Consider the following 212,840-nt stretch of genomic DNA (forward strand, 5'->3'; position numbering starts at 1 on the left):
CTGCCGCGGTGATGCTCTTCACCAACAAGCATGTGAATACCGCGATCGTAATCGCCTGCTGCATAATAAGGCGCGATGCGATCTTCTTTTGTCCAATAAGCTTCAATGTAAGCAAAGGGTTCGTTATTGAGGCATACAATCAAGAGCTGGTTTTTATCATTGACCAACTGCTCTTCCAAATAAGCTTTATGCTCTTCTAAAGTGCCAGTCTGCTCCCAAAACGCAGCCACTCGTTCACTGTTTTGCCATTTGGAAAACAGCTCAGCATGCTGCTCTGCATCAAGCCCAACCAGAGACAGCGTCTGCTCTAGTTCTGGAATATAGCGGCTGTATAGCTCACCTTTTTGAGGTCTTGGACGAAGAGGATGGTAGCCATTAGAAGCGAGAATCTGCTTATGTGGGATAGCGCGACGCTGCTGCTTTAGCCAAAGCTCTGGCAACTGCAGTAAAGCTTCTCGCCAAACCAGACGAATACCTTCACCTGTGACATGAGTGATGTCGTTTAACGATGAGAAAGTAAACTCGCCGAGATCAATACAACGAATATCCGTACGGTGCTCAAGCATAAGCACAAAAGCTTGAACCACTTCCTTATCGTTGATGGCACTGCTGGTTACACGCCAATAACCACCACTTTCCTTGCTAAGTGTTAACTGACCACTTGGCATCTCAACGCAACATGTATCCCCTTGTTGCTGAACACTCTGCCCAAAGGGCAGAGTGTTGAGGGTATCACTGTTACCAGTCATAGCTCACGCTCGCGATAACATTGCGACGATCACCGTAGAAACAGTTGCTACTGGTACAAGTAGCGATATACTCCTTGTCAAAGATGTTCTTTGCTGCGACTTGGAATTTATAGTCATCAAATCGGTAACTAACTGTTGCATCGTACAGTGTGTAAGATGGCACTGTATTGGTTTTGTTGTTACCAGCGTATGTATCATCTGTATAGCGGAAGCCTCCACCGATACTCATACCGTCAAATGTGCCACCGAAGAATTGATACTTCGCCCAAGCGGACGCCAAACTGTCTGCCACTTGTTGAGGTTGATTACCTATAATAGAAGTGTCCGTATCATCTTTGATTTCAGAGTCTACATAAGATAGGTTACCGATTAACGTTAAGGCCTGAGTTACATTGGCAACCGCTTCAAGTTCCATACCTCGGTTTCGAATTTCACCCACTTGCTTTACTTCAGAGCCATCAACTTGAACAACGTCTTTCTTAGTGGCTTCATAAACAGATACGTTAAAGTAGCCATCAAAGCCTCTCGGCTGAAACTTAACACCTGCTTCGAAAGCTTCACCACGCTCTGGTTTCGATGCTTGATTGTCGACAGTTTTAACTTGAGGTTCAAATGATTGAGAGTAGTTAGCATATGGAGTAAAACCATTACTCATAACATAAGCAACGCCTATATTAGATGTCCACTCTTCATACTCTGCTTCATATGTATTGCCTGTCGTTTGATTACTTTGTTTATTCGAAGTGTCATCATAACGAACACCAGCCTGTACTACCCAATCATTGAACCGCACTTGATCTTGCAAGTAAAAACCGATCTGTCGATTCTTTGTGATTGTTGTTTGAAGGTCAGCGTCCGTTAATTGTTGAAGCGATGTTGGATGGAGAAGTACCACATTGCTACTATAACTTGGATTAAAGATATTAAACCTTGGATCTGCAACAGTACCAACACCCGGGACGGTTAGGGAGCTGTTACCATCAGCGACAGTAGGATCGGCTGCATAATCCTGACTATCTATTTCAATTTGTTGATAATCAAAGCCCGCTAGTAAAGTGTGCTCAACATCCCCAGTTTGGAATTGATACACTAAGCGGTTGTCCACATTAAATGCATCAGACTGCCCTTTATCTGTAGATGCTCTTCTCACAATCGTTTGTCTTGAGCTCGTGGGATCTAACAGTGGCCCCAATTGATCTACATCCGCTGAATACGCCGCAAAATACATCTGACGAAGTTCAATATCCATACGACTATAACGAGCAGATTGACCGAAGCTCAAAGCGCTATTGAACTGATGTTCAAACTCATACCCAAAAGAAAGTTGTTCGCGTTCAAACTTCTCCCAATCGGTGTTACCAACTGCTACATCATCACTAATCTGACCGTTAGGGTTGCTGGTCAATGTACCTTCGACAGGCAAAAACTGTAGATAAGGGTTGGAATCGTCTTTTTGGTAACTTGTCAGAAATGTAATACTGTTCTTATCGTTAATATTCCACGCTAATGATGGTGCAACTAGAATACGCTCTGCATCAACATTGTCGACTTTCGTGCCATTCTTACGCCCCATAGCGACAAGACGGAAAGCAACATCTTCATTAAGTTCACGATTGACATCTAGGCTAATCTGAGTCCTGTCATATGAACCATACTCAACGGATACTTGACCTGAACCACCATCAAACTGAGGGCGTTTGCTGACGGTATTGATGACACCGCCCGGTGGGTTCTGTCCGTATAAAACTGATGCAGGACCACGAAGGATTTCTACACGTTCTAAACCAAACGGGTCAATCTGCCAACTGTAGAAGCCTGCCGAATATAGGCGTGTGCCATCTTGGTAAAGTCCGTTATTCGCTTGTGTAAAACCACGAATAACAAACCAATCTTGCTTGTTGTCATCGCCGTAGAAATTGGTCTGAATGCCTGGGGTGTACTGAAGAGCATCTGAGATGCTAATTGACGCGCGATCATCCATTTGTTCGCGAGTAACAACCGAAACTGCTCGTGGCGTTTCATGGATTGCTAAATCTGTTTTGGTTGCTGTACGACTTTTTTGTCCTAGATAACTGAAATCTGGTCCAACGGCACTATCGTGCTCTTGACCTACTACCACTACTGTTTCGTCTTCCGCTGCGTTAACTACGCCAGCAGACAGAGCGAACGCTACTGCCAAACAAGCCGGGCTCAGCATAAACTGCCGATTCATGTCTTTCTCCTTAACTCTCGGTTTTACCGAATATTATATTAATAATTATGATAACCATTATCATTAGCATTTCGAATGCGAATGGAGTGTAACGAGTTTTATAGAAAAATGGAATCTATAAATTAGTCGTTATGGATCTATAATGTATTGATTATTAATAAGTGGCGTAATTTCTCGATCAGTGCACTGTCTTGCACTATTCCTAAATGATCCGTATCCAGCACTTCACTGCTTAACTGAGCGTTAACTTTCGACAATTCCGAACTCAGCAGTTTGTGTCGACCTTCAGGTTGCCCTGCCCAATATGCGGTTGGTTTGGTATTGATTTCAGGTAACTGATACTCATGACACAGCGCTCTCATATGCTGCTCTACCGCCCAGCTGTAAAGCATTTGCTGTGCACTTTCAGACAAGTAGTGATCGAAGTTTTGTGACGCCAGCCAAGATGAGAATACGTTTGGCCATTTATCCGGTGATGATTGGTCAAACCCTGTAAGACAGGTTTGCTTTTGCCCTTCCGATAACTTACCTAATAGCAATTCTAGATGCTCAATCAGCTTGGCTTTTGCTTTCGGCGACTCCCATTGGTCTTCAGCAATTTCAGTGCCCGGCACATAGCAGTCCAGCAACCCGAGGAAAGCGACACTTTCGCCGGCTGCTTCGAGACGAGCTGCGACTTCTTGACAGAGCGCGCCGCCAAGCGACCAACCAATCAATGTGTAAGGCCCTGATGGCTGTATTTCACGAATAGTCGCGCAATAAGTATCAGCCATTGCGCTAAACGAAGTGTCAAAGCGATTTGGATAGACGAAGCTTTGAGACTGAACACCATAAACGGTGCGTTTGCCCGCCAGTGCTTGAGCTAATTTCTGGTAGCCAACCGTTCTGCCTGTCACTGGGTGAATGCAGAATACAGGTGCAATCCCTTCAACATTAGCATTAAGCTTCTCGATCAATTTGAGGTCAGCTTTGACTGCTATCGCCTCGCCTTTTTGCGATTTAAATGCCGAGTGTATCGATTCAAGTTTTTCTTGCCATGCATTTGCTTTGGTCTCGATATCTGATTTCGAATAATGACTCGTTGCATATTCAAAATCAGCGCTCAATACACCATCCACAACTTGGGCATTGATGACCAAAGGTGTCAACATAGTATTATCATCTGCTTGATCACGCGAGTTTGACGACACTGGTTGGCACCAATGAGCAAAACTATTGCCTTGATACTGCCCTAGGTAATTGAATGTTAGCTCCGCCGTTTGCTCTTGAGGCTCATCCTCTAAGTAGCGCATTCCATAGCCAATGCCTGAGTCTTGGCTCAAAAGTGCCATACGCTTAGCGATATCATCTCGAGAATCTGAGGTATTTAAAGTCATCGGATATAGGCTCGTCATCCAGCCCACCATGCGGCTAAGATCTAAACCGTCAAAGACAGACTCGTCACGACCATGACTTTCTAGATATACGCTTTGAGTACCTTCGTTACTCCCCATAGTCGCAGATAGTGCAGAGACAAGTTCAACGGTGATATTTTCAGAACTCAGTAAAGCTGACGTTACTTCTCGGCTTAGCTCAACTTTTAGTGAGCACTTGTTGCCATAAGTTGCTTTAGCGTGTGTATTTTCTGCGTGGAAAGCTTGTTCATCCCAAACGGCTTTCCTAGCTTTGCCCTGTTCTGTTGATGCCCATTCGTTGAGGCTATCCACCGCCATATCCAGAGAGGTGTAAACAGGTGGTAACTCAACTGTTTTCATTGACTTTTCGTCACTAGAAAGCGTTTGCTGATAGGCTCGCCATAAATCATCCATAAGGACTCGCCATGAGACGCCATCTACAGCTAGGTGATGAATTACAATCATCAAGCGAGATTTCTGCCCCTCGATTTGAGCGTAGCCTGCTTGAATCAGTCGGCCTGCTTCGATATCAAGGCTTGTTTGCAACTCGTGAGCAAACACTTCGAATGCTTCTAAGCTATTTAGCTGAGTTTTCCATAGAAGGTCATGGGAAACATGTTCAACGTATTGCTGCTGCCATCTACCCTCATTTTGAGAAAACGACAATCTCAACGCAGGATGGTGCTCTACTAACCCTTTAAGCGCAGTATCCAGTGCTTGAGTATCCATATCCTGCTTCAACTCAACACACACATGCTGGTTCCAGTGATTTGGCTGAGCAAAGTTTTGCGCCATGAAATGAACCTGAATTGGCATCAGACCAAACGGTTCTTTTGGTAACTCTCTTTGCTCTTGCTCAACCGCTGCTTCAAGTACTTGTGCTAACTCGCTCAGTACTGGTGCTTGGAATACTTGCTTTGGAGATACGTTGAGACCTGCCAGTTTCAATTTGCTCACTAGCTGAAGGCTCAATATAGAGTCCCCACCTAACGCAAAGAAGCTATCTTCTCGGCTGACAGAATTAATACCCAGTAGCTCTTGCCAAATCTCAGCAAGGAGAGTTTCTTTCTCACCTTCTGGTGGCAAACCTTGCGACAGCTCAGATTTGAGTTCTGGTTCCGGCAGCGCTTTTCGGTCCACCTTACCTGCTGGAGTTAACGGCAAATCATCTAGCACCACAAGATGCGCTGGAACCATATATTCAGGTAGATGCTCAGCAAGCTCAGATAATATCGAAACGCTATCAGCCTTGTTTGCATCAGCGCCATGCAGATACCCCACAAGGTGAGTCATAGAACCATGACGATGCGCCGCAACCACACATGTCTCGACACCGGATATTTGCTGAAGCCTTGATTCGATCTCACCCAGCTCGATTCTGAATCCACGGATTTTTATCTGTTGGTCAACACGGCCAAAATATTCCATCACACCGTCTTCTCGCCAACGAACTAAATCACCAGTGCGATACATACGCTCGCCATTATTGGTAAATGGATCCGGCATAAATCTCTCAGAGGTCATATCCGGCTTACCCAGATACCCACGTGCGAGGCCGACTTCTTCACCAATGTACAACTCCCCGACTGCGCCTTCGGCAACTTGGTTAAGCAAACCATCTAACACATAAAGCCTACGAGCCCCAACAGGTTGACCGATAGGTGCATAGGCGCTGGTTAGCTTATCTTGTGAGTAAGCACGCCAGATCATTGGTGTCACCACGGTTTCTGTTGGCCCATAGCCGTTGATAATACGTAGCGGATTTACAACAGATTGCAGGCGGTCATAGGTTTCACGGGTAAAGGCTTCACCACCCAAAGTCCAAGAACGTACATTCAACTGAGGCTGAGTCGTCTCAATCCAGTCCAATAAAGGACCGACATAACTTGGAGGGAAACAGGCTATCGTAATCCCTTCCTGCTTGAGGACTTCACAGGTCTTCTCCGCACTCCAGAGTTGCTGATCGCGAATCACCAAGCGAGAACCAAACGCCAAAGGTACTGTCCAGCGCTCTACCGCACCATCAAAACTGATGGAGGCAAAGTGGAGTTCAACGTCATCTTGCGTCATCCCATATTGAGCTCCAATCGTCTGCACATGCATACTCAGGCCATCATGGGCAATCGCCACACCTTTAGGTTTACCCGTCGACCCTGATGTGTAGATGATGTAAGCCAACTGCTCTGGCAAGAGTTCTACTTCTGGCTTGGCTTTTGATAGGCCTTGCCAATCTAACGTATCCATATAAAGCGGTGAAACTGAAGCCGCCTGATCCGAATGTGAGAGGACGTGTGAATCAATCTCTTCCCAACGTGAGCTTAATGATTGATCGCTGATGACCAAGCTCGCAGCAGAATCCTCGATCATGTAAGCCAGTCGGTCGGTCGGATAATCAGGATCAAGTGGTAGAAAGGCTCCACCTGCCTTCATAATGGCGATCATCGCTATGATCATATCGTTGCCGCGCTCAAAAAGAACGCCCACAGCTTGATCGCGAACGACACCCTGCTCTACTAACTGGTTCGCCAGCTGGTTCGATTTTTCTTCCAGCTGTTTAAACGTGACACTTTGCTGGCCGTGCCTTAATGCAATGGCTGACGGTTGCTCAATCCCCTGAAGATCAAACAACTCAGTGACGGGTTGATAACGCCACTCACCTTCTGGCTGCGACAGTTCCGATAATCTGGCGAGTTGAGACTCATCCAGTGAGTTAAGCGCAGCCAATGGTATATTCAGGTTTTGTTCTGCTTTCGAGACCAACAGATTCAGAGTACTAGTAAGCGAAACCATCTTCTCGGGGTCGATACGATCTTTGGCATAGGTCAGCGTTACCTGAGTACCCCTCGAAGATTCCAACACATCCAAAGCGACATCAAACAGGGCGAAGTTGCCTTTAAACGCCAACGGCTTTGCCGCCACACCCGGAGCAAATTCAACCGACTCGGTTTGATTGACCTGATGGTTAAACAACACTTGAAAGTAAGGCGTTTCACCAACCAATCTTTCCATCAACAATGACGAAACCACACGATCAAACGGCAATAGTTGATACTCCTGAATCTCCAGCACTTTGCTGTGAGCTCTAGTCATGATTTGACCAAAGCTCTGATCAGGTTTTACGTCTTGCGCAACCACATTAGTGTTTACGAAAAAGCCAATAACGTCAGATACTTCTGGTCGGGCGCGGTTAGCCATTGGCATACCAATGTTGATATCGTTACGTCCTGTCAACTTGAACAGCGCAGCCTGCCAAATGGCTAGCCAGAAGCTCGAAGTGGTGACGTTATTTTGCCTTGCAAGGCGTGCAATGCGTTCAGAAACATTACCATCAAACTTTAGGCTTACCTGCTGTGCTTCTCGACGCTGATTAGGTGCAATATCGCCCGTCCACTCAAACAGTTTTTGCGGCTGCTTCTCACCCAGCTCTTGCTGCCAGAATTGAAGGTCCTCGTCACCTTTGCCCGCTTTTAGTAGTGCATCCTGCCAGACAGAAAAGTCACTGTACTGGATACTCAATGGCTCTAGAGGCTCACCCTGATAGGCGGTGACCAGATCCCGCATGAATAATCCGATAGACCAACCGTCAGACACAATATGGTGCATCACGATGATCACATGGGTTTTGTCTTCAGATGCACGAATACACGCCATTCGCACTGGCATCTCATGAAGCAAATCAAACGGCTTAGCGATAAATTCCGCTGTCCATTCGCCCAGCTGACTTTCCGTTAAGTGCCTAGCATCTTTAAGCTCAACGTGAGCAATACAGTGCTGGACAACATGTTGCTTCGGCTCACCTTGGTCCGAAACAACAAAGCGTGTTCTCAAGGCGTGGTGCTTGCTCATGACCTCAGCAAGCGCCAGTTCCATTTTATCGGCAGATAGGTCACCAGTGAGCTCAAAACCACCACTGATATGGTAAGCACTATTACCAGCATCAAGCTGGTAGATGTCCCAAAGTCGTTTCTGTGCCGGAGAAAGAGGCACATCACGCACTTCTTCTGCTGAGACAATCGGTAGCTTTTCAAAACTCATTCCTTTGGCGTCAAGCAGAGCGATAAATTTCGCCTGCTCTTGCTCGCCAAGGTTTAGAAAACGTTTTGCTAATGCAAATTTGTCGATTTTTGGTTTTTGTTGTGCTTTTGAATTTGATTCTTGGGTCATAACAATTCCAACTCGTCCATTAGTGCTGCCATGGCGTCGAGTTCATCCTGTTCTTGTTCATTGTTTGCCTGATACTGAGACTGAAGTGCATCCGTTAACGCCTGTAGCGTCCCAGCGGCAAAGAAGTCTTTTAATGAAATCGCTAAGTCGAGCTCTTTTTGTGCTTGAGCGACGATACGTGTAGCCAACAGAGAATGGCCTCCAAGCGCAAAGAAGTTATCGTCTAAACCGACTTTTTCTGAGCCAAGGACTTGCTGCCATGTATTGGCAAACCAAATTTCCAATTCACTCTCTGGGGCGCGATATTCCACCTGACTCCACTCTGGAGAAGGCAACGCTTTGCGGTCACGCTTGCCATTTGGTGAAAGAGGCATTTCATCCAGTGCAACGTAGATGGCCGGAACCATGTAGTCTGGAAGGTGGTCATTCAAGAGTGCTTTAGCAGCCGTTTCTTTTTCTGAATTCCACTCACAACAAACCACGTAAGCGACAAGCTGTGTCCCTGTTTGATGCTCATAAGCAATGACTGCAGATTCATCGACGTCATCATGTTGGTTAAGAACATTCTCAATTTCTTCCAGCTCAATACGAAGCCCACGAATTTTTACCTGATGATCCAATCGACCCAAGTATTCAAGTCTGCCATCTGACATGCGAACTACTTGGTCACCGGTGCGGTACATACGAGAACCAATGTTCCCATCTTGCTCGCACGCAAACGGATTTGGCACAAAGCGATCGGCGGTCAAATCCGGTCTGGATAGGTACTCACGCGCGAGGCCATCGCCCGCAAGGTATAGCTCACCAGGCACACCGACTGGGACTGGATTCCAACAATCATCCAATACATGAAGCTGAGTGTTGCTAATCGCATGACCAATCGGGATGCGCTTACCGACAGGCAATTCACATTGCCAGTAAGTCACGTCAATAGCCGCTTCAGTCGGACCATAGAGGTTATGCAGCTGACAATCTGGCGCACCCGTCAACACTTTTTCAGTCAACTCAGCAGGTAAAGCTTCACCGCTACAAATAATGCGGCGCAGGCTGTTGCACTCTCCAATATTAGTCTCACTTTCAAAAGCATGAAGCATTGAAGGAACGAAATGGATCGTCGTTACGCCCTGCTCTCGAATAGTGTTATGCAATAGCTCAGGTTGTCGGTGGTGATCTGGCTCAGCAATGGCCAATCTCGCACCGTACATAAGCGGCCAGAAGAATTCCCACACAGAGACATCAAAGCTAAACGGTGTTTTCTGAAGGACACAATCACTGACAGCTAACTGATACTCATTTTGCATCCAAGCCAAACGGTTGTTCAGTGCCGACTGGGTATTTACCACGCCTTTTGGTAGTCCTGTAGAACCGGAAGTAAAGATGACATACAGCGACTGTTCAGCCTGCCAATTTACAACTGGAGCCTCAGTGCTCTGCTCGTTGATTTGCTTTAAGAGCTCAGCCTGATTTAAAGCCACATACTGACATTGAGGATTTTCCGGCCATTGTGGCAAGGTCTCACTATCGGTCAGTAAGATGGATACATCCGCAGACTCAAGAATATAATTCAAACGTTCTGCTGGATAACTTGGGTCCAATGGCACATAAGCACCACCAGCACGAGTAATCGCGTGTAATCCAATCACTAGTTCAAACGAGCGTGGTAAACCAAGTCCGACTCTGGTTTCTTCGCCCACACCTTGTTGGCGTAGCCACTGAGCCAACTGATTCACTTTGCTGTCGAATTCAGCGTAAGTCATTGACTGCTGACCCATGGACAAAGCAATCGCCTCTGGGGTGCGCAGTGCTTGAGCTTCAACAGCGACTGGTGGAGGAAGCATTTCACCCCAAGATTTCTTCGTCGCGTTGAATGCTTCAATTTGTACGAACTCGTCAGAATCAACCAACTTGAGTTCAGACAGCATCGCGTTAGGATTCAATACAACTTGTTCAAGCAGCTTGAGCCAGTGACCAAGCAACGCTTCGACAAACGTTTGATCGAATACTGGTGCTGCATAGTTAACAAAACCACTCCATTCACCGTCATCATAGGCCTGAACATCTAAGCTCAACTCTAACTGAGCCGCGACCACGCCCGGATCAAACGCTTCTGCTTGTAATCCTCCCCATTCGGCGAGAATTGAGCGCTCAATACTTTGGAAGTTGAAACTCGTCTGGTACAACGGATGGTGCTGCAAATTACCTGTCACACCAAGTGACTCTACCAATACCTCAAATGGCACATCCTGATGCGTCAACGCCTGCTCAGTAAAACGTTTTGTCTCTTGGAGCAGGTTGTCGTAACTCATTGCCGCGTCTAAATGCGAAGGGATCACCAAGTTGTTGATGAAGCAGCCTTGCATCTGCTGAGTGTCCGGTTGTGTTCGGCCCGCAACAGGGATACCGACTCGAATTTCATCACGCCCAGAATACTTGTGAAGCAATAAGTGCCACAGGCTTAACATAACGTTAAACGGAGTCGTTGCGCTTTGTGCAGCAAGAGTCTCAATCGCGTTGACCTGCTGCTTGGTCAGAGTGAAGTGATGACGCTGACCGGTAGTTTCGAGCTGGTCTCTCGCGACATCGCTATGGAGAACAAGCGGCTCAATATCTTTCGCTAACGCCGCTTTCCACCATGACAGTGATTCTTTGGCATTATCTGACTTTAACCACTCTTGCTGCCAGCTAGCGTAATCGGCGTAATCCAGTGCGTCAGTTTCAATGTTTGATTCAAACTGACCTGAATGACCGTACGACGAATAAACCGCCGACAGCTCTCGCATTAGGTTTTGAATCGAAATGCCATCAGAGATGATGTGATGGACAATCAGAAGTAACTCAAATTCCTGTTCTGAATGCTTGATTAAATAAGCTCTCAATAATGAAGGCGATGACAAATCAAAAGCTTCACCGATCCAGTTGAAGCGCTGAGCCTCTAGGTCGAAGAACTCATCAGCTGAGTATTCTGCTAATGCGAATTGACATGCGTCGTCATCAGAATGGATAGACTGCATCAGCTCGCCATCCACCTGCACGAAGCTGGTACGCAGAGCCTCATGACGTCCTATCACAGTGCGCAACGACTGCTCTAGCCAGTCTCTATTCACTTCGCCTTTTAACTTAAGGCCAAGCGGCATGTGATAAGCAGAGCTTTCAGGCATCAGCTGTTGAACAAACCACAAACGCTTTTGCGAAGCGCTCACTGGCATGTATTCCATGCGCGGCACTGCTTTGATCGTGACTGCGGGCTCTTTGAGTGATGTACACTGAGTTGCCATCACATCTAGTCTTGGATAATCAAAGACACTTTGAAGTAAAAGACGAATCTGGTGTTTTTGCTGCAAACGTCCAACGAGCTGTGTAGCAAGTAATGACTGACCACCCAGAGCAAAGAAGTCGTCATTACGACTCACCTTCTCTAGCCCGAACAAGGCTTGCCATTCTTGTGCAAGAAGCTGCTCAATCTCACCTTCTGGCGCTTCATAGGCTTTGTGCTGAACATGGTTATCAGGCTGCGGCAGTTTTTTCTTGTCGACTTTACTTGCTGGCGTCAATGGCATCGAATCCATAACCACAAGCTGTGAAGGCACCATGTAGTCAGGCAGTGCTTTCGCCATTTGAGCGAGAATATCATCGCCGTTTATTAGGTCAGCCTGACCTTCTACGTAACCGACCAAGTATTTTCCAGTTGAACCTTCAAAGGCGGTGACAGCACTCAGTTTACTGCCACTGATACTCTGTAATCGTGACTCTATTTCACCTAATTCGACACGGAAGCCTCGAATTTTTATTTGGTCATCTGCCCGACCCAGATACTCCATCACGCCATCTTCGCGCCAGCGAACTAAGTCGCCAGTGCGATACATACGCTCTCCATTATTCGCAAATGGGTCTGGAACAAAACGCTCAGCTGTTAAGTCTGGACGATCAAGATAGCCTCTAGCTAAGCCAACTTCTTCACCAATGTACAATTCGCCACTGACGCCAGAAGGAACTAGACGAAGGTCACTATCCAATACATACAGACTACGCGCACCGACAGCAGTACCGATAGGGGCATAAGCACTTTCTAGCGGTGTTTCAGGATAAGCCTGCCAGATCATTGGCGTCACGACTGTTTCCGTCGGGCCGTACCCGTTAATAATGCGTTTAGGATTCAGTACCTGCTGAAGCTTGAAATAGGTCTCTCGTGTAAAGGCTTCACCACCCAGAGTCCAAGAGCGTACAGCTAATGTTGGCTGTTCAACCTCAATCCACTCTAGCAGTGGTCCAGCATAGCTTGGCGGGAAACACGCGATGGTCACAGCTTCACGCTCAAGCACTTCACATGTCTCTTGTGCACTCCAAAGCTGCTGGTCTCGAATCACAAGTTTTGAACCAAATGCCAGAGGCACAGTCCATCTCTCTACTGCACCATCAAAACTGATTGAAGCGAAGTGCAGCTCGATGTCTTGTGGTGTCATGCCATATCGTTGGCCAATAGTTTGAACGTGCATGCTCAGACCAGAATGAGAAACACACACACCTTTAGGTTTACCCGTTGAGCCCGAGGTATAGATCACATACGCCAGCTGCTCTTCTAAAATTTCAGGACGAGTTACGAGAGGCTGCTGAAGGTCGATTTCAGAATACGCAATGATGTTATCTGGCTGACAAATCTCACGTGCCAATTGTTGCGAACTACTGTCAGAAATCAGCCATTGAGCATCGCTATCTTCAACCATGTAGGCCAGTCGGTCTTGAGGGTATGAAGGATCTAAAGGTAGGAATGCAGCTCCGGCTTTCAAGACGCCGATCATTGCCACCAGCATGTCGGCGCCACGGGCAAACATCACACCAACTCGCTGATCTCGTTGAATGCCGCGCGCAATTAGCTCAGCGGCTACGCCATCACTGAAGTTATCCAGCTGTTGGTATGTCAATGCGATCCGTTCAGTGCCATTAGTTGATAAGGCCGTTCCCCCAAGAGGATTCGCCACAAGCGCTTCACTATCCGGTTGCGCAAGCACCTGCTCTTTTAACAGTTCTGTGAAGGGTTTGTAAGTCCATTGCTCAGACGATTTTACATGACCAGACAAGCGAGACTCTTGCTCGGCGTCCAATACATCAAGATCACTCAGGCTATGAGTCAGCTTATCGACAAGCTGCTCAAGATAATGAGACGTCGTTGCGGACAGCGCATCAATATCTGACTGTGAGAATTTCGCTGAGTCGTACGCAAAAACAATGCGTAATGATTCACCTGGCAATACCGCCAGCGTTAACGCGTAATGCGTAAACTCATAACTGTCAGGCTCGCCAATTTTAAGGCCAGTTTCACTAAACAGGCTCTCATCCAATGGGTAGTTTTCAAACACCACCAACGAATCAAACAGATTCTCACCAGCCAGTGGTGATTGTGCTTGTACCTCTGACAAAGAGACATGGCTGAATTCACGCTGCGCGCTAGCCTGCTCTTGTATATCGGCAAGCCATTGATTGGTTTTCGCCTGCCAGTCCACCATCGATGTAACAGGCAAGGTATTAATGAAAAGCCCAACCATGGCTTCACTGTTTGCCAGTGACGATGGTCGACCTGCAACCGTGTTGCCAAAAACAGGCTGAGACTGACCCGTGTAACGTTGAAGCGTTAGTAACCATGCGCCCTGAATGAGAGTGTTTAGCGTGATGCCAGATGACTTCAACTGAGACTGCCAACTACTCAGTACCTCAGCACTGAAGTCCACGTTGTGGCGAACATGCCCTAGTTTATCTGTGTTCGAACCGTATTGTTCAACCAACATTGTTGGCGCTTCTACACCATTCAGATAACCACGCCAGTACTCTTGAGCACTTTCTGGTTCTTGCTGTACAACCCATTCCAAATAATCGGCAAAATCATAACTGACGACAGGCAGACTCATGTTTTGGTAGTGAGAAAATAGTTCGCTAAGTAGAACACCGGTGCTCCAACCATCCATCAGAATGTGGTGAATCGTGAAGATACAAGCGATCTCATTGTCACCCGTTGTCACTAGATCTACTCGCCACAAAGGTTTTAGTTGCTGCGCGCTGGCATCTTGTTCCAGTTCGAAACCTTGTTCAATGAGCGAACGTTTATACGACTCTAGTTCAAAGCCTACTTCCTCTCGCCCATCAAAGACTCTGCTCGTGATAGGAAGGTCATCCCAAACATACAGGTGTGCCTGACCTTCTACTTGATGCAGCGTACTACGTAGAATCGAATGACGCTTCATCAAGGCTTTCCAACCCTCTTCTAATTGAGCAGCATCAGCTCCCGATATAGGTAAGGTAATTTGGTTGACGTAGGTGCTTGTCTCTTGCGATAGCTGAGCGTGGAAGTACAAACCTTGCTGGAGCGTAGACAAAGGTAGAATTTGATGTGGAAGTTGATGAGCGTTACCACTTACATGGCTTAGCGTCATGAGACTCAGATTAGTGTTTGGCGCATCAGCTTGTGTCAAAACGGCGGAGTTAGACGTGCAATGTTCCGTCACTGCTTTGATTGCCGCTTCTAAGTGATGAACATACGCATCACACTCAGATTTCGACAGAGCAGAAAGTGAAAACTCCAATTCGACATCAAAGCCTTCATCAGTTTCACTGATATTCAATGCAATTGCGGCATCAGCTTTAGCGTCTTCTGGTCGCCATAGGCCAAATTCACCCAGTTCAGCCCCTTTCACATCAACCTGCGTTGCTCGGCCTAGGAAGTTAAATAGCACATCAACATGGTCTTGATACTGCCATTGCTGCTGAACAACACCCGCTGAGTAACTCAAGCCACCATCGGTGATTGCATGTGAGCCATCTTTTACACTCGCTAACAGTTCACTAATGCTGTCACTTAACACAACTTTTTGCGGGAACAGCGCAGTATGCCAGTTAACACTGCGTGAAAGATCCAACCCAAACGACTCACTGAATCGACCATGGCTTTCACGATGAATGACAATCTCGTTTGCAGAGGTTATTTGTTTTACTGCAAGCGCAGACAATGCCATCAACGTCTGCTCCTTGCTCAATCTGGCAAAGGCATGAGTCGATGCAAGCAGTGGTTCGGCGAGTTCTTTGGTTATATGGTAACTGCGCTTATGAATTCCATTACTTTCTTTATCAGTACTTCCATGGAAAGCAAGCTCAGCTCGCTGAGCATTCCAGAATTCGGACTGTTTATGACTGATATGAAGATTCTCTAATGCCTCATACCAGTCAGCCTGATTGTGAGTTTTAGAGGCGAACGTATTAGGATCGGCACCCATTTCTTGCTGATAACTCCCCAGCAAATCTTGAATAAGCACAGGCCAAGAAAGCGCATCAATGACAAGGTGGTGAACGGCAATCAACATCTCGCCCGTCTCAATATTCAAGCCGACCGACAATTGCTTACCAGCAGACGGATTAATCGCACTCTGCACAGCATCGATGTCAATCTGTTCTGCATAAAGGTTGAATGCAAAATCTGCACTAGGAACATATTCAGCGAGATACTCTGCTGCATTAGGTGTTGTGGTATTAGGAGCCTCGAAAGAAAGGCGCAGACTATCATGATGTTGCACCACTTGCTTGAGTGCTCGGGCAATCGCGTCTGCATTAACCGGAGCTGGCAAGTTGAGTTTTGCGTACTGGTTACATAGTTCTAGCTGGCCATTTTTATCTAGCTTGCTTTTATGAGAATAGCCTCGTTCAACGAATCGCTTCTGCATTGGCAGCAAGGATACTTTGCCATTCAGCTCACCTTGTTCAGCTGGTTTGATTTGGCTATCGAGAACACATAACGCCATTTCAGCGACTACTGGATGGTCAAACACTTGCTTTGGTGTCAGCATCAAACCTCGTTGACGAAGCTTCCCTACCATTTGTAGCGCAGTAATTGAATCTCCACCAAGTGCAAAGAAATGGCTGTCAGAGCCAATAGACTCTAGTTTAAGGAGCTCACGCCATATTTCAGCCAGCTGATGTTGGATATCCCCTTCCAGCGGCGCACCCGCTTTCTGTTCTTCATCCCAATCCGGTGCAGATAGTTGCTTACGATCCACCTTACCAGCAGGTGTCAGAGGGAGTGTCTGGCTAACAATGATGCGTGACGGCACCATATAATCTGGCAACTGGGAGGCTAACTCTAAACGCCATTGAGATTCAGATTTTTGCTCTGTTTCGCTCAATTGAACGTAACCGACTAGGCGCTTTCCTGTCGGCGACTCATGTGCGACAACGGCACAAAACTCAGCGTTAGAAAGCGTTTGCAGGCGGGATTCAATCTCTCCTAGCTCAATACGGAAGCCACGAATTTTTACTTGTTGGTCGGCACGACCAAGGTATTCAACAACACCATCTTGTCTAAATCGAACCAAATCACCAGTGCGATACATACGCTCGCCGTTAGCGGCAAATGGATCCGGAATAAAACGCTCAGCGGTCAAGTCAGGTCGTTTCAAGTAACCGCGAGCAAGGCCAGATTCCATACCAATGTACAGCTCTCCAACCGATCCAAATGGTACCTGTTTAAGACTCTCGTCCAGCACATACAACTTACGGTCACCCACAGGCTGACCAATCGGCGCGTACGAACTTTCCAGTTTATCTTCTGGATAAGCACGCCAGATCATCGGAGTAACGACCGTTTCTGTCGGGCCGTAACCATTGACGATGCGAGGTGGATTGACCACACGTTGAATTCGTTCAAACGTTTCTCGGGTAAATGCCTCACCACCCAGTGTCAATGAACGCAAAGATAAGTCTGGCTGAGTTTGTTCAACCCAATCTAGCCAAGGGCCTGCATAGCTTGGCGGGAAACAAGCGATGGTGACTTTATCATCTACCAATACTTGAGTCGTTTTTTCTGGTGTCCACAACTGTTGGTCACGAATGATAAGTGTTGAGCCAAACGCCAGTGGCACAGTCCAACGCTCAACAGCACCATCAAAACTGATAGAGGCAAAATGCAGCTCTGTGTCTTCAGGCGTCATGCCATACTGCTCGCCAATCGTCTGGACATGCATTGTCAGTCCGCGATGACTGACTGCCACGCCTTTAGGCTTACCTGTTGAGCCAGAGGTGTAAATCAAATACGCCAGCTGGTCCAGGTGGATATCTTGATATGAACACTCAGCAAGCTCAGATGCTGTAACCTCAGCTGCTAACAATGATTCAATAGCAATGCACTCTTGAGCACTATCGGATTGAGTGAAAAGATCTTGAGCCTTATCCATCAAGTGCTGCTGAGTCAGTAACTGCTGAGCTTCACTGTCTTCAAGCATAAAGCTGATGCGCTCAGCAGGGTAATCCGGATCAAGTGGTAGGAATGCACAACCTGCTTTCATGATGCCCAGCATGGCAACCAGCATATCGGTGCCACGCTCCATCATCACACCGACAACACCTTCTGATTGAGCCTTTCTTTGACGCAATGAGTGCGCGACTACATTCGATTGAGCCTCTAACTCAGCGTAAGTCAGCGTTTTATCGCCATGTTTTAAAGCAACTTTTTCAGGACGCAGTTTTGCTTGCTCAGCCACCAGCGCCATAAAGGTCACTGGATTCCATGTTTGTTGTACCGCTGCGTGCGCTTCCAAGGCCACTGTATCTGAGCTAGACAGCGCGTTAGTCTGTGCTAGAGACTGTTGAGGAGATTGGCAGATCTGGTTCAGAACATTTTTGTATGTGCTTAAAATGCTGTCAATTTGAGCTTGAGTAAACTTCTCTTGTGCATAAACAAGTCGGAGCGATAGTTGCTCACCCGTTACTGCATCCAACACCAGTTCAAACGGTGTTTCAGCGAGAGGGAACTCTGTGAATGAACCCTGAATCTCTCCAGAAGTTACGACCAGCTTGTCACCATGACTGCGGTAGTTGAATGCGACGGTCGGTAGTGGAAGTTGCCCAGCCAATTTCTCTAGAGGTAAATGCTCGAACTTCATTGACTCTGTCAGGTTAGTTCGGACATTTTCAACCAATTCAGCAAGCGTATTTTCAGGAGCAATCTGCAAACCTAAAACAGCATTATTGACATAGAAACCAATATTTCTGCGGCTTTTCGAATTTCGGTTTAGGGCAGGAACAGTGATCGAAGGATGCGCATGATTTGAGTAGCTAGACAGAGTCAATAATAAAGCCGTCGAAAGCACTTCGAAGCGTGTGACACCAAAAGATTTTGCAGCTTCAGACACGCGCTCAGTTTCTTCCAGCGTCAATGACTCTTCAATATGAGTAGCGGTATAAGCACTGGCGTCGATTTGATTGGAAGCCGGCAATACGCAAGGTTCATCGCTGATTAGGTTCAATGCTTGCCATTTCAGCATCGCTTCATCATGTTCTTCACTTCCTTGCATTGAAGCGAATTCAACGAAGCTCTGGCCTCGTAGTTTACGCTTTGGCTTGCCAGCGAGGCGGTCGACCAACGCGCGAACAACAAGCTGTAAAGACCAAGCATCCGTTGTAATATGGTGGGCGGCAACTCCCATGACAAACTCTTGGCCACTCACTTGATATAGGCACGCCCTATTCAAAGCTTCGCCGACCATGATGTAAGGCTCTCGAACCCGTCTTTCTGCATCTTTTAAAACGAAGGCTTCAGGGTCTGAGTATTCCTGAGCGTCTACAAATTCTAATTTGGGAGCAGAATCTGAGACTCGTTGAAGAGGCACGCCATCATGTTCTTTAAGTCTTAGCCTAAGAACATCTTGTTGTTCTACCAGAGCATCGAATGCCTCAAAGATGGCTTCTTTGCTGAGACCTTCACCATACAAACGTAACAAGCCACCCGTATTGTAAGCAATACTTTCTGGCATGAGCTGCTGGAACAACCATAGACGTTGCTGAGAATGAGAAAGTGGACTCCAACCACCATTGGCCGGAGTCATCGTGATATCATCCACTGACATACATATACCTAAAAACTGTTAAATGTCAGGTACCTAAACAGCAGGTACCAAAATTAAGCAAAAGCGCGTGCTCTTATTCAGCTAACGCTTCTCGCAGGCTTTTCGGACGCATGTCAGTCCACACTTCATTTATGTGGGCAAGGCAAGTTTCTTTGTTGCCAGTAACACCAACGGCTTTCCATCCATTTGGAATTGGGTGATAAGTAGGCCAAATGCTGTACTGTTCTTGTGGGTTGATAACGACGGTAAATTCTGTGTTTGGGCTGTCAATACTCATAATATCCTCAACTAGATCGTTGTTCTTATTGTTTTGATTTTCTGGATTGTTGTTTCGTTAAGCGACGACACTTTCTACTGCTTGTTGAGCTTGTGATTTATCCGCAGTGTCCAGTTCCGTCAGTTGCCCACTGTCCATTTTGAAAATGCGATCTGCCGCATCGAAGTAACGGTCATCGTGGGTAATAGCGATTACAGTCACGCCACGCTCTTTAAGCAGAGGCAGTAACTGTTGGTAAAAGACTTTTCTAAAGCGAGGGTCCTGATCTGCCGCCCATTCGTCAAGAAGCATGCAGCCTCGCTGTTCAGCAACGGCCATCAGCAACGCAAGACGCTTACGCTGCCCCTGAGAATAACGAACATCCGACAAGCGGCCATTCTCTTGAGTCACTTTGTGGCTCATTTCCAGACGGTCCATCCACTCTTTGATATCGGCCTCTGGAACATCTTGGCCTTGTCCATTGGTAATCTGATGGAACAAGTAGAAGTCACTGAATACCGTAGAAAATTGCTGGCGGTAGTAAGGCCAGTTGAGTTCGGTCATAGGTTGACCGTTCAAGAGAACATTACCTGTATGCGGGCGATAAAGGCCGGTCAGTAAACGAGCAAACGTTGATTTTCCGCTGCCATTACCACCGATGATAAAGATCATCTCACCTTTCGAAGCTTTAAAATTGATCGGGCCAACTTTAAACGGACGGTCATCGCCATCAGCGCGGTATTCGTAAGTCACCTGTTGGAGATCGATACCTTCAAATACTTCTGGTTGTTCGTTAGCCTCAACAAGGTTTTCATTGTCACTTAAATCGAGAGATTCAAGCTTGCGCATAGAGATATTGGCGCTAATCAGACCGGGCAGCGCACCGACCGCGGCCATAAGTGGCATACGCATAAATAAAATGACAAGAGCAAAGGTAGAAGCGACGTCAAAGCCAGCCCAGCCTAAACCCAGCGCCAGATAAAAGTTGAGACCAATCAGTGCCAGTACAATCGTGTTAGCCATGTTGGCAGCAAAACCATTGTAGATGTCCGCTCTTGTTACTTCGTCTCGATAACCCGCTGCATTTGGACCAAACTCATCGTCGAAATAACGGCGAGCGCGACTAGGATTCAGTGATAACTCTTTACGCCCGTCAATCAATGCTTGATAGTCGTGATAAAGCTTATCTTCCAACTCACGAACCTGACGAACGTGGAAAGTGATTCGAGTCACCAATCCATAGCCGATAACACCAGTCACACCTAACATCAGCAGGCTTACACCAAATAGAGGTAGTGAAAGGAACGCAAGATAAGACAATGCAACTACGGTAAGTACTAAGCCGTAAATCATTTCCGGCAAGGTAACGAAGGCAATAGTGATGTTACGAATGTCGGTGTTCAGTGATGCCAGCACCCCAGCACTACCGACATCTTCTATTTGTTCAATATCAGTGTTGATCAGTTGCTTAACCAATTGACAACGCTTTGAATAGACAAATTGGTGGCCTAACTTGTGCAGTGACACCTGCGCAACAGTCGCCGTGATCAATAGCAACACCAGTAATCCAGCAAATTGCCAGATAGCGCTATGAACACTGGTTGTCTGACTCAACAGTTCATATTGAATAAAAGCAATCACGCCAATACTGAGAAAGGCGCTTGCCACACTCAGCAAAATAACCAAAGCGAGCGCTTTATGTTGTTTATGGGCCAACTGAAAAAGTAATTTCATCTCAAATCCATGTATTAATTATTATTGTGATTATCATTATCAACAAATTTTAAAACAGCATTGAGGAAAGCTGAGCATTGCCTCCCTCATGACTAAAAATTAGAGTCTGCGAAGTCCCCACATCAGATACATACCGCCAATCAGAGACGCCACCAAACCAGCTGGGATTTCTTGTGGGTACAACATTTGGCGTCCTAGCCAATCAGCGAGAAGCATTAGTCCCATACCGACAAGAGCTGAACAAATCAGGTGTTCTCGAGCTCGGCTAAAACCAAACAAACGAGCGAGATGCGGCGCCATCAAACCGATAAAACTCAATGGGCCAACAACGAGAGTGGCACTAACTGTCAGCAATGCCACCAGCAGTAATAGCAAGCCTCTCGCCTGCCCTACTTTCACTCCAAGTGCGCGAGAACTGGCCTCTCCCAAAGGTAATATGTCCAACCAACGAGCCGTTAAGAAACTGAACCCAACAAGCACGAAAGTCGCGACTGCTAAAGGAAGTAAAGTCGCCTCTGTAACAAAGTAAGTTGAACCAGAAAGCCAGGCTAGGACTTGGTAGCTCCTAGGGTCACCGCCCGCCAATACGAAGCTTTGTACCGCGTTCATCAGAGCTGTGATCGCCACACCAGTCAGCAGCACACGTTCAGGTTGGAAGCCAGACTTACGGTTCAAAAGAACAATCACGGAGAGCGAAGCCATCGCGCCCACAAGTCCACCTAAATACAAGCCAACGAGACTAACGCCAATGCCAGAGAACATGGCAATAATCAAACCCAAAGCGGTACCCGAACTGATGCCGATCACTTCAGGGCTCGCCATTGGGTTGCCACTTAAACGCTGGATCACCGTACCTGCGGTAGCCAACATCACACCAGCTAAGGCGGCGGCAACAAGTCGGGGCCAACGCCACTCAAGCAGGTTCCACTCACCTGAGAACACTAGCCACTGCCAGCCAGAGCTTTGAATTGAAGTGGTACTAAAGATAAATAGAGCAACTGGAATAACGAGCGCAACCAATGCAATGGCATGACGGTTGAGGCTCTTAACTTGCTCACTATGACGCGTCATGACTGTTTGCGTCTGGGTTTGACTACGCATCGACAACCTTGGTAGCAGCCACAATAAGAGAGGTGCACCTAATGCGGCAGTTGCGGCACCAGTTGGCACAATCATGGCGGCAATACCTGGGAGCTGCTGGATAAGCAGATCCGTAAGCGTTAGTAGTAAACCACCTAACAGCATGGAGACGATTAACTTAGGCACAAGACGATGCACACCGGTTGCACGAGCAATCGCTGGAGCAGCGAGACCTACGAAGCCAATCACGCCAACTTTAGAAACCACCCAAGATGTCAGTAACACTGCGAGACCAAGACATATGACGCGCAGCTTCGCCAGAGACACGCCAAGGCTCTTCGCACCTTCTTCAGATAATTCCAACAAGGTTAGCGGCTTAACGAATAGGAATGAAATACCAATCGCTAATCCGAGTCTTGGCGCGAGATAAGCAATATCAGACCATCCTGTCTGAACGAGAGAACCCGCACCCCAAATCATTAAACCAGCTAGCTTATCCTGATTCATCATTAACAGAACAGTGCTGACGGCGCCGAAGTAGAGGTTAATGACCAGACCCGAAACCACCACAACTGTCGGTGAAAGTGCACGACGCCATGACAGTGCAAATACCAGTGCCATTGTTCCCACGCCACCAAGCAAAGCAATCAGTGATTTAGAAAACGTCAGTAACCAAGGGGCATACAAGGTTGCCATCATAAGGGCAAAACTGGCACCACTTGCCACACCCAAAGTGGATGGTGACGCCAAAGGGTTACGCAACACTTGCTGCATCAGTACGCCAGCAGCAGCCAAAGCAGCACCTGCAATCAGTGTCGTGAAAAATCTAGGCCACCAAGTTAGATGCAATCTAACTGATTCTGGCGACATCCAATCTGCTTGGAAAAGGCTATTCACGCCTGCTGAAAAATTGCCAGAGGCATTCAATTGAAAGCCTACAATGGTCAGCATAAATGCCGCGAGTATCGCGACAAGACTTAGAGATAAGATTCTCATTGGGTGACCTCCTCAGCCAGAGCAGAGGTGACAAAATTAGCGAAACGCATCGCTGAGGGTAAACCACCAAAACTCCATGTTGGTTTTACGGTGATTACCGGACGACCCGTTTGCTCAATCAAATATTGCCAATATTGGTCTTGCGCTAAATGTTCCTTTACGCCAACAGGAAGAGGTTCTATAACGACAAATTGCGCATCGATACCCTGTAACTTATCAACACCTGTGAGAGCAAAGCCCCACGCGTTAGTGGCTTTGTCCCAAGCATTTTGAATACCTAACTGATTCAATGCCACTTTATAGATGCTGTTCTCACCAAATACTCGAACATGTTTGGTGTCCATAAACTGCACTAAAAGCACTGGAGGCAGGTTGTCAGGCAGTGCTGCCTTGAGGCCATTCAACTCAGCTTCACTATTGGCGATGAGCTGTTCAGCTTGCTTATCAGCGTTAACCTCTTTTGCCATACGGCGTGTGAAATCAGTGACGGCATCCCAGTTAACCTCACCCACTTTATACAGGCCAAGGATTTTGACGGGTGCAATACGAGATAACTGAGTCTCAAGCGAAGAGAAACGAGGAGACAGGAATATGGTGTCTAGGTTTAGCTCAGATAATCTTTCTAGGTTGGGTTGAGTGCGCAGGCCAACATCCACAGTCTCATCCGGTATTTTCGGACTTCTCACCCAGTCGTTGTAATCCGACTGTTGAGCCGATGCCACAGGCGTAACGCCAAGAGCAATCATGGTTTCCGTCTGAGACCAGTCAATGGACATCACTCGTAGTTTATCTTGTGAAACCTCTGATCCAGCCATGGCAGGCATGATTGCCGTCAACGTAGTAAGACAGGCGATTGTCATTCGTTTGATGTTTAGCATGGCATTGCAACCGGATAACCTGCAGCGTGGTCGGTGATCTGCATTTCGATACCATAAATATCGTTTAGATGCTGTTCGTTAAACACTTCAGAAACAGAGCCTTGAGCGATCATTTTACCGCTATGAAGTGCCACTATATGGTCGCAAAAGCGAGCGGCCATGTTGATATCGTGTATCACGATAAGAACGCCTAATTCGAGTTCAGTTGCCAGTTTCTTTATTAGCTCAAGCATTTCCACTTGGTGCGCGATATCTAGAGCTGACAAAGGCTCATCCAAAAGCAGATATTGAGTTCTCTGAGCCAGAAGCATGGCTAACCACACTCGCTGACGTTCACCACCTGACAAAGTATCAACCAAGCGGTCTGCATACTTTTCCGTATCCGTCATCTGCATCGCTTGTTGGATGAACTCTTTATCTTTCGTACATAAACGCCCAAGTAAGCCGTGCCATGGGTAGCGACCGAAACTCACTAGGTCTTTTCCTGAAAGGCTATCGGTAGGTGGTAAATGCTGAGGAAGATAGGCGATTTGCTGAGCGAATTTCTTATCTGACCAATCGGAAACTGATTTGCCTTGTAGCAAGACATCTCCGCTGGTGGATTTTTGTTGCTGTGCGAGAAGTTTAAGTAGCGTTGATTTACCTGAGCCGTTATGGCCAACCAGAGCGTAAATCTTGCCTGGTTCAAAATTCATATCAAAATCTGACAACAAGCTTCTGTCGCCAACGCTAAATGCTAGTTTTCTAGCTTCGAGCATATCCGTTCCCTTAAACTCTCTTTTTACATAGGGTTAATCAATAAAAAACGACTGATTAACAAGGTGGAAGTTATATAACAGTAAATATATAAATGCAAACCATTTTCATTTGCAATTATATACACAATTGTTAAGGTATTTGATTGATACATAAGGCCTGAGCTTAGGTTAAGAGCGGTAGATTTAAGAAATGAACACGCTGACTGAAAGTACTAAAAATAAAAAAAACTGGCTTCAAGGGCTTCCAAACCTGCCATTCACTGTTAATCAAACGGAACTGGTGGTTTGCATCGTGTCATACGATAAGTCACTGTTCCCTAAGTCACTTTATCCGAGAAAAGAGCTACCCTATTCCATACAGAAGGCGCACTTTTCACGTCAGGCTGAATTTGTCGCAGGTCGCTCTGCGGCTCACAATGCTCTTGCTCTCCTTGGAGAATCTCATCTAATAGGCATAAATTTAGATCGTTCTCCCAATTTCCCACCTCATCTTAGCGGCTCAATTTCTCACTGTGAAAACTACGCGGTTGCTGTGGTAGAGAGGAAAGAAAAGCTGGCAGCTCATCATATTGGTGTCGACATCCAACGTCTCCTTTCATGTCAGGAAGTAGAAGATACTCAGGCTTTTATTGCGATAGAAGAAGAAATAGATCTGCTTGCTCAAACAGGCCTGAGTCGAAATGAAGCGGTCACTTTATTGTTTTCAGCGAAAGAATCACTCTACAAAGCTATCTACCCTCAAGTTCAGGAGATCCTTGAGTTCGATGTCGTGCGTTTAGTGAAAAGTGGTAAAAATAGTTTAAGGTTCGAATCGAACCAGTATCTGATTTCAAAAGGAATTTCTAAAGCTTTGGAGAGTCACTATGCATGGTTTCAACAGTGTGTGATTTGTCTATCTAAAGTGGCAGTATGAAGACGGCAGTGCTAACCACTGCCGTATGAACCTAGTGACTTATCTGATAAGTCCGAGCTACGTTTTCTGCAACGTTTGCTAGATTAGTAGCGGCTTCATCAAATGCTTCTTGCAGCGACATTGGCCTAGGTAAACAGGCATAGACAGCATCAATACCGTGCTCATAAACCGCTTGGAAATTATTCCCAGTACAGCCTGCAATAGCAATGACGGGAAGATTAAATTGCTTAGCCAGTTTTGATACGCCTACTGGAGTTTTGCCATGAACCGTTTGGTCATCAATTTTACCTTCACCAGTGATCACTAAATTCGCGCCCATCAGTTTCGATTCTAGCTCAACCGTATCCAGAACAATCTCTATACCCGGCTTTAACGCTGCATTAGCGTAACCAAGCAAAGCCGCACCCATTCCACCAGCCGCACCGGCACCAGCCGCAGTAAGCACATCAACGCCAGCATTTTTTTCTGTTACTTGGCCAAAAATCTCTAGAGATTTATCCAGCAAGGCCACATCTTGCTCAGTTGCCCCTTTTTGTGGTCCAAATACAGCGGATGCACCTTTATCACCACAAAGAGGGTTATCTACATCACACGCGACGACCACTTCACATTGCTGTAGTCGCGGATCCAGCTTGGAAGTATCAACACTTTCTAGGTTTGCTAAGCTTGCACCGCCAACAGGCACAAACTCTTCGCCTGTTTTATCTAAGAAAGTAACACCTAATGCGGCAAGCATCCCAGCGCCAGCGTCGTTGGTCGCGCTGCCCCCCAACCCAACAATCAGTTTGGTTACACCTTGATTTAACGCGTGCTTAATCAGCTCGCCAGTTCCGAAGCTGGTTGTGATCTTAGGATCTCGTTTTTCTGCTGGGACAAGGTGTAAACCACTGGCTTCAGCCATTTCGATCACAGCGGTTTTGCCGTCACCCAAAACGCCATAAAAAGCTTGCACTGGCTTGCCTAATGGTCCTGTTACCTCAGTGAATACTTTTTGTCCTGAAGTGGCGTCAATTAAAGACTGTACCGTCCCTTCACCACCATCTGCCACTGGCACTTTTAAAAACTCAGCATCAGGCCATACTCTTTCCAATCCCGTCTGGATTGACTGAGCAACTTCTATTGCGGACAAACTTTCTTTGAATGAGTCTGGAGCGATAACAATCTTCATACTGGCCTATTCCTTTCCACTGATGACTGTAGACATTATGGGACAAAACAAGAGCCGCATCATTGTGCAAATCAACAAAAAACAAGCTAAATAAAACTCAATTATGGTAAATATGCATAACCTAACTAAGCTTACCAAGCTGAATAGCCAGATAAAGCTGCGCCATATGAGAGAAATCTGTTGTCTCAAATCCTGTAATTTCAGTGATCTTGTCCAAACGGTATTTCAGAGTGTTTCGGTGAATAAACAGTTTGGATGCCGTGTCATTTGCGCTGCCATTTGCATCAAAGTAGGCCTCCAAGGTCGCGATAAGCTGGCCTGATTTATCATGCTCGACCAAGGTCGCTGTCATTTGTGACAGTTGCTCTCCCTGCCAAGTACCATGTAATGGCGCTAACAAAACAGGCAATTGATAATCATCGAGAAGGTACACTGTATTCTTGGGACGTGCCGCCTTCCCTATTTTCATAACCTGAAGCGCCGAATTGTAAGCGGTTTGCCACTCCTCAAGACTGCGGGCAAATTTTCCCGTTGAAACCTTTAGATTTCGACATGGTGTTTGCTCTAACCAGTGAAGCCACTCATTTACGCTATCTGCACTCAAGGGCTGTTCTGTTGGTACAAAGATGACTAAATGGCGTGCAGACAAATGAGCGCAAAGATGATGGCCTGGTTTTTGGTAAAGACGTTCTGTGAGTGTCGCTGTGGAACTATCTTGAGTGGGCATCTCGACCAGCAACAGCTCCCATGAATCACTCGGATTCACCGAGATTTGTTCAGCACCATCTCGCATTTCGGAGGGAGATAAGCGCCCTGTTAGACAAGCTAAGATGAACTCATCTCTGTATCGTCTATCACGTTGAACTTTTTCCAATAAGTCGGCTTGGTCGATGATAAGTTCCGCCGTCATTGCCACAAGTTCGGCTACACCACGAATCTCATTAGGCTCACCAGTGATGCCAACCACACCTAGAATGGCATTTTTATGTTTGAGCAGAAGGTTAACACCAGGTTTGACGCCAGAGAGGAGTTTGCAGTCTTCTGAGGTCACTTCAACTGAAGCCTTTCTGCTTAATGCCAACAATGCCCCGTCGTGTGTCTGACCAATACGCGAGCTTTCTCCACTGGCGACTACAAGACCTGCATTGTTCATCACGTTAATGTTGTAGCCAATAATCGGCATTGTGCGATCAACAATTCGTTGAGCGAGTTGAGCATCTAGCATGATCGTCCCTGAACTCTTTGATTTCTTATACTTTAGAGAGTCTGACAGATCTCTAACCTTGCTCCTACAAGATTTTCATTGTTTTGCACAAAAGTGACAAACGGGTGTCTTGCGTATGTAGCCTGTTAGCATTGCTAATCACAATATCGATTCCTCACTTCCAGCATTGTCCTTTACTAATTAGTTAGTTTTTATCAACTTTAAAGTTATCTAATAGCTAAATACATATAAATTAATCATTTATTAGTAACAAAGACACCCATTAATTTTAATATATAAAACGTTAGTATTTAACTAGGTCAAAGATATTGAAAACTCTAATATGCCGTTCTACCCAATCATTTTTGGATATGTGTGATAACAAACTAGTTTCAGGCGCTAATGTTCACTGTACATTTAAATTATTAAAAGACGATGCAACATGGATGCAAGAATATTTAATTGAAAAAGGAGGAAAGAGACTTTCCGTAACATTGTTCCTACAAGATATTTAAGTTACTAAGATATATATACCATTTTCCAGGGCATCACATCCTCCGAAGCCCTCTTTTTGATAATTTTTAACCTGATTATCGTAAATACGTCAGAAATATTCTAAATGATCTCTACATATCGTTACAAAACCCATCTCTGTAAGGTGCTATGATCGTGCTTCAGATCACTAAACAAGCATATAGTTATACTAATTTAGATATAAATTAGTCTTCATTTATCAAAATAATAATTACAACATCTAAATGATACAGATGAGTAATGCATGCTTTTGTAGAAGGAAAAAAATATGACAAAACCACATATAGACAGTTTTAGTCTTCCTGTTGGTAATTGCATCCTATGTCGAAGCGATACGGGTGCGCAGATTGTGTTAGATGCAAATAAATCCTTTTCTATCACTATTCCAGAAAGTAGCGTGTTAAAGAAGCTAATAACCGAAAAAGATAGCGTTGTAAGCAAAGATGACTTAATTGTCGAAGCATGGGGAAGACCTGATATTATAGGTCCAAACTCCCTGCCTGTCGCCATAACAAATTTAAGAAAAGTTCTGGAAATGGACAATATAAAGATCGTCAACGTTCCAAGAAAAGGCTATAGGCTAGATTTCTCTGAACATGAACCGATACTAAAACCTGTTGAAAAGGAAAGTAATAATCTTGATCCATTGTTTTTTGATGCTAACCCTATTTCAGAGTCCATTTCAAAAGCCAAACTATACCTATGTTTTCTCACCATTATTATTACTCTTTATAGTGTTTTCTATATTGTTTTTTCATGGGTTAGCCTTGATTGCCGTACATACAACAATAAAGCCACGGTATGTACTGTTAAGGGAGAAACATTCAATCCTAAAATAGTGAACGGTAAGTCAGGTCATTACTTTTACTCGTCACATAGCGGTCTTATGGAGGTAGAGTAAGATGATAAAAAAACTCGTACCCATCTCTTTTCTCACTGTTGGCGCGCTATTTCTGATTCTTACTTACGCCTTCTTGAATGGTTCTACCTGTCAGTATTCAATAAATCTTCATGTTCCTGATGACGAACGAGATGTATTCATGACCTGTTATCGCGGCAAAGTGGTAGCTCTGCAAACCAAGCAAGACCAACAAGGGAACTTCCTATCAAAATGGAAGGTTGAAGCCAGACAATTGAGAATTGGTGAGCAAACTGTTTATTTTGTCTATTCAAGGACAAAGCTCATCGATGACAACCAAGAAGATTCCAATGACCACTTCAACCAAATATCCTCAGGTTATCGCTTCCTGTTTTATCGATTGATACGCCAAGGCAATGATATTTATATATTTCAGTCTTTCCCACGCTTTTATATTCACAAAGGGCAGATAGAAGGAAAACTGGATATTTGGGAGTAGCTTTCGCTTGTTAAGCAGGGTTGCTGATTACCCTGCTTCTTCACAAAAAACAGCGTTCAAATATTTTAGAAACAGCTTTAGACGTTTAGGCTGATACTTACGCTCGCGGTACACAACATAAAGCTCAGAATCGTTCATAGAGGTGATTGGTTTAAAGTCGACGCGAAAATCTGGTAGAAGAATTTGCAATGCCCCTGACCTAACATCGGCTTCAACATCTAACCTCGATTTAAGCGCAATTCCACTACCTTCCTTCGCCCAGTGCCTTATCACTTCACCATCATCAGAACAACGGAAGCTCAAAACCTGTTGGGATGAACTTGAACGAGATTCCCTGTGCTGGAAGTGCCAGAGCTTCATTTCCTGCTCATTCCTAAGCAAAGACAAACATTGGTGTGACTGAAGTTGTTCAGGTTCATTTGGCAAACCGTACTTATCAATATAAGCAGGAGAGGCTACTAAAACACGCTCACTCACTGCTAGCTTTCTGGCAATCATGCCACTATCAGGAGGAGAGCCATAACGAATCTGGAGGTCAACGTTGCTTTCAGACAAGCTAGATAAGTCGTCATGCAACAACAGGTGAGGTACTACTTTGGGATAGAGCTGCTGAAAAGTATCAATAACTGGCATCACAAATTGCTTGCCAATGTCTTTGGGGGCTGAAATTCGTATTTGCCCTTCTATCTGAACCGTGGTGTTGTGCAGTTTTGCTTCCGCTTCACGGACACTTTCTAATATCTGCAGACAAGACTCATAATAATTGAGACCGGAATCTGTTAGCGCAATATGCCGCGTACTGCGGTTGAGAAGCTTCACTCCGTGCCTCTCTTCAAGCGCTTGAAGCCTTGATGTCACACTTGCTGGCGACAGACCAAGTTCCCTACCGGCACTTGCCAACCCCTGATGCTTGACGATCAGAGTGAACAATTCCATATCCGCGAATTTATCCATTTTCTTTCTCTTTATCATTATTCAGATTTGCTGAATTATGATTTCAATTTTCACCCAATTATCAACAATGAGCAAATACATAAAATGGAATCATCAATTTCATTACCGAGATACATTTATGACGAATCAGAAAATGCCATTGCAGGTTTGGATACTCACTCTCTCTGCATTTGCTATTGGCACCGCAGAGTTTGTAATTGCCGGGATACTCACCCAAGTTTCCGGCTCTATGAGAATCACCGAAGGACAAGCAGGTTATCTTATCAGCGCCTACGCTCTTGCTATCGTGTTCGGCGGACCGATTCTTACTATCTATCTGGCTAAATTTAATAAAAAGCCCGTCTTGCTATTTTTAATGTTGCTATTCATCGCAGGCAACTTAATTTCTGCTTTTGCGCCAAACTATACCGTGCTGATGGTGAGCAGAGTCATTACTGGATTGGTACAAGGGCCTTTTTACGGCATAGGTTCCGTTGTCGCAACTAGCCTGGTGGCAGAAAAAATGGCAGGTCGTGCTGTAGGTCAAATGTTCGCAGGTTTAACACTCGCGAATGTGCTTGGCGTTCCCGGAGGTACGTGGATAGGGCTTGAGTTTGGCTGGCACACAACGTTTATTACGGTTTCAATACTCGGCATTGTTGCATTCTTGGCCATTGCTTTATTTATCAAGCCCGATCACGCTCAATCTCAATCTGACGTGAAAGATCAACTCATGGCTTTTAAGAATCCGATGCTGCTAATTAGCCTTTCTATTACTGTGCTTGCTTGGTCAGGTTTCATGACCTTTTACGGCTATATCGCCCCTATTGCTCAACATGTCGCAGGTTACTCTTCCCATGCTGTAACTTGGATTTTGGTCGTCGTCGGTTTTGGCCTAATTGTCGGTAACCATCTTGGCGGGCGTTCATCAGATAAAGACTTAGCAAAGGCATCACTATTTTGGTCTGTTGCCATGGTTCTATCACTAATCGTTGTTGGTCTGGTATCAGAGAATCAATGGCTGTTCGTTGTCGCAAGTTTTATTTTCGGCATTGCTTCTTTCGCCAATGTACCAGCAATGCAACTGCGAGTCATGAAGCACGGCGGTAAAGGACAGGAACTAGCGGCAACTGCAAATATCTCTGCTTTTAACTTAGCTAACGCATTTGGAGGGTTTATTGGCGGAACTATTTTGGACAGTCAACTGGGAGCCAGTATGATCCCTTACGCAGCCATTATCGTCCCTCTTGTAGGCATATTACTTATTAATGCCGCAAATAAGCGTGACATGCTCGCCCAGTAACATAAAAAGCCGACTCATTGTCGGCTTTCCTCGTTTTATACAGGCTCGAATTCAGCGTTAAAATGCCTCAGAACAGGTGGTTCATATGTAAACTTCAATCCCTCCATACCGGAAGCCTTTTCTTTCACTTCTTTGAAGGCATCAATCACATAATCGAGGTGTGCTTGAGTGTATGTTGCTCGTGGTACAGCAAGCCGGAGTAGCTCCGTCGGACAAGGTAATTGCTCTCCAGTTTCAGGATTTCTTCCTAACAATAACGAACCTATTTCAGCACCACGTATTCCTGCTATCTTGAAGAGTTCACACGCTAATACATGCCCGGGAAATTGCTCAGCGGGGATATGAGGCAAGATCTTACTTGCATTAATAAAGGCAGCATGGCCCCCAGCTTGCTGACACTCAACCCCCAGACTTTCCAGCCCATCAACGAGATAACGAATCTGCTGTAATCGAGAAGCTAGCCATTCTTCGCGCATACCATCATAAAGCCCAACAGCCAGCCGCTCCATTGCGCCGCCCTCGAGACCTCCATAAGTCGGAAACCCCTCCTGTAGAACGCATAAAGTCCGACATTCTTGAAAAACATCAGAGAGCTTATCGTCTTTAAAGCCCAGCAGGCCACCCATTGGAACCATCGCGTCTTTCTTTGCCGACATAGACAAGATGTCGGCATACTGGAACGATTCACGGGTAATCTCCGCGATTGTCCAATCTTTGAATTTCGGCTCTCGCTGTTTCACAAAGTAGGCGTTTTCTGCAAACCTTGCGCAGTCCATCACGACAGGTATGTCATAACTTTGTGCGATCTCATATACCTCTTTGAGATTTGCTACAGAGACGGGCTGCCCGCCCGCAGAGTTACAGGTAATAGTGCTCACAATATAAGGAACATTTTTGGCACCAATTTCCTCTATTGAATAGATAAGCTTTTCAATATCAAAGTTGCCTTTAAAGTCCGCTTCAACTGAGGTATCGAATGCTTCTTCCGTTGGAACATTCACTACTCGACAACCGTGTCGCTGCGTATGTCCTTGAGTAGTATCGAAAAAGTAGTTTGAGATCGCAGCCATATGTTGACGCTCTAAACCTTTTTCACGCTCACGCTTATTTATTAGCGCAGGTACATAAAGCTGCTCCGCCCCTCGCCCTTGGTGAGTTGGAATAGTGTGTCGATATCCGAAAATATCCACCACCGCTTCTTTTAAAACAAAATAGCTTCGACTTCCGCTGTATGCTTCATCACCTTTCAATGTCGCCGCCTGCATGTTTTGGGTTACAGAGCCCGTCCCACTATCAGTGAGCAAGTCAATAAATACATAGTCGCTATCAAGCAAAAATGGATTATAGCCAACTCTTTTTAACGCTTCTTCTCGTTCTTGGCGCGTTGTTTTACGTACAGGCTCTACTACTCGGATTCGATATGGCTCCGGAATGTAGTCCATACGTTTGTCGGTGCTATTAACACACTGAGCTTTACAAGACTCTAGTGGATTTGGCATAAAATTTACCTTCTGTTTTGTTTATGTTTTTAGTAAGCGTCTAAGTCGCATATGCTTCAGTCGCTAAGCCAAAACATAGGGTCGGAAGCTAAAACAGAAGAGTAAGTTATGTGTAAATTATGCTTATCTCATTGGAATTACACTGTCACAATGAAACTAGCATCATATATTAAAAACCCGATAATCATCGGGCTATTTGAGTTAAATCTACTTAGTCAATAAGCAGTTCACCAAGGCGCTGACGAATTGTTGTGTGGGCATCTTCAAGCCAGGCGTAACGTTTTGTGTAAAGGCGTCGCTTCGCTTTTTTCAATGAGCTTGGATCTTTACGGGCAGGACAAACAGGTATCTGATACAAATATTTTGATACCTCTACGCCACCATATTCTGCCCACAATTCAGAATAGTTGTACGTGATACTTGAGCGCTTAGACCCCGTATATCTTAGTGCTTGGTAGACATGGCCTTTGTTGGTAATACCATACACCGATTCAACATCCCACTCACGTGCAAGTATCAGAAGTACCTCTAGCATAAGCGCTTTGGGGCGAAGCCCATGCATTCCGCGCGTCAGGTTTTTAATAATTTCACCACGATCAGTGATGTGATCGCCCGGGCCTTGCAAGGCTCCAATGTGGATTTCGCGTTTTGGTGACGATGAGATATTGAAGGCTAAAGTAAATAAATCCTGTTTATTTGCATCGACCAACTTCAAAGCCAAAGACCCTTCCCTTTCAGGACCCGCACACAACATGAGTCTGCAATCCTGAATATCCATCAAACACCAACCCTCTTCAGAATAAAAGTCGAGGAATGCGCGTCCGTACATTTGGTGTAGCGTCTGAAAGTGCTCATAGATTTTTGCAGCCCTTTGTTGAGGACGCCACTTGAGACAAACGAATGGCTTTAGGGGCTTTTCAAACATCCTTGGGTTTGTCTCTTTGATCGGACGAAACTCCGGCTGATCAAATAACTGCTGCATTTGTTTCAGCACATTAGGTTTGAACATTGACCACAAACAAAAACGGGCGTTGTAGCGAAGCTTTTTTGCCCCTCGGATATCTGGGTAAACACTTTCAGCAACGCGAGGGAGAGATTTAACAAAATGGAAGTAGTTGGCAGACATAGAATCACTAATACTCAGACGCAGCGGTTAAAAACAAAAGGAGGAAAGCCTGACAATTAGTCAGGCCTTGGGAGGTACTCGCTGAAATCAGAAGCGGTATGCGACAGTTGCGCCAACGGTCCACTGGTTTGCGCTATCAACAATTGGAGAGTCCGCAATGTTGTCGCCAAGACGAGTGTAAGCCGTCGTCTGGGTAAGTTCCCAACTGTCATTAATTGGAAGGATAAGCTTGTAGCCTAAGTTGTAAGACACATCACCGCTTCCTTTATACGCCTTGCGTGCTTGAGTCGCTTCTTTGTCTTTTACGCCAAAGTAGTAGTCGACATAATCTTTGCTTTGATAAGTCAAACCAGCAAATGGGACTAGGTCCATGCTGCCAACACTCATTGGCAAGAAGTAAGTGACACCCGCTAGGTAGCCATCGTAAGTATCGGTAACATCATGCTGAGCGTAAGTAGAAATGGTGCCTTGAGATAAGTGGAAGTCAGCGTTGATACCAAGGTCCAGACTCGCTTTGCGCTTATCCATCCCTTTCAGGAAATCTGAGGTGTCATGGTCATACATCAAGCCAGAGGTACCCAAGTAACCGCTCATGTTGAACATATCACCAGTATTACCTAGGAATCGGTAGTTGATCCCTTGCAGGCTCGCATTGAAATCTTCGCCTTGGTAGCCAAAGTTACCAAGAAGCGTCGCGTTATGTTTCTGATCCTTGTAGAGATCGCTTACGCCTGCTCCACCTAGTTCAGCAATCCAGCTATTTTCTTTGGTATAAATGTTACCGTTTCGGATGTATGTATCACCAGCAGCATGTGCCGTTGTTGCTGCTACTAGAGTTGAAACTAGAATCGTTAGCTTTTTCATCGTTTTGTCCTTGTGTTAACTTGTTATGAACACTGTACAAAACGATTCACCCTGACAATATCTTTACTTTGTCACGCCTTTGTCACCGTTTGTCAGACTCATCTGACATACGTGGGATTTGTAGAGTAAATTTGGCTCCACCAAGTAAACTTGCACCCACTTCGGCGCCTCCACCATGACGCTCAACGATCAATTTGACAATCGCCAGTCCTAACCCAAAGCCAGTATTGGCTTTGTTCCTAGAGGGGTCTGCACTATAGAAAGGGTCAAAGATAAAGTTCCAGTGATCGGTTGAAATTCCTGGGCCATCATCTTCAACAGTAAGTAGGATGGTTTCATTTTCTAACTTCGCCGAAAGCTGGATTTTCTGATCCGCATAGCGCAACGCGTTAGAAAGCAGGTTATTGACTGCCCGTTTGAGCAGTGCGCTGTCTGCCTCGACAAACAAACTATCTTGAATATCTAACGACACCAAGTTCATTTTAGTTTCGGGCAGTTTGTTCGTCAGTCCGTGCATAAACGGGTCGAGCTCAATGGCTTCAATGTTAAGTACTGAGTCTGGGCGCTCTACCTTAGCAAAATAGAGAAGCTCATCGACCATTTGTTCCATCTCTTCGGTATCTTCAATAATGCTGGCAATTTTATCGTGCTGCTCTTGAGTTAGGCTCTCGTCCTGGAGCATTTCAGCCTGCCACTGAATACGAAAAACGGGGGTTCTTAAATCGTGTGCGACGGAATTGGTAAGCGATCGGTTACTGGTAATAAGATCAGAGATCTTATCGGCCATGTAATTGAAACTGTCATTGAGAGAGCCAACGCGATGTCTACTGCCCGTTGGCGCTCTTGAGTTAAAATCACCTTGCGCGAATTTCATCGTAACCTCTTCAAGAGTGCGAACTCGCCTGCTTAAGAACCAAATAAGCCCTGAGGTGTAGATAAAGAACCCGCCCAGAATAAAACCCCAGAGAATATCGTCATCAAACTCTATGGCTTTGCGAAGATCAGACTCGACGTCAGGTTGGACTCGGTAGATGGTGTCTGGCGACGATAACATGAACCAGAAATCACGCTCATCGTCATAAAATGTGAATGGGTGAATACGGTCATTAGTGAAGTAGTTTTTCACTTCCTCCGGCACATCAGAACTCGGAAAAGCCGTCAATGTTTTCGCAGTATTGGCGATAAACTCATTCAGAACTATCAAAGCTTGATCTTTGCCCTGATGGTCTGAAATTGTCATTAGGACGTCCCTAAATGCGGCGCCCTCTAAGTCTTCTAGAACATAGTCATAGTCTGTATTCAGTTGATAAATAATGATTTCATACGCCACCAGACTCAGGGTGAACAACACCAACAACCCGAAAAATGCCTCAATGTAGATTCGGCGCATACCTCATTATCCTCAAAATTTTTTACCAACTATCTGGTACGAACAAATAACCTTTACCTCTGACAGTGATGATGCGTTTAGGTGTCGCGGAATTGTCACCCAGTTTTTTTCTCAAACTGACCACTTTGTTGTCGATCGTACGATCCAAACCATCGTATTCGATACCTCTCAACGTTTGGGTCAGAAAGTCGCGCGATAACACTTCATCCGGAGCGCTAGCCAGTATCCAAAGCAGATCAAAATCGCTGTCAGACATGCTCACCTGAGCGTCATCAAGAACACACACTTTGCGCGCTTGATTCAGGCTTAGTTGGCCGTATGTCAGAGTATTCACTGGTTTGGAATCAACCTCAGCAGACTGTTCCCCAACTGGGCCTCGCCTTAATAGCATCCGCATGCGAGCGAGTAATACGCGTGGTTTTATCGGTTTGCTGACAAAATCATCGGCACCAATTTCAAGAGCCGCAACATGGTCAAAATCATCATCACTTGCCGTCAACATTAAGACTTTACCGGAGTATTTCGCTCGAATCTGTCTACAAATTGTCAGGCCATCCATTCCCGGCAGCATCAGATCAAGTAAAAGCAGATCAGGCTGCTGTTCAACAATAGCATCAACGGCGCTGCTACCGTCTTCGAAAGTCGTAACTTCAAAATCTTGTTTCACGAAGTATTCTTCCAGCATTGAGCGAAGCTTTACGTCGTCTTCAACAATAAATAAGGATTGCAAAGAGCTCATCGACTATTTAACCAGAGTTCTGAATTTGAGATGGAATAATATTAGCTTAAAGCTATAAGGATTACCGTAACAAAGATGAGCTCAATAGATTTATTTTGAACACAGTTCAATTATGAGACGGGCACTAGCTACCATAAGTTGGCAGTCCACCGAAAAAAGAAACGATTTGAATAAAAATGATGAGCGCGCCAAAAAGTGATACACAAATCAACACCCAGTCACCACCGATGACTCGATAAGATGAATTCGGGTTCTCACTCAATACTGGATTTCTTAGTCTGACTTTTCTGACTAGCATCGCCGGAATAATGCACGCCCAAATAGCTGCCGCCGCCGAGGCATACCCAATCGCGACTAAAAAACCAAATGGGAAAAGTAACGAAATGAGCAATGGAGGAATAAATGTGGCGACCCAGGTCTTAGTTCGCCCTCTATTGTTGTCTTCAAACTGCAAAGCATCCGCTAAGAAATCGAATACACCTAGCCCAACGCCGATAAAGCTCGACAGAATAGCAGCAGCTGAAAATGCACTGATGACCTTATACAGATCTGCAGCAGACAGTGACGTCTTTAGGTGTTGGAGTAACACGTTGATGTCTCCACCCTGAGCAATGATTTCGGGAAACTCGGATCTAGATAGATTGCCGTAAACGCTCATAAGCCAAATTAGGTATATGCAAAGTGCGATAAAAGTCCCACCCAGAATCGCTTTCTGAGCTCTACGCTCATCCAAATAATAGTCACGCATACTCGATACTGTGTGGTGATAGCCAAATGAAGCCAGCGCAATAGGCAATAAAGCAAATATATATTGACCTTGAGCGAACTTGGTTTGGTTAACTAAGATATTAATATCAATGTTTTTGACTAGCCCAGTAACAGAAAATACGAAACTAAACCCCATAAATAACATAAGTATGACCGAAATTCGGTCAACCACTTTAGTCGAATGCCAAACAAAAATAGAAAAGAATACAACAAACAATATGGAAGCCAGTTTTGGATCGATTCCCATGTAATCATGAATAATCATACCGGATGAAGTAATATAGGCGTAAAGTAGAGTACCTCCGACAAAATAAATCATTAAATTGTTGATAAAACTAATACGCTTACCTAATAAATCTTTAGTGACCGAAGAAAAAGACGACCGATAAGGGTAGTCTTTGAGTGCTTCTAACAGCAGACAACCACTCGCAGACATAATCAGCATCGTTATGCTCAACACAATAGCAGACCACAAAGTCCATGCACCTGCTCCAGCGGTAGGCAACCCCAACATCCCTGCCCCTACACAAACACACGCAATGATGCAGGCTCCACCAAATGTCGATGGCTTCTTTTTACTTTGAGCATTGCTTTCAACATAATCCATATTTTTACCTTCCTGTTGTCATTACGCTACTTTTTTATTCTGGTCACCTTTAAAATAAAAAGCGCCAGAGATGTAACTCTAGCGCTTGGATTTACGTTGCAATCAATAATTATTTATTAATTAAACATTAAATTAACAACTAATCGAATCGGTAATTTAATCCAAGATTGACGCTATCTTGGTCAATGTTAATCTCATTATTTGTCAAGCCGAATGAATGTCTATAACTCGTTTCTATCACAAAGTTTTTATTAATGTTGTATCCAAGATTAATCCCCGCTTCGGGTCCAAAATCTGTTACTTTTAATAAATCACTGCTATACCTCGCGTAATTAATACCAGCTTCTGGAGCGATGTAAGCTTTTTGCTCAAGAAGTGCAAACTTTTTATCAACAGCAAAAGAGTAGTTATCAAGATCCTCACCATGATTAGACAATGTTGTGGCACTTCCTTTGATGCCAAAGTTTTCCATATCCGTCCCAGCCTGAGCATGTAGGCCATCCATGTTCTCACCGTAATGATCTAAGTTCACATGAGAATGATCATAACTCATGCCAAAGTAGGTGGAATAATCCCCCGAGCTAGCAGCGTTAACGCTTAATGGTACACAAACAGACATAGCAATTAACAATAGAGACTTCTTCATTTCTTTAACCTCGTTACTCTCTTATTGCGTAATTTATAAAATAAAACGTCGTTCAATTACAGGATCATAATTGCAATAATATATTCAAGAAATGTAAGAATTCATTCACTATTGCTGATGACGAAGCAGTCATTCCCAAGACTGCGAAAAATGCTGTTCTTTGAATTCAGCCGCTAATCCGCTGACTTGCTGCATTCTCAGTACTTCATCCTTGTCCATACCAAGCTCTTTACCAATACGTTCGTTACTCCATTCGAGTTGCCGAAGTGTCATGACCAAACTTGAGGTAAGCTCAACCTGATGGACTCCTCTCGCAATGTTGTGCCTGACTGATGTCGACATGCTGTTTTCCAATGTTTTATTAAAAACAACGCACGGAATATAGCCTGGAATAGGCTGAAGCTCAGGATGAGACTTTAGCAGTTCAAAACGATGAAAGCCGTCGATCAAAATGTAGTTGCCTGCGTGTTCTATCCGATTAACGATGATTGGCATCGTTAAACCATCTATTGCTATAGAGTGTCTTAGAAGCTTTCCTTCTGGTCGAGCCATTCTATTGGGGTTATAACTATTGGATTGGATGAGGTGGGTCGGCAATAGCTGAACATTACAAACTGGAGGAAGCGCAGGGATGGATTCAAACAGACAGGATGTAACGTTATTGTAGAGCTCAACCCATGCACCGATATTGTCAAGCTGTTGATTGAGGCGACTCACCTGCTTGAAAAAAGCTTTGCTTTCGCTGGTCATCAGACTATCTCCCTAAAACATCTCACGAACACTGGTATCACTACGCATAATGTTAACCGTTCGGGTATAACCAAACGAGAGGCCTCGACACCAATAGTCATTTTTTATCAGTACCTTACATATCCTCCTCCAACTCGGAACTTGCTTCATTGATTCAAGTTTTCTGTCTGCTGCATCTGGAATGTAATGAATTCCTTTATCCGGACCATGTTTTCGCCACCACCACAAAAACTTGAATATTCTCTCACGGTAATGCTGCTCCAGGTGTGGGGGCATGGTTTTCAATAGATACTCACTGTATTCACGGTAAGTGAAGCCGTCTGGCAACTCAAAACGATAGTAACCTAGTACCCTTCCCTGCTCTTTGGTATAACGAGCCCCAAAATTGCAACCTTCAACTCTTGAAAGCAATTTAATCCAGGTTTCAGGCTCAATCATCTGATATAACCACAAGCCCTTTCGTTGCTCATCCCCAAAAGGCTGACACAATCGCTGTTGAGAAAGTGGAACTCCTGCTTTTTGCATTGAATCGTAAACATGGTTGTAGTCCCAACTGAAACGTCCATTGGCAACCCAGATATCAGACACTTTCCAATCATAAATGGGGTAAGCCATAAAGACGTCTTTCTGCATTTTTGTTGTCCATGAACGACTTTGGTACTTCTCCTTTTTTCGATTTTTGACTGTGTTAAAACGATTAAGTGATTCATCAGCTCTCAAACCGATGAGTACCGCTATTTTTTCTACTTTACATTGCTGATACCAGCTAGCAAATTCGAATACAAAATCTTCAAATTCCATACCTGCATAAAAAAAGGGCCAAGCTTGCTCGCTACTTATCACACCCATAGAATTCGGGAGTCCTCTGACCCAGCGGTGTTTACTCTCTGGGTCCCAGCATAACCATTTGGGCTCAAACTGAGAGACTGAGTTACGCAAACTGAGCGGTAAACAGACCCAATATGGACGAATCTTATTGGAGTTGATCATGCGTTTAATAAACCTTTCCGTCTCCATGTACTGAGCTTCAAAGTCAACAATTAAAACATCAATAGGTAGACGGCCTCTTCGTTCTCCTTCTTCAATAGCTAAATTAAGTAGTACACCAGAGTCTTTACCTCCAGAAAAAGATACATAAAAGTGATTAAAATGATCAAATATATAGGAGACTCTGCTTTTAGCAGCTTCGAATACATCCTGCTCTAGCCATTGTTTTTTACGGCCTGTGTTGGACTTGGTCATATCTTGAGTTCCTCATGAACATGAGTGACGAGTGTTGCTTAGCGATTCGACAGAAATCAAAAGATTAAATAACTGGGAAATCGCTTCAACGATACAGTAAACACATAACCAAAGAATAATAATTCAGCTTCATATCAACACTTATGAAATAATCATCATTTAATCTATAAAAATTAATTTGAAAAGATAATTAATCCTTAATAACTAATATATGGAGCTGTAGAAGCGTAAGCTGACTTTCGTGGAGTGACGACAACTGCTCAATTTACAGCGTCTTGTGGTTCGTCGTTGCTTCCTTTCCCTACAGAGCTAGTTTGGACATCTAGACGTGATTAGCTGTGTGCTTTGGGGTGACTCTTCTCACCCCACTTTTTTATCTACTGTTCTGAAACACAAGTAGCGTAAGTTCGTTTCTCGGGTAACAAACTTAACCTCTGTCCTGTCAGCATATTTACACTAACGTAATGAAGCCCCCCTTATCCTCAGACCTAACATGTGGCATTCCTGAAGAGTAAAAGTTATACATTGGCCAACCATAAGTTGAACCTACAGACATTGATGTTAATTCAGTCAGTTCTTCAAGATTAGGTTTTCGCCAGTTGCTTCTCCCATTGAAGTTGATCGCCGCTAAATCTGCACAATAACGTTCATGCTGACCAAACTGCCCCTCATCAACTGGCTTACCAAAATCTTTTACATTCTGGTCGTACCCATCATTTCTCATTAGAGCAAACGCATTAGAACCACTTCCTCCGTCAACCGTAAACCCGCTATGTGTATAACCTGAGTTATACATTGTGTTGTCAGAGTAATACCACATGTAGTTCATCACCATTACTCTAGGTGGTTCAGTAAACCACTTTCCGTCTGCTTGCCCTGAACTGCCTACGATAATATGCAAGCACTCTTCTGTTAGATTGGTCCTATCTGTGTTCCCTTCCACACCACAAGTTTCCAACTGCCTTGGTGTCTCAAATAGAATCACTGGTGTGAGTAAGCCATTGTACTCTGCTTGAGCACTAAACTTACCTTTCGCACCAGCAATCAATCGACCTTCAGAGTCGATGGTATAACAAGGCTCTCCATTACACTCTTCTGAAACAGCATTCCACGAGACTTCAGCAGTTACCTCTTGCAGCTTTAAATCATCGTCTAATGAATAAATCTCGATTTGAAAAGGACGTCCTGACAGCTCTTGATTTTGTCTTTGAACATGAGGAGCAGAATTTGGTGGCATCGGTGAGCGTGTAAATTGGTAATGAAGTATTGCAGTATCCGTTGGTGTATCCGCGTCATCTGGACGGCCACCACTGGAGTCCTCATCGCTCTGGCCTGTGTCTTCCTCAGGGGAATCTAAATCAGAACCTCCATCACCAGAATCTGAGTTCTCTTCAGGGTTAGATGTTCCACTATCTTCTTCACCTTGCCCATTAGATGGTTCATCATCTTCCGCGTCTTGATTTACATCATTGTCTTGATTGGAATTGTTATCGTGGTTTTCATCTGTGCCTGATGATGTACCTTGCGTTCCGCCGTCAACTTCGCTTTGTGACAGCTCTCCACTATCACCGCAGCCTGACAGACCAATCATAAGACTCAAGCTACACGCTAATAAACTTGAACGATGCAATCTTGTATTTTTATTAGTAGAGCTTATATTTAATCCTCACCTGTGAATTTAGATATTTACTTGTTCAAAACTGAGCAAGCGAGGTGAGAATATTTATCCCTATGAGTTTAAACGAATAAATATATTTAATTTATAAAATATAAAACCATAACATCTTTATTTAAGATACTAATTTATTGGTATTTATATAAATTAAATGATAGAAGTTGAATTATATGGGTGGTTGATTCAGTGTGACGAGAAGTTAATGACGTTATAGATTGATTTGCGGTTAAAAATTATTCGGAACGTAAGCCCTAGGGAAATCCTTATCTCCTAGGCTTAAGGCAGTAAATAGACTCATATTAGTCTTTTTGTTTCGCTTTAAATTGGTAATCGAAATTCAGGATAGAGCGATACTTCACCTCTCCACGATTACTTGCGTACTCTTCTACTTTCACTTTGAAGTCATCCAATTTGATGTCGCCTACATGTGAATAGCCTAATGTTGCAAACTCGTTTTTGCGCTCTGCTTGGGACATGTCCTGCATAGAATCTTTCAAATTGAAGCCAGCTTCATAAGCCGCCGTTTTGCTATCAAATGAACCCGCAGAAATGTTTTGCTCACCGCTGATGTTAACAAAAGAAGAAGCGAAAGCAGAAGTTGCTAGTAACATAGTAGAAGTAAGAGTAATTAAACGTTTCATAATTATTTCCTCACATTTTGTATTTAGTAAGATTGGTTATACAGAATGTTTCTCCAATCGACAGAGCCCATTTTATATTGCACAGTCGTGCAGTAAATAGGCATTCTGTCCATTCATTGTGGAAAATATTGCACCAATATATGTCACACCAATGTCACTAAATGGTTGGATTTTGCACGTAGAGTGAAAACAAAAAGAGCGCCTGATAGGCGCTCTAGATTGAACTGGGTATCAATGAAACCGTTGTTCCCAAATTGGCGGGGTACCTATGATTTCTTCAACAGCTTCAATGAAAAATTTAACCAAAGGTGGCTGGTTTCGATGTGAATACATGGCGTAAATACCACTCTGTGTGTAAATATCAGCATAGGGGAGCAGCTTCACCAACCCCATCTCATTGAGAGGTTCTGGCAGCATAAAATCACAGATCAAACCGTAACCAATACCCGCTTTCATACCTTCTATCATCAACTCGGCTTCATTAACAAAGTACTTACCGTTCATTTCGTATGAGGTAAGTTCATCCCCATTTGTCCCACTAGACATTTGGAATCGGTCTGCGGTCATGCTGCCATTGGTATACACAATAGAAGGGAGAGAAACGAGCTCCTCTGGCGTTTCTGGGTTGCCATGAAGTTCAACAAACTCTCGAGAGGCGAGAAGTGAAAAGTCATTCGGTGCGATTTTTTTGGCTACAAGGTTTGAATCCTGAAGTTTGCCGATGCGGAACACAACATCAAAGCGTTCACCAATCACATCCACCCTACGATCATCCAAAATCAGTTCAATGGTGATTTGCGGATACTTCGCCATAAACTTTTCGATAGCAGGCTGAAGGTACATACGACCAAAAACCGTCGCGCTTGAAATTCTTAAGTGGCCCTTGGGCTCATTGTGGTAGGTATCTGCAATATTGCGGGTATCAGCCAATAACTCTCTGACTTTTCTGGCTTGGTGAACAATATCCTGCCCTGCTGATGTCAGCGCTAAAGAACGTGTCGAGCGATTGAGCAGACGCACACCCAGTGTCTCTTCCAGTTTTTTGATCTGCTTAGACAAGACAGAGCGATCCATATGTAAACGTTCAGCTGCTTTTGCAAATGACCCTGACTCCGAGACCTCAAGTAACATTTCCAGTCGATTTGCAAAGTCCATACTACCTCCAGTTTATTACAGCCAAGCTTACTTATTGATAAGGCGGATATATTAACTCAAAGAATTACATAATGATTATAGACTTATTGTCTATAGTTCATTTCTTTAATGTCCATAATTACTATTCGCGGCGAATTCTCCTTAATACAAGGAGGTTAATGCAACACAAACCAGCTCTCTGGTTTTCGCTCCTCAGTATTGACCTCAATCTCAGGTAATCACCTGATATTTCGCTTTTCGTCCAATTTTTATACTCCATCCAATTTCATGCTGATTAGTCAAGCTAGTAGGCCTCTGGAATTCACCACTATTTCAATCATTTGGTTAAACATTTGTCATACCGGAGTATTTAAAACACTTATGAAACAGTTAACTTTGATGCTAATTCCGCTCGCACTGGCGCCTAAAGCTATGGCAGCAGGCGATACGAATAATGTCACGCTAGAAGGATCTCTTGGCGTCTTGAATGGCTCATCAACGGAACTGGTTTACGACAGTACAGGAAGGAAGCTGAGTCAGCTTGACTGGGAGATCGATAATGTCCCGATCATCAAGTTAGGCGCTGCTTGGGATATTAATGAAAACTGGACGCTAAAGGGTAGTTTTTGGTCTGTGCTGACTGATGATGGCGACGCTCATATGGAGGACCGCGATTGGCTTAATGCTAATCAATCATCACCGACAGACATATCCATAAGCCCAGACACTAAGTTGCGAGATGCTCATGAGGTTGACATCAATGCAACCTACTGGCTGCTCAGCGAAAGCAGCTACAAAGTCGGTGCTCTGGCAGGCTATCAATATAATCTCTTCAAGTGGGACGGCATTGGTGGCACTTATTCCTACAATAATGGAGCTGACGTAGGCTCTTTCCCAAACGTCGTAGGCATAGACTATAAGCAGGAATTCAGCGTGCTATATCTTGGACTATCTGGAGAATACAAGCTGGATAAATCGGACTTTGGTGCGCAAATCAAATGGAGTCCATGGGTTGATGCAAAAGATGTAGACCATCACAACATGCGCGATCTGACCTTCTACGAGCAAAGCAATCGTAATTCCGATTTTCTCTCGTTATCGCTCAACTATGGTTACCACTTTACACCAAGCATGAAGCTATACGCTGAGTATGTTTATACCAAATACTCTGAAGCGAAAGCGGATACCACCATCGTTGACAACAGCTCTGGTGACTCTGGAGTAGTGCCTAATGGCGCTGGTTTGGATAACCACAATTCAACCGTTTCAGTTGGCCTGAAATACACATTCTAGTCACGAATAGGTGACTCAGAACGGTGCATGCGTTTGCGCCGTTCTTTTCTACACTCCCCAATCATCATCGGAATACAATCTCATGAAACACTCTATTAAATGGTCTCTGGCAGCTTTGATTATTAGCTGCAGTTTTAACGCACTGGCGGCAAAAATTGTCTATTGGGACGATGCTGAATCTTTTGAACGCTTGGTTTCGTCAGAAAACAAAACAGACTTTGCTCGCCTTTCGGTTTACTACCAACCGCAAGAAAACAAAATGTTCTGTGGTGTCGCATCGGCTGCGATGGTGCTCAATGCGCTGCGTGTTGATAGGACACCAGAGCAGATCCCACTTGATTCAAGTCAGTTCTCAACATTGGAATCCGGCTACCTGCCAAATGGCGGTGGCAATGTCGAGCACTCAGATAAATCCTATGTCAGCTGGTCTCCTCTGTTTCACCGTTATACTCAAAACACCGTGTTAATCCACTCACCTAAATCCAGAATTGAAATCCTAGGCAAGCCCGCGAAAGGCAGCCAGTTTAACGACTACGGGTTGCAGCTTTCTCAATTCGTCGATCTGGTTAAATCCAATGGCGCTAAAGTCGTCAGCTACGAGCTACAAAACATTGACGATATCGACGCAATTAAGGCCAATATGGTCACGGCACTGAGTCAGCCAGAACATTATCTGGTGGTAAACTATGCTCGAAAAGGCGTTGAGCAAAAAGGTGGTGGGCATTACGCGCCAGTGGCGGCTTATGATGGAGATTCGGATTCATTTCTCATCTTAGATCCTAACAACGCTGACTACTTGTGGCATTGGGTTGATGCCACCAGCATGATCAAAGCGATGAATACAATCGATGTTGACAGATACCGCGGCTACGCCATTATCTCCGACTAATAAAAGGCCAGTAAACCGTTTGGTTTGCTGGCCTTTCAACACTTCCCTTAAACGATTAGCGAAGTAATCGCTGTTTAAGCGTTTTCCAACGAACACCAAGTAACACAAGGGCTATCAGAATATAGATTGTTGGTTCAGTGACCTCAGACTTTACCGACCAGTAGAAATGTATCGGTGCAAGCAGCAAGGCTAAATAAACCCAATTATGTAGCTTTTGCCATTTTGCTCCCAGTCTACGCTGCATTGCTTTGGTCGATGTTACAGACAGCGACAACAATATCAGCCACACAGCTCCACCTACGGTGAGATAAGGACGTTTGATGAGCTCCGAAGCCAGTAAACTCCAGTCCAAGCCCAGATCCAGCGTCGCATAGGCGACTAAATGTAATACCGCCCAGAAAAAACTATACAGCCCGACCAGTCGTCTGACTCTGACTAACGCCCCTTGCTTGGTCCATTTCGCTAATGGCGAGACCAGTAAAGAAACAAATAGCGTATTGAGTGCACTGATACCCGTGTAGTGGATGATTCCCTGCACTGGGTCACCACCTAAATCACCCGCGAGAGCCTTGAGCACCAACAGCAGCAAGAAACTCAAAGACACACCATGGATAACTACCTTCAGCCACGTAATCGCCCTTGGAGACAACCTCATCAATAGAACTTCCTCAAGTCCATATTCTTGTAGAGATGAGCGACTTCTTCTTCATAGCCATTAAACATCAATGTAGGCTGTCTGCGGCTGCTAAATAAGTTACCTTCACCGATAAAACGTTCGCTCGCCTGACTCCATCGTGGATGATCGACCTGCGGGTTCACGTTGGCATAAAAACCATATTCATGGGGTGCAAGTCTATTCCAAGTGGTTGGTGGCTCTTGATCTGTCAAACGAATACGCACAATAGATTTGATACTCTTGAAGCCATATTTCCATGGCACAACTAAGCGCAAAGGCGCGCCATTTTGGGGAGCTAAGGTTTTGCCATACAAACCTACTGAGATAAGCGTTAACGGGTTCATCGCTTCATCCAGTCTCAGGCCTTCAACATAGGGGTAATCGATACTACCGCCCCAAGAGTTTTGTCCGGGGAACTGCTCAGGGTCGTAGAGTGTTTCAAAAGCAACGTATTTCGCTTCACTCTTCGGATTGGCCATTTTGATGATGTCAGACAGCGGAAAGCCAATCCAAGGTATGTTCATTGACCATGCTTCTACGCATCTCAGGCGATAGATACGTTCTTCAAGAGTGAACTTGTTGAAAATATCTTCATAATTCAACGTTATCGGATTACCGACTAACCCATCAACTTTGACGCTCCAAGGATCGGAAACAAAACCACCTGATTTTTCCGCAGGATCTGACTTCCCTGTTCCAAATTCATAAAAGTTATTGTACTTCAGTACTTTGTCTTCAGGTGTTAATGAAAGGTCAGCTTGATACTTATCCGGCTTTGAGGCAGATAAATCAATACGGCGATCTTGGACAGGCTCCTCTTTTGATGAGAACAGATCCAAAACACCCGCCTGAGAGTTCGCCGCCAACGGCACACCGACAACAGCAATACCCAGTTTTTTTAAAATGTCTCTTCGCTCTTTATACACCGACTCTGGTGTTGCCTCGTTTTCAGATAACGCCCAGCGATGATTTTTCTTTATCCACATAGTCTTCCCCTGATACGACTTACTCACTGAGCAAGAAACAAATCGATTGTTCAATGATTTAACCAGACCGTACTAACGTCAGATCTCTTTCATCAAAAACGCAGATAATCTTGTTAAGGTGAAGTGTGGTACAAAGTCTGTTACTATGCGCGCCCCTCTGAATACTGGGCGACAACGATGAACCGTAAGAAGAAAATTAACCAGATCCTAAAAGCGAAGCAGAAAAAGCAAAACGCTAAGCTACATAAAAGCAACAAGCCTCGCTACATTTCAAAAGCGGAAAGAGCAAAGCTTGAAGCAGAAGAGCAAGAACAGCAAACCGCTGCACAAGCGGAAAATGAAGAAAGCGTAGACTCAGGTTCGTCTGAGCAATAATTCCTCTTCAATCGGGATGAACTTATCGCACACGTCGATTAGTGACTGTGCGCTAAGGCCCGGCACACCAAATACATCCACTTTGGTGCCAAACCTTTCTTGGACTCGTTTGACTAACACGTCAAAGTCGCCATCTCCAGATAACAGAATAACTCGGTCAACCTTGCTGGCAGCTTCGTACACATCCAAAGCAATACCCACATCCCAATCGCCTTTGGCACTGCCATCTTGTCGTTGAATAAATGGCTTCAGTTTAACGTTAAAGCCAATACCGCGAAGGATATGATGAAACTGTCTTTGTTTCGGGTCATGTGAAGCAATCGCATACGCATGAGCCTCAGTGACATCTCGACCTTCCGTTGCAACGTACCAAAACTCATTGTAGTCAAAGTTTGCGCGGTACTTTTCTCGTGTTGTGTAGTAGATGTTCTGGACATCAACGAAAATGGCGACTTTTTCCATCAGGAATCCTGTTTAATCAATAACGCAGGCATAGTAACAGTTATTGAACTCAAGCTGTTGGTTTTCTATGGATTCTGATGCGATAGGCAAAGACTCTTTAATTAAACCATTTAAGCGTATCGTGCAGCGAGGTCACGCTACCAACAACAATAAGCGCAGGGCTGTTCGCTTGCTCTGCCAGCTTGGGTAAGTCTTTTAGCGGCCCAGTGAATACACGCTGTTCGCTGCGTGTTCCGTTTTCAATAATGGCGCAAGATATCTGCTCATCCAAACCGTTTTCGATAAGCTTGGTGGTAATTCGCTGACTCTGCTTTAGACCCATATAAAATACCAGTGTGTTGTTAGATTGGGCCAGTGACTGCCATTCAATTTCCCGACCATCTTTCTGCACATGACCAGTAATAAACTGAACACTCTGAGCGTGGTCACGGTGTGTCAATGGAATTCCAGCGTAGGCAGTTGCGCCAGCTGCCGCTGTTATGCCCGGTACCACTTCAAAGTGAATGCTATGGACAGCCAACTCTTCCAGCTCTTCACCACCACGGCCAAAAATAAATGAGTCACCGCCCTTGAGCCGAACAACACGTTTTCCTGCCAGTGCTTTTTCCACCAAAATCTGGTTGATTTGCTCCTGAGGCACGCAATGAAAATCGAGTTTCTTGCCGACATAAATCATCTCAGCTTGAGGATTGGCTAGCGCCAATATCTCTTTAGAGACAAGGCGATCATAAACGATCACTTCTGCTTGCTGTATCACTCGATAGCCTTTCACGGTTAGTAAATCTGGGTCACCGGGGCCAGCGCCAACAAGAGAAACAAAACCACGTTTTGGAGAAGAGTTAGGATGAGCACTCATAGCCGTACCTGCTGATTCAAATTTGGATATAAAAAGTAGCGCTCAATCAAAGTACTCATCGAATCACGACTTTTTATCGCCAAACCTTTAACCGTATAAAAGGACTCTGCGAAGGCCCCATGCTGCACCATGGGGCCACATCAATTTATTTCGCCATTGCAGGCTTAGCTTTAACTTCCTGCTCAGAATCAATTGATGGAGCAGTTTTCGCGTGAGTCAGGTAAAGAGGAATACAAGTGAACAACAGGCCACCAACGATGTTACCCAGAATCGTTGGAATAAGGTTGAAGTTCAGCCAAGTTGCAATACCGAAATCTGCACCAAGAATCATACCCAGTGGGAACAAGAACATGTTCACAACCGTATGCTCAAACACCAAGGCAAAGAAGATGAAAATCGGTAGCCACATTGCGGCGATCTTGCCAGCTACACTTCGGGCAGTCATGTTACCAATCACACCAAGGCAGACCATCAGGTTACAGAAAATGCCACGTACAAAGCAGGTAATCCATCCGTCCATTCCCATGTTTTCAAAACCAACGGTGCGCGCTGTTGATACCGCGATAAATTTCTTAACCACAGCGTTAGGGTCTAATGAGAAATTGCCCGTCAAAGAAATGGCAACCAGGTAAGCAACAATCAGTGAGCCAATCAAGTTACCAAGGCCAACCAATCCCCAGCAACGGAAAATCCGGTTCCAGGTGATCCCTGGTCGGTTATCAAACTTGGCGAGAGGTGCGAGGCCAAATACACCAGTGACCAGATCGTAGCCCATCAGACTTAGGATACAAAAGCCGACTGGAAACACTAAAGCACCCACGATACCGATGCCTGTCTGTACGATAGTCGTAATGGCGACCACAACCGCCAAAGATAAGATGATACCTGCCATCGTGCCGCGCAAAATCAAGTCACGCGTACTTGTTTTGGTTTTCGCTTCGCCGACATCGATCATGGTTTGTACGAATTCGGCAGGTTTTAATGCAGAAGACATAGCTACGTCCTTATTAAAAATTTGAAAGTTAAAAGTTGAAATTGAATAGTGAAAGGCTTGTTGCTTCACCTGCTCCCCAATGGAAGCAACAAGCCTTTAAGCTATTAAATCTCTTCTAGCACCCAGTTAAGCCGAAACTTCAACCTGACCTTTAACAACACGTGTTTTGTAAGCTTTAACACTGAATTGTTCGTCTTCCATACAGACTCCCGTTGATAGGTTAAAGCGCTGCTTTTTCAGAGGACTAGCGACCCACAACTCCTGCTTATGTTCGACGATCAACCCACGGGAAAGGACATTCGACTGGTAGAACGGATCAGTGTTGCTGATTGCCATCACTTCTTCAGCATGAGAAGGACGGAAAATGGCGACCTGCTCCCCAGAAACCAACGCACACACGCCAGTGCCCGGGGTGATGTCTTCAATACTGCATACTTTTGTAAATGCCATGATGTTGTCTCCCTAAACTAACTCGACGTGAAGGATGTCACCCTTCTCTTCTGGATGTTTTTCTGTGTATGTCGCCGGACGATGCTGTTCACGCTCTTGGACAAAGACAACATTGTCATCACGTTCATCTGAGTTTATGAAATGTGCGAAGCGCTTTAGCTGGGCTTCGTCGTTGATGGTATCTGTCCATTCACAACGGAACTCTTCTACTAGCTTGGCAACATCGGCTTCCAGTTGTGCATTGATACCGAGTTTATCGTTGACGATGACTTCTCTCAGGTAATCAACACCACCTTCGAGATTTTCCATCCACACTGAAGTTCGCTGCAGTGGAGCGGCCGTACGAATGTAGAACATCATGAAGCGGTCTATGTATTTGATGAGGGTGTCTTTATCGAGGTCACTCGCTAGAAGGTCAGCATGTCTTGGCTTCATTCCGCCATTACCACACACGTACATATTCCAGCCTGCGTCTGTCGCGATGATACCTAAGTCTTTGCCTTGTGCTTCTGCACATTCACGTGTACAACCCGATACACCAAACTTCATTTTGTGTGGGGTACGGATGCCTTTGTAGCGGTTTTCGATCATCACGCCAAGGCCAACAGAATCTTGAACGCCATAACGACACCAAGTTGAGCCTACACACGTTTTTGCCATGCGAAGCGCTTTGGCATAGGCCTGCCCTGTTTCATAGCCTGCAGCGATCAGCTTCTTCCAAATCGCAGGTAGGTCGTCCTTCTGAGCGCCAAACAGACCAATACGCTGAGCACCGGTAACTTTGGTGTAAAGGTTGTACTCGGCAGCAACTTCAGCCAATACCTTAAGCGCCAGAGGCGTCACTTCGCCACCAGCCATACGAGGAATCACAGAGTAGGTTCCGTCTTTTTGCATGTTGCCAAGGAAGTTATCGTTAGTATCGTGAAGTTTTACCAATTCAGGCTTTAGAATGTGCTCACCCCAGCACGACGCGAGGATTGAGCCCGCTAGTGGCTTGCACACTTCACAGCCATATCCCTTGCCGTATTTTTCTAGCAATTCATCAAATGTTTTGATTTCTTCAATACGGATAAGGTGGAACAACTCCTGGCGAGAATAAGCAAAATGCTCACACACATCATTTTTTACTTCGACACCCACTTTGGCTAATTCAGCGTTTAGCACGGATGTCACCAATGGAATACAACCACCACAACCCGTCCCTGCACCAGTTACCGCTTTGATATCACCGATGGTGTGATGACCTTGGGCCACGGCTTCAGCAATCTTGCCTTTTGTGACATCAAAGCAAGAACAAATAACCGCTGATTCAGGAAGTGCATCAGCCCCTAGCGTTGGCTTTTCTGCCCCAGCATGAGCCGGAAGAATTAGCGTGTCTGGATGTTCTGGAAGCTCGATTTCATTGAGCTTAAGTTGCAGTAAATCGCCGTAATCTGACGTGTCACCCACCATAACCGCGCCAAGCAACTTCTTGCCGTCTTCAGAAACGATGATTCGCTTGTACACTTCCTGCTCTTCGTTTTGGTAAACGTAGCTCTTACACCCCTGTGTACGCCCATTTGCATCACCGATTGAACCCACTTTGACACCAAGTAGTTTAAGTTTCGCAGACATGTCCGCGCCTTCAAACTTGCTATCGTTACCTAATAGATGGTCAACAGCGACTGTCGCCATCTTGTAACCCGGTGCCACAAGACCATAAAACGTGCGATTCCAAGATGCACATTCACCGATAGCATAGACATTTTCATCGGTGGTCTGGCAAGAATCATTAATCTCCACACCACCGCGTGGTGCGATACCTAATCCCATTTGGCGAGCAAGTTTGTCTTGTGGTCGGATGCCGGCAGAAAACACGATAAAGTCCGTCTCCAATTCGCTGCCGTCAGCGAATCGCATTACGTTTCTTGCTGTTTTGCCTTCTGATACAATCTCTAGGGTGTTCTTGCTAACGTGCACCGTTACGCCCATACGTTCAATTTTCTGACGTAACTGATCACCGCCAGCCTGATCTAACTGCTCAGCCATCAACTTAGGGGCAAACTCCACCACATGAGTTTGCACACCTAGCGCTTTCAGTGCACCTGCTGCTTCAAGGCCAAGCAAGCCACCACCGATAACAACGCCAACTTTGCTGTTCTTAGCACACGCTTCGATCGCCTTGAGATCCTCAATGGTACGGTAAACAAAACAGTCTTTGCTCTCGTGACCTTTAATTGGTGGAACGAAAGGAAAAGACCCGGTGGCCATAACAAGTTTGTCGTACTGAATTTCACGTCCAGTGCTTGAATAAACGATCTGCTTTTCACGATTGATATTGATAGCACGTTCGCCCATCAAGATATTGATATTGTGCTTTTCGTAAAAGCCTTCCTTTACAAGAGAGAGCTCATCAGCAGTATGGTGGGAAAAGTAAGAAGAGAGATGGACACGGTCATAAGCGACACGAGGTTCTTCACAGAAGACAGATATTTCATATTGAGAAACATCCGTCTTCTCAACGAGGTCTTCTATGTAACGGTGCCCGACCATGCCGTTACCTATAATGACCAGCTTCAACTTGCTCATAGTACTTCCTAAGGGTTAGGTTCTTATCACTATGTGCATTGTTAAATGTGAAAGGAAATTAATACATGATGTAAATCAATTACGAAATTGAACTACCCCAAAGGGGTAGGAACAAGATTTAAACAGATAATTTACGTATGTAAATTACAATAATGAATTTTAGATCCCTTATAAAATGAAATAATGTGTATTTTCTGTAAACACATCTTCACAGAAACTCAGAACGACAATGCTCGGCTTAACAAACTGAATACAATTGCAATCGAGCACATATGAATAATTGGAATTAACCTCTCAACAAAAAGAAACAATATGTAACAAGGTTATTTTTGCAGCAATTATTTGCGAGCAGTCAAAGTTCGCTGAGCAGTTTGTGAATAGTTAACTCAAATTGATTTAGGTCATTTATAGAACTTTTGCCCTAGGGATAGCATGGCGCGGTAAATCAAGGAAAAACCAGAAGTAATTTAGCAAATGGTGATAGACCGCTAGCTGAAATACGCCGTCATACTATTTGAGATAACCAATAAAAATGAACAACCAACAGCTCAACAAAGACTATTGCGCCAATGCCAATCTGATATCAACCACGGATCGATCCAGCCTAATAACTCATGCCAATGAAGACTTCTGCGATATTGCAGGCTATTCAACTGACGAATTAGTGGGCAACCCCCACAATATGGTTCGTCATGATGACATGCCCAAGCAAGCATTCGAACAGATGTGGGCCTACCTTCAACAAGGTAAAAGTTGGATGGGTCTAGTAAAAAATCAATGTAAAGATGAAGCTCACTATTGGGTATCTGCCTTTGTAACTCCGATTAAAAACCCTGAAGGTGACATCGTTGAATATCAGTCGGTTCGTTCTAAACCCGATTCAGAACAGGTTGAAAGAGCTGAAGCGCTTTATCGTCGGCTACAACAAAATAAATCGGCAACAAAACCCAGGCTGCCACTGCACAAGCTCACATTGGGCTCTTCTGCGTTACTGGCATTATTGTCGCTTTTAATGCTGGGTACGACCCCGAGTGTTCTCAGCGCTGCAATTACCTTAGTTGCCGCAATGATGACATTTGGCCTCGCGTACCAGTACCGACGCAGTAAAAGCATGGCAGCTCTCGCCCAGCAAGCCTATAGCAACCCATTGATGGAAAAGCCCTACACCAACCACTTTGATGACTACTCTCAAGTCGAATTAGCGCTAAAAATGAAGCAAGCCGAACTGCGAGCAGTGACCGCTAGGGCAACGGAAACGTCCGGAGAAATCCTGATTTCAGCAGAAGATGAATTTGGCACGATTCAATCAATCGGACAAAGCCTAGATCAGCAATGTCATGAAACTGAACAAGTTGCAGCAGCCGTTGAACAACTCACCCACTCCATCAATGAAGTCGCAAGCGGCGCATCTGCGGCATCAATGCTCGCTGAAGAAGCCGATCAAGAGTCTGAAAAAGGGCTAAGCAGCATACGTTCCACCATTGCGGAAGTCACATCCCTTGAAGCTGAACTGGCACAAGCACAGACGATCATCAATCAGTTGTCCCAAGATAGCCAAAAGATAGACAGCATCTTAGAGGTAATCACAACCATCTCAGAGCAGACCAATCTTCTCGCCCTGAATGCCGCAATCGAAGCGGCGCGAGCCGGAGAAGCTGGCCGCGGTTTTGCTGTAGTCGCGGACGAAGTGCGAAATCTGGCATCGAAAACTGGCTCCTCCGCGAGTGAAATTCATACCATGATTCGCCAATTGCAAGAGACCGCTGAAAATGCGGTAGGTGCAATGGAAAAAGGCATTACTCTTTCAAGTCGATGCAAACATCGCGCGGATGAAACGGGGGAAGTTCTCAGTACCATTTCAGACAAATTGAACCAAGTCACCGACAGCAGCATCCAAATCGCCACAGCTGTCGAGCAACAGGCTAGCGTGACTCAAGAGATCAACCGCAACATCATCAATATTAAACAATTAGCGGAAGACACTTCTCAAACATCACAATCTTCAATCGAACGAACCAGTCACTTGGTCGACAACCTCGAAGGACTTGAACGATTAATGAAGCAATTCCAGAAATAAGTTAGGAGCCTTCGGGCTCTTTTATTCATATCGACCCGCTCTGATAACTACAAAAAGATCACTAAAAACAGGTCAAATCAGCCCAACATTCTTATCAATGATACAAACTTCAGCTTAATCGAACCTCATAAGTAGCATTTATCTACTTTTTGTCGCATTTTTGTGACTTAACTTAAGAAACTGAACTCATCATTAAAGGTGATGTTAGTTCCACTATTTGATAATTTTCTGATTAAGTATAGACTGGTAAAAAGATGATATAAATTGACTATTTTGTATACATTACATTAACTTGTGCACATAACCCCCGTATAGTTTTAATACGCTGTATCATTTATAGTCTTTAAAGTGTGATCTTTGTTCAGTCTTATGCTTGATTCCCTATACGAAAAGCATACTATTGTCTGATATTCATACTTAAGCATATTCCTACAAAGGCTACTCAAGATGGAGCTTGACATATTTAACCCTTCCAGACAGTTACGTCGAGCAGTCTTGTTCTGGCTAAGTATGCTTCTTGCCCTGATGTCATTGATTATCGCCACTATTAATGTCTTTTTTGGCGTTTATCATCTCTTGGCCATCATTCAGAGTCTTTTTTGTAGCTTTTCTCTTTACGTCGCTTTTAATAGCTACCGAAGTTCTGCCTCTCTTTTCCTCTCAAACTGTTACGTCTATAGCATCATAGGTTTGGTTTATTTCACGACATTGGTGTACCCGATAGAGAATGGTTTGTTCCTCTGGAGTTTCCTCTACCCTGTTTTGTTTTATCTTATTCTGGGTAAACGGTACGGATTTGTCGCAACCTTGATTGGCTTCGTTAGTCAGCTATTCCTTGTAGTTGATAAATCGTTCGTGGATGGCGTTGTCAGCTATTTAGGGCTCATCGTGAACTTTGCGCTCGCCTATCTCAGCGTCTGGCTAGCTAGCCACATTCTTGAAGTCAAACGTAAGACATCAGAAGCTTCACTGGGGCAACTTGCTTCACGCGATGCTCTCACCAGTGTCTATAATCGCCACGCCCTGATTCATAACTTTGACCGCTACCGACAGGAAAGCGAAAAATTGCCTTTGTCGCTTCTGGTTTTGGACTTGGATTACTTTAAACAGGTCAATGACGAATTCGGCCATGATATTGGTGATAAGGTGCTCGTTCAGACAGCTGCACTAATTGATGGATTAAGTGATGAACACTTGGTGTATCGCATTGGTGGGGAAGAGTTCTGCATCGCTCTGCACAATACCAATATTCAACACGCCATGATTAAAGCTGAGCAAATCCGAATGGCGATTGAACGTTACCGATTCAACAGTAAAGAGCAACCCATCACACTAACAGCAAGCATTGGTATATATCAGTGCGATTTATACAACGATCTAGAAAGCGTACTAAAAGAAGCAGATAAAGAGCTGTATAAAGCCAAGAAGAACGGGCGCAACCAAGTCATGGTGTGCAATCAAAAAGAGCAAGCCATGATGACCTGCTCTTAATCACTGTTACTTACCGATGACTACTCATCTATTCCATCTTCATCAAACACAACATTGTAGTTTTCTGTATAAGTGCACTGTGGCTGACGGCTGCAGGTAAAGAAACGACGGCCTTTAAACTCACCTTGAGAGGCAGTCTTAATCACCATTGGGCTGCCACAGCGCTTACAGAAACGGATCTCTTTCTCCGGTTCAATCAAATCAATATGAGACGCCAGTAGACGGCGCAGCTTACCAACCTGATAGCTGTGCTTAACTGAAGTGCCGATCAAAGGAATACCTGACGATTTACACACGTGCATTAATAGCTTCTGGCGCTCTATTTTGCCTTTGTCGAGCGTCCTGCCATCGTCCAGTTCTATTGCTACACGAACCTGAAGTGTGCGTGGGTCGCAAACTACGTAATCAAAGTAACTCTTGGCAATGCGGTTGTTGGCAATAAACCACTGCTTTTTATCGGTAGCCAGTGGGGCAACAATGTTTGCCATGTTCACTTTAGCCATAACAACACCGTGCTGGCCTACCGCAGTCATCAGAGCATTGTAAAATGCCGATTCCTGCATATTCATCAAAGGGCCTTTTTTCTTATAGGCGCTGTCTTTTAATTCATCTTGTTTCAAATAACGCTTTTGTACAAAGACAAAAAATAAAACCAACAAAACGACAACGATGAAAACACTTTCCATTTCGCTTTAACTACTCCCACCACTGAGGAAATGCATGAAACTCTTAAAGAATTTATACGCTAACTTGGTGGATATGTCAGTTTTTATGTAGGAATGGCTTATTGTTTGTGGGATCCAGCCTCGGGTAAAGCCAGATTGATCACTACCCGCTCATCCGGCTTAATTTGTTCATACGTCCGTTGCCAGTACTTACGAACCAATCGATCTATCAAGCCACTGGCTTTGGCTTGCTTTAACGCGTGTTCCAAAATAGGTCGATAACTCGCTGCTTCATCAGATAGATAAAAATAGAAGTCTTTTTCGTAATTTAAAAGGAGGCGTTGCTCTATCGCTAGGTGGGGGTTTTGTGTTGCTTCTGCCAGTATTTCGGTCATGCCTCTCGGGAAGTAGTTCACATCGCCTTTTGGGGTGAGCTTGGAGTAAAGAGAGCGCCACTCTCCATCTTCTAAATGCACAGGCAGTTGATTGGCTTGCCAAACCTCTACATCGTACCATTGCATTCCCATCCCTGCGATTAGCCCCGAGTCCTGCAAGTCTTTCAGATTTCTGATTGCGTTGAACTCATTCTGTAGTTGAGGTGGAATAAGTAGCACACGCTTACCAATTAGACCATTGGTTAACGGTACCCTAACTGGTACATAATGCTGATTTCTTTCTTCTGTCTCAATCAGCCAAGTTAGAGATAGCCGATTACTTTCCACCATTTTAGTCGAACGTTTCTGAGGAATGTGCTCTTGAGGCGTCGATATAGTGACAGCGTAACCTACAGCATCCAACGCTGTGTACAGCAACTCGTGATAGAAGACGTGCCCACCATCCATCTGCGATGGCAAAGTAAGCACAATTTCATCTTTAGCAAAAACGTGCTGGCATATCATGCACAGCAAAATGACGACTATACGCATACCGCTTCCTGGTTTCTTGAACTATAAAGCATCAGCGATAGGTATCGACAATCTCCTGATACTTAGACATCCCCGCTTCATCGACGGTATTCTTCATTTCATCGATGCCACGTTGCAGCTGCTCAGTTAATTTTTCATCTACCGCTAAGTTAAAAGCGTAGTAGAGTTCTCCTTCTCTGAGTACAAACACGGCTTCAAAATCGCTGGTGTCATAGCCGATTTGCTTTATCCACCACTTAGCGACATTTTCTTCATATGCCCATAGATCAATACGTTCCTTCGCTAACTGCTGAGCCAAGGTCTCTGCGACGGAGTTTTCTTGCATTGAGTCTCTTGGCACGCCAAGCTCTAACATCAACTGTTCACCCACGTCGTCGCGAATAACTCCGATTCGGTATTGAGCAAAGTCCATTGTGTTCTCAATACTGATCTGGCGCGATTTTTTCGCCATTACGACGATCCGCGTTGTACTCAAAGGCCCAACCCATTGGAACAAGTGTTCACGCAGCCTTGTTCTGGTGGTCGAAAACAGTACCGTGTCAGGTTTGATCAAGGTGGTTCGATATGCCCTAGCCCACGGTTGAACCTTGATATCTTCTTTCTTGATTTCTATCCCTTGAGATTTAGCTGCAGCAGTCAGCAAATCGATCGAAATGCCTTTTGTTTCGCCATCTTGGGTAAAGTTATACGGGGGGTACTCTTCGGTCAAAAACTGAAGTTCATTGAGCTCTATCGCTCCAATCGGAAATGAGAAAAACAAGAGCGATAAAGACAGGCTGATTAAGGATTTCATAGCCGCCTCTAATAGTAACTAATATTATATCTATCAATAAAACTCTAGAGGTGGATACAAAATACGTCTAGGTAATTTGGGTGAGAATTATCTAATCGAAAGTTGTAGTTATGATCGTTTGTAGCAGCGCTCGGGTCTCCCGACCGTACCGTAGTTAAGATCAGCCACTAATTCACCAGAGCTGATAAGGTATTCTAGATAGCGTCTAGCGGTTGTACGGCTCGCACCAATGCGCTCTCCTGCCTCGTCTGCTGTCATACTTTCTGCACCAGAAAACAACGCACGTATTTTGTCGAGAGTGACACTGTCGATACCCTTAGGCAACCTTTGAACACTGGGTTCTGCTGTAGATGGGCTCTGTAGCATCTTGTCCACCAAGTTTTGGTCAAGATCCGAAGCGCTCGTGAACTGATGCTTTTGTACTACGTATTTCTTCAATGCCGCTTCCAGCCTAGGGAATACAACAGGCTTAAGTAGATAGTCGACGACACCACCACGCATCGCCTGCTGCAGTGTATCGACATCACGAGCTGCGGTAATAAGAATGACATCGCAGCCTTGGTTACGGGCACGCAGTTCCTGTAAAAGCTCCAACCCTGTTCCATCCGGAAGATACACATCAAGTAGCAAGAGATCTGGGCTAAGCACATCAAGCTGGATCTCGGCTTCGACTTTCGTCGTGGCAATTCCGATCACCTCATAGCCTTCCATCTGCTCCAGATAACGCTGATGCAATTGAGCAATGTTGAGATCGTCTTCAATAATCATCACTCGTGTTACGGACGTCATACCAGCTCTTCCTTCGGTAAATACACTGTCATTCTAGCTCCATGCTGTTCGTTATTCGTGATTTCCAATGCGCCGTGGTAGCGCACTGCTAATTCATTCACTAAGTAAAGGCCCACCCCTCGGGTCGCCTTATCTTTGGTCGACACTCCTCGTTCAACCAAATGCTCGATAGAGAGCTCTTCGGGTAAACCACAACCTTGATCCGTGACTTCGAGAATGATTTCATTCCCAAAATCGCCAATAGAAACTTCAATTTGTCTTCGTACTGGGGCAAACATCGCATCCAAAGTAATCGCACTGCGCGTGGCATCAAAGGCGTTATCAATAAGGTTGCCCAGAATAGTCACAAGATCTTCTGCATTAATCCGCTCAGGCAGAGGTTCAAGTCGGGAGCCCTCTTCGACGATAAGTTCAAGTCCCAGCTCTCGGGCACGCTCCGTCTTACCCAGCAGCATGCCGGCGATCAATGGCTCTTTAACGGTTTCACGTAAGAACTCAATCAAAGATTGGTAATGCGCGGTTTCCTGGCCAATCAGATGCTGAACCGCGTCCAGCTCACCCATTTGAACCATACCACTGATAGTGTTCAGCTTATTACGATGTTCATGAGTCTGAGAGCGAAGCATCTCTGCGTACTCTTTGGTTTTCGCTAGCTGCTCAGAAAGTTCATTTAACTCATCCCTCAAGCGAAAGCTCGATACGGCCCCCACCACTTTTCCTTCAACAATAATCGGGCTGCGGTTTGCAATTAATCTTTGCTTGTTGAGATAAAGATTTATGTCGTGATCGGTGTGGGCTGTCGTCAGAACAGTATGAAGGTCACTCTCAGGCAATACTTCTCTTAACGGCTTATTCAGACATTGAGACTTTTCCAAACCCAATATGTGGCACGCACTCTTGTTAATTGAACGCAGCTTGCCTGACTGATCGATGCTCAAAATGCCTTCTTTAAGTGTTTCCATCGTCACGTCTAACTCAACGTACAAACGACCGATTTCTTCAGGTTCAAAGCCAAGGATAGCTTTCTGGAAACGCCGAGACGCATAGCTTGAAACAATAGCGTTCGCCGCAACCACCAATAACGCCATCAAAATCAGAAATATCAGAAAGGGTTCAAGTCGATCCTGAAGACGGTCAATGAGATAGCCAACCGATACCACTCCAATGATATTGCCATCCGCATCAAAAACGGCGGCTTTGCCTCGAACGGAGTAACCCAATGAGCCTTGGGCAAAAGAAACGTATTTCTTACCTTCAACCAGAGCACGATTGTTGTCGCCCCCTTTCATTGGTTTACCAATACGTTCGTCAATGGGGTGGATGATACGAATGCCGTCTTTATCGCCAATCACAATAAACGCGGCACCAATTAACTCGGTAAGATTACGATAACGAAGCTGGTATTCTGAACCGCCACCATCTTCTATCATTTTGACGACAAAAGGAGAGTTTGCCAGAAATGAGGCGACACCAAGCGCTTGCTTCCCCATCTTTTCTTCCTGCTCTTGCTTAACGTAGAAGAAACCTGCGGCAGCAAGCAACAGCAACTCAATCAAGCCAGAAAGCGTCATGATAATCAGCATTCGCTTGCGAAAACTGATACTACTCCATTTCATAAACTCTCCCATTTAACCTAGCGAGGCTAACATCCAATTAACACTTATACGAGTTACTGGGCGCTATTTTGTGAAGCCTACAATCCTAATCATTGCGTGCTGTTATTGAGTGACTCACAACGATTCGCTTTGTGTGTTATTTGATAGTTTTAAACACACTTTTATATAAAACCAATGGAATAGTTGATTTTGATCACAAGAGTTTTAGAACATTTTTTGTACTGCCCACTTATTTTGACTGTATAATTATTGAGCACAGAAAGTGCAGGAACGCTAGAAGTGGGCAGTGAGCACCAATAAAAACACGATAAATAACTGTCTACGACACAATGTCAGAGGGAAAGACGATGAAACGGGATATGTTTGGCATCTGCCTGTCAAAATCTATGCTGTCACGTAATCTGTCCAGCACCTTTACTCATGTAAGGGCCTATGAAAAATCCAACTTAGATAACGACGTGAAGGTTATGCATGCCTTCCCACAATTATCCGGGCAGGAGTTGCTGACGACGATTAAATCCTCCAAGCGATTACTATGGCGAGCGGAATATGTCTGCTTAAGCCAAAAGTAAACGACAACAAAAAGGGAAGCAAATTGCTTCCCTTTTTTAATCGATTACCCTGTCGTCTGTTGAGCGGCAGCCCTAAGTTGAGACAAGTATTTAATCCAACTCTTCGCCTGACTTGATGGTTCGATATTGTTGGCTCTTTTCGCTTGCACCAGCGCTTTCTCAAGCAGATTCAATTTGTACAAAGCACGCGTTTTGGCCAGCGCCACGTCCGCATCACGGCCTTTCACTTTATCTAGCACCGACAACGAATCTTTGTAATAGCCTTGCTGAACCATGAGCTGAGCGACACTCCAGTTATACTTAGCGTCTTTCTTGGCCGCTAACTTCCAGATAGACAAAGATTTATCCCACTCTTTTGCCAACTGCCAGTAAGTGGCCTGCTCCGATAACAACTGAACATCCGTTTGCGCTTCATCCAGCTCACTTATTTCAATCGCGGCCCTTTCTGGGATACCACGTTTGGCATACATCTGGGCCAGCATACGTCTGTCGCTCTGGCTCAACGGTAACCCATTGATCTTTGCAAGAGCCAAGGTATCAAGCGCCTCTTTGTCCTTGCCGACTTTCATTTGCAAGCCAACCAGTTGGCGCCACCAGCTCAGTTTCTCTGGCTGGATACTGATGAGTAACTCAAGGGTCGGAATAGCTGCGCTCCAGCGTTTCAGCTCAAGCTGTGCTCCCAGCTTGAGTGATAGCGGTTGAAGAATCTCTTTTTTCTCCACCTTTAGGTACTTATCGACCGCAGGTACCACTTTATCCCACTGCTCTAGTTGATAGTGCGACTGAGCAATTCGCAACCACAAATCCTGAGCTTTTTGGGTTTCAGGTACAGACTTAACTAACTGGTAATAGTGCTTAAGCGCCTTGGCAAACTGCTGGTCATTCAGATATAGGTCCGCCAGCATACGTTGGCTGATCCATGCCTGTTCATCACGCAGTAAACCACTTTCAACCGCATACTCCATTTTCGAAATAGCTTGCTTGGTGTTGCCATCTTGCCAGTAGAAAACCGCCAACATACGAGCGACAAACGCTTTGTCGTAGTCGCGCGAGATGTCGATTTCTTTAAGTAAAGTAATCGCCTCTTTCAGCTGCTCTTCCTGAGCGAGTTCATTGGCTTTCTGAACACGAACCGCAGTGTATTGAGTCAGCTCCTGAGCCGCGGTTAATGGCGAAGCCAGAAGCAAAGCGATAAGGGCTAATCGTTTCATCATTTGGCTAACTTAAACTCCAGTCTCACAGTTTGGTTTTCCTGAGCTACAGCGGTTCCATCCACCACTTTAGGCTGATACTTCCACTTCTGAAGCGCCTGTATTGCATTACGCTCAAACATACGCTTCGGATTAGCTTCGACGATATCGATATCTCTCGGCTTACCCGTTGGATCGATAGTGAACTTCAGGATCACATAGCCTTCTGCTTTACGCTTCAAGGCTTTAGCTGGATAACGCGGTTCGACTCGATATAAAGGCATGACTTGTTGGTTGACGCCAAAGTCACCAAACGTTGGTGCGCTGATCGCCAAACCTTCAATGCTGGTATTCAGACTAAGCGACGGCTGCGAAATCGGTGAAATTTGCGACAATTCAGTATTGGCTTGGGAAGTTGGCATCTGCTCTGGTACTTCTGGTGCTTTCGGCTGCTCTGGCACCGTTCGCTGGCGACGTTGAACATCCTGCTCATTTTCCACCATCACCATATTAAAGCTCAGCGACTCGCTTGGCTCAGGAGCTCTGCGATGACCGCTGTCCACCATCCATGCCATAAAGCTGAAAATAGCTAACGCACATGCGGCAGCCAGTGGCGTTGCAATTAACAAACGTCCCACTACTTCTTCTCCGCCGCCAACGCTATGTTCTTAACGCCTGCCCCTTTCGCCGCATCCATTACTTTCACTACAGTACCGCTGTAGGCATGTTCATCTGCCTGAATGACCAGCGAAGCATCAGGTTTATCCAACAACAAGTGCTCTAGTGTCGCTTGTACACGTTCAATATCAACGTTGCGCTTATCAATATAAATGTCGTTTGCAGAAGTCACCGCGACAAAAATGCCCGCGTCTTTCTGACTCACCACATTAGATGCCTGAGGGCGATTCACTTCAACACCAGATTCACGTACGAACGAGCTAGTGACGATGAAGAAGATCAACATGATAAAAACGATATCAAGCATAGAAGTCAGGTCAATCTGAGCTTCATCTTGTTTATGGTGACGTCGACCGAGTCTCATCGCTGACTCCTTAAAGATTTTTCTAGTTTAATTTCTCTCAACTGGCAGGCTTTCATTAATCGCGCATGGAAAAACATACCCGTTAATGCGGCGACCATACCGGCCATTGTTGGTAATGTGGCTAGTGAGATGCCTGAAGCCATCAATTTAGGGTTGCTGCTACCTTGGTTAGCCATCACATCAAAAACGGAGATCATACCCGTCACTGTGCCCAGCAAACCCAACATTGGGCAAATGGCAACCAGAACCTTAATGATGTTCAGGTTTTGATACAGCTGGCTGTGTGCTTGTGATAACCACCCTTCGCGGATAGAGCGAGCATACCAAGAAGTTTGGTCGCTCCGTTCACGCCAAGCGTCGACCCAATTTGCCCTATGCTTTGGAAACTCGACAAACAGATAAATGATGCGCTCTAGAATCAATAGCCAGCATAACGCTACCACGCCAGACAGCCACCACAGCACCTGCCCCCCCTGCTGCATAAAGTTTTGCAGCGAGAGTAGCCAGTCACTGCCAGCTAAGGCTTCAGGTAACAATGCAAAGATTGCATCCATTAGGCGACATTCCCTAGCGCTTCCTGAGCTGGCTTGAGATCTTTCTCCGCTTGTTCAGCGACTAGAGAGATTCCCTGCTTCTCAAGGATGTTACGAATCGTTTCGGCTTGCGAGCTCAGAATATTGTGAGCCAGCAGAAGTGGCATAGCCGCAACAAGACCAAGTACTGTGGTCACAAGTGCCATCGAAATACCACCAGCCATGACTTTAGGATCGCCATTGCCAAACTGAGTGATTACCTGGAAAGTCTCAATCATACCCGTAACCGTACCCAGAAGACCCAGCATTGGTGCCAAAGCAGCCAGCAGCTTAAGCATGGACAAGCCTTTTTCCAGCGTTACCTGTTCATCAACAACCACTTCAAGCAAGCGTAATTCAAGCGCTTCAACACTGAGGTTTTTCTCTTTGCCGTATACAGATAACACACGGCCCAGTGGGTTATTACCCGGATTTTGAGGTGACTTCAGTTGAGCACGAATCTTCTGGCGAGCAATAGACAAACTCACGCCACGTACTACGGCGATGATCAAGCCAATCGCAAGCAGGCCAAGAATGATCTTACCGACCACACCACCGGCTTGTAGCCTGTCCATCAGGCTTGGGCTGTGCGCCAATTGCTCCAGCATCACGCCACGCGATGGGTCTAGAACAATGTTTTCAACCTGACCATTTGTTAAAGGAGAAAGAGATGAAATGGTTGGCGCTTGCTCAGGTTGCTTAATATAAGCCTGAGCTTCACCTTTTGCGGCATTCCAGTTTAAGTAGCCTTGCGCGCCAACTAAGCCAATCGAACCAAGTCGAAGGGCTGATTCGCTTTGAGCCACCCCATCACCGTTAACAAAACGGACTTCGGTTGATGCCACTTCACCACTGGCTTTGATCTGCTCCTCCAACGCTTTCCAAAGGCCATTGAGTTGATACATAGAAGGTAGTTTTGTCGCTGCGACAATCTCTTTAACCACACTGGCATGAGTTTGTGCATCTGCTGAGGTCACTGAGTACTGCAGTTCAGACTCCAACTCTTTGGCGTTTTGACGCACAACGCCAAATACTTCACCTAGGCTTCCTGTCTCTAAGCGGAGTTTTTCTTCCAGACGAGCCAAAGTATTTTCGTTGTCACTGAACTTGGCCGCCAGTTTGTCATTTTGCGTTTGTAAATCGTCACGCTGCTTGATCAGTTGTGCTTTGAGCGCTTTAAGTTCTTTTTCAGTTTGCTTAAAGCCTGACTCGCGCGCGACATTATGTTGAGCCTGCTGTTGGTTTTCAGCCTGAGCTTTGTTGACCAGATCAGAAGAGGCTTGAGTGTTAAACGACAGGCCAGCTAGAGCGATAAGGAAAGCAATTAACGTACGTTTCATATTATTTTGCCTCCGCAACGTTAAGAGAAACCGGGAGAGTAATCAAGCTTGGCGCCGCTTGTTTCGCTGCGATGTTAAACGCTTTGTCTAACTCTGATTTCATCGAGCTATCGACACTCTGCCACTGTTTATCAGACTGGTTCCATGACCAGAATTTCGTGCCGTTCAGGCTGCGAGCTACCAGTGAAACGCGACCAAGATGAAGGATGTCGACTTCACGCGAGCCCTCACTTACCGCAATCTGGTCTTGATACAAACCAAGTTTGGTACCGTAATCAAGCTCGATCTGATACGCCTCCAGAATACGACGATACTTCTCTGCATCGCTCACATCAGCGCGAGTCATCATTTTTTCCAAGTTCGCGACACGCTCTTGGCGCTGCTCTTGTTTGATCGGCATATCAGCATCAATCGACGCTTTTAGACCGGCGATCATCTGATACATCAGCGGAACCACACCCTGACGAGTGGTTTTTATCTCATCAATTTGATTTTCAAGATTACCCGCTTCCTGCTCTTGGCTTTTGACTAACGCCGTCAGGTGAGAGCGATAAACCTCAAGGTTTTTTACTTCTTCCTGAAGTTGTTCAATTTCAGCTTGAAGGCTAAGTGTATTTTCAGCACTGACATCAATACGTTTCTGACTCGCAGCGGATGAGGAATTGGTTTTACTTTGAATGGATTGAGCGCTATCAAGGCTCGAGGCCGTTGCACTGAAGCCTGCTGTCGCAACCATCAACGCCAAACTGGTTTTAAATAGATTCATAACGTGTAATTTTCAATGATGTCAAACTGATTAGTGAGAAGCAATCTCATTTTCACTCGCACGACATAGTAACGCGATTACATAAAATTTCAATCAACCATATGCTCAATATGCATTTAGGGGAAAGACCATGCCTTTCCCCTAATGTATCAAAGTTGATTAACCGTATTGTGTTTTAGTATTTGATTTGTAGAGTCGCCATATAGTTTCGACCTTCACCAATCACAACGTCTTCGGCATAAGCGTGTTTTGAAGATGTCGAACCACCACCAGCAAGGTAATCTGTATCAAACACGTTTTCGACCGTCAAACGAGCCACCATATCAAGGTTTTCATCGTATTTGAGCGTGTAGGCCATACCCATATCGACACGTGTGTAAGCGTCTTTCTTGAACGTGTTCGCATCGTCACCGTAGCGAGAACCTTCGTAAATCACACCGACATTGAGATCAACTGCGTTGGTTGCCGCGTAGCTGGACCAAACGCTCGCCGCAAACTCAGGTACATCCACAGGGCGGTTACCTGCGTAAGTCTCGTGTTGTGTGATTTCAGCATCCAAGTACATAGCCGAACCCGTTAGCGAGAAACGCTCTGTCACAAAACCTTGTGCTGACAATTCCGCACCGCGGTGTTCTTGCTGACCGTTTTGAGTCTTGATGTAGTTCCCTGTTGCTGTGTCTTCAACATCCATCGAAATGTTTTCCTGAGTGATATCAAATACAGCACCAGAAACAAACAGACGATTGTCCAGCAGCTCCCACTTAGTCCCTAGCTCATAGGAAACGCCTGTTTTCGCATCCAGCAAAGCACCATCGTTAAGGTAAGTACGGCTTCCGCTTGATACCTGACCTTGAGGCTCAAAGCTTTCTGAGTAAGACAGGTAAACACTACCATTGTCAGCTGGGTGGTAAATCACGCCCAATTTTGGAGCGACGTGTTCTTCTGCAACACCATTTGCGACTTTACGGTCAAAACGCAGGCCTGCAATAACCTGCCATTGTTCGTTCAGCGTCACCATATCCTGAGCGTAGAAACCCCAAGTATCGTAAGCGCTGTGGCTCACTTTATCGCTTCCACTAAATGTTGGAACAGAGACGGATTCGCCCGGTGCCACATCCTGACTATTGAACCCTTTCTGGTTACGATCATAACTGTATCCTAGCCAGTTAGACCCCATTAGGAATTGGTGCTCGACACCGAACATCTCAGTGTTCGCAACTAGGTCAACATAAGCTGTGCGGAATCGCCATTTATCATGACGGTTGCTACCGCCATGAGACACAGTACCCGTTCCATCAGAATTTAGGTTAGAGAATCCCGGGTAGCTTTCAATATCTACACGTTCGAAATCCTGATAGTTGTAACCTGTTTTCAGGCTCCATACGTCTGTCAGTGTTGCGTTTACGTTGAAACCAATGTTTTCTACGTCATTTTCGATCTCAGACCATTGTGCGTCCCAGATGTGCTCTTTGCTGCCAACCAGTTGGCCGTCCAGCGTATAAACTGCACCCGAATCAACGCTGCCTTTATCGTTGGTTTTGTCGTAGTGAACAGAAACTGTAATGTCATCATTCACGTCGTAATCAACGAACAGACCAGCGACAAGTCGCTCAGTTTGAGGTTTTGAACCATCACCATACGTGCGCCATGAACTGTAGCTCTCTTTCGATACGACAGTTCTAGCCCGCAGTGTTTGAGCATCATTGAGTGACCCGCTCACATCTACCATAGTACGAGACTGGTCATCTGAACCAATATCTTGACTGACTTGAACCTGAGTATCGTATGTTGGCTTCTTCGCCATCATGTTGATTAAACCACCCGGAGCTGAAATGCCGTAAAGAAGACCAGACGGCCCTTTTAGTACTTCTACTCGTTCCAGCAATTCGACAGGCTGACGGTAGTGAGACCAGTGCTGATGGCCATCACGAAGGAAACCAGAAGAACTTTGAACGTCAAAGCCGCGCAGTGAGAAGCGCTCACGGTTACGTCCTGTGCCACCCGCGCTCACGCTAGCGTCGTTTTTCAGAACATCTCCAAGAGTCGTTGCACGCTGCTCTTCCATCACCTGACTATCAATGACGGTCACTTGACCAGCCGTTTCCAACTGGCTCATTTCCATACGCATTGATGTCGAGTTTGTGTCAGCCTTATAACCATACTCACGGCCATCAACAACCATGTGCTCATCAGTCTGAGTGGTTTGCGCGCTAACTGAAGGTGCAGCTAATACAGCACCGATGACCAGTGCTAACTGACTCTTAGTAAACATATTCATCTCCGAATTAAATGACGACCCCAAAAGCCGCCTGACTAATCATTTCGGCGAAAATATAAGTGATAACCAATATCATTTGCATTAAATTTACATTCTTTGCATTCGTAAATTTATCGATGCAGAAATATTAAGTTTACTGGTGAATGAATGCCTCTAAGGGGGTGGGCAAGCTTACTCGTAAGGTCACAAAATGAGCTAAAGCAATACGACTATCTATGTTTCAGCCTATGACAGTTGGCAGATCCAACAGTATTGACACATCAAATCACCTCGTTTACCTAGGAAAAGTATGCGGCGCCACCAATAATTAAAACTCCACTCTGCTTTCTACTGCTATTTCTAGATAAATAACCTAATGCAATGAACGATTAATGACGGGTACCCAAAGTCATAATCCAACGAATAAATTACGTAATTTCATTTCTAATTATAATTAAAATATTACTAGAGACTTCTAATGATATTAATTATTTCTTCCTGATACACTGTGATTAAAGATTGAAAAATAAGTGCAATGGTGATTCTTCGAAACATTGAACTAAACAAATAAAAATTAGGTAGTAAAATACCTCTGGCTTCTTTTATATCACCAAGCAGACTACCACTATCGTCTTCCATCCCTGATTCAATATAAACAGTCGGCTTGGAAGCTTGAACAGGAGCAATGAACTCATACCCAAACTTAGGCACCGTTTTGATGTAAGTGGGCGTTTTAACCGGATCGCTGAGAGCTCTCCTCAAGATAGATATAGATTGGGTTAAGCTAGACCCATCGACAAAAATCTCTCGTTCATTCCATAAGACTTCAATTAACTCATTACGAGGTAACGCCCGCTCATTATTTTTAACCAAATATTTTAGAAGCCGACATTCATTCGCCCCTAATACAACAACGTCACAATCATTATGTAAATCTACCAACTCATTTCTTTTAGGGTAGAATACATACCTATCTCCTATATTATAATTGCTACCCATTATCAGCCTTCACCAAATTCCAACCAAAAACAAGATGAACTTCCAAGATATATAAGTCGAATTTTAGAAAATACAATCAATATTGCATTTTGCTTTATTAATTTTATTTTGAGAGCAGTCACGCCTGTCACAACAACGACAACACTCTCTTACTTATTAAGCTACATCTTGCTTATGCGGGTATCAATACAGAAAATACTTACATCCATAATGAAAAACACAGCCATTAAGGCTGTGTTTTTATTGGGAAATAAAGCTGAATACTCAGGCCATGGGGCGAACGATTCTGAGCCCTGACCTCGCCTTTCATCAAAGTCATGGCTTCTTTGACAATTGCCAATCCTAAACCGTAGCCCCCTGACTGCTTGTCGCGTGCCGACTCCATCCGAGTAAATGGGCTGAAGATATCCTCTAACGCGGCTTCTGGAATACCCGGACCATCATCCGCGACATCAAACACTAAATACTGATTGCCGTGTTCAGAAGAGGCTTTAATCGACACCTCAATGTGCGCATCCAACCCTGCATATTTCATTGAGTTTGATATTAGATTGCTAAGACAGCGCAAAATTAAACGTTCGTCAGCATGTAACATAGGAAGAGAGGGCGCTACATTGAGAACCAGTTTTTGCTCCGCTCCCAGCTGAAGTCGGCTTTGGTTTACTTGCGTATTCGCAATGCTTTCTGGGCAGACAGGCTGAACGTCTGTCACGTAACGAGAGTTCTCTAATCGGCTGAACTCTAAGATCTCACCGACCAACTTATCCATTTCATCGACCTCTTTTTCTAGTCGGTCAACCAAAGCTTGCTCTTCTTCACCGGCTTTTCTGCGTAGTAGATGCAGCGCTAAGTTTTGCCTAGCTAAAGGCGTCCTCAGTTCATGAGACACGTCTCGAATCAACCTTCGCTGTTTCTCAGCCAGCGAATGAATCTCTTGGGTCATGCCGTCGAAATCATGGGCGAGCTGGTTAAACTCGGTAATATTGGAGTTCAACTCACTAACGACATTGACTCGAAAATTGCCCTGAGAAAGCTTGTTACTTGCTTCACGTAATCGATCAAGAGGCCTTTGTAACTTGCGCGCCAATATCTGAGAAAAAAGAATCAGCATGATAATGGCGATGATAATTTTGCTCACCGTCAGATAAACAATAAAGCGGTGAGCCGGATGCACCTCACTAGGCAGCTGAATAACCAGAGTGTTTCTTTCTCTAAGCGGGATACCTATCAGCGGTTTACTGACTTGATCATTGAGTGGTCCATCAAGCTCACGCAAGAAACGCAGCTTGAATTCAAAATGTGGGTGCATCTGACGATGAGAAAGCGGCTTGCTCTCTTCATTCAAAACGAACAGATAAAAGGGTTGCGCATTTGCCCAATCGGCTAAGTCGTCCATGTCCCCTTCTTCGATCAGTACATTAGCCTCTTCAGCTAACGTTAACATCTGCGCTTTCAGTGCTGGCGGCACTTTTAGTACCGCTTTCATTAACGCTTGCTCCGCTACAGCTTGAAGAAGCAAAATTGAAATGATAACAGCGGACATGTAGCTGAATAATTGAAAGACCAATGCATCCTTACGCGTTGCAATGGCCTCAGGGCATCGAAGAGAAAACACGGCTAGCCCCTGACAGAGTCAACAAAACTATAGCCTTTGCCACGTACTGTTTTGATGTGTTGTTTCGACAAACCCGCTTCAACCAACTTGCGGCGAACATTGCTGATATGCATATCCAGATTTCGGTCAAAGGGGCTGAGTTCTTTTTTCAGTACTTCAATCTGAAGCTCTGCTTTGGACACAACCACTCCATCATTACGCATAAGGTAGTTGAGTAGATCGGATTCTGTGCCAGTCAGTGGCACACCGGACAAGTGTTCAGCAAAACCTACGCTGCTCTGGCAGCCTGATTGGCGCTGTTTTTCCAATCCAACTCGACGGAAAATTGCTTTAATACGGGTCAGTAACTCAGGTACTTTAAAAGGCTTAGCAATGTACTGGTCTGCGCCTGCCTGATAACCGTCAAGCATAGACGCTTCATCGTTCAGTGCCGTTAGCATCAATATCGGTGTGGCAAATCGTTGGCAGATACGCTTGGCGACCTGCATGCCGTTGAGTTTAGGTAACATCACGTCAAGGAGGACGAGATCAACAGGCTTTTTCTCAATGTATTGCAGCGCGCTCTCACCACAATGAACACTCTCTACTTGATAACCTTCCGCAGAGAGTACATCCACCAGCAGTGCACACAGTTCAATATCATCATCAACGACTAGAATTCGGGACATCTTGTTATATTGCAAATGAAAAGATTTCGCATTCTAATCTGCATTATTATCAGTGACAATACCGTTCTGTATCCGCCCCTATTGTTATGCTAATTCTTATTCAATTCCGTTGTCATTTAGCGCTTTTCCTTCACGCCAAATGCCCAGAACGCGCCAAGTAAACCACGTAACTTCACTTTGGTTGCTCGCCAATGGGTAGCAGGAGTGCGCGGCGCGACTTTGAGTAAATGATCATAAGCGCTTTGATCAAACTGGACCTCGCCTCCGTGGGCAAGTAACAAAGTTTTAGGTTCCATTTCGTAAACACGATGGAGGGAATGGCGGTACTTGTTCGGATGAAAAATAGGAAAAGGAGCGATCAGTCGTTTCTTCACTTCAACCATTAAGTCAGCGACATAAAGGATATCTTGCTGCTCATGATGAAGAGATAGATCTCGATCAGTATGACCTGGGGTCTCTAGCACTTTCCAATCTTCAAAACAGGGAATGGCTTGCCCATCGGTGAGCTTAATATCAGGGTGCAGGTTTCGTGAATACCATAATTTTCGCTTAGGACGCTTCATTCTCCCAGCGACCCAGCGAGCCAACGCCAGATCCGTCAAGTGCATTAAGATGCCATCCCAACCACCGTACCATTGCTTGTCTTTCTCAGCTGACACAATTTTGCAGCCCGTCAGCTCTCTCAGCTTATGAGCGGCTCCGGCGTGATCTGGGTGCATGTGGGTCACCACCACCACCTTGAGGGAATGAAAAGGCTTCCCGAGTGTTTCAGTGATGTAGCGCTCTAAATATGGAACATCTGCCCTACTCGCCCCATCCAGTAGCATCAGTTTATCTGGATACTCGGCTAGGTACATTTTTTGAATATAACCATCAATGGTATGAAGCTTCATTCGAACTGCCAATTTAACAATGTATTTACATTTACTAATTTAGCAATAAGCCAATAAATGAACAGAGCAAATGCTCTACGATGTGACATCGGACCAGTTAGTTGGATATACGAATTAGCGTTTGAGTCTTAAGAGACGTCCATCTGTGCGGTAGAAAATCAGTGCGAGCAAAATCAGACTACACCCTAGTAGCTTGTTGGCTGAGAGCTGTTCACCATACCAGAGAATACTGAGTATCACGGTCCAGATCGGTTCAAGTAGCATGATAAGGGCGGCATTTCCTGGGTTGCTGTGTTTCTGACCAAGCGTCTGCATCACGTATCGCAAGCTGGTCGCTAGAACGGCACTGGCGGCAAACCAACCCCAAATGCTGGCATCCACACTAACAGGTATGGTTTCAAACAAAGCGGAAGCCACTAAAGCAATAACGCCAGTAACAAATAGCTGAATACAAGTCAGTGTCAGTACCGGTAGGTTTTGTGCCAGTCGGCTATTCACATTGAAATGCAAAGCAAGTAGACAGGCGTTGGCTAAGAACCAGAGTTGCCCAGCTGAACTGTTCCACTCTCCTTGTAAAGAAAGAAATGCCAGACCGGATACCGCAATCGGCATCGCAATCCAGAACGCACGCTTTGGCCGTTCCTTGTACAGCGCCCAAGCAACAATAGGAACAATAATCATAGATAAGCTAACAATAAACGCCCCTTCACCAAGGGTTTCACTGACTGCGATAGCATGTACCCAAGCAAGAAGCGCAAGCGCCAGAATACAACCGCCACCCATTGCTTGAGTGAGCTGTTTTAGGCTGAGTTGTTTGAGTGATTTGAAACAGAAAGGAAGCAAACATATTGAAGCGACCACAAAGCGTAAACCGACAAAGCCAAATGGCGGTAAACCTTGAATCGTTTCTTTGGAAAAAATCCACCCTAAACCGGCCAATGCGGTAGTGGCAACAAGGATCCAAGCGGCTTTGCTTTCTGAGTTCAATACAAATTCTCTTTAATTATTATTCTGTTAATTTGGGAATTTCCGATAGTCGCAGATTTGTTCAAGAATTACCAAGAAAAGTCCGATCCTATTTTCATTCTCAATAATATATCTACTGAGAATATGGTGGCACTTGATGAAAAGAATCCCCGATACCAAGGTCACATGATACTCAACATGTGCATTTCTTTACTTGCCGCATCACTAGACGTTATTCAAGCGCCTCGAAAACCACTGTATAACACTGTATGAAAAATAGTGTTTTAGATCACATTTCCTCATACTTCCATCTCATCACCTTGCCACAACAGGAATAAAAATTAACGCTTAAAAACAAAGACTTAAACAATAAACCTCAGATACCGCGCAAAATAAACGTACAAAAAGACAACAAATATTGCTTGATCAACTGACACAATCAAACTACTGTATAGACATACAGCATGTATGTAAGGACAGTAATTATGTTTCAGGTACACACTACAAATCGCTCAGTTTCTAAATTCAATGTATTGGCTCAACCAACGCAACCAATGAACATTGCAGACTCGACGCTCAGCCGTTTAGCAGGGTTGTCTAACCAGAAGCAATGGATCTTGTTCACTGCCGAATGCCCTCGTCCAGATTACGAACAGTTCTCTTCATACAATGTCAGCTGTAAAAAGATCATTCAGATGAAATCTTCGCAAACACAGTCCGAGTTTGAAATCGTAGTAAAAGCAATTAAATCGGGTAATGCCAGCGCCGTTGTCGCCTCAGATAATATTGAACTCGTAGAACAATCATTACTTCGTGATCTCGCGAGCCAATACCATTGCGAAGTCTTCTTTGTTGAAAGCCACAATCAATTTCACTAATTTCATTTGCACTGTCTTCTGCCTCTCTTTTCGAGAGGCTTTTTTGTTTTTAGCTAATTTCTAATTCCTAAAGAATATTTACAAGCAAACGTTTGCTTTTTCTCTGGAAGGTTAATTTAGTTCTGGTATGATTCTCTGCAAATCGATTGCCTCTCACCGGCAACCTTCCATTTTTGACAAAGATAGGAATGTCTAAATGAGTCTCGCTGATCAAGTTCTTGCTGTTAATGATGATCTTCCCATTCGTACCAACAAACCCGTTCATAGTGGCAAAGTACGCTCTGTGTACTGGCTAACAGAGGAAGACAGTCAACGTCTGATTAAGGAAAAAGGCTACGATGTTGCGGAAGATGCACCGCTTGCCATTATGGTCATCAGCGATCGCATCTCTGCATTCGATTGTATCTGGCACGGACAAGGCGGATTAAAGGGCGTTCCCGGTAAAGGTGCTGCACTCAACGCGATTTCCAATCACTGGTTTAAGCTCTTCAAAGAGAACGGTCTGGCGGACAGCCATATTTTGGATATTCCCCACCCTTTGGTTTGGATCGTGCAAAAAGCGAAACCAATCATGATTGAAGCGATATGCCGTCAGTACATCACAGGTTCCATGTGGCGCGCTTACGACAAAGGCGAGCGTGACTTCTGTGGAATTCAGCTACCAGAAGGCTTAGAGAAAGACACCGCGTTACCTGAACTTTTGATGACACCGTCAACTAAAGGCATTCTGAAAGGCATTCCCGGAGTCCCTGAAGCTGATGATGTGAATATCACGCGTCAGAACATCGAAGATAACTTTGCTGCGTTCAACTTCTCTAGCGCGAATGATATCAGCCTGTATGAAAAACTGCTGAGTGATGGGTTTGCCGTGATCAGTAATGCCCTATCCCAAGTAGAGCAAATCTTCGTTGATACCAAATTTGAATTTGGTTACGTGCACGATGCCTCAGGTAATGAAAAGCTGATTTACATGGATGAAGTTGGCACACCAGACTCTTCTCGTATTTGGGATGAGCAAGAATACAAAAATGGCCATATTGTTGAGAACTCTAAAGAAGGCTTCCGCCAGTTCTTACTTAACTACTTCCCTGACCCTGATATTCTGCTTAACAAAGAGCGCATGCCTGAACGTGAAGCTTTAGCTCGCGATAACGAGCTTCCGCTTGAAGCACTGATGGACATTTCACAGACTTATACAGGCATCGCAGAGAAGATCACCGGACAACCGATCAAACTGAGTGCCAATCCGAAACAAGAAATTATCAATGTACTGAGCCAAGAATACGGTTTGGTCGACTAAAAAATAACGCCCAAGTCATCTCTTGGGCGTCTTTCTTTAACTTACTATCCCTTAGAATCTTCTACGGCACCGTGCTCCATGAAAGCCTGAGCCAAACGCCCTACAAAACAACGGCCCGGATTATCCCCTAGGATCCATTCTTCTGGCGTAAACAATTCAAACAGCCCAAAGCTTGCCAATGCTGGAATGGCTAATTTTAAATCCTGCACAACTTCGCCACGCTCCCCTTCGTTGTATCTGATTATATTGTGTAGCATCGCCCCAACGGTTCCGGTTGGAATCTTAGTGCCATCTTTCAATGTTACGATCGGCAGTACCTGACCTTCAGCAACTATTTTGTGGTTAACCGCCGAAAGCTGCTGTGCTAGTGATGTATTCTTATCCATTTCTCAATCCTCTGTTGATTACAGTTACCTAAGGTTGCCAAGTCATAACGCTTGCAACCTCAAACACAGGGATAGAATAACGGCTAACGAACAGGCATAATTTCTTCAAATAGACATAATATTTACTTATTACGCCATATGAATTGCATTGAGTTATTGAAAATTCATCACCCAGCGACATCCGAAACCGAATGGCACCAGCATGAATATGCGCAGCTTTACTGGGTGAACAAGGGTATATTTACGATTGAAACAAGTGATCAGCAATGGACGATTACTCCCGCATGCCTTGGCTGGATTCCTCCCCATTTACAACACAGATCTGATGTTGTGGCTGACATAGAAGCTGTCATGATCTACGTACCTTTAACTTGGCTCAATGCCTTTTCGCAACAAGCGAAAGTCATTCAATCCAACACCCTTATTCAAGCCCTCATTGAGCGAATTACCCATTTCGACTTATCAGCGATGACAGAGCCTCAACAGCGACAGTTTCAAGTCCTGCTGGATGAGATTCACCTTGCCCCTGCGAGTAATCTCTATTTACCTCTACCTAAGGAGGCAAAAATGCGCCAAATCGCCGATACCCTATTAGAAACACCAGATGACGCCCGTTCGCAAACAGAATTAGCGCTTGATTTTGGTACCAGTACACGGACTTTGAGTCGGTTGTTCAAGAAAGAAACCGGGATGGCTTTTGGCTTCTGGCGACAACAAGCCAGACTCGTCAGCTCATTGCCTAACTTGGAAAAAGGTTTAAGTATCACTTGCGTCGCACTGTCCTGTGGCTACAGTAATACCAGCAGCTTTATCACTGCTTTTAAAGCGCGTTTTGGCGTCACTCCCTGTGTGTATTTCGGTTCACAGTAGTGGCGTCTCAGTGTCTAGCACAACTCGTAATCGAGGCCAGTTTTCCATCCAGCGCTTACTTTTCACCCTTTGATAAAACAATGCTTGAGAGCGCTTAGGGTTGTGCGTCACTTTCAACGCGAACAAGCTATCAAAACCAAATGATGAAAGGCACTGGTACTTCCCACTAACGAGTTGTCTAATTGCCACCGCGGTTTCTTTTTCCGGCCAGAAGCTCATCGCATCAATCAAATCCGTATATGCGCGATCACCATTGCGCTCATGCATCATGGCTTGGTTTCTAACCTGCCAGTTCGCATCCGGCATCAACTCCTGAAGCTTCAATTCGTACGCTTTATATCGTTCTGGATCGGATTCATCCAAGTCAAAATAGATCACATCAAGATCATTGAGTGGAGTCGGGGCTTCTTTGTGGTGTAGCGCATCCCACACGAGGTTTCTGACAAATCCTGCGGCTAAAAAAGCTTGAGGGATCTCGGACTTAAAAACACACGCTAAAGCGCGCATCCGAAAACTGTCTTTTTCAATCCATTGGATTATCTTGTCGCTGTAGTTTTCCATTTCATTCTTCTGAATTTCTCATTCTGCCTAATCCTAGCATGACGTGGTTAAACGGTTCCTAGATAAATCGGCCACTTACAACTGGCAGAATTTTTGATCAGGCTCGTATCTAATTTAGGCCATCACAGGTATAACTGGCCCGTCTTTCTTTTCTGGCCTTTTCAATGGATTACGTTGCCCTTTCTCGAATCAGCTTAAAGCACCTGACGGTATTGCATGTACTATTAAGTACGCACAGTGTCAGTGGTACCGCTCAAGTTTTATGTGTTACCCCATCAAGCGTCAGTAAAACACTCAGCCAGCTTAGAGAACAACTTAAGGATGAACTTTTCTATCGGGAAGGAACATCACTGGTCCCCACACCCTTTGCGTTATCCGTTGCCAAAGACGTACACAAGATCCTTGCTTGTATGAACGGAATTCTCCACCAAGGGGAGTTTGAACCTAAGAATTTTTCCGGAACGGTGTCACTTTCGATGCGAGAGAGCACCTTCGAGCTTTTTTCTGGGAGCATCTCCAAGATTGGCAGTCAGTTAACGTCAGCTAACATCCAGATTTTCGCTAAGGAACAACTTAGCTTTGATGCCCTGCTGCGTGGACAAGTTGATTTTATGATTTTGCCTCACGATATCAGCCAGCCGCCAACACGCAGCCGTGACCTAGTCTGGGAGCAAATTCAGGAGGATGAAATGGTCTGTTTGATGAGTCCAACGCATCCTCTGGCTAACCAATCGATGAACACTGAACAGTATCTCACTTACCAACACATCGGCATTTTGGATAAGGATTTGTCCGCCCCCTACTTTGAGCAAAAACTCACCCAGCAGTACACGTCGAGAAACATCGCTATCTCCGTCGCTGATTTTGGCTCCGCGGCGGTTATCTGTCACCAAACTGAGTTATTGCTGACTTGCTCAAAGATGTGGGCAGAGAAATCGCGGCAGGCAGAGACTCTGATCCAGAAGCCTCTGCCGTTTTCCTATGGAAAAGTAGCTTACAGCTTGGTCTGGAACCAAGCGAGCTTGAATGATCCCGCTCTGAAATGGCTGCACTCCCAGCTGATTAAACCGGTTTAAACATAAACACTGGGTAGCTGAATGTGCTGGTTAATCAGTGGCCGTAGAGCATCATGAAACTGCAACATTTGCGATTCATTGCATTTCGGCCACTCTAGCGCTTCACCCATCACGCCATGATGCTGAAACGCATTTAGCCGCACATTAACGTCGTCAGCCAGCGTATTAATAAGACGGGCGACTTCTGTGACTTCTTTGTCTAAGTCACTTCTGTTTGGTATTTGCAGTAAGCGAAGTTCATGCAACTTCTGCTTATCTGCCAAGTATCGTATTGAGTCAACCACCTTGTGATTATCACGCCCTACTAGCCAGTGATGTGTCTCTTCCTGCCAAGATTTAAGGTCAATCATTGCACCGTCAAGATAAGGCAGAACCTTATCCCAACCAGACTCACCTAGGTAGCCATTACTGTCAATGAAACAGGTAAGATGGCAAAGCTCTTTGTCTGATTTGATACGTTTGAATAGCTCAACAATAAAAGGCAGCTGCATTGTTGCTTCGCCACCGGATATAGTGACACCGCTGATAAACCACTTTTGCTCACTTATCAGCTCGATGATTTCTGATACCGAGTAGTAACGCACTTTAGGACTAGAACGATGTGTGCAAACATCAATGCACTGGTCACAATGCGTACATTTGCTCTCATCCCATACGACTTTCTGGTTCATGTCGAATGACAGCGCATTTTCTGGGCACCCTGCGACACAATCCCCACAGTGATTACAATAATTAATCGTATGGGGGTTATGGCAATTAATGCAGTTAAAGTTGCATCCCTGTAGGAAAAGGACCAGTCTGTTACCTGGTCCATCTACACACGAGAACTTGAGGATACGGCTAACAATGGCCTGCCTTTCGCTCATATGCTTACCCTATTTGTAAACCGGCTGACTTTCCATACTCACAACTCGTGGAGCTCTATCCAAAATCCCTGTATTGTTAGCCGCTTCAGCGCCAAGGAAAGTCGTATTTTTGCGCGAACCTTGCTCTGAGAACTTATCTATATCTGACAGTTTGATCATATAGCCAGTAACTCGCACCAAATCATTTGAAGCAACATTGGCCGTGAACTCTCTATACCCTGAATTCAGCGCCCCCTTACACAAATTAAACATCGCTTCCGGGTTTGACTTAACCGTTTCATCTATCGTCAAAATATCACTAATACCAGAGGTATAATGCTGATGGTGCTTAGCGGTTGCTTGTACATAAGCAACTGGGTCTGGTTCGGTGCCATAAGGAATGCGAACTCCCGGTGTCACTCCTTCATCAAGGCTGATGCCCCCTTGAGCATGTAGAAGCGCTTTACCTTCAAGGCCGTATTTCACCTTTGAATCTTGCACGATTTCAGCCAGTTTCTCAGAAATTAGATGGCCTAGCTCGTTCGCTTCTAAATCATGCCCATAGCAACCCTTTTCTCCCGACTTCTCCATAAGAAGATTAACCGCTTCAGCCATGCCGTAGATTCCAAACATTGGCGCAAAACGCGCTTCGTCAATCAGACCTTCTTTGGTTAAAAAGCCTTTAAAGAAATTTGACTTCTCATGCAAATGTGAGCTGCGTGAGTCCATCAGCTCGACCATTAATTCACTGTAATAAGGCAGCAATTGATTGAGAAAGTCTTCAGTGTCTGATGCTAGGTTCGCCAACAGCTTAAGATTCATTCGGACCAGAGTGTTCGACCCACCAGCCAAAGGCAGAGAGTTGTAGCAACTCACAATACCAAATCGCTTTTCGCCGTAGCTACTCGCATGCATTGGATAGTTAGCAATATGAGGTTTACTACATTCACAAATGTTTCTGGTTGCCTGACGTAACAAATCATCCGGTGTCACAGCCGGGTCATACATGAAGGTCAGATTTGGCGCGATTTGCTTGAGCTCAGCGTCTATTTTCAAGATCGTTCGACAAATGATGTTATCCGAGGGGCCAATATTAACGTGCATAAAAGCATCAGGCAGTGTTCGGTCTAGCATGATCCAGAATCGCTTGAGCTTGTGATAAATCGCCTGCTCACTTAACTCACCCACATAAGGAAGCAACACATCATCAAGCTGCCCTAGATATACCGGTATATTAGTCACTGACGGCACATGATGATAAATGATGGTCAGCAGGTTAATCGCATCGTCAAAATCACTCGCTGGCTCTAGCTCTAGATACTCAGAACCTTGTTGAAGAAACTTGGCATAATCAGGCAAGACATAGCGCGGTTTAAATGGTGCGTGACCTTCAAACATATCGCATAAAATGCCTTCTTCCATTGCAAGACGAACAGGCTCTGAAACAGGCATATAAGGGAGGCTAGCCTCTGCTTCTAAGGCTAAGAATTGATTCTTCTGTTTAGGGTTTAATTTGGCATCGGTGACAATTTCTTGTACACGCTGTTGGAAAGAGTTAAGAGCTTCAGACATTGTATATTCCTTATTGTTTTTAAGGATTTTAGATGCACACTCTCCTTGTCGACAATTGAAATATATTTAAAGCCTCTTTTCCAATTTGGAAAACCACTGTAAGCAAAAAGGCTCGGTAGTAAACCGAGCCTTTTTATTTTTGAATTAGACACTTACAGCTTAAAGCGGCCAATTTCCTGTTCTAGTTCATGAGACAGCTCCGAAAGCTGAGCGGCTTGCGCTGCAGCATCATGAGCTTCATCAGCAAGCTCGTTTGATACGTCGCGAATGCCAACTGTATTGCGTGTAATCTCAGAGGTTACCGAGGCTTGCTCTTCCGCAGCAGAGGCAATCTGTGTCGCCATATCGCTGATTTGCTCAACCGCTGATTGAATCTGAGTTAAGCTGACCGCTGCTGAATCCGCATCGGTGACACTGGTATCTGCAAGCTGACGGCTATCACCCATGATGCTCACCGCTTTACCCGTTGTACTTTGCAATGTTTCGATCATTTGCTGAATCTCTTGCGTCGACGCATGAGTACGTTGGCTAAGAACACGAACTTCATCAGCAACAACCGCGAATCCGCGACCTTGTTCGCCAGCACGTGCCGCCTCAATCGCTGCATTCAGTGCTAACAGGTTCGTTTGTTCAGCGATACCCTGAATCGTGGATAGAATCGTGCTGATGCTATTGCCGTGCGTTTCAAGTTCTTGGATAACATCTGTGGCAACTTGTACTTCTTGGGCCAAATTCTGAATCGAAGACTGAGTCTGAACGACCTGCTCACCACCATGAACACACGCTGTCACCGCTTCCGTTGAGTTCTGTGCAGTGTTATCTGCATTGCCTGCAATTTCTTGGGTTGCTGCTGCCATTTCATTGATCGCAGTTGCTACCATATTAATCTCATCTTGCTGGAGACGAATACGTGCGCTACGTTCTTCAGCATGTTCGGCCGTCTGCTTAGCTTGCTCAGACAGTGACGCCGATACATGGCTTAGCTTGGAAACCATCGCATGCATGTTGCCAACAAAGGTGTTGAAGTTCGTCGCCAATTGGCCCACTTCATCATCACTGCGAGGCTCTAGGCGCTGCGTGAGATCTCCTTCACCAGATGCGATTTCTTCAAGTGCGTGAGATACGCGTCCAAGATCGCGGAACAAGAAGCTCACCAGCCAAGAAACAACAGCGATAACAATGATTGTGATGATCGTTGCGGTTAGCAATAGGTTTTCAAGTAATGCGGTATGCGCTGCTTCTTCTGTTTGACGATCCATCTCAATGGCGAAAATCCACTGTGTGCCCGGGACCTTTTTGAAGAAGTAGAATTTCTCCTGACCTTTACGCTCAATGATTTCCATTGCTCCTGAATTCGCCGCGTGTTCAATCGCACTCATTGTCAGTTTTTTGGATAGCGTAGTGACAGGCTTAAGAGAAAGGTCTTTGTTCGGATGCGCAAGGAAGGTGCCGTCTTGCGTATCAATCAGCATCGCATAGGCATTTTCGCCCGCATCTAGGTTGATTACGTCGTCGATGAGCTGGTCAATCAATACATCGGCACCCACTACGCCCACCAATTTGCCATTGCGGCGAACGGGTTCTGCAATAGTGACCAACAGTGCGTTAGTAATAGCATCTTTATACGCTGTGGTAATGATCTGACGACCAGCGGCATTCGCATCCTTATACCAAGGACGAACACGTGGATCGTAATCCGCGCGGTTGCGCTCAGGATGAGAGCGGTACATTCCACCTTCTGGCGTACCTAGGAAAATATCATCAAAGCCACCCGCTTTACGGGCCTGTTGAAGATAAGGGACAACGTCTTGCTCTTGGCTGTAATCGTTAAACGCTTTAGCAATATCCTCACGGATGGTAATCCAGTCTGAAATACCTTCCGAGGCAGCGGTCGCTAGACTTTCTGCTCTGGCATTAACGCCGTTACGAGTTTGCTGGAAAAGTTGGTCGGCAGAAAGCCAGGTCAGTGCACTCGCCATTAGCACAACGGCTAATAAGCTGGCACCGATGAGTTTTTGTTTCAGTGACAGTTTCATGATAGTTAATATTGGTTGTGGAACAGACAGAAGCTGCGAATTTTATAGACAATTTCTCATTCATGCACGCAATATTATTGAAATATTATTTACCTGTAACTATTTGTAATAATGTTATTTTTTTGGCGTCATACCTTTGTCACCAACAGTTTTATCAATGGGTTATTGATGAGATCTATCACTCTCAATTTAACCGACTGAATACCATTAATTTGTTGCTCAGATGAGCAAAAACCTCGCGACGATCAGCGTAAACTGATGTACAACGTAGTGATTTTGGAAGGTAAGATTTCTGAATTTCAGACACAAAAAAGCCGGGTTTAAACCCGGCTTTTAAACATAACGTCAACGATTATTCTTGCTCGTCTGCGTCAGTATCAACCTCAGCGTCTGGTGTAGATTCTGGAGCGGCTTCGGATACTTCACCTTCCTGGCCTTCTACTTCTTCGCCTTCAGGCAAATCAGACTCTTCAACTTCGTCAATACGCTGCAAACCTACAACGCTTTCATCTTCAGCAGTACGGATAAGAGTAACACCTTGTGTGTTACGACCAACTTGGCTAACTTCCGCAACACGTGTACGAACTAGAGTACCAGCGTCGGTGATCATCATCATCTCGTCGCCTTCTTCTACCTGTACTGCACCAACGACGCTGCCGTTACGCTCAGATACTTTGATAGACACAACGCCCTGAGTTGCACGACCTTTCGTTGGATACTCGGCCAGCTCTGTACGCTTACCATAACCATTTTGTGTCACTGTCAGAATGTCCCCCTCGTTAGAAGGAACAATCAGTGAAACAACCTGATCATCATCAGCCAGCTTCATACCACGTACACCTGCCGCAGTACGGCCCATCGCACGAACTTTGTCTTCGCTGAAGCGAACCACTTTACCTGCTTTAGAGAACAGCATGATGTCACTGTCACCATCGGTGATATCAACACCAATTAGTGAATCTTCATCACGTAGGTTAACCGCAATCAGACCATTAGAACGTACGTTCGCAAACTGATCTAGAGAAGTCTTCTTAACCGTTCCATCACCCGTTGCCATAAAGATGAACTTCTCTGGGCTGAATTCAGAAACAGGTAGAATTGCTGTGATACGCTCATTTTCTTCTAACGGAAGAATGTTCACGATTGGTTTGCCACGTGCAGTGCGGCTAGCTTGCGGTAATTGGTATACCTTCAAGCGATATGTTTTACCACGAGTAGAGAAACATAGGATGTTGTCATGAGTATTAGCAACAAGCAGACGCTCGATGTAATCCTCTTCTTTCATCTTGGTTGCACTCTTACCTTTACCACCACGTCGCTGAGCTTCGTAGTCGCTTAGTAGCTGGTACTTAACGTAACCTTCGTGAGACAGCGTCACAACAACGTCTTCACGAGCAATAAGCTCTTCCATGTCGATATCATGGATTGCTGCAGTGATTTCCGTGCGACGTGCATCGCCGAAACCATCACGAACGGCTTCAAGCTCTTCGCGGATCACTTCCATCAAGCGCTCAGTGCTTGCAAGGATGTGCATTAACTCTGCGATTTCTTCTAGAAGCTGTTTATACTCATCAAGAATCTTCTCGTGCTCTAGGCCGGTCAGTTTCTGTAGACGAAGATCTAGAATCGCTTGTGCTTGCTGCTCAGTCAGGAAGTACTGACCATCACGGATACCAAACTGAGGCTCTAGCCACTCTGGGCGAGCTGCGTCTGTACCTGCACGCTCAAGCATTGCTGCAACATTGCCTAAGTCCCAACCACGAGCTACTAGCCCTTCTTTGGCTTCAGCTGGTGTTGGAGCGCGACGGATCAATTCAATGATTTCATCGATATTTGCTAGTGCAAGCGCCAAACCTTCAAGGATATGAGCACGCTCACGAGCTTTGCGTAATTCGAAGATAGTACGACGAGTCACCACTTCACGGCGGTGATCAACGAAGCACTTCAGCATATCTTTCAGGTTAAACAGTTGTGGCTGACCATTGTTCAGCGCAACCATGTTGATACCGAAAGTCGTCTGTAGCTGAGTATTTGCGTACAGGTTGTTCAGGACAACTTCACCTACCGCATCACGCTTACATTCGATGACAATACGCATACCGTCTTTATCAGACTCGTCACGTAGTGCACTGATACCTTCAACTTTCTTATCTTTAACCAGCTCAGCAATTTTTTCGATTAGGCGAGCTTTGTTAACCTGGTACGGAATCTCTGTGACAACAATGGTTTCTTTACCATTCTTGTCTGCTTCGATCTCCGCTTTAGAACGCATGTAGATCTTACCGCGACCTGTTTTGTACGCGTCTACAATGCCTTTACGACCACTGATAAGCGCTGCCGTTGGGAAATCAGGACCAGGAATATAATCCATTAGCTCATCAATAGTGATCTCTTCATTATTGATGTAAGCCAGACAGCCATCAATTACCTCAGTCAAGTTATGCGGAGGAATGTTGGTTGCCATACCTACCGCGATACCAGAAGCACCGTTCACCAGTAAGTTAGGAATTTTTGTCGGGAGAACTGCCGGGATTTGCTCCGTACCATCATAGTTAGGTACGTAATCGACAGTTTCTTTGTCTAGGTCAGCCAGAAGTTCATGGGCGATTTTCGCCATGCGGACTTCGGTATAACGCATTGCCGCCGCTGAGTCACCATCGATGGAACCAAAGTTACCTTGGCCATCAACAAGCATGTAACGTAGTGAGAACGGCTGAGCCATACGTACGATAGTGTCGTACACAGCGCTATCACCATGAGGGTGATATTTACCGATTACGTCGCCAACTACACGGGCAGATTTTTTGTATGGTTTATTCCAGTCATTACCTAGTACATTCATCGCGAACAAAACGCGGCGGTGTACAGGCTTTAGGCCATCACGCACATCTGGAAGAGCACGACCAACGATAACGGACATCGCATAGTCAAGGTACGAACCTCGAAGCTCATCTTCAATGTTTACGGGCGTGATCTCTTTAGCTAGATCGCTCATAGAGCCAATATCCCTCTATTTATAGATCGTATGTACAATACGTTTAAGGTGCAAAAATATAACACACAAATCAACAGTTCGGCATTACTTTCCCTCTCCTTTTATCAGGTTGTGAGCTTGGTTGTGAATCAAATGCTGAGAAATTGCACACTCTGAATTTATCTCGCTGATTAATGGCTATATTTTCGCCACCTCTTGAGAAAAGTGATCCCTTCTATGGAGAGTTGAGAGTTAAGGGTTATAATGCTCACCTGTTTCAAGGAAGTCGTTAAGTAAATAGAGTAGTTATGACCCAGTCACAAAATGTCGATCCGAACGAAATCAAAAAATTTGAAGAGATGGCCTCACGCTGGTGGGATTTGGAGGGTGAATTCAAGCCTCTGCATCAAATTAACCCGCTACGACTGAATTACGTATTGGATAATGCGAATGGCTTGTTTGGCAAAACCGTTCTCGACGTGGGCTGTGGCGGCGGCATCCTAGCTGAAAGCATGGCGAAGGAAGGCGCTACAGTGACTGGCCTTGATATGGGTAAGGAACCGCTAGAGGTGGCTCGATTGCACGCTCTGGAAACTGGCACTGAACTGACTTACATACAAAGTACCATTGAGGACCATGCTCGCGATAATGCAGGAACGTATGACGTCGTCACCTGCATGGAAATGCTTGAGCATGTTCCCGACCCTCAATCAGTCATTAGTGCTTGCGCCGCACTGGTCAAACCCGGTGGTCACGTGTTTTTCTCCACACTGAACCGAAACTTTAAGTCTTACCTGTTCGCCATTGTTGGAGCTGAAAAGCTACTGCGTATCGTTCCAGAAGGCACGCACGATCATGAGAAATTCATTCGCCCAGCAGAGCTAATTAAGATGATTGATCATACTGACCTGACAGAAATGGGGATCACGGGCTTACTTTATAATCCATTAACGGATAGCTATAAGCTCGGCAACAAAGTGGATGTTAATTATATTGTTCATACGCAAAAGTTTTAATAACAACACGTATCATTCATAAATCAAACATATAGAAAGCGGTGGCATATTGCCCCGCTTTTTTTGTTATTTTTTCGCCCATTTTTGGGGCTCTGATTCCAAAATACACAACCATAAAATCACGCTCAGAATTGCTGAAAGATCAAGGAATTTTTTTTTGTTTGTGGTTACTTATAAACCGATCCTAAAACGGTAATTTTATACAATCAATTAGACTCTAATCCCATCGGTTAGTATCCACTTACTGAAATTTTCATTTTTGTTAGTTATCCACAAGTCATCCCAGATCTGCTCCTTGAAAAGGTGTATGGATAGCACTATCTTGTAACTCGCACAGCAATGCACCCCTATATGTTGTGTTTGTACTACAATATATAGATAGACTTTGATCACAAAGCCGGAACATTTTTTACAAGAATTACACGAAAACACGGCTTTTATCAGTTTTGTTAGGGAAATTAAGCAGAATGAACCAACAACTAACCGTTACCAAACGTGACGGCCGCAAAGAAAGTATTGATCTGGAAAAGATCCACAGAGTAATTACCTGGGCTGCTGAAGGTCTGGACAATGTTTCTGTATCTCAAGTAGAACTGCGCGCTCACATTCAGTTTTACGATGGAATCACTACGACTGATATCCATGAAACTATCATCAAATCAGCGGCCGATTTGATCTCAGAAGAAACGCCAGATTACCAATACCTAGCCGCTCGCCTAGCTGTATTCCACCTACGTAAAAAAGCGTATGGTCAATACGAGCCACCAACGCTACATGACCATGTGGCACGCCTTATTGACATGGGCAAATATGATCAGCACATTTTGGAAGACTATACAAAAGCTGAGCTGGATGAACTAGATGCGTACCTAGATCACAAACGTGACCTTGATTTCTCCTACGCAGCAGTTAAGCAGCTAGAAGGTAAGTACTTCGTTCAGAACCGTGTATCTGGTGAAATCTACGAAAGTGCTCAGTTCCTGTATATCCTTGTAGCGGCGTGTCTGTTTGCTAAGTATCCAAAAGAAACGCGTCTTGATTACATCAAGCGTTTCTACGATGCGACTTCAACATTCAAGATTTCTCTACCAACACCAATTATGTCTGGTGTGCGTACTCCTACTCGTCAGTTCAGCTCATGTGTTCTTATCGAGTGTGGCGATAGCTTGGATTCTATCAACGCAACGGCAAGCTCTATCGTACGCTACGTTTCTCAACGTGCAGGTATTGGTATCAACGCTGGTCGTATTCGTGCTCTGGGCTCAGAGATCCGTAACGGTGAAGCTTTCCATACGGGCTGTATCCCATTCTACAAATACTTCCAGACTGCGGTTAAATGTTGTTCACAAGGTGGTGTTCGTGGTGGTGCAGCAACCGTATTCTACCCTCTATGGCACGGTGAATCTCAGGCGCTAATGGTGCTTAAGAACAACCGTGGTGTAGAAGAAAACCGTGTTCGTCACATGGACTACGGCGTTCAGCTAAACCGCCTGATGTATCAGCGTTTGGTTGAAGGCGGAAACATTACGCTGTTCTCTCCATCAGACGTACCGGGTCTATACGATGCGTTCTTTGAGAATCAAGATGAGTTTGAACGTCTGTACGTTAAGTACGAAAACGATCCGTCAATCAAGAAAGAAACCGTTAAAGCTATCGAGATGTTCTCTATCTTGATGCAGGAGCGTGCGTCTACAGGTCGTATCTACATTCAGAACGTTGACCACTGTAATACTCACAGCCCATTTGACTCTGAAGTCGCACCTGTTCGTCAGTCTAACCTATGTTTGGAAATCGCTCTTCCAACGAAACCTCTGACAAACGTAGAAGACGACTCTGGTGAGATTGCCCTATGTACGCTTTCAGCATTCAACTTGGGTGCAATTAAATCTCTAGACGATTTTGAAGAGCTATCTGAGCTGGTTGTTCGCGCACTTGATGCCCTACTGGATTATCAAGACTACCCTCTACCAGCGGCGTACAAGTCAACGATGAACCGTCGTACTCTAGGTGTGGGTGTGATTAACTACGCTTACTACCTAGCTAAGAATGGCGTGAAATACTCTGACGGCAGCGCTAATGGCCTGACGCACCGTACTTTTGAAGCGATTCAGTACTACTTGCTAAAAGCGTCTGTAGCGCTAGCAAAAGAGCAAGGTAAGTGTCCTTTATTTGGCGAAACCAACTATGCGAAAGGTTTGCTACCAATCGACACCTACAAGAAAGATCTGGACTTGGTTTGTGATGAACCATTGCATTACAACTGGGACGGTCTTCGTGAAGAGATCATGACTCACGGCCTGCGCAACTCAACTCTGACTGCGCTAATGCCTTCTGAAACGTCTTCTCAGATTTCAAATGCAACAAACGGTATTGAGCCTCCACGCGGCTACGTATCTGTAAAAGCATCGAAAGACGGCATCCTGAAGCAGGTTGTTCCTGAGTTTACTGAATACAAAGATAACTACGAGCTTCTTTGGAACATTGGTTCTAATGACGGTTATCTGCATCTGGTTGGTATCATGCAGAAGTTTGTCGACCAGGCAATTTCAGCTAACACTAACTATGACCCAAGCCGTTTCGACAGTGGCAAAGTGCCAATGAAGAAACTGCTACAAGATCTGCTAACAGCGTACAAGTTTGGTGTGAAAACACTTTACTACCATAACACTCGCGATGGTGCGAGCGATGACCAGAAAGACGCTGTACAACCACAAGACGACGATTGTGCAGGCGGCGGTTGTAAGATCTAATCACTAATCCGACAATAGGATTAGCAAGGCTTAACAGATTATTTGCCCCTCGCTTGAGGGGCTTAAAAGGAATTGAGGCATCATGGCTTACAGTACTTTTAACCGAAACAAAAATGACCAGCTAAAAGAGCCAATGTTCTTAGGTCAGTCAGTAAACGTTGCTCGTTACGACCAGCAAAAGTTCGAGATCTTCGAAAAACTGATAGAGAAGCAACTGTCTTTCTTCTGGCGTCCAGAAGAAGTTGACGTATCAAGCGATCGCATCGACTACAACAAGTTACCAGAACATGAAAAGCATATTTTCATTTCTAACCTGAAGTACCAAACACTGCTGGACTCCATTCAGGGTCGTAGCCCGAACGTTGCCCTACTTCCTCTAGTATCACTTCCAGAAGTAGAGACGTGGATTGAAACGTGGTCGTTCTCTGAAACGATCCACTCACGTTCGTACACCCACATCATCCGTAACATCGTTAACGATCCAGGCCTAGTGTTTGATGATATCGTCGAAAACGAGCACATCCTGAAGCGTGCTGAAGACATTTCGCAATACTACGACGACTTGATCCAAATGACTAATGACTACCATCGCTACGGCGAAGGTACGCACAATATCAATGGTGAAGACGTTAAAATCAGCCTTCACGAATTGAAGAAAAAGCTGTACGTATGTCTGATGTCTGTCAATGCGCTAGAAGCCATCCGTTTCTACGTCAGCTTTGCTTGTTCGTTTGCTTTTGCAGAGCGTGAGCTGATGGAAGGTAATGCCAAGATCATCAAGCTTATCGCGCGTGATGAAGCCCTTCACCTAACGGGCACACAGCACATGATTAACCTTCTACGCAACGGTCAGGATGATTTCTCATTCATGCAGATTGCTGAAGAGTGTAAGCAAGAGTGTTTTGACCTATTTAAAGAAGCGGCTGAGCAAGAGAAAGAATGGGCGGAATATCTGTTTAAAGATGGCTCTATGATTGGCCTAAACAAAGATATCCTTTGCCAGTACGTTGAGTACATCACCAACATCCGTATGCAGGCCGTTGGTTTGGATGCTGCTTACCCAGAAGCAACATCGAACCCGATTCCATGGATTAACGCTTGGTTGTCTTCAGATAACGTACAGGTTGCCCCACAGGAAGCGGAGATCTCCTCTTACCTTGTTGGTCAGATCGACAGCGATGTGCAAGCGGACGACTTTAAGGACTTCGAACTGTAATGCCCAGCATAAAAATCAACGGTATTACTGCGATTCAATCTAACCCTTCAAACACCATCCTTGAAACGATGGAAAAAGCAGGGATTGAACCTGAATATAACTGCCGAGATGGCCACTGTGGCGCATGCCGCTGTAAGTTAGTCAAAGGCGAAGTGGAATACGTTGGTTTTGCGATGGCGTACACTCAGAGTGATGAAATTTTGCCTTGCATCTGTAAAGCAAAATCAGACATTGAAATTGAAGATGTTAATTATTCTCTGAAAGAAAAGCGTGCATAAATATGCATTTCATAAAAAGCCCGGCTAGCATTGCCGGGTTTTCTTTTATTATTTAGGCACGAATCTGAATACCGGATAAGAACTCATCGGCGGTCAACATAGACACTGCTTTGTCGGCAATCTCTCTCCCATCATCGTCAAATAGGGACAAGCGATAGCCTAATGAATTTTCTTGATTTTTTTCTTCCGGAGCATGAAGCCACATAGAGATAACGTCCTGAGTATCATCGCTAAGTGCCTCTCCTAAAACAACTTTCTGACTCGCCACCTGATACCAAACCATTATTTTTGAATGATGGAACATGCTAACCTCCCTGAGCAAAACCTGCGACGAACTATCATTTTAAGCACAATTGCAACAAATGCACGTTGCAATTAGGAGACAAAGTTGGCATCTATTTAAAATCATCCATTTAAGCTATAGATGATTTTCTTCTAAGAAATATTTATGAAGGCATGCGAGTAATAAGAAACATATTCATTCACTTATTACTGCATGCCACTCGGCAGGGGTTTGACAGATATTCGGCTCTGTTCTAGCCAGAAATAACACTTTGAGGGACATACATTTCTTTGTCCCGCGTCAGTGAACTGTAGTTAGGGAACATGGTTTTACCTGACAAATAACGCCTTAACATGTCCGCAGCCACCGTGGTAATGATCGTGGTTTGATCTGCTCTTGAGAAGTGACGATTAAAGGTCAACGTTTGCCCCCACTCGCCTTCTCTTGCAGAAATCGCTACAGAAAATGTGCGCTCTTTGACTTTTCCCGTTGCGATCGCAACATCAGTCGCACATTTGTCTTTCGTTGCCCCGGCTAAAGCAAATGCAGCCGCCAAGTCATCGTTATCGCTATTACCGACATCGACCTTATTGCCCAGAACCCAGCCGTGTCCGCAGTAGTCTGCCGCTTCTTCGTTGGAGTGAAGCCACAATGACAAGTTACCGTGCGTAGATTGCTCTGCAGTTGAAATTGACCATTTCTTCTCAAGAATCAAATGACCAACATTGTCTTGCATGGACTCATCAACACTCACTACATTACTTTCAATCAAGTTGTAGACTAGCTGAAGTAACTTAACACGATTGTCCAAGTCATCCTTAGGGCCAAACAACTTAACCTCAATGTAAGGCATGTAGGAGCGGTAACCCAAGAAGTAACCTTCTGGCAGTTGTACTTTGTCCAGCTTATCTGAAAGCGCGGATTCAGAAGTGCCAAAGGTATGGAGCTTACTGCATTCATAGCCAACAACATTGCTGTGATTTTGCTTGAGGTGCGGGATAATTTGCGCTTCAACCATCAATTTGAATTCACTCGGCACGCCGGGCGTGAAGTAAAAATCACAATCATTGAAATTCACTAAAAAGCCGCAGGCTGTACCTACAGGATTGTCGAGCATGAGTGAACCTTGCGGAAGCATCGCTTGCTTGCGGTTGCTTTCCGGCATAGGAAGCCCCCTTGCAGCGAAAAACTGTTCCAACCTTTCTAACCACTCAGGGTAAAGCTCTAGCTCTGTCTCAGACGCCTGAGCGGCCGCTTCTGCGCTCAAGTCATCCGACGTTGGGCCAAGTCCACCATTCACAATCACCACATCGCAGTTAAAGCTCAGCATCATCAGCTCTTCCACCAGCGCTGACTGACTGTCACCAACGGTTGAACGTTTCGACAGGGAAAAACCGTGCTGAAAAAACTTTTCAGACAACCACGCCGCATTGGTATCAACGATATCGCCGTGAAGCACTTCTTCACCGGTACTTAACATCGCTATTTTCAACATAATAATTTTCCTTTTCAGGAAACCTCTGGTCCTGAGTCACAAACATGAACAATCAAACTGATCGTTTTCATTGTTTGAGTGTTATTTAGAAACTAAGTTTCTTAATTAGGACAATTTCCGGTTTCCATTCCTCTTGCTTTGGTGGATAATTGTGAGCCTGATCATTATTAGAAATAGACTGTGGAGTTTATCCGTGTACAAAAAACACATCACCGCTTTGATGTTGTCGGCTTCTGCTTGCGCCAATGCCAATACCTACGATTCTCCGAAACACATTGAGTTTTCATACACCGTAGATAACACCGAAAACTACAGTCTTTTCAGCAACTCTTATTCTTATAAGCCTAGCAATAGTTATGCCTTAGGTTTAACTGAAAGCGAATTAAAACTGGAAGAGCCTGAGTTGCCTAAATACCTCACCGTACAAAGTGAGAAAGATTGGGACTACCTTAAAGGCCAAACTTACACGATTTTGGGTCTTAGTGTTGCGACCGTAGGCCTGATGACTCTCCTTCCAGAATCTATTACAAAATGGGATGAAGAAGACCGCGATTTGAGTGGCTTAGGCACAAAGTGGAAGGATAACGTGACCTCAGGACCGGTTTGGGACCGAGATGACCATTTCCTAAACTATGTGATGCACCCTTACTTTGGTGGTGTTTACTATACGGCAGCCCGTCACGCTGGCTTCAATGAATTCGAATCTTTCCTGTATTCTGCGACTCTGTCGACCTTCTTCTGGGAATACGGTGTTGAAGCCTTTGCAGAAGTCCCTTCTTGGCAGGACCTGTTCATTACACCATTCTTCGGTGCCGTTGTGGGTGAGATGATGTTTGAAGCTGAGCAAGATATCGTTGCGACTGGTGGTGAGGTCTGGGGCTCTCAAACCATGGGTGACGTAACCTTGTTCTTCCTCAACCCTGTAGGCCACATCCACGGATGGGTAAGCGATGCTTGGGGCGGCAGCGCGGACTTCCAATACAACAGTAAACCTTGGTTTGGTAACCAAGACGCAGCGAAGTTTGCAATGGATGCTGGCGCTAGCTATGACAGCGTATTTTATGGCGTCGAGATGAAAATCAGTTTTTAATCTGACACTTGAACCAAAAAAGCGGCATCGAATTGCCGCTTTTTTGTGCCTGCCATACCATAATGGTCAAGACAATCCGCCATCAGGTCAAAAACTTGACCTGAATCAAACCTAACTTCCCCCCTACTCCTACACTAAATTTAGCCCTATAAAAAGAATTGCTTGCATTCAGGAGGCCCGTTATGAATAGCACTTTTATCGTCAACTTCGTCGGTAAAGCGACACCTGCCACAATCAAGCAGCTGGCGGCCGTCACCCACGAAAATGGAGGGAAGTGGCTAATCAGCAAAGTGAACTTTATTGAAGATCAAGTCGCGGCGGTCATCAAAGTTGAATTGCCCGAGGAAAAAGCGGAGTTCGTCAAAGAGGCGTTTCGCAGTCATGACGATCTGCTGGCCCAGTTTGTCGATTCTGATAGTCACACACACAATGCCGATGCCATATATCAGGTCCGTTTAGACTCCAATGACCGAGCTGGTATTGTAAATGAGATTACCCATGTACTGGACAATCAAGGCATCAATATTCTGGATATGGACTGCCAACGCGTGTTTATCGCCGGTGGCGGAGGTGTAAGTTCCAGCTTGTTTACAGCGAATATTGCGTTGAAATTGCCGACCGAAGTTCAGATAGACGATGTGGCCAAAGAACTCGAAGCTCTCAGTGAAGATACGCGAGTGATGGTTGAAGCGTAAAAAAAGAGCAGCTTTTTCGGCTGCTCTTTTTCGTTGAACTACTCAACACTCCATTGCGAGAGCGAGCGTTTGAAGTCTGAATAATCGAACTCATTGAGCTTTTGAATTTCACCGCCTGAGCGTTCACAGTACACGGAAGGCATTCTTAAACCATTAAACCAGTTGAGCTTCACCATTGTATAGCCCGCACTATCTAAGATATGTAGACGCTGGCCTATTTCCAATGGTTTATTAAAGCTAGCCTCACAAAACTGATCACCAGCCAAACATGAACAAGAGCCAATCACATACTCATGTTCACCTTTATCCGAGGCTTCTAGAATGGAAGCGGGCTCATTGTAAATCAGTGTATCCAAGCGATGAGCTTCCGTTGCAGAATCTACAATCGCGGTTTTTTTAACGTTTTCAACGATATCCACCACGGTCACGACCAAGTCTGTTGTCTTGGTGATGATAGCTTCACCCGGTTCAAGATACATCTGAACACCGTGCTTTTCAGAGAAAGCTTTAAGCGCTAAACCAAGTTTTTCGATGTCGTATCCCGGCCAGGTGAAAAACACACCTCCGCCCATACTGACCCAGTCAAGCTTATCCAAGTAGTGACCAAACTGCTCTGAGATGGCGTCAAGCAGACCGATAAACGCGTCGACGTCTTTGTTCTCACAATTCATGTGGAACATCACACCATCAATACCTTCAAAGACTTCTGGCTCAATATGGTCCGCTTGCACACCAAGGCGAGAAAACTGACGTGCTGGATTTGCTAAATCTTGCCCTGCATAACTCACACCTGGGTTAAGGCGTAAACCAAGCGAAGCCTTTCCTTCTACTATGTGACGATAGGCAGCCAATTGATTTTGTGAGTTAAAAATCATTTTGTCGCAAATGTCAGCTACGTCTCGTACATCATCCTCACTGTATCCGACACTGTATGCGTGAGTTTCACCACCAAAAGTTTCATGCCCCAGTTTGACCTCGAACGGGCCTGAGCTCGTTGTGCCATCCAAGTAAGGCTTGATGATGTCGAATACACCCCATGTAGAAAAACACTTCAACGCCAATACCAGCTTCACACCCGAGATTTCTTTGAGTTGCTTGGCTTTTTCTAGATTTTCGACCAACTTATCTTCATTGATCATAAAGTATGGTGTTTTCAGTTCGTTTTTTTGCATTTTTGTTTTTACCTAAATCAATACCGTAAAAATCGAACAAAGCCGACACTAGTGCATCGGCTTAATCTTATAAATCCAAATTAAGAATAATAAGTGCTTACTTTAGTTTGTGGATAACAGGCTGACCCGGCTCTAGTTCCTGAACATGCCAATCAAGACCAATGCTTGGCATAGTTTCAAGGAATGGGTCTGGATTTAGCTGTTCCATATTGAACACGCCTTTATCCGCCCATTCACCACGGAAGAACTGCAGTGCAGCGGTGATCGCAGGCACACCTGTGGTGTAAGAAATTGCTTGATGCTCAACGTCTTCGTACGCGACTTCATGATCAGCGTTGTTGTAGATAAATACGCTACGCTGCTTGCCTTCCTTCGTACCTTGAACCCAAGTACCGATACAAGTTTTACCTGTATAGCCCGGAGCAAGAGAAGTTGGATCTGGCAGCAAAGCTTTAAGTACATGTAGAGGCTGCACAACCGTACCATCGTGAAGCGTCAGAGGGTCTGGGCTTAGTAAGCCGATGTCACGCATACAATTGAAGTAGTTCAGGTATTTATCACCAAAGCCCATCCAGAACTCGATACGTTTAGCTGGAATGAACTCTTGCATAGAACGAACTTCATCATGCGCCATAGAGTACACTTTGTGCTTGCCCACTAACGGGAATTCAAACTCAAGCATGCGCGAATGACACGGAACCTGTTTCCACTCTTCATTTTCCCAGTAGAAAGAATCACCTTGGATTTCTAGCATGTTGGTTTCTGGGTCGAAATTGGTTGCGAACTTCTTACCGTGATCGCCAGCATTCACGTCCATTACATCAATGGTGTCGATTTCATCAAACAGATGCTTCACTGCGTACGCTGCAAATACCGAAACCACGCCCGGATCGAAACCAGCACCCAAAATACCTGTGATGCCCGCTTCAGCGAACTTCTCACGGTAGCCCCACTGCCAATCGTAAGCTTGAGGAACTTGCTGGCCTTCAGAACATAGATCAACAGCAACAGAAGTATCTAGGTAGTTCACTTTTGCTTGGTAACACGCTTCCATGATCGTCATGTTAACCCAAGGAGGGCCCGCGTTAATGACAAGATCAGGCTGAACTTCTTTAATAAGAGCAACTAATGCATCAACGTCATCCGCATCAACAGCACGCGCTTCCAGTTTTTTCGATGGATCTTTCAGGTTGTTTTTCTTCTGAATAGATTCGATGATTTTTTCACACTTGCTCACAGTACGTGATGCAATAGTGATGTCACCCAGTACTTCGTTGTTTTGCGCTGCTTTATGTGCAACTACCCAGCCAACGCCGCCTGCACCAATCTGTAGAATTGCCATAGTTTTCCGTTACCTTAATTACGCCAGCTCAGCAGCTAGCTTATTGATTTTAATTAGTAAAGATTCAAAATCAGCCATCGTCAGGCACGGATTAAGAATCGTAAATTTCAATGCGGTTTTACCATCAACAATGGTTTCACCTAATACCGCGACGCCACGAGCCAAGGCTTCCAGTCTTACGACTTTGTTCAACTCGTCCAGATCCGCTACTTGAGCATGTGCGACACGGAATAGCACAGTCGACAACGATGGCTCAGCCAGCAATTCTAGGTTGTCGTCTCTGCGTACAAGATCCGCGACTTGTTGAGTTTGCTCGAGAAGATGGTCATACATTGCACCCAATGTATCTGGGCCGACATTTTGCATCGTCATAAAGACTTTCAATGCGTCGAATCGCTTCGTCGTCGCAATCGACTTATCTACCAAGTTAGGCAACTCATCATGCTCACGATTGAGGTAGTCCGCATGATGCAGCAGATACTTGAAGTTGTGTTTGTCTTTAAGTAACAAAGATCCACAACTGATTGTTTGGTAGAACAGCTTGTGGAAGTCAACGCTGACTGAATCTGCACGCTCGATGCCCACTAGACGATCTTTGTGGCGGCTCAAAATCAGTGCACCACCGTAAGCACCATCGACATGCATCCACATCTGATGTTTTTGCGCCGCATCGGCAATCACATTCAAATCATCAATAGCGCCATGGTCAGTGGTTCCTGCCGTCCCAACGATGGCAAATGGAATCAACCCTTGAGATTTCGCCTCGCTAATGACTTCATCAAGCTGAGCAACATCCATCGTGCCATTGCTATGAGCACCAACGGTTAGCACCGCTTTCTCGCCCAGCCCCATCCAAGATGCTGATTTCTGTACCGTAAAATGAGATTTTTTCGAGCAAATAATACGCAGTTTGTCGGCGTAATCCGGCAATCCAAATTTCTGAATAGAGTGCCCTGACAGCTTGTCTGCAATCCAGTCGCGAGCAAGCATTAACCCCATTTGATTACTTTGGGTACCACCACTGGTAAATATGCCGTCAGCCTGTGTGCCAAGCTCGTACTTCTCACACAACCAATCCACCACTTTTTGCTCAACATAAGTCGCAGAAGAGGCTTGATCCCAGGAGTCCATTGACTGGTTTAGAGAGGCAATCATTGCCTCTGCTGCCACTGCAGGCATTAACGGCGGGGTGTGAAGATGAGCAATACAGTCAGGGTGCTGAGTAAAAATAGCATTCTTTGCTACCAGATCAGCGGTATCCGTGATCACATCCGTTAGGCTGGTATTTTTGTTGTTTAGATCAATCGCATTAATCGCCTGCTCTAACTGCTTTGGTTCAAGACCTGAATAAGGCGCATCGACTTGTTCAAAGACCTGTTTCATTGCCGCTGTTGTGTGGTTCATGACTTTGCTGAACTCATCACTACCAGACTCACCGGTATGAATGAAATGCTGTTTCCATTGTTGATTGGTGTCTTGTGGCTCAACATGGCTCCCACCAGCAACCAGAATCGCTTCTTTCAACACTCGAAGTGCAAAGTCGATCTGCTCAAAGGTGATGATCAATGGTGGCAGGAATCGAATCACCGAACCGTCACGCCCGCCTTTTTCAACCATCAATCCACGTTCAAGAGCAGCTCTCTGAATCGCCAAAGTCAATTCACCATCAGCGACTGGCTCACCAAACTTGTTGCGCTCTGTACCGGGTTTACGGATTTCCAGACCAAGCATTAAGCCCTTGCCACGGACTTCAGCAATACAGTTGACACGTTTCTGAATCGACTCAAGCCCTAAACGCAAGTATTGACCAGCAACATTCGCGTGCTCAACAAGGTTGTCTCGCTCGATGATTTCCAGTGCTTTCGCCCCTGACACCATCGCCAACTGATTACCACGGAATGTGCCCGTGTGCTCACCTGGCAGCCAGGTATCATGTTTCTTATTGATAACCAGTAGCGACATCGGCATACCACCACCAATCGCTTTCGACAGGCAAAGAATGTCTGGCACAATGCCCGCTTCTTCAAACGCAAAGTTGTAACCTGATTTACCTACGCCGCACTGAATCTCATCAAAAATCAGTAAGATACCGTGCTCATCGCAGATACGACGTAGTTCTTTCAACCAAAACGCAGGAGCAGGTACAACACCGCCCTCGCCCTGAACAGGCTCAACAACCATAGCGGCTGGTTTCATGATTCCGGCTTCATCGTCATTGAGTAGACGTTCTATATAACGAATACCCGCTCTTGCGCCTTCGTCTCCGCCCAAGCCAAACGGGCAGCGTAGATTGTATGGGAAAGGCATAAAGTGCACGTCTGACATTAAGCCAGTGCGACGTGCCTTCGTCCCTAGATTACCCATCATACCCATCGTGCCGTTTGTCATGCCATGATAAGCACCACGGAAAGCAAACATGGTATTGCGACCTGTTGTTTGCTTTGCGAGTTTGATTGCGGCTTCTACAGCATCCGCACCTGAAGGGCCACAGAACTGGAGTACACAGTCATCACTCAACTCCTGAGGAAGAAAATTCTTCACCGAGCGAATGAAATTTGTTTTTGCTTCTGTTGCGATATCCAGTGTCTGGTAAGGGAGACCAGAGTCGAGTTGGTCTTTTAGTGCCTGGTTGATTTCCGGATGGTTATAACCCAAAGCCAACGTACCAGCACCAGCAAGACAATCTAAAAATATTTGACCGCGAGTGTCTTCAACCAAAGCGCCATAAGCTTGTTTGATCGCAATCGGAAGACGACGAGGGTAAGAACGTACCGCAGATTCGTGTTCGGCCTGATCTTGTAGTACCAGATCAGGCGTCAGGTCATAAACGCCTTCTACGGCAGGAATCTGGGTGGAAAATGGTGTTGCGATAACAGTGTCGTTCACTGGATTATCGACTTCAAAGGCTGTGCTCATGATTTAATCCCTTTGAAATGTAATTCTCCTGCCATACGTGAAACGCAAATAGCAGGTACAGTTATCCCTTTCGTGTTAGCAACCCAAATAGCGCGTACACGAAATCGCTCCATCATTTCGATGGACTACATGTTCAATAGGTAAATCAAGGTTCAGTAATGCTGCTGTTTTGCAAAACAGGGCATTTAGGAAGAACTAAGCTGATTAATGGTTGTTTGTTATGTGAATTCAATGTTGGGTTTCCCATAAACATGTCGCTACAGCGACAACAGTATCCCGTCTATCGACAAAAGGACTTGCCGATACCTACCCTACGTAATGTTCACTCAGCCTGAATGCTCACTACGCGTATCCCCCAGAATGTCTTTTTGCGACTCACCTCCGAGATTGCGCGCGAAGTTATCACAAAATGAAAACGGTTCGCAACATTTTTTGAATCCGAGCACCTCAAACCCCAACTTGTGTAAAATTCCTTCTAATTATCTTCCTTATCATTAGTGGGTTTTGCGGAACTCTCGTAGCCAGCAGCAGGAGACAATATTTCAATTTTCGACGGATCGATGCCTTGGTCAATCGCATCAATAAGAGGTTTAAGTTCATCACTGATCGCGATGGGGACAGTCGTTCCATCATCTTCAACTTGTAATGCTTCTACATCGGTATAGACGGTCGCGCCGCTTCCCATAATGACAATCACTTCTCCGGGGTTGGGGATCTCCCCAGGTAATAGTTCACGAACTTGTCCGTTGATATCGATAACCACAGTGGTGTTGGCCAAAGCGATTAAAACAAGTGCACTTAATCCCATAGCTCACCTTCTCTTACAATTAACACTATTAATAAAAATATTAGTAGTAATACGTAGTACTGACCAAATGAGCGTAGCAACTAATCACACTCAGTTAAGGTTCAAGTTTCTGAACTCACCTTATAGTACTAAATTAACGATAATCTCTCCTTATTGAGTATTCATGTACTACGATTTTAATAATTTATCGAAATTCCATGTATGCCTTTCAATAAGGAGGACGATGTGTCTACCACCAAGTTTGCACCAATCGTTGCTCTACTCGTCTTTCTCCATAGCTATGCTGTTGGCCAAACACTTGAACAAGCCGTCGCTCTCACGCTAGCGAACAACCCTGAAATTAAGAGTTCATTCAACGAATACAGAAGTGCAGTAAAACAAGCAGACGCTTCCGAGGGCGCTTATCTGCCATCATTAGATTTGGATGCTGGTATTGGCTATGAAGGTATCAACCCTGCAGATTCAACCGGGCAAGATGATACAGACCTGACCAGAAAAGAAGCCACTTTGAGTTTGACTCAATTGCTTTGGGATGGTAACGCCACCATCAATGACATGAGTAGGACCGCTGCAGAAGCCGAATCTATTAGGCTACAACTCCTAGCCGATGCGTCTGATATCGCTCTTCAAGTGACCAATATATACTTAGAGTCGATCAAGGCCACTGAAGTGCTAACATTATCTGAGAACAACCTAGCCGTACACAAAGATATATACCGAGATATTAAAAGACGCGCAGAGTCCGGGATAGGCTCCACAGCCGACGTCTCTCAGGTAGAAGCAAGGCTTGCCAAAGCACACGGCAACCTCTTGGCGGCGCAAAACAACCTTATTGACACTCACACTCAGTTCCGACGCCTTGTCGGGCAGCAACCTCTTGGGTTGATATACCCAAGGGCAGACGAATCCAAACTTCCTCTCACCCTAGAAGACGCCATCAATATTGCGTTCGAGCGGCACCCTGTCATACAAGTCTCTAAAGCCGATGTCGACTCCGCCCGCTATCAATACAAACAGTCAAAAGGCAACTACTACCCTACTTTATCTGTCGAAGCGAGCCAGACGTGGCGCGACGATGCTGGAGGTGATGTGGGCAGTAGCAACGAATCTCTGGCAATGTTAAGGCTAAGATACAACTTGTATAACGGCGGCTCTGATAGTGATTTGTCAGAGAGAGCCGCGTACCAGCTCAATAAAGCTAAAGACCTGAGAGACAACTCCTATCGCCAAGTGGAAGAGAGCCTACGCTTATCTTGGAGCGCGCTTGACTTAACATTACAGCAAAAAAACTTTCTCGCCGACCATGTCGATTCAGCGTCTGCAACGGTCATTGCCTACGAAAAGCAGTACCGTATCGGTCAAAGAACATTACTTGATCTCCTCAATACGGAGAATGAACTTTTCGAAGCGCGTAAAGATTATTTAGACGCCCATTATTCAGAGCAATACGCCAAGTATAGAGTCATGAATGCGACCGGAAACTTACTGAACGCTTTGCTTGTTGATGTCCCTAAAGAGTGGACTGAAAAGGTGGAGTACTGATTATGAAACGCACAATCCTTTATTCTTTACCATTTTTAGGCGCTTCATTGGCTTTTCCCGTCCTCGCTTATGATGATCAGTACGAATACATTCAAACGCCAGATGCCGAACAAATTTCTGATTTAACCGATGATGATCGGGATGGCGTCGTCAACGCGCGGGATCTCTGCCCAGACACACCAATAGGTGCTCAAATCGATAACGATGGCTGTAGTTTGGAAGTCACCAGAGAGGAAGAGCGTCAGCTAAGGATTTTATTTGCCAATGATTCTTATGATGTAAGCCCTGTGTTCTCAGATCAAATCAGAGCGATGGCGGACTTTATGGATACGTACCGCTCCGCTTCAATAGAAATCCAAGGCTATGCAAGCAAAACAGGTAATCCTGATTACAACGTAGCGCTGTCAAAGAAACGTGCGGTCTCTGTAGAGGATCAGCTACTTTCATATGGTATCGACCCTGAGAGAGTGACTATCGTTGGCTTTGGGGCCACCCATTTGGAATCTACTGGCCACGACGAAACGGACCACGCGCTTAATCGTAGAGTAACAGCAACGGTCGTCGGCTTAACAGAGACGGTCGTTGAAGAGTGGACCATATTTTCTGCCATAGACCGATAATCTAGCCAATAGAAAAAGCCCCGATGTTTTCACATCGGGGCTTTGCTTTGTTTGTCTCAAACTTAGTGGTTTGCTTCGGTCGCTGGCTTATCTGCCAGCACTGTCTTTTTTGGTAAAGAAATGTGCAGTAGCACGTAACCTATGACCGCTGCTGTCGTCGAGCCCATCAGGATGCCCAATCTCGCATAGGTATCAAACTCGGCGTTAACCGGACCGAAGGCCAGTGAGGAGATGAAGATCGACATGGTAAAGCCGATACCACACAACACCGAGACTGCGAAAATATGTCTGAAGGTAATCCCTTCTGGCAATTTAGCGACACCTGACTTAACCGCAACCCAGCTAAAGCTGAAGATTCCTAGAGGCTTACCGATCAGCAGACCTAGTGCAATACCCAGTGGCAGCATCGAAGTCAGCCCTTCCATCGAAATCCCTTCAAGAGAGATACCTGCGTTGGCAAACGCAAACACTGGAAGAATACCAAAAGCAACGTATGGGTGCAGTGCGTGTTCCATGTGCTTCAGCGGAGAACCTTCACCTTTGTTTCCTTTTAGAGGAATCGCAAAACCTATCACCACACCAGCTAAGGTCGCGTGCACTCCCGATTTCAGAACTGCGAACCAGAGTATCGCGCCTACTATCATATAGGGGAGCAATTTGGTGACCTTCTTCGAGTTGAGCATGAACAAGGCGGCGGTCATGGCAAACCCGACGGCTAATGCCGAAGTCGACAAGTCTCCTGTGTAGAACAGTGCGATAATGACAACAACACCTAGGTCATCAATGATTGCCAGCGCGAGTAGGAACACTTTCAGGCTGACAGGAACACGCTTACCTAGCAGCGCCATGATGCCAAGGGCAAAGGCGATGTCTGTTGCGGCAGGAATTGCCCAACCTTGAATGGCCTCAGCATTGCTGTAGTTGAATGCGACATAAACCAATGCCGGGGCTAACATACCACCAACGGCGGCAATAGCAGGGAAAATAGCCGTTTCGCGGGATTTAAGCGCGCCTTCGAGAAGTTCACGTTTGACTTCTAAACCAATAAGAAGGAAGAACACAGCCATTAGGCCGTCATTAATCCAGTGAGATACAGACATGCCAAACACATAAGAATGCAATATTGCCTGATAAGATTCGTTCAGTGGCGTGTTGGCAATGGTCATTGCGATTGCAGCAGCGATTACTAAGAGAATCCCCCCTGCTGACTCCATTTTGAAGAAATCGCGAATAATATCACTCATGATATCGTCCTTTTATTTATTATGTTAATAAACGATTAACAAAGAATAGAGTTGAGTTTATATATATCGAATCTTAAGGAAAAATCGCTTGTTTGGATGTTTAACTTCGGAATTTTCGATATAAAAACTCTAATGCAACGTTTATTCCTTACGTAAGTATAGGTAAATTCAGAGAATTACCAACACAAACAAAAACGCAGCTTCTCATTTAATGAGAAACTGCGTTTTTAGTCACTTAGCAACGCTTTTTTAATTTAGTAACCTGTCAACTGCATGAAACCTTTCGCTTGATGACTGCCCGAAGTTTGAATAGGTCCCTCCCAATACGGAACAACAAACGGCAGCCAAAGCTGTTGATTAAGCACTTGAGTTGTAAGGTTAATATCGTATTCAGGGATCTTGATGTCCCACTGCAGCGGGATATGTTTGCCGTTATTAAACAGCGTAGGTTCATGGGGTTCAATCGACATGTCTTCGGCTGACAGTGTCACTGTCTTACCATCTTTACGGGACAAGGTACCAAACAAATAAGGCAACTGTTGAGCATGCCGGTAGCGACTGATTGAGAGTGTGGTTTCGTTATCCAGATGAAGTACAAACCAGTCCCAGCCCTTTTGGCCTTCAGCCATTAAGCCACTGCCCCATTCTTTACTCATCCAAGCTTCCCCCTCGACAGGAATCAGCTTACGTGAGCCCAGTTGAAGCACACCTTTCACTTTCAGAAATGGATTGGTGAGGTTATAGGAAGCAATCGGCAGCAAATCGTGCTTTTCAACATACCCTTTGTCACCCGGTAATACATAAGGGCCGTGAGCCATAGTTTGAAGCTGGACATTAAAGCTATCGCTTGCAGCACTTAATTGTCCGGGGAATGGCGTTTTGCCAAGCGAACGCCAAAACCAGTTATCAATCCAAATACGAAACGGGCGATTCGTCATGCCTGCCTGACCGATTCCACCTCTCGCGAGGCGCTGTTCTTTCCAGACCTTATCCTTATTGGAAACCACCATGTGAGAGATGTAGAGTTGCGGGCTTTGCCATCCAATACCATCTCTATCGTCCATTGAGACTCGAAAGTAGCTCCACTGGATGCCATATTCTTCACCCTTTTGGTCTTTCACATTTGCGAAGAAATGCCACCACTCATGTTGGTACTCATTATGAAAACGAAAATCCGCTGGAATCTTGACCGGGCCATTAGGCAGGACAGGCTCAAACACCTGAGTCGGCTCTGACTGCATCACGTGACTGACGGAGCTGTTTTTCGCCGTTTGAGGCATAACGTAATATCTAAGATAAGCTGCCCAAACGATCACACCTACCACGATGAGCAATAGCAAAGCTCTCACAAGGGTTTTCGCTTGAATGGACTTCCTCATTTTACAACGCGTCCCTTAGTGATTTCATTGGCGTGTTTCGAATCATCCTCAATACGGGCAGTGCGCCAGCCAGCATGAGAGAGCCCATCGCCATCAAACTGGTATGAAGGTATTCTTCTGGGATTATTTGAAGCTCAAGTGTCCAGCCGAAGGATTGCTTGATGACAATATCCACCACTAAATTAGCCAAAGCTAAGCCAAGTGGTAACGCAATTAGAATCGATATCGCACCGAAGACGAACAGTTGCAGACCGCCCATGACAACCAATTCTTTGCCAGACATCCCTAGGCAACGCAGCAAAGAGACATGACGCTGACGGGATACCTCACCAGCGACAGTCGCAAAGAAAATACCAAATACTGCAATGATCAATGTGATGTTGCCTAGCGTATCGGCTATAGAGAAGGTTCGGTCAAACACCCTCATCGCCTGCTTGTGAATATGGCTATTGTCGAAAATCCGTTCCGAGTTCAAACGAAATACCGACTCCATTCGCCGTTTAAGGCCAACAGAATTAACGCCATCTTTCAAAACAGTACCTAAAGCGACGGTACCGCCGCCAGCAAAGGCATACAGCCAGTTACGATGTGAAAGCAGAACTTGGTTATAGGGGTTGCCGTAATCGTAGTAGACACCAACAACCTGCCAGCCTTTGCCAAGCTTGCCAGACAAATCGATAGAGTCACCCGGGCGAATACCCAGCTTAAGTGCCATCGATTCGCTGATCATCACTCCTTTAGAATGATGTAAGTGATACCAGTAATTAGGAATGCCCAGTTTCACGGTTAGGGAATCCAATTCCCCTTCTGAGGCGCCAGTACTAACGACCTGAAGGACGCCTTTATTAGAGTTGACCTCTTTTTCCCAGCGCCACCAAACGGAATCGACTTCCGGCTGCTTAGACAACCAACCACTCATGCGAGCCGCCGCACTATTATTCGGGTAAATGTACAAATCAGCGGCTAAACGTTGGCTCAACCACTTGTCTGTTGTATCACGGAAACTGCCAACCATGGTTTCGACACCAATGTTGGCCGCCATTGCCAACATAAAGGCCATGGTCGCCACACCTCGGTAGCTCATACTGGCTGCCGCGTCAGCGAAGAACCAGCGTGTTTTCACCCATTTAAGCGAATAAGAAAGACTGTCGAACACCTTCCAGATTAAAAACGGAGTAAACAACGCGACACTCAGAAGCATCAAAGCAACAATCGCAAAACCAGATTCCTGCGTTTGCGGCGCCTGATAAATGGCAATGGCTGCCACACACAGAGCGCAAGCAAGCAAGGCTTGGATAGTAAACTCAGTACCCGCAAAGCGAACTAAAGATAAACGCGCAGTTAATCGAATCGGCTGTGAACGCAGTAAACGTACCAAAGGCCAGGCACACGCGACAAAAGCCCCAATGACCGTCATATATAAGCTGTATATGCTGGATTTCCAGCTCCACGAGATCAACAGACCAACATTCGCGTCATACAGATCGCCCAAGCTGGCCGAAACAGCTGGAATAAGCTGATTAGCAAGTAAAATACCGAGCACGTTACCGCACAACCAGCTGACGGTGATCAACACCAAAAGCTCCAGACAGAGTGCTTTAGCCAGTTGCCAACCAGACACGCCGGTTTGACGCATCGCACCAACTAATGGTTGCCTTTGAGTCAACGACAGTGACATTGCTTGGTAAAAGATAAACAGACCGACAAGAAACGCCAGCATCCCCATTGCGCTCAAATTCATGTGGAAAGCTTGCGTCAGCGATTCAAGCTCGGTACGCGAATTACGCATGATGCTCATGCCGTTGGGTAAGTACTCTTTTAGGCGCGCTAGCTTTTCCGGAGGTATTTCACCACAAGCAATGACAGAGATTCCAGAGCTGCGTTCTAGCATTCTAAGCAGTGAAATATCGGCGATGATCCGAGTACCGTTCAACCTGTCTTGGGTATCAACAACAATCGGCCCAAGTTTGCTGCCATCACTCAGCGAGATGAAGTCGTTATCCTGCCATTTCATATGCGCGGCGAGATCAGAACTGACCAAAATCGGGTATGGACTGTTCATCAATTGCAGAGAAGAGAAATCTTTCAGAATCGTTGCTGGGCGGAATTGCAACATAGCCACAGGATCGACACCAACCAGCATCAGATCCGTCCCATTGGCCATATTTACTCGTAGGCTTTCAAATGGTGCGCACTGGTTGAACCCATCGCGGCGAAGCTGAACATAGAAACCTTGAGGAATCTTATTAGTGACGTGTTTAGGGCGAATACGGTAAGGAAGAGGATTAGAAAAGAGTTTTTCACCGTGCTCGTAGCTTTGCCTCGCATGATCGTTAATGGAAGTCACACCCACTAAAAGGGACACACCTAACGTAAGACCGAGCCAGACAAGAAGGATTTGAAAAGGGTAGCGTCTGTAGTGGCCGAGCAGTGCTTTAACTACGGGCCATAACATGAAGCTGTCCTCCTTGAAGACGCACTCGACCTTCCATGTGTTCTGCCACTCGCTCACTGTGTGTTACCAGTAATAATGTACACTCTAACTGGCGAGTCAGCGTAGTAAGAAGACGCATCACTGCTTCGGCATTTCGCTCATCAAGGCTTCCGGTTGGTTCATCGGCGAGGAGGATTTTAGGTTCCATATAAAGAGCACGGGCAATAGCTGCTCGTTGCTGCTGGCCACCCGAGACTTCTTCCGGATAGCGCCCCAGCAATGGCATTAAGTCTAATGCAGAGAGGATTTGACGCCACAGCCCCTTGTCTTCAGGGAGCCCTTTAAGCTGGCGACAAAAACGAATATTGTCTGCGACGTTGAGCGTTGGAAGTAAGTTAAATTGCTGGAAGATGAGGCCAATGTTGTTGCGACGATATGCGGTACGTTTGGTTTCCGCGATTTCATGCATAGAAAAATTCGGAAACCAAATTTCGCCAGAATCAACTGTATCCAACCCAGCGATCAAATTCAGTAATGTACTCTTTCCTGAACCACTTTCGCCCATCAGAGCGACTTGCTCGCCTTGTTCTAATGACAACTCAGCACCTTGCAAGACAGGGTGAAATTCACCTCCATCTACATAGCCTTTACATAGGTCTGTTAGTTGAAGCATTAAAAGTCTCGCAATCGTTCAAAATTGGACTGTGAATCTACACTAAAACCACGCTGGGAGGAAGTATTTTGGATACTAGATCACAAGATATGCATCAAAACGCACCACCTGGACGATTCATGTCTAATTTTCGATCAAATTTTTCATCCAACGCTGTGTTTTCATCCTATACAGCGAGCCGCCCCACTTGATAACTTCTTCCGTTAAAAAGAGTAAATACACCCATTGCGGCTCCCACCCTAGGCCAATGGCCGCAAACGCCGCGAGCGGAATACCTATCAGCCATTGAGCAATCAAATCTTGGTAAAGGCAGAACTTCACATCGCCACCTGCTCGTAGTACACCGACAATCACCATCATGGGAATTGAGCGCAAAATAATGCCAAAGCACAAAATAACCATGAACTTCTCAGCGAGAGCGCGAGTCTCATCGGTCAATGCACTAAAGGCATCGAGCACGAGTCCCTGACACAAGTACAAGATCAGTGCGACAACAATACCTACAATCAAGCTGAGTATGGTCATGCCAATCGCTTGATAATAGACTGCCTCATAATTCTTGGCGCCGATCTGGTTGCCCACTAGTACAGCAGCGGCATTGGACATACCGATCAAGAGTGCCAAAGCGATCGATTCCACTGGCGACATAACCGACAACGCTGCCAATCCCTGAACACCGGACTGCCCCATGATCGCGTGGTAGGCAAACAACCCACCGGCCCATGCAAGAAAGTTAAACGTGGTAGGTAAAGAAAGCTTCAGAAAGCGTACTACTCTATCCCATTGAATTACCGCTTTAAGATCTTTAACCCCAAAAGCCAGCAGGTGCTTTTTCGCGTAGATGTAGCCAAACAGTGTCACCACTTCAATCGCTCCACTTAGCACTGTAGCTATAGCTGCCCCTTTGATCCCCATGGCGGGAAAACCTAGCTTACCGAAGATAAGTACCCAGTTAAGAAAGATATTGGAAACAATACCAATACCACTGAAAAAGGTGCTGATGCCAGGTTTGTGCATTGAGCGGAGACCAACAGACATACTGGCGACACATGCGACAGCAAACATCGTGACCGCTGTAATCACCAAATACTGGCTACCTAACTGGTTTACTTCCTGAGATTCAGTGGTCAAAGCCATGATTTCGCTCGGGAAAAGAACAAAAATCGCTACGGTGAACACAGCAAAAATCATCGATACCAGCCAAGTCAGGGCAGTACTTTCTTTGACCCCTTGACGATCAGCGGCTCCCCAATATTGGGCGGTAAGCAAGGCTCCACCTGTCGTCACTCCCACCAGCATGATCGTCGTAACAAAGGTTGCTCTGGCCGCGACGCCCACCGCTGCGATTTCTGCTTCACCTAATTGACCAAGCATCAACACATCCACTAAACCACGGCTAGAGAACATGATGCTTTGCAACGTAATGGGTAAGGCAATGGCGATCATTCGTCGCAAAAACTCACCGCGTGTATGGAATAGAATCTGTGAGACCGTGCTCAATTACTCACCTCAAACGACAACGCTATGCTAGGAAGGGAAAAAATGTATCGTTTATTATATGATCAGCCTTGCGCATAAACCATATTATTAATAGGGGGTCGAGATGAAAAAAGTGCTAGTACTGGGCGCATCCGGCTATGTGGGTTCGCAATTGCTGCTTCTACTATGTAGCAAAGGCTATCAGGTGACGGCAGCAGCTCGGCAAATCGAGTATTTGAAAGCCCGAGTCACCCCTCACCCTAACCTTGAATTGATTTATCTCGATCTCGCTGACCATGAGGCGACACTGCGCGTTGTGCCAGAGTATGAAGTCGTCTATTTCTTGGTTCACGGAATGGCGCACGGCCATGACTTTCTTGAGTATGAAATATCCCTTGCTGAAAACTTCAAATCGGCATTAAAGAACAGTGCTATTAAACACGTTATCTATCTCAGCGCGATTCAACCTCAGACTGGCAATTCTGAGCACCTCAAAGCACGCCGAATGACGGGTGACATTATTCGCAAAGCGGGAGTTCCCGTCACTGAACTCCGTGCGGGCGTCATTATAGGCCCCGGCTCTGCGGCTTTTGAGATCATGAGAGATTTTGTCTACAACATGCCTCTACTCATCACTCCGAAATGGGTCGATTCGAAAGCCAACCCTATCGCGCTGGAAAACCTCAACCACTATTTATTATCCCTTATCGAGGAATCCCCTACCAGCCATGCGCTTTACGAAGTAGGCGGGCCAGATACTCTCAGCTATCGCGAACAATTCGAGACCATCAGCGCTGTAATTCGGAAACCCATCAAGCTCTGGTCAACATCATTACTAACGCCTCAGCTCGCATCACGCTGGCTGGGTATCGTCACTTCCGTTCCTTCCAGTATTGGTACCGCGTTGCTGTCTGGCCTAGAGCACGACTTTATTGCCGACGCCAATGACATTCGTCAACGCTACCCTCAAACGCTTGTCGGTTACAAACAAATGGTCAGAAAAAGCATAGATGAAGAAGGTCATTTTGTTCGCAGTGAGGTCTGGGGGTTTGACCCTGCGGCTCTCAAGCGCTGGCAAGCAGGCTATGGCTATTACCCAAAACAAACAGGGGCCAGCATAGAAACGGATTTGAGTTCTGAACAACTGTGGAAAGTGGTGAAACAAATTGGTAGCAGAAAAGAGGGCTACTTCTTCGCCAACCTGATGTGGCGAACACGGGAGTGGCTCGATCTGTTCTTTGGTGGAGGACGACCTGTACGGCGCTCTCCTCCTGGGCCAGAGCTGCAAGTGGGTGATTATATAGACTCTTGGAAAGTGATTCGCTGTGAAAAAGAGCAGTTTCTGTCCCTGCTGTTTGGTATGAAAGGCCCCGGCCTAGGGCGCTTGGAGTTTTCATTGGAAGACTTGGGCAGCAAGCGCAAACTGACAGTCAAAGCATGGTGGCACCCGCAAGGGTTAAGAGGCTTACTTTACTGGTTCGCCATGATGCCTGCACATTTATTTGTTTTTAAAGGCATGGTGAAAGCCATTGTTCGAAAAACAAAAGAGCTTCCTTAATGGAAGCTCTTTTCTAAGCTAAAAGCACAGCAAACTAAACTTGATAACCAATTGGAATCTCAGCCAAGTGGTTACCTTGGTTACCCGGATAAACCAGATATTCCCCATGGTACTTAACGTTTGATTTGTAGTCGGTAATCTTGTGTAGCATGAATCCTGCTGCCGATGCTTTTTCAACAAACTGCGCGTGGTTACCACGAACAAACCAACTCATTGGTTTGATCAGCATTTCTCCGTCAAAACAGTCATCACACTGGTTAGTACACAGCGCGAAAGAGTTTGGGCCTTCAGTAAAAATCTGAACTTTACCGCAGTTTAGAAGCGGCTCTGACGTTGACACTTCCCAACCGTCTTCTTCCATCTGATCAAGAAACGCGTTGATTTCACTGTCTTTAATCACTCGCTCCGCTTCCCCTTGTGGGAAAAACTCAGCGTAGAACTTAGAAATACGCAGGAAGGTGAACATCAGCCCAGCTTCGTTACCTTTCGAGCGCCCCGCTTTTTGCCAACGAGTAAGATCATCAACCACACAGCGATGGAAACGCTGCGACTTCAAAGCACGGGTTACCCAACGCACCAGATAATGATTGTTTGCCACAGGTGCATCCACGGCCTTACCTGATTTATGATCCACGGCCAATTCTTCCAGAGCGGTATTGACCAAGTTTTGTATTTCAACAGTGTACTGAGACATTACGCCTTTCTTCCAAATATCCAGTAAAATGCGGCGGACAGAATTGAACACGCCGTCATAACAGTAATCATTGGCCAAGTCGCTCCATCAGGCAACATAGCAACGACAACGCCAATCACAGAACCCGTGCCAAAACGCAGCGTTCCTGCCAGAGAAGAAGCCGTACCTGCCATCGCTGGGTATCCACTGAGCAATAAGCCCATGGTGTTACTACCAATTGTCGACAAGGTACCAATGAAAAGGACCACGAAAGGTACAGTGCCCCACAGCCCTAGGTCAAGCATCCAACCAATAAATAGCCCCAATCCAGCAACAAGTTGTACCAACAGGGCAAATCTGAGCATGGCATGGGAGCCGACCTTCTTCACCAGACGGCCATTGATCATGGTCATAATGATCATCGCTACAATGTTTAGGGCAAACAGATAGCCAAAGTGATTCGGCTGTACACCATAAATATCAATGTAGACGAATGAGCCTGCGGTCAGAAAGGCGAACATACCGGCAAAAGAAAATGCACCTGATAAAATCAAGCCCATAGCGACTGAGTTCTTACACAAACGGAAATAGTTACGTATGGTCGTACCAAAGCGAAGAGGCTGCTTGTTCGCTTCACTCAGCGTTTCTGGAATCTTCCAGAAAACCAAAGCGATCACTACCGCTGCAAACGCGGCCAGAATCCAGAAAATCGCGCGCCAGCCAAACCAAACGGCGATATAACCACCAATCATAGGGGCTATCAAAGGAGCAATCGTAATGACTAAGGTCACAAACGACATAGCACGAGAAAAATCCTCGCGATCAAACATGTCGCGAACCACAGCCTGAATGATGACAGCCGCCGCTGCGCCCGCAAAACCTTGTGCTGTGCGTACCCAAGTCAACGCCTCAATGCCGGTCGTGGTTGCACTGACGACGGAAGCAAGTCCAAAAAATAGAACGCCCAGAATCAAAACAGGCCTACGGCCATAACTGTCGGCGAGCGGGCCATGGATCAACTGGCCAATGGCAAAACCTGCGGTATACGCGGTTAAGGTAATTTGCACTGCCCCGTCAGCAACACCTAGGTCACGGGCGATGGTCGGCATCGCTGGCAAGTACATGTCGATGGCTAGCGGCGTTAACGCGCCGATTGCACCCAGAACAAGAAAAAGAAGAAAAGTGATTTGGGGTGCTTTGGTTTGCTCTAATGCAGCAGACATAAATCTCCTACTCGGTTGCGTTAGATATGCAGCTTCCGTGCTGCAACCAAACAGAAAAGAAAGACTCGCATCCGCGAGTCTTGTAGCCGATCTATATTGAGCGATATCTCTATAAAAGACTAGTTCCTAATTGGAACTAAACTATTTCCAATTTAGATGATTAGTTCCAAACTGATTCAATTTCTTCTTGCGTCAGATAGCGATATTCGCCTGGTTCCAGCTCATCATCCAGAACGATGTTACCGATACGTTCACGGTGTAGGTGCTCCACCTTGTTACCCAGTGCGGCAAACATGCGTTTCACCTGATGGTATTTACCCTCAGTGATGGTCAGCAGTACTTCTTTTTCTTCTTCATCAACGATTTCCAGTTTCGCTGGTAACGTTGCCGCCTTTTCATTACGAAGCTCGATGCCCTGTTCAAACTGTGACACGTAATCAGCCCCAATCGGGTCAACCAGCCAAACGCGGTACGTTTTTTCGCATTTGTGTTTTGGCGAAGTAATACGGTGTGACCACTGACCATCATCGGTGATCAACACTAAACCCGTGGTATCTACATCTAAGCGCCCTGCAAAATGAAGATCTTCCATCTTCACTTCGTCGAGTAACATAAAGGCTGTTTGATTAAATCCATCTTCATGCGAACAGACAAAACCATCGGGTTTAAACAACATGATGTAACGAGGACCTGGCTTTTGGATCTCACGTCCTTGCCATTCGACAATACAGTCGTCCGTCACTTTCACCGCACCACTTTTCTGCACGATATCGTTGACGGTGACGTCACCACTTTTAATGATTTTTGTTGCTTCTTTACGTGTCGCACCCAGTGCATCACACAAGTATTTATCTAAACGCATGAATACCTCATCTCAATCAGGTGAGGTATTATAGAGCCACTAGACTAAATAGTTGAGCTATTTCACACAATTTATGTATACACTCCGACCTTACCAAGCCGACTCGGTGAAAGCCGTTATTCACTATTTCCGTAAACACTCCAGCCCAGCCGTCCTTGTACTACCAACTGGAGCAGGAAAAAGTCTGGTTATTGCTGAACTCGCCAGACTGGCTAAAGGTCGGGTATTGGTCATGGCGCACGTCAAAGAGCTGGTAGAGCAAAACCACGCTAAGTACGAAGGGTACGATCTCAAAGGGTCAATCTACTCTGCGGGTTTAGGCCGCAAAGAAACTGACCAACAAGTGGTGTTTGCATCAGTTCAGTCTGTGGTCAGAAACCTTGATGACTTCAAGAACCAATTCTCGCTACTGGTGATTGACGAGTGCCACCGCGTGCCGGACAACAAAAACACCAGCTACCAGAAAGTGATTTCTCACCTCCGTGAGCTGAATCCGGGCATCAAAGTGCTCGGTTTAACTGCCACGCCTTATCGACTTGGAATGGGTTGGATTTACCAATATCACACGCGCGGCCTGGTCAGAACAGAGGAACCAAGGTTCTTTCGAGATTGCATTTTCGAGCTGCCTATTCGTTACTTACTTGATGAAAAGTTCCTCACCCCTGCTCGAATGATGGACGCTCCCGTACTGAGCTATGACTTCTCACAGCTCAAACCCGCAACCACAGGCCGCTATAAAGAGGCGGAGCTGGACATGGTGATCGACAAAGCCAAACGGGCGACACCTCAAATTGTCGAGCAAATCATTCACCTCGCTAAAGACAAACAAGGCATCATGGTTTTCGCGGCAACGGTTCGACATGCTCAAGAAATCTATGGTCTTCTTCCTGAGGGCCAAACTGCACTTGTGATTGGCGACACCCCAACACCTGAGCGCGACGCCATCATCCAAGATTTTAAAGACCGTAAAATTAAATACTTGGTTAATGTCTCTGTGTTAACGACAGGATTTGATGCCCCTCATGTTGACCTGATAGCAATTCTGCGACCAACAGAATCAATCAGTTTGTATCAGCAGATTGTTGGACGAGGGCTGCGTCTTTCTCCGGGCAAAGAAGAGTGTCTGGTACTGGATTATGCAGGCAACAGCTACGATCTCTATCAGCCTGAAGTCGGTGACGCCAAACCTGACTCCGACAGCGAAATCATTACCATCCCCTGCCCAGCTTGTGGCTTCAACAACAACTTCTGGGGAAAGCTGGATAACAATGGCTTCTTAATTGAGCATTACGGTCGAAAATGTCAGGGCTTTTTCGAAGACGAAGAGACTGGTGAACGAGAGCATTGTAATTATCGTTTCCGCGCCAAATACTGCGGGGAATGCGGCGCAGACAATGACATTGCTGCGCGAATTTGTCACGAATGCGATGCGACATTGGTGGATCCTGACAAGAAGCTTAAAGAGGCGTTAAGCTTAAAAGACGCTTTGGTATTCGAGTGCTTGTCGATGGATTTGAGTGTCCACAAAGATGACAAAGGCAAAAGCAGCCTCAAGGTCTCTTATGTGGGGGAAAACCAAGCTCAGGTGCACGAATTCTGGTCTTTAACGACCAAGAAACAGAAGCAGACATTCAAAGATATGTTTGTTCGTCCTCATCTCGCTGACAAACATCGTCCGTTCGACGATGCTTCTCCAACCAAGGTGGTCAATAATCAGCATCGTTTCAGGCCTCCACAATTTGTGATCGCGCGTAAAGCTGGGCGCTTTTGGAAAATGCGAGACAAAATCTTTGAGGATGAACTAACCAACTAGGGTCTGTTGACCTTTGCGGTTAAATTTTGTTCGAGATAAAAGCGTTTTAGTCGCGGCGAGAGGTTTGTCGCCTAGTGACCTAAGCACTCTATCAGCTCATACTTAATATTCACTTTGTATTCAGAAAAGATTCATTATACTGAGTCATAGAATTTCCGAGAAGGTAACGCTATGTTTCATAAGCAGTTAATTTGCTCCCTTGCTGTCACGTTTTGTATGGTGCTTGCTTACCCTACCTACGCTGACAGACACGATGATAAAGATGGTCATGCTCTGGTGCAGGATGTCCATAAAGCAGGGACAGAAATTGAATTTGAAGAAGATCAGGACGAGGTCTACGACGCTGTTCGTAAAGGCTATATTCGCCCATTTTCCGATCTTTACGCTGCGGTGGAACAAGACCTTCACGGACGCATTATCAAAGTCGAACTTGAAGAAGACGATGATATTTGGATTTACGAACTAAAGTTAAATTACAACAACAACATCATCAAAGTTGAGTACAACGCGAAAACGCTGGAAATGATGCTCATCAAAGGTCGCAATTTCAAACAAGCCCTGAAGAATTAGAAGAAGAACGTCATGAAAATACTTGTAGTGGAAGATGAACCTCGTCTTGGGGAACAAATCATAGAAGCCCTTGAACAGAATGGTTGGGTACCTGAACTGTCAGCAGATGGCATTGACGCACTCTATCGTGCGACGTCCGAGGAGTGGGATGCGATTGTACTCGACCTTGGCCTACCAAAGCTTGACGGTCTGACCGTTCTTAAAGGTATTCGAGATGAGAACATCAATACACCCGTCATTATTCTCAGTGCGCGTGATACCCTAACTCAGCGCGTTGAAGGTCTTAACGCCGGTGCAGACGACTACCAGACTAAACCGTTTGAAATGGTTGAACTGATCGCTCGCATTCGCGCCCAGCTTCGCCGCGCATCCGGTAACGCGTCTCCAGTTATGCAAGTGGGCAGCCTGAGCTTAGACACCCGCTCTTCTAAAGTTATGTGGCAAGGTCAGGCAATTGATCTGACGGCACTCGAATATAAAGTCGTCGCTTACTTTATGCATAACCCGGAAAAAGTGATCTCGCGAACCGAGTTGGTAGAACACATCTACAAACAAGACTTTGACCGCGATTCCAATACCATCGAAGTGTTTATCGGGCGCATTCGCAAAAAAATCGCACCTAAAGTGATAAAAACCGTCCGAGGACTGGGATACCAGCTTAATGCCGAATAAAAAAGCGCATTTACTTAAAAAACTCAGCCTCAAAAGCCGCCTCGTTCTGGCGGCGGTAGTCTGGCTAACCGCGATGATCATCGCCGCCGGTGTCATGGTCCCTTCTCAGGTGTATGTCTACATGGAAGATGATGCCAAGGCACAATTGGCAACTTACATGGACGAAATTGCCGCGACAATTGAAGCGGATGAGAAAGGCAATGTGACCATCGGCACTCCCCTTTCGGATCCGCGCTTCAACCGCCCCTACAGTGGCCTATACTGGTCCGCCAAAACGGATAAAGATTTACTGCGTTCTCGCTCTCTCTGGGACAAAGTACTGACCGAAAAAGGCGATCATGACATGCTGGGTGCGCGAGATGAGAAGCTCATCTATATCGAGTCGACACTCTATTACCCTGATTACGATGGCCCCATCGAAGTCACTATTGGTATTGACGAACAACCGATAGAAGATACAGTACGAAGCTTAATGGGCCAGCTATGGGTCATACTCGCGCTGCTTTACCTTGGCGTCCTGACGCTTATCGTCATTCAAGTACAATGGTCTCTGAGCCCACTGACCAAGATGCACAAAGAGCTATCTCAACTGCGTTCAGGCAAGAAGACCCAGCTCGAAGAAGATTATCCACGCGAAGTCGCACCTGTTGTATCAGATTTGAATGCCCTTGTTTTCCACTATCAGGAACTGTTAGAGCGTGCTCGTCACCATGCAGGTAATTTGTCTCATGCATTGAAGACCCCGCTTTCAGTGTTAAAGAATGAGGTCGCCAACAAAGACCAACAAACCAAACAGCAACTGCAACCTTCGCTCGATCAAATCCAAAGCCAGATAGATTACCACTTAGGCCGCGCCCGAATGGCGGGTTCTAAGAACATTCTTTCTGTGAAATCCTGCCCGTCTGAGCGCGTTGATGCAATCTCGATGGCTTTCGATAAAGTCTATGCGGAGCGCGATATCACTCTGATCAACGAACTTGATTCTGACTTGGTGACAGCGGTCGAACAGACTGATCTTGACGAAATGGTCGGCAATATTCTGGAAAACGCTTATAAATGGTCCGACAGCATCATCCGCGTTCATGCAACTCAAAATAGTGAAGACGCCGAAACCATCGACATCATCATTGAAGACGACGGCCAAGGCATCCCTGAAGAGAAACTCAAACAAGTTATTAAACGTGGTGTACGTTTAGATGAGACGACTCCGGGCACGGGGCTAGGCTTGAATATTGTCAGTGAAATGGCCCACAGTTATCGTGGCAAGCTGACTCTCGACCGAAGCTCAATGGGCGGGCTAAAAGCCATTCTATCGATGAAAACCACTCATTAAACCATCGCCCAACAACACACTACCAAAGCAGGCACTCTAGCCTGCTTTGCTATTTTCTATTTCAGCTAATACGTTTCATTAAACTTCATTCCATTTTCTTGAATAAATAGCCATACCGTCCAGAACTCCAACGACCTTCAATTGACAACATTTGAGAAGACTAAAACTGAGTCAATCATGATTTATGATGATTCAGTTAACTTTTTCAGGGCCGCAAACATAATGAACAAATATTATTCAAAGTCAGTTATTTCAAATGAAAACAAAATCAATGATTGCTTTGGCTGTCGCTCTGGCTACAAGTGCAGCACATGCAGAGGAAGAAGAAACACTTCCTCAAGACCCTTTTTCAGCTCAGACAAAGTTGGGCTTTATCTATACCGAAAACACTAGCTCATCGCTGTCTTACAACACCGCGTTGATTTTAGGCTACAGCAAAGACCAGTGGGAACACAAAGGTGGCTTTGAAAGCTACTATACGGACGCCGACAACGCTGACGATGGTGCCAACCGCTACACAATTAATGCCGGTTCAACTTACGACTACACAGAAACCAGCTTCTTAAGAGCAGCCACTCGTTTTGAGAACGACCTGTACGGCACGTATCGCAAACAATGGGTCTTGATGAGTGGCCTCGGTTTCTATTTACATAATACCGATACCGCCAAACTTTCGGTGTCACTCGGTCCGGGTTACCGAATATCTGAACGTCAACCCACGGACAGTGAATTCCCTTCCCTACGTAACTACGAAGTAATTGCCACCTCAACGTTGGACGGTTCTGTATCGTTTTCAGAAACCTTTTCTGTCGGTGCCGTTATGGACGTGGCACACGGTGAAGAGAATACCCACTACAATACCAAAGCGTATGTAAAGAACATCCTGATGGGCAGTTTGGCACTAGTTTTCGATGTGGAATACATCTACAACACCACCGTCGCTGACGATCAATCTAATGATGAAATCTACTCGACGATGAGTCTTAGTTACGATTTTTAAGGTTATTTCATTTATTAATTAGCTTTGCACTCGGGTAGGTTTGAGTTAGGAAACAACGTCAAAACTCATAAAAGCAAGAGGCTACACAAGGATGATTGTATGAAAAAAGCCCTCGTAGTGTTGTCAATTACTGCCACCACCATTGCCGGTGGCAGCCTTTTCACCAGTTACCTGCGAATGGAGCAGGACAAACGTGTGGATGAACAAGAGATTCTGACTGCGATTCAGAACGACAACCAACTCAGCACACCTGATCGCATCGTTCAAACCTCTGGCATGTTTATCGGTGTCGATTATGAAGCGAATACGCTCACTTCCATCAATTCAGATAAAGAAGTGCTGGTCAAAAACTTCAACCACGTTGACTGCTTTACTCTGCTCGACTACGTCACTTCCCTCGCCTTTTCTGATTCCTTCGGCCAATTCGATAAGAACCTTAAGCTCGCGCGCTACTTATACGGCAACGTAGACTTTCTCATGCGCCGCCATTTCTTTTCTGATTGGCTGGAAAATAGTCCATTCAATGTCCAAGACATCACGCTCACCCTCGATACCCGAGCAGTCACGACCGTGAAGCACATTAATCAGAAAACACCTGAAGGCGAACGTTGGATCCCTTCGGTACCGATTAAAGATAAGGACATCAGTTTTATTCCGCGCGAATTTGTCGATGATACTTTAATTAAAGAGCTGAAAAGCGGTGACTTGATCGGTATATACAGCCACAAACGTGGACTAGACGTTTCTCATACGGGCATCTTCGTTGAAAATGGTGACGAGCCGATTTTCCGTCATGCATCCTCTGTCGAAGGTAAAGTCGTCGACACTCCGATGCTGGAGTATCTAAAAAGCAAACCGGGCATCATCGTTTATCGATTTAGCCCCAACAGTTCTTCAAGTTAAAAAAAACGGCAACTTATTAGTTGCCGTTTTTGATTCTATTTAACCAGTGACTAGTATGTCATATGAAGGATCACTTTGTGCCCGACAAGTGCCGCATTGTTCTCACCCAACTTAGCCACTTTCATGTGGCCATCGAATGAGCCTGGTCTGACAAACAACTGTTCAATCATACCCTTACGTAACGGCTCAATATCCAACGGTTTGTGCTCTTCCATAGCAAAGAAAACACCATCACTGTCGAGCTCATATCGGCCCGAACCTGTGTAGCCAACGCGGCTTTTAGGTAGCACCGCATAGACATCGTAGCCACCGTTCTCTTTCAACGTCAGCTCCAGACGCAGCGGTAACGTCGTCGCATAATCATCATCAGGATCCGCTGACGACACGTGTACTACCGTATGGCTAATCATATGACGATTAAGCTGATTGTCATCACTGTAGGAGACCGCCGCCCCGAACGCGATACCCGCAGCAAGCGGTACAATGGCTAGTAATTTATTCACAACTCATCACCCCACTTTTCTGACTGAAGCTTAAAGAACGCCCCTGGTCATCCACTAACAACGTCAGTTCGCCGAAGTCATACAAGGTCGCATTTTGGTAGTGCACTTTCGCTCCGTTGTTTTCTGGAGTAAACCAGCAAGAGGCAAACTCTTGCTGTTCGAAAGATGCATAAGCCAGAGGTGAGCGTGAGCTTTCAATAATTGAGTAGCTCGCGACGGCACCGAAGACAAACAACCCAGTCGCAACAAGTTGAGTACGGTACTGCGCCATGCGACTACGTAACGTCTCTTTCGGCTCCTGAGGGGCAGGAATTTCCACCACCTCAGGAACAACGGATTCAACTTGATCAACTTCGCTTGCTGGCTGATAAGTATCTACTCGGCCCACAAATTCATAACCCGTACCTCGAACCGTACGGATGATTTCACCGGCGCGATCTTCCAAAGCTCGGCGGCAGTTGGAGATACAATGCAGTAAGCTACTGCTCTCCACTACGATGCCGCGCTTTAGCCACACTTCATGCATCAACTCGTGCTTAGTCAGCGTCTCGCCAGCTCGCTCGATCATGTAGTTAAGTAGCGCAATCTCATTGATTCCGATCGGATGGCGAACATTGCTTCCCTGACTGTGAATATAGCCTTGCTCAACATCGAGAATATGGCTTTCATTAATCAGTAACATATTTTATCCCTCAACGAGCAGCTTACGCATTACGCTTTTTTCACGGAGATTCGCCACCGCAACGTAAGCCATTGGAACAAAGAACAGTGAGAAGAAAGTACCAATCGTCAAACCGCCGACTAGAACCAGACCGATGTTTACGCGGCCCAATGAGCCCGGACCTTCAGCCAGAGCGAGAGGCAGAGAACCGATAATCATCGTCAGAGACGTCATCAGGATAGGACGAAGACGAGAGCGTGCACTCATCAACGCCGCTTCCATCACTTCCATACCTTCTTTACGCTTAAGGTTGGCAAACTCTACCATCAGGATACCGTGCTTGGTTACCAAGCCAACCAGAGTTAGCAAGCCAATCTTTGAGTATAAGTTCAGGCTTTGACCAAAGACGCTCAGCGTCAGTATCGCACCCACCAGACACAGAGGAACGGTGATCAGAATAACCAATGGGTCAACAAAGCTTTCAAACTGAGCGGCAAGGATCAGGAAGATGAAGATCAATGCCAGGCCAAACAGCATCTGCATACCCGCTGAAGACTCGTTAAGTTCTTTAATCACACCATTGTATTCGTAGCTTTGACCCGCTTTTAGCAACTCAGGAAGCTTCTCATCCAGGAATGCTTGTACATCATTCGCGCTGTAACCGGGAACCAAGTCCGCAGTGATCTCCGCAGCGTCTTTACCACCGTAGGTTTTGATGTTCGATTCTGCCGTTACAGGTTTGATCGATACGAACTGAGACAATGGCAATCTTTGACCAGATTCAGAGCTCACGTACAACTTATCTAGAACTTTAAAGTCACCTAACGCTTGGCGGTTTACCTGTACCTGAATTGGGTAAGTAAATCCGTCATCCGCCTGCAGATCGGCAGCTTTCACCGAACCTAAGAAAGTCGAGATGGCATTGGTTACGTTGCCGTAGTCTACGCCTGACAACACAATTGCATTGCGGTCAATCGACAGATCGAAACGTAGCTGGTCACGATGCGTTGAGTTATCAACGTTCGACAGACCTTCGTAATCCTCAAGTAGCTCAACGACTTTCGCTGCGGTATCAGACAACTCATCCAGATCACGGTTAACGGTGGTCACTTCAAGAATCAAGTTAGTCGCTACATCAAGGTTATCCGCAGAACGTACAGAGAAAGACGTCGTGTAAGCCGAGATGCTTTCCTTCGCTTTAGCAATCATCTCATTGATGATTTCATCCGCGCTCTTAGTACGTTCTTCCCATGGCTTCAGCAGCACGTGGTTAGTCGGAGCACTTTCAATGTAAGCCAGATTCGCTTCAATCTCTTTGTTACCTTCAAACACTGCGTTGATTTGATCAGCGTTGTCCAAGTCGTATAGACGACCAGCACCAGCTGGGCCATGAGAAGTCACTTCAATGAAACCAGTATCTTCTGTTGGCAGAAGTACTTTTGGCATAAACCACACCGCAACCACAGACAGAATAGTCAGTACAGCTGTACCCGCTAGAACCTGACGTGGACGCTTAAACCAAGCATTCAGATACACCATATACTTGTCAGTCATGGCGTTCAGTTTGGTTTCTACCCACTGGAACCATTTTGGTGACGTTGTCACTGACTTCAGCATGTAGGCACTCATCATTGGAGACAGAGTCAATGCCACAAAGCCTGAAATGATGACTGATGCCGCTAGCGTAAAGGCAAACTGTTGGAACAGATCCGCCGTCAGGCCTGACATCAAGCCAATCGGCAAGTACACCACGGCCAGAGTTAAGGTCATCGCAATAACTGGGAAAACAATCTCTTTACAGCTCTTAAGTGCTGCTTCAAATGGTGAAAGGCCTTCTTCAATGTGTCGGTAGCAGTTTTCAACCACAACGATAGCGTCATCAACCACCAAACCAATCGCGAGAATGATAGCCAAAATGGTCAACACGTTGATGCTAAAGCCTAGCATTGCCATCACACCAAACACACCGATGACACAAACAGGAATGGTGACCAGAGGAATCGCCGCAACACGCAGTGAACCTAAGAACAAAACAACAATCGCCGATACAAGAACAATCGCTTCAACCAGCGTCATAAAGCCTTGGTCAATCGCTTCTTCGATAAAGTCAGCCTGATTGTAGACCATCTTCATCTCAACATTGTCCGGCACTTCCATGGTTTCCATGGCCGCTTTTACGCGATTTGCTACCGTTACTGGGTTTTCAGACTTAAGTGGTAACACCTGCAGAGACATCGCCATGTCGCCATCAACATGAAGCATGCTTGGCTCAAGGCTCTCCTCTCCCATCTGTACATCTGCGACATCATTAACACGAACAATGTTGCCATTATCAACACGAATAACAAGGTCACGTACGTCTTCAATAGACGTTACCTGATTGACAGGGTTGATTGAGAAGTCACGAACTTCACCTTTAATCGTACCCGCCGTAAACGTCGCATTGTAAGTGCTCAGCGTGCCTACTACATCAGAAGCACTGACGTTCAGAGCCGCCATACGCTCAGGTTGCAGCCAAACACGAATCGCTCGGTTAGAGCCACCATATGGCCCCCACACACCACCAACACCCAGTACGTTTTTGAACTGAGGAGCAATCTGCTGACTGATGAAGTCAAACAGCTCTTGCTTCTCCATATCACCACGGTTAACGAATGTAATAATGTTACTTGGCATCGCCGTGTCAGAAGAGTCATCCGTTACTGTAGGTTTGTCTGTCATCGCTGGCGGGAAGTCAGAAATACCATCCACCTTGCTACGCAGGTTGTTCATCAGGCTTGCATATTCAACCTCACTGATCCCATCTTCAAATTGGATCTTGAGAGAACAGCTGCCTTCCTGACAATCCGTTGTCATCGTTTTGATCTTATCCAGACCTGTGACCGCAGTGATGAGTTCTTCTGCCACATTTTGTGACATGAACTCTGCACTCGCACCGGTAATTGAGGCACTGACTGTTGCCGTCGCGGTCTGGCGCTCAGGAAAATATTGAATCGCAAGTTTTTGGTAGGAGACTATCCCCAGTAGAACAATCGCAATGCTCAGCACTGAGGCGAGCACTGGATGTTTAATACATATTTCAGGCAGCTTCATTCGTTACCTCCGCTGGCTTTTCGTTTGCCGGCTCAGCTACCTTTTTTTCTTCTTTTTCTACTTCGGTCGGAAGTTCAGCGGCAGGTTTCTCTGCTTCTGCTTCTTTGACTGGCTGAGCAGGTAAAGTGCGTGACGGCAAAGTCACAGGTGATTTAGTGCTCTGAACAGATACAGGCGCCTCATGGTTTAGGTTTTGTCGACCTGTAACAACAACGGTTTCACCTAGCTTGAGGCCAGATTCAATCGTCACGTAACCATTATTAGTGTTCTCACCAAGCTCGACTGGGCGCTTAATTGCTTTGTTGTCTTCAACGACCCAAACAAAACGCTGGTCGCCGTCAGCGCCGATAGACGTCTGAGAAACCACAAGGTGTGAATTTGTTTCACCAATCGTTTGTGAAACCTTAGCGAACATACCCGGAACTAGAGCATTTTCAGGGTTATCAAAGTGCGCATGAATTTCTACGCGGCCTGAGCTTTCATCAACAAGAGGAGCGATGTAGTTTACCTTGCCAGTGAAAGTCTGGTCTTGGTAAGCATCAACGGTTAGAGACACAGTCTGGCCCAGCTCCGCTTTACCCACTTCTGACTGGCTGATTGAGTAATGCACTTCAACCGGGTCAAGTTTAATCAGACTAACCAATGCAGTTGCGGCTTCAACACGGCTACCAACAGAATGAGTAAAGTTCGTCAGCTGACCATCAAATGGCGCAACCAACTGGTAGTTCTGCATGTCAGTTTTCTTTTGACGGAAATCAGCACGCGCAAGGTTTGCTTGTTGCTTAAGTTCTTCTACATCCTGAGCAGACATGGAATCTGGTTGTTTCTTTAGCAATGCCAACACACGGTCTAGCTTAGACTCAGCTAATGCCAGTGAGCTCTCTGCTTTATCGAGTTCAGCTTTAGCTTGGTCATCATCAAGTTGAGCAATTAACTCGCCCTTCTTAACCACATCACCATCGCTGAACTTTAACGACTTAAGTTTTTCACCTGCACTGAACGTCAGCGCGGCGGAATCTGTTGCTTTAATTTTGCCAACTTCATTTAGTGAAGCTGCACTTGATTGCTCGGCAACTACTTCGACGGTTACCGGAGTCGCAGGAACTTGATCTTCTGCTGTCGCGTTAACGGCATAAACGGAGCTAGCAGTACATAAAATAGACAGCGGCAAAGCCTTAGAATTTTTCATGATTTGTCTCTAATTGATGAAACTTGCCGCTTGTTATACCTAAGATTTTTCTTGCTAAGTTAGGGCTTTGTCAGGTGGATGATATTTAATCATGAACCATTATTAAAAAACATCAAAGCCATGTTTTTAAAGGAGAAAAGGCACAAAAAAAGCCAGCATCTAAATGCTGGCTTTTGCACTATTTTTGAACATTACTTTTCAGCAGTAACAAACAAGTAGGAGTATCTTGGCGCAACCAAGATGGTTTGTTCTTTGTCGATGCGGATGACTTTCAGATCTTCCATTGAATGCATCCCTCGTTGGCTGAACATAGTTTCCATCAGGTTCAGTGTTTTTCCTTCAGGGATCACTTGTTCTGCAGAAATCGGCATCAGCGAGAGCCCATAAGAATTGAAATCATAGTTACCTGTGGTGTTGAACCCAATCAGATTCCCCGTTAAAAAGTACAGTTCATACTGGCCAGAGCGTTTCAAGCTTAGTGAAGCGCGCATCTTAACCAGTTCGCTTCCTTCTTGATGAGGAACAACAACCTGAGTACGACTTTCGAAGTTCTGATTCATGGTCGGTGAGTTGACGTAAGCCGCCACACCACCAATCGCTAGGCCCGCTACCACACTGGCGATCGTCATTGTCTTATTCACAAATCACCTCCACTTCTTCAGGAAGGTAACTGACTGACGTTCCATCCTGATCAACCAATATCACCTGATTTCCAGTCTGGAAGGCACGGACATTGGCCAGTGTAATAGGCTCGTCCGTTTGAATCGTACATCCTAAGTAGCGCGTTTCGGTATAGTCGGCTTCAACCCAAGGCGTACGTAGCGTTGAGATAAGTAGGTACCCCGCCAATGCACTCAGGCTAAACGCCACCAAATAACGCGCATTACGCTTTTTCAATACCGTTGACGGTACGTCCGTTTCTCTTTCTGCCGAAGGTGAAGGCGCAGAATCATCAGCTATAACCTCAGGTTCGTAATCTCTGACTTCACCGTTAAATTGATAACCAACACCACGAATCGTACTGATGATTTCACTGTTTTTATCTTGAAGTGCTTTTCGGCAGCTCGACACACAGTGCAGCAAACTGCTCTCTTCAACGATGACACCTTTTTTATGCCAGACCTGTTCCAGAAGTTCTGATTTAGAGAGGGGCTTATGGGGGTGCTCGATCATGTATTGAAGTAACGCGACTTCGTTACCACCAAGCATAGTTTTTTGACCGGAATCAGCGTCTTCCACTGAACCAGCAAGCAAGTTGAGAATATGATTATTATTAATTATCAGCATCGTAATAGACTGAATATAGGTACTTTCTATACCTTAACCATATCTTAAAACTTATAAAAAAGAAAAACTCAACCGATTAAGACTGAGTTTTCGTTAGTTTTTTTGCTAGCTAGCTTCCAGTCTGAGGCATTGTTGTTTCTTGAATGACCAATATCTGACCGTCGGTAAAATAGTCATGTTGGTCATCTATCGCGGTAGGTGTAGATAGTGGTTGAAAAGCGATCGTTTGCCGAGGTAATGCCAACTTCACCTGTTGGGCAAGTTTATCTCGCTCTTCATCTACGTTCGGATCAATGCTGTGCAGCACAGTGAAAATACCCGAATAGGCAGTGAGTTTTAATCCGTTGTCGTAGCTTATTGCTCCAAGCCAAATCGTCTGATGACTTTGTGGATCCACTCCCCCCTTCCACCAGCGAATGTGGCTCCGTTGAACCAAATCTCCGGGAAGCTGGAACGCCATATCTTGAGGTGTTTGGTTCCAAAACAAGTCAGACACCGGCGGAGTCTGATTGTTAATCAAATCTAAATACACTGATGGGTCAATGTCATGACGTGAAAATGTGTGATTCTCAATCCAGCCAAGCTGCAACATCAGCTCACGTGGAGAGTCACCAAAGTAGAGCACATTGATAGCCTGTGCATCAAACACCGATGATTTTCCCGGATACGCTTTGAAGTTAAGCGCTGTAGGTACAATTTTTGGCGTCGGCCCTGCCTGCACAACAAAATCATCGGACATATGGAAAAAATGCGTGTAGTTGGCGTACAGCATCGCGCCCAGTAGAAACAGCGAGAATTTAGGTAACATTAAACGCCACTTTAAGCGTTTACCAATAAACAGAAAAACAAGACTGGCACCGACAGCAATCAGGCTGGCTTGGTGCTCAACAATGACGGCTTTGACTTCAGCGATCATTGGAAATTTATCGATGCCATAAGCGAGCAGATAGCCCCACATCACAAACTGGCCAACGCCCAACACCAGCCCAATAGAAGAAAAAACGCTAAATCGCACCCAGGTAATCTTATTGGTGCCCGCAATAAACGGCACGACCCAAGCAATAGGCCCTAGTAAGCGAGCAAACGCCAATACTGTGTTCCCCCGTTTCGCCATCAAATGGCGACATCGGGCTATCGGGCGTCTGGTCTTAGGCTGCCACTTAACCAATTTCTTCTGAGCAGGTACGCCCACTTTTCGCCCAATGAAATAGCTCGCCTGATCGCCAAGAAAGCCACCAAGTAGTACCGCGAAAACGCCAGTAATAATCCCCTGATGCAACTGATAACCCGCTGCGATCAGAAAAGGCTCTCCCGGTACAAATAGATTGGGGCCTATTAACGCATCCAGTAAGGCCCCAATAAACAGGCTAGCTCCTTCAAACATAACCAAAGTCCCTGAGTATTACTGCTCTTTATAGTGACCAAACTTGTATTCCATTTCGTTATTGCGCATTTCCCCAAAGAAGAAACGGCGCACATTGGCTTTAAAGTAAGTCATGCCCATTTTGAACATACCATCTTGATCTAAGCGGCGAGGGTCAAAGCCGAACGTCAGATTCAAGAAGCGGAATCGCCATGTTTTACTTGCCCGCTTCACGTAGTCACAGTCTTCACACAACACGATTTGCTCATCAAAGCCATTCAGTTGTTCATGCACGCGTTTGGTCGAGAAAATACACGCCCCAACCGCGGTGGGAAAAATAAACTGCGTCGTAAACAGACCTAAATTAAACAAACCATAACCTAGCTTGTGTACCACAGGCAGATCTTTGGCGCCCATATACACACCCGCAACCTCAAGCTGCTTTTCTTCTAACTGACTGACTGCGTTGGCTAAGAAGTTCGGCGCTAGTTGAACGTCCGCATCAAGAAACAACAAACGCTCATGCTTTGCCATAGACGCGCCTGTATTACGCCCTAGGCTCACACCGCGTGTATCCATTTTATGCACGGTTAATGCAGGTAAAGAAGCCTCATACGCGCTCGCCACTTCTCTTGTCGCGTCTTCGCTGTCTGAATCGACAAGAATCACTTCAAAGTCACGATGCGTCTGCTTGCTCAAATCTTCCATCAAACGCCCAATGCGCTTTTCTTCATTCAAGGTAATGACAACAATACTTACTGGTCCCATATCGAACTCCTCAATCAATCTATCATTCACGATATGAACAATACCGTGGTGAGACTTAATCACGCGTGAGAAGAATGTTCAGATTCGGTTCATATTGACCGCTTGTTTAGGTGTAAAAATGTAAGTATCTTGTGCCTGCCTCAAACAACGGTAAGCGACTGAAAATATTTACTCAAAAGATAGCCAGTTAAACGGGTTTTCTATTGCGGGAAAATCGAGAGAGTGATAGTATCCGCGCTCGCTTGAAGAGTTACTACCAATTACTCGAAAGCGTTTACCACATTCACGCGAGGTCGCATCGCAGAATGTGACGTTATTTTTTTCATATTTGAGAGTAAATACTATGAAATTTGAAGCAGTAGTACGTACTGAACTAGGTAAAGGTGCGAGCCGCCGCCTACGTCACGCTGGTCAATTCCCTGCTATCGTTTACGGTGGTGAGGCTGCGCCAGTATCTATCGTTCTTAACCACGACGACGTTGTTAACCAAATGGACAAGCCTGAGTTCTACGAAGGTATCGTTCTAGTGATCGACGGCGCTGAAGTTAAAGTTAAGCCACAAGACGTTCAACGTCACGCTTACAAGCCAAAAGTTGAGCACATGGACTTCATCCGCATCTAATTCCCTACCAAGGAATTAAATCGGATTACATCCAGCCTTTTGCATAAAGAATATCGGCCTTACCAACCGAGACTTCTAAAAATTCGAAACCCCGATGCTACCAACATCGGGGTTTCACCGTTTTTGGGCTCTCAAAGCCGTTCTCAATTCTCTTCAACTTGCTGAAACACTTAGTTACTTAACATCAACCTGCAATAGCCGCATCTGTTTTGATTCGACTGAGGTGTGGACGAAAGATGGACTTATACAGTAGTTTATCTCTCAAGTATCTTCATCACTACTCAAATTGCTGCCTCACTCTCCCTACTTTATTCTTTAATCCATATATACGCCTAAAACGCTCTAATGAGGCTAAAGGTTTGGATGTTCATACGGTACATGCTGATGAGTTGGTTAAGGAAGAGATTGCTTTTAGCGATGCAAAAAAATGCAAAAATCACTGTAAATCCCCATCGATAACTATTTTGAGTGATGGGTCTATACTATAGCTTGCTCCCGATTTAGCCCCATCTGAGTGCACTTTGATTTTTTTTACAACGTCGAGCACCAATGAGCGCTCAATAGCCTTGTGGAATGCATTAAGTGACTGGCGAACGAAATCTTTTGTCATAGGCAAGATTTCACAATCTTCTTGTCTCCACTGCCCTTCGTCCTCTAAGCCCATGCTTTTATACAGTCTCACGTCAGCTTTGATCGTGTCCAACACTTCCAAATAGTGTTGCGTATGAGCTACGTCCTCTTCAAAGTACCTGTCTAGTGTCTGCTTACGGCCAGGTTTAGTTAAAAAGAACATATAAATTGCAAGTTCCTTACCCGTCAAATGCAAAGTAATTCCTGCAACTTCTAATGTTTTACTAAAAGAATTAATGTTCACACATAACTCATTACAACTAGCACCATTCATCGCTGAGACGGTTTTAGAAAATGAATGCTGTTTCATCTGAGCAAACATCGATTCGTCAACCTGACGACGCATGCGTACAAACGGTATTTGCGCTAGTGTTACTGTAGCATCCTTACTGTTCACCACTTTTTTCTTGTCTCGACCAACGATGTATTTGTCATAAGGTGTCGGATAGTAAAATTCACTGACAAACTCAAAATCATCGTCAACAAATACATGGCTTAATATATCTTGATCGCGGCCATATAGAGACATTGCGTAACCCATGTAAAAGGCCATGGTTTTTCGCCCTCCGGCAATAGAGGCATGAATCGCCAGATTATCATCTGATGTTAGTTCAGCTACTTTACGTGTAATAAAGTCAGCCATCACTGATTGATCTGATTCTGCTTTAGCATCACTCAAAGCATTGCCGTGCTCATCTTCGATCAACCAAATATTTTCAGAGCCAAAGCGAATAATTGGTAGCTGATAGTCATCAAAAAGCTGCTGCCAGTGACCTTCTTCAAACAACCTCTTTTCTAGCGTCGGCTTAGAGTTAGCAGTGGTGATAACAAAAACTTCTTCTGGCATTGGACTACCTTGCTTGTGCAGCGCGTAGACCGTTTCAGTTAGGACCTGTGGGCTAGCGCCTATAACAGCGATAAGTATCTGCTTCATCGTATTATCACCCTATGTAAAAGACACAAAGATATCGGTTGGAAAATCTCCTGAAGATATCTGAGAGCGCCCTTCCACAACAATTCTTGCATGTTCCGTATCAGTCAAGTCATAAGGAAGTTGATTTTCAGATAATCTCTTGTCTGCGAACCAATAACCAAATCCTTGATCAAGCCACAACGTCACTTGCTTGCCGTTGTCAAAAGATAACACGAGCGTTCGCGAGTGAGGCAGCTTGTATTTCGAGGTCGTTTTGAAGATCATGTTTGCTGTAGAACTTTCAAATGCCAAACCTACTACCTTGTCACGTGAGTAATCATCGAAAAAGTTATCTTGTACTGTCGTTGGCTTGTAACCTCGGCTTAACTCCCCAGTGTGAATTTCGACCTGGCAACTTTTATAATGTTCCCCTAAAAATTTCAAGGTATTAAAGCATAGAGAAACAGGTAAAGTTGCGGCCAGGTAACGATCAGAATAAGTAGCCGATTCGATAACTTGGTCTTGCATCAACGCCATTAATGCAGGTGAGCGTTTAAACACAAGGGTCCAAAACTTGAATCCGAACTCAGAAGCTTTTCCATCCAGTTCATTATCAATCACTATTTTTTCTACATCAGAACTTTGACGCAAACGCATAGGATCAAAGTTCACCAACTCACCCAAAGACCCAATGCCAACCACTAAAGTTTCAAGGTCGTCTTCACGAAGGCCCCATTGGTAACAATATGACTCATTCGCCACCGATGCTAACACCTGATGATCGACATTATCATTCAGTAGTTTGCTCATTAGCTCCACATTTGGGTGGTTCTGATACCAAGACAACGTCACTTTTTGCTCTAGTGACAACTCTTGTACTTGAACCTCTGTCAATATCAAGTTTACCTTTCGATCGGCAACCCAACGACTAAATGCTTGATACAGTTGCCAATCGCCTAGATCGCTCAATTGACTAATAGGAAGTTCAACATAAAGGTCTGAGTCGTCATGTTTAGCAAGCGTTTTTTCTATTGCGATCATTAACGGACGTAGTTCACGCCTATTGTGATGGTCGAACAATTCATATTGTGCTGGCAAACTGAGATTATTAAAAAATCCGTTACTCAAATAAGTGGTAACTTTACGTCTATCAAGTAAATCAAGGACATGTTGAGTCGAATAATCCACTAAACAACGATAGCATGCCTTGTCACAGTGACAGCTAGATGCAACCTTCTTTGCGCCTTGCAGCAACTCAACCACATACTCAGAAGCTTGAATTGAAAAACCTGCACCACCAGCTGCATTGTCAAACAACACGATAGCTTGTACTTCTCGTCCCTTATGATTCACTGGCTTTGTGGTGCAGCCAATTTCATCATTGTTAATACCAAGCTTTTCCGCTAACTGGTTTCGCATCAGCACAGCGACTGAACGAGCAATACTTCTCTCTACTAGTGGTTTACCCAGCTCATCAAACAACAGTAATTCGAACACGTCCGTATAGGTGCTGTGCCCCAACTTTAACGGACCTTTTACAGTGAACTCCCTGTCGTTACCACCACACAAGACTTCGCTAGTGCTCGTTAAATGTCCCTTACCACCTCGTAAGCGAGTATGTCCCATTAAAATTTCTTTTGGTGACTTATCTCCACTTTCGGGCATTGCTTCCATACGGCCACATTCTAGACAAAGCGCGTATCCTTGGTTGACAGGTCCTGCACTGTAATAATAAACATGACCATTGTGGCTTGACCGATATGATGCTCCAGGGTTCACACTTACTTCATTCCATTCAGAACCATCTACCGTCACCCAAGGGTCATTGAAAGGCACGTGATTCAGACGCGAGATATCATTATGAGGTTCGTCTCTAATGTCGACGGCAAAGTTTGCTGGCTGAATGTAAGGGTGAATCCGCTCTGTTGTTTTCTCATCATTGAAGTCGAATTCATTACCACAACACTCACACTGTTCTGGCCTTAACGAAGACGTGTTACTGGCGCCGCACTTGTCACAACGCCATGCCCATCTTAATGCTTGTATTTCTTTTACTTGGTCGGCAGACGCGGGACTATGCCAGTTCAAAAGCACGCCTTTCGACTGATACACACGGCCATCAATCACAACGTCATTGCCTGGAGCATAGTCACGAATAGCAACTGAAAGATCTCTAGATGGAAAACCACCAGAGGTATACAAATTATCTTTGCGAGACGTTTTATCGGTGATTTGGTCTTGCTTCATCTTGATATAACGTTTTCGCCTTTCGATCACTTTGACATGATCGGTATTTAAAGACACCACGTCAGTAGGGAATCCATATCCGGGTAAGAAACCTTTACGTGCTAACTCGGAAAGTAAGAACTCCCCCTCTAAGCGTTGAATTTGGCTTTCTACTGCAGCTTGAGCTGTTGATAGCGAATTGGGGCTCGCTTCTAAACTTTTAGATTGTTTTTTTAGCAATTGATGCTCAGTGGCCCAAGTCTTGACAATGCGTTTCATATGCTCAGCAGAAGCATCTAGAATTTCGATACGTGATGTTGCATCAAGCGAGGTTCGACGTAACAACGTATCCAATCCGTCTTGTATAAGACCTAATGCTCCATTTACACACCAGTCAACAAATTGATCAGCTTGAGAAGCCATCGATTCATGATCAGACTTGAAAAAGTTGCCGCAATTCAATTTCAACGAATTCTCTGATTTCACGACATGATTTAAAAACGTTGAAAGTAGTAACGAATTCACGTGACGACAAACAATGTAGTCACTTGATAGCGATACATTCGGTACTTTAATTTCTGTATCAAACGCCCATCGAGTGTTCGAGAAGATATGCTCTCCATGTGGAGTAGATTTACATAACGTAAGTGCAATCGATTTTGTTTCTCCACGACGGCCAGCACGACCTGCACGTTGCAAATAGTTCGCAGGGTTAGGCGGCGCATTATTCATCGCGACTACCGATATACCACCAATATCCACTCCCATTTCCATTGTTGTAGAACAGCTTAAAACGTTTATTTTTCCCTCTTTAAACTCTTTTTCATACTCACGTAACTGACTCGCCTTAAGCTGTGCAGAGTGTTCTGCGACTCTAAAATAAGGAGTTCGTTCTACAACACGGTCAGCTATATCCGACCAAGCATTTTCTTTACGAACATCAATTAACTCTGATTGCTCTTGCCAATCTCTAACTTTGCTTAGATCAATCGTTTCACCACTTTCGGGGTCGCGGCCAAACGGGAACGGATAACTTGGGGTAGATATTTGTTTACACAAATGTTCAGTACGGTCCCCAGATAAATTCAAATATGGGGTCACCCCTAACAATGGCTTATCTATGATTTTTTGGGTATGAGGACATTGGTGCTTATCTGCAACTAAAGAGAAACTCACTTGTTGCTCAAGCTCTAAACGATAACCATCGCCACTCGGTGTCAGTACAGACGACTGCAAAGCCATCCACGCTTGGCGTAAAATTTCATTAATATCGGCACGTGACTCCGCGTCCTCTGCCTCAATGTTTAATGCTGTAGCCACCAACCTAGCTAACCTTGGTTGGCGTGGCCCATTGCGCCTAATTTTTGGCCATACCTCCACATTCCAAATATGAGTAGGTTCATCTTGTCCTACTAAGAAAGCTGGCGAATACTTAGCCCCAATCCAGTTTATTTGCTCATCCGTCAACCTCACGGCTTTCATGCTTCTAACATGAAAATTCACACAAACAGTTAGGAAATTAATCCATTCTTCACGCGCTTTTTCCGCACTATCAAAGTACCGCATCCATTCATTAGGGGCTGAGTTCGCCCTTTTCTCTAACACCGGATATTCCATGCAGACTAAGCCCATGGTTTCCAGTGTGTTCTGCCTTTTAGGTCGACTATTGAATTCGCGCAGCAGTAATAGACGAGCTAGCAACTTAGGATTCGCAACCATATCCATGCGGTCATCGAAATGCTCATAAAACTTTTTGATCCACAGTTTTACTTCTTTCTGTTCTGCTAAAAACTCTTCAACTTCTTGCCAAGTAACTCTAATTGGTTTTGCACAGCCTCCCACAAGTTCTGAAATCTTCCCTTCAAGGAACTCAATCATACTTTCGTTGCCATTCTCTTGAGCCATCTTGAGCATATCTTGATACTGTTGAAGCTCTGGGCTAGGTTCAGAGCTAGCACTACTTTCTCGGATCGCTTTATCCAAGATCAAATGATAGATTGTCGAACGCAGAAACTGCCTTTCAGAATCTTGCTGTGATTTGGCAGAAAAGCGAGCAGTACCTTGTCTGCTATCGGTGAAAGTAATCATGCGACGACCGTTCCAAGGGCCTTTCAACTGCTCTTTCTTACCATCTTGGCAATATTCTAGTAATGTAGGGATCACCGTAGACAGCATAAATGGTGCACCATTTCTGAAGTGACGGTAAAACTCGAAATTCTTGATCTTGGTGTGCTGACAGCATGGACAACGCACCGACAAAGCACCGTCACTTTTACGATACCCTTCCACTCGGTGTATTAAATGCGCGCCTGGAAATTTAGCGGTTTTTACATGTCTCTGGTTGTTTATCCAATATTCACCAGTTTCCTCAAAACTTAGCGGCGAGATGAGAGCAAAACGGTCATACTCTTCGGAAGGTTCTTCATCATCTTCGATGGTGAGTTCTTCTTCTCCAACAAGGTCCAAGGCAAAGTCATCAATCGATGAATCTGGTTTAGTTAGTCGTAGCTGAGTATGACTGGTCTCTGAGTCTGTTTTTTCAGTCGCAGCCAGTAAGCTGGTTCCGCAACCATTACAACTAACCATTTCAAATATCGGCGAACCACACGAGCACTTCTCTCGGCGTGACATATGAACCATACCAAATCGCCAATCAATCGACTCTAAAGGCGTACCTACCTTTGCCGAACAATCCGAGTTTGAGCAAGCCCAAAGTCCACCAGCAACCCTGTGGAACAAGTGCAACCTGAACGGAATAAATGCATCGCCATCTGCATTCTTTGTCGAAGCACAGATATCAAGCCATTGAAGTGACTCCTGCTCTGATAACGGCTCCTCAGTTGCAGACAGTAACTTCCCTATCTCGCTCAACGTCATTCTGTTATCGGTTGAACCTAGGCGCTGCCTCAAGGTTCTTAGAGGTGGTAAGCTTTGTAATACATCGTAGCGTTCTATGTCGTTTGCTATGCTTGAAACACTATCAAGGTTCATCGCCTTAATTTGCTCAAGTTCCCGCAATGGTTTGATTTCACGCTCGCCTTTCACCAAGTGAACCTGTGTAATATCGACACCAGCTACATCAGCCAAAAACGCTTTTAAATCCGTATCAGAGTCCTTTCCACCGATCGTTGCAGAGGTAGCGACGAACCTCACTTGATCTGGCGTGACACCAAAGCCATGCATTACACGTCGAAGCAAAAGGGACAACTCAGCAGCTTGAGAACCGATATAAGTGTGCGCCTCATCTAAAACGATCCAACGCAGTTTGCCTTTAGAACGGTTCAAAATATTTGCGTCTTTTTGGCGAACCAACATGTACTCCAACATCGTAGAGTTGGTCACTAGTATTTGAGCTGGGTTTTCTCTCAATTCCTTGCGAGAAAGCTGCTCATTTGGGTGCTTTTTGCGCTCTGCTACACTTACTGATTCAGGCGTATCGCCGTTAAACAGGCTAAATTTAACTTGATCACCTAACTGGTGAGTCCATGCTGTTAAACGCTCTCTTTGACTGTTAATTAATGCATTGAGTGGATATAAGAACAGAGCCTCTACGCCATCTGGCCTGCTGTTGCGTTCAACAATGTCATTCAGAATTGGCACTAAGAAACACTCTGTCTTACCAGAACCCGTACCACTACTCACAATTACAGACTTAGGAGATGGTTCCAATAGATGAGACCATGCTTCATATTGATGGGAATACGGGTACCAACTGCTATCAAAAAGGTAGTCTTCTTTAAGCTCTTTCGGTGGATTTGCCATTGCGTTTACAATCGAGCTGTTTAACAACCCACCCGATAGGTCTCGCATGCTTTGAGTATGCGGTTTCCAGCCAAAGGTAGCTTCAAATACAGGGTCAGCAAGAAACGCCCCGTCTTTACCTGGGGATTGAGAAAACGACTGCCACAAGAACTCCCGCAACGGCTTAGATCGCAAACCAAATTGGCCTAAAGTAGCGCGCGCTGCGCGTTTAGTCAGTTGGTCAACTAAAGACTCAAAATATTGCATGGTTGGTTTACCTTATTTAGCTATTCACTAGGCCGAAAATCATTTTATGTGTAAGAGCGAACACTTGCTCAAAGTACTCAGGGTCAAAGCTTTTGTATTCTCTTATCGCATGTACTACCTCTGGTGACATTCTCAGCGATGCAGAGCCACAAGTAGACAAAGCCAGCAGTACTGGCGCATTCATCACGTTATTGCGGTACAGGTCCTTATTCGTGAAACACACTCCAGCTAACTGCTGGTCGACAGCTCTAATTGAACTCTTGAATATGTGTTCTGAAAATTCGCAAGGCCACTGAGATTCGTTGTATTGATTATTCAATGCATTTCGCAGGTCAAACAATTGCTGAATATAGGCGGCAGGATTAAGAGAAGGCTTCTCTCGATTAGCATCGATTTTATGCATCAAAAGTGCCTTAAGGCTTTGTAAGCCTTGGTATCGAGTTACTAATTCGTCTAATACCGATTCAATTTGACCGCAGATAATGTCCGAAAAGTCGTTGCCGTAAATCTCGATACGCGAAGTATAGAAAGCACTCACTACCGCGATCGCATCTCGAGCTTTAATAGAGTGCCATAAGAAAGGAAACTGCTGACTAAATTGCCATATACGCTCGGCTTCTTTCTTATTTGCGCTTAGTAGCATCGCGAGCATGAATTCAGGCTTATTGATTGCACCTCTCCACAGATCAAACGCAGTTAGTGGAACACTATCGAAGGCCAACAACGCTTTGATGTACTTCCATTCAGGCGCACTAAATTCTGTCGCCAACTGACCGCAAACCGCAGAAAACTTCTCTAGACGCTCCTTACGGGCCCCAATAGATGCCGCTTCTTCTAGTCGATTACTTGGCGACGATAACAGCTCAAGGTCTTTACTCCACATCAAAGGTCTTACACCCTGTTCGGCTTCATCAGCATAAATAAGCCAAGCACCGGGCGATACATCTTCTTCTGGGAAATACCACTGTCCGTCATTCTTGGTTAAAGTAATCGGTGCATAAGTTGGGTTATCCAAAGGCACCATCGAAAGTGTGCCCATGAATCTATCGTCTTCGATTTCAACCGTGCCTTGGGCTCTGTTTGGAATGAGAGCATTGCTGTATGCATTAACACTAAAGTGGAAAATGGAATGTGCATTGTCTAATACCGATACCCTAACCCCGGCATCTAATGAAGATGATAGAGCTAGAAGGGACTCAATATCCTCTTTAAACGTTGCTAAGGAAAATCCAGTAGATAAAACATCACCTTTTGGCAAAGTTCGCTTCACGTAAGCTGACTTAGAAAAAGCACCATAAATGTCTCTAGCGAGGAGTTTAAACTCCACTTCTAACGAATCACTAACGCCATAACCAAATAGCTCATACCGATTAAGCGTATCAACTAAAATCGCTTCAGCATTACGAATCGCCTCTCCTCCAGAGCTAATCAGGCAGATACCTTTAGCAGGGAATGGCAATGTTATCGACAACGACTTTGCTTGATCTTGCCACCATAATAAAACGTCAACTTGTGCTGGTGGGTGAGCTTGATGACTGCGCATATCCAAAGTACGTTTAGGTTCATTAGAGTCTTGCTGAGAATACGATAAGACCGAACTAGGCAGAACATCGAGTTGTTCTGCGTCCTTTAATGCAATGGATGGCAGTGGTTTATTAGAATAGAAGCCAATTTGACCGACTTGTACCGTGTGGCTCGGTTGCAGTTCAATAGAAAAATCATCCGGTAACAAACCTACGGTAAAACGCTTAACAGGTTTGTTGTTTTCAAACAAGGCGATCTCAACCTTACCAAAAGGTACCGTATTCATTGACTGCCATTGCTCAAGCATTGTGTTGCGCCAGCGAAGCTGGGTGTTTGGCAATTGTGATTGCTGACCATTTTCATCAATGGCGATCAAGCTAGGCACACCAATAAAACACTTCCTTGGGGTAGTTTGATAAGGAATGGCCTTACCAACTAAATTGAACTCAAGAGATTTTCCATCTTCTTGCTCAAGTGACACACAATAGTCGTCAAAATAAAATTCCGTACCTATTTGAGTATTAACATCATAAAGAACACGTCCATTCATTAGACCTGCTGTAGCAAGTGTTGAATGCGACAAGTGAACTGGCACTGAAACTAGAGCGTTCGCCTCTGCACATTCGACACTTCCGGCACCTTTGAGCAGCCACTCATCATTATGTTGTGTGAATACCCAAGGTTCATTAGCATCAACTCCCGCGCTACCAAGCACTGAAGCGAACCATTCATTACCAACGTCATCCGTTGCTTTCAATTGTATATCGCTGTCGAACCACTCTGCAGGAAGAGACTTAGTATAAACATCTAATAAGTAATACTCAGAGTTAGCCCCGCGCTTAAATGCCTTTGCCAATAAAAGGCTCTTATTGCCCACTGCAAACAGGTTTATACGGTCAGGCAAATTCACGCTATTAAACAGTTGCTGTAAGAAAATGGCATTAAGACGAGACTTCAGCGTGATGTCAATTTGGTTCTGCCACTGATAGTCGTCATCCGATGCCGACATATCCATCATTGAAGCGTAATGAGAATACGATCTACGCAGGGAGCGAAGAATCTTAATAGAGTTTGGTAATCGACGTTGAACTTCAACTGCAAGACCAAGCGCATTACCCAAAAGAGTTCGAGCGGCTTCAGGTTCCATGTTCAAAGGTAAACCTTGCGACCAATTAGCATCGACCGTATTCAAGTAATGAAGCGGGTCACTTTGCTCGTCTAGCCCGTGTTTATCGACCAGATAATAAATGGATTCAGCAACTTGGGCGACAATACTATAAACCGTCTCATCACGATATGAAGCCGCGATATAATTCGCATGTGCTTTAGCAACAGATGCCGCGCTTAATCGTGAGTTAGCAAATTGCCCATAATCGTGAATCACTTGTTCAAAATAATGCGCAAGCCTGCTATTAGGGTCTTGGATAAGAGTTTGTGGCAAGCCACCTTCAACCGCCACAGTGCCAAGTAACATACGTCCCTTAGTGTTACTCAATACCTTTCGTCCCCAATAGCTTAAACCCTTAGCAACAATCTCACTTCTTTGAGTTGGTGAAATTTCGTTGGCCTGCAAGCCGAGAGACTCCAGTACAGGTTCCCAAGCCCAAACACCGCCTTGAAAAGACGTGCGCCACCACTCAGCCGCATACAATACAAAACACCCAGCCCATTCCCTTGTTGGCCTATTCGAATAGGTGTGAATACCATTACTTTCGACGCTAGCTATTAATGACTGCTTGAGTAACTCAAACTCCAATGCGGTCACTTTATAACTGTAAACAGGTTGAGCATTTGGTTTGGTCAACTCTCTTGCATCTAGTATTGAAGAAAGAACCTTTCTGTATGTTTGCATGATGAACCCTGACATAGTGTGGCGCCTTAAAATGCGCTCGATTCGAACCTATTTTGTAATTGATAATTTACGGTATTTAATGAATAAATGCTGTACGTAAGCTTACGAAAACAATGTATTACGCGAAAATTTATCTGGCAAAATGAGACGACTATCGCCATTTAGATCTGACTCAAATGGCACAACCCATAACTTTAGTGTGTCGCTAAATTCGAAACTGCATTCTATGGGTTTATTAAAAAATTGGTGAGCGGGATAAATCAAAAAAAGGTCACCTTTCCCATTTAGATATTTATGCCCATAAGCAAACATTTGATAGAGATCGGATTGAGAAAGCCCGTAATTGTTTTCTTCGATATCAAGCAGCTTCCATTTAGTGTCGAGAATCAGTTTTAAGCCATCTGGTAAACTGAGCAACAAATCAGGTTTAAGTTGAAATTGATCGCGAGCGTTATGAGTAACCAAGTACTTTGATGAGGCCTGAGTGGTCAACTCAACGTCACCAGGGAGTTGTTTCCTGAGTACCGACGCTACGTAACTTTCAAATACTGCTTCCATTGGGAACAATAAGGAAAGCGCGCTGCTGTGGCCTCTCATACTCAGCGGTGAGAAGCCATCCAGTATCAGTTTTGCCCACTCAAGAGGCTGATGATAATCATTCATTCCCCTGTCCAGCTTAAGGTCGTTGATATCTTGTTTAACTGACTTACAGTTTGGGACATCTGCAAAAGCAAACTGTAGCTCACGCAACAATTTCTGGTTAGTCGCTAGCCTTGTGTACTGACCTAACTTCAACAAAGCCGTTTTAACAAGTCGATTGGCCGGACGGTTAAGCAAGTATTCATCGAACTCGACGTAAAACTTGTGTTTGTTAACTAGGTTGAACCTAATTTGCTGAGAAACTCGCAGCTTGCCCTTTTGGAAGTGAAGGTTATCTTCTTGAGTGACATAGTCACTTTTCAGCCCTCGCTTAACCAAAGAATTTACCGACTGCAAAAACTGACTAATGAATACCTCTAAAAGGGGCATTTGCTTTGTAGCGATACTAGCTTGATTGGAAGAAACGAAGCGAAATGAACCCAAATGTTGCAGCATCATCAACAACATATCGCGGGATTCTGAAACTGCTTGTTCAATGCTTTCGGACTTGCGCCCTGTTTTGGGTAGCACTTCAATATGCTCTCCTGTCGGTGCGAACAATACACCAACGTAGTTTTTCACTTGAAGCAACTCATGGCCAAAACGCTTGGTTAAACCTAAGCACTTATTGGTATCAGATTCTCCGGCGCTTAAACTCACATCCTTTAAATACTCAAATGCACGTTTCGAAATAGGCGTTGCGCCTAGTTCTTCACTTGCAGCTTTGTCATACGTTAAATAGCCATATTCAAATACGGTGGTGTGCATTACGAAAGCTCAGCGTCTGCTTCGTTCTGAGAATCAGGAGACTTAGTTGATACCCCTTCACTTGGCTTATAGATACCGATGTAGGCTTCAGTGTCTCGCCAAACATTTGCGTTGCTACCCGCGAGTGTATATTTCACCACTGACTGTCCGTATTGATCCAGGTTATGCCCTTTACCAAACAGACTTCTCAGGTTCTCAGCCTTTTGTTCTGTTTCTTCAACAAACTGTAAGTGAGCCGGCTTTTGATTATCAGCCAGAACTAAACGGATCTTGCTCCAATCTTCAAAGAAATATTCTTCCAGAAGAGGGATGATTTTGTTTTTGAATACAGAAACAAGTACGTTAAATGCCTTACCTTCTTCGTCAGCATCAACAAGCGCCTTAACCGGTAATAAGAATGCGTGACCGAGTGTATGTTCACGGTCATAGAGGATTTCAATACGTTGGTTCAGCACTTCGAGCAGACGCTGTAAATCGACGCCCTTAACTTCTGCACCTTCCAGTAATTCAGGCTTTGGCATCATCTCGACAAAATTAAAACGACGACGCAATGCCGTGTCCATCATGGCAAGTGAACGGTCAGCGGTGTTCATTGTGCCAATGATATGTAGATTGTTGGGAACCGAAAATTTTTCACCTGAATGTGGAAGCACCACTTCTATGGTTTCTGCTTGACCTTTACCAGACCGTTTAGAGTCTTCAATTAACGTAATGAGCTCACCGAAAATCTTAGAAATATTACCTCGATTGATTTCATCAATCACAAGCACAAAGTTTTTCAAACTTTCTGGTTGAGCGGTGGGTTCTTTTGGCAATTGATACTTAGAAATTAGATGGTTGAGTATCGCCTTTACATACGACGGATTATAAAACTCTTTCGCATCTACTCCACTATACAGCTTACGTATACTGTCGATAGAAACTGGGTAACCGTTACCTAAATCTTCGTGAGTAGTCTCGTGTGGGAACGCTCTAAATGTTGTATTTCCGTGATACTGAACATCAAACTTCTTCCCGCGCTGAGTACTTAATGACAGCGGCGCACCTTCTTCAAGTTCAGCCTTGAATTTTTCAATCGCGATCTCTAGGGGATCATTACTTTGCTCAACACCACGACTCGCTTGCTCACAGATATCTTTAAAAATACCGGATTTAACTTCGTATGAAATCTGCCCATCAATAGATGTGGCACTCAATCCTTCAACAAACTCTTCGTAGCCATAGCTTTGGTGGAAAGTAACAAAACGAATGCGTTTGGAGTCTGACAAATCTTTAAATTTTGCTTGAAGCAGAGAGCGTTGCTCTTTCGTTGCCCCTTTTGAAGTCTCAATTTTCAAGCTGTGATAGAAGTTCGGCTCAGCAGCTCTCACCGCAGCTTCTATCGTATGATAAGTTTTACCAGTACCTGGAGGGCCATAAAGAATCTGATTTAGGGGTTTAGTAGTATAGTTAATCATCGGTGGGCTCACCTCATATTCGGCTTCGTTGTCTCTTACCTGATCATTCTGTTTGAGATCATCGCTTTTATTGGTGGCTTTCCACTCGTACAAGCTCCATAAAAGAATATTGCGAGTTTGGTCATCGACACTAGCATCCATAAATGGCTTGGTAAGCTCTAGTAGAACTTTATTATCTGCCAGCCATGAACCACTTCGCTTACTTTGTAATTGATACTGTTTTTTAAGGCACGTATAAACATCATTCAAGTAAGACTGTGCAACCACACTTGTGTATTGCTTAGGGTCTGCTGCTGCAAAGACACGGTGGATAACTCCCCACAATACACGCTCAAAACTACCTACTTGCTTCCAATCATTTATGACCTTTTGATAGGTTTCTTCTGTTGGACTAGTCAGTATTTCGTCAGTTATTCCAGAGAGGAACTCATAATTCGAATCAAACTCTCGTTGATACATAAAACCTTGACCGACCCCGGCAATGCCGTTGCTTGCGTCATACCAAAGCTTTTTAACGTCTTCTTTGGAGATTTCTTTACCATTTTGTATCTGATTTGCTAACTCGCATGTTTCAACGTAACCTTTGTACCAACCATCGGGGTGAAACTCATTTGTTAGATACCAGCGAAAGAATTGTTCGAGAGAGTGTTGGTCATCACCGCCTTCCCATAAACTGTGTAATGATTCTCTATAGCCTTGTTTGATTTCGACCCCTGATGTTTGGGGGCTCCACTTTTGATCCGGCATTGCTCCTTGAAGCAACATCATTGGCAATAAACCTTGCTCACAGTTAGAGCGCAAGCCTTCCAACTTTAAATCGATATAACGCTTTTGTTTTGAAGCGTCAGACCAATGTTCAGCTAAATAGCTCTCTTTACTTACTGTTCCTTTTGCAACGATACCTCTGGCTCTACACCAACTCTAATCAGATAAACGGTATCACCAATTTTTGGTTGTTGACTATGGCAAGACCAACGAACATTTTCGCCAACTGTATAGTTTAAAGTTCCGGCCTCAGATCCTTCACCACCCGTCGAAAAATGCTTTGGGTTCCACGTTAATAGATATGTCGACATTAAATTCACCCACAAAAAAGCACGCTTCTCAGCGTGCTTATATATTTATAAATTAAGAGTTTTCTGCAGCTTTCTTGGCGGCTCTTTTCTTAGCCGCTTCGGCTTTTTTGGCTGCCTTAGCTAGGGCTTCGGCATCGGCGCGAGCCTCGGCAATGCACTCTAGCAGTTTGTCGGCTGGCTCATCATTTGGATCTTGCGCCACCAGCTCACCACGGAAGGCTTTTGCCAGAATACTTTGGGTGAGGTTATCTACCCTCGCTTGCGCCTTTTTCACTTGCGCTTCAATGGTGTCAGCGAAAGCAAAGTATTGATCGACTAGGCGGACGATTTCTTTTTGTTCTTCTAATTTTGGAATAAAAACTAAAAGTCGCTTTAAATCTCGAGGAGAAAGGTTAGGTTGCAACGTTTCTGACAAGTTATCTTCTACTTGCTCTTTAAAATATGAAGACTGAAACAACAACTCAAAAAAATCTTTCTCAAAGTTGTTTTTAAATTCAAACTTACAGACTCGTTGGTTGAGAAGTCCATCTATATGATGCTCTGGATATCTACAGACTTTTAAAGTATCGTTGGTTATAGGACGAGTCAGCGCCATAAGTAAATCATCCCCTGTAACTACATACCTTCTGTAATTACCAATATAATTCAACGGTAAAAATTGTTGGTTTTTCACCTCGAACTTACCATATTGAACATTAGAAATTTTAATTACAGGAACATCCCCATTTTCTAGTAGCTCTTTACTTTTAAAAGCATTACCAGAAACAATAACACAGGAATCTTCCAGTTTTTTTGACTTCCAAGTGATTGGAATATCAATACTCTTGTCTCGTTTAGCCAATTGGAGATCGTAGTTTTCGTATTCACTTTCCCCACGCCAGTCTTCCGTCAACTTGCCCGACACCGCAGAAGCGAGTACCGATTGGCGGAAGCGTTTTAGCAAGTCTGGGATGCCATCTAGGCGGGCTTTGATAGTGTCGACCCGTGCCAAGACCTCATCAAGTTTTTCAACGATGCGTTTTTGTTCGGCTAGTGGTGCTAGAGGGAATGGTAGCGTTTTTGCAACCTTCCCAGACAATTCTTTGAACGTTGTGCCCGTTGCCAAGCTTTCAGCAAGATGTTTAATCGACTTTAGATAGTAATACAAATATTTACTATCAACCCCTAGATAAGGAACAAAGCTCTTAAAGCCTTGGTTTGTTGATATTTCATTTGCCGCAATGACCACATATCCGACAGGTGCCCTGCTACTAAAAAGTACAGCTCCCTCAGGCATCAATTTGGCTGAACAGGAATCATATCCCGCTTGAGTTATTGATCTCCTGCCATGGGTAATAGTGCATGCTGAATATCCACTCAGGTCTGCCGGTGTTACCCACGCGATAGCATCATCATGCTCTTCAGTATAATACTCAGGAACCGTTGATTTGGGCGTACCGCCACTTACAACATCCGTAACTTCATCTATTTGAAGCAGCTTCCACCCCTTCGGCAACTCACTCATCACTCTGCCTCCGGCTTTTCTGCCAAGCCAAATGCTTCTTCAAGTAATTGCTTTTGCCCTTCTGCTTCATCATTCGCGCCCAGTGCTTGCATCAATTGGTAAATCTCAGACATGGCTTCGGTCAGCTCTGCCATTGCTTCACCGGCGAGCACTTCTGGCTCTGGTAGGTTTTCTGCGCTAGTCGTTTCTAGGTCTTTTAACCAAGAGATATCTAGGCTATCGCCTTTCTGGTCACGAATGTAGTCACGGCTAAATTTACGGAAGCGCGCATTTTCAATTACGTTTTCTACCGCGTCTTCACCTTCAGCAAAGATGTTGCCAAGGGTCTCGAAAACGCCCTCTTCACGAGGTGACAGCCCGTTTCTGTCTTCGCCATAAGCATTGATGAAAGCTTCAAAGTGCTTTTCAGTCAGTGGGCGACGCTTACCAAAGGTGTTCATGTTGGTACGCATATCGAATACCCATGTTTCTTTGGTGCAGCCTTTATCTTGGTTCTTGTTCTCTGGCGTACCTTTTTGGAAGAAAAGAACATTGGTCTTTACGCCCTGAGCGTAAAAGATACCCGTCGGCAAACGCAAAATGGTGTGCAGGTTACACTTATCCATCAGGTCACGGCGAATATCGGTACCCTTACCGCCTTCGAATAGTACGTTATCTGGAATTACCACCGCTGCTCGGCCGCCTGGCTCTAGCGCATCATAGATATGCTGCATAAAACAAAGCTGTTTGTTACCGGTTGGGTGAACAAAGGTGCGAGTAATATTGGTGCTTGCTGCGCTACCAAATGGAGGGTTAGTTAAAATTACATTGGCACTTGGCAAGTTTTCGCCTGCGCTACCCAAGGTGTTACCTAAACGAATCGCGCCTTCGTCTTGGTCACCTTCAATATCGTGCAGTAGGCAGTTCATCAGAGCTAAACGGCGCGTTTCTGGCACCAGTTCCAAGCCAACGAAAGCTTGTTTCATCTGAAATTCTTGGTCGTTTTCATCCATACGGACTTTTTCGCCATTGACGACTTTCCACTCTAAATCATCTGTTTGCGATTTGATGTACTTATCTGCTTCAATCAAGAAGCCTGCTGTACCTGCTGCTGGATCTTGAATGATTTCACGAGGCTGAGGCTGGAGCAGTTTCACAATGGTGCTAATTAGCGAACGTGGCGTAAAGTACTGGCCTGCACCCGATTTGGTCTCGTTGGCGTTCTTTTGCAGCAAGCCTTCGTACATATCGCCGAAGTCATCACGGCTCTTGCCTTTATCGCCTTCAAACCACTCTAGGCTGTCCATGTTGTCCACCAGCTCGGTAAGCTGCGCTGGCTGGGTAATGGTAGTGTTGACGTTTTGAAAGATTGCACGAACAATCGCATGATCATCTGCGCCTAACTGAACCAACATATTACGGTAGAACTGGTGCTGCTCTTGGCCTAGCTTACCTTTCAGGTTCGCCCAGCGGTAACCCTCTGGCAGTAAGTCATCTTCTTGGCCTGTCTCTTCGCACATTTTAAGAAACAGCAATGACGCCAGTTCGTTAACATAGTTTTGGTAAGAGACACCGCCATCACGCAGGTTGTCACACAGTTTCCACAGTTTGGCGACTAGATCATTGTTGTTCATGTTTGTTCTCTAATTGGTTGTGTCTGACGGTTGTTCGAACCAACCGTCAGCTCAATATTCTTTCTGGAGGTATTGTATGGTTTTAAGCGGGTTCATCCCACATATATTCATTGAATTGAGTGAGTATGCTGTCTAATTCGTCGTTGAAGACGTTCATAAGCTTACGTTTGCCACCTTTGCGCTTGTAATTGCCGGTTTTAAAGGTGTCTTCATCAAGTACGACTTTCTCTTTGATTGAGGACGCTAAGCGATCTAACCAGCTTAGTTGCTCGTCATTCCAGTCGTTGGCGGCTTTAATACGCTCTAATGCCAGATCAACACGTTGTTCAAACGGCATCAGGGCATCACCAATCGAGGCTCGACGAATGTGGCCAATAAGCTTAGCTGCTATGTCTTGGTTTTTGGCGGTTTTCCATGCGCTGCGCAGGGTCGAATCGTTGAAGTTTTGGTTATCAAACCATTCTTGCAGCTCAATCAATCCTTTACGGGTCAAATCTCGTGGACGGTTGATAATAATCTCTAGAGCTTCTTGCTGGTTGCTTGAGGCTCCGACCAATTTATCAAACGCTTCCAAGAAGTCATCCGCATTATCGAACTCGCCATACGTTTGTTTCACTTCGACAATTTCATCATGGACATCAGAGAAGATCGGCATATCGCGCAGAGCGTTAATGTCACTCTTTAAGCTCTCTAATCTACTGACTAAGTTCGTTACATTGTTAAACACTTCTGCCGACCATTTTGGCCCTTTGTCTTTAAGGGTTTTCGGTAAGCTGGCAAAATCACACCCTGCACTGTTTAAACACACTTCATCAATACGTTTGATGTGCTCATCCACTTGTTTGGATTTATTGCGGTTAAACTGCGCATGGCTAACAATGCGTTGCAGCTTAGACACCAGTTGCTCGTGGCTATGCTCGGCAAAACTGCGACCATCAGCTTCGATGGTTTTGTAAGTTTCTGAGTCAGTAATTTCGTTGACCAGTGTTTGCAATTCCACTTGAGGGCGCACCACCACCGGGCGCATGGTATCGACACTTTGCAGCGTAGAATAGAGATCGACCGCATCAAAAATACGGAATGAGGTTTTACCCGCTTGTGGACATAAACGAGTCGCACGGCCTTTCATCTGCTCGTAGAGAATTCGGCTGCGAACCTTACGCATAAACACCAAATTACAAATGCTTGGAATATCAATACCAGTGGTAAGCAAATCTACGGTAACCACGATGTTTGGCAAACGCTCTTTGTTAAAGCGAGTTATCATGGATTGCACTTTGGTGGAGTCTTTATCTGAATCACCGGTGATTTTAATGATGGCGTCGTGCTCAAGCTCAGGATACTTAGCCTTAAACGCAGTACGCAGTTCTTCCACCACCATGTCTGCATGAGTGTTGTTTACGCAAAATACTAAGGTTTTTTGCGGATTGGTCGGATCTACATGGTTAACCGGGTCAATATGGTTGGTCAGCTCTTCACATACCACTTTATTGAAGTTGGAGGCGATTAAGGTACGGTTGAAATCAGCAACTTCAAAGCCTTGTTCGTCTTCAAGCTGATCATTGAGCAGCTCACCTTGATTGGATAAACGCTGAACTTCAGTGCCTTGAGATAGGTAGAGCCCATCTTGACTAAGTTTGGTAATGATCTTAATCGGTGGCTCTTGGTCACACAGGTAGCCATCAATCACTGCTTTACGATAGCTATAGCGGTAAACGGGCTTTTGCTGCTCTCCACCGAAGATATCAATAGTGTGCAACGCTGGCGTTGCGGTCAGTGCAACTTTTACGGCATCAAAGTGATCAATAATACGGCGATAAGAAGAGATAAAGTCTTGCTGATTGCGGAACTTCTCTTCCCCTTCGGTTTGCTCTTTATCGAGAATGTATCCACGGTGCGCTTCATCAACAATGATGCAGTCGTAACGGCCTACAGGCATCACTTCATCACTCTGTAACATGCGCTTAACCAGTGATTGTACTGTGGCAACATGGATTTTAGTGCTGTCCTCAGGGAAACGGTCGGTTAGCCCTTTAATGTTGAATATGGCATTAAAGGTATCGCCTTTGATGTTGGTATCTTCAAACGAGTCTAGAGCCTGCTTACCTAGTGAAGTTCGATCAACTAAGAACAGCACACGCTTAAAACGCTGTGACTGAATTAAGCGATACATAAGCGCAATAGCGGTGCGAGTTTTACCCGTACCTGTCGCCATGGCAAGTAAGATGTCTTGCTGACCTGCAACTATGGCTTTTTCTACCGCTTGCACGGCTTCTTCTTGGTAATAACGCAAACCAAGATCGCTCATATCTGCGTTCTTGCTAAACCAGCTGTTTTGGTAATGAACATCGTCTTCAAGTTTGGCGATCAGCTCTTCAGGACGATGCCATTCTGGCAACGCCTTAGGCATGTTGGTGGCATGACGTACATCGCGATACCAAATGCCACTCTTGGTTTTTACTGCCGCACGATAATCACGACCATTTGCCGAAAAACAGAAAGGAACTTTATATGTTTCACCCATAGCACTGTCATCCCAAGTATGGATATACTTTGGAATGGCTTCGGCAATTTTCTCTAGCTGCTCTTGATCACTCGCGAGGGCTTCTAATTCACTGCGTAAGAAGTCGTGCTCAAAATATTTGCTGTAACGGTAGGCTTCGGTGAGTTTTGCTGCCACATCTTTGTTTTGCTGTTTGGCTTCTACAACCGCAACGGGTTTTAACCCAACGAACAGTACATAATCAGCGAAGCCAGTTTTGCCCGTTTCATCAACACCCGTTGGCCATTCAGCAATCGCCATGTTGCGACCAGCTTCTGGTCTAGTTCCATTTGAGAATTTTAGATTGTTGGTGTCGGCATCCCAGCCTGCTTTACGAAGCTGAGCATCAATTAAATAGCGAGTTTCTGCTTCATCTAAACTTAGAGAGCGCTTGCTAGCTTCATTGGCAATTTGCTTACGGTAGGCTTTACGTTCTACCTCTGTCTTGGTTGAGAGCTCGACTTCTTTCTCTTTGAGCTTGGCACTTAACGCTGCAATGCGAGCATCCGACTGCTCTTGGGTTTCTTCTTGCTTACTTTCTAAGACGGAGATGTAGCCATTAAGTGCAGTAAGCTTGGCCTTTTGGGCTTCCACTTCAGCTTTAGTCTGTGTCTCTGACTGCTTGGCTAATTCAAGCTCGTGCTTGAGTGACAGGATTTCTTGTTCAAACTGCTGACCGCTTTGCGAAGTTGGTAGAGCAAACTCAGGAACGGCAAAACCATAGTTCTTAGTGACCAAACGGTAATACCAAACGGCTATGCGGAAGGCTAAACGCAGACACATTGCTGCATCGTCTAGGTCGTTATGGTACTCGTGTACTGCTTGGTTACCTATTCTACGAAGTTTGTGAAACACTCTGAGAATGGAATCATCGACAAAGGGGACTTTACCCAGTTCACGAAGGAGATCGTTCTGGTTTTCAGGGACATCGATATCAAGCAATTTGGCGAGATGTTTAGCCGTAGCTTCGCCAAATATACGCAATTTTACCAACGTAGTGTTTGGGTCATCTGGATAGTTTTTTTCTGCTGCGCGAGCAATCGCGTACAAAAAATCGTTAACGCCTTTGAGGAATTCGAAGTTTGATTTTTGCATTAAATACCAACCGACTCGTCGTAATTTTGAATGTAATTTTTATCGGATAAACCGTATCTTACAATAAAAACCTTATATAAAACGGTTAAATAGACCGCACGCGGCCTATTAGTTTTTACAAGATGTGACCATTGCTCACATGGCATCCTTATAGCTCTTACAGTTGCGTTATCAACATTCAGACTAGGGTGCAATACCAATACCCCTCACAGCGCCAAACATCTCCAAGACTAGTAAAATGGGCCGAATAAGAAGTTCAACAGCTCATTAAGTTCGTGTTCTGTTTTTATCTTGGCACGAATAGCCGCATCACCACGCTTTAAACCAGGAGAGGCGTACGTGTTACTGTGTCTGCCCTTTTCTTCTGGATACAAAACTTTATCGCAAGAAAGCTCCTCCAATGCGTCTATATTGTGAGGCAGCCAAACCAAGGCGTATTCGCCAGTGCTAGGCTGATCGATTTGCACAACAACACCAAAGCCTGAGGTAATGTCCCACGCCAACGCTTTTTTGGTTTCTCGAGTTGGAACACCCAGCTTGTTTGAAAATGCTGTTATCGTTTTATTCTTCACTGCTTTATCTCACTAGATTTTATCATGTGCGAATTCTACGACGTGCGCAGAAAACTGTGAGTTTTGTAAGCTTGTGAAAGTACAGGCTCAATCATAATGCACGACAAATACCTACTAGTTTGGTATTTTCAATTCATCCAGCAAAGCTTTCGCTTTTGGTAACAATGGTTTAAGCATTTTATCAGCACTGGCGGTGTTACGACGTTCTAACTCATTAAGTAAAATCATAATATTCGCCGCGTTCATTACATTTTGAGTTCGGGTGAAGAAGTAATTCACTTTATCTAATACTCTTACATCGCTCCAATGCTGAAGCCTCTCTTCTCTCGCCATAGCAGCTTCTTGATTCGCAGGTATATACGCCTCTACTGCTGACAGCAACCTAGCCGCTAAATCACTAGGGACAATATTGAATCTTCTCGCGGTTTCAAGTGCAACTTCATGTCCTTCCGAAGCCGCCTTAGCAATCCATTTCTCACCATATTGTCTGTTCTTTGGTGTTGATTGAGAGCCAAGCATCAATTTTTGACCTAATTGCCACATAGCTTCTGCATTGCCTTGGTTCGCTGCCTTCATGATATACAACTCATGATCTTCATCATTTCCGAGCTGCTTCGCCACTTGAGCTTTGGATAAGTAAACATTACTTTTTTGACGTAAACCAGACTGCTCGCCATATTTAGATGTCTTAAATTCAGTTTCCCAAAAGTGTTCTACCCAACGCTCTAATTTCCTCGCCCTTTCATCTAAATAACTTTGTTCAGGCTTTGGTAAACCACGAGTTTCGCTGTAACTATTGACGGCTGGAGGTAAGCCTTTGAAATAAGGAATATCGGGATTTGGTAACAGCTTAAATTTGGTTCGTAAAAGTTTCTCACAGAAATACTGCCACGATGTCAGATGGTCATGGACTTCGAGCTGCGACATTTCTCGTATGGCTTCAATGGTCAAGTCTACCGATTCAAACAGACGCTTTGCATTCCACTCTGTATTTTTGAAAAAGCGAGTTTCGCTCAGGTCTCCTCTCAAAAACTCAACGGCAATAATTTTGTCTAACTCAAAAATCAACACTTCACATTGATAATTGGATTTATCAGACAACGCCTCAATTTGACCAGAAGGTGAATACCCTTGGCTCATCAGGTATTGAAGAGTTTGCGTAGGTAATAGTGCTCTTATTCGATTAAATCGAGAGCTATAGTTAGACCAAAACATAGTTCGGCTATGAACCTGTCTCGCTTCATGCTCCTCAAACTCAAGATGCTCTTTGCCATGTTCTGACGTCAACAATCTAGATATACTCTTAAGTTCGTAATAACTTGAAATGTTGAATTTCTTTTTGAGTATGCTTTTGCTTTGTTCAGACAAGGAGTACCAGAAAGAGTCATCACCCGTTGGTAAGCATTTTTCTTCGAGAATGTCTTCTACGTTTTTTCCGTAATCAAAGTCTTTGAAGTAGCTGATTGCTGTATCGCAAAAAGCCAACTTATCATTGGTCGTTTTTAGGCTACGAAAACATTCTTGCAGCCATAAGTCCGCTGCGCTGGTGAGTGGCCTCGGAGCGGCTTTAACTAGCTCAGATGATAAATGACGTTCATACGAGTTCGCTTTGGGAAGGCGTAGATACCTCACGTAGCTCCTCGGAGTTCGATTGTTGTCAAAGCAATATTGGCTCATTGATTGGTAGTTTTGGCTTCTCATTGCTTGAAGCCAGTCAATCTTTTTCCTTTCTAAGTCTGCAAGTTCAGACACACCTTGAACAATGTCCATACTTTGAATCAGATCGGGGATAATAGACGTTGGCTTACCGTCAAGCGTTAATGCTACTTTAAAAAATGCAATGTCCCCCAACGCGACATTGGTACACATTGCATACCAAATAGCACGACAAGCATCGTTAACCTCACTCGCTTCGAGCTCATCCCACTGACTCTGGTTATCTAATGCATCTAGCCACTCCAAAATCGAAATTTGGTCACTTTTCCCTTGGTCTACGAGTTGGATGATCTGTTTTATCGTTTTAGGAGGGAAGCTCGGTAAGTGACCTTCTAGATCTCCCATGTTGTAGAAATCATCAAATGACATTCTGTCGAGGCTATTTGCACCAGGGACGACAGGCTGATTAAAAGTAAAACCTTTATTACTCAACTGATTTCACCTCAGAGAAATAACCTAAGAACTCATCGTCTTTAAACTGGAATCTGAATTTCACTTTTCGATCTGCTGGATCTGTCGCTTCTTGGTTCGCCTCTATTGGCCCACGGCCTGAGATTATCGCTTTGTCAAAAAAAGGAAGTTTATGTTCAAAGTCCATACTATTTATGTACTTCGCTACACTATTAGCTCTTAAGACGCTAAGCTCCATATTGCGATCAAAGGAACCTTCTGAACTTGAGTGCCCTTCAATCACAATACGGCTTACTTCATCAGACGTTTGCTCAGATTGGAATATCACGTCGGAATAGATGGGGATAAATTGATCGAGAAATGCTTTACCAGAAGGCTTCAAACGGTACTCATTTCTATCAAATAGAATGGAATCCAATATAGAAATATCACCAGTTTCTGAATTAGCTTGAACTTCAATACCCGCTCCCTCTAACGCATCATTAATACCTTTAATAATCACAACTCGGGTAGTTTGACTATTTTCATGAACTTCCGAAATCTGTACTAAGGCACTAATCAATAACAATGCAAAAATCATCAAAAGCACGGACATCAGGTCGCCGATCGATAACCAAACCCCTGACTCTTCAGCGTCGGCTGTTCTCGGGCTTGTTCTCAACCCACGCATTACGCTTCCACCTTAGTTACAGCTCGCTCGTCGGCTTCAAATTCTCGACGCTGTACTTGAGAGTTAATCAAGTAACCTGCAGCTTGCGATAGCTTGTTATGGATAGAACTTGCTGCTGTATCAAAATCACTGAAGAAGCTTTCAAAGCTTTGGTTCGCCCTTGTGAAATATTCATCCATTGCTTTAGGTAGGTTTTCGGTAACGTCGTTAAACGTTGCAGCCGCTTTTGAATATTCTAATTTAAGCTGTCCAATCTCTCGGCCCATAGTACGCGCTGCATCTTGCAGCTCAGCCATTTTCGAAGCTTCATTTAAACCAATAGCTTTGGCTACTTGCTCAATCGTTTTCGCTGACTTTTGTAATTCAGTGTGCTGAGCCGTTAGTTCTTGCAGCAAGTTGTGACGAGTCTGATACTCACTTTCAAAGACTTTACGGAAGTTTTCGACTACGCCATTTAAACCATCACGTTGCTTGCCAAGACTATCTTCTAATAACGTGTTTTGCTGGCTGAAGTAATTGGTTAAGTTTTGCTGATACTGTTCGCGGAACGCTTCTAGCTCAGTTTGTACTGTTTGTGACATTGAAATAACTTTCTTATCGATATCACCAAGCCCTGAAATCAACTCATCTTTTGCAGATGACATCAGGCCACTCGCCTCTTCGCCTACCGTCTCCAATACTTTGGTTTGGTTATCAAAAATGTCTTGCGACTCTTTCAACAAAGAAGCAATTCGACTTTCAACATTGTTGAATAGAGCTTGCTCAGCACTTTGTCGTTCTGAGAGCGCTTTATCCATTGAGTCTTTAATACCTTCGAAAGCAGAAGCAGCAGTTTCTGAGCTATGTTCAAAAGCAACACGCTGTTTATCCATTCCCTCTGTTGCACTATTTAGCATTTGCTGCACCTCGTTAGCAATTGCTCCCATAGCGCCTTGGGTGTCATCTTTAAAGCTACTTAAGATCTCTTTAAGCGACTCAGCAAAACCTTGGAGTTTAACCATGGTTTCTTGTTGGAATCTGTCGATTGTTTCTACTGTTTCAGCAGTACGCGTCATTACTTGTTCAACGTTGCGGTTGAGTAGCTCCGATACTTCGTTGTTTTTCTCTACTGCGCTCGCTGTTTTCTCTAGTTCTGCTACAACAGGTTCAATCAGCTGGGTTTTCATTTCACCGATCATAAGCTCCATCAGATCTTTCTGATTTTGCTCTTTTATCTCTTTAAGAAGAGAAAGTTCGTTTTTGATTCCTTCTAAGGCGGGTGACATCTGTTTTTCAATTGACTCTGTCACTGCTGTTGAAATCGTGCTCGCTATGATTTCACCATCAAATGATTGCCCTAAAGCAGACAATTGAGTGACAACTGAGTCCATGCTCCCACCCAAATTCTCCATTACAAGCGCAGAGTTTAGCTGAGCATCAATCACTTCTTGTTGGTTTTCATTGGAAATGTTTTTCAAATACATGATTGGGCTAGCTTCTAGATATTGGCTAGCAATAATAGAGATAAAATCACCCTGTTTTTTCGCAATCGTACTCGAAGATGCCTTCATAACAGCCATAAATACAGCGGATAATGATAAGCCAACTAACGAAGTGTAAAATGCAGTTTTCATGCCTTCCAATAATAACGCGGCTGATGCTAAAAGGGCTTTCGATTCACCTGTCATGGAGAACTCACTGAGACCCAAAGTGATACCTAAAAAAGTACCTGTAATACCTAAACTCGTTAGAAGTGCTGGTACTAATTTGTATCGACTGGCATCAAAGCTTGGTAGCATTTGTGTTACTGGAGATTTAGATAACCACTTACCTTGTTTAGACTCGACTAAAAGCGACTCACCTTCAACGTCATAAACTAAGTGTTCTGTTACCCAAACTAATTCATCTTTACTCAATTTAGCTATTGGTAGCCGGCCATCGCTGAACCTTTCGCTAAGCGATGCTATGGCAGATAGCCTACTTTTCTCATCAGAGTTAGTCTTCCACTCTCTATATAGAAAAAAATTAAAGCACACTATAGTTGTACCTATGATCACTGCAGTCACGGGTTCGCTGAATAAATTCAAAATAAATTGAAACATGATAGGCCTATTGATTTAGTAAGTTTTGTAATTCTTGGGGAGTAAACAGCTCTTCGGCGATTCTTACCGGAAGGTGCTCAGCATCGGTACGTAATGTGTCATTAATACGTATAGGGTTCTTGAGCCTGACGCTATACATGACCTCACCATGGTCGTCGCTGTCGGTTGCCACTTTTAAATAGACGTATTCTGGGAACTCACGTAGTAAGGTAGCTTGCAACGATGACTTTGTATCGCGAAAAGATTTTGTAGCAACAAAATCGTTTCCAAATTCATCACGAGATAGTTTCCATGCATGATTGATGGTAATTATTCTCTCAAGGATTTCATCAAAACGTATTCTCACGTTGTCTCTCCTAATACATAACCTACCAACGTAAATTCCCCGCTTGAGATCGATAGTCTGCTAAAAATTCATTGGCCGTGAGCACATGCCAACCTTCATTGTTTGCATCTTCAATATCATTCGTTGATATAGCAATGCCAAACTTGTGCTTAGGCCAAGCTAGCTCAATTTTTGCGGCTAGGTCACCGAAAGAATCAGAGATATAGAACCCGACCTCTGGCAAAGTTGTTCCAAAGTCTTTACAAGCATGCAAAACACCATGTAAGCCAGGGTCTGCAAAATCAAATAGACATTGCCAATTACCTAGATCTTCTAATAATCCTTGTTCGTTCCGTAGTTTGTTAATTAGCTGCCTTTCTGAGTGGCTTACAGCCATATGCGAGTGCATAGGCTGTTTACTGTGACAATCTATGCATAGAGCTTTAAGGTTTTTGGGACGGTTGTCAGACTTCACTCCACTTACGTGGTGCACATGAAGAAGATGACGATGTGAGCGAAGATTTACATCACATTGTTCGCAAGTGAAATTCTTATCAACACGATAATGTGAAGACACTTTCGTCCAGTTTTCACTGTACCCTGTTTCCGCCGTCTCTGCCTGACGTGAAGGCATATGAGGGAAGAAAGAGCTGTATGTTGCGAAGAATTCAGCCATATCGAATCCATCAAAGATAGTATTTCGGTCACTACCAGAGGAGTAACCTTGATAGTTAAGCTGCCCTAAACAGAACTTACAGATTTTAAGCCTCGCTTTTCCTTCTTCTTGCTGCCCCTCACAATAGGACGATCCTGAGATCGGAAACTCTCCAGAAGTATCATTGATTACAACATAGCGCTCAAATCGACCTTCAGAACGCATCGATTTCAGTTTTGAGCAATCCGCTACATGAAACTTATTGCCAGTTTCAGGCTTTCGAATAACATTCTGTACAGACGAACCGTGATCCTTGATGTACAAAAGCACTTGTCGGCCTTTGTAACTTAGTAAGCCTGAATCTACATCGACATCTTTTAGCTCTACATCTTTACCGCTTGCAAGTTCAAGGTCGAGTTTCTCGATACTGGTTTCGACAAATGCTAAATTGAAGTCGCCTTTCTTTTCTGGCGCCATTAGGGTCACTGCCGCATTAAGGTTTTTGAAGCTAATATTGAGTTTCAAATTAAACCTCTTCTAGGATCTTACGAATCTGCTCTTCGGCATTGGTTATAACTCTAAACGATACTCGACGTGATTTTTGCTCATCTTCTGCACCTAACTTATCCAACGCGATTTTAGATGAAGAATAACCAACTGCGGCTACGTTTTGCTTTACCCAGTGATAGTGTTCAATCACTACAGACTCTAGGCTCATGATATAGCCCAGAACTGCTCGTGTGCGAGATTGAGAAAGTCTCATGTTATTAAAATAGGCTTCATAGTCCGTTGAATCGTGATTCCAACGGCTTGAAGTGTGACCTTCAATTTTGATTTCTTGAATGATGGGTTTATACGATTCTAATACAGTTAAATAGCGAGGGATAAAATCGTCGAGAATCAACTGAAACTTATCGTTAAGCTCCGCTTTGCCGTTAGCAAATAAAACATCAGGAGCAGTAAAGTTGAAACTTAACGTCTCACGATCAATTTCCGCTCCCCATTGCTGCAAGTCAGTTTCAAACTCTTCATATAGAGCGAGATAAATCGCTTTTTGTGTCTGCTGATATGTTTCAGCGACTTCTTTTATTTTGTCACGCTCAACCATGGCATCCCGCATTAGAGCAACAGAAATGAAGAGAAAGACCATCATCAGACCTGCCATTAGATCTGATACGGACATCCAATGCTCACCACTATCGCTGTGCTTTTTCGAACTTCCGAAAACCTTATCCATAATTACACTGCCATTTTGCTGTTTGTAACAACGTTATTCATTTCACGAACAAGTTTTTGGTAATCACGAGTAAACTGCTGAGTGATCGTTGCTAGAGCTTCACCCATTTCACTCATGGTACGGTTAATCTCTTGCTGCATTTGAAGGTCAAGCACTTCAACTTGCTTCTCTACAGCACTACCTGTCTTACCAACAGAGTCTGTAATTTGGTCTTCTAAACTATCAAAGGTTCTACGCACTGCTTGAGCTTGTACTTGGAAGACATCTTCTAGCGTTGTTTCTAGACGTTCATGAAGCTTAGAAATAGCGTTGGTTGTTTCCTGCTGAATTTCTTTAGTGCTATTGACTAGCTCTTGGTTTGCCTCTTTTAATACTGTTCCCGTATCTTTTGCATCATCTTTAATCTCAGCGACTAAAACACGAAGCTGACTATTTAGTTCAACAATAGAGTCTTCAAGCTGTTGCTTAATTTGTTCAGCGTTGTCGGTGAGATAGGTTGCACTATTCTGAAGTGCCCCTGAGGCTGTTGTTACGTTGTCCGTAATATCGTTAGATGCTTCAGCTAAGCGGCCACCAATTTCTACCGCTCGATTCTCTAGCTCATGTGAAACCTTAGTTGCGCCTTCCTCAAGGTTTGTTCGCATTGATTCAACACTTTGGTTCGCTGTCGTACTGAAATTATCAATGATCTTTTGAGATTCAACTAACATAGACTCGTAGTGCGTTGAGGCTGCTTTTACTGAGTCACCAATAACTGACATAGTCGCATCCATTTGCTCGCGAATCTGAGGCATTGCTTCAACAGCTTTATCTCTTAAGTCTTTAAATGCCTCAAGTCTGTATTCTAACTCGGTTACTTGGCCATGACCTAGCTCCATAACTTGGTGCAGCTTCTCCATTGTTACAGGGATTGCTTCCGCACGCTCATTGATGTGCGCTACCGACTTTTCCGTTGAAGAGATTGCATCCACCCCAAGCTGATATTTGGTCGCCATGTCTTCCAGTTGAACTCGGTAATTTTCTTGCCAATCCACTAGCTTTTTCACCGACTCATCTAATCGCTTGAAGTTTTCGCCAAACTGCTCTGTCAACTTATCATTGAACTCAACAATCACTTCTTTTAAGGCGTTAATAACCTGCTCAGTTGCAGACTTAGACAGTAAGTCACCAAACTCATCCATCTTGCCCCATAATGTCTCTTTAAACTCATTGTGATTGTCATTAACCTGTTTGAATTGTTCGTTCAAAGCGCGCTGACCGTCATTGATGTCAGTACGTAGGTTCTTAATTTGTGATGTCAGTGACGAGTCTTCATCACCTTTAATGGCTGCAATGAGTTCATTTGAAGCATTCAGTTGATCCGTTGAAGCCTTTAGCTGCTGTGACATGACTGAAAAAATTTCTTCTGGGCCTACCGCCTGCTGGGCGTCTACATCCTTTTTAGGTAATACTCCTAAAATAGCTTTGTATAGAATTGACGCGGCCATACCTACGAGACTAGTTAAAAACGCTGTTTTCAAACCACTCAACAGTGATTCAATACTTCCATCAATATTCGTTGGGTCAAAGTCCATCAAACCAACCACGATACCCGCAAAGGTACCTAAAATACCTAATGAGGTGAGTATATTTGTGGTGGCAGCGGTAAAGCGACTCACCTTACCGACAGCGGCCAGAGCAACTGACACAGCAAGTAAAGCTAGGATTAAGTAGATAAAAGCATTTGAAATTGCATCAGCCGAGAATGATGCAATGAAAGAAGCAATTGAATTTGTCATATTTTCACATTAGGCAAGCTAGTGGCGGGCGGATTCTATATTAACGACACGCCATACCACAACATAAAAGATATTTATAAATTGAAAGAATTTATTTAACTTACTCTAAATCAAGTCCTAACCTACAGAAAGTGACTTAGAGATGGGTACCAGCAAAAGGTCACTACAGACTATAGCTTTGGCCTCAAAAAGTGACTTTATAAGCTTATAAAGGGAGCAAGTCGCAAATGAAGTATGAGGTTTATTACGTCTTACTTCCATCGTTTCTCTGGTAGCAAGAGCCCCATTACCAGTAATAGTTCAGCCATACAATATTGATTATATGTATAAACGACAATTATCTCTGATAACTACACTAGAAAGTAGTCATAAAACATAATATTTATTCTGAGATAAACAAGACTGGCTAGTTCATGGGATACGAAAATAGAACTTTCAGAGAGATGTATTATTGAGATTATGCTAACTTAGCAATGGAGCACATTGAGTATAATGCGTCAGCTAAAAGGTACCTCCCCCATCATTACGGCGTTAGACAAAAATCTATAATAAAAAGGCAGAGATCGAGCACTCGAATACTTGTTGCTATTGCGGCTGTACCAATAACATCGCGACTGACCAATTAATACCAAGAAATAAAGGCGGTACAGCCTCAGGAGATAACTTAATCCCAGCTTGCCGCCTTTTCTACAGTTATTCCCTTTGATATCAGAACGTTGTTCAATAGTGAGCGAGCCCTTGAGAAGTCCAAAGCTATCAATGCAGATATTGTTGAATAACCGAAATCGCTCCAGGCAAAGCACCTAAAGAGTTTAAGTATTTTCTATTTACAATAGCCTCTCGAGTCACCGTCTCTTTATATATCCTCTGGCCTATTTTAAGAATGGCCCTTGATTGAAATAATAGAAACTTATAACCCCCAAGTGACTATCTGCGAACGCATTAATTCTCCAATAGGCGGCATCGCTGTATTTGTGTAAATATCATCCCATACGGTATGCTTACCGTTTATAGTGGCAATCTTTTAATTGCCCAAAAAGACTTTAATCAGGTGAGAAATACCAAACCAAGAAGGTACGAGCCTAAATACTGTAGAGGCCAGTTAATAGAAGCTTTATCCAACAACTCTTTAAACTGTCTTACTGAGATTGATTTTGAAGAACAAGGTTTGCTTTACCTGACCGTAAAACTGATATTCTTAGACAAAACATTAGCCACATTTGTATCTCTGCACTTCTGGTTGAAAATGCAGGAAAATTGAAGTTGGTACATGGAATCACATCAATGAAAAAGATCAACGAATGTCTGACCATAACGCTACATATGTTGACCTAATTATTAAGTAAGCATCCTTTAATCAGTCATCGCTTCCCTAACCTCTAATCTTTGCGTTAATTAAAAGCTTTAGGTGTTGCCCTTTTTAACGATCTAGATAAACAGCAGTCTCCTCTTCTCGACGCTCCCACAGCAGGAGCGTTAATACCCGTGAAATCAAGGTATCGCTGGTGCGTATACGCATGTCTCAGGCCATGTGCACGCTCTAGCCCCACCTTGATGCATGCTCGTTCGTATCTACCTAAGTGAGTTTTACACGTATCCTCTTTCAGTATTAATGAGCCATCCCCCTCACTGTTTTATTGAGTCGATTAGTTTACACTGCGCTTGGGTTATGATGGGAACATTTCACGGCTTCGCTCCTTTAGCCTTACTCACCCAGCAAAATTCGCATGCTGCTTAATATGTTCGATGAACATAGGAATCTTATTGGCAACGTGTTTTCTTGATGCATAAAAGGCATAAAGAACCAAGTCATCGGGTTGGTACTCCATTTCTATGATCTTTAAAGCACCTGAGTTGATTGCAGCTTGGCACGTTTCAATTGGTAGTATCGCAAGCCCTAACCCTGATATCGCTCCCGTTTTCGCCAGATGACCACTGTTGACCTTAAACGAAGATCGTACTTTCTGAGTGCTAAGTTCGCCGTTATCTTTTTTGAAAACCCACGGTGTTCCGTTTATTGCGGTTAGGCTGCTGATGCATGGAATGTGTTGTAAGTCAGTCGTCTGGAAAGGTGTCGGGTACCGCTCTAGCAGTTTAGGAGAACCGACAACAACACTCGGCCAGCGCTTAATCTCTCTCGCAACCAGATTTGAATCCTCAAGACGCCCGCGATGGAATTTCAAGATAATATCAAACCCATCGAACAAATCTTCTTTAGGGCTAATGCTCGTATCACAACACAATGAGATGGATGGGTATTGCTCGCAAAAGCTGACCACTGCATTCGCTAATGGCGGCGAGTCTGGCATCAATACCCTAAGCTGCCCAACAGCTTCTTGAGAGTGGCGAGTGACCTCTTCAAGTGCATCGTTCAATTTGCTCATTAACGGCTGCGTCAGCAAATATAGGTGTTCTCCCACGTTTGTCGGAGCTATTTTTCGGGTCGTCCTGTCAAATAGTCGTGTATCAAGTCGCTCTTCGAGCATACTGATGTGGCGACTGACGTTGGAAGTCGGCAACTGGAGAAACTCGGATGCACGTTTAAAGCTCATGTTTTCATATACAGAATGAAAACTTGTCAGCCATTGCTGTTCAATTTTCTCAAGCACGATTGACTATCCCATTAAGTTGGATTTACTAACTCATTTAATACACTTTATTACCTAGATTGGGTTTATACAATGCATGAACTGGATTAAACAACTAAAGGTGACTCATGAGTTGGCTTGAAAAGCTAATACATAAAAAGAATGTTGTCCGTGCCCGAAAATCAGAAATACCACAAGGCTTATAGAAAACATGCCCTCAGTGCAATCAAGTTCTTTACTACAAAACACTGGAAATTCACTTGGACGTCTGCCCTCACTGTAATCACCACATGAGAATGAAAGCACGCTACCGGCTTGATAGCTTCTTAGATACAGGGGAAAAGATTGAAATTGCAAGTCAACATGAACCAAGAGATACGCTGGGTTTTAAAGATCAAAAACGGTACAAAGACCGTATTGCTTTGGCTCAAAAAGAGTCAGGCGAAAAAGATGCGTTAATTGCGATGAAAGGTGAGCTTATGGGCCTACCCGTTGTAGCCTGCGCCTTTGAGTTTTCATTTATGGCCGGCTCGATGGGTTCTGTGGTGGGTGCGCGGTTTGTTCACGCTGTTAACACTGCTATAGAGAGCAACTGCGGTTTGGTTTGCTTTTCGGCTTGTGGCGGCGCTCGGATGCAAGAGTCCTTGATGGCGTTAATGCAAATGGCTAAAACCAGTGCAGCATTGAAACAACTCTCAAATGCTAAATTACCCTACATTTCAATACTCACTGACCAAACTTACGGCGGCGTTTCTGCAAGCTTAGCGATGCTTGGAGACATTAATATTGGCGAACCTAAGGCAAGAGTCGGTTTTGCTGGGCGTCGCGTAATTGAACAAACCGTACGTGAGACATTACCCGAAGATTTCCAGCAAAGTGAGTTTCTTTTGGATCACGGGGCAATCGATATGATTGTGGATAGACGTGATATGAGAAAACGAGTAGCAAGGCTGCTTTCCATGCTGACAAATACACCACTTACTATGGATGAATAACGGCCACTCAACTGGAAAGCGGTTTCATTGCAAGACAAGTTCTGAATGCGCTTTCCTTCACTAACGGGTTAACCGTGGCAATAATCTAATTAAATCAAGCACAAACCTTTACCATCGAACCACAAAAGGTATATACATAATCTTAAGATCATCAAAATGTTGAATACTTCATGACGCTCAGAGAAATTCTTCAAATCCGTAATGTCCGCAGCTTCTTAATCTTTCGGAGCAGTTACTTTGCGCGTTTTTACTACCCTGTATTCACCCTACTCTATCTCGATTATGGCTTAACCCTGTCTCAGTTCGCGATGCTTAACGTCGTTTGGGCGGCGACCATTGTTCTAGCTGAAGTCCCATCTGGCGCTTTTGCTGATACCTTGGGGCGAAAAAAGCTGGTGGTGCTATCTTCAGTGGTCATGTTTATAGAGATCGCCATGATCGCTTTCGTGCCAACGGGTAACCCTACTATTGTCTTCTTTGTCTTCTTGATTAACCGAGTGTTGAGTGGCTTGGCGATGGCATTGGCGAGTGGCGCCGACGAAGCTTTGGCATACGACACGCTCAAAGAGCAAGGTAAAGAAGACGTCTGGCCACAAGTGCTGCAGATCCAACTGCGTATTTCCTCTAGCGTGGGGATTTTGGTCACCCTAATCGGCGCAGCTATGTATGACGTGAACTTTATGGCGTCGGTGTTTAACTTCCTTGGCCTCGACGCTCCAGAAAAGACGCAAGACATCATGCGTATTCCGGTCTATGCCACTCTGTTCGTTGCACTTATCGCCTTTTATGCCGCAATTAATATGGAAGAAGACAACAGTGCATTGCCAGTGCATGACAGTAAATTCGCCACCACAATCGCCAGCCTCAAATTAACACTGAATACGGGTAAGTGGGTGCTTTCCACCCCTTACGTGTTATTCATATTGCTCTACTACAGCTTGTTTGAGCATACATCGCGGATGTTCTTAACGATGAACAGCCAATACTATCGCGCAATCGATATTCCGATTATCTATTTCGGTTTGATCGGCGCGGGGATAAGCGTCTTGCAAATATTACTGGCTGGGCAAAGTCGTAAACTAGCGGAACGTATCGCCCCCAAAAGGTTTATTGCGATCATGGGCTTAGCAAGCATGGCGACGTACTATTGGATCAGCCTAGGGTGGTCAATCTATGGGGTAATCCCTGCCTTGTTACTCATCTTTATCATCATGACGATGAACATCTTCATTAGTTATCACCTCAATAAAAAGACCGAGTCTCACAACAGAGCAACGGTGTTGAGTTTCAAAGGTTTAATGTTCAACCTAGGATACGGCTCAATTGGTATTCTATACGCCTACTACTATAAGCTGGTGTCTCAGAGCCATACTGAGCTGGAGATAGAACAGCACATCGACTTCATCGCCTCACTCTCTTCATTTTTCTATTACTTTACGTTTCTGTTCATCGCAATCAGCGCTTTTTTCTATATCAAACATAGGAAGAAGGCGATTTTCTGAAGAGGGATGTAACGAGCAGCCTAGGTTTAAAGCTTCAATGGGATCGTTTGAGCAAGATTATTTGATGTAGGAATCCAACACTTTCAACACGATCTCCATATCTTCTTCTCTCTGCTTAGTATCTTCTTCAAGCACAACATGCTCCTGTAGATGGCCTTTTATCACTTCACGCATCAGGCCATTCACCGCCCCACGAATCGCTGCTATTTGCTGGAGCACATTCTGACACTCATGCTCTTCATCCAACATTTTTTTTAAGCCGTTTACCTGACCTTGTATCTTGCTAACCCGTGCCTTGAGCTTCTTTTGATCTTTCGCTATGTGTGACATGGCTTACTCACTCCCTTTATTCAGTGGCGAGATTCTACCTGATAATGTAGCACTCACATTATACTGGGGGGTAGTATTTTATACTATGGGGGAGTATAGTTTATTTCAGATACAAACGCTCTCCCCCATAACGCACTGAGCTTTGTATCTGCTATCGAAGTAAAACAAGAGAATCAACCGATGAAAGATGTTAAAGGTGTCTTCCGTAACCTTGAGAAAATGCTCCAGCAAGCAAGCTGGTTTGATGACGGCTGGGAAATTTACAATCGCGGAAATTACCTTCAGCTTTACAAAGAAAATTGGTTCAATCACAACCAAGGCGGTGTCCATTTTGAGACCTTCATAGAAGCACCGCAAATCAAGCAAAAACAGTTTCCGGTATGCGTACACGCTGAGGAAGATTGCCCATCTCAATCTGAATTTATTCGCCAGTTAATGGAGCTAGAAGGTGAGCGAATCCAAGGCTGGAAAGGTTATAAAGCTCTGGATAATAGCTATGGTATTTGTCAGCGTACGCTGCCTCTGAACTTTAAAAATCTCGAACAAAGGCTCTTTGAAGAGTTCAATCGCCTTCGAATGCTAGAAGCCAGCATCGAGCAAGTCCTACAGAGGCTATGACCTAACCGCAATTACAGGCGCATTTAAGATATGAAGAAACAAAAAAGCCCGTGTATTGATGTGTGTGACTTCTCAGGCCCTAAAGGTTGGTGTTTGGGGTGTGCTCGAACACGTGAAGAGTGTCAAAACTGGAAGACAATGAAGCCTTACGCTATCAACACTCTTCAAAGAGAATTGAAAAAGAGAATGACCAAAATAGATCAGTGAATCTCAGTCCTAGTGGCCTTCACCTAGGCCATTGTGTAGCACTCCGTTTTGTTTACGCACCTTTCTTTGGTCGGCTTTGATATTGGTCTGACATCGATGAATTATTACAATGGCAATAAATTCATATTAAACATTATTCATATGTGATTCATATCCTATCCTTTTGAATCATTTACTTTAAAGTTGACTCACCCTTATCAACTTGCTCAATCTGGTTAATGAAACGGACACTACTTTGGGTCGTGCTGCATGGCTTTGCCATGCTGTGTGTTCTGATGAATCTTTTAACAGGCTTTCGCATTGCAACAGTAAGCCATCCGCAATGGCTTTTCTTCTCGGTGTGGCTTCCTCAAGGGCAATTGCATTCCATCCACATCTATTCCGGTATTGCGTTAAGTGCTTTGGCGCTCTCATATTGTATTTATCGTTGGAGGCTCAAGCCGAGTGTTAAATCGAGCCAGCGTCGAGGCATCAACGCATTTAATCAACGCTTCGTTAAAGTCAGCTACCTCCTCTTCCCTGCATTAATCTTGACAGGGTGGTTGCTGCTTGGCGGTTACGCAGGTGAAGCAAGCAAGGTTCACTTTTATCTTGCACACGGGGCACTACTTTACGTATTTCTGCACGCTGGCGGTTACTTTCTCCAATATGGTGTGGCGGCATTTCTCACTATCTTTTCAACTCGAATAACCAAGCATGAAATACTGCAAATATTATCAGTATTAGCGCTTACCCTTTTCCCTTGGGCGGGAATCTTTCTGACTTCCTCTTCAGTACTGACGGCCACAACCCTACCTTCAGAGCAAGTTATCAACATTGATGGCATTGCCGAAGAGCCCATTTGGCAAAATACACCGTCGACCTACGTAGAAACCTATGGTGGAGAAGGGTTTGAAAATGGGCATACTCGCATCAGCATCAAAGCGCTCCACAACCAGCAGGATATTTTCTTCCACATCACTTGGGATGATCCAACCGAAAGTCTGGATCACCTCCCTTTGGTTAAAACAGACAAAGGTTGGCAAGTCCAAGAAGACGGCTTTTATCGCTTCGACGAAAAGCAATTCTATGAAGACAAACTTGCAATCATGATCTCCAATTCATGCAACCTAGGCGCCGATGGAACCGCTCACCTTGGGCCTAAGCCACTAGAAGGAAAACCTGCCAATTGGCACGGCAAAGGTTATCACTATTCGCCAGATAACAGCCTTCGTGATCTATGGCATTGGAAGGCTGTACGAACCAATGGCATGTATCAGGCGGATGACAATTCGTTCACTACTCCTCAGCAAGTTGACCCAGCTAAGAGGCGCTATACCGCTGGCTATATGACTGACGGCAAAGAATCTGGGGCTTACGTCATGAATTGGCAGTGGTATTCACCTAATGGCGTCACCCCGAAACGACTGCCTAATACAAACCTAACCGGCTCTTTTTCGTCTATCAACCAATCTACGAATCACGCTCCTTACCTGAGCTGGCACGACACTAAGGTTTACTCACATAACATTGACCAATCTCCCCTCAAGACGACCCTTCCTTCGGTATTACATAACTCCAATCAGTTTGAAGGTGACCGAGGTGATGTCCGTGCATTTGGGCAGTGGAACAACGGAGCATGGTCACTCGAAATCGCTCGAAAATTAGATACAGGATCAGCTCAGGACATTGCAATACGTGATGGTGTATGTCTTTGGGTTGCCGCTTTTGACCATTCCCAAATAGCACACACACGACATGCTCAAGGCATACGTTTAGCACTTGAGGTAACACAATGATCAAACGACTGTCGATACTCGCTACTTTGATTGCAAGCTTAGTAGTCATCGCTTACTTCAACCCTATTGAGCAAGAAGAACCACAACCATCACGATGGCAAAAGATAACTATGAGAGGTCAACCCATCGATATCTGGAGTGGGCCTTGGAGCTGCGTATTGGATAAGAAAACGGGATTACTCTGGGAAGTAAAAACAGACTCTGAAAACATCCATGATTCGTATTGGTCGTACTCATGGTTTGATGGCTCGCGAGGTGTCCCAGATCGCGGCGATTGTTTCTTTGACGATGGTCGCTGCGACAGTTTCGACCATGTCACTCGAACCAATGCCGAATCCTTGTGTGGCCGCAGTGATTGGCGAGTCCCCACAACGGACGAGCTCTACACACTAATTAACCTCTCGGTTCCAAATGGGCAGGCCAAAATCAGTGGCGGATTTTTTCCTAGGGTGCGCAAAGGTGATTACTGGACAGCAGACCATTCGATTCCTTTAAGCGGCTTTTACTCTCGATTGGGCGAAGGGGCAAACGCCGTTGACTTTCGTGATGGGCAAGTGAAAACCCTTCCCTATCGAAATGCCGCCTTTTTAATCTTGGTCACTCAAGCCCGATAGTCGAATTTTCATGGTCAGTTTAGACCGACTCTAACCCATAAACTATGGACTTTATTATGATTCGAAGGATTGCAACACTGTCACTTTTAGCCGTAGCTGGGCTCACCAGCCTGAATGCGGGAGCCGCGACACAATATCATCGAGTAGTCTGGGACGGTGACCCTGCGCGAGAAGCGGTCATTGGATTCTCTCCTAACGGCGAGAGTGAACAACCCTATGTGCAATATGGAACGTCAACCGATGAAGCCACATGGCTAACCAAACAACCTAGCTACGATCATGTATTTGCTGGCGACTTACTCAGCTATTTTGTCCGATTGGATAACCTGGTGCCGGATTCCCCCGTTTACTATCGTGTCTGTGACCAACAAGGTTGTGGTGAGCGCTTTTGGTTCCGCACCGCTCCTATAGACAATAGTGAGTTTGTCATGATCGCTGGGGGCGATACTCGCACAGGGTGGACCAACCGAAGAATGGGGAATCAACTAGTCGCGAAGGTTCGCCCCTTATTCATTCTTCACGGCGGCGATTACACCAGCCAAAACAGCGCGTCGCAAATGGCTCAGTACTTAGAAGATTGGGCATTGACCTTTTCCAGTGACCAGATAGATGGCAAAGCGTACAAACGTACCTACCCATTCATTCCAACCCACGGCAACCACGAAGATTACGATTACTCAACGCTGTGTAAAGTGTTTGGAGTCGATGCTGACGGTAATGGCGAGTGTAATCCTTTTGATACCTACAACGTTGTTAACATTTCGCCATTACTTCGCGTCTACACGCTGAACAGCCAATTTCGCAAAAGTGGCTGGTCAAGCTATGCCTCCCAAATGAACGAATGGCTAGAACAAGATTTGGCCACTCATGGCGAAGAGAACATCTGGCGCGTGGCACAATACCACAGACCAATGTTTCCTCACGTTTCATCCAAGTCTGATAGCCCAGATCTGTTTAGCTGGTGGGCAGAGTTGTTTTACCAGCACAGTATGAATCTCGTTGTCGAATCAGATAGTCACTTAACCAAAGCGACCCGAGAACTAAAACCGGACGGTAACAACTTTGTTAGTTCGCCAACCGGAGGAACAGTGTACATCGGTGAAGGCAGTTGGGGGGCAGCAGCCCGCTCTGCTAATGACCCTAAAAGCTGGACTCTAGACGCAGCAAGTATTCAGCAAGTAAAAGTCATTCAAGTATTGAAAGACTCCATGACCGTCCGAACTGCGCAGTTTGATACTTCAGCTTCAACGCTGACAAGAGAGGAGAGAGAAGCGGATAGCCTCCGTTTACCAGAGAACGTGAATTGGTGGTCACTCAACGAAGTCGGAGAAACGATGGAATTGGTTCAATCCGCGGATCGTCTCTCGATACTTAAAAATCAAGATCCTGATACATCTCCTTCGTTCATTCGCTTATCCGCCACACAAGATGTTTTTGTCGCACAATCACAGCCAGACACTAACTTTGATGGACACGAAGATGGCTTGCTCGCCGATGCATCTGATTCTACCTACGGCCGAACTATGAGCCTAATGACCTTTGACGTTTCATCCATTCCAACTTGTGTCGATATAGCCGGTGTTAAGCTTGAATTGCAAGTCACCAACAAATCTTATGGAGAGTATGGCGTTCATGTCGCTGCAGAGGAGTGGAAAGACTCATCGGCGACCTGGAATTCAGTGGATGGTGAACAAATCGCCGGAAGAACACTGACCCAATTCATACCATCATCAACGGGAACGGTCGATGTTGATCTAACCGACAGCCACCTACTCGACTTATGGGAGCATGATGGCAATTTTGGCCTAGTCATCGCGTCAGCCGGTACGACAGATGGCCTTGACTTTGATTCAAGCGAAACAGGTACACCACCAGCACTAGTCGTGAGCTACAACGAACGCAAAGACTGTGAGACACCTGTTAACTCATTATCGTTACCAACCAGCGACGATACCTTTATCGCCTCCAGCAAAGCTTCTGAAAACTTCAACAATCATGCAGACGGCTTACTTGCTGACTTGCTTGATACCAAATATGGAAAAACCAATGCGCTGATGAAGTTTGATTTCTCTGCATTACCTGAAGGCGTTGAATTCGATTCAGTGATATTGGCATTACACGTGACCAATGCTTCGACTGGCAATTTTGAATTGTATCGCGTCAATCAAAATTGGAATGAGCAGACGGCGACCTGGCAATCGATTTACGATAATGGCGGTTCTGGCGACTACCTAACCACCTTCTCACCAAAAGAGACTGGTGTTTACCGTATCGATTTGACCAACTCGGACTTACTTCAATCTTGGCTTAACGGAGAAAATACTGGGCTTATCATTGTACCCAAGAGCCTCAATGGTCTTGATATCAGCTCCCGCGAACTGGGAATGGGCCCCGTGTTAACAGTCACTTATCATTAGCGACTACGAATAGCTCGGCTTCAATCTGGGCGAAAGTTTCAACGCCCAGATTGAACGCTTTCACAGTTATTGTACGCTGACGTCTTTCTCACGAATTTGCTGGCTGTTGATATGCGCTGCCGCTTTTTGAGCAGCCGATTCTATATGCGTAAGATCAGCTTCCGTTTGAATAGAGAGATATTGGTGGCCTCTGAAATCTAAATCAAAATACCGAGCGGTCATCACAAATGGTTCAATAAAACACGATGGACACGTAGATTGATAGCCCGTAGAAATGACCGACATGCTTTTTCCTGCCCATCGCCGACCTAAAAGCTTGTCGTTCTCCGTCAAGTCCGACAACCTGTCAAAAAACACTTTCATCTGAGCTGACATCGAATACCAGTACACAGGGGACGCCCAAACTATATGGTCTGCATCCACCAATGTACGCATCAACTCAAGAAAATCATCGGATTCGTTCTGATGTTTGTAGTCGTAATATGTGATGTCATAATCTGACAAGTCAAACACGCGCCCCCCGGAAACCGCAGCAACAGCTTCAGCGAATTGATGTGTATTGCCATCTGCCTTTGACGAGCCAAGTACAATCGCGATTCGCATATCTCGATCTAATTTTACATGCTCTAAATTGCCCATTACGCCTCCCAAACCTGACGCTGCAATACAACGCGGTAACCATCGATGTCTTCAAAAGTACATCCAACGTTTTCCCAATAAGGATTGAATGAGGTCACTTTCTGAAAACCCGCACCGAGCATATTCTGACAGCAACGCTTCCAATCACTTTCGTCGGGTACGTAAAACACCAGTAAGTTATCTTGGCTTGGTGCAGGCCCTACATGGCTGCCGTAGTGGTGTGTAAATTCTAAATGATAGGGATGAGCTGGATGACCGATGATGGTTCCACTAAAGCCTTCATGGTCGGTAAAGCTGCTCAGCAATTCAAAGCCTAAGCCGTTAATATACATATTGGTGAGAGTATCTAGATCGTTCGTTGGTCGAGCGACACGCAATGTTGAGTTCCTTGGGTTCATAGTTGCTCCTTATCAAAATCCTGTGCTCAGCGATGGCCCATCTCTGGGCCTCCTTGAAACTAAGAAAACGCAGGATAAAACCTCAACCTAACTTGAGATCAAGAACCAATTTCTTAGATGCACCTTGTTTACGAAAGAGTCCAAATTGCTCACTCGGTCTCTAAAGACTCTGTGTCACTTTTCCATTCCCTGCAATCCCGAAATGCACTATGCTAAGGCCGCCCATAACAATGGGTACTTAATACATATATTTATTCTCAGGGCGGGGCGAAATTCCCCACCGGCGGTATATCTTTAACAAGATGAGCCCGCGAGCGCTCGATTCGTCGAGGTCAGCAGATCTGGTGAGATGCCAGAGCCGACGGTTATAGTCCGGATGAGAGAGAATTGATGCACACCAGATGTTTCATTGCGAAACGCTGGTGCATTTTGCGTTGTCTTCTATCCCATATTGCCCTGATTCTGGTAAACAATAAGGAAACACCATGAATCAGACATCTTTACTTGCCGAATTTGGCACTCCTATCGACCGCGTCAACGCGGCTCTTGATGCTCTAAAGCGCGGACAAGGCGTTTTATTACTTGATGATGAAAACAGAGAAAATGAAGGTGACTTAATTTACTCTGCTGAACATCTCACACCCCAGCAAATGGCACTAATGATTCGAGAATGCAGCGGGATTGTCTGCCTGTGCTTAACGGATGACAAAGCCACTCAACTCGATTTACCGCCTATGGTTAGCCGTAACGACAGTGCGAATCAGACGGCATTCACAGTTTCAATTGAAGCTAAAAAAGGCGTTACCACCGGCGTCTCAGCCCATGACCGCGTCACCACTATCCAGACCGCTATTGCGCCAGATGCAAAGCCGCAGGATTTGGCGCGCCCTGGGCATGTATTTCCCTTACGTGCACGCTCTGGTGGCGTTTTAAGTCGCCGCGGCCACACAGAAGGAACGGTCGACTTAATGACTCTAGCGGGCTTAGCTCCTTCTGGCGTTCTATGTGAAGTAACAAACCCTGATGGCACCATGGCTCGCGCTCCACAGATTGTTGAGTTCGCACGAGAGCATGGGATGCCGGTATTAACGATCGAAGACATCGTCGCCTATCGACTACAAAACACCAGCGCTTTAGCCAGCTGATCGTAAGGAGTAACGCCTATGTTTACAGGAATTGTCTCCTCCATCGCGACGATCCAACGGATTGACGATCGCGGAGGAATTCGAACCTTTGAGCTTGAGTTTGTCGATGACTTTTGTAAGGACTTAACCATCGGAGCAAGTGTAGCCGTTGACGGTGTCTGCTTAACGGTCACAGACCAAATCAGTGACACCCGAGCGTCTTTTGATGTTGTCCTACCGAGCATTCAGATCACGACTCTTGGTCGCGAGCAGGTCGGCTCACTCGTCAATGTGGAACGGGCTGCCAAAGACGGCGCCGAGATTGGTGGTCATCCTTTGTCCGGGCATATCGATGCGCAAGCTCCGGTTGTCTTAATCGAAGCAATAGACAGCAATTATCGTCTGCGTTTTGGGCTCCCTGAAAGCTTGAGCTCTTATGTGTTTGCAAAAGGATACATCGCCATCAATGGTGCCAGCTTGACCGTGTCCGCTGTCGATCATCAAGCTCAGTGGTTTGAAGTCTGGCTTATTCCCGAGACCCGACGACAGACGACGCTGGGTAGCAAGTTGGTTGGCGACCGAGTTAACATTGAAATTGACCGTGGAACTCAAGTGGTTGTCGATACCATCAAAGCATCTGTCGCTGAAACCTTAGGGCCTTTACTGCCTCACTTTGAGCAGTTTCTCGCTGCGCAAGGCAGCAGTCTCAACGCTCTGACTCATACAACAGCACATCCTATGCAACGCTCTTAAGCTTTGTGCCGCGCCATCGCTTAGCAACGGCGCGGTATTATTACTGGTTTATCAACAGTCCTGCCCTGCTCTTTTAAGTTACACACTCACATCCACCTCACTCTCTAGCAGTAGATCAGAACCGGCAAGAAAAGGCGCAACATTGGAGGTTAGAGACAATCTATTTAGACAAAGGTGAAGTCTAGAAATTAAACACTATGATACAGATCACTTATAAATATTGAGCTTTCTATAATAATTAACTTTCAATATTAATCTAAATTCATATGACACCAAGGAGGGATTCAAATGAAAAGGGGAATCCTAGTCGCCGCTTGCCTTGCCAGCCTAACCGCGTGCAGCAGCTCAAACCAACTGACCGTTTTTGACGGACTAACCTACACCGCCAAAAACGAAGGAGGGATTAACGACCCGATACGTTTCTATCCTCTGCAAACCACTCAAATAAGTCTCGATGGCCAGCTCACTTATCAGATTGGAGATTTATGCTATTCAGACAGAAATCGTTCACCAATGACTTCGAACTGTTTTAACCACTCATCGAGGAACAACCCTGTTAACGCAACCGTTATCAAGCATGAATATAAATCGGATAGCAAAGGGCCAATCGCAATTTCAGCTCTTTCCTTTAACCTAAATCAAGCCCTTACAGACGCTACTTTTAATTTGGCTACCTGTAACGAAAAAGAGTGCCAAAATGCGCTCACTTCGAGTAGTAAGAGTATAAATAAAGCCGCCAATACTCTTCAGGCAGAATTGAATAGAACAAACGTAAGGGTCTACAACTGGAGTGATACTATCAAGCATTCCGCCGACAGCGGTTCGGAAAGCCTAAAAGCCTCAGGAGAATCCGCCACTCAGGGGATCACTATCGTTAATGGTTACAGCATCAATGAACTCAAGATCTCATGTATCAACAGCAAAGCGATTACTGCAAGCAAATCGGATCATTTGAAAGTCGTCACTAAAACCATTGCCGCTGATTCTATTTCTTTCATCAACACCCAATCAAAAATATCAGAACTTGCCGCGACGTTGGATGCCAAAGAAATTGCGCAAGATTTAAAAGGGTTTTCGAAAGAGTTGCTCGCTTTAGAACTTTCATTAAAGTCCGCCAGTACAATTTCTAGCATGGGAATGCTACATAAAACAGGTACTGTCGTAGGCCCAGCAAACAACTCCAAAGCTTCGACTTACCTTGCAGTGCTAACCGATCTGGAAGATTTAAGGGAACATTTTCCAGAGTGCGAATAATGATACCAGTGATCTGTCAGTTCTAAATTGACAGATCACTCCCCAATCGATGACATGTAAGCCTCATAATCTTGACCATGAGTAAGATAAATTTGTTTTAGTTCACCAGACTGGATAAGTTGTGGCATATGGGTATCAAACATCTCAATGAGTGTGTTTGATGACTCGGTGTTAGAAAATACGACGTAAAGTTTCTCCCCTTTCTTGGCAACTTCAGTAACAAACGCGTCTGTCGCTAACAATTCTGAACTAGCCATGCTTGATGGATAATCTATTAGAGCGCTCACTCTGCCCTTTTTTAGAAGTTTCATCCCTTGCTCGGCGCTGTCTACCTCTACCAATTCAAGCGGAATATCTTTAAGGAAGCCCTTCTCAAAACCGTAACCCCGAACCCAAGCGACTTTCTTATTTACCAATGATGAAAGCTGCTGCTCTTCCCAATCAAGCGAGCCTCGAGCAAACACAACAATTACATCTTCTTCCACACTAAGGTGCCATTGTGGATATAGAAACGCATCCGCGTTTGGATAAAAGTAATCGCCCAAATAAGCGCTGGCTTCCTGTTTTCGGACAAGATGCTTGGCTCGTTTCCATGGCAATACTTCTAGGGTAAGGGGAACATTCAAAGGTTGGAAAACGGCTTTAACAATCTCCCAGTAAAGGCCTGTGCCGTCGCTATTGGTGTATCCTAGCCATTCCTGACTAACTATTTTAATTCGTTTACTATCACTGGCGTAGGAAACTGATGTAACCATCAGTAGTACCACACTAACAAGCCAAGGCTTCAACCTCATTCGCAGACCTTACCTTTATCAATCCTTCTAAATAGAGTCTAGTCCAGCATATATAACAGAGGCTTGCGAATTTGGCTCACCCGCGTGCAGCAAGGTCTTTGCTGAATGCCTCTAATAAAAAGTCGATAAAGACCTTTTTACGCTTCGGCATGAGTTGCCTATCTGCGTAGACCAAACTCACAAGCACTTCTGGCATTTGATACTCAGGAAGCAGTTGAATAAGTCGCCCGCTGGCAAAGTGCTCTCGGCAAATGAATTCAGGTAATACTGCGATGCCAAGCCCGTCCAGACAGGCTTTCAGACAGGCGGTAATGGTGTTGACTCGTAATCGGTGTGGCAGGTCAATTTGCAAGGAGTCTCCGTCTTCCGGAATCAGATGCCACTTAGGCAACCTCACCGCGCGGTTAAATACCTCAACCATTTGATGCGGTGGAATTAAGTCACGATGAGACTCAATTCCTCCATGCTCCTCAAGATATTCTGGGCTGGCAACCAATACACGCTGTGATTTTGTCAGTGGACGAGAAACCAAAGCAGAGTCTTCTAATTCACCAATTTGCGCGTACAAATCAATGCCTTCAGCGATGATGTCCACTTCTCGATTCGACAGTTCGAGGTTAATGGTGACGCTGGGGTATTCTTTGAGAAAAGCGTTGATGTATGAGCCCATGATTTGATGACCCAGCTCAACTGGTAACACCACATTTAATGGTCCGCGAATCAGATCCTGATTGGCAGACACTTCGAGCTCAGCCTGATTCATAATCTCCAGCATTTGCAGGCTGGATTGATAAAACCGCTCACCTTCCGGTGTTAACACTAAACTTCTCGTTGAACGCGTGATCAAGCGCACACCTAGATGCTTTTCCAGCTCAACTAACTTTCGGCTCACGGTTGACTTGGTCATATTCAGTGCATCCGCTGCATGAGTAAAACTCCCACAATCAACAACTTGTGCGAAAACAGCAATCGCATTCAAATCCATCTCATCACCTCACGCCTTCATTAGTTAAATTTTTGCAACAGTGTTTCTCTTTTTTCCTATCTTATCAATCAATCCAAATCATTTACACTTTGTAACATCCGCCGAAGACGAAAACTGATTACGAGAAAAATAATGACGAATACACATACCGAGACTAAGCCAGCAAAATCCAGAAAAGCCCCTCTTATAGCGACAGCCATTATGCTGTCACTAGGATTACTGGGCGGTGGGTACTGGTTTGGATACGGTCAGTACTTCGAATCCACCGACAACGCCTACCTTCAGGGAGAGATCACCACGATTAGCCCTAAAGTGGCTGGCTACATTGAACACTCTTTTGTCAATGACAACCAAAAAGTCAAAAAAGGCGATCTGTTAGTCCAAATTGACGACCGTGACTACCGCACTGCTCTCGAACAAGCGAAAGCACACCTCACCGTCACACAGTCCAGCGTAGAGAATTTGAAAGCACAGCAAACCTTGCAACAAAGCCAAATCCATCAAGCAGAAAGCCGCGTCGATTCAGCAAAAGCGGAATATGATCGCGCTGTTCAGCAAGTACAACGTTCACGCAGCCTTCTTAAACGCAACTACGCGTCGCAAGATGAAGTCGACAACATGCTGGCTCAACAAAAAGTCACTCAGGCCGAGCTGGATGAAGCGAAAGCGAGTCTGGTTGCTGCTCACGATCAGCTCGCGGTTATCGATAGCGACATTAAACAAGCTCAGGCATCCATTGTTGAGTCTCAAACAGCCGTCGAGCAAGCTCAGCTCAACCTCGACTACACCAAAATCTATGCGCCGGTCGATGGTATCGTGGGCAAGCGCAGTGTGCGTGAAGGTCTGTTGGTTCAAGCTGGTACACCATTAATGAGCTTGGTGCCGACGAGTGACGTCTGGATAGAAGCTAACTTCAAAGAGACTCAGTTGAGCGGCATTCATCAGGGACAAAAAGTTGAGATCGAGCTGGATGCCTTTCCAGGCCAACCATTAGAAGGCATCGTAGACAGCTTTTCACCTGCCACTGGCGCTAAATTTGCGCTATTGCCTCCGGAGAACGCGACAGGTAACTTCACCAAGATTGTTCAGCGCGTACCAGTTAAAATCACCATCCCCGACCAACAAGCATTGAAAGGCCGATTACTACCGGGGTTATCAGTTGTGGCAACCATTGATACCAGAGGTTAATCCATGTCGGAAGCAACCTTAAACGCACCGTCAGCTCAAGGCAGTGAAGTGCCAACACGCCACTGGATCGCTTTATTTGGTGGCTTGATTGGCGCCTTCATGGCCATTCTCGATATTCAGATCACCAACTCGTCACTGAAAGACATACAAGGTGCGCTGTCTGCGACTCTGGATGAGAGCTCATGGATTTCGACATCCTATTTAGTCGCTGAGATGATTGCTATCCCACTCAGTGGTTGGTTGTCTAAAGCGCTGGGCAAGCGTCGTTACCTGACTTGGACTACAGCAATCTTCACACTGTCATCACTGCTTTGCTCTTTTTCATGGAACATGACCTCGATGATCGTCTTCCGCGCAATGCAAGGTTTTAGTGGCGGTGCATTAATTCCTCTCGCCTTCTCTCTGGTTATTCAGCTACTGCCGATTAACAAGCGAGCCGTTGGTATGGCGTTGTTTGGTGTTACCGCTACGTTTGCTCCGTCCATTGGTCCAACATTTGGTGGCTGGCTAACGGAAAATCTTTCCTGGCACTACATCTTTTATATCAACATTCCACCAGCGCTTCTGGTGATTACAATGATTCGCTATGGTTTGGATGACGAGAAGCTAAATCTAAATACCCTCAAAAAAGCCGATTGGTTCGGCATTGCGACTATGGCGTTAGGTTTGGGCTGCCTCGAAGTAGTATTGGAAGAAGGAAACCGTGAAGAGTGGTTCAGCTCTAGCTTTATCATTACGCTAAGCATTATCTCCGCCGTGAGTTTAGTGTACTTCGTTATCAATGAGTTACAGCACAAGAAACCGCTAGTGAACTTGAGATTGCTGCGTGACGGACAGTTTGCCATGTCGTGTATTGCTTATCTGATTTTGGGCATGGCCTTGCTAGGTTCAATCTATGTGCTGCCTCTGTACTTAACTCAGATCCAGCAATACAACGCAATGGAGATTGGTGAGGTCTTGATGTGGATGGGCTTTCCTCAGCTCCTGATCTTTCCGCTGGTTCCTAAACTGACTCAAATCATCAAACCTAAGTACTTAGTCACCTTTGGCTTCGCGATGTTCGGCTTGAGTTGCTACGTCAATACTCACATGACGATAGATTTCGGTGGTCACCAGCTGATTCTGTCGATGATTCTACGTGCTATTGGCAGCCCGTTCATTATGGTGCCGTTATCTCTGGTCGCGATGAAAAACATCAGCAAGCTAGACACTCCAGATGCCTCAACACTGACCAATGTTATGCGTAACCTTGGCGGTGCTTTTAGTATTGCTATCATTGCGACCTTGCTCGACAACAAAACCCGTGAACACCTCGCACATATTAAAGAATCTCTGCCATCGGTGAGTACATTAGGTTGGGATACGCTGCATCAGCAGCAAGCCTTCTTTATGCAATCTGGAAGTGACGCCGCCACAGCTATGATGCAAGCTGAAGCCAGTTTACTCAGTACCATGCAACGCGACGCCGCGATCATGGCCTACAACGATGTCTTCCTGATGATGACCGCTTTTCTAGCGTTAGCAGCGGTACTCATTCTTAATATGAAGAACTAACTTCATAACGAAGATTAAAATCTGGGAGCGACGTTACCAAGTCACTTCGCGCCCATTTTCCACCACGAAGCCTGAACTTAGAATCGTTGTCATAACCAATACGTTTTTGGGCTCGACAGAAAAACTCTCTGATAAGGCTTTTGCCAACCCCAGCTGTAGCGCGCTCACTGATTTTTCTGACCAGACTGACGGCAAACAAAGGTTCGCAATGATTGAGTACGACTTCCCCTCTTGCCACTCAGCCCGAACAAAATTAATGGTCATATCTGTGGTAGGCTGCTCAGACAAACTGCCCCAGCGCTCAATAACTTCACCGGTCTCTGCTTTGGAAACCAAATCCGACAAGATTGTGCAATGTGCTATTGGCATATCAGCCCCCTGTTTTTTCTGATTTAAACAGATATAGGGCAAGCAGCGACACTCCAACTTCTAACATGAGATAGAAATACATCGTGCTGTTGGTTTCACCATCACTCACTAAGCCGATGATTCTCCCTGTTGCCATACTCGCATTGACAAAAATGACAGCCAGCAAGCCTATTGTGAGTGTTGACGGCTTTTGCGAAAGCAGGAAAAGGATAAGCGCAACACCGACAGACATGCCGCCATAGGTTGCCCGTATATCAGCCAACATAGATGCAGAAGTCGCATACCCACCAGTCGCATGGTTAAGCATACTGCTCGGTGCAATAGCGAACGCCAGACCATAGAAAAAGAATACGGCAGAAGTCAGTAGAATGAGGCCTTTTGACATAGGGAAGATTCCTCTACCTCTAAAACACTAGTTTGGCTTAACCTGAACGAGCTTGAGATATGAGTGTAGCTCACCGTTTTTGTATTCGATGGCGGAATGAATATTGACGGCTTGGCAGCCTATCACAGCAAATGTGTAGCAGTTATTCGCTTTATAGATTTCCACATGCAGAATACCGTCGTGCAGTTGCCAATGACCTTGAGTCGGAAATCGGTCAAACAAACGGAACTCTTCTAATGTCCCGTTAGCATGAAAGACGACTTCAGTTATGTAGCCGCCAGTGCAGGATTTAATCCAATGCGTATCTTGAATATCACAAAACGTGAGCTGACGTTTTTCATCTAACCACGCTTCATAGCAATCACTAGCCTGCACCGTTTTGTCTATATTTTTAAGTTCACGCAGCTCTTCATGGGATTCACGCCAGAAGAGAGGTAACAATGCCGCAGCTTGATTCATAGTCCCCCCCCCTCTCAAGTCACTAGCAAAGATGATGATTCACTCGTTTGAATTCTTCTATCGCTCGCTTATCTGCCTCAATCGAAACTGAATCTGATTCAAGCTTTTTCCAACTTACGCTCTCCGCTTCCAGTGCTTTAATCTCACCTTGCCACTCAGTCACAACGTAATAATGCAGAAGCTGTAACTCAGAGGTGGGATGGTAAAGAGAACACAAGTAATGATACTTATTGGCGGTAAGATCCAATTCTTCTTTTAGCTCACGGCACAGGGCTTGTGGCTGAGTTTCGCCATCTTCGATATGTCCACCGGGAATACAGGTTAAGCCAGGGTCACTCGCTTTATGTATCGACCTCTTTTCCAGCAGTATTTGGTTGTTATCCACTAAAAGAAATGACACACATTCAAAAGGCTGCATTAAGTACACTCCCTGTATTTATCATTTTATCATGTTTAGCTTGCCATTGTTTTGATGTGTTTTTTCACTTTTTTCAATGCCATACGCTGCTTTAATGGAGAAAGATAGTCGATAAACAGATTACCTGCCAAGTGATCGATTTCATGCTGCATGACAATCGCAAGAAAATCATCACTTTCAATCCTCACAGGTTCGCCGTGTCTATCTAGAGCTTCAACGACAACGGATGTGTAACGCTCAACATCAGCATAATAATCCGGGACGGATAAACACCCTTCTTGTCCCATCGCTCGATTCTTACCCTCTACTACTTCTGGATTCACTAATATCAGTGGCTGATCGCGGCTCTCCGACAGGTCAATAATCACAATAGCCTCACGGTGGCCCACTTGAGTTGCCGCCAAACCAATTCCATTACTTGTCGCGTAGAGTGTTTCCAGCATGTCATCGATTAGGGTCTGAACGGATTGAATGTCCGATACTTTTTCAGCTTTTATCTTTAACTTTGGATCTGGTGCGGTAAGAATCTTTAAGACAGCCATTAGGTTCCTTATATGAAAATTAAATTGCGTAAATAACCTATCATTTAGGCTATATAAGTCACTGTAAATAATGAATATATACGGAAACGCTCAAAGTTATTAGCTTTGAGCGTTTCTTCTAACAGATTGAGTGACGACAAACCGGGACTTAGAGCGTCATATACAAAATTGGAAATGGTTTTCCCATATCATCAACAGGTGAGCGCGACTCAACATGGAACCCCATGTGTTTGTAAAAGTCGACCGCCATGGGGTTTTGCTCATTCACATCTACTTTGTTTACACCAAGATGCTTAATGGCATATTGCAATAATGCTTTCCCCACGCCCTTGCCTCTCGCGGTGTCTAACACAAACAGCATTTCTACTTTTGCTTTATGAACACCCACAAAGCCTAGAATATTGCCGGTTTCGTTTTTTATACACTTCAGTGTGACGGCCGGAAAAGCTTGTTCAATGATAATAGGTTTAAAAAACTCAATATCTTCTTCTGTTATGAAGTCATGAGTCGCTCGGACTGAGTTTTCCCAAACATCCAGCATCTCTGCGAAATTTTCAGGAAGCACATTTTCTACATTCATAATGAGTCACTTAATTCGTAAGTTGTATCCATGTGCAGCCGCGAATGCGGATCCTAGCAACCGCGAGAAACAAAGTATAGATTGGAGAAAGGAAATGACAGGATGCTAACTTTTCGCTTCCAAGTTCAACCCAAGTTCACTTTGCTTACGTTTACTCAAACCTGAAGCCACCAGCCGGTAAGACTCGCGCAAGTAATACTCTAGTTCTTCATCAAGTTCACCTGACGTTTCCACTTGCTGAATCCATTTCATTCCTCGGTTCGCAAAGTAAGGTGCAGGAATATACCCGTCATGATCGCTGAGAAAATCAAAATTTAGCGGGGAGGTTTTAAACGTAAAGGCGGGTTTGTCCGATTTGCCCCAACCGCCGACGGCAAATACCTTACCCCCTACTTTCCAAACATGAGAATCCCCCCATTGCACAATATGGGTAGTCGCGGGAAGCTCAGAACAAAACTGATTAAACTGCTTGTAAGTCATGCTTATCTCTTCAGTTACTTATTGATTGAGGTTAACGAGAGCTTAGCGCATCAAGAACAAATCGTGATCTTTGCTCAACGCTACCTTTTGGTACTTCCGTTAAGGTGTAGCCAAATGATTGATAAGCTTCGCGCATTTTTTCATAAGTGGTCACGGCTTCGGCAAAGTCTTGCTTCCTTTCCGCATCGTTGGCAAATATCTCTTTCCAAGGAGGGAAAACAAACACCTGTAGGTGATATCTGAGTTGATAGCAGTGCTGTATGAGACTCTCAGTGAAGGCCAAGTCCTCTAATAAACTATAACCGTAACTATCGACAATACTTCGGTCGAAAAACACGAACTCTTCCCCAACACCAATTCGACGATATTTGTCTATTTCTGCTGAAACCATGGCGTCACGAAAAGCGGTTTTATCCAACCATGGAAGGGCACTACCACCGCTCTCAACCTGCTGTTGAATCACTCGTCGACCAACTTCGTCAGCGGTCTTGTACCCCAGGCTTTGCAGGTGTTCTATAACCGATGTTTTCCCTGAGCCAGGCCCACCTGTAAATACAATAAAACGTTCCATTGAATTCCTATTAGCTGAAGGAAAAGGCGGATGAACGGCCACCCAATGCCATAGCGTTCACTCCTTCAATTACAAGAATGGCGTCACAGTTGATAGGCACTTTATGACTGTTTGTTCTTTTTCTCCCACTGGCGCGACATAATGGATAGCACTCTCTGCTTGCTCTACTCCAGCCAATTTACTAATAGTCCAGCAAGCCAAGTACTTAGACGCTAAACAACCGCCTGCGGTTGCGATATTTCCATTGGCATAAAATGGCTGATTCAGAACTTCCACACCAGCTTCCAATACCCATGGTTTGGTGGTCAAATCGGTGCATGCGGGCGTGTTATCTAAAAGCCCCAGAGCAGATAACAATAAGGTTCCTGAACACTGTGCTCCAATCAGTTGCTTACTTGGATCCAGCGATAATCTGGATAGCACAGCACTGTCTTTAGCAATCTCTCGGGTCAGGCTTCCACTACCAAAAAGCACCGCATCCGCTTGGTTAGCAAACTCTAAAGGTTGCTGGGCAGCAATGGACACACCGCTCATTGATGTGACAGTTTCACTTGGGCTGGTAATTTGAACATTCCAGCCAGCACTTTTCATTCGGTTGAGGATCCCAGAAGCAATAAATGAGTCCAACTCATTAAAGCCTTGGAAAGTTAACACAGCAATGTCCATATTATTCCCTGACGACAGTGGTTTCACGTTTTTTCATCTTATCAAGATGACAATGAGATAAGTACCCAAGTTTGGCAAACTAACGTCAAGAATAAGTCTTAATTTATAGCAACTTAATAAAACAGGCGAATGGTGCAGCAATGATGTGATATTAAGAAAGAAGTGAGATTTGGAAAGAGCTACTTTGAAGAGTTTAGGCGGGATAACTCTATCCCGCCCAGCAAGAAAAGTTAGTGGACTACGAAGCGCTTACCACCAAGCTTCTACCTGCATACCAACACTGATTTCTGTGTCTTTACCAGTACCAAAAGCATTATCATTTTCTGCATCATTCAGGTACGTAGCGAATACTCGAATCTCAGGTCGAGACCAAAAACCCGCTTTAGGTACCCAAGCCTGTGCAACAGTAAACTTGCTACCTGCACTGTCTACGTTATTGATCTTTTCTGAGAAACCACCAATTTCCAGAATGGTACGCATTCTATCTGTCCATTTGTAGAGCGGACGAACTACAACGCTGAGTGTGGAATCATCCGTCGCAGTACCATCCACATCTGTGGCTGCGGCATAACGGATAGAGTGACCAAGTTCAATTTTGTCTCCAACAGAAACAACACCCCAGTTAATCAGACGGTAACCTTTCGCATCATTGTTTGCGGCATCACGAACCAGACCATTACCGTGACCAAATGTCGTCATTTGCTCCGCGTAACCAGAATTCGCTAGCTGAAGGATTGTTTTATTGAAGCCACTATCTAATGATTGCTGAAGGCTTGCCGTAAACATCAGGCTGTTGTCGGCATCCAGTGACTGACCACTACGTTCGTTACCTGCGTGATAATCCAAGCCAACTTCCAAATCTGCATTTTCCCACATTGGGATACCAGCGTATCGAACATCGGCAATAACAGCCGTCGTTTCCTGACCGTCATCTAGATCGCCAGCCACAGTGTCTTGTAGAAGCGCAACAGACAGCTTACCCGGCCCCATATTAATGTGTTCAACACCACCACCGATACCGCTGACGTCCCAGTAGTAGTTATCCACGATATGAACATCGTGACGTTGGTAGTAACGTTCACCCGCCCAAATAGTGATGTCTTTATCTTCAAATAAACCTGTTGCCTGAACGTTCAGCTGTGCTACTTCAACACTGCGATCTTTGGAGTTTTGGTCTTGCCCTTCCCAGTATTTAAGCATCGAGTCAACAACGAATGACACATCATCCTCTGCGTACACTTCTTTTTTCAGGCCAAACTCACCATACAGATCATCTTCGTTACCAAGACGACCGACCTTGTTCACTTCCCACTTGCTGTTAGAACCGCCCTCGTTACTCAGTCCGACACCACCGCGCATGTAGCCGTAAAATTCGACGGGAGAAGTGGCGGCTAATGTACTGGTTGACAGGATGGCAACGGAAAGTGCGCTGGCAATAGGTAATAGTTTCATAATCCTTTCCTTGTAGCGTTAAAGCTCAATTGATTCACTCAAGTTTGTATATTTTATGATTTATGGGAACAATCCCATGGGATCGATCCCATCCTGAAGTGATAATTTAATCAAGGAAAGTAATCAGCATGATTATTGTGATCAGCGTAACTATTAGGCTTATTAATAAGTGAGCTAGTTATCGGTTTGACAACCGAGTAAAGAGCTCATAATTTGTTCAACTAGAAATCAGGGAGGAGATGGGAAAATTTGGAGTGTTAAGCCATTTAAGGCATTGATTAATTATACAAAATCAAAATAAGGTGGCCACTTACTGTGACCACTTTTCTTTATGAATCAGCTGGTTGAGCTCCTCTCGCTTGAGCCAACCAAACTCTTCAAGCTCGGGCTTATCATTAAATTTCGACACGTAACCTAGACACAAATAGCCGATAATATCCTTGTCTTCAGGAATACCCAGCACACTTCTAAGCACTTCATCATGAATAATGCTAACCCAACCAAGACCGATGTTTTCTGCTCTGGCTGCCAGCCACATATTCTGAATGGCGCAAACCGTACTATAGAGATCCATTTCAGGCTTAATTGTCCGCCCTATGACCACAGGGCCATTGCGTTCTCTGTCACATGTGACGCATATTCCTAGCGGTGCTTCCAAGATGCCTTCAAGTTTGAAGCTACGATATTGTTCACGTTTCTCTTCGGAGAATTGCTCAGCTGATTCTAGCCTAGCCTTATCATACCCCTGCTTGATAGCCTTCTTGGTTTCCTCTTCGGTGACAAGAATGAAGTCCCAAGGCTGCATAAAACCAACACTAGGGGCATGATGCCCAGCGGTAAGAATTCTCAACAACACATCTTCTGGAATTGCTTTAGGAATGAAATCGCGACGTACATCCCGACGGGAAAAGATCACTTTATACAGTGCATCCCTTTCTTCTTCATTAATGAACATACGTGCTCTCCCTCAAAAAGTGAGAATTGTATTAGTAATGCTTAGGAACGCCAAGAGACGAGCGCGCTTAATCAGAATTAATTGGAAGGTTCAGGTTGTTTCGTCGTCATATGGCAGGTCCTCAGGATCTACGCCGATGTAATCAGGCTCAACATAATCGGGTAACTGAACCGCACGTATCGAATGTTGCCCCATAAGTAAAGCCTTGCATACTCGATGCATACCATCCATTATCCTTCCCTGATGACACAATATGATTGGATAGGATAAATCCACATAGTTAATTAAAGCAGCATGCTCAAGGACACTTCGGCAAGTCGGTTTCGCCCCACCGAGTTCATACCAAAACTCTTCATCCAGCTCACTGATATCAGAGATAGGCACGTCTATAATGGGAAGCTTTTTAGTAATTTCGATTAACCTAAGAACATCCCACGCCAATAAACCCTGCTCAGATTGGCGAAAATGATATTGTTGGCGCATAGAGATTCCTTATCTAAGCCATTAAATAGAAAAAGAGCAGAACACTCACTGTTCCAAATACAATCCACGAAAGGTGCCTGCCCTTCGAGCCCCAAAAAGCCACAGCACAGTGGATAGCAAATGTGGTCGCGATTATTTTTACGACTGTCGATTGACTAAACCCAGGCTGAGTGAGGCTGAAAACAATGGCAGCAAACCCTATCCAAGCGACAGAGGTTAGGTGCCAAGCGAAACGCAAAGTGCGCTTGGTAAAGTCATCGCTCCCAAAAAGCTTAGGCAAGTTGTCTCGATTGAATAGCCGCATCAGGATATAGCGTTCACCAAGGTAGGAATGAATGAACGAAATGGCAATCAGCAGCAAAGCGGACACGTATAAGGTAAGTTCCATTTCTTAAACCTTATCCAAAAAATAAATTCTGATACAACAACTCATTATTCTGCCAAATCGACTTGTACGATGGAGAAGCTATTCTTGTTGCAGTCTACGATATGAGTCATCAATCCGCCCCAGAACTGGTTTTCAGGTGGGCCCGTAAATTCAACGTCTCTTGCTGTTAAGGTCTCGTAGAAGCTACGGATGTTTTTGACTTCCAGGCTAAAACCTAAAAATCGCCCCGCTTCAAACTCACCGCTTTCTTCTTCCTCCAGCAACACCTGAACGTTCTCCAACTGGTAACCGATGAACCCTTCTTCTGGGGAGCCGAATACCTTGTTGAGTCCAAGTTTTTCCGTGTAGAAATTTTCTGACTCGATTAAACAACGACATGGGATTCTCATTGTGTTGATTTTCACTTTTCACGCACCTTGTGTTGGCTTCTCACCACTAAGCTAAACCATTTCCCTTCAAACGCAAAACAACTAACGCTACAGAATATAACGCTTTGTGTTGATTAATGGTTTGCGCACTTGTTCCTTCGCTTCTTTGCCAGAAAACCTCTTCTAGTGTGATGCCGATCTAGTTTGAAAATTAGATTCGATCGACAATCTGCGATATGTTTTGCAATGTTATAACATAACCATTATATTACTTGGCGTTCATCAGGTCGCCAAAGAAGAACCAATCTAAGGAAGACTTTCCATATGATGCTAAAAAAAGTAGCAGCACTTTGTGCGCTTTCATTTGCAAGCAGTGCAATGGCAGACGTAGTCGTGAAGGAAACAACCAAGTTTCAGGATGTGGCTGCGAAAGTAAATCAGTTAACGAAACAAGGTGAGAAACCGCTGATTGTTATTGATATTGATAACACCCTTCTGACCTCTACTTCTGATATCGGTGGCGACATTTGGTACCAATGGCAACGAGGTAAGCTGGATGTAAAACCTGCGGAAGGCGATAAAGTTGACTGTCTTTTCCAAGATTCTATTGGCCTACTCTACGAATTAGTACCAATGAAAATCATTGAAGACGACGTGCCAGCAACGGTAAGCGGTTGGCAGGACAAGGGGCTAACCGTCATGGCTCTGACATCCCGTTCACCAAACTATCGCTATGCAACTGAGCGTGAAATGATTCGCAACCAATACGACATGACACGTACCGCACTCAAAGAGAAGGGTTCTGACCAGCTTCCTGTTTACATTGATAACCCTAAGCGTCCTCTGAGCTACATCAACGGCATCATGATGACGACAGGTATGAACAAGGGCACCATGCTGGATTATATTCTGGATAAGACAGGCCAGAGCTTCAGCAGTGTCGTATTTATTGATGACAGTAAGAAAAACATCGTGAACATGGAAGAAGCGTATAAAGATGATGCTTCTGTCGACATGACGATTTTCCACTACACCAAAGTTGAAGAAGATCGTATCGCTGCAAATGGTGCCGTTCTAACGAAAGAGCAAGCCAACAAGATGGCAAGTGATTGGAAAGAGCTCAACCAAGTGCTGGATAAGATCGCACCTGCCCGTATTGGTGACACTTGCCTCGGCCAGTAGCGACTTGTGGGTGAAAACTGAATTTAAAGATTGTTGCGTGTGTCTGTACTCTTAAAAGTTAGCTCAAGGGCAAATTGGGGGCCCCACTGCGGACTTGATAGATAACGGACTCATGCAACGCCCTCTTAGAGCGATACCAAGATTGGTATCGCTTTTTTCGTCAAGCCATTTCGGCGCTTTCTTGATTTTGTTCATCTGCAACTTCAGCATCTCTTAGCTTTTGTATAAGCACAGGTAGATCATTGCGATAAAAGCTTGAGTTGTAGCCTTGCGCAGCAGATGGTAAAGCTTGGACAAACTGACACAATGGCTCAAAAGGCACTGTGGATTCATCATCACTACTATTCGGGATGAGCAACACCTTCTCATTCACCGTCAACAATACGCTTTCTAATGACTGTTCGTAATGTTCGACGTTTTCAGACGTTATTGGTTGAAACACGAAAAAGTAGTTAGGCAATCGAATAATCGAGCTCTCATCCTGCTTTGATAAGGCGCCAGAAAACACCCATTGCTGTGCTTCTGATTTGAATCGCTTCTTCATTTTTTCAACACGAGTGGTCAACGTTTTTTTCGCGTCTTGGGCTTCCTTCTTACGTTTAGCTTCAAAATAGAAGTACAAGGCAAAGAGGGTTAATAGAACAAAAAGGAGCGCAATAAGAATAAAAAAAGGCATGGTGATTTGCTTAGAATTAGGTGCTGAGTAGCTGAAAATAAAAGGAATTATACAAAATGATTCCTTTCATAACCAAAGGTTAATAGCAATTTAGTGAATTCCGAAACATTCCGTGCGGGTTGAGCTTAATAACAAGCATAAAATACCCATTGAAAGTCATCTAATGCAAACGGGCCAGAAGAAAACCTATCCTTTTCCGCCAACCCTCGTAATGTGCTAAAACTACTAGCTTCAAGGTTATGGTGAGGTAAGTGGGAGTTTAGTTACGCCATGGCCAGCATAGGGGATTAAACTCTACAAATCGTTACACATCACCAACCTATATGCCATCGTACTAACCTATTTGAAAGTATTACATGATGCATCATCTAAAGTGCTAGCACTAGATTGAGGTTTGGCATGAAATTTAAACTCAAGGGTTAGCTTATGACTAGTTCATTCAGACACTAACTCAGAGTAGAAATAATCATCAGGTTCAAGTTTTGTCTCTTTAATTCCCATTATTATAGTTCCATCATCATGAATGTATGAGAACCCTGCATAACTCGAGTCATTAATATTAACTTTCATTAAAATAACAATACTTTTTGAGCTTGCGTGCTCTAGTCTTATTGGAACTTGTTTGTATTGAAGTTCATTGTCAGCACTGGGGTTTAACCTTTCAATTAGACTCCTCATGACAGATGTAGCAACTTTAACTTTAGAGGAAGTATCTGTTAAGTTATGAACTAAGAGTTCAGGTGCAGAATCAAAATCACTTTTTACTTCAATAAGGACTCTTTTTTCATCATCGATGCTAATTCCTTCAATACAAAGGCTGGTTTTCTTTTCAAGTTTACAACTAGGATAGTAATCCGTGATTCCTGAACTTTGCAGGTCGATCTCGTATGCTGACAAGTAAGAAGATCCCATAATGAACATAGAGGGAACCACAAAAGCCCGAAAGAAAACACCAATCATCATAACTACATAATTACCCATAATCTAATAGTTAGCCAGGGCATATAACACAACCATGTTGATGCATCAAACGTTTCGTCATAGCTTTGCAACACACCTATTGCAGGCAGGAAGAGACATTCGCAGTGTTCAGGAGCTGTTGGGTCACAATGACGTTAAGACGACACAGATCTACACCCATGTTATCGGTCAACACTATGCAGGAACCGTCAGTCCTTTGGATAACTTGAACTAAATTACAGAACTTCTGACTCAAACCTAGCGGTACGAGCTTCTGAGAGTGAGCAGCCAGTGCGTTCCATCAACTCAGTGAGTGTAATCGTCGGGTCGGCAAGCAGTATGCGCTTAAGACGTTCTTCAGTGGATTCTCGTGGTGTAACACTTTGATTGATTTGTACATTCAACTTACTCAACACAAAGTCGAATTCTGTCGATTGCTCAGATAGGTTATTAAACAACTCAAGTAGTGCCTCGGGTTGACCAATCAGTTGCCAGTTTCTCGAACGACGAACACGCTTGAGCTCACAGTCGTGCTGTTTAGCGACAATACGCAGCTGCTTGTTCGCGTCACCACCAATTCTATGAATAAGCGAAGGGAGAGAGATAACAAGGTTTTCTGATGGCATTGCAGGGCTCAGTTAACGGACAACCGAGATACTCTACCTGACAATCAGGCTCATGCCGAGGCTTTACTTGGGTCAGAGCTGACATTAAATAGCGAAAAGAACTCTTTACCAGACAGAGGCTGAGAGAAGAGATAACCCTGATACTCATCGCAGTTTTCCTGACGCAGTACCTCTAGCTGCTGTTCGTCCTCGACGCCTTCTGCAATAACCTTGATATTTAAGCTGTGACCCATCTGGACTATCGTTCTGAGTAGCATACGATCTGCTTCGTGAATCGCACACTCATCGACAAAACACTTATCAATTTTAAGCACATCAACAGGGAGCTGTTTTAAGTAGCGCAAGCAGGAATACTCCACCCCGAAATCATCAATCGCCACAGAGATACCCAATGCTCTCAACTGCCCACAGATATCGGTCACCGCATCTGGGTCACTCATCAAAGCTGACTCGGTGATTTCAATCTGAAGTAGATGTGAAGGCAAACGCACCTCGCGCAAGATTTCACAAATCACTTTGAACAAGTCAGTATGATCAAACTGCACGTTTGAGACATTGACGGACACGCACAGATCCACACCCGCATCGTGCCACTCTTTGATTTGCTTGCACGCCTCACGCAACACCCAATGACCAAGGGGAACAATCTGAGCCGTTTTCTCAGCCACTGGAATAAACTCAGCGGGCGTTATTGAGCCAAGTTGAGGATGCTTCCAACGTACCAGCGCCTCTGCTCCCACCACTTCTGACGTCGTCGCTGACACTTTAGGTTGGTAATACAAAACGAACTGGTCTTTAGCCAGCGCGTTTTTGATTTCCGTTTCAATTTGATGCTGCCGAATTGTTTCACCTAACAACTCGTCATCAAACCAACACACAGAACCAGCCCCTTCTGAGCGGGCTTTATATAAAGCAAAGTCTGCGTTTTTGACCCAGACATCGAGATTGTCGGCCGCATCTCTGGCAAACGCCACCCCAATACAGAACCCGAGCCGGTGAGAGGTATTGTTAACATTGAAAAGGGTCTTCTTATGCCTGAGCAGAATTTCAATGGTTTCATCTAAGACCAATTCGACATCATGGGATTCAGCGATTAGTACAAACTCATCACCTCCTAAGCGATAGAGTTTGCCATAGCCCCCAATCAACTCATTGATGTGATTGGCAAACGCCACAAGTAAAATGTCACCATGACGGTATCCCAAACGATCATTAACGTTCTTGAACCCATCAAGCCCAATGTGCAGTAAACCAAAATGCTCGGCGTTTTCTTTGTTTACTTGTTTAATGTCGCTAAAGAAAGCGTGAAGGTTTGGCAGCTTAGTCAGATAATCCGTTACACTCTCTTGCTTATACGCCATGGCCTGTTCGCGAACTTTGACATAAAAATACGCCATGATGGTCGCGAACACAGTAATTGCACTGACTTCCGTCGCCACCTCAATAAAGAGTTGTAAGTCCGTTGAAGTGAGTTGGTAAAGATACCCATTCACTAACGCAGCACCAACAGCAATTGGCCACAAAGTCCCCGGGAAAAGTACGATGTAACAGAGTGGGATGAGTATTAAGGCGTCTCTGACGGAACCGATTTCAAATGGTTGAACCAACCCACCAATCAGAAACATCGCTACAGAAGAAAATGCAAACAAGTGGCGTAAAGTAAGATCGTTAGCAATCAAAGCCAAGATCATCAATATCGGAAAAATAAAGAATATGCGTGACCAACTGTGGTCCTGATTTACCAGTCCATAGGAGACAACCCCTACCGCGCAAAGAAAGGCAAGGTTAGCAATGATTTTTACCCACTCTGTACCATTATTCTTCTGCACGCTGCTTCCTTAACTGCATAAGCACGTTTGTCGAGGTTATCGGTCTATCCATTAAAATTAGTAATAAATCTATTAATTGCCTACTTTTGGCATAAAAAAACCTCCCTTGTGGGAGGTTTCATATCAATCTCAGTGCGATGTTACTGCAAACCTAATTCGTCCGTGAGCGCTTTCATTTGTTTGAGATCCATCTGATGCACTCTGATCATCTGATTCACCTGACTCAAGCGTGAGTTTGCTTCATCTTGCTTATCACATGAATCAGACTTTGCATCCCATGACGTTCCCGACAGATACAAATCACAATCTTTTTTCAGCTGTTTTACTTTAGGTTCAAGCTCTTCGCGCTCTTTTTCTAATGCTTCAAGCTCTTGCTTAACTTTAAGCTCTTGTTGGAATAACTCCCGTGACCGCTCAAACATTGTGGCTTGCATATCAGCCTGTCGATTTAGCTGATTATTCTCTCGGTTCGCCTCAGCAATTTTCTGCTTCTGTTGATTCAGTTGCTCTTCAAGAGATAGATTGACTTTTTCCAGTTCAGAAACCTCTGAACGTAGCGCGGCCAATGCATCTTCGTGTTCTTGCTGTTGCTCATCGATGGCTTGTTGCAGCTTAACTGCGATTTCATCATCCACTTTCGCCACTTTGTCTTCGACTTCAACAACCAGCTGTTTTTTATCTTCGACAAGTAACTGATACTTTTCTTCCAGCCCATTGTAGGCATTTTGCCATTTACCGGCCGTGACGACGGAGCCAACTAACCCACCTAGCGCTAATCCTAAGACACTCGCAATAATGATGTATAAATAACTGCGCTTATCTCTTTCTTCGATAACTACCACATCATCATTGTTATCCATTTCAGACTCGTTGTTCACTTCTTTGCTCCTACTGGTTTAGCGCATGAGTTCGGTTACCACCAAAGTGGCGGTATAAACTAAAAAGCCGGAGATCAGAGTAACAACGACATATTTTTGCAGCTTTTCGTTGGTTCGATACCGGATCAGAACAAACGCCAATGCCACCAAAAAAACAATCGCAATCAATCTTGTCATACTGTCTCCTTAGCCAGACTCTGCGCGAACCTCAATGGCCTGTTAACTCGTTCATTTATACCATTTTTTAAGAGCATTGGGTCAGAGTTAGGTTTGTTTTATACCCATTTGATTTAATTATATACACTCCCACTCCCGCTTCCTCCACTTCCACGTGGTTTAATCGTAACAAAACGCGACCTTTCCCAAACAACATTAGAATTTTACCCCTTTAACAGAATTATATTTGGGCTTGCATAGAATTTGAGGTATAAGGAGCTAACTCGAAAGTTTGAGGCAAAATAATGAAACCATTTAAGTTAGAAAATAAGAAACGTCGTATCCAGAAGAAGCTATTTTTGGGTGAGTTCGCGATGCTTGGATTCGAAGTCAGCTGTGAAACAACGATCACTGACTTTGACAACTACGACGCGTTTGTTGACGAGTTCATTGATTACATTGATGCGCTTGGCCTAAGCTTTGGCGGCGGTGGTCTTGAATTGTTTGAAGGCTTTATCTGTCACTCAGAAAGATACCAAAGTGTAACAGAAGAGCAACAAGCAAAAGTCGCAGAGTGGCTGGATGCGCGCGCTGATGTGAAATCAGTGCAAGTAAGCGAGCTGGTTGACGCGAACTACTTCTAAACTTTGCAATAGCGCCCTACTTAGGGCGCTATTACTATGTCATGTCTATTTCACTTCTAAACCTAGATTGTATTGCGCCAAGCATCGGGTGACATAACTCACTTTCAAAAATGCAGCTATTACGATGGTACTGATATGCGCAGCAATTTGAGCATTCAGGCTGAAGGAGTTAGCGTATGGATAAGAAATCAGCACGCTGACCACCAGTGCGAGAAAAGTGACGACCAGTCCAATATTTGAAACAGTCAAAAGTGTTTTGAATGTAGTGCGAGTTGGTTGAGCAAACATAGAGACCTCACTAGATTATTTTGTTTTTCTCTCTACAGTGCATTCTTCTTGCCAACTTTAAAATCCCCATATAATCAATAAAATAGAAACACCACCAAATCAAATAAAGTCAAAAAGACACTACAACAATCAAGTCAAAAGGACACATCTAAGTCATTTCATAGAAATTAAGAATAAATCGAACATATCGAGATATCACGCTCGAAGACTTTACTATTTCAGAACCGATTATGTTTCCTACCATCATGACCATCTCAGGAAGCTGCCGCGATACTGAAATGTACATAGAGGAGATTCCTAGAGGAGATCAAGACAATGTCTTTAGTCGATTTATTCAATTTGATCTTCGCTATGGTACGAGCGGCACCTTAACACCTGTCTCTGAAGTCTGTGACGTTACCCCTTCACAAATTGAGTATGACTTCGTTGATGGAAATTCCATCTTTAGCATCCGTACTCAAAACAAAGAATAAGTTTTAACTAAGAGCCTTTGAAGCTTTCAAAGGCTCTAATTATCCCCATTTCCACTCATTTCCCCCATTTTGTTATTCATGCAAAAAACTAATTGAATTACACAAAAATAATGATAGAGTTCACACGTTGGTAGCAACCAGTGCTATCAACCAACTTTTGCTCATTAAACGAGCAATCGTTCCGATGAAGACTGCAGGAGAGTGGTTATTTACCAAATTTTAACATTTGGGCAAGATAACCTACCGAAGAAGTAAATCTTTCAGGTGCTGTGAAAACAGCGAGGACTGTAGTTGGAGGAACCTCTGGAGAGAACCGTTAAATCGGTCGCCGAAGGAGCAAGCTTCATACTATCAATGTGTGTAGTGAAACTCTCAGGCAAAAGGACAGAGGAGTGAAAAGAACAACCTAGCTATGATCGCTTTTCTGCCTGTAGCGTTTGTTGAGACTTGTCGTCTCTACCCTTTCACTCTTCTCCTTAGTAATGCTTTATCAATTAAGGGGAAATCATGGATAACCTTCAATCTTTACTTAAAACTATCGACAGCTTTGTCTGGGGTCCACCACTGCTTATCCTGTTAGTGGGAACCGGTGTCTACTTTACTTTTCGCTTAGGCTTACTTCAGTTTCGACACCTACCGACTGCACTGAAAATGGTTTTCAGCAAAGATGATTCCAAAAAACCAGGTGATGTTTCAAGCTTCGCCGCTCTTTGTACCGCGCTTTCTGCCACCATCGGTACAGGTAACATTGTTGGTGTCGCAACCGCAATAAAACTTGGTGGCCCGGGTGCACTATTCTGGATGTTGCTTGCTGCTCTGTTCGGAATGGCGACTAAATACGCGGAATGCTTATTGGCTGTTAAATACCGCAAGGTAGATGACAAAGGCCAGATGGTTGGTGGACCAATGTACTACCTCCAATATGGGGTGGGTTCTCGTACGCTCGCATCGCTATTCGCCTTCTTCGCTTTGGGTGTTGCCTGCTTCGGTATTGGTACTTTCCCTCAGGTAAATGCGATTCTAGACGCTAGCCAGATCTCTTTTGGCGTGCCGCGAGAAGCATCCGCAGTGGTACTGACGCTAATAGTGGCGTTTGTCACGCTGGGTGGTATTCAGTCTATTGCTAAAGTCGCAGGAAAAGTCGTTCCAACGATGGCGCTGTTCTACGTGTTGGCTTGTTTGAGCGTGATTATCATCAACAGCGATCAACTGCTCAATGCTATCGAACTGGTTCTGGTGTCTGCTTTCACACAAACAGCGGCAACAGGTGGCTTCCTTGGTGCGAGCATCATGTTAGCCATCCAATCGGGTATTGCTCGTGGTGTCTTCTCTAATGAATCTGGTCTTGGTAGTGCTCCTATGGCAGCAGCGGCTGCGAAAACCGATTCGTGTGTGAGACAAGGTCTGATTTCGATGACAGGTACCTTCTTCGATACCATCATCATTTGTACGATGACAGGTCTTGCACTGATCCTGACTGGTGCGTGGCAAAGTGACTTTGCTGGTGCAGCGATGACGACTCACGCTTTTGCAGTTGGCCTGAATGCAGAAACGCTTGGCCCTATTCTGGTCTCTGTTGGTTTGATCTTCTTCGCCTTCACAACCATTCTGGGTTGGAACTACTATGGTGAGCGCTGTGTCGTATTCTTGTTCGGTACCAAAGCCGTTCTGCCATACAAGGTTATCTTCCTTGCTTTGGTGGCATCAGGCGCTTTCCTACACCTCGATATGATTTGGATTATCGCCGATATCGTTAACGGCTTGATGGCGGTACCTAACCTGATTGGTTTGATCTTGCTCCGTCATGTAGTGATTGAGGAAACGAAAGCGTATTTCTCAGCCGCTGTCGATAACTTAAAGCAACCTCAGATGCAGAGCTAACCAATAAAAAACAGCGGCTTAAGCCGCTGTTTTTTATTCTTCCACTATCAATTTCACACCTAAGCCAACGAGAACCACTCCTGTTGTAGCTTCCATCCGGCGCATAAACTTAGGACTTTTCAGCAAGTTCTTCGCTGAGTTTAAAGTACCTGCCAAGCCACATTGCCAAATCATTGCAATCACAAAATGGATAGCTGCCATCAAACTGGATTGCAAAAATGCTGAACCCTCGGGGTTAATAAACTGAGGCAAGAACGCGAGATAGAAAACCGCTGTTTTCGGATTAAGGATATTTGACAGAAACCCTTCTCGAAGAGAGCGTTTCATATCCAGATTATGCGTATGAGACTCCATGTTCGATAGAGCAACATCCCCTTTCCAGACCTCTCTTAAAGTTGTCGCCCCCAGCCAGATAAGATAAGCGGCGCCAACCATTTTAACGGCATTAAACAGTTCTGCCGACTGAGCCAAAATGGCGGAAATACCAATTGCTGAAAACGTCGCGTGGACAAACAGGCCTAAACAAATACCTAGACTGGTGGCAACGCCATCTTTCATTCCACCTCGGGAGGAATTGCGTAGCACCAGCGCGGTGTCTAGCCCCGGTGTTAGCGTTAAAATGGTAATGGCGATCAGAAACGCTTCCATATTGTTAATCACATCTACTCCTTTCTATGCCTCTGCTCGAATTCATCAAGGCCATTTGATAACCCTCTTCTATCATCAAAACGTCAGCGAATAAACCACGAAACGGAATTCTTTTCCGACACGCCAATAACATTTAAATCACTAAATGCTCGAAATAGTGTGATTTAACAGAGACTCAATCCAATGGATGTAACCGGATAGTACTTGGTCTGACTACGCGAGGTTGATACACTTTCCTTCTCCTAAATAGTCACGGAAGGCGACCCATGAGCGCATTCGAAAAACTCAAAGCACATTCTAAAAAAATCTCTCATTTCAGCCACCTTGCTTCTATTTGTGGTTGGGACCAAGCAGCAGTTATGCCTAGCGGCGGTAACCAAGCTCGCTCTGAAGCCATGGCGGAGCTCTCGGTTCATATTCACGGCCTTCATACTCAGCCTCAATTGGCAGACTGGTTTGCAGAAGCCGAAGGTGAATCACTCAACACAGATGACAAGGCGACACTTCGCGAGCTGAAACGCCAATGGCAGCAAGCCAATCTTCTCCCAGAAGAATTGGTTCAAGCTAAATCTCTCGCAGGTTCCAAATGTGAACATGCATGGCGTACACAACGTGGGGACAATGACTGGGTTGGGTTCGAGAAGAACTGGGCTGAGGTAGTGAAACTTTCTCAGGAAGAAGCGCAAATCCGAGCAGAAGCAAACGGACTCACTCCATACGATGCCATGCTGGATATCTACGAGCCCGGCACCAGCTCTGCTTCTCTAGACACCTTGTTTAGCAATGTGAAAAGCTGGTTGCCAGAGCTAATCGATGAAGTGATAGAAAAGCAGTCTACTGAGCAGTTTATTCAACCAGAAGGGCAATTCGCAACAGACAAGCAGAAAGCACTTGGTCTCGAAGTGATGAAGCTACTGCAGTTCGACTTTGAACATGGTCGTTTAGATGAGAGTGTGCACCCATTCTGTGGCGGTGTGCCATCGGATGTACGAATTACGACTCGCTACGATGAAAACGAGTTCGTTCAGTCACTGATGGGCATTGTGCACGAAACGGGCCACGCTCGTTATGAACAAGGACTACCAAAATCTCTTGCTGGATTACCTTCTGGTGAAGCTCGCTCTATGGGTATTCACGAGTCACAATCGCTATTTTTTGAAATGCAGGTCGGGCGTAGCGACGCCTTTATCGCTCATCTGGCAGGTTTTGCGGCCAAGCATTTCGATGGCCATAACCCAGCGCTATTCTCGCAGGAAAATTTCCACAAACTATACACCCGCGTGAAAAAAGACTTCATTCGTGTTGATGCCGACGAGCTTACCTACCCTGCACACGTTATTCTGCGCTACGAGATTGAGCGCGATCTGATCAACGGTAAAATCAAACATACCGATGTGCCTGAACTGTGGAATGAAAAAATGCAGGCTTACCTTGGATTGTCGACCAAAGACAACTTCAAGAACGGTTGTATGCAAGACATCCACTGGACCGACGGCGCATTCGGCTACTTCCCATCTTACACATTAGGTGCCATGTACGCCGCGCAGTTTATGGCAGCGATGAAGCAAACTGTCGATGTTGATGCAGCCATTCAATCTGGCGATTTAACGCCAATCTTTAGCTGGCTATCAGACAATATCTGGAGCAAGGGAAGCTTACTCACAACAGATGAGTTAGTGAAGCAAGCAACAGGTGACACACTCAACGCGCAATTCTTTAAAGATCATCTAAAGAATCGTTACCTAGGCTAAACGCAAAGGCTGGTGAATTCACCAGCCTTTTTTATTTCTCAAGCTGCCAAAAGTCTGAAATCCCGGCAACACCGTGCGCACCGTAGCTTTGTGCATGTTCTACGTTATGGGTACTTTGCCCACCGAGGGCAAAGGTTGGCATGTTCGCCAATTTGGATAGCTCCGCAAAGCGCTGCCAACCAATCGGAGTGGCATCAGGATGAGAGTTCGTCGCTTCCACTGGCGAAATAGTAATGAAGTCACACCCCGCTTGATTTGCCAGCTCAATCTCCTGCTCATTGTGACACGATGCCGCCAGATATTGTGCGCCACTGTGACGAACCGACTGAATCAAAGCCTTATCTGAGAGGTCTTTCGAAGTAAGGTGCACACCATGAAAAGGAGCTACGTCCGAGCCGTCGTAGGAAGCAGAATTGACTAAAACAATCCCTTTCACATAGGGGTCAATTACTTGCTTTAGAGACGATAAACTGTGCGACTTCGCTCTGAGCTGACATAAACCACTAACGCTTTGCAAAGTAAGTAATTGCGCCAACTCATCTAGGCTCTTCTCATTACGGGTAATGGCGTACTTTGCAGGTAACAACATTGGCGACTCTTTTCTCTTAAACAAATTCTGCTAAACGGCTGAAATGTTACTACTTGATCGCGAGATTTTCACCAGAATAGTTCCAGAAAATACAGGTTTAAAGTAGCGATGCACAGCGTCGCTACTTTAACTTGGTTTTATAGCTCACTGCTTTGAAAGTACTTGATCTCAGGTGGTGACTTTAAATATGAAGCAAGCTGGCTGAGGACACCATTGCTTTCAATAAATCGAAGATAACTCTTATGCTGTTCGACCGAGAGCCAAACTTCATCCAACAGCATCTCTTTATTATCTGACGCAAACAAAACAGAAACGCGCTTATTTCCCTCAAAAGAGCGAACGTTAGGTAAATTTTCAGCGAGAAATCCTTTCAATTCCTCAACACGTTCGGGAATTAGCGGGCAGTTTAACGTAACACGAATACTCATTATCCAATCCTTAACTAGTGAATTCGTGTTTAGGTTATGGAAACCATTCAGCCCTAACTACTCAAGAACAGTCATAACGACTCCATACCCGTCATCTGACCGTTTTTAATTTGTCTTGGGGACAGGCCATAACGCAATTTAAACGCCCGACTAAACTGCGAGACATTATCATATCCCACTTCATTAGCCGTCTGGGTCACTGAAAAGCCATGATTATTAAGGAGTTCCATGGCATGGGCCAGTTTCTTATCACGTAACCATTTTTGAGGCGTCACTTTATACAAGGCTTTAAAATCACGATTTAGACTCGACAAACTGCGCCCGGAAAGTTGAGCTAAATCCGTCACTGTCAGATGAATAACATTCTTGCTTGCCAGCAAACGTTCAAGATTACGTTTCAGCCCTTTTCGGACACCTAGCAATAATTCAGTTAGTTTTTTCGGCCCAGCCAGATAGGAAATGACGTGAAGTAACTCCAAAAGTTTCACGTGCATATAATCGGCTTCATTGATGTCATAACACAGAGACTGGAAATAACTCTTCAACAAATCTTGATTGTCTTCGATGTTGAAAAAGCCTTCCGAAGACAAGTTTGTCTCAGAAGGTTTTGACCTGCTTAGATACTCATCAATCACACTTGGATCGAAAAAGACTAAGTAAGCCTGAAGGTCATGCGCGTGTTTGACAAAATCTGAGTGAAGGTTCATTCCCTGTGGCAAAAATACAGCGGATCCAGAATTCAGTTCAACATTGTGGTTGTCACTATCAGTCAGTAATTCAGAGCCCCTTTCGATGTAGATAAAACAGGGCCTGTTGGTATAAAACTCTACATCAACGAGATCGTGTTCTAGCTGCTTACGGCATATGATTGAGTCTTTGTGACAATAAAGTACATGAACATCCCGCATTGCAAACAATCCCTGAGGAATGACTAATATGTTCTCTTGTGTGTGCTCGAAGATACTTCTCATGTCATGGGCTCTCACATTTTTCGCACTAAGAATCATAACGATGAATGATGGCTCAGCTCAAAACAATCAGCACGCGTAAGAATGTGATCTGACGTTCCCAAATCAGCTTGAAGCAGATTATCAATACAGCTGGACGGCCGATTAACATCTCCACCAGCTATGGTATTCTCAAAGTCGTTTGTTGTTAAAGTTTGGGGTACTTTATTTATGTCTATCAAAGCGTTGAGAACCTTGCGGGCGATTATTGCGCACGGCAGCTTTTCTGCAGCAGGCGATAAAATAGGTTTAACGCAGGCGGCGGTTAGTACCCAAATGAAACAGCTTGAAACAGAACTTGATACCAAGCTGTTTGAGAAGATAGGTCGCAACTTGGTTCTAACTCGTGATGGCGAAAAAGTCATGCAACGAGCCGAGCAAATTTTATCAATGTATGATGCTCTCGGGGATGGCTTAGGTCAAAACGGCCTCTACAGTGGCGAGTTGTTGGTGGGGGCGGTATTCAGCGTTCAGGTTGGTGCGCTCGGCCCTGCCCTTGCTTCAACCCGTCGGCAATACCCCAAACTCGCGATTAAAGTGTTCCGAGGTATGTCAGTCGATTTGGCAGAGCGGGTTGAGAGCGGAGAATTGGACGCGGTTTTAATTACTGAACCACAACGGAAGATACCGACTGGCTTTAGCTGGACGACCATCGAGCAAGAACCTTTTTACGTTGTAGCTCATAAGGATACAGTCGAAACTTCCGATAGCGAATTACTCAAAAACCACCCATTTATAAAGCTGGACGCGCGAGCTTGGGCTGGCACTATGATTGATAACGAACTCAAACGTAGGAATTTGATCACAGACACGGTGATGGAACTGGATTCCCTCCAAGCGTCGTTGATCATGGTGCAGGAAAAACTGGGCGTTACCGTTATGGCTTTAGGTGAAGCCAGAGCAAACAAACTAAGAGAAGAATACAAACTTGTTCCCTTTGGTGTACCAAGGCTGCACCGCAATATGGGGCTGTACCAGAGAGAACATCACAGCAGAAAAGAGCTGGTTCAAGTCTTGCTCGACGAGTTGTTACCTATAAATTAATTTTACGTTTTTATTAAAAATCCATAATTATTTTTTCATCTTCTTTCTTTGTACTCTTGGATAAGGAAAGGAGAAAGAATATGTCAGTCGCTATCTCGGCCTTACTGCAGGTCATGTTCATCGTATTATTGGGTTATTTGATTCGTCGCTTAATGCGTTTTAGTGATTCGTTCTGGGACGAATTGGCCAAGTTGACCTATTTTCTCCTCACTCCCGCTTTATTGATCTACTCGCTTGGCAACAAGCCATTGGATGATCTGCCATGGTTCAGCATTGCCAGCGTCTTGGTTGTCGTCCTTCTTATCTGCAGTGTTTTACTCATCGTCTGGCAACGCTATGTGCGCTCTGTTGACCCAGCGTCTTTTACGTCAATATTTCAAGGAGGCGTGCGCTTTAATAGTTTTGTGGCGTTGGCCATCGTCTACAACTTGTTTGGGGAGTCTGGCATCGTTGCCGCCGCTATATCGATGTCAGTAATCATCATCACCGTAAACTTGCTGTGTCTTCTGGTGTTTTCTTTTTATAGTCAGGAAGTGAAAAGCTGGAAATCGGTGTTTGTTAACCTATCGCGCAATCCCCTTATTCTTGGTTGCGTGATTGGATTAGCGATTAACCTAAGCCCACTGTCTCTACCCGATGAAATTAATGCGACCCTCGGCCTGTTAGGTAAATGCGCACTGCCGTTAGCACTGCTTGCTATTGGCGCGGCGCTAAAAACAGACCGCAATGAATCATTCAAAGAAATGGTCGTCGTTGCTTCTGTGATGCAGTTGCTTATTAAACCGGCAATGACTTTTGTGCTCGCGCTTTCGCTCGGCCTTGAGGGCATGATACTCGCCATTGTTACCATCATGATGGCAGTTCCAACCGCTCCTTCGGCTTACATTCTCGCAAAGCAACTCGGCGGAAACAGCACCGCCATGGCATCGATCATTGCGAATCAAACCTTCCTCGCCATCTTTACGCTGCCTATCACGCTTTATATTCTCAATGCTTATGGGTGAGCATTGGACGAAGCTTAAAATTGAGTGGTCGTACCTCTAATGAGAAAGTTTTACCCAAAAGTCGAAGACCGTCGGCCTCGTTATCATTAATGTAGTCAATACACCCTCAAGCCTCAGTGTTGGCTGTTCAAACGTGACCTGGTGTGTTCGACATCGTTAAGTGGAGGTTTCTATGCAAGTAAAACTACTTAAACGCCTCATCAAAGATAAGATCTTTGGTAATACCTCTAATACTGCGCGCGGTGTTCAGGTTGCACAAATGGCGGATGCTCGCATGGGCGCAATGTACATGCTAGCGAGCACGGAGATTACTAAAGTCGCCAAAATTTCGAATGCACACTTTTTTAGCGCGTTTGTTGTTGGCACTGAACCTTTCACGGACTTTAAAGACGCTGCCATGGGTCTGCTCAACAACACTGAGACCATGACTAAGCTCAAAAACAGCAAAGCAGCGAAAAAGATCTCGAAAGCAGCCTCAAAAGTCGCAGAAGTCACCACTTCAATGAAAAACGGCATCAAAGATCTCTTGTCTGATTTTTTCCGTACTTTACTCAACAAAGTCAGCCATGTTTATGGCGATTTACTTCATGGCCTAGAGTGGCTAACCGAGGTTGGAACTTGGCTGATTAGCAAATTTGCCGGCAATTTCGCAGATCTGATTCCTGGTTGGGGGCACGTAAGGAGTGCTTCAGCACTCTACTCAGCGGTTAAAAAATCGGTGCTGAAATCGAAAGATCTCATCACTCAAATTTACAAAGGCCGTGGCGTTGAATTACTGGGAGGACATCCAAGTATTATTTCCAAAACGTTGGCTCGCCATTCTGCAACGGGTGTTCTTGGTGGCATCAAAAGTGTTGCGTTAAGCGTTGCTGGAATCGCGGGAGCAACCGCCGCAGGCATTGGCTCTATCATCAGCCTTATCGTGGCTGTTTTAGAACGTATTATCAAATTGGTCGACTTTTTTGTTCAGCGCGCCCTACTCGACAAAGTCCTCAAGCGTGCGAAAAAAGAATGGCACAATCGCACCGCCAACGGCAGTTTGGTCAGTGATCACAAGATGTTCTCTGAGTGGTTTCAGAGTGCGGTGGTGACTACTCCGATTGTAGTCGCGCTCGTGATGGGCAGTGGCTTTGTCGGCCATCCAATGAAGTTTGCGCAGTTGCTTACGCCCAAGTTAGATGCCGTGTCTCAAGGCGAGTATGATAAAGCTGTGGTTTACATTGATAAGCTTAAATCACTCTCGACCAAATACGTTCAGGAGTACGTCGGCAGTTACAAAATTGATTTCTCCAGCACCGATGGCGTGGTTAACGCTCGACTGAATGAACTCAAGAAAGGTAAAGGTATATTGGATGGACACGAATTCGCAGTGAAACCCGCCGCGGTAAAACCAGCAGTCGCCTCTCGCAGTTCATTGGCGAAAAGCAACCTCTCACTCTCACAACTTGCATCCCTGCATGGCATGCCACCACTGGATGTGTGATTGAATGAAAAAGCCAAGGTCTTGACCTTGGCTTTTTCAGTATTAGGCCAGCTCTCCAGCACCCTGCCTTGATCGTTCGCTATTCTCGACCAAAAACACTGTCGCGGTCTGCTTTAGTAATTCCCATTCTTCGTCTTCAACGAAAATGCCCTCTCGCCACGAGGACTGCTGCGCGTCGACCAGCTCCTTAGCATCAACATACACGTTGTAGCCTTGCGAACTGGCGCTGACATCAAAGTCACTCACCGCAAGTTCAATCGTCATCGAGTGACAACTTTCTATCGAACCACGGCTCTCTTCTGAGAAATACAGTTCTGGTGCAATATTGCCTCGATTCAAGACGTACAATACATTTTTGGGGCTGGTGCCGTTGGTCCAGCGGGCCCGACACGCGATACCTTTGGCTGCCAGCTTCACTAACTCGCTGTACGCCAACCAACGGTTATGGCACTGCTTGAGCTCAATAGTAATGGTTTTAGATTGGACCATTTTCTCCAGCGCAAAATCCAACACGGCAGGTAAGTGACAAGCCACACTGCTATTGTGTAAATCCACCTCTAGGCTCTCATCAGAACGTTGCGAAATAGACACCGCGCAGTCAGAGTCTAAACCGAGGAAACGACTGGCATTATTAAAGTGACGAACACCATGCAGCCCCGCCATTTGTAAATCGGCCACCATGTTGGCAATAACATCCGCTTCACCACACAAACGACGTGCGCCTAAGAACGCTTTATTGACTGCTGCAACCAGCTCATTGTGTGACACGATCATAATGCGTTTCCTCCTTGGGCCTTGTTCGACTGACGATTCTGGATCTCACTTTCGGTTGGCATCAAAGGGAAGATCCAGTTGTCGTTGTACTGCTCTGAGCCGATTTCATCCAGCAAAGGCGCACCTTGAAAGAAGGTCACCCGTACCCAGCGATCTGAGCGGGGATCAAATTTCATCGCACCAAAGAAAGACAGTTTACAGCGCAGCAAGTGCATAGGCAGTGCATCTTGGCGTAACACGTTCATCTGAATATCGCCCATCTGGCGATGGCCCAAGGTCCAGACTCGACGCGCCACAGAGCGATATTGAGGATGCTGTAACAGAAACTGAGCCAGTGACATCTCACTCGGCTGCTGAGAGGCTGCGCTAAACAGGAGGTTGACCTGACGACCAATATCGAGTGGCAGCTCTCGGTCTTCACCGGATTCCTCCCCGCGAACCCCAAGTCTTGGCTCTTCTTTATCCTGAGAGCGATACCAGAACCAATAGTTGTTTTCTGCCAGCGAGTAATCGGCGTCAATTGCCCAGCGATATTTATCACTTAGCACATCAAGCAAGTCACCAACACTTTTCCCGGTAGCAACAGACAACGTTTCGTCGGTGTTCATCTGCTCTTCAAAACGGTTAACCAGTTCTGGATAAAGCTCGATCAAACAAGAAGTGACAATCTCCTGAGTTTCCAAACTGTAGGTCGTCAAACCCTCCATCACACCCTTCCAGTTGGGCTGCTGTGAGGTGATGTTCGCCAGATCTTTATGAATAAGAGTCAGCTCAGAAATCGCCTGTTGATTCAACGTATCCTGATGCGGATTGATGGTCACGACCTGCTCTAAGTGTTTGATGGCTTTATTCAATAACTGACTCAAAAGCCCATGCATCTCTGAATCGCACGGCTTTGCTAGAACCTGCGCTAGAGCACTTTCACGCGCCGTCATCCATTGATCAACGATACATGGGTGATTAATCAAATAAGGCGCCATTCCCAGCCCGGTGGCATTGCCGACGCCAAGATAACGTTGCAGCCCTCGGTCTAGCTCGATTGCATTTTCACCGCCTTGCTGACGTGCAAGGTAATGCACCCAATCGAGACTGAACTCACGTAGCAGGTACACAGCACACATCTGCGCACTGAAGGACAGACTGAAGTCCGGATTGTTCTCCAGTAGCTTGAAGTCCGCAATCCCAAACTTACCGTTGCCATACACGGCTGTTGTTCTGAGGATATAACCCACCTGTGCCAGCTCTTCGCCTTGTGGTTGAAGGCCTTTTGCCAGCGCCGAGACAATATGCTCAAACACTCGTACACTTTTGTTTGCTCTTGCCAGCACCAACACATTGTTTGGATTGCGCCCAGCTTCCTGAAGCGGAACATTGGCACGCAACTGTTCAAGCAAACTCACATCAACATCACCATAAACCAAGGCAAACGTGACATCCCATCTTTCCGCGATGACTCTATCATTGCGCTCCTCGTCTGCAATCTGATCGCAAAACACCACGAGATGATAAACATGGTGTGGGGTGTTAAGTCGGTAAATGACATAGCCAAACCCTTGCGGGCAAAGTTGCCAATCATGACGGCTCACCTGCCATTGTTGTCTAGCCATTTTACGAATCAGACTGCGTACAAAACTGATTCGATTTTGGTGCATAGCTCCTAGCCTTTCTGGCGCCATGACCACCTCTGCATTGCGCAGCGATGTTTCAGTGTAAGTAGAACGATGTGCATCCATTTTGCTCACCACCTGTTGTTATTGTAAGAATGGTTGGAGTGTGCGGATAGTGTCCGCACACTGTTCACGTTATTAGTCGTTAATAAGTAGTCACTAGGGTCTGTTGACCTTTTGCGGTTAAATTTTGTTCGAGATAAAAGCGTTTTAGTCGCGGCGAGAGGTTTGTCGCCTAGTGACCTAAGCAAAACACCTCTCAACAAAGAGTAAAACGCTTTTAGCCGAACCCTCTGGGCAGC

At 45.0% G+C, this 212,840-nt stretch carries 174 protein-coding genes, 2 pseudogenes and 2 riboswitches (1 of these 178 cut by a window edge); of the genes and pseudogenes, 51 read left to right on the forward strand and 125 right to left on the reverse strand.

Features of this window, described 5'->3' with window-relative positions; translation table 11 throughout:
• The 9 genes from F0265_RS15760 to F0265_RS15800 form a co-directional block, all read right to left on the reverse strand.
• Nucleotides 1-749, reverse strand: partial view of a GNAT family N-acetyltransferase gene (locus F0265_RS15760; protein ID WP_171749608.1) — the 5' portion only. 220 nt of this gene lie to the left of the window's left edge; 749 of the gene's 969 nt are visible here — the first part of the coding sequence; its start codon is at nt 747-749; its stop codon lies off the left edge, out of view.
• Entirely contained in the window at nt 739-2,961 is a 2,223-nt protein-coding gene (locus tag F0265_RS15765) for a TonB-dependent siderophore receptor (RefSeq protein WP_253809486.1), read from the reverse strand. Before F0265_RS15765 ends, F0265_RS15760 begins: the two co-directional genes overlap by 11 nt.
• A gap of 137 nt (nt 2,962-3,098) precedes the next feature.
• A complete protein-coding gene (locus tag F0265_RS15770) occupies nt 3,099-8,519 on the reverse strand; it encodes a non-ribosomal peptide synthetase (protein WP_171749609.1) in 5,421 nt (1,806 codons plus the stop codon).
• A complete protein-coding gene (locus F0265_RS15775; RefSeq protein ID WP_171749610.1) occupies nt 8,516-19,399 on the reverse strand; it encodes a non-ribosomal peptide synthetase in 10,884 nt (3,627 codons plus the stop codon). The genes F0265_RS15770 and F0265_RS15775 overlap by 4 nt, the downstream gene beginning before the upstream one ends.
• A 73-nt stretch (nt 19,400-19,472) precedes the next feature.
• Nucleotides 19,473-19,676, reverse strand: a complete 204-nt coding sequence (locus F0265_RS15780; protein WP_006962378.1) for an MbtH family NRPS accessory protein — start codon at nt 19,674-19,676, stop codon at nt 19,473-19,475.
• A gap of 57 nt (nt 19,677-19,733) precedes the next feature.
• Nucleotides 19,734-21,389, reverse strand: a complete 1,656-nt coding sequence (locus tag F0265_RS15785; protein WP_171749611.1) for a multidrug ABC transporter permease/ATP-binding protein — start codon at nt 21,387-21,389, stop codon at nt 19,734-19,736.
• 99 nt (nt 21,390-21,488) lie between these two features.
• Nucleotides 21,489-23,465, reverse strand: a complete 1,977-nt coding sequence (gene fhuB, locus F0265_RS15790; RefSeq protein WP_171749612.1) for a Fe(3+)-hydroxamate ABC transporter permease FhuB — start codon at nt 23,463-23,465, stop codon at nt 21,489-21,491.
• Nucleotides 23,462-24,343: an iron-siderophore ABC transporter substrate-binding protein gene (locus F0265_RS15795; protein WP_171749613.1), complete on the reverse strand. Its 882-nt coding sequence runs from the start codon at nt 24,341-24,343 to the stop codon at nt 23,462-23,464. Before F0265_RS15795 ends, fhuB begins: the two co-directional genes overlap by 4 nt.
• Nucleotides 24,337-25,101, reverse strand: a complete 765-nt coding sequence (locus F0265_RS15800) for an ABC transporter ATP-binding protein (RefSeq protein WP_171749614.1) — start codon at nt 25,099-25,101, stop codon at nt 24,337-24,339. The genes F0265_RS15795 and F0265_RS15800 overlap by 7 nt, the downstream gene beginning before the upstream one ends.
• Nucleotides 25,102-25,291: 190 nt before the next feature.
• Here F0265_RS15800 and F0265_RS15805 point away from each other — a divergent pair, with 190 nt between their 5' ends.
• Nucleotides 25,292-26,014 (forward strand): 4'-phosphopantetheinyl transferase superfamily protein, encoded by a 723-nt coding sequence (locus tag F0265_RS15805; protein ID WP_171749615.1) that lies wholly within the window; start codon nt 25,292-25,294, stop codon nt 26,012-26,014.
• Between the two features lie 31 nt (nt 26,015-26,045).
• Here F0265_RS15805 and F0265_RS15810 read toward each other — a convergent pair whose 3' ends face one another.
• A complete protein-coding gene (locus F0265_RS15810; RefSeq protein ID WP_171749616.1) occupies nt 26,046-27,182 on the reverse strand; it encodes a glycerate kinase in 1,137 nt (378 codons plus the stop codon).
• A gap of 121 nt (nt 27,183-27,303) precedes the next feature.
• The gene (locus F0265_RS15815; protein ID WP_171749617.1) at nt 27,304-28,407 is read right to left on the reverse strand and encodes a sugar diacid recognition domain-containing protein; all 1,104 of its coding nucleotides are present in this window, start codon (nt 28,405-28,407) and stop codon (nt 27,304-27,306) included.
• A 781-nt stretch (nt 28,408-29,188) separates the two neighbouring features.
• Here F0265_RS15815 and F0265_RS15820 point away from each other — a divergent pair.
• Nucleotides 29,189-29,821 carry a winged helix-turn-helix domain-containing protein gene (locus F0265_RS15820; protein WP_171749618.1) on the forward strand — a complete coding sequence of 211 codons (633 nt, stop codon included), beginning with the start codon at nt 29,189-29,191 and terminating at the stop codon, nt 29,819-29,821.
• 1 nt (nt 29,822) lies between these two features.
• Complete coding sequence (locus F0265_RS15825; RefSeq protein ID WP_171749619.1) at nt 29,823-30,278, forward strand: hypothetical protein; 456 nt, start codon at nt 29,823-29,825, stop codon at nt 30,276-30,278.
• A gap of 27 nt (nt 30,279-30,305) precedes the next feature.
• Here the strand turns inward: F0265_RS15825 and F0265_RS15830 are convergent, their stop codons facing one another.
• The gene (locus tag F0265_RS15830) at nt 30,306-31,232 is read right to left on the reverse strand and encodes a LysR family transcriptional regulator (protein WP_171749620.1); all 927 of its coding nucleotides are present in this window, start codon (nt 31,230-31,232) and stop codon (nt 30,306-30,308) included.
• A gap of 118 nt (nt 31,233-31,350) precedes the next feature.
• Between F0265_RS15830 and F0265_RS15835 the strand changes: the two genes are divergently transcribed.
• Nucleotides 31,351-32,514, forward strand: coding sequence for an MFS transporter (locus F0265_RS15835; protein WP_171749621.1), 1,164 nt, complete (start codon nt 31,351-31,353; stop codon nt 32,512-32,514).
• Nucleotides 32,515-32,549: 35 nt separating this feature from the next.
• Here F0265_RS15835 and tnaA read toward each other — a convergent pair whose 3' ends face one another.
• The 12 genes from tnaA to F0265_RS15895 form a co-directional block, all read right to left on the reverse strand.
• On the reverse strand, nt 32,550-33,956 hold the full coding sequence (gene tnaA / locus F0265_RS15840; RefSeq protein ID WP_171749751.1) for a tryptophanase: 1,407 nt from the start codon (nt 33,954-33,956) through the stop codon (nt 32,550-32,552).
• Nucleotides 33,957-34,224: 268 nt separating this feature from the next.
• A complete protein-coding gene (locus F0265_RS15845) occupies nt 34,225-35,139 on the reverse strand; it encodes a VirK/YbjX family protein (RefSeq protein WP_171749622.1) in 915 nt (304 codons plus the stop codon).
• Between the two features lie 87 nt (nt 35,140-35,226).
• Nucleotides 35,227-36,003 carry an outer membrane protein OmpV gene (ompV, locus tag F0265_RS15850; RefSeq protein ID WP_171749623.1) on the reverse strand — a complete coding sequence of 259 codons (777 nt, stop codon included), beginning with the start codon at nt 36,001-36,003 and terminating at the stop codon, nt 35,227-35,229.
• An 82-nt stretch (nt 36,004-36,085) separates the two neighbouring features.
• The gene (locus F0265_RS15855) at nt 36,086-37,393 is read right to left on the reverse strand and encodes an ATP-binding protein (RefSeq protein WP_171749624.1); all 1,308 of its coding nucleotides are present in this window, start codon (nt 37,391-37,393) and stop codon (nt 36,086-36,088) included.
• A gap of 22 nt (nt 37,394-37,415) precedes the next feature.
• A complete protein-coding gene (locus F0265_RS15860; RefSeq protein WP_065739985.1) occupies nt 37,416-38,132 on the reverse strand; it encodes a response regulator in 717 nt (238 codons plus the stop codon).
• A 124-nt stretch (nt 38,133-38,256) separates the two neighbouring features.
• Nucleotides 38,257-39,507, reverse strand: a complete 1,251-nt coding sequence (locus F0265_RS15865; RefSeq protein WP_171749625.1) for an aromatic amino acid transporter — start codon at nt 39,505-39,507, stop codon at nt 38,257-38,259.
• Between the two features lie 139 nt (nt 39,508-39,646).
• Nucleotides 39,647-40,153 carry an outer membrane beta-barrel protein gene (locus F0265_RS15870; RefSeq protein ID WP_171749626.1) on the reverse strand — a complete coding sequence of 169 codons (507 nt, stop codon included), beginning with the start codon at nt 40,151-40,153 and terminating at the stop codon, nt 39,647-39,649.
• Nucleotides 40,154-40,282: 129 nt separating this feature from the next.
• Nucleotides 40,283-40,903, reverse strand: coding sequence for a ParB/RepB/Spo0J family partition protein (locus F0265_RS15875; protein WP_171749627.1), 621 nt, complete (start codon nt 40,901-40,903; stop codon nt 40,283-40,285).
• 12 nt (nt 40,904-40,915) lie between these two features.
• Complete coding sequence (locus F0265_RS15880; protein ID WP_171749628.1) at nt 40,916-42,145, reverse strand: DUF3440 domain-containing protein; 1,230 nt, start codon at nt 42,143-42,145, stop codon at nt 40,916-40,918.
• Nucleotides 42,146-42,596: 451 nt separating this feature from the next.
• Nucleotides 42,597-43,745, reverse strand: coding sequence for a hypothetical protein (locus F0265_RS15885; protein WP_171749629.1), 1,149 nt, complete (start codon nt 43,743-43,745; stop codon nt 42,597-42,599).
• Between the two features lie 374 nt (nt 43,746-44,119).
• A complete protein-coding gene (locus tag F0265_RS15890; RefSeq protein ID WP_006962405.1) occupies nt 44,120-44,461 on the reverse strand; it encodes a DUF3316 domain-containing protein in 342 nt (113 codons plus the stop codon).
• A 231-nt stretch (nt 44,462-44,692) separates the two neighbouring features.
• On the reverse strand, nt 44,693-45,616 hold the full coding sequence (locus tag F0265_RS15895) for a LysR family transcriptional regulator (protein WP_021457111.1): 924 nt from the start codon (nt 45,614-45,616) through the stop codon (nt 44,693-44,695).
• A gap of 360 nt (nt 45,617-45,976) precedes the next feature.
• On the opposite strand from F0265_RS15895, the gene F0265_RS15900 reads away from it, so the two are divergent.
• Together F0265_RS15900 and F0265_RS15905 are read left to right on the forward strand one after the other, a co-directional pair.
• Nucleotides 45,977-46,888, forward strand: a complete 912-nt coding sequence (locus F0265_RS15900; RefSeq protein WP_171749630.1) for an omptin family outer membrane protease — start codon at nt 45,977-45,979, stop codon at nt 46,886-46,888.
• An 82-nt stretch (nt 46,889-46,970) separates the two neighbouring features.
• Nucleotides 46,971-47,777, forward strand: coding sequence for a phytochelatin synthase family protein (locus F0265_RS15905; protein WP_171749631.1), 807 nt, complete (start codon nt 46,971-46,973; stop codon nt 47,775-47,777).
• Nucleotides 47,778-47,832: 55 nt separating this feature from the next.
• On the opposite strand, the gene msrQ is transcribed toward F0265_RS15905, so the two are convergent.
• Nucleotides 47,833-48,435 carry a protein-methionine-sulfoxide reductase heme-binding subunit MsrQ gene (gene msrQ / locus F0265_RS15910; protein WP_301338235.1) on the reverse strand — a complete coding sequence of 201 codons (603 nt, stop codon included), beginning with the start codon at nt 48,433-48,435 and terminating at the stop codon, nt 47,833-47,835.
• Nucleotides 48,432-49,439 (reverse strand): protein-methionine-sulfoxide reductase catalytic subunit MsrP, encoded by a 1,008-nt coding sequence (gene msrP / locus F0265_RS15915; protein ID WP_019276492.1) that lies wholly within the window; start codon nt 49,437-49,439, stop codon nt 48,432-48,434. Before msrP ends, msrQ begins: the two co-directional genes overlap by 4 nt.
• Nucleotides 49,440-49,616: 177 nt before the next feature.
• On the opposite strand from msrP, the gene F0265_RS15920 reads away from it, so the two are divergent.
• Nucleotides 49,617-49,814, forward strand: coding sequence for a DUF2986 domain-containing protein (locus F0265_RS15920; protein WP_019276491.1), 198 nt, complete (start codon nt 49,617-49,619; stop codon nt 49,812-49,814).
• Here the strand turns inward: F0265_RS15920 and F0265_RS15925 are convergent.
• The 5 genes from F0265_RS15925 to nirB form a co-directional block, all read right to left on the reverse strand.
• The gene (locus tag F0265_RS15925) at nt 49,794-50,276 is read right to left on the reverse strand and encodes an NYN domain-containing protein (RefSeq protein ID WP_006962420.1); all 483 of its coding nucleotides are present in this window, start codon (nt 50,274-50,276) and stop codon (nt 49,794-49,796) included. The genes F0265_RS15920 and F0265_RS15925 overlap by 21 nt on opposite strands.
• A 97-nt stretch (nt 50,277-50,373) precedes the next feature.
• Complete coding sequence (gene cobA / locus F0265_RS15930; protein WP_171749633.1) at nt 50,374-51,132, reverse strand: uroporphyrinogen-III C-methyltransferase; 759 nt, start codon at nt 51,130-51,132, stop codon at nt 50,374-50,376.
• Between the two features lie 145 nt (nt 51,133-51,277).
• Entirely contained in the window at nt 51,278-52,126 is an 849-nt protein-coding gene (locus tag F0265_RS15935) for a formate/nitrite transporter family protein (RefSeq protein WP_019276488.1), read from the reverse strand.
• A gap of 126 nt (nt 52,127-52,252) precedes the next feature.
• Nucleotides 52,253-52,576, reverse strand: coding sequence for a nitrite reductase small subunit NirD (nirD, locus tag F0265_RS15940; RefSeq protein WP_171749634.1), 324 nt, complete (start codon nt 52,574-52,576; stop codon nt 52,253-52,255).
• 12 nt (nt 52,577-52,588) lie between these two features.
• The gene (nirB, locus tag F0265_RS15945; RefSeq protein ID WP_171749635.1) at nt 52,589-55,144 is read right to left on the reverse strand and encodes a nitrite reductase large subunit NirB; all 2,556 of its coding nucleotides are present in this window, start codon (nt 55,142-55,144) and stop codon (nt 52,589-52,591) included.
• Nucleotides 55,145-55,676: 532 nt separating this feature from the next.
• Between nirB and F0265_RS15950 the strand changes: the two genes are divergently transcribed.
• Together F0265_RS15950 and F0265_RS15955 are read left to right on the forward strand one after the other, a co-directional pair.
• Nucleotides 55,677-57,221 (forward strand): PAS domain-containing methyl-accepting chemotaxis protein, encoded by a 1,545-nt coding sequence (locus F0265_RS15950; protein WP_171749636.1) that lies wholly within the window; start codon nt 55,677-55,679, stop codon nt 57,219-57,221.
• Nucleotides 57,222-57,668: 447 nt separating this feature from the next.
• Complete coding sequence (locus F0265_RS15955) at nt 57,669-58,712, forward strand: GGDEF domain-containing protein (RefSeq protein WP_171749637.1); 1,044 nt, start codon at nt 57,669-57,671, stop codon at nt 58,710-58,712.
• Nucleotides 58,713-58,732: 20 nt separating this feature from the next.
• On the opposite strand, the gene F0265_RS15960 is transcribed toward F0265_RS15955, so the two are convergent.
• The 5 genes from F0265_RS15960 to F0265_RS15980 all read right to left on the reverse strand — a co-directional run bounded on the left by F0265_RS15960 (nt 58,733) and on the right by F0265_RS15980 (nt 63,501).
• A complete protein-coding gene (locus tag F0265_RS15960) occupies nt 58,733-59,398 on the reverse strand; it encodes a DUF2726 domain-containing protein (protein WP_171749638.1) in 666 nt (221 codons plus the stop codon).
• A gap of 98 nt (nt 59,399-59,496) precedes the next feature.
• On the reverse strand, nt 59,497-60,303 hold the full coding sequence (locus F0265_RS15965) for a hypothetical protein (RefSeq protein ID WP_171749639.1): 807 nt from the start codon (nt 60,301-60,303) through the stop codon (nt 59,497-59,499).
• Between the two features lie 31 nt (nt 60,304-60,334).
• Nucleotides 60,335-61,096 (reverse strand): transporter substrate-binding domain-containing protein, encoded by a 762-nt coding sequence (locus F0265_RS15970; protein WP_171749640.1) that lies wholly within the window; start codon nt 61,094-61,096, stop codon nt 60,335-60,337.
• Nucleotides 61,097-61,204: 108 nt separating this feature from the next.
• Complete coding sequence (locus F0265_RS15975; RefSeq protein ID WP_171749641.1) at nt 61,205-61,885, reverse strand: response regulator; 681 nt, start codon at nt 61,883-61,885, stop codon at nt 61,205-61,207.
• Nucleotides 61,882-63,501: a sensor histidine kinase gene (locus F0265_RS15980; RefSeq protein ID WP_171749642.1), complete on the reverse strand. Its 1,620-nt coding sequence runs from the start codon at nt 63,499-63,501 to the stop codon at nt 61,882-61,884. Before F0265_RS15980 ends, F0265_RS15975 begins: the two co-directional genes overlap by 4 nt.
• A gap of 347 nt (nt 63,502-63,848) precedes the next feature.
• On the opposite strand from F0265_RS15980, the gene F0265_RS24635 reads away from it, so the two are divergent.
• Nucleotides 63,849-64,073 carry a hypothetical protein gene (locus tag F0265_RS24635; protein WP_242456902.1) on the forward strand — a complete coding sequence of 75 codons (225 nt, stop codon included), beginning with the start codon at nt 63,849-63,851 and terminating at the stop codon, nt 64,071-64,073.
• Nucleotides 64,074-64,117: 44 nt separating this feature from the next.
• On the opposite strand, the gene F0265_RS15985 is transcribed toward F0265_RS24635, so the two are convergent.
• The 12 genes from F0265_RS15985 to F0265_RS16040 all read right to left on the reverse strand — a co-directional run bounded on the left by F0265_RS15985 (nt 64,118) and on the right by F0265_RS16040 (nt 76,402).
• On the reverse strand, nt 64,118-65,287 hold the full coding sequence (locus F0265_RS15985) for a tetratricopeptide repeat protein (RefSeq protein WP_171749643.1): 1,170 nt from the start codon (nt 65,285-65,287) through the stop codon (nt 64,118-64,120).
• The gene (locus F0265_RS15990; protein WP_171749644.1) at nt 65,284-65,901 is read right to left on the reverse strand and encodes a TonB family protein; all 618 of its coding nucleotides are present in this window, start codon (nt 65,899-65,901) and stop codon (nt 65,284-65,286) included. Before F0265_RS15990 ends, F0265_RS15985 begins: the two co-directional genes overlap by 4 nt.
• Entirely contained in the window at nt 65,901-66,305 is a 405-nt protein-coding gene (locus tag F0265_RS15995; RefSeq protein ID WP_019275114.1) for a biopolymer transporter ExbD, read from the reverse strand. The genes F0265_RS15990 and F0265_RS15995 overlap by 1 nt, the downstream gene beginning before the upstream one ends.
• Entirely contained in the window at nt 66,302-66,859 is a 558-nt protein-coding gene (locus F0265_RS16000; RefSeq protein WP_065739971.1) for a MotA/TolQ/ExbB proton channel family protein, read from the reverse strand. Before F0265_RS16000 ends, F0265_RS15995 begins: the two co-directional genes overlap by 4 nt.
• Nucleotides 66,859-68,217, reverse strand: coding sequence for a MotA/TolQ/ExbB proton channel family protein (locus F0265_RS16005; protein WP_171749645.1), 1,359 nt, complete (start codon nt 68,215-68,217; stop codon nt 66,859-66,861). Before F0265_RS16005 ends, F0265_RS16000 begins: the two co-directional genes overlap by 1 nt.
• Nucleotide 68,218: 1 nt before the next feature.
• A complete protein-coding gene (locus F0265_RS16010; protein ID WP_171749646.1) occupies nt 68,219-68,983 on the reverse strand; it encodes a DUF3450 domain-containing protein in 765 nt (254 codons plus the stop codon).
• A gap of 175 nt (nt 68,984-69,158) precedes the next feature.
• A complete protein-coding gene (locus F0265_RS16015; RefSeq protein ID WP_171749647.1) occupies nt 69,159-71,255 on the reverse strand; it encodes a TonB-dependent siderophore receptor in 2,097 nt (698 codons plus the stop codon).
• A 450-nt stretch (nt 71,256-71,705) separates the two neighbouring features.
• A complete protein-coding gene (locus F0265_RS16020; RefSeq protein WP_171749648.1) occupies nt 71,706-72,239 on the reverse strand; it encodes a winged helix-turn-helix domain-containing protein in 534 nt (177 codons plus the stop codon).
• A gap of 226 nt (nt 72,240-72,465) precedes the next feature.
• Nucleotides 72,466-73,782: a histidine kinase sensor domain-containing protein gene (locus tag F0265_RS16025; protein ID WP_253809496.1), complete on the reverse strand. Its 1,317-nt coding sequence runs from the start codon at nt 73,780-73,782 to the stop codon at nt 72,466-72,468.
• A 74-nt stretch (nt 73,783-73,856) separates the two neighbouring features.
• Entirely contained in the window at nt 73,857-74,522 is a 666-nt protein-coding gene (locus F0265_RS16030; protein WP_038158988.1) for a response regulator transcription factor, read from the reverse strand.
• 116 nt (nt 74,523-74,638) lie between these two features.
• The gene (locus F0265_RS16035) at nt 74,639-75,415 is read right to left on the reverse strand and encodes an MBL fold metallo-hydrolase (protein ID WP_045984730.1); all 777 of its coding nucleotides are present in this window, start codon (nt 75,413-75,415) and stop codon (nt 74,639-74,641) included.
• A 114-nt stretch (nt 75,416-75,529) separates the two neighbouring features.
• Nucleotides 75,530-76,402 carry a DMT family transporter gene (locus F0265_RS16040; protein ID WP_171749650.1) on the reverse strand — a complete coding sequence of 291 codons (873 nt, stop codon included), beginning with the start codon at nt 76,400-76,402 and terminating at the stop codon, nt 75,530-75,532.
• Between the two features lie 464 nt (nt 76,403-76,866).
• On the opposite strand from F0265_RS16040, the gene F0265_RS16045 reads away from it, so the two are divergent.
• Nucleotides 76,867-77,259 (forward strand): SulA-like leucine-rich domain-containing protein, encoded by a 393-nt coding sequence (locus tag F0265_RS16045; RefSeq protein WP_006962466.1) that lies wholly within the window; start codon nt 76,867-76,869, stop codon nt 77,257-77,259.
• Between the two features lie 196 nt (nt 77,260-77,455).
• Complete coding sequence (locus tag F0265_RS16050; RefSeq protein ID WP_171749651.1) at nt 77,456-78,559, forward strand: phosphoribosylaminoimidazolesuccinocarboxamide synthase; 1,104 nt, start codon at nt 77,456-77,458, stop codon at nt 78,557-78,559.
• A 44-nt stretch (nt 78,560-78,603) separates the two neighbouring features.
• Here F0265_RS16050 and F0265_RS16055 read toward each other — a convergent pair whose 3' ends face one another.
• Nucleotides 78,604-78,945 carry a hypothetical protein gene (locus tag F0265_RS16055; protein WP_171749652.1) on the reverse strand — a complete coding sequence of 114 codons (342 nt, stop codon included), beginning with the start codon at nt 78,943-78,945 and terminating at the stop codon, nt 78,604-78,606.
• Nucleotides 78,946-79,083: 138 nt separating this feature from the next.
• On the opposite strand from F0265_RS16055, the gene F0265_RS16060 reads away from it, so the two are divergent.
• A complete protein-coding gene (locus tag F0265_RS16060; protein ID WP_171749653.1) occupies nt 79,084-79,815 on the forward strand; it encodes a helix-turn-helix transcriptional regulator in 732 nt (243 codons plus the stop codon).
• Here the strand turns inward: F0265_RS16060 and F0265_RS16065 are convergent.
• A complete protein-coding gene (locus F0265_RS16065; RefSeq protein ID WP_171749654.1) occupies nt 79,807-80,376 on the reverse strand; it encodes a nucleotidyltransferase family protein in 570 nt (189 codons plus the stop codon). The genes F0265_RS16060 and F0265_RS16065 overlap by 9 nt on opposite strands.
• Before the next feature lie 164 nt (nt 80,377-80,540).
• On the opposite strand from F0265_RS16065, the gene F0265_RS16070 reads away from it, so the two are divergent.
• The gene (locus F0265_RS16070; protein ID WP_171749655.1) at nt 80,541-81,452 is read left to right on the forward strand and encodes a LysR family transcriptional regulator; all 912 of its coding nucleotides are present in this window, start codon (nt 80,541-80,543) and stop codon (nt 81,450-81,452) included.
• Here F0265_RS16070 and F0265_RS16075 read toward each other — a convergent pair.
• From F0265_RS16075 to gyrA, 4 genes are all read right to left on the reverse strand, one after another.
• Nucleotides 81,449-82,318 (reverse strand): YjjW family glycine radical enzyme activase, encoded by an 870-nt coding sequence (locus tag F0265_RS16075; protein ID WP_171749656.1) that lies wholly within the window; start codon nt 82,316-82,318, stop codon nt 81,449-81,451. The two genes, F0265_RS16070 and F0265_RS16075, sit on opposite strands and share 4 nt — an antisense overlap.
• A 9-nt stretch (nt 82,319-82,327) precedes the next feature.
• Entirely contained in the window at nt 82,328-83,869 is a 1,542-nt protein-coding gene (locus F0265_RS16080; protein ID WP_171749657.1) for a YjjI family glycine radical enzyme, read from the reverse strand.
• A 152-nt stretch (nt 83,870-84,021) separates the two neighbouring features.
• Nucleotides 84,022-85,905 carry a methyl-accepting chemotaxis protein gene (locus tag F0265_RS16085; protein WP_171749658.1) on the reverse strand — a complete coding sequence of 628 codons (1,884 nt, stop codon included), beginning with the start codon at nt 85,903-85,905 and terminating at the stop codon, nt 84,022-84,024.
• 352 nt (nt 85,906-86,257) lie between these two features.
• On the reverse strand, nt 86,258-88,900 hold the full coding sequence (gyrA, locus tag F0265_RS16090) for a DNA topoisomerase (ATP-hydrolyzing) subunit A (RefSeq protein ID WP_171749659.1): 2,643 nt from the start codon (nt 88,898-88,900) through the stop codon (nt 86,258-86,260).
• Between the two features lie 287 nt (nt 88,901-89,187).
• On the opposite strand from gyrA, the gene ubiG reads away from it, so the two are divergent.
• The 4 genes from ubiG to yfaE all read left to right on the forward strand — a co-directional run bounded on the left by ubiG (nt 89,188) and on the right by yfaE (nt 94,139).
• Nucleotides 89,188-89,895 carry a bifunctional 2-polyprenyl-6-hydroxyphenol methylase/3-demethylubiquinol 3-O-methyltransferase UbiG gene (gene ubiG, locus F0265_RS16095; protein ID WP_043008285.1) on the forward strand — a complete coding sequence of 236 codons (708 nt, stop codon included), beginning with the start codon at nt 89,188-89,190 and terminating at the stop codon, nt 89,893-89,895.
• 467 nt (nt 89,896-90,362) lie between these two features.
• Nucleotides 90,363-92,645 carry a class 1a ribonucleoside-diphosphate reductase subunit alpha gene (gene nrdA / locus F0265_RS16100; protein WP_171749660.1) on the forward strand — a complete coding sequence of 761 codons (2,283 nt, stop codon included), beginning with the start codon at nt 90,363-90,365 and terminating at the stop codon, nt 92,643-92,645.
• A gap of 82 nt (nt 92,646-92,727) precedes the next feature.
• Nucleotides 92,728-93,861 (forward strand): class Ia ribonucleoside-diphosphate reductase subunit beta, encoded by a 1,134-nt coding sequence (nrdB, locus tag F0265_RS16105; protein WP_171749661.1) that lies wholly within the window; start codon nt 92,728-92,730, stop codon nt 93,859-93,861.
• Entirely contained in the window at nt 93,861-94,139 is a 279-nt protein-coding gene (yfaE, locus tag F0265_RS16110; protein ID WP_171749662.1) for a class I ribonucleotide reductase maintenance protein YfaE, read from the forward strand. Before nrdB ends, yfaE begins: the two co-directional genes overlap by 1 nt.
• 52 nt (nt 94,140-94,191) lie before the next feature.
• Here yfaE and F0265_RS16115 read toward each other — a convergent pair whose 3' ends face one another.
• Together F0265_RS16115 and F0265_RS16120 are read right to left on the reverse strand one after the other, a co-directional pair.
• Nucleotides 94,192-94,443 (reverse strand): 30S ribosomal protein S6 modification protein, encoded by a 252-nt coding sequence (locus F0265_RS16115; protein WP_171749663.1) that lies wholly within the window; start codon nt 94,441-94,443, stop codon nt 94,192-94,194.
• Between the two features lie 232 nt (nt 94,444-94,675).
• Entirely contained in the window at nt 94,676-95,917 is a 1,242-nt protein-coding gene (locus F0265_RS16120; RefSeq protein WP_171749664.1) for a CinA family nicotinamide mononucleotide deamidase-related protein, read from the reverse strand.
• A gap of 193 nt (nt 95,918-96,110) precedes the next feature.
• Between F0265_RS16120 and F0265_RS16125 the strand changes: the two genes are divergently transcribed.
• Both F0265_RS16125 and F0265_RS16130 read left to right on the forward strand, forming a co-directional pair.
• Entirely contained in the window at nt 96,111-97,007 is an 897-nt protein-coding gene (locus F0265_RS16125; protein ID WP_045984743.1) for a DUF3943 domain-containing protein, read from the forward strand.
• A 182-nt stretch (nt 97,008-97,189) separates the two neighbouring features.
• The gene (locus tag F0265_RS16130; RefSeq protein ID WP_171749665.1) at nt 97,190-97,702 is read left to right on the forward strand and encodes an ACT domain-containing protein; all 513 of its coding nucleotides are present in this window, start codon (nt 97,190-97,192) and stop codon (nt 97,700-97,702) included.
• A 38-nt stretch (nt 97,703-97,740) separates the two neighbouring features.
• On the opposite strand, the gene nspC is transcribed toward F0265_RS16130, so the two are convergent.
• The 4 genes from nspC to F0265_RS16150 all read right to left on the reverse strand — a co-directional run bounded on the left by nspC (nt 97,741) and on the right by F0265_RS16150 (nt 103,940).
• Entirely contained in the window at nt 97,741-98,874 is a 1,134-nt protein-coding gene (gene nspC / locus F0265_RS16135) for a carboxynorspermidine decarboxylase (RefSeq protein ID WP_171749666.1), read from the reverse strand.
• A 97-nt stretch (nt 98,875-98,971) separates the two neighbouring features.
• On the reverse strand, nt 98,972-100,216 hold the full coding sequence (locus F0265_RS16140; RefSeq protein WP_171749667.1) for a carboxynorspermidine synthase: 1,245 nt from the start codon (nt 100,214-100,216) through the stop codon (nt 98,972-98,974).
• Nucleotides 100,217-100,234: 18 nt separating this feature from the next.
• Nucleotides 100,235-103,132 carry a pyridoxal phosphate-dependent class III aminotransferase gene (locus F0265_RS16145; protein WP_171749668.1) on the reverse strand — a complete coding sequence of 966 codons (2,898 nt, stop codon included), beginning with the start codon at nt 103,130-103,132 and terminating at the stop codon, nt 100,235-100,237.
• A gap of 475 nt (nt 103,133-103,607) precedes the next feature.
• Nucleotides 103,608-103,940 (reverse strand): hypothetical protein, encoded by a 333-nt coding sequence (locus F0265_RS16150; RefSeq protein WP_171749669.1) that lies wholly within the window; start codon nt 103,938-103,940, stop codon nt 103,608-103,610.
• A gap of 225 nt (nt 103,941-104,165) precedes the next feature.
• Between F0265_RS16150 and F0265_RS16155 the strand changes: the two genes are divergently transcribed.
• Together F0265_RS16155 and F0265_RS16160 are read left to right on the forward strand one after the other, a co-directional pair.
• On the forward strand, nt 104,166-105,482 hold the full coding sequence (locus F0265_RS16155; RefSeq protein WP_345775873.1) for a TolC family outer membrane protein: 1,317 nt from the start codon (nt 104,166-104,168) through the stop codon (nt 105,480-105,482).
• 2 nt (nt 105,483-105,484) lie between these two features.
• Nucleotides 105,485-106,102, forward strand: a complete 618-nt coding sequence (locus F0265_RS16160) for an OmpA family protein (protein ID WP_171749670.1) — start codon at nt 105,485-105,487, stop codon at nt 106,100-106,102.
• 62 nt (nt 106,103-106,164) lie between these two features.
• On the opposite strand, the gene nhaA is transcribed toward F0265_RS16160, so the two are convergent.
• From nhaA to F0265_RS16185, 5 genes are all read right to left on the reverse strand, one after another.
• Entirely contained in the window at nt 106,165-107,346 is a 1,182-nt protein-coding gene (gene nhaA / locus F0265_RS16165; RefSeq protein ID WP_171749671.1) for a Na+/H+ antiporter NhaA, read from the reverse strand.
• Between the two features lie 254 nt (nt 107,347-107,600).
• Nucleotides 107,601-108,626 (reverse strand): lipocalin-like domain-containing protein, encoded by a 1,026-nt coding sequence (locus F0265_RS16170; RefSeq protein ID WP_171749753.1) that lies wholly within the window; start codon nt 108,624-108,626, stop codon nt 107,601-107,603.
• Between the two features lie 100 nt (nt 108,627-108,726).
• A complete protein-coding gene (locus F0265_RS16175) occupies nt 108,727-111,180 on the reverse strand; it encodes an FtsX-like permease family protein (protein WP_171749672.1) in 2,454 nt (817 codons plus the stop codon).
• Nucleotides 111,161-111,832, reverse strand: a complete 672-nt coding sequence (locus tag F0265_RS16180) for an ABC transporter ATP-binding protein (RefSeq protein ID WP_006962515.1) — start codon at nt 111,830-111,832, stop codon at nt 111,161-111,163. The genes F0265_RS16175 and F0265_RS16180 overlap by 20 nt, the downstream gene beginning before the upstream one ends.
• 123 nt (nt 111,833-111,955) lie before the next feature.
• Nucleotides 111,956-113,332 (reverse strand): MATE family efflux transporter, encoded by a 1,377-nt coding sequence (locus F0265_RS16185; protein ID WP_171749673.1) that lies wholly within the window; start codon nt 113,330-113,332, stop codon nt 111,956-111,958.
• 103 nt (nt 113,333-113,435) lie between these two features.
• Between F0265_RS16185 and F0265_RS16190 the strand changes: the two genes are divergently transcribed.
• On the forward strand, nt 113,436-114,869 hold the full coding sequence (locus F0265_RS16190) for a DUF2867 domain-containing protein (protein ID WP_171749674.1): 1,434 nt from the start codon (nt 113,436-113,438) through the stop codon (nt 114,867-114,869).
• A gap of 34 nt (nt 114,870-114,903) precedes the next feature.
• On the opposite strand, the gene F0265_RS16195 is transcribed toward F0265_RS16190, so the two are convergent.
• From F0265_RS16195 to rsuA, 3 genes are all read right to left on the reverse strand, one after another.
• Nucleotides 114,904-115,563 carry a DUF2913 family protein gene (locus tag F0265_RS16195; protein WP_171749675.1) on the reverse strand — a complete coding sequence of 220 codons (660 nt, stop codon included), beginning with the start codon at nt 115,561-115,563 and terminating at the stop codon, nt 114,904-114,906.
• The gene (locus tag F0265_RS16200) at nt 115,563-116,765 is read right to left on the reverse strand and encodes a Bcr/CflA family multidrug efflux MFS transporter (protein WP_171749676.1); all 1,203 of its coding nucleotides are present in this window, start codon (nt 116,763-116,765) and stop codon (nt 115,563-115,565) included. The genes F0265_RS16195 and F0265_RS16200 overlap by 1 nt, the downstream gene beginning before the upstream one ends.
• A 160-nt stretch (nt 116,766-116,925) precedes the next feature.
• A complete protein-coding gene (gene rsuA / locus F0265_RS16205) occupies nt 116,926-117,627 on the reverse strand; it encodes a 16S rRNA pseudouridine(516) synthase RsuA (protein WP_021456797.1) in 702 nt (233 codons plus the stop codon).
• Nucleotides 117,628-117,700: 73 nt separating this feature from the next.
• Here rsuA and F0265_RS16210 point away from each other — a divergent pair, with 73 nt between their 5' ends.
• The 6 genes from F0265_RS16210 to F0265_RS16235 all read left to right on the forward strand — a co-directional run bounded on the left by F0265_RS16210 (nt 117,701) and on the right by F0265_RS16235 (nt 123,918).
• On the forward strand, nt 117,701-119,440 hold the full coding sequence (locus F0265_RS16210) for a DEAD/DEAH box helicase (protein ID WP_171749677.1): 1,740 nt from the start codon (nt 117,701-117,703) through the stop codon (nt 119,438-119,440).
• 171 nt (nt 119,441-119,611) lie between these two features.
• Entirely contained in the window at nt 119,612-120,010 is a 399-nt protein-coding gene (locus tag F0265_RS16215) for a PepSY domain-containing protein (protein ID WP_019275441.1), read from the forward strand.
• 12 nt (nt 120,011-120,022) lie between these two features.
• A complete protein-coding gene (locus F0265_RS16220) occupies nt 120,023-120,682 on the forward strand; it encodes a response regulator transcription factor (protein WP_021456799.1) in 660 nt (219 codons plus the stop codon).
• Nucleotides 120,672-122,015, forward strand: coding sequence for an ATP-binding protein (locus F0265_RS16225; RefSeq protein ID WP_171749678.1), 1,344 nt, complete (start codon nt 120,672-120,674; stop codon nt 122,013-122,015). Before F0265_RS16220 ends, F0265_RS16225 begins: the two co-directional genes overlap by 11 nt.
• Before the next feature lie 256 nt (nt 122,016-122,271).
• Entirely contained in the window at nt 122,272-123,015 is a 744-nt protein-coding gene (locus tag F0265_RS16230) for a DUF481 domain-containing protein (protein ID WP_031342848.1), read from the forward strand.
• A 99-nt stretch (nt 123,016-123,114) separates the two neighbouring features.
• On the forward strand, nt 123,115-123,918 hold the full coding sequence (locus tag F0265_RS16235; RefSeq protein WP_171749679.1) for an N-acetylmuramoyl-L-alanine amidase-like domain-containing protein: 804 nt from the start codon (nt 123,115-123,117) through the stop codon (nt 123,916-123,918).
• 50 nt (nt 123,919-123,968) lie between these two features.
• Here the strand turns inward: F0265_RS16235 and F0265_RS16240 are convergent, their stop codons facing one another.
• The 8 genes from F0265_RS16240 to F0265_RS16275 form a co-directional block, all read right to left on the reverse strand.
• Complete coding sequence (locus tag F0265_RS16240) at nt 123,969-124,421, reverse strand: hypothetical protein (protein WP_171749680.1); 453 nt, start codon at nt 124,419-124,421, stop codon at nt 123,969-123,971.
• Nucleotides 124,414-125,103 (reverse strand): winged helix-turn-helix domain-containing protein, encoded by a 690-nt coding sequence (locus F0265_RS16245; protein ID WP_171749681.1) that lies wholly within the window; start codon nt 125,101-125,103, stop codon nt 124,414-124,416. Before F0265_RS16245 ends, F0265_RS16240 begins: the two co-directional genes overlap by 8 nt.
• Before the next feature lie 3 nt (nt 125,104-125,106).
• A complete protein-coding gene (locus F0265_RS16250) occupies nt 125,107-128,175 on the reverse strand; it encodes an efflux RND transporter permease subunit (protein ID WP_171749682.1) in 3,069 nt (1,022 codons plus the stop codon).
• A complete protein-coding gene (locus tag F0265_RS16255; protein ID WP_171749683.1) occupies nt 128,162-129,364 on the reverse strand; it encodes an efflux RND transporter periplasmic adaptor subunit in 1,203 nt (400 codons plus the stop codon). Before F0265_RS16255 ends, F0265_RS16250 begins: the two co-directional genes overlap by 14 nt.
• Nucleotides 129,365-129,555: 191 nt before the next feature.
• Nucleotides 129,556-130,005 carry a hypothetical protein gene (locus F0265_RS16260; RefSeq protein WP_171749684.1) on the reverse strand — a complete coding sequence of 150 codons (450 nt, stop codon included), beginning with the start codon at nt 130,003-130,005 and terminating at the stop codon, nt 129,556-129,558.
• Nucleotides 129,998-130,651, reverse strand: coding sequence for a winged helix-turn-helix domain-containing protein (locus tag F0265_RS16265; protein WP_171749685.1), 654 nt, complete (start codon nt 130,649-130,651; stop codon nt 129,998-130,000). The genes F0265_RS16260 and F0265_RS16265 overlap by 8 nt, the downstream gene beginning before the upstream one ends.
• A gap of 109 nt (nt 130,652-130,760) precedes the next feature.
• Nucleotides 130,761-132,035, reverse strand: a complete 1,275-nt coding sequence (locus F0265_RS16270) for an LssY C-terminal domain-containing protein (RefSeq protein WP_171749686.1) — start codon at nt 132,033-132,035, stop codon at nt 130,761-130,763.
• An 18-nt stretch (nt 132,036-132,053) separates the two neighbouring features.
• Nucleotides 132,054-132,782, reverse strand: a complete 729-nt coding sequence (locus tag F0265_RS16275; RefSeq protein WP_171749687.1) for a glycosyltransferase — start codon at nt 132,780-132,782, stop codon at nt 132,054-132,056.
• Between the two features lie 343 nt (nt 132,783-133,125).
• Between F0265_RS16275 and rplY the strand changes: the two genes are divergently transcribed.
• Nucleotides 133,126-133,404, forward strand: a complete 279-nt coding sequence (gene rplY / locus F0265_RS16280; RefSeq protein WP_006962536.1) for a 50S ribosomal protein L25 — start codon at nt 133,126-133,128, stop codon at nt 133,402-133,404.
• Between the two features lie 436 nt (nt 133,405-133,840).
• Here rplY and csm6 read toward each other — a convergent pair whose 3' ends face one another.
• The 17 genes from csm6 to F0265_RS16365 all read right to left on the reverse strand — a co-directional run bounded on the left by csm6 (nt 133,841) and on the right by F0265_RS16365 (nt 167,305).
• Nucleotides 133,841-134,968, reverse strand: a complete 1,128-nt coding sequence (gene csm6, locus F0265_RS16285; RefSeq protein WP_171749688.1) for a CRISPR-associated ring nuclease Csm6 — start codon at nt 134,966-134,968, stop codon at nt 133,841-133,843.
• A 12-nt stretch (nt 134,969-134,980) separates the two neighbouring features.
• Nucleotides 134,981-141,181: a DEAD/DEAH box helicase gene (locus F0265_RS16290; RefSeq protein WP_171749689.1), complete on the reverse strand. Its 6,201-nt coding sequence runs from the start codon at nt 141,179-141,181 to the stop codon at nt 134,981-134,983.
• A 16-nt stretch (nt 141,182-141,197) separates the two neighbouring features.
• Nucleotides 141,198-144,557, reverse strand: coding sequence for an STY4851/ECs_5259 family protein (locus tag F0265_RS16295; protein ID WP_171749690.1), 3,360 nt, complete (start codon nt 144,555-144,557; stop codon nt 141,198-141,200).
• Nucleotides 144,558-144,659: 102 nt separating this feature from the next.
• On the reverse strand, nt 144,660-145,964 hold the full coding sequence (locus tag F0265_RS16300) for an McrC family protein (protein ID WP_171749691.1): 1,305 nt from the start codon (nt 145,962-145,964) through the stop codon (nt 144,660-144,662).
• Nucleotides 145,964-148,189, reverse strand: a complete 2,226-nt coding sequence (locus tag F0265_RS16305; protein WP_253809488.1) for an AAA family ATPase — start codon at nt 148,187-148,189, stop codon at nt 145,964-145,966. The genes F0265_RS16300 and F0265_RS16305 overlap by 1 nt, the downstream gene beginning before the upstream one ends.
• A 360-nt stretch (nt 148,190-148,549) precedes the next feature.
• Complete coding sequence (locus tag F0265_RS16310; RefSeq protein WP_171749692.1) at nt 148,550-150,001, reverse strand: restriction endonuclease subunit S; 1,452 nt, start codon at nt 149,999-150,001, stop codon at nt 148,550-148,552.
• The gene (locus F0265_RS16315; protein WP_171749693.1) at nt 150,001-151,614 is read right to left on the reverse strand and encodes an N-6 DNA methylase; all 1,614 of its coding nucleotides are present in this window, start codon (nt 151,612-151,614) and stop codon (nt 150,001-150,003) included. Before F0265_RS16315 ends, F0265_RS16310 begins: the two co-directional genes overlap by 1 nt.
• An 82-nt stretch (nt 151,615-151,696) precedes the next feature.
• On the reverse strand, nt 151,697-155,251 hold the full coding sequence (gene hsdR, locus F0265_RS16320) for a type I restriction-modification system endonuclease (protein ID WP_171749694.1): 3,555 nt from the start codon (nt 155,249-155,251) through the stop codon (nt 151,697-151,699).
• Nucleotides 155,252-155,481: 230 nt separating this feature from the next.
• Nucleotides 155,482-155,823 (reverse strand): hypothetical protein, encoded by a 342-nt coding sequence (locus tag F0265_RS16325; protein WP_171749695.1) that lies wholly within the window; start codon nt 155,821-155,823, stop codon nt 155,482-155,484.
• A 114-nt stretch (nt 155,824-155,937) separates the two neighbouring features.
• Nucleotides 155,938-157,971: an EH signature domain-containing protein gene (locus F0265_RS16330; RefSeq protein WP_171749696.1), complete on the reverse strand. Its 2,034-nt coding sequence runs from the start codon at nt 157,969-157,971 to the stop codon at nt 155,938-155,940.
• Nucleotides 157,964-158,620 (reverse strand): OmpA family protein, encoded by a 657-nt coding sequence (locus F0265_RS16335; RefSeq protein ID WP_171749697.1) that lies wholly within the window; start codon nt 158,618-158,620, stop codon nt 157,964-157,966. Before F0265_RS16335 ends, F0265_RS16330 begins: the two co-directional genes overlap by 8 nt.
• The gene (locus F0265_RS16340; protein WP_345775874.1) at nt 158,620-160,515 is read right to left on the reverse strand and encodes a chemotaxis protein; all 1,896 of its coding nucleotides are present in this window, start codon (nt 160,513-160,515) and stop codon (nt 158,620-158,622) included. The genes F0265_RS16335 and F0265_RS16340 overlap by 1 nt, the downstream gene beginning before the upstream one ends.
• 193 nt (nt 160,516-160,708) lie before the next feature.
• Entirely contained in the window at nt 160,709-161,047 is a 339-nt protein-coding gene (locus F0265_RS16345; RefSeq protein ID WP_171749699.1) for a hypothetical protein, read from the reverse strand.
• A 22-nt stretch (nt 161,048-161,069) separates the two neighbouring features.
• Nucleotides 161,070-162,206, reverse strand: coding sequence for an HNH endonuclease (locus F0265_RS16350; RefSeq protein WP_171749700.1), 1,137 nt, complete (start codon nt 162,204-162,206; stop codon nt 161,070-161,072).
• 1 nt (nt 162,207) lies between these two features.
• Nucleotides 162,208-162,918, reverse strand: coding sequence for an OmpA family protein (locus tag F0265_RS16355; protein WP_171749701.1), 711 nt, complete (start codon nt 162,916-162,918; stop codon nt 162,208-162,210).
• A 2-nt stretch (nt 162,919-162,920) separates the two neighbouring features.
• Nucleotides 162,921-164,696, reverse strand: a complete 1,776-nt coding sequence (locus tag F0265_RS16360; RefSeq protein WP_171749702.1) for a hypothetical protein — start codon at nt 164,694-164,696, stop codon at nt 162,921-162,923.
• A 1,709-nt stretch (nt 164,697-166,405) separates the two neighbouring features.
• The gene (locus tag F0265_RS16365; protein WP_171749703.1) at nt 166,406-167,305 is read right to left on the reverse strand and encodes a LysR substrate-binding domain-containing protein; all 900 of its coding nucleotides are present in this window, start codon (nt 167,303-167,305) and stop codon (nt 166,406-166,408) included.
• A gap of 107 nt (nt 167,306-167,412) precedes the next feature.
• On the opposite strand from F0265_RS16365, the pseudogene accD reads away from it, so the two are divergent.
• Together accD and F0265_RS16375 are read left to right on the forward strand one after the other, a co-directional pair.
• Nucleotides 167,413-168,279, forward strand: a pseudogene (accD, locus tag F0265_RS16370) (acetyl-CoA carboxylase, carboxyltransferase subunit beta).
• Between the two features lie 170 nt (nt 168,280-168,449).
• Nucleotides 168,450-169,781, forward strand: a complete 1,332-nt coding sequence (locus tag F0265_RS16375) for an MFS transporter (protein WP_171749704.1) — start codon at nt 168,450-168,452, stop codon at nt 169,779-169,781.
• 57 nt (nt 169,782-169,838) lie between these two features.
• Here the strand turns inward: F0265_RS16375 and rcnR are convergent, their stop codons facing one another.
• Nucleotides 169,839-170,111 (reverse strand): Ni(II)/Co(II)-binding transcriptional repressor RcnR, encoded by a 273-nt coding sequence (rcnR, locus tag F0265_RS16380; protein WP_095572685.1) that lies wholly within the window; start codon nt 170,109-170,111, stop codon nt 169,839-169,841.
• 180 nt (nt 170,112-170,291) lie between these two features.
• Here rcnR and F0265_RS16385 point away from each other — a divergent pair, with 180 nt between their 5' ends.
• From F0265_RS16385 to F0265_RS16405, 5 genes are all read left to right on the forward strand, one after another.
• Nucleotides 170,292-170,729: a hypothetical protein gene (locus tag F0265_RS16385; protein WP_171749705.1), complete on the forward strand. Its 438-nt coding sequence runs from the start codon at nt 170,292-170,294 to the stop codon at nt 170,727-170,729.
• A 30-nt stretch (nt 170,730-170,759) separates the two neighbouring features.
• Nucleotides 170,760-170,936, forward strand: coding sequence for a DUF1289 domain-containing protein (locus tag F0265_RS16390; RefSeq protein ID WP_171749706.1), 177 nt, complete (start codon nt 170,760-170,762; stop codon nt 170,934-170,936).
• Between the two features lie 218 nt (nt 170,937-171,154).
• Nucleotides 171,155-172,714 (forward strand): ethylbenzene dehydrogenase-related protein, encoded by a 1,560-nt coding sequence (locus F0265_RS16395; protein WP_253809490.1) that lies wholly within the window; start codon nt 171,155-171,157, stop codon nt 172,712-172,714.
• On the forward strand, nt 172,711-173,328 hold the full coding sequence (locus F0265_RS16400; RefSeq protein WP_038511015.1) for a DUF1566 domain-containing protein: 618 nt from the start codon (nt 172,711-172,713) through the stop codon (nt 173,326-173,328). The genes F0265_RS16395 and F0265_RS16400 overlap by 4 nt, the downstream gene beginning before the upstream one ends.
• 56 nt (nt 173,329-173,384) lie before the next feature.
• Nucleotides 173,385-175,745: a DNRLRE domain-containing protein gene (locus tag F0265_RS16405; RefSeq protein WP_171749707.1), complete on the forward strand. Its 2,361-nt coding sequence runs from the start codon at nt 173,385-173,387 to the stop codon at nt 175,743-175,745.
• Between the two features lie 66 nt (nt 175,746-175,811).
• On the opposite strand, the gene F0265_RS16410 is transcribed toward F0265_RS16405, so the two are convergent.
• A complete protein-coding gene (locus F0265_RS16410; RefSeq protein ID WP_171749708.1) occupies nt 175,812-176,348 on the reverse strand; it encodes an NAD(P)H-dependent oxidoreductase in 537 nt (178 codons plus the stop codon).
• 35 nt (nt 176,349-176,383) lie between these two features.
• A complete protein-coding gene (locus tag F0265_RS16415) occupies nt 176,384-176,782 on the reverse strand; it encodes a VOC family protein (protein ID WP_171749709.1) in 399 nt (132 codons plus the stop codon).
• Between the two features lie 249 nt (nt 176,783-177,031).
• Nucleotides 177,032-177,174, forward strand: a riboswitch (FMN riboswitch).
• Between the two features lie 93 nt (nt 177,175-177,267).
• On the opposite strand from F0265_RS16415, the gene ribB reads away from it, so the two are divergent.
• From ribB to F0265_RS16430, 3 genes are all read left to right on the forward strand, one after another.
• Nucleotides 177,268-177,927, forward strand: coding sequence for a 3,4-dihydroxy-2-butanone-4-phosphate synthase (gene ribB / locus F0265_RS16420; protein WP_019274638.1), 660 nt, complete (start codon nt 177,268-177,270; stop codon nt 177,925-177,927).
• An 18-nt stretch (nt 177,928-177,945) separates the two neighbouring features.
• Nucleotides 177,946-178,659 (forward strand): riboflavin synthase subunit alpha, encoded by a 714-nt coding sequence (locus tag F0265_RS16425; RefSeq protein WP_171749710.1) that lies wholly within the window; start codon nt 177,946-177,948, stop codon nt 178,657-178,659.
• A 288-nt stretch (nt 178,660-178,947) separates the two neighbouring features.
• Nucleotides 178,948-179,913 carry a hypothetical protein gene (locus F0265_RS16430; RefSeq protein WP_021458701.1) on the forward strand — a complete coding sequence of 322 codons (966 nt, stop codon included), beginning with the start codon at nt 178,948-178,950 and terminating at the stop codon, nt 179,911-179,913.
• 35 nt (nt 179,914-179,948) lie between these two features.
• Here F0265_RS16430 and F0265_RS16435 read toward each other — a convergent pair whose 3' ends face one another.
• Nucleotides 179,949-180,668: a transporter substrate-binding domain-containing protein gene (locus F0265_RS16435; protein ID WP_234425310.1), complete on the reverse strand. Its 720-nt coding sequence runs from the start codon at nt 180,666-180,668 to the stop codon at nt 179,949-179,951.
• A 115-nt stretch (nt 180,669-180,783) separates the two neighbouring features.
• Entirely contained in the window at nt 180,784-181,692 is a 909-nt protein-coding gene (locus F0265_RS16440; RefSeq protein WP_006962559.1) for a LysR family transcriptional regulator, read from the reverse strand.
• A 132-nt stretch (nt 181,693-181,824) separates the two neighbouring features.
• On the opposite strand from F0265_RS16440, the gene F0265_RS16445 reads away from it, so the two are divergent.
• Both F0265_RS16445 and F0265_RS16450 read left to right on the forward strand, forming a co-directional pair.
• Nucleotides 181,825-182,880, forward strand: coding sequence for an HlyD family secretion protein (locus F0265_RS16445; protein WP_171749711.1), 1,056 nt, complete (start codon nt 181,825-181,827; stop codon nt 182,878-182,880).
• 3 nt (nt 182,881-182,883) lie between these two features.
• Nucleotides 182,884-184,434 carry a DHA2 family efflux MFS transporter permease subunit gene (locus tag F0265_RS16450; protein ID WP_171749712.1) on the forward strand — a complete coding sequence of 517 codons (1,551 nt, stop codon included), beginning with the start codon at nt 182,884-182,886 and terminating at the stop codon, nt 184,432-184,434.
• 33 nt (nt 184,435-184,467) lie between these two features.
• On the opposite strand, the gene F0265_RS16455 is transcribed toward F0265_RS16450, so the two are convergent.
• The 14 genes from F0265_RS16455 to F0265_RS16520 all read right to left on the reverse strand — a co-directional run bounded on the left by F0265_RS16455 (nt 184,468) and on the right by F0265_RS16520 (nt 192,586).
• The gene (locus F0265_RS16455; protein ID WP_171749713.1) at nt 184,468-184,803 is read right to left on the reverse strand and encodes a hypothetical protein; all 336 of its coding nucleotides are present in this window, start codon (nt 184,801-184,803) and stop codon (nt 184,468-184,470) included.
• 1 nt (nt 184,804) lies between these two features.
• Nucleotides 184,805-185,188: a DUF4345 domain-containing protein gene (locus tag F0265_RS16460; RefSeq protein ID WP_171749714.1), complete on the reverse strand. Its 384-nt coding sequence runs from the start codon at nt 185,186-185,188 to the stop codon at nt 184,805-184,807.
• Between the two features lie 27 nt (nt 185,189-185,215).
• Nucleotides 185,216-185,647, reverse strand: coding sequence for a hypothetical protein (locus F0265_RS16465; protein ID WP_171749715.1), 432 nt, complete (start codon nt 185,645-185,647; stop codon nt 185,216-185,218).
• Nucleotides 185,648-185,669: 22 nt separating this feature from the next.
• Nucleotides 185,670-186,065 carry an NUDIX domain-containing protein gene (locus tag F0265_RS16470; protein WP_171749716.1) on the reverse strand — a complete coding sequence of 132 codons (396 nt, stop codon included), beginning with the start codon at nt 186,063-186,065 and terminating at the stop codon, nt 185,670-185,672.
• A 35-nt stretch (nt 186,066-186,100) separates the two neighbouring features.
• Entirely contained in the window at nt 186,101-186,607 is a 507-nt protein-coding gene (gene def / locus F0265_RS16475; RefSeq protein WP_006962566.1) for a peptide deformylase, read from the reverse strand.
• A gap of 148 nt (nt 186,608-186,755) precedes the next feature.
• A complete protein-coding gene (locus F0265_RS16480; protein WP_171749717.1) occupies nt 186,756-187,187 on the reverse strand; it encodes a GNAT family N-acetyltransferase in 432 nt (143 codons plus the stop codon).
• Between the two features lie 105 nt (nt 187,188-187,292).
• On the reverse strand, nt 187,293-187,667 hold the full coding sequence (locus F0265_RS16485) for an MmcQ/YjbR family DNA-binding protein (protein ID WP_171749718.1): 375 nt from the start codon (nt 187,665-187,667) through the stop codon (nt 187,293-187,295).
• A gap of 31 nt (nt 187,668-187,698) precedes the next feature.
• Nucleotides 187,699-188,238: an AAA family ATPase gene (locus F0265_RS16490; protein WP_171749719.1), complete on the reverse strand. Its 540-nt coding sequence runs from the start codon at nt 188,236-188,238 to the stop codon at nt 187,699-187,701.
• A 69-nt stretch (nt 188,239-188,307) separates the two neighbouring features.
• Nucleotides 188,308-188,904, reverse strand: a complete 597-nt coding sequence (locus F0265_RS16495) for a DJ-1/PfpI family protein (protein WP_171749720.1) — start codon at nt 188,902-188,904, stop codon at nt 188,308-188,310.
• A 249-nt stretch (nt 188,905-189,153) separates the two neighbouring features.
• A complete protein-coding gene (gene lamB, locus F0265_RS16500; protein ID WP_171749721.1) occupies nt 189,154-190,356 on the reverse strand; it encodes a maltoporin LamB in 1,203 nt (400 codons plus the stop codon).
• Nucleotides 190,357-190,666: 310 nt separating this feature from the next.
• A complete protein-coding gene (gene bluB / locus F0265_RS16505; RefSeq protein WP_171749722.1) occupies nt 190,667-191,311 on the reverse strand; it encodes a 5,6-dimethylbenzimidazole synthase in 645 nt (214 codons plus the stop codon).
• Between the two features lie 90 nt (nt 191,312-191,401).
• Complete coding sequence (locus tag F0265_RS16510) at nt 191,402-191,794, reverse strand: hypothetical protein (RefSeq protein ID WP_171749723.1); 393 nt, start codon at nt 191,792-191,794, stop codon at nt 191,402-191,404.
• Between the two features lie 13 nt (nt 191,795-191,807).
• The gene (locus F0265_RS16515) at nt 191,808-192,182 is read right to left on the reverse strand and encodes a hypothetical protein (RefSeq protein ID WP_171749724.1); all 375 of its coding nucleotides are present in this window, start codon (nt 192,180-192,182) and stop codon (nt 191,808-191,810) included.
• A 44-nt stretch (nt 192,183-192,226) separates the two neighbouring features.
• Nucleotides 192,227-192,586 (reverse strand): VOC family protein, encoded by a 360-nt coding sequence (locus F0265_RS16520; protein ID WP_171749725.1) that lies wholly within the window; start codon nt 192,584-192,586, stop codon nt 192,227-192,229.
• Nucleotides 192,587-192,874: 288 nt separating this feature from the next.
• Between F0265_RS16520 and F0265_RS16525 the strand changes: the two genes are divergently transcribed.
• Nucleotides 192,875-193,732 (forward strand): DUF2608 domain-containing protein, encoded by an 858-nt coding sequence (locus F0265_RS16525; protein ID WP_019274910.1) that lies wholly within the window; start codon nt 192,875-192,877, stop codon nt 193,730-193,732.
• A gap of 160 nt (nt 193,733-193,892) precedes the next feature.
• Here the strand turns inward: F0265_RS16525 and F0265_RS16530 are convergent, their stop codons facing one another.
• A complete protein-coding gene (locus F0265_RS16530) occupies nt 193,893-194,408 on the reverse strand; it encodes a hypothetical protein (protein WP_171749726.1) in 516 nt (171 codons plus the stop codon).
• Between the two features lie 435 nt (nt 194,409-194,843).
• Nucleotides 194,844-195,389 carry a hypothetical protein gene (locus F0265_RS16535; protein WP_171749727.1) on the reverse strand — a complete coding sequence of 182 codons (546 nt, stop codon included), beginning with the start codon at nt 195,387-195,389 and terminating at the stop codon, nt 194,844-194,846.
• Between the two features lie 49 nt (nt 195,390-195,438).
• Between F0265_RS16535 and F0265_RS16540 the strand changes: the two are divergent.
• Nucleotides 195,439-195,603 (forward strand): annotated as a pseudogene (locus F0265_RS16540) (tyrosine-type recombinase/integrase); the annotation flags it as partial.
• Between the two features lies 1 nt (nt 195,604).
• On the opposite strand, the gene F0265_RS16545 reads toward F0265_RS16540, so the two are convergent.
• The 4 genes from F0265_RS16545 to F0265_RS16560 form a co-directional block, all read right to left on the reverse strand.
• Complete coding sequence (locus F0265_RS16545) at nt 195,605-195,994, reverse strand: ribosome recycling factor family protein (RefSeq protein WP_171749728.1); 390 nt, start codon at nt 195,992-195,994, stop codon at nt 195,605-195,607.
• Nucleotides 195,995-196,044: 50 nt separating this feature from the next.
• Nucleotides 196,045-197,823: an EAL domain-containing protein gene (locus tag F0265_RS16550; protein ID WP_171749729.1), complete on the reverse strand. Its 1,779-nt coding sequence runs from the start codon at nt 197,821-197,823 to the stop codon at nt 196,045-196,047.
• Nucleotides 197,824-197,963: 140 nt separating this feature from the next.
• The gene (locus F0265_RS16555) at nt 197,964-198,701 is read right to left on the reverse strand and encodes a chromosome partitioning protein ParA (protein WP_171749730.1); all 738 of its coding nucleotides are present in this window, start codon (nt 198,699-198,701) and stop codon (nt 197,964-197,966) included.
• An 18-nt stretch (nt 198,702-198,719) separates the two neighbouring features.
• The gene (locus F0265_RS16560) at nt 198,720-198,878 is read right to left on the reverse strand and encodes a hypothetical protein (protein ID WP_006962587.1); all 159 of its coding nucleotides are present in this window, start codon (nt 198,876-198,878) and stop codon (nt 198,720-198,722) included.
• A gap of 284 nt (nt 198,879-199,162) precedes the next feature.
• Here F0265_RS16560 and F0265_RS16565 point away from each other — a divergent pair, with 284 nt between their 5' ends.
• On the forward strand, nt 199,163-199,501 hold the full coding sequence (locus F0265_RS16565; protein WP_006962588.1) for a 50S ribosome-binding protein YggL: 339 nt from the start codon (nt 199,163-199,165) through the stop codon (nt 199,499-199,501).
• A gap of 45 nt (nt 199,502-199,546) precedes the next feature.
• Here the strand turns inward: F0265_RS16565 and F0265_RS16570 are convergent, their stop codons facing one another.
• The gene (locus F0265_RS16570; protein WP_065741639.1) at nt 199,547-199,789 is read right to left on the reverse strand and encodes a hypothetical protein; all 243 of its coding nucleotides are present in this window, start codon (nt 199,787-199,789) and stop codon (nt 199,547-199,549) included.
• A gap of 230 nt (nt 199,790-200,019) precedes the next feature.
• On the opposite strand from F0265_RS16570, the gene F0265_RS16575 reads away from it, so the two are divergent.
• Both F0265_RS16575 and F0265_RS16580 read left to right on the forward strand, forming a co-directional pair.
• Nucleotides 200,020-200,262 (forward strand): hypothetical protein, encoded by a 243-nt coding sequence (locus F0265_RS16575; RefSeq protein ID WP_171749731.1) that lies wholly within the window; start codon nt 200,020-200,022, stop codon nt 200,260-200,262.
• Nucleotides 200,263-200,555: 293 nt separating this feature from the next.
• Nucleotides 200,556-200,660, forward strand: a riboswitch (glycine riboswitch).
• A gap of 109 nt (nt 200,661-200,769) precedes the next feature.
• Entirely contained in the window at nt 200,770-202,143 is a 1,374-nt protein-coding gene (locus F0265_RS16580) for a sodium:alanine symporter family protein (RefSeq protein WP_171749732.1), read from the forward strand.
• Between the two features lie 33 nt (nt 202,144-202,176).
• Here the strand turns inward: F0265_RS16580 and F0265_RS16585 are convergent, their stop codons facing one another.
• Nucleotides 202,177-202,791, reverse strand: coding sequence for a LysE family translocator (locus F0265_RS16585; protein WP_171749755.1), 615 nt, complete (start codon nt 202,789-202,791; stop codon nt 202,177-202,179).
• Nucleotides 202,792-203,057: 266 nt separating this feature from the next.
• Here F0265_RS16585 and F0265_RS16590 point away from each other — a divergent pair, with 266 nt between their 5' ends.
• Nucleotides 203,058-204,542, forward strand: a complete 1,485-nt coding sequence (locus tag F0265_RS16590) for a carboxypeptidase M32 (RefSeq protein WP_171749733.1) — start codon at nt 203,058-203,060, stop codon at nt 204,540-204,542.
• A 31-nt stretch (nt 204,543-204,573) separates the two neighbouring features.
• Here F0265_RS16590 and F0265_RS16595 read toward each other — a convergent pair whose 3' ends face one another.
• The 3 genes from F0265_RS16595 to F0265_RS16605 form a co-directional block, all read right to left on the reverse strand.
• Nucleotides 204,574-205,131, reverse strand: coding sequence for a thiamine phosphate synthase (locus F0265_RS16595; RefSeq protein ID WP_171749734.1), 558 nt, complete (start codon nt 205,129-205,131; stop codon nt 204,574-204,576).
• Between the two features lie 137 nt (nt 205,132-205,268).
• Complete coding sequence (locus F0265_RS16600) at nt 205,269-205,559, reverse strand: antibiotic biosynthesis monooxygenase (RefSeq protein WP_171749735.1); 291 nt, start codon at nt 205,557-205,559, stop codon at nt 205,269-205,271.
• 71 nt (nt 205,560-205,630) lie between these two features.
• Nucleotides 205,631-206,530, reverse strand: coding sequence for a helix-turn-helix transcriptional regulator (locus tag F0265_RS16605; protein ID WP_171749736.1), 900 nt, complete (start codon nt 206,528-206,530; stop codon nt 205,631-205,633).
• Between the two features lie 207 nt (nt 206,531-206,737).
• Between F0265_RS16605 and F0265_RS16610 the strand changes: the two genes are divergently transcribed.
• The 3 genes from F0265_RS16610 (at nt 206,738) to F0265_RS16620 (ending at nt 210,097) form a co-directional block, all read left to right on the forward strand.
• Nucleotides 206,738-207,610, forward strand: coding sequence for a LysR family transcriptional regulator (locus F0265_RS16610; RefSeq protein WP_171749737.1), 873 nt, complete (start codon nt 206,738-206,740; stop codon nt 207,608-207,610).
• 80 nt (nt 207,611-207,690) lie between these two features.
• Nucleotides 207,691-208,614: an AEC family transporter gene (locus F0265_RS16615; protein ID WP_171749738.1), complete on the forward strand. Its 924-nt coding sequence runs from the start codon at nt 207,691-207,693 to the stop codon at nt 208,612-208,614.
• A gap of 172 nt (nt 208,615-208,786) precedes the next feature.
• Complete coding sequence (locus F0265_RS16620) at nt 208,787-210,097, forward strand: hypothetical protein (protein WP_171749739.1); 1,311 nt, start codon at nt 208,787-208,789, stop codon at nt 210,095-210,097.
• A 42-nt stretch (nt 210,098-210,139) separates the two neighbouring features.
• Here the strand turns inward: F0265_RS16620 and F0265_RS16625 are convergent, their stop codons facing one another.
• Nucleotides 210,140-210,871 carry a DUF3726 domain-containing protein gene (locus tag F0265_RS16625; protein ID WP_171749740.1) on the reverse strand — a complete coding sequence of 244 codons (732 nt, stop codon included), beginning with the start codon at nt 210,869-210,871 and terminating at the stop codon, nt 210,140-210,142.
• Nucleotides 210,868-212,604: a hypothetical protein gene (locus F0265_RS16630; RefSeq protein WP_171749741.1), complete on the reverse strand. Its 1,737-nt coding sequence runs from the start codon at nt 212,602-212,604 to the stop codon at nt 210,868-210,870. The genes F0265_RS16625 and F0265_RS16630 overlap by 4 nt, the downstream gene beginning before the upstream one ends.
• Between the last annotated feature and the right edge of the window lie 236 nt (nt 212,605-212,840).

The sequence above is a fragment of the Vibrio sp. RE88 genome (assembly GCF_013113835.1).
GTDB lineage: Bacteria > Pseudomonadota > Gammaproteobacteria > Enterobacterales > Vibrionaceae > Vibrio.

Bases quoted from the DNA above. Each gene is read 5' to 3' on its own strand.
- F0265_RS16410 (WP_171749708.1), bottom strand. From the start codon at position 176,348: ATGCGAATCGCGATTGTACTTGGCTCGTCAAAGGCAGATGGCAATACA.
- F0265_RS15975 (WP_171749641.1), bottom strand. From the start codon at position 61,885: ATGACGTCCGTAACACGAGTGATGATTATTGAAGACGATCTCAACATT.
- F0265_RS16085 (WP_171749658.1), bottom strand. From the start codon at position 85,905: ATGAAACTGTCACTGAAACAAAAACTCATCGGTGCCAGCTTATTAGCC.
- F0265_RS16070 (WP_171749655.1), top strand. From the start codon at position 80,541: ATGGATTACGTTGCCCTTTCTCGAATCAGCTTAAAGCACCTGACGGTA.
- rcnR (WP_095572685.1), bottom strand. From the start codon at position 170,111: ATGTCACACATAGCGAAAGATCAAAAGAAGCTCAAGGCACGGGTTAGC.
- F0265_RS15845 (WP_171749622.1), bottom strand. From the start codon at position 35,139: ATGTCTGCCAACTACTTCCATTTTGTTAAATCTCTCCCTCGCGTTGCT.
- F0265_RS16625 (WP_171749740.1), bottom strand. From the start codon at position 210,871: ATGATCGTGTCACACAATGAGCTGGTTGCAGCAGTCAATAAAGCGTTC.
- F0265_RS16230 (WP_031342848.1), top strand. From the start codon at position 122,272: ATGAAAACAAAATCAATGATTGCTTTGGCTGTCGCTCTGGCTACAAGT.
- F0265_RS16335 (WP_171749697.1), bottom strand. From the start codon at position 158,620: ATGCGTGGGTTGAGAACAAGCCCGAGAACAGCCGACGCTGAAGAGTCA.
- F0265_RS15780 (WP_006962378.1), bottom strand. From the start codon at position 19,676: ATGAGTATTGACAGCCCAAACACAGAATTTACCGTCGTTATCAACCCA.
- F0265_RS15820 (WP_171749618.1), top strand. From the start codon at position 29,189: ATGACAAAACCACATATAGACAGTTTTAGTCTTCCTGTTGGTAATTGC.
- F0265_RS15890 (WP_006962405.1), bottom strand. From the start codon at position 44,461: ATGAAACGTTTAATTACTCTTACTTCTACTATGTTACTAGCAACTTCT.
- F0265_RS16630 (WP_171749741.1), bottom strand. From the start codon at position 212,604: ATGGATGCACATCGTTCTACTTACACTGAAACATCGCTGCGCAATGCA.
- F0265_RS15985 (WP_171749643.1), bottom strand. From the start codon at position 65,287: ATGATGAAACGATTAGCCCTTATCGCTTTGCTTCTGGCTTCGCCATTA.
- F0265_RS16600 (WP_171749735.1), bottom strand. From the start codon at position 205,559: ATGAGTATTCGTGTTACGTTAAACTGCCCGCTAATTCCCGAACGTGTT.
- F0265_RS16150 (WP_171749669.1), bottom strand. From the start codon at position 103,940: ATGGGATTAAGTGCACTTGTTTTAATCGCTTTGGCCAACACCACTGTG.
- F0265_RS16300 (WP_171749691.1), bottom strand. From the start codon at position 145,964: ATGCACACCACCGTATTTGAATATGGCTATTTAACGTATGACAAAGCT.
- F0265_RS16160 (WP_171749670.1), top strand. From the start codon at position 105,485: ATGAAACGCACAATCCTTTATTCTTTACCATTTTTAGGCGCTTCATTG.
- F0265_RS16115 (WP_171749663.1), bottom strand. From the start codon at position 94,443: ATGTTCCATCATTCAAAAATAATGGTTTGGTATCAGGTGGCGAGTCAG.
- F0265_RS15925 (WP_006962420.1), bottom strand. From the start codon at position 50,276: ATGGAAAAAGTCGCCATTTTCGTTGATGTCCAGAACATCTACTACACA.
- F0265_RS15810 (WP_171749616.1), bottom strand. From the start codon at position 27,182: ATGAAGATTGTTATCGCTCCAGACTCATTCAAAGAAAGTTTGTCCGCA.
- F0265_RS15900 (WP_171749630.1), top strand. From the start codon at position 45,977: ATGAAACAGTTAACTTTGATGCTAATTCCGCTCGCACTGGCGCCTAAA.
- F0265_RS16570 (WP_065741639.1), bottom strand. From the start codon at position 199,789: ATGTTTGCTCAACCAACTCGCACTACATTCAAAACACTTTTGACTGTT.
- F0265_RS16405 (WP_171749707.1), top strand. From the start codon at position 173,385: ATGATTCGAAGGATTGCAACACTGTCACTTTTAGCCGTAGCTGGGCTC.
- F0265_RS16620 (WP_171749739.1), top strand. From the start codon at position 208,787: ATGCAAGTAAAACTACTTAAACGCCTCATCAAAGATAAGATCTTTGGT.
- F0265_RS16255 (WP_171749683.1), bottom strand. From the start codon at position 129,364: ATGAAAAATTCTAAGGCTTTGCCGCTGTCTATTTTATGTACTGCTAGC.
- F0265_RS16455 (WP_171749713.1), bottom strand. From the start codon at position 184,803: ATGCCAATAGCACATTGCACAATCTTGTCGGATTTGGTTTCCAAAGCA.
- F0265_RS15865 (WP_171749625.1), bottom strand. From the start codon at position 39,507: ATGGATTATGTTGAAAGCAATGCTCAAAGTAAAAAGAAGCCATCGACA.
- F0265_RS16390 (WP_171749706.1), top strand. From the start codon at position 170,760: ATGAAGAAACAAAAAAGCCCGTGTATTGATGTGTGTGACTTCTCAGGC.
- F0265_RS16065 (WP_171749654.1), bottom strand. From the start codon at position 80,376: ATGGAAAACTACAGCGACAAGATAATCCAATGGATTGAAAAAGACAGT.
- nirD (WP_171749634.1), bottom strand. From the start codon at position 52,576: ATGGCATTTACAAAAGTATGCAGTATTGAAGACATCACCCCGGGCACT.
- F0265_RS16075 (WP_171749656.1), bottom strand. From the start codon at position 82,318: ATGAGCGAAAGGCAGGCCATTGTTAGCCGTATCCTCAAGTTCTCGTGT.
- F0265_RS16575 (WP_171749731.1), top strand. From the start codon at position 200,020: ATGTTTCCTACCATCATGACCATCTCAGGAAGCTGCCGCGATACTGAA.
- F0265_RS16445 (WP_171749711.1), top strand. From the start codon at position 181,825: ATGACGAATACACATACCGAGACTAAGCCAGCAAAATCCAGAAAAGCC.
- F0265_RS16470 (WP_171749716.1), bottom strand. From the start codon at position 186,065: ATGCAGCCTTTTGAATGTGTGTCATTTCTTTTAGTGGATAACAACCAA.
- ubiG (WP_043008285.1), top strand. From the start codon at position 89,188: ATGACCCAGTCACAAAATGTCGATCCGAACGAAATCAAAAAATTTGAA.
- F0265_RS16220 (WP_021456799.1), top strand. From the start codon at position 120,023: ATGAAAATACTTGTAGTGGAAGATGAACCTCGTCTTGGGGAACAAATC.
- F0265_RS16525 (WP_019274910.1), top strand. From the start codon at position 192,875: ATGATGCTAAAAAAAGTAGCAGCACTTTGTGCGCTTTCATTTGCAAGC.
- fhuB (WP_171749612.1), bottom strand. From the start codon at position 23,465: ATGAGAATCTTATCTCTAAGTCTTGTCGCGATACTCGCGGCATTTATG.
- F0265_RS16545 (WP_171749728.1), bottom strand. From the start codon at position 195,994: ATGCCATCAGAAAACCTTGTTATCTCTCTCCCTTCGCTTATTCATAGA.
- F0265_RS16515 (WP_171749724.1), bottom strand. From the start codon at position 192,182: ATGGAACTTACCTTATACGTGTCCGCTTTGCTGCTGATTGCCATTTCG.
- F0265_RS16030 (WP_038158988.1), bottom strand. From the start codon at position 74,522: ATGTCCCGAATTCTAGTCGTTGATGATGATATTGAACTGTGTGCACTG.
- rsuA (WP_021456797.1), bottom strand. From the start codon at position 117,627: ATGCGTTTAGATAAATACTTGTGTGATGCACTGGGTGCGACACGTAAA.
- F0265_RS16195 (WP_171749675.1), bottom strand. From the start codon at position 115,563: ATGTCTCAGTACACTGTTGAAATACAAAACTTGGTCAATACCGCTCTG.
- F0265_RS16615 (WP_171749738.1), top strand. From the start codon at position 207,691: ATGTCAGTCGCTATCTCGGCCTTACTGCAGGTCATGTTCATCGTATTA.
- F0265_RS16580 (WP_171749732.1), top strand. From the start codon at position 200,770: ATGGATAACCTTCAATCTTTACTTAAAACTATCGACAGCTTTGTCTGG.
- bluB (WP_171749722.1), bottom strand. From the start codon at position 191,311: ATGTTCATTAATGAAGAAGAAAGGGATGCACTGTATAAAGTGATCTTT.
- F0265_RS15970 (WP_171749640.1), bottom strand. From the start codon at position 61,096: ATGAAATCCTTAATCAGCCTGTCTTTATCGCTCTTGTTTTTCTCATTT.
- F0265_RS16295 (WP_171749690.1), bottom strand. From the start codon at position 144,557: ATGCAAACATACAGAAAGGTTCTTTCTTCAATACTAGATGCAAGAGAG.
- F0265_RS16180 (WP_006962515.1), bottom strand. From the start codon at position 111,832: ATGCTTCAACTAACAGACCTATGTAAAGGCTATGTAGATGGAGGTGAA.
- F0265_RS15785 (WP_171749611.1), bottom strand. From the start codon at position 21,389: ATGAAATTACTTTTTCAGTTGGCCCATAAACAACATAAAGCGCTCGCT.
- F0265_RS15830 (WP_171749620.1), bottom strand. From the start codon at position 31,232: ATGGATAAATTCGCGGATATGGAATTGTTCACTCTGATCGTCAAGCAT.
- F0265_RS15895 (WP_021457111.1), bottom strand. From the start codon at position 45,616: ATGGACTTTGCAAATCGACTGGAAATGTTACTTGAGGTCTCGGAGTCA.
- F0265_RS15995 (WP_019275114.1), bottom strand. From the start codon at position 66,305: ATGAGACTCGGTCGACGTCACCATAAACAAGATGAAGCTCAGATTGAC.
- F0265_RS16130 (WP_171749665.1), top strand. From the start codon at position 97,190: ATGAATAGCACTTTTATCGTCAACTTCGTCGGTAAAGCGACACCTGCC.
- F0265_RS16060 (WP_171749653.1), top strand. From the start codon at position 79,084: ATGAATTGCATTGAGTTATTGAAAATTCATCACCCAGCGACATCCGAA.
- F0265_RS16460 (WP_171749714.1), bottom strand. From the start codon at position 185,188: ATGTCAAAAGGCCTCATTCTACTGACTTCTGCCGTATTCTTTTTCTAT.
- F0265_RS16005 (WP_171749645.1), bottom strand. From the start codon at position 68,217: ATGAAACGTACGTTAATTGCTTTCCTTATCGCTCTAGCTGGCCTGTCG.
- F0265_RS15935 (WP_019276488.1), bottom strand. From the start codon at position 52,126: ATGTCTTCTGCATTAAAACCTGCCGAATTCGTACAAACCATGATCGAT.
- F0265_RS16145 (WP_171749668.1), bottom strand. From the start codon at position 103,132: ATGAGCACAGCCTTTGAAGTCGATAATCCAGTGAACGACACTGTTATC.
- F0265_RS16610 (WP_171749737.1), top strand. From the start codon at position 206,738: ATGTCTATCAAAGCGTTGAGAACCTTGCGGGCGATTATTGCGCACGGC.
- F0265_RS15805 (WP_171749615.1), top strand. From the start codon at position 25,292: ATGAACACGCTGACTGAAAGTACTAAAAATAAAAAAAACTGGCTTCAA.
- F0265_RS16170 (WP_171749753.1), bottom strand. From the start codon at position 108,626: ATGCCTCAAACGGCGAAAAACAGCTCCGTCAGTCACGTGATGCAGTCA.
- csm6 (WP_171749688.1), bottom strand. From the start codon at position 134,968: ATGAAGCAGATACTTATCGCTGTTATAGGCGCTAGCCCACAGGTCCTA.
- nspC (WP_171749666.1), bottom strand. From the start codon at position 98,874: ATGCAAAAAAACGAACTGAAAACACCATACTTTATGATCAATGAAGAT.
- F0265_RS16120 (WP_171749664.1), bottom strand. From the start codon at position 95,917: ATGTTGAAAATAGCGATGTTAAGTACCGGTGAAGAAGTGCTTCACGGC.
- F0265_RS16080 (WP_171749657.1), bottom strand. From the start codon at position 83,869: ATGTCTGAAGCTCTTAACTCTTTCCAACAGCGTGTACAAGAAATTGTC.
- F0265_RS16235 (WP_171749679.1), top strand. From the start codon at position 123,115: ATGAAAAAAGCCCTCGTAGTGTTGTCAATTACTGCCACCACCATTGCC.
- F0265_RS16315 (WP_171749693.1), bottom strand. From the start codon at position 151,614: ATGAACAACAATGATCTAGTCGCCAAACTGTGGAAACTGTGTGACAAC.
- F0265_RS16270 (WP_171749686.1), bottom strand. From the start codon at position 132,035: ATGTTTGAAGGAGCTAGCCTGTTTATTGGGGCCTTACTGGATGCGTTA.
- nrdA (WP_171749660.1), top strand. From the start codon at position 90,363: ATGAACCAACAACTAACCGTTACCAAACGTGACGGCCGCAAAGAAAGT.
- F0265_RS16585 (WP_171749755.1), bottom strand. From the start codon at position 202,791: ATGGAAGCGTTTCTGATCGCCATTACCATTTTAACGCTAACACCGGGG.
- F0265_RS16395 (WP_253809490.1), top strand. From the start codon at position 171,155: ATGAAACGGACACTACTTTGGGTCGTGCTGCATGGCTTTGCCATGCTG.
- F0265_RS16245 (WP_171749681.1), bottom strand. From the start codon at position 125,103: ATGTTACTGATTAATGAAAGCCATATTCTCGATGTTGAGCAAGGCTAT.
- F0265_RS16535 (WP_171749727.1), bottom strand. From the start codon at position 195,389: ATGGGTAATTATGTAGTTATGATGATTGGTGTTTTCTTTCGGGCTTTT.
- F0265_RS16430 (WP_021458701.1), top strand. From the start codon at position 178,948: ATGAAAAGGGGAATCCTAGTCGCCGCTTGCCTTGCCAGCCTAACCGCG.
- nhaA (WP_171749671.1), bottom strand. From the start codon at position 107,346: ATGAGTGATATTATTCGCGATTTCTTCAAAATGGAGTCAGCAGGGGGG.
- F0265_RS16025 (WP_253809496.1), bottom strand. From the start codon at position 73,782: ATGTCCGCTGTTATCATTTCAATTTTGCTTCTTCAAGCTGTAGCGGAG.
- def (WP_006962566.1), bottom strand. From the start codon at position 186,607: ATGGCTGTCTTAAAGATTCTTACCGCACCAGATCCAAAGTTAAAGATA.
- F0265_RS16425 (WP_171749710.1), top strand. From the start codon at position 177,946: ATGTTTACAGGAATTGTCTCCTCCATCGCGACGATCCAACGGATTGAC.
- hsdR (WP_171749694.1), bottom strand. From the start codon at position 155,251: ATGCAAAAATCAAACTTCGAATTCCTCAAAGGCGTTAACGATTTTTTG.
- F0265_RS16215 (WP_019275441.1), top strand. From the start codon at position 119,612: ATGTTTCATAAGCAGTTAATTTGCTCCCTTGCTGTCACGTTTTGTATG.
- F0265_RS16175 (WP_171749672.1), bottom strand. From the start codon at position 111,180: ATGTTATGGCCCGTAGTTAAAGCACTGCTCGGCCACTACAGACGCTAC.
- gyrA (WP_171749659.1), bottom strand. From the start codon at position 88,900: ATGAGCGATCTAGCTAAAGAGATCACGCCCGTAAACATTGAAGATGAG.
- nirB (WP_171749635.1), bottom strand. From the start codon at position 55,144: ATGAGCAAGTTGAAGCTGGTCATTATAGGTAACGGCATGGTCGGGCAC.
- nrdB (WP_171749661.1), top strand. From the start codon at position 92,728: ATGGCTTACAGTACTTTTAACCGAAACAAAAATGACCAGCTAAAAGAG.
- F0265_RS15815 (WP_171749617.1), bottom strand. From the start codon at position 28,407: ATGCTAGATGCTCAACTCGCTCAACGAATTGTTGATCGCACAATGCCG.
- F0265_RS15875 (WP_171749627.1), bottom strand. From the start codon at position 40,903: ATGACCAGCGAAAGCAAAGCTTTTTTCAAGCAGGTGAGTCGCCTCAAT.
- F0265_RS16225 (WP_171749678.1), top strand. From the start codon at position 120,672: ATGCCGAATAAAAAAGCGCATTTACTTAAAAAACTCAGCCTCAAAAGC.
- tnaA (WP_171749751.1), bottom strand. From the start codon at position 33,956: ATGGACTACATTCCGGAGCCATATCGAATCCGAGTAGTAGAGCCTGTA.
- F0265_RS16480 (WP_171749717.1), bottom strand. From the start codon at position 187,187: ATGAATGTAGAAAATGTGCTTCCTGAAAATTTCGCAGAGATGCTGGAT.
- F0265_RS16360 (WP_171749702.1), bottom strand. From the start codon at position 164,696: ATGACAAATTCAATTGCTTCTTTCATTGCATCATTCTCGGCTGATGCA.
- F0265_RS16605 (WP_171749736.1), bottom strand. From the start codon at position 206,530: ATGAGAAGTATCTTCGAGCACACACAAGAGAACATATTAGTCATTCCT.
- F0265_RS15980 (WP_171749642.1), bottom strand. From the start codon at position 63,501: ATGAAATGGAGTAGTATCAGTTTTCGCAAGCGAATGCTGATTATCATG.
- F0265_RS15770 (WP_171749609.1), bottom strand. From the start codon at position 8,519: ATGACCCAAGAATCAAATTCAAAAGCACAACAAAAACCAAAAATCGAC.
- F0265_RS16020 (WP_171749648.1), bottom strand. From the start codon at position 72,239: ATGGGTAGCAATTATAATATAGGAGATAGGTATGTATTCTACCCTAAA.
- F0265_RS16010 (WP_171749646.1), bottom strand. From the start codon at position 68,983: ATGAATCTATTTAAAACCAGTTTGGCGTTGATGGTTGCGACAGCAGGC.
- F0265_RS16415 (WP_171749709.1), bottom strand. From the start codon at position 176,782: ATGAACCCAAGGAACTCAACATTGCGTGTCGCTCGACCAACGAACGAT.
- F0265_RS15905 (WP_171749631.1), top strand. From the start codon at position 46,971: ATGAAACACTCTATTAAATGGTCTCTGGCAGCTTTGATTATTAGCTGC.
- F0265_RS16275 (WP_171749687.1), bottom strand. From the start codon at position 132,782: ATGGGACCAGTAAGTATTGTTGTCATTACCTTGAATGAAGAAAAGCGC.
- F0265_RS16560 (WP_006962587.1), bottom strand. From the start codon at position 198,878: ATGACAAGATTGATTGCGATTGTTTTTTTGGTGGCATTGGCGTTTGTT.
- F0265_RS16015 (WP_171749647.1), bottom strand. From the start codon at position 71,255: ATGTTTACTAAGAGTCAGTTAGCACTGGTCATCGGTGCTGTATTAGCT.
- F0265_RS15835 (WP_171749621.1), top strand. From the start codon at position 31,351: ATGACGAATCAGAAAATGCCATTGCAGGTTTGGATACTCACTCTCTCT.
- F0265_RS16595 (WP_171749734.1), bottom strand. From the start codon at position 205,131: ATGTTGTTACCTGCAAAGTACGCCATTACCCGTAATGAGAAGAGCCTA.
- F0265_RS16290 (WP_171749689.1), bottom strand. From the start codon at position 141,181: ATGCAATATTTTGAGTCTTTAGTTGACCAACTGACTAAACGCGCAGCG.
- F0265_RS16590 (WP_171749733.1), top strand. From the start codon at position 203,058: ATGAGCGCATTCGAAAAACTCAAAGCACATTCTAAAAAAATCTCTCAT.
- F0265_RS16450 (WP_171749712.1), top strand. From the start codon at position 182,884: ATGTCGGAAGCAACCTTAAACGCACCGTCAGCTCAAGGCAGTGAAGTG.
- lamB (WP_171749721.1), bottom strand. From the start codon at position 190,356: ATGAAACTATTACCTATTGCCAGCGCACTTTCCGTTGCCATCCTGTCA.
- F0265_RS16190 (WP_171749674.1), top strand. From the start codon at position 113,436: ATGAAAAAAGTGCTAGTACTGGGCGCATCCGGCTATGTGGGTTCGCAA.
- F0265_RS16310 (WP_171749692.1), bottom strand. From the start codon at position 150,001: ATGAGTGAGTTGCCGAAGGGGTGGAAGCTGCTTCAAATAGATGAAGTT.
- msrP (WP_019276492.1), bottom strand. From the start codon at position 49,439: ATGTGGATAAAGAAAAATCATCGCTGGGCGTTATCTGAAAACGAGGCA.
- F0265_RS16435 (WP_234425310.1), bottom strand. From the start codon at position 180,668: ATGGTTACATCAGTTTCCTACGCCAGTGATAGTAAACGAATTAAAATA.
- F0265_RS16355 (WP_171749701.1), bottom strand. From the start codon at position 162,918: ATGGATAAGGTTTTCGGAAGTTCGAAAAAGCACAGCGATAGTGGTGAG.
- F0265_RS15765 (WP_253809486.1), bottom strand. From the start codon at position 2,961: ATGAATCGGCAGTTTATGCTGAGCCCGGCTTGTTTGGCAGTAGCGTTC.
- cobA (WP_171749633.1), bottom strand. From the start codon at position 51,132: ATGAGTGCTCATCCTAACTCTTCTCCAAAACGTGGTTTTGTTTCTCTT.
- F0265_RS16000 (WP_065739971.1), bottom strand. From the start codon at position 66,859: ATGGATGCAATCTTTGCATTGTTACCTGAAGCCTTAGCTGGCAGTGAC.
- rplY (WP_006962536.1), top strand. From the start codon at position 133,126: ATGAAATTTGAAGCAGTAGTACGTACTGAACTAGGTAAAGGTGCGAGC.
- F0265_RS15965 (WP_171749639.1), bottom strand. From the start codon at position 60,303: ATGCGTATAGTCGTCATTTTGCTGTGCATGATATGCCAGCACGTTTTT.
- F0265_RS16490 (WP_171749719.1), bottom strand. From the start codon at position 188,238: ATGGAACGTTTTATTGTATTTACAGGTGGGCCTGGCTCAGGGAAAACA.
- F0265_RS16055 (WP_171749652.1), bottom strand. From the start codon at position 78,945: ATGGATAAGAATACATCACTAGCACAGCAGCTTTCGGCGGTTAACCAC.
- F0265_RS16265 (WP_171749685.1), bottom strand. From the start codon at position 130,651: ATGCTGATAATTAATAATAATCATATTCTCAACTTGCTTGCTGGTTCA.
- F0265_RS16140 (WP_171749667.1), bottom strand. From the start codon at position 100,216: ATGGCAATTCTACAGATTGGTGCAGGCGGCGTTGGCTGGGTAGTTGCA.
- F0265_RS15920 (WP_019276491.1), top strand. From the start codon at position 49,617: ATGAACCGTAAGAAGAAAATTAACCAGATCCTAAAAGCGAAGCAGAAA.
- F0265_RS16440 (WP_006962559.1), bottom strand. From the start codon at position 181,692: ATGGATTTGAATGCGATTGCTGTTTTCGCACAAGTTGTTGATTGTGGG.
- F0265_RS16530 (WP_171749726.1), bottom strand. From the start codon at position 194,408: ATGCCTTTTTTTATTCTTATTGCGCTCCTTTTTGTTCTATTAACCCTC.
- F0265_RS16510 (WP_171749723.1), bottom strand. From the start codon at position 191,794: ATGCGCCAACAATATCATTTTCGCCAATCTGAGCAGGGTTTATTGGCG.
- F0265_RS16045 (WP_006962466.1), top strand. From the start codon at position 76,867: ATGTTTCAGGTACACACTACAAATCGCTCAGTTTCTAAATTCAATGTA.
- F0265_RS16200 (WP_171749676.1), bottom strand. From the start codon at position 116,765: ATGTCTGCTGCATTAGAGCAAACCAAAGCACCCCAAATCACTTTTCTT.
- ompV (WP_171749623.1), bottom strand. From the start codon at position 36,003: ATGAAAAAGCTAACGATTCTAGTTTCAACTCTAGTAGCAGCAACAACG.
- F0265_RS15775 (WP_171749610.1), bottom strand. From the start codon at position 19,399: ATGTCAGTGGATGATATCACGATGACTCCGGCCAATGGTGGTTGGAGT.
- F0265_RS16375 (WP_171749704.1), top strand. From the start codon at position 168,450: ATGACGCTCAGAGAAATTCTTCAAATCCGTAATGTCCGCAGCTTCTTA.
- yfaE (WP_171749662.1), top strand. From the start codon at position 93,861: ATGCCCAGCATAAAAATCAACGGTATTACTGCGATTCAATCTAACCCT.
- F0265_RS15960 (WP_171749638.1), bottom strand. From the start codon at position 59,398: ATGGAAAGTGTTTTCATCGTTGTCGTTTTGTTGGTTTTATTTTTTGTC.
- ribB (WP_019274638.1), top strand. From the start codon at position 177,268: ATGAATCAGACATCTTTACTTGCCGAATTTGGCACTCCTATCGACCGC.
- F0265_RS16495 (WP_171749720.1), bottom strand. From the start codon at position 188,904: ATGGACATTGCTGTGTTAACTTTCCAAGGCTTTAATGAGTTGGACTCA.
- F0265_RS16485 (WP_171749718.1), bottom strand. From the start codon at position 187,667: ATGACTTACAAGCAGTTTAATCAGTTTTGTTCTGAGCTTCCCGCGACT.
- F0265_RS15955 (WP_171749637.1), top strand. From the start codon at position 57,669: ATGGAGCTTGACATATTTAACCCTTCCAGACAGTTACGTCGAGCAGTC.
- F0265_RS16050 (WP_171749651.1), top strand. From the start codon at position 77,456: ATGAGTCTCGCTGATCAAGTTCTTGCTGTTAATGATGATCTTCCCATT.
- F0265_RS15880 (WP_171749628.1), bottom strand. From the start codon at position 42,145: ATGACCAAGTCCAACACAGGCCGTAAAAAACAATGGCTAGAGCAGGAT.
- F0265_RS16565 (WP_006962588.1), top strand. From the start codon at position 199,163: ATGAAACCATTTAAGTTAGAAAATAAGAAACGTCGTATCCAGAAGAAG.
- F0265_RS16465 (WP_171749715.1), bottom strand. From the start codon at position 185,647: ATGAATCAAGCTGCGGCATTGTTACCTCTCTTCTGGCGTGAATCCCAT.
- F0265_RS15825 (WP_171749619.1), top strand. From the start codon at position 29,823: ATGATAAAAAAACTCGTACCCATCTCTTTTCTCACTGTTGGCGCGCTA.
- F0265_RS15795 (WP_171749613.1), bottom strand. From the start codon at position 24,343: ATGCTAAACATCAAACGAATGACAATCGCCTGTCTTACTACGTTGACG.
- F0265_RS15855 (WP_171749624.1), bottom strand. From the start codon at position 37,393: ATGCGCCGAATCTACATTGAGGCATTTTTCGGGTTGTTGGTGTTGTTC.
- F0265_RS15950 (WP_171749636.1), top strand. From the start codon at position 55,677: ATGAACAACCAACAGCTCAACAAAGACTATTGCGCCAATGCCAATCTG.
- F0265_RS16385 (WP_171749705.1), top strand. From the start codon at position 170,292: ATGAAAGATGTTAAAGGTGTCTTCCGTAACCTTGAGAAAATGCTCCAG.
- F0265_RS15800 (WP_171749614.1), bottom strand. From the start codon at position 25,101: ATGCTCGAAGCTAGAAAACTAGCATTTAGCGTTGGCGACAGAAGCTTG.
- F0265_RS16210 (WP_171749677.1), top strand. From the start codon at position 117,701: ATGTATACACTCCGACCTTACCAAGCCGACTCGGTGAAAGCCGTTATT.
- F0265_RS16305 (WP_253809488.1), bottom strand. From the start codon at position 148,189: ATGATGTTGCTTCAAGGAGCAATGCCGGATCAAAAGTGGAGCCCCCAA.
- F0265_RS16250 (WP_171749682.1), bottom strand. From the start codon at position 128,175: ATGAAGCTGCCTGAAATATGTATTAAACATCCAGTGCTCGCCTCAGTG.
- F0265_RS15860 (WP_065739985.1), bottom strand. From the start codon at position 38,132: ATGAGCTCTTTGCAATCCTTATTTATTGTTGAAGACGACGTAAAGCTT.
- F0265_RS24635 (WP_242456902.1), top strand. From the start codon at position 63,849: ATGAAACGGGATATGTTTGGCATCTGCCTGTCAAAATCTATGCTGTCA.
- F0265_RS16400 (WP_038511015.1), top strand. From the start codon at position 172,711: ATGATCAAACGACTGTCGATACTCGCTACTTTGATTGCAAGCTTAGTA.
- F0265_RS15870 (WP_171749626.1), bottom strand. From the start codon at position 40,153: ATGAAGAAGTCTCTATTGTTAATTGCTATGTCTGTTTGTGTACCATTA.
- F0265_RS16035 (WP_045984730.1), bottom strand. From the start codon at position 75,415: ATGAAGCTTCATACCATTGATGGTTATATTCAAAAAATGTACCTAGCC.